This window comes from Veillonella intestinalis (genome assembly GCF_943193155.1).
In the GTDB taxonomy this organism is placed as follows: domain Bacteria; phylum Bacillota; class Negativicutes; order Veillonellales; family Veillonellaceae; genus Veillonella_A; species Veillonella_A intestinalis.
This window is the reverse complement of the sequence record NZ_CALPDB010000005.1, coordinates 1-230,686: the sequence shown is the minus strand read 5'-3', so window position 1 is coordinate 230,686 and position 230,686 is coordinate 1. Positions and strand designations below refer to the sequence as shown.

Here is a 230,686-nt window from a genome sequence, read left to right as displayed (position 1 = left end):
AAACAATGTATTCTGACCTTTCCCATGAGCAAGTGGTAGATATGTTCAAAGCCGAATGTGAAAAAGTAGGGACTAAATATGTAACTACTGATGAAGCACATGTGGTGGAAACAATTTTAAAAGAAATTGAAGAACGTGGTGGCGGTAAAGTTATTTACCCATCTTGTGAAGAATCCAAACATTACCAATTAGAAGAAGCGTTTGCTAAGGTAGATAGCAGTAAAGCGACTTTCTTCGAATGGGATGGTGCTAAAGGTAGAGAAGCAAATATTGATGAAGCTAAAGTAGCTGAAATTGGTATTACCTTCCCAATTCTTGGTATTGCTGAAACGGCAACAGTTATTCAACCAAGCGATCAAACAAGTGGTCGTTCTGTAGGTTTATTACCACTTTGTCATATTGCTGTTATTCGCACAGACGCTATTGTGCCTCGTATGACACAATCTATGGCAGCATTAACAAAAGTATATCGTGATAATCCTGAAGGATTCCCTTCTAATGTCGTGCACATTTCAGGGCCTTCCAATACAGCTGATATTGAATTAGTTCGTGTTGTAGGGGTTCATGGACCTATTAATGTAACCTTTATTTTGGTTGACTAATAGCAGTGTCTAAGTGTTAATTATATCCGGCGACAAGCTCACTAATAGTGTATTTGTCGTCGGATTTTTTTGAGATTTTCTACTGAACGAGTAGGAAATTCGCATAACTTATGCTATAATATCAAAGTCACATTCACAATTGAATAAGATAGGAGGATATGAAGTGGATATTCCATTTTTCCAACAGTTTTTGATGATTAGCTCCCCTGTAACCGTGGGAATTCTCATCTTGTTTGCGATTTTGTTAGGTTATATTTATTTCTTACAACGTCGTCAAACTGCTTTTGGGACGCTTGTTATTATTGGTACTGTATTAGGGGCTGTATTGGGCTTTGCCGTACAGTTTATTGCACAGTTCCCTGATGATCCTATGAAGGTTGTATACATTAAGGAAAGTACAAAGTGGTTTTCCTTAATTGGTGGGGGCTTCATTGATCTCATTTTAATGCTTGTTGTTCCATTGGTATTTATTTCTATTATTCATATTATTTTAAACATGAATCAAGGTGCTGATTTAAAGAAATTAGTTACTTCCACAGCCGGTGTTGCTCTTATTATGGTTGCCATTGCTGCTATTGTGGGCTTAGTGTTAGGTTCTGTAGCTCACTTAGGTGAAGGTATGACAGCTATTAATGATGGGCCTGCTAAGATGAAAGAAGTTAAGCCTGTAGTAGATACAATTCGTGCTTTAATTCCTAAAAATCCAGTGGCGGCTATGGCCAATACAAGTGTAATTGCAGTCGTTGTATTTGGCGTTATCATCGGTGGTATTGCACGCTTGATTAAACAAACTGGTACTAGTGATTTAGAATTATTTACTAAATTCTTTAATGAATTACATTTGATTATCTCTTGGGTCGCTGATTTTGTTATCGGCTTAATGCCTTACGGTGTGATGGCCTTATTAGCTAGCACATTAGCAACTAAAGGGTTCCAAGCTATTGCTGACATGGGCCTATTTATTGTTTTAATTTACGTAGGCGTTGTCATCATGTTGATTGTACAAGCTATTTTGTTAACAATCTTTGGTGTAAGCCCAATTATGTATTTCCGTAAAGCTAGAGCACCATTGTTCTTAGCCTTTACATCTCGTTCTAGTATGGGCGTATTACCATTAACGGTTGATACGTTGACTAAACGTTTAGGTGTTAATGCTACTACTGCTAATACGGTAGGTAGCTTTGGTACTACTGCTGGTATGCAAGGCTGTGCCGGTATTTTCCCAGCACTCTGTATCGTATACATTGCTAATGTAGCAGGTGTGCAGCCTGATATTACTATGTATGTAATGAGCGTAATTGTTATTGCTCTTGGTTCTTTAGGTATTGCAGGGATTCCAGGTACGGCTACTATGGCGGCATCGGTATCCTTGTCTGGTACTGGTCTTGGTGCTTTCTATGGCATGATTTCACCAGTATTAGCTATTGACCCTATCGTAGATATGGGCCGTACAATGCTTAATGTAAGTGGTTCTATGACAAATGCAATTGTGGTAGATAAACTTATGGGGACTTTTGATAAAGATGCTTTCAATGATGAAAGTACGGTTGATCGCCCTGTATCCAATAAATAAGGTTTAAAAAATACTCCATACTCAAGTTCCGAGTTCTTACGAACAAGTCGCTTGAGTTATGGAGTATTTTTTGTTTGTGGAGGAGTATTTTTATTTAAAAATAGGTAATTTACTTAGTTCGTTTCTTAAGTTAATTATGTCCCAAGGTAGATATTCTGCAATGGAGAGACCTACTAGGTCGGCGACTTTTGAAGCATTTATTAGTAGGTGCACAATGTGTGCTAAGGTCATTTCACCGACTGCATAATCGACGGGGCCTTGATGGGGCTGATTGCAAAGGAGACTACGGAAATCTGTTGGGCTTAACACATCTAAGTCTAAATGAACCAGTAATTGTTTTATATTATGTTTGGTGAGCCAGTGGACTAGGGGTTCACTAGAGGTTAATTGTTGTGGTGTGAGATAGGATAATTGATGATGTTGTAAAAACTCTTTTTCGAAGTCTAATAAACTGTGTTCAACAAGGCCAACATAGAGGATTTGATTGGCTGTAAATGGATGCCGTATCATTTGGGCGAATTCAGGTGCACCATGCCCCAATAAGTTGCCAAGCACCATGGCGTGTTCATGGTCAAATTCTTTGGGGGTCATAATATCTGGGTGTGCATCTAACCATAAGATAGCCGTGTTTTGGGGATATTGCCCATGTAGATAATCAAAAGGGACTTGTGAAATAGAGCAGTCGCCGCCTAAGGTAATAATTCGGCTGGGCTGTTTTATATGTAAAATAGCTTCAGCAGCTTGCTGTTGTTTTAAAAGAAGGTTTTTGCCATAAATATCTTTTGAAGGCTGTTGGTCGTAACTTGCTTTAGTTTGAGCTTCGTTCATAATCTGCTTCAGATGATACACAACGTGATATCTTTGCAGTAAGGCTGTATAAGCAAAACGAGTATTTCTATGAATTAGCCCTTTGTTTGAAAGAAGGGGCATATATAGGAGTACTCGTTTTACGTATTGATTTCTAATTCTTATTAATGATACAATAGGGTCAAATGAAGAAAGAATGAATTTTTCTGTTCGTTTTAATGGGGTTATTTTAAGTAAGGAGTGAAATGTATGAAACGATTATTGTTACTTTGTTTAGCCTTATTTGCCTTTGTGGCAGCAGGGTGTGCGCAAGTGACATCTGAAATTAAGGTGGATTCAGATTTTAGTGGTGAATGGGATGCTACGATTCAAGCGCCAATGCCTATTAGCAAAGGTGATTTGTTAAGTGCTGTGACTCAAAATTCAAAAAATAAACCACAAATTGATATAAACAAAATTAAATTAGAAGCGATTGGCCCTGATGGTAAAGAATTAGATGCTGATAAACCAGGGGTACAAGCGCAGACTTGGAAATTAGAAGCTAAATTTGCTAATAAAGATGAATTAGCACAAATGAGTGCTGCAGTGTTTGGTAGAGATTCGGATTCGAAGATTAATGTTATTTATCCGTATGGTGATGATCCCGATGTATATACGTTCAATTTGGGTAAAGCGTCTGGAGCAACTACTATTGAAGTCGAAGGCACTATCATCAAGGAAAGTGTTGGCAAGGGGCTTTTGAAAGATGATGACACGGTAATCTATGCAGCTGGTGATACTATCAAATTCCAATTTAAAAAGGAAAGTAGTTTTGGTGGAATTATTGGCGGTATTGTAGTGATTGCTATACTAGCTGGTGTTGGTTATGTTATTTTCCGTCGTCGACAAGCAGCGTAAGGGGGGATTTAAGATGAAACGATATATTACCTATATGATGATGGCTATAGGATTGGTAATTATGTTCCTTCTTAGTGGCTGTGGTGGAAATTTAGGAAGCTCACAAGACTTTTCTGGTTCATGGGGATATATTCAGACCCCAGTTACAACAAATAATGATGGGATTAATTATGAGTACAATCAGGATAGAATTTATGTAGTGACGTTTGAAAAGACTAGTGATCATACGTATACATCTAATTTTAGAGAATATAAATATGACTATAAAGGGAGTAAGTTCTTAAATAGAGATGAGTATGAACGCGGTGATCGGTGGATAACTTTTTTCACGCCTGATGGGCCGAATAGACAAGGTTTATTGCCTAAAGTTGAGCCATCATATGAGTTTAGACATGTAGCCCATGATATGAGAGATACTACTTTTACAGAACGTGATGGAGTGTTATATGTTGATGAAAATGGATTAGAGTATAATTATAATAAAGATAATGATACCTTAGTAAGCGGGAAAACTGTGTTACATCGAATTAAAGATGGCGATATTTCTACGTTAAAAGAAGAAGTACAACAACATATTAAAGATTATTATCAAAAAGCCTATGTAGATACTAAGAAACGTGAGATTCCTAATATTATCTTTACAGATAGAGATGATAGTAAATAAGCAATATAAATTTTCTTTTTTCTCAATTCGTTTTTCAGTATAGTAAATACAGCATAAATGTAGTAATAAAATAAAAGGATAGTGTGTCAGTAAGCGCCCTTGTTCGTAAGAACGCAGGTGTATCTGGCACACTATCCTTTTTCCATGTATGAAGTATGTGAGACCTCTTAACTTAAAGCTGATATTTTTTATTCCACAAAGTACGCGCTCCAAAGTAGAGCAATAAGAAGGCAGATAAACAAACGGTAGTGCAATTAGCCACCATAATAGTAATTTGGTATAGTACCGCTTCATTTGGCATAGCACCAGCTAGAATTTGCCCTGTCATCATACCCGGCAAGGCGATAATTCCCATGCCGACCATGGAGTTAATTGTTGGCAGAAAGGCAGTTTCAAGGGCTTGATTAATAAAGGGACGTAAGATTTTAGCAGGGTGAGCACCTATGTTGAGGAGCACTTCAATTTGATGTCTATTGCTATCTAAGGCTTCTTTAAAGGCTTTTAGGGCTAAAGTAGCACCATTCATAGTGGCGCTCACAAGCATACCGCTAATAGGAATGATATATTGAGGAATGAGAATATTTTTTTGAATAACTACGACTAACATAAATAGTACAATTGTTAGACATGTGATGATAATCGAGGCGGCTGTTATATATTGGAAGCGCCGATTGAGCCAAGGATTTTTGCGTAATGTCCTAAAGACAGCAAAACCAATCATTAAAGATAAGTAAGCAAGAATGTATAGGGGCGATGGATTTTGAAAAATATATAAGAGTACATAGCCGGCAATAATCAGCTGTACTGTCATTTGAATAGTCCCTAAGAGGAGAAATTTAGTTTGATCTATATGGCAGTATTTGAAGACGCCAACAACTATGAGTAGGAGTAAATAAATGGATAGAAAACCACTTAATTGCATAGTAATTGCTTCTGACATAATATACCTCTTTCTATTGTATTTGATGGGTATGATTCTTTATGGCGAGTTCTTTAGCCGTTTCTTTATCTTTTAAAACGATCAAATGATCACTGAATTTGGGATATAAACCATCATCGTGGGAGATTACTAAACAGGTTTTCGTATGAGTAATCATGTGTTCTTTAAGCCGTTCAAAGAAGGTTACCGCTGTCGCTGAATCTAGAGCAGAACTAGGCTCGTCCCACATATAAATTTCCGCATCTAAGGAGAGCATAATTGCATTAAATACACGCTGGCGTTCGCCACCAGATAAATTAGTTACATTTTGTTCAATAGTAAAAGGGGCGACTGCAATATGCAAATATTCATCCATAACAGCCTTGGTTGGACAAGTTGACTTACGGTAGGTATGAAAGGTTTCAAAATTATCTTGTATGGTACCGTCGAATAAGAACACCTCTTGATTTACTAATACTATATGTTGACGCAGTGTCAACGGATGTAAAGTATCGATATTGTCGCCTTTGAAGTAAATAGAACCTTGGGACGGGTTGACAGTACTATTAAATAAATGAAATAATGTACTTTTACCGCAGCCACTAGGACCTTGCAAAAAGGTCATTTTCCCTTGAGGGATGGTCAAATCAGGATAGAAAATAGTATTTTGAAAAGCTAATTGCTTAGTAGTTAGGATATCCATGCATAAGCTCCTTTACGGTATAATATCATTATCTTTATTGTAATTGATTTGAGAAAATTTATACAGTGTATTTTATAAAGTAATGTATGAAATGCTTATAGATTATATATTCTATAAGACGAGAAGAGTGTTCGTATAGGGTATACAAAATTGAATTTTAGGAGTATAATTTAGGCGTAGTAATACGAATGGAGGCAGGTATAATGAGTTTTTCTGTACGTACAGATGTCTGTATACAGTGTAATATGTGTGTGACCGAGTGTCCAACTGGATTGTTAGTAATGAAGGAAGAAGGACCTGCAGCAGGTCGTGGTAGTTGTATTTCTTGTGGCCATTGTGTAGCCGTTTGTCCTACAGAGGCGATTGATTATTCAATTACACCTCGCTCGGAGCAGTTATCAGTGGGTGCGTATACCGTGCCTAGTGCAGAGGAAGCTGCGCATTTTTTGCGGTATCGTCGTTCCATTCGTACATTTAGTGATAAACCAGTTCCTAAGGAATTACTTACGAAGTTGCTTGATGTAGCCCGTATGGCACCAACAGGCTCTAATAGTCAGGGAATTTCGTATCGAGTAATTCAAAATAAAGCTACTTTGCAAGCGATTAGCGAGGCTGTAATGAACTGGATGAGCGAGCTGGGAAAAGAAAATAGTCGTATGCGAATTTATGCATATAATGCAAAACGCTATAATCGTACAGGGCGTGACTTTATCTTACATAAAGCACCCGCTTTAGTATTAGCCATAGCTAAGGACGAATTAGTAGAACGGGGCCGTGATAATGGTCATTTTGCTCTTACTTATGCAGAATTAATGGCACCTTCATTGGGTTTAGGAAGTTGCTGGTCTGGTTTTGTAGAATTTTGTGCACAAACGGGATATGAACCATTATTAGAATTATTAGGATTACCTGAAGGGTATAGGGTAGCAGGGGCGATTATGGTTGGGTATTCTAAATATAAATATCGCTATATGCCAGAGAGAGCTCCATTGACGGTTTATTTTGATGAGGAGGATTAACATGTCAACACCATTAGTTACTCTGGACATGGTTAAAGAAGCGCAGCAGCGCTTACGGGGAGTGGCACAACGAACGGCTATCATGCAGTCGACATCATTGAGTGAGCGTTGTGGTTGTGAAGTTCATTTGAAAATGGAGAATTTTCAGCGAACTGGTTCTTTTAAATTGCGTGGGGCCTATAATAAAGTGGCTTCTTTGACAGAGGCTGAACGGGCGCGGGGCATAGTGGCTTCGTCTGCAGGGAATCATGCTCAAGGCGTGGCCTTGGCGGCTAAAGAATATGGTTGCAGAGCAACGATTTGTATGCCTTCTAATGCACCAATTGCGAAAATTGAAGCGACTCATAGTTATGGCGCTGATATTGTATTAGCTGGTGATTTTTATGCCGATGCATATGAAAAAGCATGCTCTTTAGAAAAAGAAAAAGGATTTACTTTTTGTCATCCTTTTGATGACCCCGTTGTAATTGCTGGACAAGGAACAATTGGTCTTGAAATTTTAGATGAATTACCAGATACGGATGTTATTGTAGTACCTATTGGTGGCGGCGGTTTGATTTCAGGTATTGCCGTGGCGGCTAAAGCGATTAAACCAGATATTCGGATTGTTGGTGTACAGACACAAAATATGCCATCCATGAAACAGTCCGTGGCTGAGGGAAAAGTGACGACTGTACCGGCTTTAAAAAGTTTAGCTGATGGTATTGCTGTAGGTACACCAGGGACAGTAACCTTTGACATCGTTTCAAAATATGTAGATGAAGTAGTGACTGTTAGTGAAGCGGAAATTGCAGAATCAATTTTATTTTTATTAGAACGTGTTAAAACAGCCGTTGAAGGGGCTGGCGCTTGTCCTGTGGCGGCGTTAGTGAATAATAAAATTAGTCATTTAGAAGGCAAAAAAGTTGTAGCTTTAGTTAGTGGTGGTAATATTGACGTAAACATGATAGATCGCATTATTAACAATGGCTTAGTTAAATCTTGGCGCCGAGCGTATTTTGATATTGTAGTACAGGATAAACCGCATGTGTTATCTACTATTACTGGCTTAGTATCGGATAGTAATGCCAATATTTTGAGTATTTATCATGACCGTAGTCAACGTGATATAGAGGTGGGCTATGTACATGTGGCCTTAGAGATTGAAACTATGAATGAAAAACATGTACATGACTTGTTAGCGACCTTAGCAGAACATGGCTTCCCGGCTGTATTGCGGTAAGTGGTAATGCTTGTTTAAGGTGGAAGCTATTTATAATATGAGTGTAAGAATGGCTTAGGCTGTGTATTATGAGTCATAGTAGTGGATAGTGTACAGGGAGATGACATATTGAGGAGTATTAACTGAATAGAGTAGGAGTAAATTATGGAATCGGGAAAAAGTTTAGAGCGTAATTTGAAGCCCCGTCATGTTGAGATGATAGCCCTTGGAGGTACTATAGGGGTTGGTTTATTTATGGGATCGGCTAGTACGATTCAAACAGCGGGTCCTTCGGTTTTATTATGTTATGCCCTAAGTGGTGTGGTTATGTTTTTAATCATGCGGATTATGGGGGAAATGCTATATTTGGAGCCGGTGCCAGGATCCTTTGCGGCGTATGGATATCGCTATATTTCACCTTATGTTGGATTTATTACTGCTTGGTGTTATTGGTTTATGTGGATTTCTGTAGGGTTAGCTGAAGTGACTGCTGTGGGGATTTATATGAGTTATTGGTTCCCTGAGCTGCCACATTGGATTTCTGCCTTTGTAGGCATGGCTATTATTGTAGCTGCTAATATAGCCTCCGTTAAGTATTATGGTGAGTTTGAATTTTGGTTCGCGCTGATTAAAGTAGCCACCATCGTTTTCATGCTTGTAGTGGGTATGATGATGATTTTATTTGGCTTTGGTAATGATGGTGTGGCCCTTGGTTTTTCCAATTTATGGGCGCATGGAGGCTTTATGCCTAATGGTTGGGGTGGTATGTTAGCGGCTATGTGTGTAGTGGCAGCAGCTTTTCAAGGTGTTGAATTAGTTGGTATTACCGCTGGAGAGGCACAAAATCCAAGACATACACTAGTAAAAGCTGTAAAGAGTATCGTATGGCGTATTCTAATTTTTTATGTAGGCGCTATTTTCGTTATTCTTTGTATTTATCCTTGGAATGAATTAGGTTTTGTGGGAAGTCCATTTGTGCAGACCTTTCAACGGGTAGGCATTGCTAGTGCCGCTGGTATTATCAATTTTGTGGTGTTAACAGCAGCGTTGTCTGGCTGTAATAGTGGCATTTATAGCTGCGGTCGTATGTTATATACATTGGCTAAAAATGGCCAAGCCCCTAAAATTTTTGCTAAATTATCGGATACAGGTGTACCTCGTAATGGGATTTATTTATCTATGATATCTTTATTATTTGGTGTCGTGTTAAATTATTTAATTCCTGACTCCAAATTATTCTTATATATTTACAGTGCGAGTGTATTTCCTGCTATGGTGTCTTGGTTTGTATTGGCGGGGGCACAGCGTAAATTTAGACAGCGTTGGGGGGCTGAAATTATAGCCCAACATCCTTTTAAATCACCGTTATATCCATATTCCAATTATTTTTGCTTAGCCTTTTTAGTATTAGTAACAATTGGGATGGTTTGGAATGAAGATACACGGATATCGTTGTTAGTAGGTTGGCTATTTATTGCGATTATTACTGTATTTTATTATGGTTTAGGGATGAATAAACGGCCGGTTGTTCACGAAGAATTTATTCACGAAGATGGCTTAGGGTCTGAAGGGGCTTTGGCGGATAGAAAATAAGTATAGTAACCTCATGAGACAGAAGTCTATAAATTTTTGCTCATGAGGTTGTTTTATGTCCTCTTTATATGGTAGGATAATACATAAGTTGATTTCATTTGGGGATTTTTAGAATCAGCGAAATTTTAAGGCTTAGTCACTTAGCTTATGGTAGGTGTCTAATCCGTATTTGTATTGTGTAGTCATAAGGAGAGAGAGGTATTACACATGAAATTAAAAAAACTGTTAGCCCCTGTATTAGTGGGCGTATTGGCCTTAGGCATTGCTGGTTGTGGTAGTGATAGTGGGTCAAAAGAAATTCGTATTGGTGCGACGGCGGGGCCACATGCAGAAGTCGTAGAAGCGGTGGCTAAGGAAGCAGCTAAAGAAGGCATTAATATTAAATTAGTTGAATTTTCTGATTATGTAACACCGAACAAAGCTTTAGCTGATGGCGATTTAGAGCTGAATAGTTATCAGCATGTACCTTTTATGGAAAACTTCAATAAGCAGAATAACACGCATTTAGTATCCATTGGCAAAACAATTTTGATGCGGATGGGTTTATATAGTAATACGATTAAAGATGCTAATGATGTACCAAATGGCGCAGTAGTAGCAATTCCTAATGATCCTACTAACGGGGGGCGTGGCTTGGCCCTATTAGCTAAGGCAGGGCTTATTACGTTGAAGGAAGGCGTAGGCTTTAAAGCGACGTTAGCAGATGTTACTTCTAATCCTAAGAATTTAGTTATTAAAGAATTGGAAGCCGCTCAGTTGCCACGTAGTTTAGATGATGTAACATTGGCAGCCATTCCTATGAACTATGTTATGAGTGCTGGTATTGATGTGGCTAAACAAGGTGTATTCTTAGAACCAAAAGATGAGCCTTTGGCGGTTATGAATTTAGCGGCGCGTGAAGCGGATAAAGATAATGCAACGTATAAGAAAATTGCTGAAATTTATCATTCCCCAGCTGTTAAGCAATTTATTGATGAGAAATTTAAAGGTACAATTATTCCGGCTGAATAGTTCTAGTTATTTGTGAGCTTTCTAGGAATAGAAACTTGTCTAAATATAATAAGGAGTTGTAAGTTTACTCGATACAATGGGACTTACAGCTCTTTTTTTTATTTGAATTTATATTTGTTTTGCGTTAGTTATCTTTATTGGTAGCTGGTTTAGGGGGCTTATAAATTTTAGTTGCTATCTCTTCAAGTCACTATAGTTGTAAAGATGGATAAGAGGTCATGATAAATATGTAATTTAGAATTATTCTTTAGAATTAGCCCTTAAATAGTAAATACGGTATAATAAAAAGTAAGTATTTGGGAGTTGTTTTATTGATAGCTAGTTAAAATTTGTAAGTAATGTCCCTATATATGAGGCATTTTCGTTTACTATCAGGTATAAAACTCATAAAGGAGGTTTTATATGTCCCTTTTAAAAGTTGCAATTTCAGAACAAGCAGAAGCTATTGTGGGCGTATTGACTAAACGCCCTGTTATTAGACCAGCTGAGACAGATTTCACGGATGTGGGCGCCGTACTTATTGGCGATTGTGAAATTGATACATTAGTTAATACACCTGTCAAAGCCTTTGATATACCTGTATTTGTGGTTCGCACAGGGACTGGTATGGAAGGTTTAACGCCGGAGCAAGTGGCACAAGCTGAAGATACGGTGCTGCGTGATGCTTATGGTATTTTAGACAGTGAGCCATCAGAGCGAGAGTTTTATGCACGGCGTGTGGAAACAGCTGTTTTAAATTATGAACATCGGTCATTACCGCCATTTTTTAGAACATTACGCCGTTATGTGGAAACAGGCAATTCACAGTTTAATTGTCCAGGTCATCAAGGGGGGCAATTTTTCCGTAAACATCCGGCGGGGCGTGCGTTTTATGATTTTTATGGGGAAAATATTTTCCGCAGTGATTTGTGTAATGCCGATGTGCAATTAGGTGATTTATTAATTCATGAAGGATATGCCTTAGATGCGCAAGAACATGCTGCGCAAGTATTTAATGCGGACAAAACGTATTTTGTATTAAATGGCACTTCTACTTCTAATAAAGTGGTGTTGAATGCGTTGTTGGCGCCGGGAGACATTGTTTTATATGATCGAAATAATCATAAATCTATTTCTCATGGAGCCTTAGTGCAGGCTGGTGCTGTTCCTGTATATTTAGAAACTGCGCGCAATCCGTTCGGTTCTATTGGCGGTATTCCTGAGGCTTGTTTTGAGGAAGCATTATTACGAGAGCGTATTGCTGAACGTGATCCACAGAAAGCGCAAGCAGAACGACCTATTCGCTTAGCTGTCATTCAATTAGGTACGTATGATGGGACTATATATAATGCGCGACAAGTGGTAGATAAGATTGGCCATTTGTGTGATTATATTTTATTTGATTCAGCTTGGGTAGGTTATGAACAATTTATTCCTATGATGAAGGATTGTTCACCGTTATTATTGGAATTAGGGCCAGACGATCCAGGAATTATTGTGACCCAATCTGTTCATAAGCAGTTGGCTGGTTTTTCACAAACATCACAAATTCATAAAAAAGATGCTCATATTCGTGGACAGGCTCGTTATGTGAATCAGAAGCGTTTTAATAATGCCTTTATGATGCATGCATCGACCTCACCATTTTATCCTTTATTTGCAGCATTAGATGTAAATGCTAAGATTCATAGTGGTGACGGAGGCCGTGCATTATGGCATGATTGTGTGGCCGTAGGGATTGAAGCACGTAAAACAGTATTACGAAATTGTCGATATTTACGTCCTTTAGTACCGCCTATTGTACATGGCCAGCCTTGGGAAGATGGCAAAACGGCAGCTATGGTAGATGATATAGCTTACTTTGCCTTTGAACCAGAGGCCAAATGGCATTCCTTTAGGGGCTATGGGGAAGGCCAATATTTTATTGATCCTTGTAAATTCCAATTGATTACGCCTGGCATTAATATGGAAACGGGTGAATATGAAGAGTTTGGTATTCCCGCCACTATTTTGGCAAATTATTTGCGAGAACATCAGGTTGTTCCTGAAAAATGTGATTTAAATACCATTTTATTTTTATTAACCCCAGCGGAATCATATACTAAGATGGATGCGCTGATTGCTAAATTATTGCGCTTTGAACAATTGATTGAAGCGGATGCACCTATGCAGGACGTATTGCCTACGGTATATGCAATGAATATAGAAAAATATCGGGGGTATACAATTCGTCAATTGTGTCAAGAGATGCATGATTTTTACAAACAACGCAATGTTAGTCAATTACAGCAACGCTTATTTGAAAAAGAATACTTCCCTACTTATATAAAAACGCCACAAGCGGCGAATATAGACTTTGTAAAAGGAGAGGGTGAGTTAGTACCGATTGCCGATTGTGTAGGGCGTATTGCTTTAGAAGGGGCGTTGCCATATCCACCAGGTGTTATTTGTGTACAGCCTGGGGAAATGTGGTCTCAAACTGCGCGAGATTATTTTGTGGCGCTAGAAGAAGGGATTAATGAATTGCCGGGATTTGCCCCTGAATTACAAGGGGTATATATTGAACGTGATGAAACAGGTTATCGTAGAGCGTATGCCTATGTTTTACGCGAGGGTAATCGTGTTTAGTAATAGTTATGAAAGGAGTTATGTATGCTAACAATGAAAGATGTGGAGCAACGACTCCTTTGGCAATCCGCGTGGCTTATGTTTGTTGTGGCTGTTAGTGGTACGATTATGGGGGTAATCACAGGTTCGGCAGCGGTTTTATTAGATGGCATTGTATCGTTTATGGCAGTCATTATAAAAATCATGATGATTATGACGTCAAAATTAGTTTCTCGAGAAACGAGTAAGCGATTTCAATTTGGCTATTGGCAATTTGAACCGTTGGTGCTTATGGTAGAAGGGGGCTTTACCTTACTATTCGTGTTATACGCCTTTATGACTGGGGTTACGAGTTTGTTAAGTGAAGGTCATGCCGTAGAAGCAGGGCCTATCGTATTGTATGCCGCTTTTTTTACCATCGTGGATGGGGCCTATTATTTTTATGTACAGCGTATTAATAAACGCTTGCAATCAAATTTAGTGAAATTTGATAATATTAGTTGGTCTATTGATGCAGTGTTGGCAGCGGGTATTTTAGTTAGTTTTGCTATTGCCTGGGCCTTACAGCAGACAGAGTGGGCTTATTATGCTCGCTATGTGGATCCTCTAGTTTTAATTGCTTTATCTATCCAGATGATGCCAAGTGCTATAAAAATTCTTGTGCCTGCGACAAAGCAGATTATGGGCGTGGCACCTACAGAAATTCATAATCGCGTACAAGTTATTATGGACGACTTTATGGCACGGTATCATTTCAAAGACTATGTAACTAGTGTACAAGCCTATGGCAAATACAATATTATCGAAATTGATATTTTGTTGCCAAAAAATTATAGTTGTCAGCGGATTGAAGCGTTAGATGAGATTCGTAATGAGATTGACGATGCTATTGGTGGTCGCTCTGATGAAAAATGGGTAACGATTACTTTTACGACTACTAAGCGGTGGATGGCAAAAGATTATTTATTAGATGATGACGAGGAAGAAGGGGTATAATGGAAATACCAAATAAAGAGTTAGTAGTCATTAAAGAGGCTGTAACGGCAGCAATAACTGAATTAATTGTAGTTAGTCATTTGACAGCTGGTGATGTAGTTGTCGTTGGCTGCTCTACTAGTGAGGTGCGGGGTTCGCGCATTGGCACTGATTCGGCTGAAGAGGTGGGGGCGACAATTATAGCGGCTCTGCTTGCTGTATTAGAGCCAAAACAGATTGCCTTAGCCGTACAGTGCTGTGAGCATTTGAATCGTGCGTTAGTGATTGAAAAGTCTGTAGCAAGAAATCGTGGCTGGGCTATTTGTAATGCAGTCCCACAATTACATGCTGGTGGGGCGGCATCCATGGCAGCTTATAATCAGTTTGAAGCACCTGTTGTTGTTGAAGCGATTGAAGCCGATGCAGGCCTTGATATTGGGGATACATTTATTGGTATGCATTTAAAACCCGTAGTAGTGCCTGTCCGTTTGGGGGTAAAACAAATTGGGGGAGCCCATGTAACGGCAGCTCGCATTCGACCAAAATATATTGGCGGTAGTCGGGCTGCATATGATGAGGCTTTAATGTAGTAGAGGTGAAGAACGTTTGAATTTTTATAGTTATGCCTATATTGCACAACAAGGGCAGTTTAATGCACTTATGCAATATGGATTGTCTTTTTTACTATTAGTAGCACTGTTATTAGTGAGTATTCAATTTATTCGACATCGTTTGAATAGTCGATATCGTGATTTGACAATTTTATTGTCTTTAATTATAGTTTTCGTCTTAGGGATTCGCTGGAGCGAATATGATTCATCGCTACGAAACTCAGAAGAGAGTAGCCGTATGGCTAATTTTGTAGTTACCGTTTCAGAGCGGCTAGGCGTTTCAAAAGACGATATACGTGTTAATACCTTACATTTGAATGAGGATGTAATTATCAATGTAGGTAATCGTTTTTACCGAGCTCAATTTACTAAGAATTTTGAGGCCTATTCACTAACGCAAGTCCATATGATTGACTCGCAAATAAAAGTAGTGGATATAGCGAAGGAGTAAGATGATTATGATAACTGGTTACACCCTCATTATGATTAAATTAATTTTGGGTATTTTGTGTTTAGTTTTTCAAATTAATTTGATGGGGAAAGGCAATTTAGCACCGAATTCAGCGATTGATCAAGTGCAGAACTATGTACTTGGTGGCATTATTGGTGGGGTTATTTATAATGATGCCATTGGTGTTTTGCAATTCCTGTTAGTTCTTATTGGTTGGACTATCGTAGTTATGGCTTTGCGCTATTTAGCAGCTTATAATCATCATGTGAAACGAATCGTTGATGGTAATCCCGTTATTGTGGTTGAACGTGGTGAGGTGCAAGTAGAAGATTGTATGCGACATGGTGTGAGTGCAGGGGAATTACATTTGAAATTGCGCAGTGCCGGTATACGCCATGTCAGTGAAGTGCGACGGGCCGTATTAGAACAAAATGGACAAGTAACTGTTGTTAAATATGGTGAAGATACTGTACATTATCCCTTAATTGCTGATGGGCAAGTGGACGAAAACGTGTTATCCTTAGTAGAAAAGGACCGTTCTTGGTTGGACGAAACAGTATTGGCACAAGGCTATGCTATATCTGATGTATACATGGCTGAATTAGTTAAAGATGAGTTAGTCATTACTCCTTATGCAAAAGAAGGACGGTAATAAGTAAGGGGCGATGCTGAAAGGAGCTATTTATGGCAAGTTTACAGCGTGCGTTGTTAGTGATTGCATTTTTGTATATTTTTTATCATATTTATTCTTACGGCTTGACCACTACTAATATGATTGCAATGGTACTATTAGTAGTATCCTTTATATTAGAGCTTACGCGTAAATCGAGACGCGCTAAATTAGAAGCTTATTTTGCTCGCAAAGAAGCGGAGGTAGCTGAGCAGGAAGCGGCGGCTGAAGCAGCTAAAATTGCTAAAACTAGTGACGGAGCTAAAGCAGGTTCTGATGATGCAACAAAATCTCAGGAGAGTGTAAAAGTAAGTATAAATAAAAAGTAAGCACAATAGTAAATAAGTTCGCTTATTACTAAGTAATTAGTCTATTTAAAAAGGAGTTTTACATGAAATTAATATCGTGGAATGTTAATGGTTTGCGTGCAGCGGTGACAAAAGGCTTTATGGAAAGCTTTGAAACATTAGATGCGGATATGTTTTGCTTACAAGAAACAAAATTACAGCCTCATCAAATTGAATTAGAATTGCCAGGTTATGAACAGTATTGGAATAGTGCCGTTAAAAAAGGCTATAGTGGCACCGCTATTTTCACTCGCCATAAGCCAATTCAAGTGACTAATGGGATTGGTATTGAAGAACATGACCAAGAAGGTCGTGTGATTACTGCAGAATTTGAAAATTTTTATTTGGTTACTTGTTATACGCCAAATAGTCAGCGAGAACTTGCGCGCTTAGGGTATCGCATGACTTGGGAAGATGCGTTTCGTCAGTATTTATTGGAATTAGATGCTAAAAAACCAGTGATTCTTTGTGGTGATCTTAATGTGGCACATCAAGAAATCGATTTGAAAAATCCTAAGACAAATCGTAAAAATGCTGGGTTTACTGATGAAGAACGAGCTAAAATGACAGAATTATTAGGCGCTGGATTTACAGATACATTCCGTAAATTGTATCCTGAAGTAACTGATGCTTATAGCTGGTGGTCCTATATGGGGAAAGCCCGTGAGCGAAATGTGGGGTGGAGAATTGATTATTTTATTACCTCGGCTCGTTTAGATGATAAAATAGTTGAAGCTCGTATTCATCCTGACATCTTTGGTAGCGATCACTGTCCTGTAGAGTTGGATATTAATCTGTAATAAAAAGATGTGAAGATACAAAGAGTGCCTTATACTCTATAGAATAAGTAAAATAGGGATACTTTATAGAGAAATATCTATATTTAATTGTCATATGAACAGACAATATAGAGAGTCTAACTCAATTAAATGAGCTAGACTCTTTTATTTTGCTACTATTGTCAGGTTATGCGTATAAGTAATGGAGAAAATGAAGAATATGAAAAATGAATGGTGCATAAGCCTTGCCTGTGTTATAGTGTAAACAGGACAAAGATTTAGTTTAGTTTTAAACTATTAATTTTATTGTGTATACGCAATAAGGAGAAACGATTATGGCAAATTATAATCCCTACGAAAACATGCTTAACACACTTGACGAAGCGGCTCAAAAACTTGGTTTAGAGCGCAACGATTATGAAGTAATTCGTCATCCAGAACGTGAATTGCAAGTAGCGATTCCAGTTCAAATGGATGATGGTCATGTTGAAGTATTTAGTGGCTATCGTACTCAACACAGCACGATTATGGGTGCTGCTAAAGGTGGTATTCGTTTCCATCCTGATTCTGATGAAAATGAAGTTCGCGCTTTGGCTGCTTGGATGACAATTAAAAACTCCATTGCTCACCTTCCTTATGGCGGTGGTAAAGGCGGTATTAAAGTTGATCCTAAGAAATTAAGTCAACGTGAATTAGAACGCTTAACTCGTGGCTTTGTACGTAAAATCGCTCCAATTATTGGTGTAGATACTGACGTGCCAGCTCCAGACGTAAATACTAACCCACAAATTATGGCTTGGATTGTTGATGAATTCTCCACACTTAAAGGCGTATGGTCTCCAGGTGTTGTAACTGGTAAACCATTAGCTGTTGGTGGTTCCTTAGGCCGTAATGAAGCAACTGGTCGTGGTTGTATGTTTACTTTGAAGAGCTATCTTGAAAAGAATGGCAAAAAAATGTCCGATGTGACAATTGCTGTTCAAGGTTTTGGTAACGTAGGTAGTGTTGGTGCTTTATTGATGCATCGTGAAGGGGCTAAAGTAGTAGCTATTGGTGACGTTCATGGTTCCATTTACAATGAAAATGGTATTGACGTTGAAAAAGCTTACGAATATGCTAATGCCCATGGCCGTTCCTTAGAAGGTTATGAAGAACCAGGCATGAAACGCATTCCAAATCCAGAGTTATTATTATTAGAAGTAGATGTTTTATATCTTGCTGCCTTAGAAAACCAAATTAATGGCAGCAACATGAAAGAAGTTAAAGCTAAAGCTATCTTAGAAGGTGCTAATGGCCCTACAACTAATGAAGCTGACTTATACTTCTTTGAAAAAGGCATTGATATTATCCCTGACGTATTAGCTAATGGTGGTGGCGTAGTTACTTCCTATTACGAATGGGTTCAAAATAAAGCTGGTTTCTATTGGGACGAAGAAGAAGTAAATACTCGTCTTGAAAAGAATATGAAAATGAGCTTTGAAGAAGTGTGGGCTATGCAACAAGAATATAAAGTATATCCTCGTTTAGCAGCTTACATGGTAGCTTTAAAACGTTTAGTTGATGCTAGCAAACTTCGTGGGTTCAACGGTTAATAATTGTTTATTATGTACAGCTCAGTACATACATGATAACGCTAAGTATAACTGTCTATCTTCAGCCTAATGAATAGAGGCTCTTATAATGAAATAAAATTAGAAGTATACTGTGCGCGACAGCGGCTAGGAAAGTGATGCCTAGCCGCTTTTTATGTGTATTTTTCTATAGATTGAGATTCTTTTGAGAAAAAGTGAAAAATATATAAAAAAGTACTTGCATTTAATTTGATTTTAGTATAGAATATCTCTTGTACCATTCCTCGATAGCTCAGTCGGTAGAGCAATCGGCTGTTAACCGATCGGTCGTAGGTTCGAGTCCTACTCGGGGAGCCAGTGGCCCGTTGGTCAAGCGGTTAAGACACCGCCCTTTCACGGCGGTATCGGGGGTTCGATTCCCCCACGGGTCACCAATATGGACGATTAGCTCAGCTGGGAGAGCGCCTGCCTTACAAGCAGGATGTCGGCAGTTCGATCCTGTCATCGTCCACCACATTGGCGAGTTCGCAATAGCGAGCTCGCTTTTTTATTTTATTATGTAACTTCATTGGCTAATGAGCTAAGATGTGGTAACATAAAAGAATAAATATATAGCTATTATGGATAAGTAAAATAGATTGGCAGGAGGAATAAGATGTCTGCATATATACCGTACTTAGTTGTATTAGGTGTGATTTTAGTATTCTTTTTAGTATGCTATTTAGTATTTCGTGATGGTGATACATCGGAAGCTACGCTTGATACAAGTTCAGATTCGGTTGTAAATACCGATTATTATGCGCGGAAACGGCGCGATCATGGAGCGGAGTATTATCGAGAAGAACAGAAGGCGAATGATTCGCTAGCGCAAACTGGCGAGCAAGATATGGCGACTACATTTGTACCTTTATCTAAAGAACATGTAGGTAGTGAATTTGAAACGGCTATGGAGAACACTCCTGCTGCCAGCCTTAGTAATGATTTTGGCATCACTGAAGGGGATAGTCGTCTAGGGGATGACATTGTATCTGATTTAGACATGACTAAGCCTATGCTTAAAATCCCTACAGAACCAAGTGCGAGCAGTGAAGCGGATTTAGAGTTAACACGGCGTATTCAACGGATTATGCCTGCCAGTGTTGAAGGGGCGGAAGCAGCTAATGATGCTACTCGTATTATTCCGATAGTACGTGAACCTTTGACAAAAGAAGAAACGACTAATTTAGAGACTGCCCAGGATATGAAGGAGCCAGGCTTAACAGATTTAATTGCTTTAGGGACGAGTCATTTTATGAGTTCCTTTGGTGCGATTAATATAAGTACTAAAGAACAAGTATTAGATATTACAACGACTGCTTTGGAACGGTTAGGCATTACTGAAAGTGGTGAGTTGCAGGCTTTATTGGAAAATATCGTAGTGCAAGAAGCATTGCTTTGTATGCAAAAAGCATATGCTACCACCCCTACTAGCTGGATGAAAGAAACGGCTATTGAAGCGTTTATTGATGTAGTGCAAGAACCTAAATCTAGCACGCCGTATTTGGTGGCGTTTGATGCATTGCGTATTTTGCCACATTTACAGTTAGGTCATTTCCAGATTATGGCGCTAGCCTTGTTGTTGCAATATTCTCGTAATTCAAATAACTACAGCTTAGAGCATTTACAGCATTATGTAGATAAATATATTGAGCCATTTTTGTCTGAATTGCCACGCGAAGAATCTATGTATCGTCAGTTGGATTACTTGCGTTGCTCAACGCAAGAGTCAGAGCGCAATACGTTCTGGGATATAATGGTACACTCCTATCCTTTAGTGTTTGCTTATGCCGGTTTTGATAAGGATGAATTATCACGAGCTTTACGAGGCCATGCATTAGATGGTCGTTATGTAGTGAAGAGTATAAATTCTCCATTATTAAAATTAGCCGTTGTTGATGAAGGCTTGGCACCACGTTATTTCAAAATGGCACATATTGATAATCCTGAAATTCAACAACATGTATTAGGCTTAGCTATGAGCAAGCCTGTTAACTTTACACAAGCGGATCGTAAGCTAGTATTGGAAAATATTTCGCCTGTATTACCTAAAGTGGCAGACATTTATGATGCTATGCCATTGAGCCATACAAGCCTTACCTTGTTGGGGCTTTACTTAGGTCGTGCACATGTAAAAGTGACAATTGGTGAGGAGTTTGACTTATCACCTTGGTTTTAGATATTAATGTAAAAGAGGACTTCTGTTAGAAAGAAGTCCTCTTTTTTTGTGGCTCAGTTTAGATTGGATTAGGGTTAAAAGCTATATTCGCTAATAGCTGTTAAATCTAAGAGTTTTACTTTTTTGCCCTCAAATTCTATGATACTTTCATCTTGTAAACGACCTAATTCTCGGCTTAGTGAAGTACGGGATACATTGAGTACATCAGCCATTTCTTGGCGATTGTGCGGCAAAGTAATAGGGTTTTGCTTTTGACGACGATATAAATCATCGAAGTAGGCGTAAATGCGCTCCCGCATACCTTTTAAGGATAAGTAGTGAACTTTGCGGGTAAGGGCCAATGCTTTTTCCGACATATCGTGAAGTAAATTTGTTAGTATTTGTTTTTGACAGGTATCGCAATGGTTGAAAGAATTAGTAAAGGCTGATTTTGGTAAAAATAAAACTTCACTATCTTTAGTAGTTTGGATAGTAGCGGGCCAATTGGGCATATCGGTGAAGAGTAAAGCTTCGCCAAACATAGCCGAAGGGGTCAGTTCTGTCATAATGGTGCGTTGGCCGAGAACATTTTCGCGAGTTAAATGAGCGCGCCCTGATAGTAATAGGCCCATGCCTTCCATAGGTTCACCAGCAATGGCGATAAAACTATTTTTTTTAAAAGATTTAATAGTCAGATCGGGCGAGCTTAGAAATAAACGTAATTGATCTTCTCCAATATTGCGAAATAAGGCGCTACTACTTAGGGTGTTTAAATATAGGGAAATGGTGTTATTAGATAATCCGATACTCATAGAAGCCTCCTTTAAGATAAAATTTTTGTAAATGTTGCCATAGCTACAGTTTTTTCTTTTTCAGTATACTATAATTTACACATAGTCACAAATAAACAACTTGCTTCAGGTGACATTTGGTTTGATGATATAGCAAGTGATTTATATTTTTTTTACTTTCTTACGAGTGCTAAGAAAGTGTCGTATCGGGTGAGTCCCGAAGAAGGAGGCTAATATGAGTATGTTTTGTTTCCAGTGTGAACAGTCTGCAAATCCAGGTGGTTGTACAGTACAAGGCGTATGTGGTAAAACAGCGCCAGTAGCGAACAAACAGGATGAATTAACATCCGCTTTGATTGGTTTAGCACGTGCTTGTGATGCAAAAGGCGCATCTGCTAAAGAATATCAATTATTAAAACAAGGCTTGTTCATGTGTGTAACAAACGTTAACTTTGACGAAGAACGTGTACAAGAGTTCATTAATCGTGTAGAAGCCGCTCGTACTGCTATTGATGCAAGTGCTCAAGATTTTGATTGGGAAGCTCTTTGGGTGGGCGAAGAAGATATCATTTCCTTACGTTCTACGTTACTCCTTGGTATGCGCGGTATGGCAGCTTATGCTTGGCATGCATCTGTATTAGGTTATGATGATGCTGAAGTAGATGCTTGGTTCGTAAAAGGTCTTGTAGAATTTGCTAAAGATCACAGTGCTGATGAATGGTTAGCATTATTGATGGAATTTGGTCATGTGAACTTGAAATGTATGGCCCTTCTTGATTCTGCTAATACAGAAAGCTATGGTACACCAGTACCTACAAAAGTGCCTTTGACAGTAGAACCAGGTCCTTTCATCGTAGTAACTGGTCATGACTTACATGATCTTAAAATGCTATTAGAACAATCTGAAGGTAAAGGCGTTAATATTTATACTCATGGTGAAATGTTACCTTGCCATGCATATCCTGAACTTAAAAAATATGCACACTTAAAAGGTAACTTTGGTACAGCTTGGCAAAACCAACAGAACGAATTTGATGGCGTACCAGGTGCGTTCTTATTCACTACTAACTGCTTAATGCCACCTCGTAAAACGTATGAAGACAATATTTTCACTACAGACATGGTTGGTTTCCCAGGTCTTAAACATGTAGATGCTAATGAAGATGGCACTAAAGACTTCACAGCTGTTATTGAAAAAGCATTAGAACTTGGCGGTTATACAGAAGCACAAGAGTTTACTGGTATTAATGGTGGTCATGAAGTAACAACTGGTTTCGGTCATGGTACAGTTCTTAGCATCGCTGATAAAGTGATTGATGCTGTTAAAGCGGGCGCTATTAAACACTTCTTCTTAGTAGGTGGTTGTGATGGTGCTAAAGTAGGTCGTAACTACTATACTGAATTTGTAAAACAAACACCAAAAGATACCGTAGTTCTTACATTAGCTTGTGGTAAATATCGTTTCAACGACCTTGAAATTGGTGAAATCGGCGGCATTCCTCGTATGTTAGATATGGGCCAATGTAATGATGCTTACTCTGCTATCCAAGTAGCCGTAGCTTTAGCTGGTGCTTTTGAATGTGATGTAAATGATCTTCCATTGACTTTAGTATTGTCTTGGTACGAACAAAAAGCGGTATGTATCTTGTTAACCTTATTAGCTTTAGGTATCCGCAACATCTATATTGGACCTACTTTACCTAAATTCTTATCCAGCAATGTATTGGGTATTTTGGTTGAAAAATTCCAATTACATCCAATTACTACACCAGAAGCTGATATGAAAGCTATTTTAGGTAATAATTAATTATTGGTTTTGTTACAATACGATACATGATATTGTAGTCCGTTAGTTTACTAAAGGATAACAAAAACAAATATAAACAAAGTAACTCCCTCGTTAGAGGGGGTTATTTTTGTATTTTGTATAGAAAAAATCAACTTATATGTCAATAATAAACATCTTAGAGTGGCTAATAATAAAGCAATTTAAAAGAAATTGAGAAACTGATGAATTGTATATGCATAAAAAGTATAGAAATGTCTATCCTATAAAAACAATCTGTGGTATAATGTAAAGCAAGGTAAGCCGTGGCTTTGTGATATATACTATAGAAGAAGAAGCCTTGTGACGGCGTGAAAACGTTTCCTGTAGGAGGACATAATGAGCAGTGTTTTTGAGATTATCGGACCAGTGATGATTGGTCCATCCAGTTCGCACACCGCCGGAGCTGCGCGATTGGGCAAAATGGCGCGTTATATTTTTAAGGAACATATTGAGCGCGTAGATTTAACATTATTTGGATCCTTTGCTAAAACTTATAAAGGGCATGGCACAGATCGTGCTTTGGTTGGTGGTTTATTGGGCTTTGATGCGGAAGATGAACGTATTCGTGATGCCTTCAAAGCAGCGGCTAAGGGGAATTTACAATATCAATTTATTGAATCCTCCGAAGAAGGGGGCCATCCTAACGAAGTTCGTTTTGATTTATATGGTAAAAATGATTATCATATGTCAATTGTAGGGCGTTCTTTAGGGGGCGGCCGTATTTTAGTGACTAATGTAAACGCGTTAGACGTAGAAATTTCAGGTGAAGATTACACAATTTTGACATTCCATCATGATTGTCCTGGGGTTATTGCTGCCGTAACTAGCTTATTAGGTCGCGCTGATGTTAATATTTCGACTATGAAAGTATTCCGTAAACGTAAGCACTGTGAAGCGGTTATGTTGATCAATACAGACTCGCCAGTAGAGGCAAGTGTAATGAATGAAATTCAGAAGAATAAAGATATTTCTTCGGTTATGTATTTTGAACCATTAGAGAAGGCGGTGACAGAATGAGTTACTTATATGATACCTTGGCAGATTTGATGCACCTTAGTGAAACTCATGAGTTGCCTGTTTGGGAAATTGTAATTCGTGCTGAAATGGAATCGACTGGTGAAACTCGTGAAGCCATCGAAGGGGAAGCACTTCGTCGTGTACAAATTTTTAAAGATTCAGTAGTGAATGGTGTAGAAGACCGCAAACGTACTATGAGTGGTATGTCTGGTGGTCAAGCTCATGTTTTATTAGAGCATACACCTCGCTTATTAAGTCCTGTTGCTTATAAAGCGTTAACCTATGCCATCGCGGTTAATGAAGCGAATGCTAAAATGTTCCGGGTAGTAGCTTGTCCTACAGCTGGTTCTTGTGGTGTTATGCCAGGTTGTATGTGCGCAGTAGGTGAAGAATTTGAAATGGACGATGCGGCCTTCTTGCGTGGTTTCTTTACCGGCGCTGGTATTGGCAATGTTATTACGAATCAAGCTTGTGTAGCTGGTGCAGTTGGTGGTTGTCAGGCAGAAGTTGGTTCAGCGGCAGCAATGGCAGCTGGTGCTATTGTAGCTATGCTTGAAGGGACTACTAAGCAGGTAATGAATGCTGTTGCTTTATGCCTAAAAAATGTACTCGGTCTTGTATGTGATCCGGTGGCGGGTCTCGTAGAAGTGCCTTGTGTAAAACGAAATGGCGTATATGCGGTGCATGCCTTCAGTGCTGCTGAAATGGCTATGGCTGGTTTGATTAGTCAGATTCCAGTAGATGAGGTTATTGAAGCGATGAATCGAATTGGTCGTGCCTTACCAAGTTCACTTCGTGAAACTAGTGAAGGTGGTTTAGCTACTACTGAGACTGGTCGTCGTATTGCTGCTCAGTTACAAGATATGTAAATCAATGCATCTTTGCAAGGAAACTTGTGAAGATGCATTTTTTATATGAGGAATTGGTATTGATATGAGGGTAATTTGTGTTTAATTACTAGATTGAAAAGGGTGAATTTAGCAAGGGTCTATGCTATAATAAAATGATATGAGAGAGGTGAGTAATGATGAAATGGTTTACACGGTCAAAGACTATATTAAAACCGTCAGGGCCTATTTGGATTGGTGCTGAAAAAATTTTAGATACTTTGACAAGCGCTGGCTTTGAGGCCTATGTCATAGGCGGGGCTGTTCGTGATTTATTGCTTCATCAAGATCCTCATGATTATGATATTGTTACACAGGCTAAGCCTGATGAGATTATGGCTATTATGAAACAAGCCGGCTATACCACCACGGGCCTTATCGGTAAATCTTTTGGGGTTGTAGTGGTCACGGTGCCGGAAGGTTCTTATGAGGTAGCTACCTATCGGACTGAACGATATGGGGCAGATAGTCATAGACCAGAAGAAGTTAGTTATGCAGACTCTTTGGCTGAAGATGTAAAACGGCGTGATTTCACGGTCAATGGGTTAGCTATGAGTCGCACTGGAGAAGTGATTGACTTAGTAGGTGGTTTAAAAGATTTAAAGAAACGCACGTTGCGAACCATTGGCGATGCTAAAGAACGTTTTCAGGAAGATGCTCTTCGTTTATTTAGGGCTTGTCGCTTTGTAGGGAAATTAGATTTTTTACCTCATCGTTCACTGTTGGAGGGCATGGCGCCTAGTTTTGAACGGGTAAAGGGTTTGTCTTTAGAACGAGTGAGACAGGAATTAGATGCTTTACTCGTGACGCCGGCGGTGGCAAAAGGTTTGGATGTTTTGGTCCAGTCTGGATTAGCTGATTGTACTTGCCGCGTGTTAGAAGAAGGCGTTTATCGAGAAGTCCCTGTTTTACCTGAGTTGCGCCATTTAGTAGGCTTACCGCAACAGCCTGAATTTCATGCCTATGACGGTTGGGTGCATACGCTGGCGGTGGTGCAGGCCACTAGGGCTGATTTAACCTTGCGGTGGGCGGCCTTGCTTCATGATGTAGCTAAAGGCGAAGAGGGCATTCGGGGCTTTAATAAAGGGCGAATTACTGATCGCGGTCATGACAAGGCTGGGGCGGCTATGGCAGAAATAATTTTAAGCCGTTTGCAGTATCCTAAAGCCTTAGTTAATCGCGTGGCGTGGCTTGTAAGTAGCCATATGCGGTTCCATTATTTTGTGAATAACGAAGAAGCGGATCCTTGGAAATGGATGCGTAAAGAAGCGCAGAGTGGCTCGTTTCGTAAAAGTAGTGAGCTAAAAGAAGCGGTGCTTCAAATGGCCGAAGTTTGTGCTGCTGATGTTATTGGCTGTGGTCGACCTAATAGTAGTACGGCGGGAACACTGGCTTTTGGTGACTGTTTAGCTCATATTACAGAATCCATGCCTATTCATACTCGTGATTTAGCGTATGGTCCTGAGTTACCTGCTTTGTTAGGTAATCAAACAGGTACAATTTTGCAAGAATTATTAGTTCAAGTGCGCAGTGGTCAAGTGGCGAATGAGCCAGCTGCTTTATTGGCAGCAGCTGAACGTAAATTGGCACGGAAAGCACATAAGGAGTTATAACGATTTATGATTAAAGGTGAAGAAAAAATAGCCTTTCGTGATAATATATCTAAACTTATGGCCTTTGTGTTTTTGGCCATCATCGTATTAGTGGGCCGTTTGATTTGGCTACAAGTTATTGACAAGACAACCTTGGACACTAAGAATTTAGATCAAGTAGAAACAAGTCGCAAATTACAATCCCCACGAGGGACAATTTATGATCGCAATGGGAGTCCCCTAGCTATGAGTATGGTCACTCGTTCATTATATGCGGACCCTAAAATGATTAAAAAGTCTCCTGAGGAGATTGCCGCTCTTATCGTGCCATATACGCGCATTAAGGAAGAGGAAATTGTAAAACGTTTGAAAGAGGATACAGCCTTTATTTGGTTGGATCGTATGATGGACCCTGATAAATCGAAAGCCTTGGCTAAGGTTATGAAGGAGAATGAGTTAGAGGGGCTCAACTTTGTAGAGGAAAGTCGTCGCTTTTATCCTAATGGTAATTTGTTAGCGCAAGTATTAGGCTTTGTAGGAACTGATGATAAAGGCCTTGATGGTCTTGAAATGGCTAAAGATGATATTATCCGTGGTGGGATTACTAAAGAATTAGTTGCCACTGACCAGCATGGTAATGCTATTTTTGGTTCTGTATTATCTAAGTTTTTACCAGAAAAAGAACGGAGTATTACCTTAACCATTGATATAACGGTGCAGTTTATTGCAGAACGAGCTCTTGATAAAGTAATGGCAGAGTCTAAGCCGAATGGTGCTAGCATTATTATTATGGACCCGAAAACGGGTGAGATTTTAGCTATGGCTAATCGACCAACTTATGATCCGAATCATTATGAAAAAGGCAATGAAAACTCTTTCAAAAATCGGGCGGTTATTGATATGTATGAACCAGGTTCAACTTTTAAGCCGTTGACGGCTTCGGCTGCTTTAGCTTCTGGTAAATGGACTGTTGATACGGTATACAATGACACTGGTAGTATTAATGTAAGTGGGCATACCATTCAAAACTGGAATGGCGAAGGGTATGGCAATGTAAAATTACTAGAGATTTTGAAATACTCCATTAATACAGGCATGGCGCAATTGGGGATTAATACGGGCAAAGAAGTCATGATGGAATACTTGAAGGGTTATGGCTTTGGCAAAAGAACGGGCATTGAATTGCCTGGTGAAGCAGAAGGTCAGTTGATTCCTGAAAAAGATATTTCGCAATTAGATTTAGCGACTATGGCCTTTGGACAAAGTGTGGCAGTAACGCCATTACAGATGGTACAAGCCTTTGGTGCCATTGCCAATGGTGGTAAAATGATGATGCCTCATATTATTAAGAGTATTAACAATCCAGATGGTAGCCCTGTAGAAACGGAACAGATTAAAGAAGTAGGACAACCTATTCCTGAAACAGTGGCGAAAACAATTTTAGATATGCTTGAAAAAGAAGTATCAGAAGGCGGCGGTAATAAAGCATCGGTAGATGGCTACCATTTTGCGGGGAAAACAGGTACTGCACAGAAACTTGATGCTGAACATGGGGGCTATTTGGATGGCCGTTATATTGCATCGTTTATTGGTGTAGGTCCTGTCGAAGATCCTCGATTTGTGGCGCTCATTGTTATTGATGACCCAAATGGAGTGTATTATGGTGGGCAAATTGCAGCCCCTGTTTTTAAAGACATTATGAGCCAGTTAGTACGATACTTCCAATTGTCTCCATCGGTGACGAAGGAAAAGGATTTACAAGGTGTGGCTGCAGGGGAAAGACCTACAAAACCAGTGGTATCCAAAACAGATGATGGCACGGTTATAATGACTGATTTTACAGGTTGGACAACTGGTGAAGTAAGGGATTGGCTCCATGAAGCAGGCTTGCAATTTGTACCTGATGGGACTGGCTATGCGATTAGCCAAGATGAACCAGCTGGTGCTGAAGTTCCTATAGGTGAGGCAGTAACTGTATATTTTAAACGTTAAGGAGGAAATGGCATGATGGAATTACGTGGTAAGGCTGTAGCGGATGCTCATAAGGCTGTATTAAATGAGCGCTTAGTTGCTTTAGAAGCTAAGGGCGTAGTATTGACCTTGGGAATTTTATTAGTAGGTGATGATAAAGCAGCGCAAATGTATGCTCATTTTATGGAAAAAACAGCTAAAAATGCAGGCTTTGGTGTTGATTTAGCTCACTTGCCAGCAACGGCTAGTTTTGAAGAAGTAGTCGCTGTTATTGACCGCTGGAATCAGTCTGATGCTGTTTATGGTGTATTGCCACTTATGCCTATGCCTCCACAAATAGATAGAGACGCCTTAATTGAACGTTTATCGCCTGAAAAAGATATTGATGGTTTAACATCTAAAAATATCGGCTTAGCCAGCGCTGGTAAAGGTGGTTTTTGGCCTTGCACACCAAGAGCTTGTATGGCAATTTTAGAACATTATAATATTCCCCTAGCCGGTAAAGAAGTTGTGGTGGTAGGGCGTAGTCAAGTGGTGGGGAAACCAGTGGCGCTGTTGCTATTAGAAAAACACGCAACGGTGACACTTTGCCATTCTAAGACGGCTGATTTAGAAGCACATTTGAAGCGAGCGGATATTGTTATTGCTGCTGTTGGACGAGCTCATGTCATTACTGGTGATATGTTAAAAGAAGGAGCCGTAGTGATTGATGTAGGTATCAATGATTTAGATGGTAAAACGGTGGGCGATGTGGATTATGAATCAGCCTTGCCTGTAGTTAGTGCTATTACACCAGTTCCTGGTGGGGTTGGCTCGGTGACCACGACTATGTTGTTAGAAAATATTTATGAGGCATACCATGCACGAAATGTCGATTGCTGAAGGAATTGTAGACATTGCACTGCAGACCTTGGCGGCTAATAATGGCACGATTATTCATGCGATTCAATTACGTTTAGGTGTCATGTCTGGGGTGGAACCAGAGGCTTTGCAATTTTGCTTTGCGGCAGTAACTAAACATACAGCTGCGGCTGAGGCAGTTTTGCAGATTGAAATGATACCGCTACGCGGCAAATGCTTAGACTGCGATTATGAATTTAGTGTAGCCGATTATGTGTTTAAATGTCCGCACTGTGAAAGTTTAGCCATTCAAACGATAACAGGCCGTGAATTACAGGTTGCGTCCATTGATATGGATTGAAGAAAGGGAATTATGGAAGTTACAGTAATGACCGATGTGCTTGCAAAAAACGATGCTATTGCAGCCGATTTGCAACGTATATTTAAAGAAAAAAATATATTTGTATTTAATTTATTAGGTTCCCCAGGCGCGGGTAAAACATCTCTATTAGAGGCAACCTTAAAAGAGTTATCGCAGGAGTATTCTCTGGCTGTCATAGAGGGGGATTTATACACTGCAAAAGATGCGGAGCGAATTCACAAATTAGGTATTCCCGTATTGCAGATTAATACAGTTGGTGGTTGTCATTTAGATGCGAAGATGATTGAAGATGCACTAGGTGATCTTGATTTAGATGCTTTGGATATGATTATTATTGAAAACGTTGGTAATTTAGTATGTCCTGCGGAATTTGCTATTGGTGAAGCTATGAAGGTGACAGTCTTGTCTGTTACCGAAGGGGAAGATAAACCTTTAAAATATCCACTCATTTTTAAAGAATCTAAAGCCGTTTTATTGAACAAAGTGGATTTATTGCCCTATATTCCATTCGACAAAGAAAAGGCATTAACAGATATACATAATCTAAATCCAATAGCTGATGTTTTTGAAGTTAGTTGCACGGCTAAAACAGGTCTTGCAGATTGGCTGAATTGGTTGCGGGCGCAAATTGATGCGGCACGAAAGGGTTAAATATGATGAAGTTACAGCGAAAACAATTGGCCCTAGCACTGGGAGCTTTTTTGTTAACAACGTCTGTAGGGGCTGCTGATAGTGAGTTGCGTATGGACCCTAGTGATACATGGGCGCCAGAGCGGGCGGCGGTTAATAAGATGGCCGTACGTTTAGCGGAAAGTTTAGAAGAACAAAAGAGTGTTGAGGCTGGTGTAGATTTAACAGCTGTGGGGAAAAGCTATACGGCGGATACGTTAGAACCTATGGCAGCAAAGGATTTTAGTATTAAAGATTTAACTTTGGGAGCGGTGGAACCTGTATTGACGAAGGAGTCGTTAGGCATAACCTTAGGCGGTAAAACAGTAGGCCATGTAACAGGAGATTTTACTACCTATGAAGGGGAAGCAGGAAGCTATACAGTGTATACTGGCCCTTCGTGGTCTGAAGGGGCACGGGAGAGTCTTCTTCGTCAAGAAGGATTAACCTATCAATATGAGCCAAGAACGATAACTAACATACATATTACTGGTGAAAATTTAGAGACTGGACGGGGAATTTCTATCGGTAAAAGTCGTGGCTCCGTGTTGTTTGCCTATGGGGCGCCACAAGCTATGTGGCGTGATTTAAAAAAAGGCACCGTTTCGTTGATATATTTTTATGATGAAAGTAAAAATATTGTAAAAAGCAAGCAGGAGTTTGCTGAGGCTGTGGCGAATGATAACAAGGTAAGCACAGCAATGTTGGATCCTGTGATGCAGGGGGCTCCTGCTACTCGATATTTGGTATTTACTTTAAAAGACAATAAGGTAAAAGCTATCGATATGATTGATGGGCAAGTATGGACACAGCTTCATTTACCCCCAGTAACAGTACAATATTATAAAGCCAATCATTTAAAAGATGATGACTTTGTCCTCATGGGGTATCGTGTAAATGCACCATTTGTAGCTGATCAAAATGAACAGTGGCAACAGCGTGGCTTTTTATATGGCGATGAATTTATTGCCTATGATGATATGCTAATTGGTTTTGATAAGCGGCAGACTGTAGCCCGTGCTATGATAACTAAAAGTACGGCTTTGACAAGACGAGGCATATCTATCGGGGATAGTAAATATTTATTATTGTATTTATATGGCATGCCTAGTGCTATAGAAGCGGATAAAGGGGCTAATGGTGAGCCACTTATGGTATATACATATAAGAATCCAGATTCAGCATATAGCTATTTATTGTTTACGGTAGGTGAAACCGACAATTTTATAAAAAGTGTAATGCTGTCAGACAGACCTAACAAAGAATTGAGTAAATAGGCTTTCGGTAAAGGAGGATGACACATGGTAACAACACAGGACATTAAAGAACGATGGAAATCACTACAGAGTGATGAAGAACGCATTCTATTTGTAGTGGGCGGTCCGGGCTCTGGGAAGAGTAAGTTAATTCGTGAATTAGCTGAACAAGATGGTTGGAAGTACATCGAAGCAAAAGAACTTATTGAAGAAGAGTTTTTGGAAGTGGCCCGTGATTTACGACCTGATTTAGCGAAGGATGTTATGTGTAAAGCGCTAAAGGCCTGTGGGTCAGACGTGATTTTGTTAGATGGTGTAAATGTTTTGTTTGCCCCAATTTTAAACTTAGAGCCTATTGAGTTATTAAAGACAATTAGTCGGATGTATCCTCTAGTAGTTGGATGGCGTGGTAAATTTGATGGTGAAACTCTATTTTTAGAGCATAATAATAATCCAACTTATTTTTCTTTTAAAGTAGAAAAACCAGAACGAATTATAACTATTGATTAAAACTGACTATAGGTTGGTAATTGTTCTTAGGTATTTGTGATTTCTTGTAATTATAGATACAAAGGCGATAAGGGACTATAGGTATGAAATATTTCATTGCCTATGGTTCCTTTGTTTTTATTTTATTTTTTAGGTATAGACATAGTGGATATAGTTTGGTATAATGAATCGTCAGGTAGTCGCCTGGCTTTTTTAAGTTGCCTAAAACTTGACAGGCTTGGCCTACTGTGATAGGCTATATTAGCATATGATGTTTTAACGGCAAGTTTATTTTGAAGTGAGGTGTATCCGGATGCGTAATGCAGTGACTATGGCATGTACTGATTGCAAACAACGTAACTATCAGACGAACAAGAATAAGAAAAATAATCCTGATCGTATTGAAATGATGAAATACTGCAAATTCTGCGGTAAACATACGTTACATCGCGAAACGAAATAATTCGTTTCATCCAATTACCCGATGATTTAAGGATGTGAAATGATGGCAGGATCCAATTCTACAACACCGCAACGTCGTGGCGGCGTAGGCCGTATGGCCCGTGAAATGAAAGCGGAACTCAAAAAAGTAGTCTGGCCGACAAGAAAAGAGCTCATCAATTACACAATTGTAGTATTTCTCACTGTAGTATTCGTCGCTGCCTTAATCGGTATCGTTGATGCTATCTTTGGCGAATTATTCCAGTTGTTGATGCGTGTTGTCGGATAGGAGGCCTTTCCGTGGAAGCAGAAAAGAAATGGTATGTTATTCATACTTACTCAGGCTACGAAAATAAAGTAAAAACTAATCTGGAACTGAAAGTTCAATCTATGGGGCTTGAAGAGACTATTGGTCGTATTCTTGTGCCGGTAGAAGATGAAGTGGACGAGAAGGATGGCGTAAAGAAAGTTGTTAAGCGCAAAATCTTCCCTGGCTACGTTTTAGTAGAGATGGAAGTTAATGATCGTTCCTGGTACGTAGTGCGTAACACACCGGGGGTAACAGGCTTTGTTGGGTCTGCTACAAAACCGGTACCGTTGTCTGATTCCGAGGTTGAATATATCCTCAAATCACAGGGGCTGGATCAAGCGCCAAAGCATACAATCGATGTCGTAGTAGGCGAAACAGTGCGCATTACTTCTGGTGCCTTTGAAGATAGATTAGGTACAATTACTGAAATCAATCACGAAAAACAAACATTAAAACTTGATGTGGAAGTGTTTAATCGTGATACATCGGTAGAGGTAGATTTTTCTCAAGTAGAGAAAGATCTTTAATATATACAATATAACTCTAAACTTTTTAGGCGGCTTGGTGGTCGCCAGTGGGAGGAAGTCATTCCGTTACCACCACATTTTGAGCGCAAGGAGGTGTAATCACCATGGCTAAAAAAGTTACAAAAATTGTAAAACTTCAGTGTGAAGCAGGAAAGGCAAGTCCAGCGCCACCTATCGGTCCAGCTCTTGGTCAGGCAGGTGTTAACATTATGGCATTCGTTAAAGAATTTAACGAACGCACAGCACAACAAGCTGGCTTAACAATTCCAGTTGTTATTACTGTATTTGAAGATAGAAGCTTCACGTTTGTTACGAAAACTCCACCAGCAGCTGTTCTTTTATTAAAAGCAGCTGGCATCCCAAAAGGATCTGGGGTTCCTAATCGTGACAAAGTAGCAAAGGTTAGTCGCGATAAAGTTCGTGAAATCGCAGAACTTAAAATGCCTGACTTGAATGCAAATACTGTAGAACAAGGTATGCGTATGGTAGAAGGTACTGCACGCAGCATGGGCATTGTAATCGTTGATTAATTAGCGTACGACATGTGCTGATGGAGCACATATCGGTGGGAGGGAATTCCCGTTAAACCACATAAGGAGGATTTTAAGATGGCAAAAGTAGGTAAGAAATACGCTGAAGCAGCTAAACTTATCGAAGCAGGCAAATTCTACGAACCAGTAGAAGCTGTTGAGCTTGTTAAGAAAACTGCGACTGCTAAATTCGACGAAACTGTTGAAATCTCTTTCAACTTGAATGTCGATCCTAAATACGCTGATCAACAAGTTCGTGGTGCCGTTGTTTTACCTCATGGTACTGGTAAAACTAAACGCGTACTCGTATTTGCGAAAGGCGATAAAATTAAAGAAGCTGAGGAAGCTGGCGCAGATTTCGTTGGCTCCGAAGAGTTAGTAGCTAAAATTCAGGGTGGTTGGAGCGACTTCGACGTTGCTGTAGCAACTCCTGACATGATGGGCCAAGTTGGTCGTTTAGGTAAAATTTTAGGTCCTAAAGGATTAATGCCAAACCCTAAAGTTGGTACTGTAACTATGGACGTAGCTCGTGCTGTTAACGAAATTAAAGCTGGTAAAATTGAGTATCGTACTGATAAAGCAGGTATTATTGCTTGTGCAATCGGTAAAGCTTCTTTCGATGATGCAAAATTGCTTGACAATTACCGCACAATCGTTGATACTATTATCAAGGCAAAACCAGCTGCAGCAAAAGGTCAGTACATTAAATCTGTAACCTTGAGTTCCACAATGGGACCTGGTGTTCCTCTTAACGTATTCAAATTGACTACTGTTACGAAGGAACAATAATTATATATGTTCTCTTAGCTGTAGACCGCAGGTATGTATAATGGATGTAAATCCGCCCGCAGAGGCTGACACCGAATTCTATTATGGAACGGTTACGACCTCATTGCGTTGGTAATGAGGTCGTTTTTACGCTAAGATAGTACATAGAGCATCACCAAAATCTATAAGGAGGTATTCTAATGGCTGTCACTACACAGAAACAGGCAATCGTTGCACAGATGAAAGAAAATCTTTCTGAAGCAAAGGGGGCCGTACTCGTTGGTTACCATGGCTTGACAGTAGCTCAGGTAACTGATTTACGCCGTAAATTCTTAGCGGAAGATGTAGAATATAAAGTAATCAAAAATACTTTAACTCGCATCGCTGTTAATGAATTAGGTATTGAAGGTTTCGCTGAACATTTGGAAGGTCCAACTGCGTTGGCAATTTCCAAAACTGATGCAGTTGCACCAGCTCGTATCATCGAAGACTTCATTAAAGACACTAAAACGGAAGCAATCGACGTTAAAGTTGGTCTTGCAGAAGGTAAACTTCTTTCTGCTGACGAAGTTAAAGCGCTTGCTAAATTGCCTAACCGCGAAGGTATGCTTTCCATGCTTCTTTCCGTACTTCAGGCTCCAATCCGCAACGTGGCTTACGCTGTAAAAGCTGTTTCGGAAGCAAAAGACGAAACTGTAGCATAATCAGTAATTTTTACATATTACTACAAAATATAATTAGTGGAGGAACTAAATCATGGCACTTAACATTGAAAACATCGTTGCTGAATTAGAACAAGCAACTATCCTTGAATTAAATGATCTTGTAAAAGCTATCGAAGAAAAATTTAACGTAACTGCAGCTGCTCCTGTAGCTGTTGCTGCTGCTGGCGGTGCTGCTGGCGCAGGCGAAGAAAAATCTGACTTCGACGTAATCTTGAAAGATGCTGGCGCTGGTAAAATCAACGTAATTAAAGTTGTTCGTGAAGCAACTGGTCTTGGCTTGAAAGAAGCTAAAGCTGTTGTTGACGGCGCTCCTGCACCTGTTAAAGAAGGTATGCCTAAAGCTGACGCTGAAGCTCTTAAAGCTAAATTGGAAGAAGCTGGCGCAACTGTTGAACTTAAATAATTTAAGCCCTGTGGCGTAATTATTAAGACAATAAGCTAATAGAAACCGCTCTCTTAGGAGGGCGGTTTTTTGTATTGTTATTTTTAAAAAGATATGGAAATATATTAGAGAACACTATTTTCGATATTCTATAAAACTATTTTAGATAACTTTATTTATTCCTTAAAGTCATACGAGAAAACCCTTGAAGTTTAGTACGTTTTCAAGTTGTTCTATAGAAAAAGACATGTTCTAAACCTTACATATCCTTATTTGATATAGCCTTATAGCTCTTTTTACTTTAGTTGTACATTGTATACATGTTATAATGAACGTGTCCAATAGATATGGATGGAGTGATCTTAGCCCATCCTGGACATCTTATAGAGACTATCATAAACAGGTAATCAGAAATTACTCACAATTACTGTGAGTAGCTATAAAGGAATCATAGTATTGGATTAAGATGAAGGATGAGGTACAGTATGCGTAAAGAACATGATTTTTTAGGTGAATTAGAAGTTGCTGATGAATTGTATTATGGTGTGCAAACTTTGCGTGCTCTAGAAAACTTTAACATTACGGGGAAAAATATTGACCATGACTTTATTCGTTCCTTAGCGATGGTTAAAAAAGCATGTGCATTGGCTAATATGAAAACTGGACGTATGGATCCAACTATTGGTAATGCCATTGTGAAAGCAGCTGATGAAATTATTGCTGGTGGCTTTATTGATCAGTTCCCAGTAGATCCTATTCAAGGTGGGGCAGGTACTTCTTTCAACATGAACATGAATGAAGTATTGGCTAACCGTGCACTTGAAATTTTAGGTCATCCAAAAGGAAGCTATGACATTATTTCTCCAAATAATCATTGTAATATGGCGCAGTCTACTAATGACGCGTTCCCGACAGCGATTAAAGTGTGCGCAATTTTGAAGAGCAAACCATTATTGGCTGCCTTACAACGTTTAGTAGATGAACTTGAAAAGAAAGCTGAAGAATACAAAGAAGTATTAAAAATGGGCCGTACTCATTTACAAGATGCAGTGCCAATTACTTTAGGCCAAGAAATGGGTTCTTATGCATCGGGTATTCGTCGAGGCATCAAACGTATTGAATCTTCCATGTTAGGTGCTCATATTGTAAATATGGGAGCTACTGCAGTTGGTACCGGTCTTAATGCAGAGCCTTCTTACATTAAAGATGTGGCTGATGAATTATCTACTGTAGTAGGTGAAGAATTCTATACGGCAGAGAATCTAATTGATGCTACTAATAATACAGACGTGTTTGCTGATATTTCCAGTGGTATGAAAGTTACTGCGTTAGTATTGATTAAAATGGCGAACGACTTCCGTTTGATGGCATCAGGTCCTCGTTGTGGTATTGGGGAATTAAAATTACCACCTCGCCAACCAGGTTCTTCTATCATGCCAGGTAAAGTAAATCCAGTTATTGCGGAAGTACTTAACCAGGTATGTTACCAAGTAGTTGCTAACGACTTAGCGGTAACTTTAGGTGTTGAAAATGGTCAATTTGAGTTAAACGTAATGGAACCAGTTATTGCGTACAACTTGTTCAATGCTATGTGCTATTTGAAAAATGGTGTAAATACATTTGTTGACAAATTATTAATCGATTTAGAAGCTGATCGTGAACGTTGTCAATATTGGTTAGAACGTAGTGTTGGTATCGTAACAGCATTACTTCCTCACGTAGGTTATGAAAATGCCTCCGCTTTAGCAAAAGAAGCATACACTACGGGCCGAGCTATTAAAGAAATTATTCTTGAAAAAGGCTTGTTAACTAAAGAAGAAATGGAACATATTTTATCACCTGCAGAAATGACTAAGCCAGGTATTGCTGGTGCTGATATTTTAAAAGTAAAAGGTAACTAATTAAAATAGCCCCCTTATGAAAGACTGAGGTTAGATTTTTATCTAGCCTTGGTCTTTTTTGCTCTATAAAACGTTTTGCTTAATTGTTGTTTTTTTAAATTAGATTTTGACAAAGATAACTATTAATGCTATAATACTAAATTGCAAATGTACTCAATTAGAGAGTGATGCTTATATCACATTCGTTCTGTGCATCGCATAGAATGAACTGCTGAGTATGAATAAATAAGACTATAACATTGTTACTGATAAAGGGTAAATCTTCCAAGGTTGTGTCAGCCGATGGCGAAGCAAGGTTCAAAAGAAAAAATTGAGAGCCTTGCTTATTTTGTCATTGTGTTGACAGGAAAACTGAGACCTGGATGTTTGTCTTGTGTCATACCGTTATAGAATAGAAGGTAAGCCAATTGAAATGAGGGGTGAAAGCTGGTATGTTCAAACCTGAGCAGGTAGGTAAAAGAACGCGTTATACGTATGCTAAAATTGACGAAGTTCTAGAAATGCCACATTTGTTGGACGTGCAACGCAAGTCTTACGAGTGGTTTTTGGAGAGCGGTTTACAAAATATTTTTGACGATATTTCTCCGATTAAAGACAATTCAGGTAATTTAGTGCTTTCTTTTGAAGGTTTTAGCCTTGGAGAGCCAAAATATGATATTAACGAATGTAAAAACCGTGATGCTACATATGCAGCACCATTGCGTGTTAATGTTCGTTTGATTAATAATGATCCAGAAAATCAGGATATTAAAGAACAAGAAGTATTCATGGGTGATTTCCCATTGATGACGGAAACAGGCACATTTATTATTAATGGTGCTGAACGTGTTATCGTATCTCAGTTAGTACGTTCCCCAGGGGTATATTACACTCGTGAAATTGATACCATGGGTAACCGTTTATATGGTTCTACAGTAATTCCTAACCGTGGTGCTTGGATTGAGCTTGAAACAGATGCTAATGAAATGGTGGCGGTTCGTATTGACCGTAACCGTAAATTACCAGCAACTGTTTTAATCCGTGCCCTTGGTTGGAGTACAGATGAATCCATTTTAGAATTATTCTGGAATGGTGAAGTTGATGAAGATGGTAATCGCTTGTATGATGAACGTTTGGTTCGTACGTTAGAAAAAGATACGACTGAATCCGCTGAAGAAGCGTTAGTAGAAATCTACAAAAAATTACGTCCAGGCGAACCGCCTACTGTAGAAAGTGCTCGCAACTTATTTGACAATTTATTCTTCGATCCTCGTCGTTACGACTTGGCTCGTGTAGGTCGCTATAAATTAAATAAAAAATTAGGTTGGCGCCAACGTATGCTTGGCCAGACGTTAGCACAGCCAATTGTAAATATGGAAACGGGCGAAGTTATCGTTGATGCTGGCACTGTAATGAACGAAGAACAGCTAGATATCGTCGCTGATAGTGGTGTATTTAATGGTGAAGGTTTTGCTGAATTCTATGTAAAAAATGCAGATGGCACATCTTTCAAAGTAATTTGTAACAACTGTAATTTACCATTTGAACATCGTACTGTAACTCGTGAAGACATGATTGCTAATATTAGCTACTTGTTAAACCTTATGGACGGTGTAGGTCACGTAGATGATATTGACCACTTAGGCAATCGTCGTTTACGTTGCGTTGGTGAATTATTGCAGAATCAGTTCCGCATTGGTTTAACTCGTATGGAACGGGTTGTGCGTGAACGTATGACAATTCAAGATAATGCTATGATTACGCCACAAGCATTGATTAATATTCGTCCAGTAGTAGCAGCGATTAAAGAATTCTTTGGTTCTTCGCAGTTATCTCAGTTTATGGACCAAACAAATCCACTTGGTGAATTGACTCATAAACGTCGTTTATCTGCCTTAGGGCCTGGTGGTTTGTCTCGTGAACGTGCTGGTTTCGAAGTGCGTGACGTGCATCATTCCCACTATGGTCGTATGTGTCCAATTGAAACCCCAGAAGGTCCAAATATCGGTTTGATTTCTTCACTTTCTAACTATGCAAAAGTAAATGAATTTGGCTTTATTGAAGCGCCATATCGCCGTGTAGAAAAAATCTATGGTACAGGCGAAGAGGCTAACAAAATTATTAAAGTGCAAGTTTCTGAACAAGTTGTATATATGACAGCTGACGAAGAAGAAGGTATGACGATTGCACAGGCTAACTCCATCCTTGATGCTGAAGGCTGTTTCGTAGATACGCATATCGCTTGCCGTCGTGGTCATGAAGTCTTAGAAGTAGCGCCTGAAAAAGTTGACTACATGGACGTTAGCCCTAAAGAAGTTGTATCCATTGGTACAGCTATGATTCCATTCCTTGAAAATGACGATGCGAACCGTGCTTTGATGGGTGCGAACATGCAGCGTCAGGCCGTGCCATTACTTCGTGCACAGGCACCACTTGTTGGTACTGGTATGGAATATAAAGCCGCTTGTGACTCTGGCGTTTGTGTATTGGCTAAAGAAGAAGGTGTTGTTACTCGTTGTTGGGGTAATGAAATTCACGTTATGCGTGATAATGGTCGTGTAGATGTTTATAAATTAAACAAATTCTTACGTTCCAATCAATCCACTTGCTTTAACCAAAAACCAATCGTATTCCGTGGTGATCGTGTTGTAAAAGGTCAGGTATTAGCTGATGGTCCAGCAACTGATGGTGGCGAATTGGCGCTTGGCTTTAACGTACTTGTTGCCTTCATGCCTTGGGAAGGTTACAACTACGAAGATGCTATCTTGCTTAGTGAGGAACTTTGCAAAGAAGATATTTATACATCTATCCACATTGAAGAATACGAATGTGATGCTCGTGATACTAAATTAGGGGCTGAAGAAATTACTCGTGAATTGCCAAATACAGGGGATGACAATCTTCGCAATCTTGATGAAGACGGCATTATTTGTATTGGTGCTGAAGTTCACCCAGGGGATATCCTTGTTGGTAAAGTAACACCAAAAGGTGAAACTGAATTAACTCCAGAAGAACGCTTATTGCGTGCTATCTTTGGTGATAAAGAACGTGAAGTACGCGATACTTCTTTGCGCGTGCCTCATGGTGAATCTGGTAAAATCGTCGACGTTAAAGTATTTACTCGTGAAAATGGCGATGAATTACAACCAGGTGTTAATAAATTAGTGCGTGTATATATTGCACAAAAACGTAAAATCCACGAAGGCGATAAAATGGCTGGTCGTCATGGTAATAAGGGTGTCGTTTCACGTGTTATGCGTCAAGAAGATATGCCGTTCTTACCAGATGGCACACCAGTTCAAATTGTATTAAACCCATTGGGCGTACCATCTCGTATGAACATTGGTCAGGTATTAGAAACTCATCTTGGTTGGGCGGTACAAGGCCTTGGTATGCAAATTAAGGCTACTGACCTTAAAATTCAAAATGTATTGAATCAAGCAAAAGCAGATAGCCGCTACTGGGATAATATTGATCGCATTAAAGAATTATATGCTGAAATGGAATCCTTGCAGTCTAAAGTAGCTGAAAATGTAACTGTTTCCCATCTAGATGTGGACAGTGAAATTGATGCTCGTCGCGAAGAGGCTTTGGACTTAATCCATGAAGAAGCACAAAAACAGTTAAATTCATTGGGTGGCCGTGCGCGTTACGATGAATTGCGTGCTCTTGAAAAGAGTTATAGTGATGCAGAAATTGAATACTTCGATGAGGAAGAAGAAGCACCAGAAATGGAAGAAGCTTTACAAGCTGAATTGAAGGAACTTTCTGTAGTCGTTAATATTATCGAAGCTATCGAAACGTCTCGTGTAAAACGTGAAGAAATCCGTAAAAGCTTAGAAGCTTATGGCTATGACTATGAAACATATGGCATGCCAAAACCTGATGTAGCAGGTATTCACATTGCTACGCCAGTATTTGATGGGGCACACGAAACTGATGTATTTAATACGCTTCATATTGCTGGTAAAGATGATGATGGTAAAACCGTATTGTACGATGGCCGTACTGGCGAGCCAATGGATAATAAAGTTACCGTTGGTTATGTGTACATGTTGAAACTTCACCATCTTGTAGATGATAAGATTCATGCTCGTTCTACAGGTCCGTACTCCTTAGTAACACAACAGCCATTGGGTGGTAAAGCTCAATTTGGTGGTCAGCGTTTCGGGGAAATGGAAGTATGGGCACTAGAAGCTTATGGCGCCGCGTATACCTTGCAGGAATTATTAACCGTTAAGTCTGACGATGTTGTTGGTCGTGTTAAAGCATACGAAAAAATCGTTAAAGGTGAAAACATTCCTGAACCAGGCGTACCAGAATCGTTTAAAGTATTGCTTAAAGAACTTCAAAGTATCGGTCTTGATGTGAAAATCTTGAATGAAGATCAAGAAGAAGTAGTAATTAAAGAACTCGATGACGATGATGATGTAGATACAAATGAAGATGAAATCAAAGAAGTAATGGAAGGCTCAGATACAACCTCTACGGAAGGGGAATTGCCAGCAACTGAAGAATCCGAACCAGTAACTAGTGGAGAAGATGATGATGTATTAAGCGCTATGGCTGCTTATGGTGATGAGTCCGACACAGACGAAGACTAATATTTGAGTATCCAAAAGAAGGGAGCGATACTTGTGCTAGACGTTAATGAATTCGACTCTATGCGAATTGGCTTAGCTTCGCCAGACCAGATTTTAGAATGGTCTTATGGAGAAGTTAAGAAGCCAGAAACTATTAACTATCGTACGCTTAAGCCAGAACGTGATGGCTTGTTTTGCGAGCGTATTTTTGGACCAACCAAGGACTGGGAATGTCATTGTGGTAAATATAAACGCATTCGCCATAAAGGCGTAGTCTGCGATAAATGTGGTGTAGAAGTGACTCGTTCTAAAGTTCGTCGTGAACGCATGGGCCATATCGTACTGGCTACACCAGTGTCTCATATTTGGTACTTCAAGGGGATCCCATCTCGTATGGGTCTCATCCTTGATGTATCGCCACGTTCTTTAGAGCGCGTACTTTATTTTGCTGCCTATATCGTTGTAGATCCAGGTAGCACGCCTCTTATGAAACGTCAATTGCTTTCCGAAACTGAGTTCCGTGAATATGAAGCTCAATTTAATGAAGCTGATTATAAAATCAATGGTAAACAAGTTGAAATTGAAACAGTAGGACAACGTCGTGAACGTTTGGCTATTATTGCGGAAGCAAAACGTAAGTTAGCAGCTAACGAAGCATTAGAAGCTAATACAGAAATTCCAGAAGAAGAAAAGGAATATGAAGAATTAACTCGTGAAGAACGTTATGAATTAGGTGCTCTAGAAGACGTAGAATTTGTATGCGTTGATATGGGTGCTGAAGCGATTAAAGCGTTACTAAGTGAATTGGACTTAGAAAGTCTTAATGTAGAACTTCGCAGTGAATTAGAAACTTCCACAGGTCAACGTAAGGTTCGTGCCGTGCGTCGTTTGGAAGTTGTTGAAGCATTCCGCCAATCTGGGAATAAACCAGAATGGATGATTATGGATGTAGTGCCAGTAATTCCACCTGAATTACGCCCTATGGTTCAACTTGATGGTGGCCGTTTTGCTACATCTGACTTGAATGATTTATATCGCCGTGTAATCAACCGTAATAATCGTTTAAAACGTTTATTAGATTTAGGAGCGCCTGATATTATCGTGCGCAATGAAAAACGTATGTTACAAGAAGCGGTTGATGCTCTTATCGACAATGGTCGTCGTGGTCGTCCGGTAACTGGTCCTGGTAATCGTCCTTTGAAATCTTTATCCGATATGCTTAAAGGTAAACAAGGTCGTTTCCGTCAGAACTTGTTAGGTAAACGTGTTGACTACTCTGGCCGTTCTGTAATCGTAGTTGGTCCAGAACTTAAAATGCACCAATGCGGTTTGCCTAAAGAAATGGCGCTTGAATTGTTCAAACCTTTCGTTATGAAACGTTTGGTAGAACGTCAACAAGCAAGCAATATTAAAGCAGCTAAACGTCAAGTAGAACGTATTGGTCCTGGCGTTTGGGAAGCGTTGGAAGAAGTTATTAAAGAACATCCAGTGCTCTTGAACCGTGCGCCAACACTTCACCGTTTGGGGATTCAAGCGTTTGAACCAATCCTTTGGGAAGGTCGCGCTATTAAGTTGCATCCATTAGTATGTACAGCTTTCAATGCTGACTTTGACGGTGACCAGATGGCGTGTCATTTGCCATTATCTGTAGAAGCTCAGTCTGAAGCTCGTACACTCATGTTATCTTCCCATAATATCTTGTCTACTAAAGATGGCAAGCCAGTAGCGGTTCCATCACAGGATATGATTTTGGGGACTTACTACTTAACTGTAGTTCGTCAACATACCAAAGAAAAAGCTAAATACTTTGCTAACTATGATGAAGTTATGTTAGCGTATGATGCGGGTATTATTGGTTTGCAGGATATTCTTTATATCCGCCAAGAAGGCTATGGCCGTGTTGAAACGACAGCAGGCCGTTTGATCTTTAACAATGCGCTCTATCCTGAGCTTCGTCAATATGAATTGCAAGAAGATGGTCATTACACCTTAGGTCGCGTAATGGACAAGAAGATGGTAGGTAAATTAGTTGACCAATGTTTCCAATTATTTGGTAATGAAAAAACGGCAGAACTTCTTGACCGCGTTAAATCCTTAGGTTACTCTTACGCTCGTCGTGCTGGTATGACAATTGCTATTGCAGACATTAAAGTGCCAACTGAAAAGGCTGAAATTTTACAAAAAGCGGATGAAGATGTAGAAAAAGTATCACGCAACTATCGTCGTGGTTATATGTCTGAAGATGAACGTTATCGTAAAACTATCCAGCTTTGGACACAGGCTACCGAAGATGTAACTGATGCCATGATGGATACTATGATGCGAGACCAAGAAGGCTTTAACCCTGTTTATATGATGGCGATTTCTGGTGCCCGTGGTAATAAACAGCAGATTCGTCAGTTAGCTGGTATGCGTGGTTTAATGGCTGACCCATCAGGTCGAATCATTGACTTACCGATTAAGGCAAACTTTAAAGAAGGTCTTACTGTATTGGATTACTTTACTTCTAGCCATGGTGCTCGTAAAGGTTTGGCCGATACGGCTCTTCGTACAGCTGACTCTGGGTATTTAACACGTCGTCTTGTTGACGTATCCCAAGACGTTATTGTTCGTGAGGAAGACTGTGATGTAGTGGGCATTGATTTAGTGCGTGAACGTGCACGTTTAGCAAGCTCGACTCGTCAGGCTCTTGCCTTATTGAAAGATAAATTAATTGGCCGCGTCCTTGATAAGGATGTAGTGGATGCAGCGACTGGTGAAGTTGTGTTAACTGCTGAAACTGTATTGACTCAAGCTGACTTAGATGTATTAGCAGAACATAAAATTACTGGCATTGATCTTCGTGGCGCTCATTTAGGTAGCGATAGCGATATTAACCACACAAATCTTGTACAGAAAATTAGCCTTGGTGAAACGGATGAAGGCATTCGTCAAACCTTGCGTGAAACAATGGTACAAAATATGCTTGGTAAAGATACCGTTAATGCTGTTGTAGATAGCGAAGGTCGTGAAGTATTCCCTGCACACAGTGCGCTTACTGAAGAAGGTATTGAAGCAATCCTTGATAGTGATGTAAAAGAAGTGCAAGTACGTAACAATGATATTCATGGTATCGAAGTAGAAGCTATCGTAGAAGGTCAAGGTATTATTGAACCATTGAAGGATCGTATTATTGGTCGTACGGCAGCGGAAGAATTAGTTAATAAAGAAACTGGCGAAGTTATTGTGCCTCTTAATGGGGAAATTACAGAAGAATTGGCTGATGAAGTAGTAAAACACTATGAAACAGTTAAGATTCGCTCTGTATTGACTTGTCATTCTCCATATGGCGTATGTATGAAATGTTATGGCCGTGACTTAGGTACTGGTAACCAAGTACAGGTAGGGGAAGCTGTTGGTATTATTGCAGCACAGTCTATCGGTGAACCAGGTACACAGTTAACAATGCGTACATTCCATACGGGTGGTGTCGCTGGTGACGATATTACGCAAGGTTTGCCACGTGTTGAAGAATTATTTGAAGCACGTCGTCCTAAACGTCATGCTATTATTAGCGAAGTAGAAGGTACAGTTCGTGTAGTGCCTAATGATAATAAAAAAGGTACTAATACTATCTTTGTTACTGATAAAGATGGGGTAGAATTTGATTACTTGATTCCATATGGCGCTCGTATTATTGTGCGTGATGGCGATTTTGTAAAATTAGGCGCCCGTTTAACGGAAGGTTCTATCAACCCTCACGATATTATGCGTGTTATGGGAACTGAAGCTACACAGCGCTACCTTGTATATGAAGTACAAAAAGTATATAAATCTCAAGGTGTAGAAATTAACGATAAACATATTGAGGTTATTGTGCGTCAAATGCTTCATAAAGTAAAAGTAGAAGAAGTAGGCGATGCTGACTTGTTACCAGGGGATCCTATTGATGTTAATACCTTCGAAGAAGAAAACCGTCGTTTAGTTTTAAATGGCAAACAACCAGCTACAGGTAAACGAATTCTTCTCGGTATTACTAAGGCTGCGTTAGCTACTGATAGCTTCTTGTCAGCTGCATCCTTCCAGGAAACAACTCGCGTACTTACTGATGCTGCTATTAAAGGTAAAATTGATCCATTGTTAGGTCTTAAAGAAAACGTTATTATTGGTAAATTGATTCCTGCTGGTACTGGTATGAGTCGTTACCGTAAAATTAAAGTTATTAAAAAAGAACCTCAAGTGGAAGACGTAGTACCTGTTGAAGCAACTACAACTGTGGAAGAATAAGTTTGATGTTAACTTATTAATACAGTGTAAGGTGTGTATATAAGAATAAAAACGTGACGCAGGCAGAATTGCTAAAGCGTTTCAGTGTTATGTTTAGAAAGAGTGTCTCTCAGTTTTGTGAGAGACACTCTTTTATATTTCTTGAGAAAGTTAATCATGCATATTTTGCAATCATTGTATAAGAATGTATAAAATATAGGAAAAATGACTGAATATTGCATAAAATTAATAAAAATATACAACATAAGAATATTTTGAAACACACGGATGAGTGTACATATAAAAGCTAGATAATATGCGGCAAATTCGCTATAAAACATGTTGACAGAGGCGGGGGTGTAATGCTAAACTGATATAGTGCTCAGGGGACAGTGTGCCCGAGTGCGAGAAAATCATGAGGAGTAAAGGTATGGAAATCGAAGTTTTGACATCGGCGAAAAAGACAATCGGAGCTAAGCAAACGTCGAAAGCGATTATGCGCGGCGAAGTTCAGATGGTGTTTGTTGCTAATAACAGCGATGACCGTGTGGTGTTACCAATCCTTGAACTTTGTGAAAAATATGCAGTGCCAGTAAATCAGGAGCACTCCATGGAGGAACTTGGTAAGGCTGGTAAAATAAAAGTGAAGGCCGCTGCTGTCGGTGTGCTTCGTTAAACTTGGTAATATCTGTAGTAACAATTTGTTGCAGCAGATCAATTATAAATCTAATTGTTTGGAAAGGAGGTGCCCTAATGCCAACTATTAATCAGCTAGTACGTAAAGGTCGCGAAACCGTGACTACTAAATCTACGGCTCCTGCGTTGAAAAACTGTCCGCAGAAACGTGGTGTATGTACTCGTGTGTACACAGCTACTCCAAAGAAACCGAACTCCGCGCTTCGTAAAGTTGCCCGTGTTCGTTTAACAAACGCTATTGAAGTAACTGCTTACATCCCAGGCATTGGTCACAATTTACAGGAACACAGTGTAGTACTTATTCGAGGTGGTCGTGTTAAAGACTTACCAGGTGTGCGTTATCACATTGTTCGCGGTGCATTGGATACAGCTGGCGTACAGAACCGTATGCAGAGTCGTTCCAAATACGGCGCTAAAAAAGCTAAAAAATAATAGCTAACAATTGAAATCACACATCGTAGAGGAGGAAATAACATGCCAAGAAAAGGCCCTGTGTTGAAGCGTGATGTACTTCCAGATCCGGTGTACAACAGCAAATTGGTTACACGCTTCATTAACAAAGTGATGTACGATGGTAAAAAAGGTATTGCTGAAACTATCGTATATGATGCATTTGAAATTATTCGTTCCAAAATGGGTCAGGACCCAATGGAAGTTTTTGATCAGGCTTTAAAAAATGTAATGCCTGTATTGGAAGTTCGTGCTCGCCGTATCGGTGGTGCTAACTACCAAGTACCAGTTGAAGTTCGTGCTGATCGTCGTCAGACATTAGGCATTCGTTGGATGGTAAACTATGCTCGTCTTCGTGGCGAACGTACCATGAAAGAACGTTTAGCTGGTGAATTAATGGATGCGTTCAATAACACTGGCGCAGCTATTAAAAAGAAAGATGATACTCATAAAATGGCAGAAGCTAATAAAGCATTTGCTCATTATCGTTGGTAATTAGTTAAGAGGAGTTGACATTCGTGGCAAGAGAATTTTCTTTAGAGAAGACTCGTAATATCGGTATCATGGCTCACATCGATGCTGGTAAAACAACCACAACGGAACGTATTCTTTACTATACAGGCCGAGTTCACAAGATTGGGGAAGTTCATGAAGGCGCTGCGACAATGGACTGGATGGCACAGGAACAGGAACGTGGTATTACAATCACGTCTGCTGCAACTACTTGCCACTGGAAAGATCACCGCGTTAATATCATTGATACTCCTGGTCACGTTGACTTTACTGTAGAAGTTGAACGTTCGTTGCGTGTACTTGATGGTTCTGTTGCAGTATTCAGTGCTAAAGGTGGCGTTGAACCACAATCTGAAACTGTATGGCGTCAAGCTTCTACTTATGGCGTACCTCGTATCGCTTATGTAAATAAGATGGATACAGTAGGCGCTGACTTCTTCAATGTAGTAAACATGATGAAGGACCGTTTAGGTGCAAACAGTGTGGCTCTTCAGGTTCCAATTGGTGCTGAAGATACTTTCAAAGGCATTATCGATTTAATGACTATGAAAGCGGAAATTTACATCAGCGATGATGGTAAAGAATTCGAAATCACTGATATTCCTGCTGACTATGAAGAAATTGCTAAAGAACGTCGTGAAATGTTAGTTGATGCAATTGCTGAAACTGATGACGAAATCATGATGAAATACTTGGAAGGCGAAGAAATCAGCATTGAAGAATTAAAAGCTGGTCTTCGTAAAGCAGTTTGTGATAACAAATTGTTCCCAGTGCTTTGCGGTTCTTCTTACAAAAATAAAGGTGTGCAGATGTTGCTAGATGCAGTTGTAGACTACATGCCATCTCCACTAGATATTCCAGCAATTAAAGGTGTTAACCCAGACACTGGTGCAGAGGAAACTCGCCCAGCATCTGATGAAGAACCATTCTCCGCATTGGCCTTCAAAATTATGGCTGACCCTTATGTTGGTAAATTAGCGTTCTTCCGCGTATACTCCGGTTCTTTAGAATCTGGTTCTTACGTATTTAACTCCACAAAAGGTAAGAAAGAACGTATTGGTCGTATCCTTCAGATGCATGCTAACAGCCGTCAAGAAATTGAACGCGTATACTCTGGTGATATCGCAGCTGCTGTTGGTTTGAAAGATACAACTACTGGTGATACTCTTTGCGATGATAAAGCTCCGGTAATTCTTGAATCTATGGAATTCCCTGAACCAGTTATCTCCGTTGCAGTTGAACCAAAAACAAAAGCTGACCAAGAAAAAATGGGTATTGCTTTAGCTCGTTTGGCTGAAGAAGATCCAACTTTCAAAGTTCGTACGGATGAAGAAACTGGCCAGACAATCATTTCCGGTATGGGTGAACTTCACTTAGACATTATCGTTGACCGTATGAACCGTGAGTTCAAAGTTGAATGTAATGTTGGTAAACCTCAGGTTGCTTACCGTGAAACAATCCGTAAATCCGTTAAATCTCAAGGTAAATTCGTACGTCAGTCCGGTGGTCGTGGTCAATATGGCGATTGCTGGTTGGAATTAATTCCTCAAGAACCAGGTGCTGGCTTCGAATTCGAGAATAAAATCGTTGGTGGTGCTATTCCTCGTGAATACATCGGACCAGTTGAAAACGGTGTAAAAGAAGCTATGGAATCTGGTGTTATTGCTGGATATCCAATGGTTGACATCAAAGTAGTCGTATTTGACGGCTCTTACCATGATGTTGACTCCTCTGAAATGGCGTTTAAAATCGCTGGCTCTATGGGCTTCAAAGAAGGTGCTCGTAAAGCAGATCCAGTACTTCTTGAACCATACATGGCTGTAGAAGTAGACGTTCCAGAGGAATACATGGGCGACGTAATCGGCGACTTGAACTCTCGTCGTGGTCGTATGGAAGGTATGGAAGCTCGTAACGGTAGCCAGCATATTAAAGCATTCGTTCCATTGAGCGAAATGTTTGGTTATGCAACTGACCTTCGTTCCAAAACACAAGGTCGTGGTAACTACTCTATGACAGTAGACCATTACGAAGAAGTACCTAAGAAAATTGCTGAAGAAATTCAAGCAAAGAAAAATGGCTAATCCCTTGAGGGTTAACTCAATAAGTTAAATTTTAATTATCCGGGAGGACAATTCAAAATGGCAAAAGCAAAATTTGAACGTACTAAACCGCATGTTAACATCGGTACAATTGGTCACGTTGACCATGGTAAAACTACTCTTACTGCAGCAATCACTAAAGTATTAGCTGAAGAAGGGAAAGCAGATTTCCAAGATTACAGCATGATCGACAAAGCTCCAGAAGAACGTGAACGTGGTATTACAATCAACACTTCCCACGTTGAATATGAAACTGAAACTCGTCACTATGCACACGTTGACTGCCCAGGCCATGCTGACTATGTTAAAAACATGATCACTGGTGCTGCTCAGATGGACGGCGCTATCTTAGTTATCGCTGCTACTGACGGCCCTATGGCTCAGACTCGTGAACACATCCTTCTTGCTCGTCAGGTAGGTGTACCAGCTATCGTTGTATTCTTGAACAAAGCTGATATGGTTGACGACGAAGAATTAATCGAATTAGTAGAAATGGAAGTTCGTGAACTTCTTTCCACTTACGAATTCCCTGGCGACGATGTGCCAATCGTTGTAGGTTCCGCTTTGAAAGCTTTAGAAGGGGACGCTAAATACGTTGCAAAAATTAAAGAATTAATGGACGCTGTTGATTCTTACATCCCAACTCCAGAACGCGACACTGACAAAACTTTCTTGATGCCAGTGGAAGACGTTTTCACAATCACTGGTCGTGGTACTGTAGCAACTGGCCGTGTTGAACGTGGCGAAGTTAAAGTAGGCGACACTGTTGAAATCGTTGGTCTTAAAGAAAAAGCTGAAAGCTATGTAGTAACTGGTCTTGAAATGTTCCGTAAAACTTTGGATTCCGCAGTAGCTGGTGACAACGTTGGTGCACTTCTTCGTGGTGTTGACCGCAAAGACATCGAACGTGGTCAAGTATTAGCTAAACCAGGTTCCATTCACCCACACACTAAATTTAAAGGTGAAGTTTACGTATTAACTAAAGAAGAAGGTGGCCGTCATACTCCATTCTTCTCCAACTACCGTCCACAGTTCTACTTCCGTACAACAGACGTAACGGGCGTTATTGAACTTCCAGAAGGTACTGAAATGTGTATGCCTGGTGATAACATCACTATGAGCATCGAATTAATTACACCAATCGCTATTGAAGCTGGTCTTCGTTTCGCTATCCGCGAAGGTGGCCACACAGTAGGTGCTGGTGTTGTTACTGAAATTGTTGAAGGCTAATAAGTCTTTAAAGTAGTAGGTCAAACCTATACTTTGTGCAGCGCAGAGCGGCATGTGAGTGCCGCTCTTGTGTTGTGTTTTTAAACTATGATATAGAAGGTTGCCTCTGCGGAGGAGAATTTCTATGGAGCAGTTCATTCATGAAATGGACGACAGGAGGAAGTATTCATGGCAAAACAGCAAAAAATTCGTATTCGTTTAAAATCATACGATCACAAAGCTCTTGATCAGAGCGCGGCAAAAATTGTTGACACAGCAAAACGTAATGGTGCGTTAGTATCTGGTCCAATTCCATTGCCAACAGAAAAAAACATTTTTACAATTTTACGTTCACCACATGTTAATAAAGACTCTCGTGAACAATTCGAAATGCGTACACATAAACGTTTAATCGATATTCTTGAATCAAATGCGAAAACAGTAGATGCTATCACTCGTTTAGAATTACCAGCTGGTGTATCTATTGAAATAAAATTATAATAAGGAGGTGCGATTATGTCTAAAGCTATTTTGGGTAAAAAGTTAGGAATGACTCAAATCTTCACTGCTGAAGGTAAGTTAGTTCCTGTCACTGTAGTGGAAGCAACCCCAAGCGTAGTAGTGCGTGTTAAAACTGTTGAATCTGACGGTTACAATGCAGTACAGCTAGGTTATGGCTCCATTAAAGAAAAACATTTAACTAAACCTGTAAAAGGCCAGTTCGAAAAAGCCGGTGTAGCACCAGTTAAATATCTTCGCGAACTTCGCCTTGCTGAAGCAACTGATTACACAGTGGGCCAAACTCTGGCAGCTGATATCTTCGCAGAAGGTGAGTTGGTTGATGTTGTAGGTACAGGTAAAGGTAAGGGTTTTGCGGGCACTATTAAGCGCCACAATTTCCATCGTGGTCCTGTAACTCACGGTTCCAAATCTCATCGTGAACCTGGTTCCATCGGTCCTATGATCTCCGGTGGTGGCGGTAAGGTATACAAAGGCAAGAAACTCCCTGGACAAATGGGTGGCGGCAGAGTTACCGTACAGCGCTTATCTGTGGTTAAAGTTGATGCAGACCGTAACTTACTTTTAGTTAAAGGTGGCATCCCAGGCGCTAAAGGCAGCCTAGTAATGGTTCGCAACACGGTGAAACCTGTTAAATAACATTGTCGAAAGGAGGATCTCTAATGCCAACAGTAACAAAATACAATATGTCCGGCGCTAAAGTCGGTGAAATACAGTTAAATGATGCAGTATTTGCAGTGGAAGTTAACGAAGCTGTTATGCATCAAGCCGTAGTTCGTCAGTTATCTAACGAACGTCTTGGCACTCACGCAACAAAAACGAGAGGTCTTGTTCGTGGCGGTGGTCGTAAACCTTGGAAACAAAAAGGTACTGGCCGTGCTCGCGTAGGCTCCACTCGTAGCCCATTATGGGTTGGTGGTGGTACCGTATTTGGTCCACAACCTCGTAGCTACTACAAGGCAATGCCTCGTAAAGCTAGACGTCTTGCAGTTAAATCTGCGCTTAGCGATAAAGTAAACAACAACGAATTAATCGTATTGGACGAATTAACCTTAGCAGCTCCTAAAACTAAAGAAGTATTAAACATTCTTAATAACTTCAACGTAGGTGATGCTAAAGTATTATTTATCACCGAAGGTGATATTAATGTAGAACGTTCTGCTCGTAACATTCAAGGCGTTAAAGCTTTGGCATGTGAAGGCATGAACATTTTCGATCTTCTCCACTACGATAAGCTCTTCATTACCGAAGGTGCCGTAGCAAAGATTGAGGAGGTGCTCGCATAATGGAATTACGCGATGTTCTTATTCGTCCGATTATTACTGAAAAAACTACATTGCTTATGGAAGAAGGTAAATACACATTCCGTGTGCCTTTGACTGCTAACAAAGTGCAGATTCGTCAAGCTGTAGAAAAAATCTTCAATGTTCAGGTAGAAAAAGTTGCTACCATTCGAGTTCTTGGTAAAGTAAAACGCATGGGCCGTACACAAGGTAAACGTAGCGATTACAAAAAAGCTATCGTAACTTTAAAGGCTGGCGAATCCATTGAATTCTTTGAAGGTGTTTAAGATAGTCTAGTAAGGAGGCCCCATAATGGCAATTAAATCATTCAAACCGTACTCCGCTGGTCGTCGGTTTATGACAGTATCTGCCTTCACTGAAATCACTGCAAGCAAACCAGAAAAATCTTTGCTCGCTAAGGTTTCTCAGACAGGCGGTCGTAATAACACCGGTAAAATGACTGTACGTCACCAAGGTGGCGGTCACAAGCGTCAGTACCGTATTATTGACTTCAAACGTACTAAAGATAATATTCCTGCAAAAGTAGCTTCTATTGAATACGATCCTAACCGTAGTGCTCGTATTGCGTTACTTAACTATGCAGATGGTGAAAAACGCTACATTCTTGCTCCACATGGCTTGAAAGTGGGCGACACTGTATATAGCGGTCCTGAATCCGACATTAAGCCAGGCAACTGCTTACCATTACTTAACATTCCATTGGGTACTCAAGTACACAATATTGAAATGAAAATTGGTAAAGGTGGTCAGATTGTTCGCTCTGCTGGTACATCCGCACAGCTTATGGCTAAAGAAGGTTCCTATGCATTACTTCGTTTACCATCCGGTGAGCTTCGTCGTGTGCATATCAACTGCCGTGCAACTGTAGGTGTTGTTGGTAACATCGATCATGAAAACATCACAATCGGTAAAGCTGGTCGCCATCGTTGGATGGGCGTTCGTCCAGGCAACCGTGGTGTTGTAATGAACCCTTGTGACCATCCACACGGTGGTGGTGAAGGTAAATCTCCAGTTGGTCGTAAACATCCAGTTACACCTTGGGGTAAACCTGCACATGGTGTTAAAACTCGCGACAAGAAAAAAGCTTCTAGCAGCTTAATTGTTAAACGTCGTACAAAATAGGATAACAGGAAGGAGATAAGACAGTGTCCAGATCTATAAAAAAAGGCCCTTTCGTCGCAGCTTCGCTTGTGAAGAAAATTGATGCCTTAAACGAAACAAATGATAAGAAAGTTGTAAAAACCTGGTCTCGTGCCTCTACTATTATTCCTAACTTTGTAGGCCATACAATTGCTGTGCATGATGGTCGCAAACATGTACCTGTATTCATTACAGAGGATATGGTAGGTCACAAACTTGGCGAATTCGCTCCAACACGTACCTTCAAAGGTCACATTAAGAACGAAAAAACAACTGGTAAGAAATAATATAGGAGGAATTAGATAATGGAAGCAAAAGCAATCGCTAAACACGTGCGCATCGCGCCTCGTAAAATCCGTATTGTTGCTGACTTAGTGCGTGGCAAGAATATCGGCGAAGCATTTGCCATCTTGAAGTTCACTCCGAAAGTTGGCGCTGATGTAGTAGAAAAAGTATTGCGTTCCGCAATCGCTAACGCAGAACACAATTTTGATATGAATGTTGACAATCTTTATGTATCCGGTATCTTTGTTGATCAGGGTCCAACAATGAAACGCATTCATCCTCGTTCCCGTGGACAGGCTTTCAAAATTTTGAAACGTTCTAGCCACGTAACTGTAGTAGTTTCTGAAAGAGCTTAATAGAAGGAGGGAATATAGTGGGTCAGAAAGTTAATCCCCATGGTTTGCGTGTTGGTATCGTAAAAGATTGGGACGCAAAATGGTATGCTGATAAAGATTACGCTGCAAATCTTCACGAAGACGTTTTAATTCGTAACTTCTTGAAGAAAACCCTTTTCATTGCTGGTATTTCCCGCATTGAAATTGAGCGTATTAATAAACGTATTAAATTAACTATCCACACTGCAAAACCAGGTATGGTAATCGGTCGTGGTGGTGCTGGTATCGAAGATATCCGTAAAGCGTTAAAACGTTTCACAGATAAACAAATCGATGTAAACATTGCTGAAATTAAACAAGCTGATATGGATTCCGTATTAGTTGCTGAAAATATTGCTAGCCAGTTGGAACGCCGTATTGGTTTCCGCCGTGCTATGAAACAAGCCGTAGGTCGCACAATGCGCTTAGGTGCAAAAGGTATTAAAATCATGGTTAGTGGTCGTTTAGGCGGCGCTGAAATCGCTCGTAGCGAATCTTACCGTGAAGGTAGTATTCCATTGCATACACTTCGTGCAAACATCGACTATGGTACTGCTGAAGCTCATACAACATATGGTTGTATCGGCATCAAAGTATGGATCTACAAAGGTGAAGTATTGCCGGAGGCAAAACAAGCACCTGCTAAAAAGGAAGAAGGTGACAACTAATGCTTATTCCAAAGCGCGTAAAACATCGTAAACAATTCCGCGGTCGTATGAAAGGTCGCGCAATGCGTGGTAACAAAGTTGCTCACGGTGAATTCGGTTTAGTAGCATTAGAGCCATCTTGGATCACAAACCGTCAGATCGAAGCTGCTCGTATTGCTATGACTCGTTATATCAAACGTGGTGGTAAAGTTTGGATTAAAATTTTCCCAGACAAACCAATCACTGCTAAACCAGCTGGTACTCGTATGGGTTCCGGTAAAGGTTCCCCAGAATATTGGGTAGCTGTAGTAAAACCAGGTCGCGTAATGTTCGAAATGAACGGCGTATCTGAAGAAGTAGCTCGTGAAGCTATGCGATTGGCAGGTCATAAACTTCCAATCAAAACTAAGTTCGTTGTTAAGGGTAAAGAATTGGGTGGTGACGTAAATGAAGGTTAATGACATCCGTAACATGAGCGCTGCCGAAATGGAACAAAAAGTTTCCGGCCTTAAAGAAGAGTTGTTTAACCTCCGTTTTCAGCTCGCAACTGGTCAATTAGAAAATCCAATGCGTATTCGTGAAGTTAAGAAAACTATTGCGCGTATTAAAACAATTCAGCGTGAAGCTGCTCTTAAAGAAAACGCATAATAACAAATTTTGTTTGGATTGAAAAGGAGGCTAACGGTCGTGGCAGAAGAAAGAAATGTACGTAAAGTACGTGTAGGCAAAGTTGTAAGTAACAAAATGGACAAAACCATCGTTGTGTCTGTTGAACGTAAAGTGCCGCACGCATTATATAATAAGCCAATGGTAACAAGCAAACGCTTCAAAGCTCATGATGAAAACAATGAGTGCCAAATTGGCGATACAGTTAAAATTGTAGAAACTCGTCCACTTTCCAAAGATAAACATTGGAGATTGGTTGAAATTATTGAGAAAGTAAAATAATACGTGATGTAAGGAGGAAACACGATGATCCAGCAACAAACAATTTTGAATGTTGCCGATAACACTGGCGCAAAACGTATTATGTGTATTCAAGTTTTGGGCGGTTCTTATCGCAAATTCGGCAATATCGGTGACGTAATCGTTGCTTCTGTAAAAGATGCATCACCCGGTGGCGTTGTCAAGAAAGGCGACGTAGTTAAAGCCGTAATTGTTCGTTCTAAGAAAGGTATCCGTCGTCAGGACGGTTCTTATATTTGTTTCGACGAAAATGCAGCAGTAGTAATTAAAGATGACAAGAGCCCTCGTGGCACTCGTATTTTTGGACCTGTAGCTCGTGAGCTTCGTGAAAAAGACTTCATGAAGATTATCTCTCTTGCTCCAGAAGTTTTATAAGAAGGAGGAACGCGACGATGTCCCAAACTAAACTTCTAGTAAAAAAAGGCGATACTGTTGTTGTTATCTCCGGTCGAGATAAAGGCAAACAGGGTGAAGTTATTGCAACTGAGCCTAAAAAATCGCGCGTGTTCGTAAAAGGCATTAACCTTGTTAAACGCCATACGAAACCAAGCCAGGCTAATCCTCAGGGCGGCATCATCACTAAGGAAGCTCCTATCCATGTTTCCAACGTAATGGTAATTGACCCTGAAACTAAACAGCCTACTCGTATTAAGAAAGTAGAACAAAATGGTAAATTTGTACGTGCTACTGTTAAAAGTGGTGCCGTACTTGATAAATAATAGGGAAAGGAGGGCTTTTAACTAATGTCTCGTTTAAACGAAAAATATACTAGTGAAATTCGTCAGGCTTTACAGGAAAAATTCCAGTACAAAAACGTAATGGAAATTCCTAAATTGGAAAAAGTCGTTATCAATATTGGTGTAGGCGATGCAGTAGGCAATGCTAAAGCATTAGAAGCTGCTGTTAACGACCTCACTATCATCGCTGGTCAGAAACCAGTTATCACTAAAGCTAAAAAATCCATTGCTAACTTTAAAGTTCGTGAAGGTATGTCTTTAGGTACTAAAGTAACTCTTCGCGGCGAACGCATGTATGAGTTCTTGGATAAATTGATCAACGTAGCGTTGCCACGTGTACGTGACTTCCGCGGCGTAAGTGCTAAGGCTTTTGATGGCCGTGGTAACTATGCATTGGGTCTTAAAGAACAGCTCATCTTCCCTGAAATCGAATATGATCAGGTAGAACGCGTAACTGGTATGGATATCATCGTAGTTACTAGCGCAAAAACTGATGAAGAAGCTCGTGAGTTATTGGCTCTTTGTGGCATGCCGTTTGAAAAATAATTAGGAGGAACTTATAGATGGCTAAAAAATCTATGATTGAACGCGAAAAGAAACGTGCAAAGATTGTTGCTAAATATGCTGCTAAGCGTGAAGCTTTAAAAGCTGCTGGCGACTACGAAGCATTGGCTCAATTGCCAGCAAATGCTTCCCCAACTCGTTTACATAATCGTTGCAACTTAACCGGTCGCCCTCATGGCTACATGCGTAAATTCGGTATTAGCCGTATTGCGTTCCGTGAACTTGCATACAAAGGACAGATTCCTGGCGTTAAAAAAGCCAGTTGGTAATTGGATTACGGGAGGAGGTTTTTAGAATATGGTAATGACCGATCCGATTGCGGATATGCTTACGCGCATCCGTAATGCAAATGCTGCTCTTCACGAAACAGTTGAAATTCCTGTTTCTCGCATGAAGGCTGCCGTTCTAGAAATCCTTAAAGAAGAAGGATTTGTAAAGAGCGTTGAAACCGTTGAAAGCGGCAAACATACAGTTTTAAAAGTAACATTAAAATATGGTTCCAATAATGAAAAAGTAATTACTGGAATTAAACGTATTTCCAAACCAGGTTTACGTGTTTATGCGAAGAAGGAAGAACTCCCTCGCGTACTAGGTGGTTTAGGTATTGCAGTTATTTCTACATCTAAAGGTGTAATGAGTGATAAACAAGCTCGTAAAGAAGGCCTTGGTGGCGAAGTACTTGCATACGTATGGTAATCAGGCAATAGGAGGTAGAAATAATGTCACGTATCGGTAGAATGCCTATCGAGATTCCTGCTGGCGTTACAGTAAATTACGAAAATCATGTAATGACTGTTAAAGGTCCAAAAGGTGAATTATCTCGTGAATTGCATCCGGATATGATTATTACTGTGGAAGGTAACACAATCACAGTAGCTCGTCCGAGCGAAGATAAAGCGCATCGTTCTTTACATGGCCTCACTCGCGCTCTTGTTGCTAACTTGGTAACAGGCGTTCATGATGGCTTTGCAAAAACATTGGAAATCAACGGTGTTGGTTACAGAGCGGCAAAACAAGGTAACAAATTAGTTCTTACTCTTGGCTTCTCTCATCCAGTAGAAATGGAAGCTCCTGCTGGTATTACCATCGATGTTCCAGCTCCTAACAAAATTATCGTTAGTGGTGCGGACAAAGAAGTGGTTGGTGCTGTAGCTGCTAATATCCGTAAATGGAGAGAACCAGAACCTTACAAAGGTAAAGGTATCCGTTACGAAGGCGAAGTAGTTCGTCGTAAAGCTGGTAAAGCTGGCGCTAAAGGCAAATAATATCAGTAGAATTTAGAAAGGAGTGAACATCTTGGCTCGTAAATCCACAAGAAATATTGCTCGAGCAAAACGTCATCTTCGTATTCGTCGTCACATTTCTGGTACGGCGCAAACTCCACGTTTGAACGTATTCCGTAGCCTTAGCAACATTTACGCTCAGGTTATTGATGACGTAGCTGGTACAACTTTAGTAGCAGCTAGCTCATTAGATAAAGAATTAAACTTGAACTATGGTGGCAACGTAACCGCAGCTAAAGCTGTTGGCGAATTAGTTGCTAAACGTGCTATCGAAAAAGGTATCGAAACAGTAGTATTCGATCGCGGTGGTTACATTTATCATGGTCGTGTCGCAGCCCTTGCAGAAGGCGCTCGTGAAGCAGGCTTGAAATTCTAAGAAGGAGGAACTTTAGACATGGCGAGAATTGACTACACCAGTCTTGATCTTAAAGAAAGAGTAGTATTCATCAACCGCGTAGCCAAAGTAGTAAAAGGCGGTCGTCGTTTTTCCTTCAGCGCTTTAGTTGTTGTTGGTGATGGCAACGGTCACGTAGGCGTTGGCTTAGGTAAAGCGGCAGAAGTGCCAGAAGCAATTCGCAAAGGCATTGATGATGCTAAGAAAAATCTTATTCATGTTGTTATTAAAAATGGTACTATTCCTCACAGTGTTACAGGTACGTTCGGTGCAGGCCGCGTATTCTTGAAACCAGCTGCAGAAGGTACTGGGGTTATCGCAGGTGGCCCAGTGCGTGCCGTTTTAGAATTAGTTGGTGTTCGTAACATCCTTACGAAATCCATTGGTTCTTCTAACCCTAACAACATGGTTCGCGCAACAATTGAAGGCTTAGCACAGTTAAAACGTGCCGAAGACGTAGCAGCTCTTCGTGGTAAAACTGTAGCTGAGATTTACGGCTAATAAGGGGGATTGACTGTAATGGCACAGGTAAAAATTACATTGACCAGAAGCTTAATCGGTCGCCCTGAAGATCAGCGCGCAACTGTAAAAGCTCTTGGCTTAAAGAAAACTAACTCTCAGGTAGTTAAAGAAGTTACACCTCAGATTCAGGGTATGCTTCACAAAGTTAGACATTTAGTTACTGTAGAAGAAGTATAATATAGATAAGGAGGTGCACTGAATGAAACTTCATGAATTAGCTCCAGCAGCAGGTTCTAAAAAGACTCGCACTCGTCGTGGTCGTGGTCTTGGTTCCGGTCTTGGTAAAACCTCTGGCCGTGGTCAGAAAGGTCAAAACTCCCGTAGTGGTGGTGGCGTACGCTCTGGCTTCGAAGGTGGCCAGATGCCTCTTTATCGCCGTTTACCAAAACGTGGTTTCAATAATGTGTTCGCTAAAGAATACGCGGAAGTTAACATTTCCCAACTTAACCGTTTCGAAGACGGTGCTACCGTTGATCCAGTAGCTCTTATCGAAGTAGGCATTTTGAAAAACGTTCGTGACGGTATCCGTATCCTAGGTAATGGTACGTTAGAAAAGAAATTAACAGTTATTGCTAACGGTTTTACTAAAACTGCCGAAGAAAAGATTGTAGCAGCAGGCGGAAAAGTAGAGGTGATCTAGGGTGCTAGAAGGCCTCTCGAACATCTTTAAAATAACAGAGCTCCGTAACAAAGTGGCGTATACGTTACTCATGTTTATCGTGTTCAGGGCAGGCGTTCACATCCCAGTTCCTGGCGTAGATGCCTCTGTTATTGAAAGCTTATTTACCTCTGGTGGCTTGTTCGGTTTACTCGACTTGTTTGCCGGTGGTGCCTTAAGTAAATTTTCCATTTTTGCCATGAGTATTACCCCATACATCAATGCGTCGATTATTATGCAGCTGTTAACAGCGGTGATTCCGACCTTTGAACAATGGAGTAAAGATGGTGAAGATGGACGTAAGAAAATTGCCAAAGTAACGCGATATGGTACGGTTGTTCTTGGTTTTGTCCAAGCTTTCGGTATGGCCTATGCGTTACGTGCCAATAGTGCATTAATTGACAACAGTTTCTTATCGGTAATTGTAATTGCTATCATCTTAACCGCTGGGACATGTCTTCTCATGTGGATTGGTGAGCAAATTACAGCATATGGCATTGGTAATGGTATTTCTCTTATCATCTTTGCTGGTATCGTAGCGCGTTTCCCAGAAGGGTTTAGCACAATTTACGAATACCTACAAGTAGGAACAATTAATATTTTCCAAGCTATATTATTTGCTATTATCGCCATTGCAATGATTGTCTTTGTAATTGCGGTAACTCAAGGTCAACGTCGTATTCCGATTCAATATGCTAAACGCGTAGTCGGTCGTAAAATGTACGGTGGCCATTCAACCTTCCTTCCTCTTAAGGTCAACCAGGCAGGTGTTATTCCAATTATCTTTGCGTCATCCGTTTTGATGTTTCCTGTGACGTTAGCTCAGTTTGTGCAGGTTGACTGGGTGAGAACACTAGCTAACTACTTTACATGGGGAACTCCATTGCAGACTATTTTATACGCTGTATTGATTTTCATATTTACTTACTTCTATACAGCAATCTCAATTAACATTACGGATATGGCAGATAATATGAAAAAATACGGTGGATTTATCCCAGGCATTCGCCCAGGTAAACCTACTGCTGATTATGTAGATCGCGTAATGACACGCATTACCTTCGCTGGTGCTATGTTCTTAGCATTAGTTGCTATTTTACCAAACTTTATTGGTGGTATTACAGGCATTGAAGGTGTGTATTTTGGTGGTACAGCTCTACTTATCGTAGTTGGCGTAGCATTGGATACAATGCAGCAAGTTGAATCATTAGTATTAACACGTCACTACAAGGGCTTTGTTAAATAGGAGGAAAATTGCTATGTATATTTTGTTAATGGGACCTCCCGGTGCAGGTAAAGGCACTCAGGCAACTCGTTTAATTGATAAATATGGTATTCCTCAGATTTCAACCGGTGATATGTTCCGCGCTGCGGTTAAGGAATGTACCCCTCTTGGTCTTGAGGCTAAGAAATACATGGATGCTGGTCAGCTCGTACCGGATAGTGTTACGGTGGGAATTGTACGTGAACGCCTTGCTAAAGATGATTGCAAAAATGGCTTCATTCTTGATGGTTTCCCTCGTACAACCGCCCAAGCAGTATCATTAGATGCTATATTAAAAGAAATGGGAATTGTTCTTGATGCAGTTGTGAACCTCAATGTTCCAAATGATGAATTAGTTCGACGCATCAGCGAACGAGCACGTCTTGAAAATCGTGACGATGATAAACCGGAAACAGTACAGAAACGTCTTGCTGTATACGACGAATCTACAAAGCCTTTGATTGATTACTATCGTAACAGTGGTTTATATGTAGAAATCAACGGATTACAGGATGTGGATACAGTATTTACAGATATCATTAACGCGTTGGAGAAATAATCAATGATTATTTTGAAATCGGAACATGAAATTGAGTATATCCGTCAGGCATGTAAGCTTACCGCTGAAACATTGCAACAGCTTATTGCAGTAGCTAAACCAGGTGTTAGCACCTTGGAATTAGATCAATTTGCCGAAGAATATATTCGCAGCCATGGTGGTGAACCAAGCTGCAAAGGTTACTATGGGTATCCTGCAACAATTTGCGCTTCTATCAATGATGAAGTGGTACATGGTATTCCCAATGCTCATCGCAAACTGAAGAATGGTGATATTATTAGCATTGACCTTGTGTCTTCAGTAAATGGGTATCATGGGGATTCCTGTGTAACCATTCCTATTGGGAAGGTCAAACCTCAGGTTATGAAACTTCTCAAAGTGACAGAAGAAAGCTTGTTTAAAGGTATTGAACAAGCTGTTGTCGGGAACAGAGTGGGAGATATCTCTCATGCTGTTCAGACGTATTGTGAAAAATTCGGATTTGGAGTGGTACGTGACTTTGTTGGTCATGGTCTTGGTCGTGAAATGCATGAAGATCCACAAATTCCAAATTACGGTCCGGCTGGGCATGGCCCTCTTTTAAAGCCGGGTATGGTGCTTTGTATTGAGCCAATGATTACTATGGGTACTTACGAAGTGCAAGTTCTCGGTGATGACTGGACAGCTGTCACCCGTGATGGCAAACCAGCGGCTCACTTTGAACATACAGTGGTTGTTACTGAAAACGGCCCTGAAATTTTGACCATGCGTGATGAACCCAGGTTGATAAAATAACCAGTAGCCGGAGGAAATGATATGTCAAAAGAAGACGTTATTGAAGTGGAAGGTACGGTCGTTGAAGCTTTACCAAATGCCATGTTTCAGGTAGAACTTGAAAATGGTCATGTGGTACTTGCTCATGTGTCAGGCAAAATGCGTATGAATTTTATTCGTATCCTTCCCGGTGATAAAGTTACTATGGAACTGACACCATATGACTTAAATCGTGGTCGTATTACCTACCGTTTTAAATAGTAAGCGGCAGCGACACAAAGGAGGTACTTATGAAGGTTAGACCATCAGTTAAAAAGATATGCGAAAAATGCAAAATCATTAAACGTAAAGGCCGTGTAATGGTAATTTGCGAAAACCCGAAACATAAACAAAAACAAGGATAATTGATAGGAGGTGGATGAATAGATGGCACGTATAGCCGGTGTAGATTTACCACGTGACAAACGTGTGGAAATTGGTTTGACTTATATTTATGGTATCGGACTTACTTTGTCCAAAGAAATTTTGGAAAAAACAGGTATCAATCCAGATACTCGCGTTCGTGACCTTACTGAAGATGAAGTTGCGAAAATCCGTGCTCTTCTTGATGAAGAGTACAAGGTTGAAGGTGACCTTCGTCGTGAAGAAGCACTTAACATTAAGCGCTTAATTGAAATCAACTCCTATCGCGGGAAACGTCATCGTGCGGGATTGCCTTTACGCGGTCAACGCACTAAGACAAATGCTCGTACTCGTAAGGGTCCTAGAAAAGCAATTGCTGGGAAGAAGAAATAATAAAGGAGGGATAAAGCGTGGCTAAAAAGGTAGTAAGAAGCAAAAGAAAAGAAAAGAAACACGTTGAATCTGGTGCGGCTCATATCCGTTCCACATTTAATAACACTATCGTAACAATTACTGATACAAACGGTAATGCCCTTTCCTGGGCCTCCGCTGGTGGTCTTGGATTCCGTGGCTCCCGTAAGAGCACTCCATTTGCGGCTCAAATGGCTGCTGAACAAGCTGCTAAAGCTGCTATGGAACATGGCTTACGTCAGGTTGAAGTATTCGTAAAAGGTCCAGGCTCTGGTCGTGAAGCTGCAATCCGTGCATTGCAAGCTGCAGGTCTTGAAGTTAACAGCATTAAAGACGTTACTCCAATTCCTCACAATGGTTGCCGTCCTCCAAAACGTCGTCGTGTATAATTTATAGTTTAAGCGATCGCTTGGAGCGGTCGCTATGATATACTATAGATGAAAGGCGTGTTTAATAGGAGGATTGTCCTGATGAGCGAAGAAAAGAAATTAAAAATCGAGAAAGTTGAAGTACGCGATGACGGTCGTTATGGTAAATTCGTCTGTGAACCATTAGATCGTGGCTACGGGATTACGCTCGGCAATAGCTTACGTCGAATTCTGCTTTCGTCTTTAGATGGAGCGGCCATTACTTCCATTAAGATTGATGGAGTGCTTCATGAATTTTCTACCATTCCTGGTATTCGTGAGGACGTAACGGATATAATTCTTAACCTCAAACAGTTATGCCTTCGCTTAGATAGCGAAGCACAGCTTCCTTTGGATCTTCATATTGATATTCAAAAAGAAGGTGTGTTAACTGCTGGTGAATTTGGACGAAATTTCCCACCTGAGGTAGAAATTTTAAATCCTGACCTCGTAATTGCTACGATGGATGAGGTAGCTCATCTAGTAATGGATGTGCGCATTGAACGTGGTAAAGGTTATGTGCCATCCACGAAGAATAAAAAGGATGATGATGTAATTGGTCGAATTCCTATCGACTCTATTTTCTCTCCTATTCTTCGAGCAAAATATGAAGTAAGTGATGTGCGCGTAGGCAACGAAATGGACTTTGATAAACTTACTCTTGAAGTAGTTACCAATGGTTCTATTACGGCCGCTGAAGCTGTAGCACGTTCTGCCAACATTATGATTGGTTACTTAAAGAACTTCACTAAATTAGCACATTCTGCTGAGGAATTTATTGTTCCTGGAGTAGATGATACTGATGGCCCTGCTGCAGATGCGTTACCAGCTGGTGACGAACCTGATGATGGTCCATCCAAAATCCTTATCGACGATTTAGAATTATCTGTTCGTGCATATAATTGTTTAAAACGCGCAAGCATTAATACAATTGCGGACCTCTTGGATAAGAGCATGGATGATTTAGGTAAGGTACGTAATTTAGGTAAAAAATCCATTGATGAAATTGAAGAAAAACTTCAAAATCATCCATTGGGACCATTTTACTTGAAGAAAAAAGGCGAATAAGGAGGATGACTAATGTATAGAAAATTAGGCCGTGACAGCTCTGCTCGTAAAGCATTATTCCGCGGTATGTTAACATCTTTCTTCCAGTATGATCGTATTGAAACGACTGAAGCTAAAGCTAAAGAACTTCGTGGTTTAGCTGACCAGATGATCACTCTTGCAAAACGCGGTGATCTTCACGCTCGTCGTCAGGTACTTGCATATCTTATGGATGAAGATGTAGTTAAGAAATTATTTGACGAAATTGCTCCAAAATATGCTGATCGTCAAGGCGGTTACACTCGTGTGATTAAAACTGGCCTTCGTAAAGGCGATGCAGCTCCATTAGCAATTATTGAGCTCGTTTAGTAATTAGGAAGTCGGTGTTGCAACAGATGTTAGCAACACCGCTTTTTTCATGTTATACTGAAATATAGTGGCATTGATACTATAAAAATAAAGGCTAATAAATTGTAAAATAAAAGGATAGATTAACAACCTACTTGTAAATCGTAGGTTGACGAATGACCGCTATTTTTATATTATCAATATAGTAATTATGTATACATTAAGTTGAGGATAAATAATGAGTACACAAGACATTATGATACAGACTAATCATATGAGTCATACCTATGAAGATGAGTCTGGCAATGTAGTATATGCCTTAGATGATGTAAGCCTTACGATTCGTAAGGGTGAATTTGTTAGTATTATTGGCACGAATGGGAGTGGCAAAAGTACCTTAGCAAAGCATTTTAATGTATTATTAACACCTACAAAAGGGACTGTTACAGTACTAGGTATGGATACCAGTGATGTTGACCATTTGTGGGATATTCGTCAGCATGTAGGCATGGTATTTCAGAATCCAGACAATCAAATCGTGGCTGCTGTTGTAGAGGAAGATGTGGCCTTTGGTCCAGAAAATCTTGGCATAGCACCCGAAGAAATTCGTAGCCGTGTCAATGAAGCATTAAAAAGTGTGAATATGACAGAATATGCCTTACATTCACCAGGTTTACTTTCGGGTGGTCAAAAGCAGCGAATCGCTATTGCTGGTGTATTAGCTATGAAGCCTGACTGTATTGTATTAGATGAACCGACGGCTATGTTGGACCCAGTAGGACGTAAAGAAGTATTAGAGACTGTTCATCGTTTAAATAAAGAAGAAGGCATTACCATTGTTTATATTACTCATTTTATGGAGGAAGCGGTTACATCTGATCGTGTAGTGGTAATGAAAAATGGTAAATTACTACATGAAGGCACGCCAAAAGAAATTTTTTCACAAGTACCAATGTTAAAAGACTTAGGTTTAGATGTACCTGTGGCTGCTGAAGTAGCTGCTAAATTGCGAAAAAATGGGATGAATTTACCGGCTGATATTATTACGGAGGAAGAGTTGGGGGACCAATTATGCCAATAGTATTAGACTCTGTTTCTTATGTATATGGTGAAAATACGCCATATCGTAAAGAGGCATTAAAAGGAATTAATTTAACAATAAAAGAAGGCGACTTTGTTGGTATTATTGGCCATACTGGCTCTGGTAAATCAACTTTAGTACAACATTTAAATGGTTTACTGCACCCTACAACAGGAGTTGTTACTATTAATGGTGTTGATGCAGCTCTTAAGACTGAAGAAGCTAAGCTAATGCGTCACAAAGTGGGCATGGTGTTTCAGTATCCAGAGCATCAGCTATTTGAAGAAACTATTGCGCAAGATATTGCTTTTGGGCCTAAAAACTTAGGTCTTAGTGATGATGAAGTGGCTAAGCGAGTGCGCGAAGCTATGGATTTTGTAGGCTTAGACTATGAAACCTATGCAGAACGTTCGCCCTTCCAATTATCTGGTGGGCAAATGCGGCGTGTCGCCATTGCTGGAGTAGTGGCTTTAAATCCTGATTATTTAATATTGGATGAGCCGTCAGCAGGGCTAGACCCTTTTGGTCGTGAAGAGATTTTCCAGAAAATTATGGAACTTCATGAGAAAAAAGGCATTACAGTCGTCCTTGTATCACACAATATGGAAGATATTTCGCGCATGGCTAATCGCTTAATTGTGATTGATAATGGACAAATTCAATTAGATGGTAAACCGCTAGATATTTTTATGAACAAACGCCAAGAATTGCAAGAGGCTGGTGTGGATGTGCCGCCTGTTTCAAAGTTAGTTGAATATTTGCGAGGTCGTGGCTTACCTGTATCACAGCAAGTTATTTCTGTGGATGATGCAGTGAGCGCGATTGAAAGAACGTTAAAGGAGGTACACCATGCTAAGTAATATTACAATTGGCCAATACTTCCCAGGCGATTCTTTTTTACACCGTATGGACCCACGGGCTAAGATTATTGCTACTATGATTTTTATCGTAGCTATATTTTTAGCAGAAACTACCCTAGCCTATGTAGTTGTGGGCTTATTTACGGTCTTTACAGTGGCCTTATCTCGATTGCCTATGCGCCTTGTATGGAACTCTATTAAGCCGTTGTGGATTATTATAGTATTTACTATGACAATTCATATCTTTACTACACCAGGGACCGTTCTTTGGGAGATGGGCTTTTTACGAATTACTGAAGAAGGTTTGCGCATGGGGAGCTTTATGGCCGCGCGGTTAGTATTTTTAATTATCTTTTCTTCCTTGCTCACATATACTACCTCTCCGATTCGTTTGACCGATGGAATTGAGCATTTATTAAATCCTTTTCGGCGTATTGGGGTACCGGCCCATGAATTAGCTATGATGATGACAATTGCGCTACGTTTTATCCCTACTTTATTAGAAGAAACGGACCGCATTATGAAAGCACAAGCTTCAAGGGGCGCTGATTTTACGACTGGGAGTATTATTAAGCGGGCTAAGAATATGGTACCGTTATTAGTTCCTTTATTCATTAGTGCCTTTCGCCGAGCTGATGAATTAGCCGTTGCTATGGAAGCCCGTTGTTATCGTGGGGGGCAGAATCGTACTCGTATGCGTGAATTGACCATTACTTCGTATGATTACATTGGTGTTGCGGGTATACTTGTAGTGACAGGTGTACTTTTAGTATTGCGGTTTTTCCCGATTACAATTTAAGGAGCTTGCATTGGAAATAGTACAACGTAATATACGCTTAATTGTTGCCTATGATGGCACGGAATTAAATGGCTATCAAAGTCAACAGAATGGGATTACGGTGCAAGATTGTTTAGAAAAGGCGTTAAGTCGTGTGTGTAATGAGCCTATTTCTATTTATGGTGCTTCTCGCACTGATGCAGGGGTACATGCTTGTTTTCAGGTCGTTACTTTTTTTACATCAGGACGAATTCCCGTAGAAAATTTAACTCGTGCCCTAATTGCTCATTTACCACCGTATATTGTCATACGACGAGCCGAAGAAATTCCTTTAGATTGGAAACCCCGTTGGAATATTGTAGGGAAGGAATATGTATATACTATTTATAATGATATTGTAGCCGATCCCTTGAATATGCGCTATCATTGGCATGTGAAAAAGCCTTTGAATCATGAGGCTATCTTGTTGGCTGCTCGCTATTTAGAAGGTACGCATGATTTTACAACCTTGCAAGGGGCTAACTCAACACCGGCCAATCCAGTTAAAACTATATATGCTGTTGTTCCTTTGTTTGCAGGGGATACACTACGGTTACACGTAATTGGCGATGGTTTTTTGTATCATATGGTTCGTAATATTGCAGGTCTTATAGTAGATGTAGGGCTTGGGCGAATTCAACCAGAGGCAATTCCCGATTTATTAGCGCAGCGCGATCGGCGCTGTATCGGAAAAACAGCACCAGCTCAAGGCTTATGTTTGGAAGAGATATTTTTTGATGAAATTAGGAGGACTGAAGTATTGAAATCACTAGGGCGCTAAACTAATTGAATTAGGCAGATTAGTTTAAATTGCTTTAGTATAGTAAAAGGGTACAAAAGAGTAGGGATATATCATTTGCTCATAGGCATGGTTATAATTCCTTAATTTAGTATGATATTTTCTTAGATTGAGATATTTCATTACTGAATGGCTTAAATCAAATTACTAATATAATGATTTAAATTCTAGTTTTGTTAGTTGAATCTTTGCATTTAAAATTAATAAAATATAAAATTTATATGGACGTATTGTAGTTTAGATGATTCTAAACGGCGTATCTATTTGAGTGGTATGGATGGCATACTATGACTACAGATACGCCTTTTTTACTTCTTAGTGAGCAATACATTTCATAGTGAAATGTATATCTAAAAAATTCATTATAGAGTATAAAAATTAATAAATGAAGAATTAATATTCCGTTTGATATCCTGATGATATATTTTATACACTATAGAATGTATGTAATTTATAAGCTATAATTAGCCTTGCAGGCTAGTCATAATGGAAACCTTAGATTGTGAGAAGTTGTTTGCTGATTTTGTATAAAAATGTTAAAATGATAAGTAGTTGAAAGATTTTACAGATCCACTATACCATGTAATGTTTAATCCTAAGGAGGGTGAATCTTTTGCAAAAACGTAAAGATTTTATCTGGAAAATGGGTGGCCAGCAGGGCGAAGGTATCGAAAGCTGCGGCGAAATTATGGCCACAATCTTAGCTAAAGAGGGGTACTCTTTATACAGCCAACGTCTCTTTGCATCTCGTATTAAAGGCGGGCATACAACCTTTGCATTGCGCATTGCGTTAGAACAGATTATGACTGTTGGCGAATCCGTTGACTTCTTGGTAGCATTAGACCAAGAAACCGTTGATATGCACGGTAATGAAGTTCGTAATGGTGGTTACATTATTTGCGATAGCAAAGTAAACCCTGACTTCTCTAAATTTGAAGGGGCACCAGTTACTTGCTTAGCTGTACCTATTACTGAAACAGCTATGAAACAAGGCTCTTTGCTAATGCGTAATATTGTAGCATTAGGTATGTCTGTAGCTCTCTTAGGATTTGATAAAGCTCCATTTAAGAAAGCTATTTCAGAACGTTTTGCTAAAAAATCACAAGACGTAATTGATAAAAACTTAAGCGCTTTTGAAGACGGTTATACTCTAATCGTTGAAAAACGCGGTGAAGGCGACGTAGATACATTACCAGTACCAGAACCTAAAGATCAGATGTTCTTATTAGGTAATGAAGCGTTAGCGTTAGGTGCTATTGCTGCTGGTTCTCGTTTTATGGCATCCTACCCAATCACGCCAGCTTCTGAAGTTATGGAATACATGATTAAGAAAATGGACAAAATTGGGGCGACTGTTGTTCAAACAGAAGACGAAATTGCTGCCTGCATGACTGCGATGGGTGGTGTATACGCTGGTGTGCGTGGCTTTACTTGTACGTCTGGCCCTGGGTTAAGTCTTATGGCTGAATCCTTGTCCATGGCATCCATGGCTGAATTACCAATGTTAGTTATCGACGTACAACGTTCTGGCCCATCCACTGGTATGGCAACTAAAGTTGAAACGTCCGATATTAATGCAGCTTGTCATAATGCACATGGTGACTATGCGAATATCGTTATTTCGCCAACTAGTATTGAAGAATGTTTCTATGAAATTCAAAAAGCCTTCAACTTGGCTGAAATTTATCAATGTCCAGTTATCTTCATGCCTGACTTACAACAAGGTTTGAATAAACAATCTGTTCCTTCCTTTGATTTGAACCGTGTGCCAATTGAACGCGGCAAAATGATGAAAGAAGAAGATTTACCAGAATTAGAACGTCCTCATTACTTCAAACGTTTTGAATTAACTGAAGATGGTATTTCACCTCGTACTATTCCTGGTATGAAAAATGGTTTATTCTTATCCACTGGCCTTGAACATAATGAAGAAGGTAAACCAGCAGAAGCACCAACTATGCACGTTAGTCAAACTGACAAACGTCTTCGCAAGTTGAGTACAGTAGCTGATGTATATGAACCATTCCTTAACAATGCTAAACATGATGAGTGTGATGTATTGGTAATTGGTATTGCTTCTAGCCGTGGTGCTATTGAAGAGGCTGCTGCTGAATTGGAAGCGGAAGGTGTTAAAGTTAACCACTTACAACTTCGATTGATTAAACCATTCCCTAAAGAACAACTTATGCTTTTCTATGAAAAAGCTAAAAAAGTTGTTATTTGTGAACAAAATGCAACAGCACAATTAGCTGACTTATTCCGTATTAACATGCCTAATAAATGTAAGCTCCATAGTTGCTTAAAATATGATGGTAATCCATTCACAGCAACCTATGTTAAAAAAGCAATTAAGGAGGTTTTATAATATGGCTCAAGTGACTGATTTTAGAAATGATATTCGCCCTAACTGGTGCCCTGGTTGTGGTCACTATGGGGTACAAGCGGCCATTACTGATGCTGTGACTCAGTTAGATATTTCTCCTGAAAAATTAGCTGTTATCTCTGGTATTGGTTGTTCTAGCCGTATTGGTGGCTATTTCTATGCTTACGGTGCCCATACTACACATGGTCGTGCGTTACCATATGCACAAGGTGTAAAATTAGCTAACCAAGATTTAGATGTTGTTGTTTGCGGTGGTGACGGTGATGCTTTCGCTATCGGTATGGGACACACTATCCATGCATTTAAACGTAATGTAAATATTACCTATGTTGTTATGGACAACCATGTATATGGCTTAACAAAAGGGCAAACATCCCCTCGTTCTGACATTGGTTTTGTAACAAAAACATCACCACATGGTTCCTTTGAGTCTCCATTGCCAATTTGCGAAACTGCAATTGCTGCGGGCGCTACATTTGTAGCACAAGGCTACATGACAAACCGTGCTGAATTAGTAGAACTAATCAAACAAGGTATGCAACATGAAGGGTTCTCTTTCATTAACGTATTTAGCCCATGCGTAACATATAATAAACGTAATGGTTACGATTATTTTAAAGATAACTTAACTTCATTAACAAAAATCGAAGGCTATGATCCTTCTAATCGTGCAGAAGCTTTAAAAACATTAGGTGACTATCAAGGGTTATTGACTGGTTTAATTTATCAAGATACAACTAAACCATGCTTCGAAAAAGCATTAGCTGATGCTAATGGTGGACCTCATGCTCGTGCATTGGTACATGATGTAGTAAAACCAGATGCAACTATGTTCCAAGGCTTATGCGATGAATTTAAATAATTAGATTGAATTTGGTGATAGAAAAGGTGAGCAAGTTTTTGTAAATTTAACTTTTTCTATATAAAATCAATTACATACGGTAACAGTTTATGATATAATAAGTCGTAGATGTTACACCACTAACAGGCGATGCGTAGGTATCGCCTGTTAGCATGTATGTAGTGAGACAGTTCGTAACCATCCTGTCTTTAAATAAAACTAAGGAGATTTTAAAAATGAATACTTTAAGTACAACAAAAAAGCTGACTATTTCAGGTCTATGTTTAGCCTTGTATATTGTGATTATGATGGTCACGCAAGGCTTTGCGTTCGGTCAATATCAGGTGCGTATTGCTACGGCGCTATATGGTTTGGCCGCTTTATTTCCATTTTCTATTTTGGCCTTTGGCTTTGGCAATTTGATTAGTAATTTAATCATGGGGGGCTTAGGTCCGATTGATGCCATTGGGGGCTGTATAGTAGGTCTAGTTACTACGAGTGGTATTGTATTAGGGAAGCGGATGGGACTTGGTAATTGGATTGTTATTCCATTTATTACATTGGTACCAAGTTTAGTAGTTCCTTTATGGCTATCTCCTATTTTAGGCGTGCCTTATGTAGTATTAGTATCCTCTTTATTAGTGGGGCAAGGGATTTCTGCAGTAGTGAGCTTTTTTATTGTAAATGGCTTAGAACGTTTTAGCCATTTAATTATGGGTACAACACCAGTTGTGGTGGAGGATGACATAGATTTACAAAGGGAGGTGCCATCATATGGCAAGCGGTAGAACAAGTGAAGAATTGCAAGGTGTACATGGATTAGGGCAAAGTACAACCTATCCAACTGACTATGCGCCAGATGTGCTAGAAGCATTTCCTAATAAACATCCTAATAATGATTACTTTGTTAAATTTAATTGTCCAGAATTTACCAGTCTTTGTCCTATGACTGGGCAGCCTGATTTTGCGACAATTTATATTTCCTATGTGCCTGATGAGCGTTTAGTAGAAAGTAAGTCCTTAAAGCTTTATTTGTTTAGTTTCCGCAATCATGGCGATTTTCACGAAGATTGTGTAAATATTATTATGAAGGACTTAATTGCCTTAATGAGCCCTAAATATATTGAAGTGTGGGGGAAATTTACGCCTCGTGGTGGTTTAGCTATTGATCCTTATGCTAATTATGGCAAACCAGGGACAGAATGGGAACAGGTAGCCAAAGAACGTTTACATTTCCATGATATGCAGCCAGAACGTGTAGCATATCGCTAGTATGGTATTGATAAGTGGTTGCGTTTTATGGTGTTGTGTAATTTAAAAAATTAAAGATTTAGATAAGATAGGCTCTTATGGGTTCTAATTTATATAATGTTTATATAATCACTGGACATCCAAAGGAGCCTATTTTTTTAATAGAGTAGTATGGACTAAATTGAATAAAAAGAAATATGGACTAAATTAAATAAAAGGAATATGGGCTAAATTGATAAAAAGGTATATATCAATTCTTTCTCAATTACGGCTATATTTGATATAATATAAATAGAGTTAATTGAGCCTGAGGAGGCTATAATTTCTTTGTAAAAAGTAAAGGAGATGGCATAGGTATGTCAGAGGTATTTTTTACGTCCTTACGGACTCGAGTAGGGGAAAGTTTATTAGATAAATTAGAGCGCTTAGTGCGTCGTGCAGGGATGGATAAAATTGATTTTAACAATAAATATGTGGCTATTAAATTACATTTTGGAGAACCAGGGAATTTAGCCTTTATTCGCCCTCAATATGTAGCACGAATCGTTCAGTTAATTAAAGAATGGGGTGGCAAGCCATTCTTAACAGACTGTAATACTTTATATGTAGGCGGTCGTAAAAATGCCCTTGACCATTTAGAGTCGGCGTATCAAAATGGTTTTAATCCATATAATACAGGGGCTCATGTAGTCATTGCAGATGGGCTTAAGGGGTTAGATGAAGTATTGGTGCCAGTGCCAGATGGAAAGCATGTAAAAGAAGCTAAAATTGGGCGTGCGTTAATGGATGCGGATATTATTATTTCGCTTACTCATTTTAAGGGCCATGAAGCAGCTGGCTTTGGTGGCGTAATTAAAAACATTGGTATGGGTGGTGGCTCCCGAGCTGGTAAAATGGAACAGCATAGTGCGGGCAAACCATTTGTACAGCAAGAAATTTGTGTAGGTTGTCATAAATGTGAACAATATTGTGCGCATGATGCGGTTCATGTTACGGATGGTAAGTCTTTTATTACTGAAGAAAAATGTGTGGGCTGTGGTCGTTGTGTTGGTGTATGTCCAGTAGATGCGATTTCACCAATGTGGGATGAAGCCAATACTGTATTAAGTGAAAAAATGGCTGAATATACAGCGGCTATTGTGCGCAATCGTCCACGATTCCACATTAGTTTTGTTATGGATGTATCACCATACTGTGATTGCCATGGTGAGAATGATATGCCAATCGTACCTGACGTAGGGATTATGGCCTCTTATGATTTAGTGGCTTTAGATCAAGCTTGTGTGGATAAAGTAAATGCGCAGCCACCTATGCCAGGTAGTATGCTCGATGAAAAGGAAGAAAAAAGTTGGGATCATTTCCATACTATTGCGCCTGAAACTGATTGGGAAGCTGCTTTAGTACGAGCTGAGCAATTAGGCTTAGGTACACGAAGCTACTCCATTGTGGAAGTAAAATAAACTGAAATATATGGCAGTAAATAGGGAGTACAAAAAATAAACAATTTCAGCAAATAGCAAGACCAAATTGTAATGAGTAGAAATATTTGATTTTAGTAAATAAAAAAGAATCTAAAAACGGCTAGGAGTAGACTTAATTAGTTTACTTCTAGCCGTTGCTTTTTTGTAGATTTTCTACTTAGTATTTTAGCTGATTAGTTTTACAGATTGCTTTTGCTGATTAGATTTACTGATTGTTCTTGCTGATTATTGTAAATGAGTATTTAAAATAATTATTTTAAATGATTCTAATTGGTTTACATCGCATTATAATAAAAAAGCCTCCCAAAAGGGAGGCTTGAAATAGCAAGCTATTATTTGGAGTACAATTCGACGATGAGCGTTTCGTTAACTTCGATTGGAAGTTCAGCACGTTCAGGAAGGCGAGTTAAAGTACCTTTGAAAGCTTCTAATTCTTTAGTAATGTAAGGAAGTTCGAAAGAACGAAGTTCCTGGAAGTTAGATTTGAACATTTCGTTGTCACGGGATGCTTCGCGAAGTTCGATTACATCACCAGGTTTGCACTGGTAGGAAGGAATGTCTACGCGACGACCGTTAACAAGAACGTGGCCATGGTTAACCATCTGACGGGATTGACGGATGGAGTTACCAAAACCGATGCGATATACAAGATTGTCAAGACGGCATTCTAACAAGATTAACATGTTTTCGCCGGTAACACCTTGCATTTTTTTCGCTTTATCATAATAGCGTACGAACTGGCGTTCTAGCAAGTTGTAGTATGCTTTAACTTTTTGTTTTTCTAATAATTGTGTGCCATATTCAGACATTTTTTTCTGACGTTGGTCTTTTTTTACGCGCTTTAAAGCTTTGGAGTGACCGAAAACGTTCACACCGAAGCGACGACATAACTTAAAGCGTGCTTCTCTTCTCGTTGCCATGTGATTATCACCTCATGATTAAAAATAAAAAATATAAAATTAGTGTACTCAGAAAGGTACTCGATAATAATAGCACAAATACAAGTTCAGTGTCAATTATTTCCTAGCTTTTTTGCAATTCTTCTATAGTAGGTATTTACACAAATAGTGCAAAGGGCTTTTTAAAAGCTCTTTATAGAAGAAAATAGAGTTTTGTTGAATTTATATGCCAATATTTTGCATATTGTGAAAAATATATGAGTTTCTGACAGGTTTTTGAAATAGAAAATTATAAGAAAATTTAACAGTTATGTTTGTTTTAATTATATACATTAAAAAGGGGAAAATAATCTCATTGCTTTAGTATAGTATAAATGTTATTTAACAATAGACAGTTGATAAATTCAGTTGTAGTAAGCCTCTTTTAATTCATTAAAGTGATAAAAATGTAAAATTTTTGTATCTATCTCTTTTCTAAATTAATGAATACATGGTATACTAAGGTAAAGAAAAAAGAGATACCTTCAATTATTAATGGGGGTATTTTTTAGTATTAATTATGAACGTATGATTATGTATTGCGTAAAAAGGAGATGATACGAATGGATGAACTACCTACTCTGCAAGAGTTGCAAAGTTTTATCACGTATAGCAAAATGGGCAATTTTACGTTAGCGGCTCAAGCTGCTAACATTACACAATCTGCTTTTAGTGCGCAGATGAAAAAATTGGAACGCTTAGTGGGGGTTAAGTTAATCGCCCGATCCACTCGTGGTAGCCGACTAACAGCAGAAGGTGAAAAGTTCTTACCAGAGGCGGAGCATATCATTGAAACGCTAGAACGAGCTATTCATAGCATCCGTTTAGCGAATAAATTGGAACGACCTATGTTAAATGTCGGAATTTTGCGTAGCATTGGCGACGTACGGATGAATGCTCATGTATCATATTTTCAACAAGCTAATCCAAATTTCTCTATTTCCATTTATGACATGGAAGAAGAGGAAATGTTGCTAGATCTTCGTGAAAACCGTATCGATATTGGAACTTGTTACTTACCAAATAACAAGGATATGAGTAGCTATGAAAGTATTGCTATTCGTGAAGACTCGGTTGTTTATTATGCACCAAGACGTGAATTTCTAGGAGACAAGCAATTAACTTGTGAAGAATTATTAGATTATCCAATGGTAATGTACCCGCCTAAATATTTTATGAGTCATCGATTGAAATCTTACTTCTCTGAAGAAGGTCGTCAATCCTTGCCTCAATTAGTTCGTTTGTCTAATCCATATGCTATGATTGATTATTGTCAACGCAATGATGCGGGGGCGTTAATTTCTCGTCACTTATTGGATACGTTAGGCATTACGGAAGGTTTTTATGCACTAGCTAAGCCATTAAATTTACAGGTTTGCTTCGTATATCGTAATAATAATTCTAAATGGGATACAATGAAGACATTTATGGATTATATTGTACAAAAAGTAGGTCAGTAATATTGATGTGCACAAAGCTATAGTGCGAGTAAAATTTTATAATGGATTACCCATTCCTTATACTTTGCTATAGTGATATGTAAGTAGTGATTAAAAACGCGGTTTGAACCGAGGGGCTCAAACCGCGTTTATCATTTTTTTTAAGTGAGTAGACATTTTGTTTATATGAGTTAAGACTCTGTTGTATTACCTATTAAAAGTCGATAGGTTTGCCATAATAGGCTGCTTCGTAAATCTTTTTAATATCTTCTACAGTAGGTTTACGTGGGTTAGTTAATGTGCAAGCATCTTCGACAGCCCGTGGGCTCATACGGTCAAGCACTGCATTAAAGTCTGCTTCGCTAATTACTGTATTTTGTCCTTCTTTAATAGTTCGTGTTAGACCAAGCCGTTGGTTTAGATTCCATATAGCATCTTCTAGGCTATCAATACCTAAAATACCTTCTAATTTAGCATATTTGGAGGTAGCTTTTTTATTGTATTGAATAATATATGGCAATAAGATGGCATTCGCTTCGCCGTGAGTAAGATGGAATTCACCACCAATTTTATGTGCCATACTGTGTACAATGCCTAACGAAGCGTTCGTAAAGGCCATACCTGCCATAGTGGAAGCGTTGTGGATTTTTTCACGAGCGACCATATTATCTGGCTCTTTGTAAGCTGTTTCTAAGTATTCAAAAATAAGTTGAATCGCATGAAGTGCTAATGGGTCAGTGTAGTCATCGGCTGCTTTTGATACATAGGCTTCAACGGCATGAGTCATAACATCCATACCAGTTTGAGCCGTAATAAGTGGTGGCATTTTAGCGGGGATACGATTATCTAAGAGGGCAATATCAGGGACCATATCTGGTGATACGAGTGGATATTTAATATTATTTTCTGTATCAGTGATTACACTAAAAGCAGTGATTTCAGAAGCGGTGCCGCTAGTGGAAGGAATACAAATTAGCTTTGCTTTGGTGCGCAATTTAGGGAAATTAAATTTTACAAGTTCCATAAAGTCATACCCTGGATACTCATAGTATACCCACATAATTTTGGCTGCATCCATAGGGGAGCCGCCACCTAATGCCACAATCCAGTCTGGCTGAAATTCAGCCATTTTAGCGCCCCCTTCAATACAGGTTTTGATGGAGGGATCTGGTTCTACGCCGTCAATGATTTGCACTTCCATGCCTGCCTTTTCAAGTTGGGCTTTAGTTTCATCTAAGAAACCGAAACGGCGCATAGAGTTGCCACCAGTTACGATAGTAGCGCGCTTACCTTCAAGTTTAGCTAGATGACAGAGGGCGTCATTGCCGTGAATAATTGTGTTAGGAATGCGAAATGTTGTGTAAGCCATAGTAAACCTCCTTATATAATTATAATCCGAACGATATTATAGTTTCATTGTACGCTTCTTCTTGAATAATATCAATGATTTAAAAGCAATTTATTAATGAAAAATATGAATTATGGAATATAGTTTATAAGTGCTAAATTATTTTATATTTGTGGTAAGCTATAAAGTAAGTACTCGTCTAATTAAGTTAAGGAGATAGAATGAAAAAAATAGCAATTTTAGTTAATGAAGATACCATGCAACGCTGCTCCTGTGGTGGTTGTTTAGGTGCTTTTATGGGAAAACGAGATTCGTTTGCTCGTTATGAAAATGAGGAAATTGAGTTAGTTGGTTTTACTCATTCAGGTGGTGATTTAGCTAAGAAGATAGCTACCTTACGGAAAAAAGGGGTAGATGTAGTTCATATTTCTACTTGTACTAAAAGTAAGAATGAAGATTACGAAGCAATTGCAGAGGCATGTGCAGAATATTTTGATGTAGTGGGCTATACTCATGGGAGTCCTGATGGTAAAGGAACTGGTAAAATGGCTCTTGAATTAAAAGCACGTACACCTAAGGAGGCTGAATGATGGAATTACAAAAAAGTCAAACTTTTTTCTTAGGTTTGCAACATGTATTAGCTATGTATGCAGGGGCGGTTATAGTGCCTATTATTGTAGGTAGTAGTTTAGGCCTTGACACTATGCAGATTGCGTATTTGATTGGGGCTGATTTACTGACCTCTGGGATTGCAACATTATTGCAAGTTTGGCGCAACCGATTTTTTGGTATTGGTTTACCGGTTGTACTAGGTTGTACCTTTACCGCTGTGTTTCCTATGATTGCCATTGGTAAGGAATTAGGCATGGGTGCAATCTATGGTGCTATTATTACCTCTGGACTTATTGTATTTCTTATTTCCCATTGGTTTGGTAAATTAGTTAGATTTTTCCCGCCAGTAGTAACGGGCTCCATCGTAACCGTTATTGGGGTAACTTTAGTGCCAGTAGCTATGAATAATTTGGCTGGTGGTCAGGGGAGCCCTGATTTTGGAAGCGTTTTAAATCTAACCTTAGGCTTTCTGGTACTAGCTTTTATTTTGATTTTAAATCGTGTATTTAAAGGCTATATTCAAGCTATTTCTGTGCTACTAGGGTTAGTATTTGGTACTTTATTAGCTTTATGCTTAGGCCTTGTTGATTTAACTCCTGTTATGGAAGCTTCATGGGCTCATATTCCACAACCGTTTTACTTTGGCTTGCCAACGTTTCACGCTAGTGCGATTCTTACCATGACAATTGTAGCGATGGTAAGTATGGTAGAGTCTACCGGGGTATTTTTAGCACTTGGTGAAATTTGTGAGCGGAAATTGACGCCTAAGGATTTAGCCCATGGATATCGGGCAGAGGGGTTAGCATCTATTATTGGTGGTATTTTTAACTCCTTCCCTTATACTACCTTTTCACAAAATGTAGGTTTAGTAGAACTATCTAAGGTACGAAATAGTATAGTCATTGTAGTATGTGGTATTTTATTGGTGATTTTAGGCTTAGTGCCTAAATTTGCAGCGTTAGCTACGATTATTCCTACCCCAGTATTAGGGGGCGCCATGGTTGCCATGTTTGGCATGGTGTGTTCTGCAGGGATTCGCATGTTAGGAAAAGCTGATTTTAATGATTCAAATACGATGCTTATTGCTGCTTGTTCTATTACGTTAGGGCTTGGTGTAACTGTGACACCTAATTTATTCGCTCAATTTCCATCGGCGATTCGGATTTTATTAGAAAGTGGTATCGTAGTAGGTGCTTTAACAGCAGTGGTACTGAATATTTTATTTAATTATGATAAAATCCGTCGTAATGAAATGTAAATTATAGGGCAGACTGATAATAGCTTGTTTGGAATGCTACAATTTATAAATAATATATGGGTTAATATAAAAAGACTATCCTTGACCTAGGGCAAGGATAGTCTTTTTGTGTTATGTAGATACGTGAGTAGCCTATTTGAAAAGTGCATAGTAGATAACGTAAAGCCAGCCAAAAATCCCGTGGATAATAGCCCAAGGGATAGAATGCCAGTTGGCATAGCTGATAACCATAGCTAAGGCAGATCCAAAAGAAATGCCAGTAGTTACGGTGGACGATAAGAATTTCATATGAAAACCTCCTTGCCATGTAAAATCTCATATAGAGAGAAAATATAAATAAGTAACAGAAGTTTCTGTTACTTTAATATGATTATAACGCATTATATATTATTTTGTACAGTTTTCATGAAAGTAACATTTAGCTAAAACATTCTATATTCTATATTTTTAAAAAATTTAATTATCAAGCAGGAGAAATAATATTATGTATAGAAGTAATGTATAGTATGTTTGTCAGGTATGATTAATGTGTTGTAGTTTTGTTAGGAGGCCTTACTATGTCTTTTGTATGGGAACAAGGTGTTCCAGTGATTCAGCTCGATATGTTGGCTACGTTGGCATTAGCTATGTTGCTACTATTATTAGGGCGTTATTTAGTTAATCGTATTACGTTGCTAAGTCGTTTTTGTATTCCTGCACCTGTAGCTGGGGGGGTATTATTTTCCATCTTAATGTTAATTTTACAGCAAACAGGTATTTTATTAATTAAAATGGATACGTTATTACAAACGCCCTTTATGTTGGCTTTCTTTGCTACAATTGGGTTAATTGCTAGTTTGCGATTAGTAAAAAAAGGTGGCAAGTTACTTTTATTTTATTGGGCGTTATGTGCTTTTTTATCGTTTATGCAAAATGTGATTGGCGTAACTTGGTCAGAAGTATTAGGTCTTGATCCACTCCTTGGGGTACTAATGGGAGCTGTTTCTATGGAAGGGGGCCATGGCAATGCGGCTGCTTTTGGGCCTGAAGTAGAAGCTATGGGCGTATATGGTGCTACCGCAGTCGCTATGGCGGCGGCAACTTTTGGCCTCGTTTCAGGGGGCTTAATTGGGGGACCAATTGCGCGTTTTTTGATTCAAAAATATAACTTACATTCTACTGAAGTTGAAGAAGAAAAAGCGGCTGAAGGCAAACCGGTTTTAGATCGAAAGACGCAGCCTGGTGATGCCACGACTATTGAAGAAGCTACTACAGTAGAAGCAAAAGAACAAATGGCAGAAGGGGAAGAAGTTTCCTATGAAGTGGCAGCGCATGTGTTTATTATTCATGGTGCGTTAGTGGCCTTATGTATGGTGGTAGGCTTGGAATTGGCATCTTGGATAAAAACAGCCTTTGGTATTGCTGTACCTAGTTATGTAGGAGGCATGTTCTTTGCTGTACTTTTACGTAATGTAAACGACCAGTTTAAAATTGTTAAATTGCATACACCAACAATTGGCCTTATTGGTGATGTATGCTTAGGTATTTTCTTGTCCATGGCGTTGATGACCTTAAAACTTTGGGAATTAGCTGATTTAGCGTTACCAATGCTCTTAATTTTAGGCTCTCAAGTTGTGTTTATGATTATCTATAATTTATTTATTGCTTTCCCATTATTAGGAAAGTCCTATGATGCGGTAATTATGTGTGCTGGTATGGCTGGTCATGGTTTAGGGGCGACACCGAATGCGATGGCAAATATGAAAGCTGTTACGGAACAGTTTGGCCCATCTACCAAGGCCTTCCTTATCGTGCCATTGTGCGGGGCATTCTTAGTTGATTTATTTGCTGTGCCTTGTATCGTATGGTTCATTAATTATTTTGCCCATTAACTTTATAAAAATTCTTCTATAAAAGCATAGGCTCATTTGAAGAGTATGTTTGAAAGTAAATTGGAAAATTTGACTCTTATAATTAAAAATAGACGAATTTTAGATGAAGATAGAATATATTAGACGTATTAAAATTAAATTTGCTAGTAAATAGTAAATTTAAAACATTATATCCGCGTGATATATGTTAGGGTAGTTACACAAAGGAGGGCAAAGGTATGTCATTTTTATGGGAGCAAGGTGTGCCAGTCATTAAGCTAGACATGATTGCTACGCTAGCATTGGCTATTTTGCTATTATTGTTTGGCCGTGTACTAGTAAATCGCATTAGTATTTTAGGTCGTTTTTGTATTCCTGCACCAGTAGCAGGGGGCTTATTATTTTCTATCCTTATGCTAGTATTACAACAGTCCGGACTTTTACTTGTAAAAATGGATACCTTATTACAAGTGCCTTTTAGTTTGGCGTTCTTTACCACTATTGGTTTGATAGCTAGTTTACGCTTAGTAAAACAAGGTGGTAAATTACTACTTGTATATTGGTTCTTCTGTGCGTTGTTATCTTTAATGCAAAATTTAATTGGTACTTCTTTGGCCCAAGTATTAGGTATCGATCCTCTACTAGGAGTACTTATGGGCGCTGTATCTATGGAAGGTGGTCATGGTGCGGCAGGTGCCTTTGGTCCTGAAGTGGAAGCGATGGGTGTTTATGGTGCAACGGCCGTTGCTATGGCGGCAGCTACCTTTGGTCTTGTTTCAGGGGGCTTAATTGGTGGGCCAATGGCGAAGCATTTACTAAATAAATATAATTTGCACTCTACGGAATTAGAAGACGTAGCTGTAGAGGGCACTGCTACTGAGGGTAGTACTTCAGCTAAAGCTGAGACGTCTACTGCAGAAGAAAGCGAATATGTAACAAATGAAGTATCGGCGCATTCTTTCTTGCTTCATAGTGGTGTAATTGCCATCTGTATGAGTGTAGGCCTATGGGTTGCATCTTGGTTAAAAGGATCTCTAGGGATTGCTTTACCAAGTTATGTAGGGGCTATGTTCTTTGCCGTAATTTTGCGAAACCTTAATGATCAATTAAAAATTGTGAAACTTCATACGCCAACAATTAATTTAATTGGTGATGTGTGCTTAGGTGTCTTCTTGTCTATGGCGTTGATGACCTTAAAACTTTGGGAGTTAGTAGATTTAGCAATTCCAATGCTTGTAGTTTTAGGTGCTCAAGTACTTTTCATGATTTTGTATTGTTTATATGTAGTATTCCCTATGCTTGGTCGTTCTTACGATGCCGTAATTATGTGTGCGGGGATGGCAGGGCATGGCCTTGGGGCGACACCAAATGCGATGGCGAATATGAAGGCTGTTACTGAAAAATATGGCCCATCGACCAAGGCATTCCTCATTGTTCCTTTGTGCGGGGCTTTCTTGATTGACCTATTTGCCTTGCCTTGTATTGTGTGGTTTATTAATTACTTTGCCCATTGAGGTAGTTGTAGTGCAATGAAAAAACGAGTGATAACTTTGTTATCACTCGTTTTATTATTATAAAGAATTTAAATAGTTTAATAGTGATTTTATACCAGTTTCATCGTGAGCGCCTACTTTGAAAATTGGAGAAGCTCCTGTCATTAGCAGTTGTTCTTCAATATAGTTAATATCATCTGTTTCATCGGCTAGATCCATTTTGGTAATAATTCCTATAGCTGGTTTATTAAAAAGACTAGCAAACCCAGGTGGAAACATTTGCTCTTTTTCTTTGGCTGAGATAAGGAAGCCTAAAATGTCAGCCTCAGCAGAGGTTACTAATAGAGCGTTATACATGAGCCTATGTTGTACAAATTCACCAGGGGTATCAATAATATTGTCATGAAACTGTACAGTTTGTGTTTTGGCATAAGTAATGTCAGCCCCTTGAATACGTTGAGTGAGTGTTGTTTTACCAACGCCAATAGGACCAATAAACATAATCTTTTTCATAAGACACTCCTTTTATGAATAGTTAAGTTGTAAAAGGAATGTTAAACAGGAGTCTAATTTGGTGTGTAATTTCAAGATACCGCAATTTAATAAAAAAGTAAATAGATAAAAGTAAATAGATAAGTGAAATATATAAATTAAGAAATTGACAAAATGATTACTTATTTGTATTATCAAAGTAACACAATGGGGTGTAAGTAACAGCATTGAAGCTAATATATGATTAATTTATATTAGGGTATTTTGTTTATTAAATATACCTAGATGTATATAAAGAAAGGAGCTTTTTATGCGTATTTACACAAAAACTGGAGATAAAGGTATGACTCGCTTAGTGGGGGGCGTAGCTGTGGCAAAAGATTCAGATCGAGTTGAAAGTTATGGCACAATAGATGAATTAAATTCATGGGTAGGGTATGCAATCTCTCAATTTAGTGAAGACTTTGTTGCTGAAAGAAGCGAGTTGCAATATTTACAACACTTTTTGTTTGATGTAGGAACTGATTTAGCCACACCAGAATCTTTAGATCGTTCGCTTACATTACCAGATGGGGCAGTAAGTTGGCTAGAAGAACGGATTGATGTGTATACAGAAGCGGCTCCGGAAATCAATCGTTTTATATTGCCAGGAGGCACATCAGAAGCGAGTATGATGCATGTAGCTCGTACTATTGCTCGCCGTGCAGAGCGTAGGATAGTTCGTTTGCAAACTACCGCAAGAGTGTCGTCAGAGTTGGTAATGTTTGTTAATCGACTTTCTGACTATTTTTATGCATTGGCTCGTTATATCAATGCAAAACAAGGTCGTGAAGACATATATTATAGTCGTAGTGCTGAAGTATTTCATAATGGAAAGTAGAAATACATTAGCGGTGTTTAATGTGACAGGCGCTTGCCTTGGCAAATTATATGTGCTACTATTACTATAAGATTAATAGAGAAATGGAAATCATCGATGGAAGTTAGTGAAAATCTAACACGGTCCCGCCACTGTGAAGGCTTTGCCTAAGTCAGGTCTTTCGTGATTTTCATCGCACATGCTGTTTCGAGGTAAGACAGGATGTTGTTTTTGTGGCCTTAAGGGCTACTAATTCATTGTCTGATGCGAGGAACTGAATGGCAGTATTAGTCTAGTTTTGCACAAGGTAGTGCAATCAGTGAAGGATGATGCGAGGCTTTCAGTGGTGAAAACATTAGACACAATGGAGTGAGGTATTGTCCTTATTAAAATGAAGAGCATGATGTGATTCATGCTCTTTTGTTATATTATAAATAAAAGCCTTTATTTAATAGGGTTATAGTAGTTAAATGTTTTAGTAGTTTTATAAATCATCTGCATTATGCGTAAGAAATATGCGAAAAAAAGGATATGTATACGTATTAGGCATAAGTAAAAATGATGAAATTCATTGACTTTTTGTTTGGTAAAGTATAAATTATGGTTATAAGGTTATTCGTGTACAACGGCGTACATGGTTTGCAATGAAGCTTAAACGGAAGAGGTGTGTTCCGTGAAGGCTTCTTTTTTTGTTTGTTAAACAGGAGAACATGTATGCAGAAAATAAAATTTCCTACGACCTTATGGGTCGGGGCAGATGTGTTGCAAGGACTTCGTGATCTCCCCGTGAAAAAAAGTTTTGTTGTGACAGACCCTTTTATGGTTCAGTCAGGCATGATTAACCAAGTTATTGAAAACTTAAAACATACTGAAGTTACAATTTTTAGTGACATTGTACCAGATCCACCTACTGAAGTAGTAGCAGCTGGCGTGAATCGTGTTTTAGAGAGCAAACCAGATGTTATTATTGCTGTTGGCGGCGGTTCGGCTATAGACGCTGCAAAAGCTATGTTATACTTTAGTAAGCAAGTTGATAATACACGTAATATTGAGTTTGTAGCAGTACCTACAACAAGTGGAACTGGCTCAGAAGTTACTAATTTCTCAGTTATTACAGTAGCTGAATCTGGCATAAAACACCCTATAGTAACTGATGAAATTCAACCCAATATTGCAATTTTAGATACACGGTTAGTTTTGAGTGTACCTCCAGCTATCACGGCTGATACAGGTATGGATGTATTAGTTCATTTGATTGAGTCCTATGTATCTTCTAATGAAAATGTTATGGCTAAAGCTCTAGTAGAATATGCAGTTCAACTTGTTTTCAAATATTTGCCAGAAGCTTATACGCATGGAGATAATGTAGAGGCTAGAGAACAAATGCATGTAGCTTCTTGCATGGCTGGGATGGCATTTAATTTAACTAATTTAGGTTTGAATCATGGTATGGCTCATGCAATTGGTGGACGTTTTCATATTCCTCATGGCCGAATTAATGCGATTTTATTGCCTCATATTGTGGCTTTTAATGGCAGTCAAACAACGAGTGAAGCGGCTAAACGTTACACTCGATTGGCAAATATTATTGGAGCGACGTCTTCGGCTAATCCGCGAATGGGAGTTGCCGCACTAGTAAGAAAAATAAAGCAGTTACAGCAGACCGTAAAAGTACCTATTTCGTTGAGTGAATGTGGGTTTAAATCAAATGATGTATTAGCTGCTAGTGATGATATTGCTCAGGCTGCATTAGCTGATGCTTGTACGGCTGCTAACCCGAGAGTACCTACTTTAAGTGATATTAAAGCTTTACTAGAAGCAATCATATAACTAGTAGGTATGAAAAGGAGTGGCTATGGAAGAAAAACAGCGCATGATTCAGGAATATGTTCCTGGGAAACAGATAACGTTGGCGCATATTATTGCCAATCCAGCAAAAGAGATTTATAGTAAGCTAGGATTGCCAAGTGATGTGTATAATGCATTAGGAATTTTAACTATTACACCTGCTGAGGCAGCAATTATCGCTGTTGATATTGCTACAAAAAGTGGTGATGTTAAGATTGGTTTTGTAGATAGATTTTCTGGTTCAGTTGTTATTTATGGAGATGTAAGTTCAGTTGAAACTGCTTTGAGTGCAGTTGTTGATGGGTTACAAGGAATTTTAAAATTTGCACTAGGTTGTGAGATTACAAGAACTTAGTAAATAAAGGAGATATATGCGAGGAACTATAGTTATTGTCGATGATGAGCCAATAACTCGGTTAGATATTAAAGATATCTTGACGGAAGCGGGCTACGAAGTAAGTGGCGAAGCAGCCGATGGCTTTGAAGCGGTAGAAGTATGCCGAAAGGTACGACCAGATTTAGTATTAATGGATATTCAGATGCCTGTGTTGGATGGGTTAAAGGCAGCCAAAAAAATTGCTCAGGATAAATTGGCTAAAAGTATTGTATTTTTAACAGCTTATGGTGATTTTGAAAATACAGAGAAAGCTAAAAAAATTGGTGCTACAGGTTATTTAATTAAGCCAATTGATGAGAAATCCTTAATTCCAACAATTGAAATGGCCATTGCTAAAGGGCAACATACAGAAACTCTTGAGCAGGAGATCGAAGATCTTAAGACTCGTCTGGAAGAACGAAAAATCATTGAACGGGCAAAGGGAATTTTGAGTCAAGAATTTAATATTTCAGAAGAAGAAGCATATAAAAAATTAAGACGTTTAAGTATGGATAGACGGGCTAAAATGAGCGAAATTGCAGAGTTAATTATAATGGATAGTGAATAATATGAGCCATGATATAGCAAGTTTAGAAGAGGCTGTATTACGTGAATTATGTGTCGAGTATTCTAATTTAACATCTGAAGAAGTTCAAGAGCTTGTCAAAGTAATTTATAATTTAGCGGATTCAGTATTGTACCCTGATGCGGATGTTTTTATTGACATTTATAATGAAGTGAGTAAATCTGCGTTAGTGGTGTATCATAGACAGCCATTAATTAAAGAATCCATGTATGCTAATAAGGTAGTAGGTTTGGATGCTTTATTAGAAAATGAACCAGGTGTTTTGAGGTCTATGCAAACAGGGGTAAATTCTATTGGTTTAATTGCAGTTTCGCAAGAAGGCAAATTGATTACACAAAGTATTTATCCCATTAAGCTTAAAGAAAAAACGCTAGGTGTTTTGATTATAGAAACCGATGCTAGTGCACCGACAGTAGGTAATACAGCAGAGCCTAAGTTGAGTACAATTATACGTGGTGAAGAAGAGGCAGATAATTTTTTTGTTGACCGATTATCAGAAAATGTGCTTATTTTTGATGGTGATGGATATTTAGTTACGGCCAATGAAGGAGCAAAACAATTATATCGTCAATTAGGATATAGAGATGAAATTATTGGTATGTTTTATGATAATTTGACATTAGATTATTTGACTTTTGATTATATTAAGTATCGAGCTGAGCGAGCTACTAATAATTGGTTTTTTGATGCTGAAACTAGATTTTTACAGTATTATTTCACTATAAAATATAGTTGGATTAAAACAAATCAGCGATTGGTAGTTATCATTCAAGACACTACAGAGTTTAAAAAACGTGAAGAAGAAATTGTGCTGAAGTCAGTAGCAATTAAAGAGATTCATCATCGTGTAAAAAATAATTTGCAATCTATTGTATCACTTCTTAAAATTCAAGAGCGACGTGCTCAATTAGATGAAACAAAAAAAGTTTTACATGATAGTATTTCTAGAATTATGACTATTGCATCAACTCATGAATTGTTGTCACAACAAGTAGATAGTTATACTTCATTGCAACAAACATTGACGACGGTTATTCATAATTTTCATCATATGTTTGGCAATTTTAGAGATATAGAAATCTTCTTGCAAGTAGATGATAATGTCTATATTACTACAGATCAAGTAGTAACAGTTTCACTAATTGTAAATGAACTATTACAAAATATCTTTGATCATGCTTATTTACCAGAACAATCTGGTAAGGTACAAATTATAGGTAAAGCTATAGATTCTATGATATCAATTGAAGTTTCAGATGATGGTTGTGGTTTCGATGTAAAGACTGTCAAAGCAGATAGTCTAGGTTTATTAATAATTAATGGGTATGTAAAAGATAAGTTAAAAGGTAAATTAAATATTGAGTCTAATAAATCGGGAACGAAAGTAAATTTTCGTTTTCAAAAAAGCAACGATGTAGTTGTATAGCAAAAAGCAAAGGCGCTTAAGCAAAAGAAAGTAAGTTTTTTCTTGTGCTTAAGCGCCTTTTTGTATCCTTCAGAAAGGAGGATGTATGAATAAAGAGACATTGTTAACAGTAGGTATAGATTTAGGCACTTCGACTACACAATTAATTTTATCTGAATTGACGGTGGAGAATTTTGCGTCAGCTTTTACTGTGCCTAGAATAGAAATATCTGATAAAAAAGTAATTTACAGAAGTGAAATTATGTTTACACCTCTATTAGCACAGACTGAAATTGACGAAGAGCAAATTAAAGAGTTTGTTGCAAAAGAATATAAACGTGCTGGAATTGCAAAAGAAGATATTCAAATGGGTGCTGTTATTATTACTGGAGAAACTGCACGTAAGTCAAATTCAGCTAAAGTATTACAGGCATTAAGTGGATATGCAGGTGATTTTGTAGTTGCTACCGCAGGCCCTGATTTAGAAAGTATTATTGCCGGGAAAGGTGCAGGTACAGAATCCTTATCACGGCAATATAGAGGTAGTATTGTTAATTTTGATATTGGTGGAGGAACAAGTAATTTAGCTGTTTTTCAGGCCGGCGATGTTATTGATACAGGTTGTTTTGATATAGGTGGACGACTTATGAAGATTGATCCTACTAGTAAGATGGTAACCTATATTGCACCTAAAATTATGACGATTATCGAGAAAATGGGTTTGCCATTGGGCCTAAATAAACGAGTTACGCCTGAGGATATAATGCCTGTTATTGATGAGCTTGTAAAGGCACTGGAACAGTCTATTGGTTTAGGTGATGGAACCCCATTTTATGATTTATTAATTACGCACCATGGACTTAAGAAATCAGGATCCATAGAGGCTGTAACTTTTTCGGGTGGTGTAGCTGATTGTATTCGGAGTGATCAAGTTTCAGACTGGTTTCAATTTGGCGACATAGGTTTATTATTGGGCAAAAGAATTAGAGAGTCAGAATTCTTTAATACTTGTAAAGTATTAGATACAGTTGAAACTATACGAGCTACAGTAGTTGGTGCTGGCTCACATACTGCTGAGGTTAGTGGTTCCACTATTAGTTATACCGAGGAAATATTACCGATTAAAAATATACCAGTACTAAAACTGGCTAAAGATGATGAAGCTTTAGATTCTGTATCTATGGCTAAGCAAATCCAGAATAAATTAGAGTGGTTTGTTACTGATGGACAACATACTAATGTAGCACTTTCGTTAGTGGGATTAAAATCTCCTTCGTTTGCTGATATTCAACGATATGCAGCTGGGATTACAGAAGGATTATCTACATTACGTGAGCAAGGATATCCATTAATTGTTATTGTTGCAGAAGATATGGCTAAAGCTTTAGGTAATAGTATATATGCTTTATTACCAGAAAAAAGTTCTTTTGTATGTATTGACTCTATTCGAGCAGAGAACGGAGACTACATAGATATAGGTACGCCTGTGGCTGGTGGCAACGTGTTGCCGGTCATTATTAAGACATTAGTATTTAATTAAAGGAGTGATGAACGCATGATTTTAAAAACTCGACTCTTTGGCAATACTTACGAGTTTGCTTCTGTGAAAGAAGTATTAGCTAAAGCCAATGAAGAAAAATCGGGAGACCGATTAGCTGGGGTTGCTGCTACTACAGCAGAAGAACGTGTAGCGGCAAAAACTGTATTAGCACAACTTACATTGAATGACTTATATAATAATCCTGTTGTGCCTTATGAAGAGGATGAAGTAACACGTATTATTGTAGATCAAGTAAATACTCGAATTTTTAATTCAATTAAAAATTGGACAGTAGAAGAGCTTCGTGAATGGATTTTGTCAGATACAACTACAGATAATGATATTAAATTTATTTCACGTGGCTTAACATCTGAGATGGTGGCAGCAGTATGTAAGCTAATGTCTAATATGGACTTAATTGTAGGCGCTAAAAAAATTCGCATTGAAAAAACAGCAAATACTACAATTGGTAGACCAGGTACATTTTCTGCGCGTTTACAGCCAAATCATACAACTGATAATATTGATGGAATTATGGCATCTGTTATGGAAGGTTTATCTTACGGTATAGGTGATGCAGTTATTGGTTTAAATCCCGTAGATGATTCTGTTGAAAGTGTAAAACGAATTTTAAATAAATTTGAAGAATTTCGTAGCGAATGGGCAATTCCAACACAGACTTGTGTATTAGCGCATGTAACAACTCAGATGGAAGCTATTCGTCAAGGCGCACCTACAGGTCTTGTATTTCAATCGATTGCAGGATCTGAAAAAGGAAATACGGCATTTGGTTTAAGTGGTGCTACGATTGAAGAGGCTAAAGCACTTGCTTTAGAACAAGGTCAAGTAGCAGGACCTAATGTAATGTACTTTGAAACGGGGCAAGGTTCTGAATTGTCCTCAGATGCTCATCATGGTGCAGATCAGGTAACTATGGAGGCTCGCTGCTATGGATTTGCTAAAAAATTCGATCCATATATTGTGAATACTGTAGTTGGTTTTATTGGACCAGAATATTTATATGATTCTAAACAAGTAATTCGTGCAGGTCTGGAAGATCATTTTATGGGGAAACTAACCGGTATATCTATGGGTTGTGACGTATGTTATACAAACCATATGAAAGCAGATCAGAATGACATGGAAAATTTAACAATTTTATTAGCTAGTGCTGGGTGTACATATATTATGGGTATCCCTCATGGTGATGATATTATGTTAAATTATCAAACTACAGGCTTCCATGAAACGGCAACGATTCGTGATATGTTTAATTTACGTCCTATTAAAGAATTTGAATTATGGCTTGAGAAAATGGGCTTTATGTCAAATGGTAAATTAACTCCACTCGCCGGCGATGCTTCGGCATTCTTAAAATAAGTGAGGTGATAGGAATGAATGAAACTGAATTAAAAGTAATGATAGAGTCTATTTTAGGGGAATTAGTGAAGGCTAAAGGTTTAGATGAATCTCAGGCTATAAATAATTCAAGTAGTACACAAGCTAATAGTAAGGTTCAAGTTGGGAGTACGATTGATCCAACGGGTATTTTGCCAGACATTTCTGAAGTGGATTTAAAGAAACAATTATTAGTTGAGGAGCCTAAGGATAAAGAAGGATACTTGAAAATGAAGGGCTATACGGCAGCTCGTTTAGGTGTAGGGCGTTGTGGAACAAGATATAAAACGCAATCAGTTCTTCGTTTCCGTGCAGACCATGCAGCGGCACAAGATGCAGTATTCTCTGATGTAAATCCTGAATTAGTAGAAGAAATGGGTTTTATACCAGTTCGAACAATTTGCAAAAATAAGGATGAATATATTACGCGTCCTGATTATGGTCGTATGTTTGATGAAGCTAATACAGAAATTATTAGACAAAATGTAACTAAAGGGGCTAAGTTAGTTGTTGTAGTAGGGGATGGTTTAAGTTCTGCTGCAATTGAGGCTAATATTCGTGATGTAATCCCTTCATTGAAACAAGGGCTTAAGAAATATAATTTAGACTTTGATAAGGTTTTATTTGTTAAATATTGCCGTGTACCTGCTATGGATCCTATTGGTGAAATTAGTGATGCTGACGTAGTCTGTTTATTCGTTGGCGAGCGTCCAGGTCTTGTAACTGCTGAATCGATGAGTGCTTATATTGCTTATCGTCCAACTGTGGGGATGCCAGAATCTCGACGTACTGTAGTATCTAATATTCATAAAGGTGGTACTCCAGCTGTAGAAGCAGGTGCATATATTGCAGATATTATTAAAAATATGCTTGAAAAGAAAAAATCAGGTATTGAATTGAAATAAAGTGAGGAGGGACGTTTGTGAAGAATCAACGCCTAGGTGCTAATGTATTAAGCGTTCAGATAATTCCTAATGTTGATGCAGGCTTAGCATCACAACTAGGATTATCAAAGAGTCAGCGCTCATTAGGGATTATTACAGCTGATTGTGATGATGTTACTTATGTAGCATTAGACGAGGCAACTAAAACGGCAGAAGTTGAGGTTGTTTATGCAAAAAGCTTTTATGGTGGTGCAGGCAATGCATCCACTAAATTAGCTGGCGAAGTAATCGGAATTTTAGCAGGGCCAAGTCCAGCAGAAGTAACAAGTGGTTTAGATACAGCAGTTCATGTAATTAATGAAGAAGCAAGTTTTATTAGTGCTAATGATGATGGCTCTATACCGTATTTTGCACATGTTGTTTCAAGATCTGGTAGGTTCTTATCTAAATCCGCCGATATTGCAGAAGGTGAAGCAATTGCATATTTAATTGCGCCTCCGTGTGAAGCTCTGGTGGGGCTTGATGCAGCTTTGAAAGCGGCAGATGTTAGACTTTGTGTATTCTATGGGCCTCCATCAGAAACTAACTTTGGTGGCGGTTTATTAACTGGTAGCCAATCTGCTTGTAAAGCAGCCTGTGTAGCTTTTGCACAAGCTATTCAGAATGTAGCAGATAATCCACTAAGCTACTAAGGAGGTTTTGATGAAGGCACTAGGAATGGTAGAAGTACGAGGTTTCTTAGGTGCTGTTAGTGCAGCTGATGCAGCTTTAAAGGCAGCTAATGTAGCGTTAAATAGTGAGGAACGCGTTGGTGGTGGTCGACGTACAATTTTACTTGTTGGCGATGTGGCCGCAGTACAAGCCGCTGTGGAGGCTGCTGTTGTTATAGCTAAGCAATTAAATTGCTATTGTACAAGCCATGTGATTCCAAGAGCTGATAAAGCATTGGCAAAATTAATGGGTGGTAAGTTACAGGAAAGTGCTGAAGCTGATGCTAATAGTACAGCAAAAAAACTGTCAAATGATGAGGTTTCAGCTGTTTTAAATAAAACAGTAGATGCAAATTTTAGCGTGAAGGATTTAGTTAGTGATGAGGCAGTTGTAAAAGCAGAAACTATTGATGAAATCGGATTACGTGAAGAACTAGCTAAATATAAAGTCGTTGACTTACGTAAAAAAGCATATGCTATGAATGTGCATGGTATGAAACGAACTGCTATTAAGTTTGCAAATAAAGAAAGCCTCATTGATGTAATCATAGAAGAAGTGAAACGAGGTGGAATATTTTGAACTTAGTTGATAAGGATTTACAATCCGTTCAAGAAGTTCGGATTCTCTTAGCAAAAGCAAAAGAGGCACAAAAAAAGTTAGCTACTCTTAGTCAAAGTCAGATTGATGAGATAACTAAGGTAGTATGCGAAGCCGCTTATAATGAGCGCGTTCGCTTAGCTAAGCTAGCTCATGAAGAAACTGGATTTGGTAAATGGGAAGATAAAGTATTAAAAAATGCGTTTGCTTCTCGTCAAGTATATGAGTATATGAAAGATATGAAAACTGTAGGAGTCGTTAATGACGATCGTGCTAATAAAGTAATGGAAGTCGCGGTTCCTGTAGGTGTTATTGCGGGGCTAGTACCGTCTACCAATCCAACATCAACAGTTATTTTTAAATCGCTTATTGCGTTAAAAGCGGCTAATAGTATTGTATTTTCGCCGCATCCTACTGCTATCAAATGTATTGGTGAGACTGTAGCAGTTATTCGTAAAGCACTTAAAGCTGCAGGTGCTCCAGAAGATGCTGTATCTTTTATGACAATGCCTACTATGGAAGGTACAGCAGAATTAATGAAGAGCGATAATACGGATTTAATTTTAGCGACAGGTGGCTCTGCAATGGTAAAAGCAGCCTATTCGTCAGGCACACCAGCTTTAGGTGTAGGACCTGGTAATGGGCCAGCTTATATTGAGCGTAGTGCAGATGTTAAGTTAGCAGTAAAACGTATCATGGATTCTAAAACATTTGATAATGGTACAATTTGTGCTTCAGAGCAGTCAATTATTGTTGAAACAGTCAATAAAGAAGCTGTTATGAAAGAACTCGTTGCTCAGGGAGCATATATTTTAGATCCAGAAGAGGCTGCTAGATTAGGAGCTTTTATTCTTCGTGCTAATGGCACTATGAATCCTGCTATCGTTGGTAAGTCGGCCCAAGTTATTGCTAAATTGGTAGGTTTAGATATTCCTGCTGATAGACGTTTATTGGTTGCGCTAGAAACGGGAGTAGGTCCTAAATATCCATATTCTCATGAAAAACTAGCACCAATTATTGCTTTTTATACAGTGGATAATTGGGAAGAGGCCTGTGACTTATCTATTCGGATATTAGAAAATGAAGGCGCTGGTCATACGTTAATCATTCATACTGAAAATGCCGATATTGTAAAAGAATTTGGTTTACGCAAACCGGTATCTCGATTGCTTGTTAATACGCCTGGCGCTTTAGGGGGCATTGGAGCAACTACTAATATTACACCTTCGCTTACGTTAGGCTGTGGGGCTGTTGGTGGCAGTGCTACTTCAGATAATGTAGGACCACAAAATTTATTTAATTTAAGACGAGTGGCATATGGTGTGCGAGAATTAGATGATTTACGTAAAGCAGAATCTTCAGATATTCATGTAGGAGCTACTCTAGGGTGTGAATCGCAAGAAGTAGTTATTCGCGCTATTGTTGAACAAATTATGGCTAAGTTAAGCTAATTAGAAATTGGTAATTATAAAATTTATATATTACAAATATTTTATTTTAAACATATTATTAGTTACTTTAGGAGGTAATCACTATGTCTAGCACAAATGCATTAGGAATGATTGAAACAAAAGGTTTAGTTGGCGCAATTGAAGCAGCTGACGCAATGGTAAAAGCTGCTAATGTTACTTTAATTGGTAAAGAGCAAGTTGGTGGTGGTTTAGTAACAGTTATGGTTCGTGGTGATGTAGGGGCTGTAAAAGCTGCTACAGATGCTGGTGCAGCTGCTGCAGAACGAGTAGGGGAACTTCTTTCTGTTCATGTAATTCCTCGTCCACATGCTGAAGTAGATGCTATTTTGCCAGGAAAAAGTGAATAATTTAACCGTTGATTAAATTACGGGCAATGCGTAAGTAATAATAGAGAGCGCGTAAGGCGCTCTCTATTTATAAGAAAGGGTTTTCTATGAAAGTAATTACTGAAAATAATATACGCCAATTATTACGGCATAAAAAACTTCATAGAGGAGAACAACTAACGTTGACGGAGCCTAGTATAATTACGCCATCTGCTCAATCGTATTTACGAGAGTTTCAAATCGAAGTGAAGCAAATAAACAATGGCGAAACATCACCAAGAAGTTTTAAGAAAGAAATTCAAGCAGGTACTTCTAATATAAGAAGTGGTGATTTAATGAATCTCGATAATGAAATTGCTAAATTACGTGAGTTATTCTATTTTCCTTTATTACCAGATATTTTTTTTGATGAAAGTTTATGGCATTATTGGAAATTACAACAAGATTTACTCGAACAGTTTAAACAGTCACGCTATACTGTAGTGATAAAAACGTCATTACCTATTAAGCCTCAAACTTTTCAGTTTAAATCATGCCCATGGCGGACTTGGCAATATTCTACAGCTGAATTATTAAGGCAAATGAAATATGTAGAAGAATTGATAAAGCTATTTCCGCAAGTATCAGAATCATTTACTGCATGGTCAAAAGAAATTATAGCGGTTATTAATAATGAGCGTTAAGGAGGTGATTAAGTGAATTTAGTAGATGATATTGTTAGTAAAGTATTAAAGCAACTTGAAGAAAAGAGCATAGAGAATAATAAAAAATTCATTATTGAAGGTTCAGGTCGACATATACATTTAAGTCAAAATGACGTAGATCGTTTATTTGGTGAAGGGTATCAGTTAACTAAAGTTAAAGATCTTTCCCAGCCAGGACAATATGTATGTCAAGAAAGAGTTAATCTAGTTGGACCAAAGGGCATGTTTACTAATGTCGTTATTTTGGGTCCTGTTAGAGAACAATCACAAGTAGAAGTTTCATTAACTGATGCAAGAACATTAGGAATTAAAGCACCTGTTAGGGAAAGCGGTGATTTAAAAGGTTCAGCAGGTATTATTATCGTAAATAAGGAACGACATATTTCTTTAACTGAAGGTTGTATTGTAGCTAAACGACACGTGCATGTAGCAGAAGATGATGCAAAAATATTAGGTGTTAGGAATGGACAAATTGTAAAAGTTAGAACTAATACAGCACGACCTCTTATTTTTGATGATGTGGTAATTCGAGTTAGTCCAAAGTATCACACATATATGCATATTGATTTTGACGAAGCTAATGCGTGTGGATTACATGATGGCGATTTTGGTGAGATTATCGAATAGGAGGGTGGTTTATGAAAACAAGTGAGTTAGAATCTATCATCCAAACTATTACTGATAAAATTTGGAATCAATATGTAGCCAGTGAAAAAGATGCTAATTTAAATCAAGTATTTAAATCGAACCCGTCCTCAGAGGCTATGCATATGATGATAGGGGCTACTTCAAAGGGTAATTCAACAAATTCTAATAGCTCTGATTTAGTCATCGATGAATTAACTTTAGAGGAGCTGAGTGAGGTGGCGTACCTTATGCCTCATTCAGAAAAAAGTAAGCAAATTATACAGTGTATTTTAGAAGGAAAGCCTGTAGTTGTCAAACAAAGGCCTGTAATGCCGACTCATATAGAGCGCCTTCCATATGCTTTAAAACAACAGTGGCGAGAAATTGTACATGCTTGTGAAAGTTATGGAATTCAATTTGGCACAGAGGTTTGTAGTAGACTGAAGAAGAAAGACTCTAAGATATCACAGCCGATAAAAAGTAGTAAGTCAATATTTATTACAGTAGCTAAGTTAGTTCAGCTACAACAAAATGGTGAAAAAATGCCAATTGGTGCGAGATTAACCCCATTAGCTCGTGATTATATGCGAGAACATGATTTAAAACTATAAGGAGTGATATTGTGTTAGTCGCTAAGGTTATTGGTAGCTTGTGGTCTACTCGAAAAGATGATAAATTAAATGGTTGGAAATTCATGATTGTTAGGGCTTTAGAGGCTGATGGCATAACTGAAAAAGATTCATTTGTAGCAGCTGATAATGCTGGTGCTGGTATAGGTGATACTGTACTGGTGGCATTAGGTGAAGCAGCTAGAATATCAGCCGAGAATATGAATACGCCAATTGATGCAATGATTGTGGGTGTTATTGACTCAATTGATACAGATGGTTAGGAGATACAACTATGAGTATTAATGAAATTATTATGTATATCATGGTCCTTTTTATGATTATAGGGGGCTTAGATAAATGTATTGGCAATAAGCTTGGTTTAGGTGAAAAGTTTGAAGAAGGCATTATGGCTATGGGTGCATTAGCAATGTCAATGGTTGGTATTATTACGATAGCACCTATTTTAGCTCAAGTGTTAAGCCCTATTGTAGTACCTGTTTATGCTATGTTAGGCGCTGATCCTTCTATGTTTGCAACAACATTATTGGCGAATGATATGGGTGGATTTGCTTTAGCTCAGCAGATGGCTTTAACCCCAGAAGCGGGGCTGTTTGCAGGTACAATTTTAGGCGCTATGATGGGACCTACTATTGTCTTTACTATTCCGGTAGCCTTAGGAATTATTGATAAAGAAGATCATCAGTACTTGGCTACAGGTGTTTTATGTGGTATCGTTACAATTCCCTTGGGATGTTTGGCAGGTGGTCTTGTAGCGGGCATGAATTTAAGCATGATTTTAGTTAATTTAATTCCTATTGTTATTTTTGCGTTACTTGTAATTTTAGGGCTATGGATGATTCCAGAAACAATGATTAAATGTTTTACTATATTTGGTCAAGGTGTAGTTATTGTTGCTGTTTTAGGTCTTATTTTAGGTGCTTTGCAATTATTAGTTGGTATTACTGTAATAGAAGGGATTGCTCCAGTTACAGAAGGTATTGAGATTGTTGGTGGGATTGCATTAACATTAGCAGGTGCGTTCTGTTTAGTTGCTTTTATTACTAAAGTATTTAATAAGCCTTTATTAAAAATGGGGGCTGCTTTAGGGATGAATGAAGTTGCAGCTGCTGGTATGGTGGCGACCTTAGCCAATAATATTCCAATGTTTCAAATGCTAAAAGATATGGATACTCGTGGTAAAATATTAAATGTTGCATTTGCTGTATCTGCTTCATTTGTATTAGGTGATCACTTAGGTTTTACTGCAGGTGTAGCCAAAGAGATGATATTCCCAATGATTGTAGGTAAGCTTGTTGCAGGTGTAACTGCAATTTTAGTAGCGATGTTTATGTCTAAACATATTGTGGCTAAAGCTAAAAAATAAGGAGTATATAATGGGTAATATGACACGCGATATGATTGAAAGTTTAGTTCGTCAAATAGTAACTGAAAAACTAATGGCGACTAAACACATATCAAATAGTGGTGTTGGGGTTGTAAAACTACCTCAAATTGATGTAACCGAAGCAGACCGTCTTGATACGGGTAATCCTAATGATAAGGTATATACTAAAGATTTATTTTCATTAGATGAAAGTCCTAGATTAGGTTGTGGCCTTATGGTTATGGAAGACACTACATTTGATTGGACTTTAAATTATGATGAAATTGATTATATTATTTCCGGAGAGTTAAGTATTATTATTAATGGTGAAACAATTACAGCGGGACCTGGTGAAATAGTATTAATTCCTAAGGGGAGTCCGATTCAATTTTCTGTAAAAGGAAAAGCTAGATTTGTATATGTTACATATCCAGCAGATTGGCAATCGCAAGTATAATATAAGATAGGGACGGCATTTGCCGTCCTTTCATTTTATAAAGGAGAAACTGATGACTGAAAAGGAAAATTTAGCTAGTGTTTTGGCTGGGGCTTATAAATTAGGCTATCGTTGGTTGGTTATAGATAGTACCTTATTACAAATAAAGGTGTATAAAGAAGAACCCTCTACCAATGAAGTTCCATTAGAATTGAATTTTGACCCGCAGTTTGCAAGATATATAGTTGAAACGTGTAAATCAAAACAAAATCCTATTATAATTTCAGAAATACTAGTGGAATTTTGTGCTTCGGAAGCTCATGCTTTATATTATGATGAGAAGGGTTATAGTGAGAAAGCTACGATTATTCGTCATAAACCTAATAAGCTAACGGCAATTCGAGAAGAGGGGACTAGATATTTATTGACATTAAATGGTGTAGTAAGAACTAATCCTGGTGATTGGGTTATTAGAGGTGTTAATGGTGAAGAATATCCTTGTGACCCAGAAATATTTAAAAAGCTTTATGATATTGTGGAAGAGTAAAGAATTAACATTTAATACATAAGTAAATTTACAAGAGCAATGAATAAAAACATTGCTCTTTTTTTGTGTTTAGTATTTGTTTAGTGATTATTTTGAAATTTATAAAATAAGTTATATTTGAAAATTGTTGTATATTTTAAAATATGATAATATTTATATTATTAGTTTTGTTTGTGTGTTGGTTGGAGGTTTGCATGAGAAATAAGAAAGTAGTAGGAACATTAATAACAGTATTAACTATGGGATATTCTATACCTTATTCATATGCAGTTCAAGAAACTACATATGTAAGCGGTGAAAATAATAAGGTTAGTGCATATACACAGACTAGTACTGTTGTAGGATATAAAAATAATGTAAATAGTGCGGGGCTTAATAGTGATAATGATGTCAATATAGTAAATAATGCTACGATATATGGGACTGAAAATAGTGTGGAATTTGATAATGAACAGGATATTAGTCAAGCAACGGCCATTGGTTATAAAAATAAAATTACGAAGTTTAATGATACTGCTGTAGGTATAGAAAATGAATTAAAGGGGAATTCTTCAGTGGCAGTAGGTGTGAGTAATAAAGCTTCCATAGGTGTAAGTAATGCCATTTTAGTTGGTACTGGTAATACTACAGAGCTATTTAAGTCAGTTATGATGGGGAATGGTAATAGTATAAAAGGCAAGTTAGGTAGTAGTGAGGCATTAGCTGTATTTGGGAATAATAATATAATAAATAATAGTGGTGCTGCGGTAGTTATTGGACATAGTGTGAATTTGAATTCTGCGAATAGCGGTATTGGCATAGGTTATAGAGCTAATGTGAGTGGCCAATCGGCTATTGCGTTAGGACTTGATGCTGAAGCAAAAGGATTCGGTATTTCTATTGGTGGCTGGGATACAAAGGCTTATGATCATGCCCTTGCTATGGGGCATACTGCTCATGCGTTAGGTTATAACACGATTGCATTAGGTACAAATGCAAGTGCTGATAAATCTTCTAATGTAGCTATTGGAAATAAAGCAACGGCTATTGTCGTTGATAATGCTGTAGCGTTAGGTTCTAACTCGGTGGCTAATCGTAATTTTATACTTAATGCTACAGTAGCTAGTGAAGCTTCGGTAGTTAATAACTCTGTATATGGATTCGAGTTTGCTAAGTCTGCGGATTTAGATGAGATTCGTAATACGGTGAAAGGTGACTTAGCTGCTATTTCTATTGGTAATGAGAGTGGAAGCCGTCAAATTATAAATGTGGCGGCCGGAACAGAAAATAGTGATGCTGTTAATGTAGCTCAATTAAAGGCTGTCGCTAATAGTGTAACGAATACAATTGTTAAAGCTGGAGATAATATAACTATTAAACCTGAAGTGAAAGGCAATACAACTACATACACTATTTCGGCTGATGTAAGCAAAAAAGATGTTGAGGATTTACAATTACAAATTACGTCTAACGAAGATAGAATTACTGTGTTAGAAAATAAGCCGATTGTAGATAGTGATACGATTACTACAGTTAGTGCTGGTGATGATTCAGTAGTAGTTAGTGATGATGAAAATCATAACTATACTATAAAAGTATCAGATGAATTACAAAATAATGTTAAAAAGAATAGTAAGGATATTAATATAGTCAGTGAAACTGTAAAAGAAAATATAACGAAAATTGATAATAATAGCACACAGATTAAAGAAAATATAGTACAAATAGATAAAAACAGTAAAGGAATTAAAGAAAATACTTTAAAAATAGAGAATAATAGTAATCGTATTACTCAGAATACTGTTAATATTGAAAATAATCGACAAGCAATACATAATGTTAATGCTCGTGTGAATCATTTAGATTCTAAAATTAATAAAGTAGGTGCTGGGGCGGCAGCATTAGCAGGCTTACATCCATTGGATTTTGATCCTGATGATAAGTGGACATTTTCAGCAGGATATGGCAATTATAATAATGCTGATGCTATAGCAATAGGGAGCTTTTATCGACCAAATGAAGATACTATGTTTAGTATAGCTGGATCTATGGGAAATGGCGAAAATATGGTTAATGCAAGTATTAGTTTGAAGTTTGGCCAAAAGAGTACTGTAACTAATACACGAGTAGCTATAGCTAAAGATTTAGAGGACTTAAAAACAATTGTAAAAGCACAACATAAACAGATTGAGTCGTTGCGACAGCAACTGAATAATTTTACTGGGCAGCAATATAATACTAAAGGTGTATTTTTTGAAGATGTACCAGAACAGCATTGGGCTTATGAATATGTAAAAACTTTAGCAGAGAAAGGTCTTTTAGTTGGATATCCTGACGGAACTTTTAAGGGTGAAAAAACTATGACGCGCTATGAATTTGCTGCTATTATTTATCGAGCTATGGAAAATGGAGCTCATATGGATGTGGAAATGAAACAGCTGGTGAATGAATTTGATTATGAACTACGTGAATTAAGTTTGGATCGAGTTAGAATTGACCGCATTTCTGGTGCAGATAATGATCGGCATAAAATTGAGCGAGTTAGAGTTAATAGCAAAATGAATAAACAAGAAAATGATTTTAGAGATGTGTATGGTAGTTCTATTACTCCCGTAGTATAATAAATAGTAGCTATTCTCAATCAGTCTAGCTGAACAAAATAGCCTTTTCATACATGATAATATGTACAACAATTAATCATTAAGGCTATAGTTAAAAGCACTGAATTGGGAATAAAAGATATGAACTATGTAAGGAGTGATATGTATGGCAGACTTAAAAGTCGGTGATAAAGCACCTGAATTTTCAATTGTGAATGATGCTAATGAAGTTGTTAGCTTAAAAGAATTAATGGGACAAAAGGTGATTTTGTACTTCTATCCTAAAGATAATACACCTGGTTGTTCTGTAGAGGCACAACAATTTAACGAGGCCTATGAAACATTAAAAAAGGCAGGCTATGTTGTGCTTGGCGTAAGTCGAGATACAGTAAAACGTCATGTTAATTTTAAAGCTAAATATGATTTGCAATTTGATTTACTGGCTGATACGGAAGAAACTTTATGTAATGCCTATGGTGTTATGAAAGAGAAAAAATTATATGGCAAAGTATCAATTGGTATTGAACGCTCTACTTTTGTCATTGATGAAAAAGGCATTCTTACTCATATTTATCGTGGTGTAAAAGCCAAAGAACATGTAGGGCAATTATTACTAAATCTTGGCTTATAAGGGCTGAGAAGCATTAGTCATTTATGTTGGTTTTTCTTTCAATCCTCTTTTGGCCAAAGTCGTAGTATGGAGGGGAGAAGTATTTCTTCTTTGATTTACTATAAGTATTTATTTAGATAGAGGGAGATTGTAAGGGACTCCACCAATGTCTACGATAGGCTTTGATACCTTCTAAAACAATAGCCGAGGCTTTACTAGCTAATACTTTGCTAGCAGGTGGGATACCGTCTAAGCGATAGGTAATGCCGAGTTCTTTATATTTTGCTTGGCCCATTACATGATAAGGGAGGCAGTCTATAGTTTCTAAGTTTTTCAGACGGCCAATAAAGAAACCGAGACGATACCAACGATCTGCATTATCTGTAATTGTAGGGACTACTACATGGCGAATCCAAATTGGTACATGGTGTTCATCAATAAACTGAGCAAATTGTAAGATTTGTTGATTGCTTTGGCCTGTTAGTTCTCTGTGTTTCGTATCGTCGATTTCTTTGATATCCAAAATAACGAGACTGGTAACGGACATGAGAGTTTCATAGGCTGCTCGTTGGCTCTCTTCGAAATAGATGCCGCTTGTATCAAGGCAGGTGTGCACGCCACGGGCTCTAAAATATTTGAATAATTCAATAACAAAAGGTAATTGCATTAGGGCTTCGCCACCAGTTACGGTAAGGCCACCATTTTTATAGAAACTTTGATTTCGTTCAAATTGTGCCCATACTTCTTTGATGGTTATATTTGTACCTTGCTGCGCATCCCAAGTATCAGGATTGTGGCAATACGCACAGCGTAAAGGGCAGCCCTGTAAAAATAGAACCATACGTACCCCAGGGCCGTCAACAGTGCCCATAGTTTCTAGTGAGTGAATTCGTCCAATCATAGTTTACCTTTCTAAAAATAAGATAATAGGCTCCTCGTAATGGGGAGCCTATTATGCTATATATTACAGCGAGGAGGGGGATTTATTACATTTGTTCGTGGAATGTACGGGAAATAACTTCATCCTGTTGCTGTTTTGTTAATTTGTTGAAATGTACAGCGTAGCCTGATACACGAACTGTAAGTTGTGGATATTTTTCAGGATGTTGTTGGGCATCGCGAAGCATTTCACGGTCAAATACATTTACGTTAAGATGGTGGCCACCTTTTTCAGAATAACCATCTAATAATTCTACTAAATTGTCAATTTGTTGTTGGTTGCTCATATTATTTGTCCTCCTTTTCAGCGATGGAAACATTGGGCTCACGGCACGCTAAGTTTTCATTATTAACAGGTAAGTCGGTAGGTAAATCGCTTTGTAAAATGGAATCAAGATCTAAATCAATGTCTAAATCGCTCATGCGAATCATAGTTTCCCCATTTTTACCGAGTGCATCAGGAATAATGGAGAATGTATTGGAAATACCATCACTACAATCACGCCAAGGCATTTTCGCGACGGAAGCCATAGAAGAAACGGCGCCATGTGAATCGCGGCCGTGCATTGGATTAGCCCCTGGTGCAAATGGCATACCTTGTTTACGTCCGTCTGGAGTGCTACCTGTGGCATTCCCATATACTACATTAGATGTAATAGTTAAGAGGGACATAGTTGGGATGCTTTCACGGTATGTAGGATGTTTACGAATTTTATTCATAAAGGCCGATACAACTGTAGCGGCTAAATCATCAACGCGGTCATCATCATTACCATATTTAGGGAAGTAGCCAGTGATTTCAAAATCCACAGCAATACCATTTTCATCGCGAATTGGTTTTACTTTTGCATGTTTAATAGCCGATAAGGAATCGGCAACTACTGAAAGACCAGCAATCCCAGTGGCGAACCAGCGCGTTACTTTGCGGTCATGGAGGGCCATTTCCAATTTTTCATAGGCGTATTTATCGTGCATATAGTGAATGATATTGAGAGCATTCACATATACGCCAGCGAGCCATTCCATCATATCATCGAATCGTTCCATTACTTCGTCAAATTCAAGATATTCAGAGGTAATAGAGCGATATTTTGGACCTATTTGTTTCTTTAGCTTTTCATCAATACCTCCATTGATGGCGTAAAGCAAGCATTTAGCAAGGTTACAACGAGCACCAAAGAACTGCATTTCCTTACCGATACGCATTGGTGAAACACAGCACGCAATGGCGTAATCATCACCGCTGTTAGGTCGCATTAATTCATCGTTCTCATACTGAATAGAAGAGGTTTCAATAGACAATTTAGCACAGAAGCGTTTGAAACCGTCTGGTAAACGAGGGGACCAGAGGACTGTTAAGTTTGGCTCTGGTGCAGGTCCTAGGTTAGTTAAGGTGTGAAGATAGCGGAAGGCCATTTTAGATACTAATGGACGACCATCAGATCCCATACCGCCGATGGATTCAGTAGTCCAAACAGGATCGCCTGTAAAGAGGTTATTGTATTCAATGATACGTGCGAAGCGGACCATGCGAAGCTTCATGATGAAATGGTCGACCATTTCTTGAATTTCTTCTTCTGTATAATGGCCTGTTTGTAAGTCTCGTTCTGCATAGATATCTAAGAAAACGGTGTTACGGCCAATTGACATAGCAGCGCCATTCTGCTCTTTGATGGCTCCTAAATAACCAAAATACAACCACTGAATGGCTTCTTTCGTATCTTTGGCTGGATGGCTAATATCAAAGCCATAAGAAGCAGCCATTTCTTTTAGTTCTTTTAAGGAACGAATTTGATCACGGATTTCTTCGCGGTCACGAATTAATGTGGCGGTCATGTCGCCCATGGTGATGGAAAACTCTTTTTCTTTTTCCTCGATTAAGCGATCAACCCCGTATAAGGCAATACGACGATAGTCGCCAATAATACGGCCACGGCTGTAAGCGTCTGGTAGGCCTGTAATAATATGAGCTGAACGAGCAGCCCGCATTTCTGGCGTATACACATCAAATACGCCGTCGTTGTGAGTTTTTCGATGTTTGTGGAAGAAATCTTCCAGCTGTGGATTCATGTCAAAGCCGTATTCTTTGAGGGCCATTTTGGCTGTGCGTAAGCCACCATAAGGGAACATAGCCCGTTTTAACGGTTTGTCTGTTTGTAGGCCTACAATTTGCTCTAGGTCTTTAATAATATAGCCTGGGCCATGGGAAGATACTGCTGTTGCTACATCAGTATCGGCGTCGAGTACGCCACCTTTAGCTTTTTCTTCTTCGTAAAGGCGTAATACTTCTTGCCAGAGTTGTTGTGTCCGTTCGGTTGGACCTACTAGGAATGAGTCGTCCCCTACATAGGGGTTATAGTTACGTTGGATAAAGTCACGTACATCGATGGCTTTATCCCATACACCTGTAATGAAGCCTTTCCATGCAGTATGTTGCATTATAGCACCTCCATTAAGGAAATAAAGAATGTTTAAGATACTTTAAGTGTATACTGTATTGATAAGTAATTCAATATTTGTAATGATATTATTTTTCGATTTAATCTATGCTAAAAATAAAAGATGAAGAAATGAAGAAGTTTTATAATTTGAAATTTAAATATCTATGTTTAGATTTTGTATAATTTATGTAAGAGGGGATTATAGGTTTGAGTTTAAGTTTGTCTGAATGGATTATTTTGTTCGCACAAAGAAGATTTTCTGCCTATAAATGTTTTAATAGACCAATTATAATCAGTATTTATCTGCTATATATACTGAAATGATAGGAGTTTATAAATTTTGAATTATTATTGTTTTAGCTTTCATGGAACACAATAGTTATCGACATTAAATATGTTTGTAAAATATATAATTTATTCACCTATTTTTAGAAGATGACTCTTTTTATGAAAAATAAATCGATATTTTTAAAACTAGTTATAGACAAACTAAATGAAAAATGTTATCATTAATATATCGAAAGATAGAAAAATATGAATTTAGTTTTTGAAACTTACTTCAAATATTTTTAATATGTTATGTATATGAGTAGGATAATAAAGAATCCTACATTATGTTTACCCCAATATGGGGGAGGAGGTATTTTTATGGCATACACATTACCAGAATTACCATACGCTTATGAAGCTTTAGAACCGCATATTGATGCAGAAACAATGCATTTTCATCATGATAAACACCACAACACATATGTTGTGAACTTAAACGCTGCGATTGAAAAACATCCAGAATTGGGTGAAAAAGACGTAGAAGCGTTAATTACTGATTTGAACGCAGTGCCAGAAGATATTCGTACAGCTGTGCGCAATAATGGTGGCGGCCATGCGAACCACACATTCTTCTGGAACATTTTAGCTCCAAATGCTGGCGGTAACCCTACTGGTGCTATTGCTGGTGCAATTGATGAAGCATTTGGTAGCTTTGAAAACTTTAAAGCTGAGTTTGGCAAAGCGGCTGCAGGTCGTTTTGGTTCTGGCTGGGCATGGTTAGTAGTTAACAATGGTAAATTAGAGATTGTTTCTACACCTAATCAGGATTCTCCATTAACTGAAGGTAAAACACCTGTGTTGGGCCTTGATGTATGGGAACATGCATATTATTTAAAATATAAGAATGCTCGTCCTGACTATGTAACAGCTTTCTGGAACTTAGTAAACTGGGATCAAGTAAATAAACATTACGCAGCAGCTACAAAATAAGAGCTGACTGGTGACGGACATTCTCGCTAGTCCGTATATATAATGGGAAGGAGCCCCTTCGGTCAATTGGCCGAGGGGGCTCTTTTTGTTATTTATAATTTTTTAACGACAAAATCATTGAGAAATGGTATCATATACATATAAACGAAATTATTCAATATAATAGAATGCAATTAAAATGCAAGTAATAGTGAGTAAGGAAGTCACATGGATAACGAAAAGAATTTACGTATTGTAAGTATCAATCCATATGCGATTGCACAAATAGATAATCCTACAGAGGAAATGAAATTGACAGCACTTCGCAAAAATGGCATGGTACTACAATATATCAAAGACCCTACACCTGAAATGGTGGATATTGCGATGACTAATGCGCCACGCGCCATTCAATACATTAAAAATCCATCCCGCGAATTGTTAGAACTCGTAGTTTCAAAAGGGTGGAATAATTTAGAACTTATTGATAATCCTGATGAAGGATTAATTCGTATAGCCTTAGCACAATCAGGTTGGGCCATTCAATATTTAAAGAACCCTAGTGAGGAATTGCAGTTGGAAGCAGTGGCCTCTAATTATGATGCTATTAAATTTATTGAAAGTCCCTCAGAAGCGGTGCAATTAGCGGCGGTTAAGCAAAATTATCAGGCCTTAAGTTATATTAAAGAGCCTACGGCAGCAGCTATTGATTTAGCCGTAGCGTTAGATCCTCAAGCTGTTCGTTTGTTAGGGGAGGTAACGGTTGATCAGGCTTTGCATTTCATTACAATTAGTAGCTTAATTACTAAATATTTACCAGCGGGTTATATGATTCCACCTATTTATTTAGAGGAAACTTTAAAAGTGGTATTAGCTGATGAAAACACGACTGAGCAATATGTGCGAGATTTAATAAACTGTACGTATATTGGTAAACATAATAAAGGCTTTGAAGCGGATGTAGTAGGCTTGATTGATAAATATGGTAGTCAAAAAGCTCGACGGGTTGCGGTTGATGAATTGTTGAAGTTTTAATAGTAGACTATAAAAAGAGTAACGTATAAAAATAGAGTATTAAAATACAGAATAGTAAAATAAAGTAAGGTAAGAAGGATAGTATATATGAATTTTGTTGAAACAATGAAAAGTGTAGAATTAGTGTTGGCAGCAGGTCAAGTACCGTTGTTGATTGGTGAAACCGGGATTGGTAAAACCTCTTTAGCTCATAAATTAGCTGTTCAAAAAGATTGGGCGTTGGTGACTATTGATGGGAATTTGTTAAAAGAAGGGGAAATCGGTGGCTTACCTACGGTAGATAGTTTTGTTCGTCAATTGGATGATGGCACTATGGCTACTGAAAAAGTAACCGTTTATGCGATTCATTATAAATTAAAAACGATTGCTGATGAATTAGCCGCAGGACGCACAGTATTATTATTTATAGATGAAATTAACCGCTGTGAACATGCGGTACAACAAGAATTAATGAATTTAATCTTGAATCGTGAAATTAATGGTTTTACGTTAGGGAAAGATGTTCATATTGTAGCGGCCATGAATCCTACTAATAGTTATGATTATCAGACAGTAGAGATGGATGTGGCACAGCAGAACCGTTTTGTATGGCTTCAAATGGAACCAGATTATATGCAATGGCTTGATTGGGCGGCTGAAGTTAAATTAGAACCAATGGTAATGGAATTCATTAGTACGTATCCTGAATATTTGCATAAGATGAACGAAGACGATATTTATGCTACCCCTCGTAGTTATGAGCGTGTGTCTGCTTTATATGCCATGTATAAAGAAAATCCAGATGCCGTTGGAAAAGATGTATTCTTTAATGTTATTCGTGGTAATGTGGGTAAAGTAATTGCACAAGAGTTTGTGAGCTTTGTTGCCGCTGATCATGAGCCATTGATTACTTTTGATGAGGTATTTAGTGGCGAAACTTTGGAGGAAGGCATTGTTGCTCGTTTGCAAAAAGAAAGTCATACTCGTTTGTATTTGACTGCTAAAAATTTAATGAGACATATGGAATTACGGGCCCATCAGTTATTTGTGGATGAAAAAACAGCACAAGATTTAATGAGACGCTTCATGACATTCATGCAGCAGTATCCAGAAGATTTGCAAATGGCAGTAATGAAAGATATTCGTAATAATTTTCCTAAGTTTTATGCAGAAGCCATTAAAAGTGATGACTTTGTAAATACCTTTTTTGATTTACAACGGAGTTTATAATGTCTATTAATAGTGAAATTGATATTGTTACTCGCCGGGATTCTGTGGTTACTGTCACACCTACGTCAAATGATCCTTTAGAAGCTACAAGAGTTGCTTTGTTAAATGAAGCAAAGCAGATTGTAACAGCTTGGCAACAAGAGCGAGACGCGCTACAGCGGGCTCAAGAGATTAAAGATAATGCCTATACAAATTCTATTGGGTATGCGATTACAGAAGCCGCTGCATTAGCCGCAGGCAAACGCGATTTAGCTGTGGGCATGGTTGATTTAGAAGCTAGTGAAGATTTTAAACAGCGATTTTTAAAATTCGTTTCAAAATTAAATTTACGATTAATTGAAAATGATTCTTTTTATGGCTATTTCTTTTTACAGGTAGGACAGGAAATTCGCTTTACTATGACTAGTGGCACGGGGATTAATTTTAAAGGTAGTCGTTATGTTATGTACTTTAATCCTCTCATATTCCTTGATATGACACCGGCTCAAATGATGAGTTCTATTAAGCATGAAATTTTGCATGTTATTTCCTTGCACCTCATTCGTGCTAAGCGGCTCTATGAGCGGTATACACCTTTAGCTATCAACCTAGCTATGGATATTGTGGTGAATAACTATATTGAACCGTTGCCACCAGGGGCTATTGATGTAAAATGGTTAAATAAAAATTTTGGCACTCATGTAGTAGCTTTTAAGCCATTGGAATATTATGTAGATGAGATTCAAGCCCATATTGATATGGCGCGTGAAACGGACGGTGCTACAGAAGTGGAAGATGGTTTAAGTGATGTGCCCATGAGATCTACTGATGTATCTGATTCTTTTGATGCAGCGAAAAGTCATGATATTTGGGCTGAGTCTGATCAAGTGGATGGGGATTCACAGCAGCAATTGACTGATAAGGTGGTTGATAATTCAACTAAAGGTGATTTGCCAGGATATTTGGCGGGGTTACTTAGTGAAATGAAGCAACATCGTGCTAGTTTGCCTTGGTCAGTTTATTTGAAACGCCTTATTGGCTCAGTCGCTTATGGCCATCGTAAAACGACCACGCGTCGTAGTCGTCGTCAGCCAGAGCGTTTAGAGTTACGTGGTACGTTGCGAAAACGGCGTGCTAAAATTGTAGTAGCTTTAGATTGTAGCGGTAGTATTACAGATGGGGCCTTTCGTCAAGCTATGCTAGAAGTGCTTGAAATTACAAAGAGTTATGACTTTGAAATTACTGTAGTAGAGTGTGATAGTATTATTCGACGCACTTATACAGTGAAGAAAATTCAAGATGTAGAACCTCGTGTAACGGCTCGTGGGAGCACATTATTTACACCAGTAGTGGCATATGCCAATGATTTACAAGCAGACTTAGTCATTTATTTTACCGATGGTAAAGGGGAAAAGCATTTAAAAGTTGCGCCTAAGCATTATAAAATTTTGTGGGTCCTTGTCGGTGAAGAGGCTAAGTTATCCCTTGAAACTCCATGGGGCTTAGTGAAACGCTTGGCACAAACTGTTAAAGAATATGATATGACTATCGATTATGAACGAACGGATGGATATTCTATGAATAACCAAGAAGGTTTTTCGATGGCTAATCAAGAAAAGGACTGGGACGACTAATTGGGGGCGTCGTTTCAGATACAGTGTTTTATGAATAGTAAAAGCCTTATTTTGGGTAATCACTCACAGTAAGGCTTTTTTGTTTTTTAGAAAGTTCGAGGTATGCGTAATTGGTATAGAGTTCACATAAGATGTAATAGTGTTTCGTTGACATGGACTGTTCTGTAATGGTAGTATTATTCTATAGAAAAATAAACTCAAAAGGGGAATCTAATCAAAATAGTAGTACAAATCGTAGAGTAGTACGAGGTCTTGATTAGATTTTTATTTTTATTTTTATGTTTATGTTTATATTTATGTTGTATGTCATAGAGGAGGAGAGAGAATGGCAGAACCAAATATAAAAAGTAAGAAAACGGTTATGGAATTATTTTTAAGTGGTGTAGAAACCGTTGGTAATAAACTACCGGATCCGGCATCCTTGTTTATTATTTTAGCGGCTATAACGATTTTAATTTCCGCAGTATTAGGCAACTTAGGGGTGGAGGCTGTTCATCCTGGCACGCAAAAGGTGATTAAGATTGTTAATTTGCTTTCCGTTGATGGCTTTAGACAAATTTGGTCTAAGGCAGTTAGCAATTTCTCTAATTTTGCTCCGTTAGGTATGGTACTAGTTGCTGTTATCGGTGCTGGCGTTGCAGAAAAAAGTGGCTTTTTATCGGCCTTTATGCAGAAAATGCTAGGAGACGCCTCCAAAGCAATGGTAACGTTTGTTATCATTTTTGTAGGTATTAATGGCAATATTGCAGGCGATGCTGCCTTTGTTGTGTTGCCTCCAGTAGCAGGGGCTATTTTCTTAGGCATGGGTCGAAATCCTCTATTAGGCGTATTTACGGCGTATGCTAGTGTAGCGGCAGGCTTTGCAGCTAATTTGTTACTTGGTATGTCCGACTCCCTAGCATATGGGTTCACCGAAGCAGCAGCTCATATTGTAGATCCAGAGTATGTAGGGTCGCCGGCGATTAACTATTACTTTTTAGTGGCATCTTGTATCTTATTAAGTATTACAGGGACGTTTGTTACAGAAAAAATTATGGCGCCTCGTTTTTCTAATGAAAATTTAGATAAATATGAGTTAGATGCTGAGTCCATTACATTAACTGAAACGAAAAGTAAAGCGGTTAACAAGGGCTTATTGGCGCTACTTGTTACAATTATTGTGGTAGCTTTATTATGTATTGGTGAACGGCCATTATTAGGAAATCCTGAAACAGGTTCTATTATGGATGCGAAATCGCCATTCATGGAAGGTATTATTTTATTGGTAACGATTATTTTATTTGTGCCTGGTTGTGTGTATGGCTTTGCGTCAGGAAAATATAAGAATGATAAAGATTTATTTGGTGATATTTCGCTAGCTTTTAAGGATATTTCTTCTTATATCTTACTTTGTTTCTTTTGTGCACAATTTACAAATTACTTTAACTGGTCTAATTTAGGGGCTGTACTAGCGATTAAAGGAGCGGGTACGTTACAAGCATGGGATTTTACAGGAATTCCATTGATTATTGGTTTAATTTTAGTATCTTGTATAGTTAATATTTTTATTGGCTCTGCATCCGCTAAGTGGGCGATTTTAGCACCTATTATGGTTCCTATGATGATGATGCTTGGGTATGATCCGGCCTTAACTCAAATTGCCTATCGTATTGGTGATTCTATTACGAATCCATTGTCACCTTTATTCTATTATTTCCCATTAGTATTAGGTTTTGTTCGTAAATATGAAAAGGATGCAGGGATGGGTACCGTTATTGCGAATATGATTCCGTATTCATTTTTCTTTACGATTGTATGGGTTATCATGATTACCGTATGGGTTCTCTTTAATTGGCCATTAGGACCAGGTGGCAATATTTATTTACCATAAGTATTGTTTTAAGGCATATACATTAAAGAAAAGAAGTCTTTATAAGTAAGGAGTTATATATGAAATTTTCTGAACGAATAACGTTTGAGATAGAAATTACAGGGTCCTCCGCACATGCGTCAACACCTCATTTGGGACATGATGCTATTTTAGCAGCGAGTTCAATTGTCTTAGCTTGTCAGTCCTTAGTGAGCCGCGTTAATGATCCGCGTAATCCATTAGCCCTAAACTTAGGAACTATTAAAGCGGGTAAGCAATTTAATATTATTGCGGATTCAGTTTTAATTGGGGGCTTATTATTAGCACAAGATAAGAGCCAAGGTGAGATGATTTTCAAAGAGTTGAAAGAATTAGTGAATTCAGTTGCCTTAGGTTTAGGCTGCCGTGGTGTTGTACAGGTGAAAGCATAGAATTAGCACATTAGAGTAGACGTAGTGAATTTAAATGGAGTATATATGAGCATGAGACAATTGGCAGAAGCCATAAAACCATATATTATAGAACAACGGCGTTTCTTACATGCCAATCCTGAATTAAGTAAAATGGAAGTAGAAACGACGAAACATATTGTTGAAGAGTTACAATCCCTTGGTGTAGAGGTTCAGACTTTTTCAGACATTACTGGTTGCGTAGGGACTATAAAAGGGGCTAGTGAAGGACCTACTATTATGCTACGCGCTGATATTGATGCATTGCCGATTCAAGAGAGTAATGAAGTAGCATACGCCTCAAAAAATGCGGGTGTTATGCATGCTTGTGGGCATGATTGTCATACGGCGATGTTGTTGGGGGCCGCTAATTTATTGATGGCACAAAAAGATAAAATAGCAGGTACTGTTAAACTATTATTTCAGATGGGAGAAGAAGTGGGGACTGAATCTCGTCGCTATGTAGAACGCGGTGTGTTGCAGGATGTAAATGCTATCTTTGGTATGCATATTTGGAGTTTGTTAGAGGCAGGTACTGTAAATATTGATGATGGCGAACGAATGGCTTGCAGTGATCGTTTCACTATTAAAGTAAAGAGCACATCTGCTGATATAGCATTGCCTGAACAGGGTGCAGATGGCATTCTAGCCGCGTCAGCTATTGTTGTGGCCTTACAGAGTTTAGTTACTCGGTATAAAACCGTAGAGGATACCTTAGTGGTTAGTGTGTGTCAAATGAATGGTGGTAACGCCGTTGATTCACTAGCAGATACAGTTGAATTAGTGGGGACAACGCGGGCTTTTAATCGAGAACTGCGTGAAAAACTTCCTACTTTAATAGAAAATATAGCGACACAGGCTGCTAGCATTTATGGCTGTGAAGTAGCTTGTGAGTATGTGTTTGGTCCGGCACCGCTTATTAATGAACATATACCGCTAAATGATTTAGCTCGCAAGGCCGCGGCTGCAGTTATGGGCGAAGAGGCTTTAGTTCCTATGATAAAGGAAATGGGCGCAGAAGACTTTTCCGTATATTTAGAACATGTACCAGGTGTATTTGCTTTCCTAGGGGCACGCAATAAAGAGAAAGGCATATGTTGTGTGCACCATGCATCAAATTTTGATGTAGATGAAGATGTATTGCCTAGTGGCAGTGCTTTATATGCCGAATTTGCATTACAATATTTGAAACAATAATATTCATCAAACACTGATTTATCTACAAAAAGAGCTGTAACAAAAGATGGCGTTTATCCGCCGCTTTGTTACAGCTCTTTTATATTTTTTTATCCAATTAACAGACCTACACTTACTAATACGTGATATATGGTTACGCTAATGGAGGTAAATTTCATGGCTTCATTCATTTTTACTACATCGGCGTAGCGCGCTAAGATAACCGAGCTTTTAAAAGCGGGGATCAAAGCAAGGGCGCCTAATAATGTAGCATAAGGCAGTTTGTCTAAAAGGGCCCATAGCAGTAGCCAAATAACACAGAATACAAACAAAGCTCGCAGTAGGCGAATGCCTTCATCTTTGCCGAGGAGAATGACTAAGGTACGACGTCCATGGGCTTTATCATTACTGAAATCTCGTAAATTATTAGTCATCATGATGTTCCCAATTAAAATAGTGGAAGGTATGGCAGGAATTAAGAAATCCCAAAACAAAGTGCCTGTCCAGGTATAGGCTGTGATATAGACAATAGCAAAGCCCATGGCAACACCAGAAGCTAATTCACCGTATGGTGTTCGAGAGATAGGTTTAGGTCCGCCTGAATAAAAGAGACTAATTAAGATACAGACAGTACCAGCGGGAATAAGCCACCAAGATACTTGGGCGGCTAATATGATGCCTAAGATAATGGGGGTGATGGTAAAAATATAGCCTAAGCGTTTAACTTGAAGCGGTGAAATGCCTTCTCGTACTATGGTTCCACTATTGCCAGCCGCTTGATTTAGATCAAGGCCTGATTTGAAATCAAAATATTCATTCCAAATATTAGCGGCGATTTGGGCACTCATGACACAAATTAAAATTAAAAGCGTATAGAATATACTCAAAGCCGTACTTTGTGCTTGGGGATGCATTGTGCTAGCAAAGGTAGCGCCCAAAATGACGGGGCTAAAAGCAGCCGTTAAGGTACGAGGTCGAGCTAGTCGATACAATTGTGAAAATGTCATCAATACTTACTCCTTTCGACGACAAAGGGGACCAATATGTAAAGAAGGGGGACAAGGGAGTTGTGCTAATAAGACACCTGTACACATAGCAATAAGTCCCCATATTTCTTGATAATTAAGGCGTTCACCTAAAATAAAATAGCCCATAACACCAGCAAATACGATTTCAAGGCTCATAATGAGGGAGGCTTGGGTTGCTGGTAATTGGCGTTGTCCTAAGAGTTGGCCTGTAAAGCCTAGACCAGCGGATAGAATGCCGCCCCAAGCAATAAAGAGCCACGAATTTTCAATAATTGTCCAAGAAAATGGCTCAGATAAAAGGGCGGCGATGCCTGAAAATAAAGCGCACCCAAAAAATTGCCCCATAGCTAGTTTAAAGGGATTATACTGTTTGGTGACTTTACTTAATACGACAATATGTAAGGCCCAGAAGAGGGTAGAGATTAAAATTATACCATCTCCATAGGAGGGGATAAAACTTTCTTTTAAACTTAATAAGGCGGCCCCAATGACTGAGCATAGTACGCCGGCTAAGGCGAGCAAGCTAATTTGTTGCCCTATAAAAAGGCCGATGGTAGGTACAATTACAATATAAAGCGCCGTAAGAAAGGCTGCTTTAGAGGCCGTAGTATAGGCGATAGCATATTGTTGTAAACTGGCGCCTAAGAATAGTAAAAAGCCCAATAATAAAGAAATCCATATAATAGAAACCTTAGCTTTTTGTGGCGGTGCACTTTGTTTCATAAAAATTAGTAAGGGACTAACAGTTAATACACCTAACAAAAAGCGTGTTGCATTATATGTATGTGGACCTACTAAATCAGAAGCTAAGCGCTGGGCTACAAATGTGGAGCCCCAAACAAAGGCAGTCAGTAATAAACATAAGCGAGCCTGTAACATAAAAAGAGGATTCCTTTCTATAAACATAGAATTATATAAGGATAGGCACTAACAATTGTAGCTTAAATAGTAGTGCTTGTAAATTATTACTATATTAGATTATGCAGAGATGAGGAATTTATCGTGATTAGTAAAGCGTTACTGACAGATTTATATCAATTCACCATGATGCAAGGCTTATTTAAAGAAAATTTACATCGTACACCTTGCGTATTTGACCGTTTTTATCGTAAAAATCCATTTAATGGTGCGTATACGGTAGTCGCTGGGTTAGAGCATGTCATTGATTATTTAAAACATCTATCGTTCAATGAAGAAGATATTGCGTATTTACGAAAAACAGGTTTGTTTGAAGACGATTTTTTAGAATATTTAAAAGAGTTTCGTTTTACTGGTACAGTATATGCTGCACCAGAAGGATCTATTGTATTTCCTGGAGAAGTGTTAGTTCGCATTGAAGCCCCTAAAGATGAAGCTATGCTTATCGAGACACCGCTATCCATGTATTTGAATCATGAGTCTTTAATTGCCACCAAAGCGCGCCGTATTCGTAGTGTTGCTGGTAATGATAGCTTAGCTGAATTTGGTATGCGTCGCGCGCAAGGCACAAATGCAGCCGTATATGGTGCGCGTGCCTCTATTATTGGTGGTTTTAATGGTACGAGTAATGTGTATTCGGCCGCTCAATATGGCATTAAGCCTGTAGGTACCATGGCTCATAGTTGGATTATGAGTTTTCCTGATGAATTGACGGCCTTTCGTTCGTATGCGGCTCAATACGAAAATATGTTAGTTTTATTAGTGGATACGTATGATACCTTACAACAAGGGGTACCTAATGCAATTCAAGTATTTAAAGAGGTTAAAGAACGCCGTGGCGGTACAATGCCTAAGGGGTATGGTATTCGCTTAGATAGTGGTGATTTATCATATCTATCCCAAGAAGCTTTTCAAATGTTAAAAGACGCAGGTTTTGAAGATGCCACTATTTTTGCGTCTAATGACTTAGATGAACATCGCATTGCTGATTTGAAAAGTCAACATAGTGCCATTACCTCGTGGGGCGTAGGGACAAAACTCATTACCGCTGATGGTACCTCTGCTTTAGGCGGTGTGTATAAATTGGCTGGGCAGTGGAATGAAGATGGTCAATTTATGCCAACTATGAAGTTTTCCGATAATATCGAAAAAGTGACCAATCCTGGTTGTAAAAAGGTATTACGTCTTATTAATCGGCGTAATCGCAAATTGATTGGCGATTTGATTTGTTTGATTGATGAAACGATAGATACAACGAAGCCATATACTTTTGAAAATCCTATGTATCCATGGAAATGTACTCATTTAGAAGCGAATAGTTTTGATGTAGTCGATTTATTAGTGCCGATTTTTGAAAAGGGCGAATTGGTTTATGATTTGCCAAGTTTACCTGATATTGTAAGTTATGCGAATGAGCAGATTAAATTATTATGGCCTGAATACTTGCGTTTAAATCGTCCGCCAGTAGTGAAAGTGAATATTAGCCATAAACTTCATGAGTTAAAACAAGAATTATTATTGCAAAAAGTAAAACGTAATCATCATGAGTAAATTACGTTTCAGGGAAAGTATGAAAATTTAAGTATTTATATAATTCATGAAAATTATACGTTTTAGTTATATACTAATTATATAGCAAATTTTAATTAGCCGCAAAGGAGTGTGTGAGATGCAACGAAAACATATATATGGGTTAGTAATGGCCGCTCTCTTAGGAAGTAGTATTGGCACGGTTGTGCAAGGGGCCGAAGTAAATACGGCTACGCTAGGAATGGTATATGCCGTAAGTGAAGCCTCACAAGCCTCGAAAGAGAAGGTTGATAAAACGATAGAACCAGCTAGTGAAACCGCTACAAATCAGGCTACGGCCTTGTCTATGAATAGTGGGATTCAGCCTGTATTGGTAAGTCCTGTATTTACTACTGTAGATAATAAGAGATTGAATACACCTCAGGGCGTGACTGTATTTGATTTAAAACGTATGATAACACCTCAAGGCATGATAGATGGAACGGCTTTTCTTTCAGCTAAGGAATTTAACGATGAATATGTAAATGATATTCGTGAATTAGCCAAAACTAAAGAAGTTAATGTGCCAGAATTAAAAAACTTCCAAGGTGAGATTTTCCGAGATTGGAATGCGTATCAATTACGTGGGGAAGATGAAAAAGGTGTTCATACGGCATATGTAGTTGATCTAGCTTTAGGTAAAGACTATATTCAAGGGGAACGAGCTGAATTACGATTAACGAAAGCTTTATGGGAGTTCCTTGAAAAAGAAGTCGATGGGTCGATGACTTCGAGTACAGCTGTACGTGGCAGTGGTGTTAACTTATTAGATTCTTTGCAATCTGCACAGCAAGCTACGGGTTTTGTTGGTGATGTATCTGATATTGCTACATTTGGCTCATCCAGTGATACTGACAAAATGCCTCATACCTGGCAGTTCATGAAAGAATTTAATAAGTCCGTATTGGCAGAAAACGAAGCGTGGTTAGCACCGTATCCAACTACGTATGAACCAAATAGTTTCCGCAAAGCAACTATTGAGGGCTATCAAGCAGTAAAAACTTCGCAAGATCCAGTGGCGTTTAATGCATTTTTCAATTTATATAAAAATAAATTCGTTAACGCTATGGTAGCCGATTTAGCAAATCATGAAAAAGAATTAGCTAAAGAGGCGCAGAGCAATGAACGAGCTAAAGAAAAATTAATCATGAGTGGTAAGATTCGGGAAGGTTTACAGAAATTCTTCGCCACCTCAGGCATCCATGCCGATACATTGGGCGATATAAAAACTGTTAATTCTCATATAGGAACGATGTTATATTCAGATAGTCGTATGGCCCTTACCTTTGATAGTTATGAAATCCCTGTAGGGAATATTAATTTGATTCGCTATGAAAAAGAAGGCCCTATATTTACCTTCTTAGTTACGAATGATGGGGATTTTAATTATTGGGAAAAACAATTAAAAGCAACCTATGGAATTCAATAAGGAGGATATAGTTATGAATTTTTGGAAACGAAGTGCACTAGTGGCCACGTTATTAGTAGCTAGCATACCTTTTTATGGACAAGCAGCTAGCCAAAATACAATGAGTACAACCTCACAAGCTGTAACAACCAGTTATATTAGTGATGGAGCTGTTGAAGTGCTAGGCCATAAAGGGGCTATTACAGTACCTAGAGATGTAACAATTCGCCGATTGTCAGATACCGTTCTTGTACCAGTTTTTGCTGAATTCATTGAAAAAGGATTACAAGAAGACATTGCTAGAGGGCCACAGTTACGAAGTTGGGAAGATAATAAGTTATTAATCGGTGAAGAGCGGGAAGCTAGTTTAAAAGCTTACGAACGGCAACAAAAACAATTACGTTATATGAATGACTATCGGCTTGGTGAAAAAGCTGATGTATATCAATGGCAATTAAAAGATAGTGATGGTCGTAAGACGGCTACCGTATTTGGATTAGTATTGACGCCAGAAACGACAAAGGGCTTATCTAATTTAGCACATAAGGAATTTATTGATAGTCAATTACCTGCTTTAAATGCACAATGGCTACAAAGTGATGGTAAATTATATAAAAAAGTGCAAGAATTAGCCATGAATAGTGGTGCATCTGCATTTGCTTATACTAAAGCAGAGTTGAAAGATCAAACTCCATGGGCTCGATTACCGCATAGTACCCATCCAGCCTACATGGCAAGCACTCGTTTCTTTGCTGGTGCTAATGGGCTAGAATTGCCATATTACTTGCAAGGTGCTGTCGTATTGACGGAACCAAATCCAGTGGCTTATGTATTAGTTACATCGGATGTAGAAAAGGAGGTCTTTGCACCTCGTTTTGTACAGTTCATTCAAGAGTTATAAGAGGGAGAATTTATGAAATTAAAAAATAAACGGCAATTCCTATTAGCACTTGCTATTGGTGTGGGAGTTTTGGCGAATACTAGTGCCGCTGCTTCTGCTGATACAACTGTTATTAATGGGCAGTCTCAAAATAAGCCAGTCTTAACTGGCAACTTTGAAACCATAAATGCTAGCTCGTTGGCGCCAGTTACAGCTATAGATACGAGAAGCCATGTTTGGCAGACTACGGATGGTAAGCAAATCGCTTTAGGAAATACGGTTAAAGTATTTGACTTAAAGAAAACGGTGGAAGCTAATATGGCAGATCCATCCTTGTATGGTAAAATTATAGATTTGTATAATGTTCAGTACGCACAGGTTATACGTAGCTTGGCGCAAAAGGATAATTTAGATGTGCCTATCTTGACTGAATATAATAAAAATACAATTAAAAATCTTAATCTGTATCAGTTTCAAGCACAGGATGCTGAGGCTCATCATGTGGCCTATGGAATTGAAGTTCAGTTAGAGCCTGATTCCATTGTGTATAGCGAAGAAGGCTATCAGTTGAGTCGTAAGGTGATTTTGCAGATGATAGAGGCTGCTGAAAAAGATAATAATAAGGAAGCTGTGCAAACTTTACAGGCTGAATTAAAACAATATGATGATTTTTACCAAAATAAACGAGTAGGTTATCATCCAAATGAATTATATCGTTGGTCTGAGATTCAAAATCGTGAAAAGATTGCCAATGGTAAAAATTTAGGTAGTTCAGATATCTATGCAATGCAGATAATGCAACAGTTTTCTCAAAGTTTTGCGAACCAACAAGCTGTGGGTGGTCTTGATATGCAAGGGGTAAAACCTGAACAAAAAGAGTTTATGACTCAAGTTCAAGCTTTACAAGAAGCCACTTTGAAAACTATGAAAATAGAAAACTTATCTGCTAATGCGGTGCCGCAAATTAAGGAAAATACGGCGTTAGGTAAACTTGTATTTAATCATCAGCGTTCTAATATAATCTATGATGGCTATCAAGTGCCAACAGCAGGCTTTTCTATGATTCGTTATGAAGCAACTGGGCCGATTATTACAATTGTAATGGCTAATGATGCGGATGGCGAATTTTGGCAACAACAATTTGAAAGAATCTTACAATTAAAATAGGGGGCTTATTAATGAAACAATGGAAAAAATGGGCACTAACAGCTACTTGCTTAGTTGGGGTAGTTAGTACGGTGCCAGCTGTTAATGCAGCTAGTTTGTCAGCGAATACTAATAGCAAAGTGGTAGCACAGAAAGTAATTGGAGGTACCGCTAATTTACCAAGTAATGTAACAGTAAGCCGCTTATCAAATAGTATTTTTATCCCAGGTTATATTGATTTAATAGAAAAAACAGCAACTAAAGAAACTGGGAAAGCAATTCAAAATAAGGATTTTAAATTAGGTGAAGCGGTTGATGCTTATCAGTGGCAGTTGAAAGATAAAAAATCTTTAAAAACGGCTAATGTATTTACTATGGAGTTAACACAAGAAAATACAAAGGGCTTTTCTGCTCTATTAAATCCAGCTTTCGTAAAAGAACAGTTGCCAATGATTAATACTATGTGGCTTCAAAGTGAACAACAGGTCAATAAGTTTTTACAAGGGACTTTGCAAAATGGCGCTGTTAATTCGCCAAGTATGAATATAACCGTTGATATGGAAAATCAAACACCTTGGACAGAATTAAAAGGTACACAGTATCCTACATATACAGCAGGTACCCGTTTATTCGTAAATGCGCAAGGCGTTGAGTTGCCATTTTATGTACAAGGGGCTATGATTTTAAAAGAGCCTAATCCAGTAGCCTATATAATGGTGACTTCTGATGTAGAACGTAAGGCATTTACGCCAGTGTTTGAGAACTATATTAAGAGCTTTAAATAGGTTAGACGGAAACTAGTTTTCTCGTATAAAGCCTTGTATTTACTGGGTTGAAAGATTATATTGCAAGCGTTATAAATCAAACCTGAATGAACAGTTATAAATCAAATTTAAGACGGTAATTAGACGGAAAAAGTTGAAAACTATGGCTAATTTCTAATGATTTGACAAAAAGAAAAACCTCTTATGATACTAGATGTTACCTAGTATTGTAAGAGGTTTGATTATTATTGGAATTAATCGAAAAATACGGTACATAGATGGCGGAGAAGGAGGGATTTGAACCCCCGCGCCGGTTTTGCCGACCTACCGCATTTCGAGTGCGGACCCTTCAGCCTCTTGGGTACTTCTCCGTTTTTTACGACGCTCTTTGAAAAAATCTTTCATTATTTGACTGCATTCATCAGCTAATACACCACTTAAAATATCTGGCTCATGATTTAATCCAGGATGTGTGAGTACATTAAATAAAGATTCTACAGCGCCTCCTTTGTAATCACTACTGCCATAGACAACACGGTCAATTCGACTGTTAATAATGGCACCAGCGCACATCGGACATGGCTCTATAGTAACATAAAGAGTGCAACCGGTCAACCGCCAACGATCAAGTATTTCACAGGCCTTACGAATGACTAAAATTTCAGCATGAGCCGTGGCATCATGATCTAATTCTCGGCGATTATGGTGTCGTGAAATAATTGTATCATCTTTTACAATGATGGCTCCTATAGGAATTTCGCCTAATTCATAGGCTTTACGGGCTTCAACAAGGGCCTCTTGCATATAGTCTTGATCTGTCATGATTACCTCCTTGCACTTACTGTATATACTATATAATAAAATCTCTCTTTTTGACTATATTAATTTTTTATTTATAGGTTGTGATTTTATATACACATGGATAGTTATTTATAGTGATTAAAAGTTATTTATAGGATTGAACATTACTTATAGGACTGAATATCACTTATAGTGACTTATTGTTATTTATAGTTAATATTTTAAGTTCATGAATTATAGATGAGTATTCATGAGAAAACTTCACATAACTCTCACGGTTTTCACATGTGGAGTTCATGTTATCCCTGTATTCTATACACATAGCAAGAAACTCTTACAAGAAATTGAGTTTTCACCTCGTATCGAAGCTCATCGTAAGAGATTGCTATAGAATTTCCCTTTTTTTATAGTATAGCAAAGGAGTCTTAGTATGAAAGAACCATCTCAAAGTTTACTGAGAAAGGTTGCTGTACTAGGTGTACTCGGTGGCATGCTTTGGGGCACATCACTGGCTGCTGAGCCGTCAGCGGTACAACCAGCAACCACACATCCTCAGGCAGTAGAAACAAGTGTTTCTATGAAAGGTCCACATGAAATGGGCTTAGACCGTAGGCCGTATACTATGCCGACCGCCTATGATGATATGGTACGGGCACGTTCGATGGCACATAATCAGGTAGAAGCTAATGCAGCTATTTTCTTGATGCCGCAGACTATGTATGGAGCATCTCGTAGCAATGCAGGTCATATGCCAGTTGATTATGACCGTAGAGCGCATCATAGCAAAGAGCGTCAGTATCAACCAGATAGGAGTCCACAAGAAGAGGGACATTCGCAGAAACCTTCCCATGCTTCTATTCCAGAAGCAACCTTTTAAGCTTCATTAGCTTTAAAGACTCTCTCTAAAACACACACTAAACACAAACGCACAAAAAAACACACACAAACACAAAAAAACACACACAAACACAAAAAACACACAAACACACAAACACAACACACAAACGAAGAAGCCTGTGAATTGATACTTTACAGGCTTTTTTGTTTTATGAAAGGAATTCGTTATGAAACGAAAATCAAGTGCTATATGGCAAAGGGCGGCTTTAATGACCATTGTAGGGACTACTGTATATGGAACTTCTTTTGCTCAGGAAGCAGTACTTCCTAAAGCTGCAATACCTCGCCTAGCATTACCAACCCAAGAAAGCCGGCTTGAAAGTGAAGTCGCTCATAAAGCAGTGGCAGATTCTATTCAGCTTACTTCAAAGCAGGCGATTAATCCTAATGCGGTATATGCAGATAAACGACTTGTTAATCCCTATACCCCTTATATGTGGCGTGAAGATAGTAAAGACGGAGCTAGATTACCTGTTAATTTTAGAACTACTCATGATCATTATAAATTAGGTATTGAGGATGTATCACCATCCAGAAAGGGCTTAGCATATACTCAAATGTCGGGTAGTGGGCAGCCTACAGAAGCTCAATTCAAGCAGTTAGCCAGCACTTTACGAACAAAAACAGATGGTCCTATTTATGTAGTTGATTTACGACAGGAAACACATGTATTCGTCAATGGAATTCCCATAAGCCATTATGGGAAGCGTAATTGGGGCAATGTAGGAGAAAAGCAGATTACTATTTTAGATAAGGAAAAAGAGTTGCTGGCTACTTTACCGCAGACAACCTTACAGCTAGCTACCTTAAATAAAGAAAAAGAAGCAATTAATGAACAGTCTATCATGGTAGAGTCTGTTAAGACTGAAGCGATGGTAGCTAAAGAGCAAGGGCTACATTATCTGCGGCTAGCTACTACAGATCATATTTGGCCTGATGAAATGAGTATTGATAAATTTATTGCGTTTTATAAGACCTTGCCTAAGAATAGTTGGCTTCATTTTCATTGTGAAGCTGGTAAAGGGCGAACGACTATTTTTATGGCTATGTATGATATTATGAAAAATCCGAATGTACCTTTAGAAGATATTTTAAGTCGTCAGCAGGTATTAGGTGGTAATAATGTAGCATATACCACTGATGAGGATACTTGGAAAGCTCCTTATTATGAAGAAAAAGCGTTGATGATTCGTAAGTTTTATCGTTATGTACAACAAAATCATCATACTAATTTTCAATTGACTTGGAGTGAGTGGTTGCATCCGACTGCCATTATATAGCGGTGTATAGGGTAAAACAAAAAAGCACTTCCTTTGGGAACTAATCATAGTTAGTTTTGGGGAAGTGCTTTTTATTAGTTTGAGCAATAGAAATCTATTATTCAGCGATAGCGATAACTTCTACTTCTACAGAAAAGTTAGCTGGTAATTCTTTAACAGATACACAGCTACGAGCTGGTTTGCTAGTAAAATAGTCTGCATAAATTGCATTGAATTTAGCAAAGTCATTAATGTCGGCTAAGAAACAAGTTGTTTTTATTACTTTGGAGAAGTCTGTGCCAGCTTCTTTTAAAATAGCCTCAATATTTTTCATAGCTTGTAATGTTTCCGCTTCTACGCCACCTTCAACTAATTTGCCTGTTGCAGGATTGATGCCACCTTGGCCAGAAATAAATACAAAGCCATTGGCTTTAATAGCTTGAGAGTAAGGGCCTAGTGCTTTAGGGGCGTTTTCAGTGAAAACTGGTTTCATAATAAAACTCCTTTCATAGACAAGTACGAACTTAAATTAGTATAATTTATTTATAAGACTATTATAAAATAAGTTGTCTCATAAGTACACCTATAAATGGACAAAATATAGTAAAATGTACAATTCCAATGTAAAGGAGATTCCTATGGCTGATATTTTATATTCACAAACGAAAGATTTTTCTGAAGTAGGCTCTATTACACTCTATAGTGATGGGACGTATTTAGTGGGTCTTACTATGCCATCACAACAATATACATTGCCAGCAGATACTTTGAAAATAGAAGAGGCATCCTTGCCTATTTTCGATGAAACTTTTGCTTGGTTAAGTGCGTATTTTAAAGGGCATATTCCAAAGGAATTGCCACCGATTCGTTTTATTGGTACTGACTTTCGTCGGTCTGTTTGGCAAGCATTGTGCCAGATTCCAGCAGGCTCTCTTATTACATATGGAGATTTAGCTAAAAAATTATATCCGCAAGATAATAATATGGGAATTAGAGCGCGCGCAATTGGTGGCGCAGTAGGGCATAATCCAATCCCAATTATTGTGCCTTGTCACCGTGTGATTGGTAGTAATCGCAATTTAACAGGCTATACTGGTGGTTTGGCAGTTAAAGTAAAACTTCTTGAATTAGAAGGGATTGATGTGAGTCAATTAAAGTGGCCAAAGCGGACGACAAAAAATACAGTATAAGTTGTGAAACGTTTTCTGGTACTATATGGTCTGGAAAGCGTTTTTTATTAATTCATTGAAATTTTAAGGGATATAAAAGAGGTATTTTTTATATCTGTATCGAATAATATAAATAAGCCTAAAACAATGGTGAAAGGAGGAGAGGCATGATCACATATTTGGTCATTGGTGGCGTAGTTCTACTTGGTATTGAATCAGTAGTACCAGGTATTGGTATATTTGGTTTATTAGGTGTTATTGCTTTATTGGGGGCCCTCTATTTATATCTAGGTGCTGGCATGCTCGCGGCTATGGTAGTCGCTGTAGTAGCAGTTATTGCCTTGATTGTAGGTGTTTGGCTTATAAAAAAAGCGCCTAATAGTCGCCTTGGTAAAGCGTTAACCTTGACATTAGAATCTACGAAAGAACGGGGCTATAGCGGTAATGAGGAACGCACCGATTTGCTTGGTAAAACGGGTATAGCTCAATCAGTATTACGTCCTGCAGGGCGGGTTTTATTTGATGATAAACCAGTTGATGTGGTGACGGATGGTGAATTTTATGAACCTGGTACAGAGGTAGTAGTTGTCGAAGTAACAGGTGGTCGTATTGTAGTTAGAAAAGTGTAATGAGGAGGAATTATGGAAGATTTATTGAGCTTTAGCTTTATTTTTGTTATTTTTGCTGCTGTTGTGGTAATCTCTTTATTTTTCCACTTTGTCCCTTTAGGGCTGTGGATTTCTGCGTTAGCCGCTGGGGTAAATGTTGGTATTTTTACTCTCATTGGGATGCGTTTACGTCGGGTATCGCCATCGAAAATTGTGCTACCATTAGTAAAGGCGAATAAGGCAGGCTTAACTGTCAATGTAAACCAGTTAGAAGCCCATTATTTAGCGGGTGGTGATGTTGACCGGGTAGTTGATGCTTTAATTGCTGCTGAACGAGCATCTATTCCGTTGACTTTTGAACGAGCTGCCGCCATTGACTTAGCTGGCCGTGATGTATTAGAAGCGGTACAGATGAGTGTAAATCCTAAAGTGATTGAAACGCCAACCATTTCAGCAGTTGCTAAAAATGGTATTGAGCTTAAAGTGCGTGCTCGCGTAACGGTACGTGCCAACATTGACCGTTTAGTGGGTGGTGCTGGTGAAGCCACTATTATCGCCCGTGTTGGTGAAGGTATCGTAACAACAGTAGGTTCTTCCGAAGAGCATACAGATGTATTGGAAAATCCAGATCATATTTCTCGAACTGTATTGAATAAAGGTCTTGATGCAGGGTCAGCGTTTGAAATCTTGTCCATTGATATTGCGGACGTAGATGTGGGACGTAATATTGGTGCTCAACTTATGACAGATCAAGCTGAAGCAGATAAAAATATTGCTCAGGCGAAGGCTGAAGAACGCCGTGCTATGGCGGTAGCTAAGGAACAAGAAATGAGAGCGTATACCCAAGAAATGCAGGCAAAGGTTGTGGAAGCTCAAGCAGAAGTACCACAAGCTTTATCACAGGCTTTGCGCGATGGTCATATGGGTGTTATGGATTACTATAATATGAATAATATTATGGCTGATACTAAGATGCGTGAAACCATTGCTGATGGTGAAACAGCAGAATTATCAACACAGCAAGATGGGCGTAAGAAGTAAGTAGCGGAGGCTAATTTATGGATTCATTAGGCTTTCTCTTGTTTTTATTAATATTAGGTTTTGGGATTTTTAATAATCGGAAGAAGCGACAAAAGCATCAACAAGATAATCAAAGTGAGTCTGATTCAGTAGATATGAATTCTACAGAACGAGAGCCTTATGATTGGTCGGAGCCGGGGCAACAGTCTCGGCCAGGACCAAAGGCTAAGCCGAAGACAGCATCTAAAGGAGAACTATCTTGGGAAGCTATGGAAGAGTACTATGGCATAAAGATGGAACGCAAGGATGAGACGCCGGCCGCTAATAATCAAAAAACAGTGTTAGAGACGAAACCGTCCTCCAACCAGGAGCGTCGTTCGGTAGATCGAAAATCTACAGTTGATGAATTGCGCGATATATTAATAACAACATCACAGGAAACAAAAAATCAAGAAAGTAAAGCACGTGAAAGGAATACTCGTGATACAAGCTTAGATAAAGTAATCACGGCAATTTCACAAGTTTCACAAGCTAAAACAGTACAATCGATGCCCCAGGGGACAGTCTGGGAACCAACGCAGTTAACAGGAACACGTAAACGTTCACAGGCATTACCACCAGGAGGTTTAAAAGCGGGGATTAAGTGGTCCCTGATTTTACAGGCGCCAAAGGCTAAGCAACAAGGTGCCTATCGACGTTAAATACACTGCAAGTTGGAAAGGAGTTTTCTCCTATGGCAGTACGAATTACCGAAATTTTAGAGTGTCGTCACCTTGGTCGCTCTATGAGAACGTATACATTAGCCATCCCAGACGGAATGACTTGGGCTGGTGGGGCTAATATGAAAATTGGGCTATTTGAGGGCTTGGACCCTACTATGGGTTCCCGTATTAAAGGTTGTGATTTAGCGACCCGACAAAAGGAGTCTACCACATTTACTACGGCATCATTTGACCCTAAATATACACGTATTGTGTCTATTTCGACACGACCACAGGATGGGGTAGTGGTATTTTCTACGCGCATTCCAGATAATCCATCTATTTTTAAAGCCGATTTGGCTACCTATGAAGTGGGCGATAGTTTATTTATATTAGAAGTCAATAATCATTTAGCAGTTCCGCCAGAAGGGCCTTTAGTTTTATTAACACAAGGTGTTGGCTTATCGAGTATGCATGCTTTTATACGAGATGTACTAGAAGCTGGCGGCGAAGGCCCCATTATTTGTGTCAATGTAGTTGAACCGACTGAAGAGCTGCGAGACCTCATGGTAGACGATGGGCGAGTATCTTATATTTTTAAGAGTAATCGCTATGCGTTTGAGCAAACAGTACGTAATATTCTAGATGAGACACAGTTATTTACTAATGGACGCTTTGTTGTGCTTGGCGGGCATGGTTTTATGAAACAATGGATTCATGAATTACGAATTTCTGGCATTGAAGATGAACGGATTTTTATTGATCGTTTAGATGTGCAACGCAGTATTTATTTTCCAGAGTTAAAAGCAGATTGATTGCATACATATATAAAACAACTAACTATATATAAGAATACTAAGTCCCCTGTACTGCATTCAGTATTGACGCAGTACAGGGGACGTGTTACGATTGGATTAGTTTTATGTCATCTTGATATAAGTATGTCAGTATAAAGATTGAGAGGGATACAGTATGGCATTTTTAACCGAAGAGGTGAAGGCACGCCTCATCAAAGATTTACCAACCTTTGCTAAAACTAGTGAACAATTTTTCAACAAAGAAATTTCTGTTAATGACTATAAGGGCTTATCCGGTCCTTTTGGAACTTATGCAGAACGTGGTGCTAATACAGCTATGTATCGGTTGCGTTTACCAGGGGGACGTATTACGCAACAACAATTAGCTTTTTTAGCAGATATGTTTACTCGCTTTGAATTACCACATCTTCATTTCACAACAGGCCAATCGATTCAAATTCATGGCTTGCAAGGACCACAAGTGATTGAAATGTTTAAAGAGTGTCATGCGCATGGCATTTATTCTCGTGGCGGTGGTGGTGACCATCCACGAAATATTGCAGCTAGCCCATTGCGTGGTGTTGTAGATGGTGAACCTTTTGACATAACACCATATGTACAGGTAGCAAGTGAGTATATTCTTACGCTAGTTCCTGATTTTAAAATGCCTCGTAAACTTAAAATCGCCTTTACTAATGGTCTTGAAAATACAACTCATGTTACCTTTAAGGATCTTGGGTTCTGGGCGCAGCCAGATGGTACGTTTACCGTATATGCTGGTGGTGGCTTAGGTGGCAATCCGCGTAAAGGTATTTTATTGGCAGAAAAAGTAGCTCCAGCCGATATTTTATACTATATTAAAGCTATGGTGCGCACCTTTATTGAAAATGCGGATTATAAAACGCGCAGTAAGAACCGCACTCGTTACATGGTAGCAGATATGGGTGAGGATAAATTCCGTGATGCTTTTAATAAGTTCTTAACTTTTGTTAAACGTACTGAGGATTTAAGTTTCACTTTACCAAATACAGCGATTACTAAAACAGGGACGGAGCGACTTACAGCTGAAGAACTTTCAGCTGCGAAAGGCCTCATTGGTGAACAAGTACAAGATGGCTTGTATTATGTATATTATCATCCCGTAGGAGGCCATGCACAGCCTGCAGTGGCTCGTGATGTATTCCAATATGTCGGTTCTTTAGAAGGTGCTGAAGCCCGCATGACTAGTGAAGAAGGGACATATTTTATTAATTTAACCGCTTCAGAAGCACGCAAAGTATATGATTTAATTAAGGATGATAGCTCTACGTCTGCTTTTGCTGCTAGTGTATGCTGTGTAGGGGCGGCTCGTTGCCAAGTTGGTTTCCAAAATTCCCAATCTGCGTATAAAGATATTCTAGCGCATTTAGCAGCAGAAGGAATTGATGATAGCCTATTGCCTAAAATTCATATTTCAGGTTGTCCATCTTCCTGTGGTACGCATCAAATTGGTACGCTTGGTCTTCATGGCTTTGTGAAACAAGTAGATGGCAAACCACAGCCAGCCTTTAATCTCTTTAAGGGGGGCAGTGATGAATTAGGTTTTGTTACCTTTGGTGAGCCTTTAGGGGCTATCACTATTGCTGATTTGCCAGCCTTCTTTGCAGAGTTAGCAACAGTATTAAATCAAGCAGGTCAACCTTACGATATTTGGATTAAAGATCATGCTGCTGAATTTGAAACATTGGCTAAGAAATATATATAATTAAGTTTATAAAATAAAAAAAGTAGGTACTAGTAATATTGCTAGTGCCTACTTTTTTAGTTATTATTTATTGTTTTATTTCTACTAAGAATTCTTTAATGCGTTTTAAAGCTTCTTTAATATTGGCTAAGGAATTGGCGTAAGCAACGCGGACGAAGCCCTCACCACAATCACCAAAGGCGTTACCTGGAACAATGGCAACATGTTTAGCATAAAGCAGTTTTTCACAGAATGTCTCTGAGTCAAAGCCTGTAGAGCGAATATCAGGGAATACGTAGAAGGCCCCTTCTGGCTCAAAGCAAGTTAAACCAAGTTCATTAAAGGTATTTACTAATAAGCGGCGACGAATATCGTATTGATCACGCATATATTCAATGTCTTTATCGCCATATTTAAGGGCCTCAATGGCTGCATATTGGGCGATTGAAGGGGCACTCATGATGCCGTATTGATGAAGTTTGGTCATTTGAGCAATAATTTCTTTTGGCCCTACCGCAATACCAAGGCGCCAACCTGTCATGGCGAAGGCTTTAGAGAAGCCATTGATTACAATTGTGCGCTCTTTCATACCAGGAATAGCCGCAATTGTTACATGAGGATTAGTACCATAGGTTAATTCGCTATAAAGCTCATCAGAAATGACAAATAAATTATGTTTTTCAATAACCTTAGCAATTTCCTCTAAATGCTCACGGCGCATAACGGCGCCAGTAGGGTTATTAGGGAATGGTAGCACTAGGATTTTAGTTCTTGGTGTTATATGTGCCTCTATGTCCTCAGCGGTCAGGCGGAAATTATTTTCAGCCTTTGTTTCTACTTGGATTGCTACGCCTTTAGCCACTTCTGTGAGTGGTGTGTAACATACAAAACTAGGCACAGGGATGAGCACTTCGTCGCCAGGATTGATTAAGCTGCGAAGGGCTAAATCAATTGCTTCTGAGCCACCAACACTGACTAAAATATCCGTAGCGGGCTCATAAGTAACGCCATATTTACGAGAGAACCAATGGCTGATTTCTTCGCGTAAATCGGCAAAACCACGATTTGGTGAATACCAAGTTTTGCCTTTTTCTAGGGACGCAATCCCCGCTTCACGAATATGCCAAGGGGTAGAAAAGTCGGGTTCCCCAATACTGAGTGATATAACATTATCAATTTCGTTAGCAATGTCAAAAAAACGGCGAATACCAGATGGTTTTACATTAGCTAGCTCATGATTTAAAAACTCATCATAATTAATCATAGAATACATTGCTCCTTATTTCTTTTTGTACCTCATCATGGTAGATTACATTGCGATCTTTGTAACGACTTAGAATGAAGTGAGTGCCTGTGCCACGCACCCCTTCAAGGGTGGAAAGACGACGGGCCACAAAAAGGGCAATATCACGCATGCTTTTGCCTTGGATAACTACGGTTAAATCATAACCACCAGACATGAGATAGACCCCTTCCACTTCTTCAAATTGCATAATGCGGTGAGCCAATTTATCAAAGCCTTGGTCAGGTTCTGGTGTTACTTGTAATTGGATGAGGGCTGTTGCTTTATTGGCATCAATAGCCTCCCAATCAACAACCGCTTGATAGCCCTTAATGATACCTTGGGCTTCTAAGGCGGCAATACGTTCAGATACCTCGGCTTCGGCTACACCTAGCATGGCGGCTAATTGGCCATGCGTTATACTTGCGTCCGCGGCCAAAAGGTCGAGTAGCTTTTTGTCAGTAGCAGTTACATTAGAATTACTCATAATTGATGTCTCCTTTCATCTATCGGAAGGGCGAAGCCATCCGAGGCAGGTCGGTTAAATCCGACAATTAATATACTGTCTATTTTACCACTCTTTGAAAACGAATAAAATAGTCTATTTGTTGATTGATGTGATTTGAGTATGAATTTCATGCTAATTTTGCATGAATGTTGAATTTATATTGTCGTTTATTTTATATTTCGTATGATTTGGTATTTTTATAGTTCAAAACGTAGGGTAACTACCGTTGTGAAAATAAATAAAATAGTTAAAGTAGCTGAAGCAGTTAAAGTGGCAAAGGTAGTTAAGGTAGATAAAATTAGTTAAAAGAAAAGCTCTCCGCTGGATACACCGTAGTGTAGCCAATAGAGAGCTTTTAATAGTTTCTATGTAAGTTTCTATCAATCGATTGTTCAAGGAATTACTATTTAGTGATTACTTTTAATTCTACAGGAATTTTGCTGTCTACTTGTTCACCTTTGATAACTTTAGAAGCAGTGTCAACGGCAATTTTACCCATTAATTCAGGTTGTTGTGCTACAGTAGCTGCTAAAGTACCATCTTCTACAGCTTTTTGAGCATCTTCCGTGCCATCAAAGCCTACGATGAAGATTTGTTTACCAGCTGATTTTGCCGCTTGAATAGCGCCTAGAGCCATTTCATCATTGTGGGCGAAAATAGCTTTTACATCAGGGTTAGCTTGAAGAATATTTGTAGAAACGTTTAAGCCTTTTGTGCGGTCAAAGTCAGCACTTTGTTTAGCTACTACGTCTAAAGATTTGTCAGCTACGTTGTGGAAGCCTTGGCCACGTTCACGAGTAGCAGAAGCACCAGGAATACCTTCGATTTCAGCTACTTTAGCGCCATTACCTAATTTATCAACGATTAACTGAGCAGCCATTTCGCCACCTTTAACATTATCAGAGGCAATATGAGCCACAACTTTACCTTTATCAGTAGAGCGGTCAACAGTAATTACAGGAATGTTTTTACCGTTAGCAGCTTCTACAGAAGTAGCAATAGCGGCAGAGTCTACTGGATTAACAATTAAAATGGATACGCCACTTTCTAATAAGTCAGCTACATCATTAGCCTGTTTAGCTGGATCGTTTTGTGCGTCTACAATTTTAACTTTAAGACCTAATTCTTTAGCCTGTTTTTCAACGCCATCTTTTAAAGAAACGAAGAATGGGTTGTTTAAGGTAGACACAGAGAAACCGATTGTACCTTGTTTTTTGTCGCCACCGCCACTATTAGAGCTAGAGCCACAACCAGCGATTAAGCCGATTACGAGAACCATAGCAACGATGATTGTTAATAATTTTTTCATTCTAACCTCCTACGCTTTTTTGCGGTCCCCAAGGACAGCAAGTAAGATTACAATACCTTTTACAATTTGTTGATAGAAACTGGAAACGTCGAGAATATTTAAGCCATTATTTAAAGTACCGATGATGAGGGCACCAATTAATGTGCCTACGATGTGTCCACGGCCACCAGCTAGGCTTGTGCCACCAAGTACTACGGCTGCGATAGCATCAAGTTCATAGCCCATACCAGCAGTTGGTTGCGCTGAATTAAGACGTGAGGTAATAATAGCGCCCGCAATAGCACTTAACATACCAGTTAAGGCATAGGCAAAGATTTTTACACGATTAATTTTAATCCCTGCAATATAACTAACTTTTTCACTACCACCTACAGCATAGGTTTGTCGACCTAAGGAAGTCTTTTGTAAAACAAACCATAGAATGAGGAAGGAAAGAAACATCGTGATAGCTGGAATTGGTAAACCTGCAATATCGCCTTGACCAAAAGCGTGGAACATAGGGTCTGTTGTAAGACCACTAATTGGATTACCATCGGTAAAAACAAGGGTAGCCCCACGGTAAATAGTCATGGTTGCTAAGGTGGCAATAAAAGGTGCTACTTTTCCATAGGCAATGACGATCCCGTTAATACCGCCTAAGATAATGCCGACCCCAGCAGCCGCTAAAATGGCTACTTCAGGATTCATACCGCCTACAATAAAGTTAGCCATAATAGCACTGGATAAGGCTAAGATGGAGCCTACCGATAAATCAATGCCCGCTGTTAGAATAACAAAGGTCATACCAAAGGCGATAATGGCATTGATTGAGACTTGACGCAATAAGTTACGTAAATTAGAAAAATCTAAAAAGCTGTCATTAAGACTAGCGATAATAATAAATAAGGCAATTAGGCCAATGAGGGGGCCTAATTTCTTAATAGTGTCTGTCATAGTTCGATTCATTATTGTCCTCCTGTAGCTAGGTTCATGATAGATTCTGGGGTAGCGTTAGTGCGGTCTAAAATGCCCGCTACAGCGCCTTCGTGAATAACCATGACCCGATCGCTCATACCTAATACTTCTGGTAGCTCTGAGGACACCATAATGATGGAGACCCCTTGGCTAGTTAATTCATTCATTAAGTCATAAATGTCGCGTTTGGCCCCAATGTCGATACCACGAGTTGGTTCATCCATGATGATAATCGATGGTGCTAGGCCAATCCATTTGGCAATAACGACTTTTTGCTGATTCCCACCAGAAAGGGAAGAGGCTGGTAAATGAACCGATTGTGTTTTAACGCCTAATTTTTTTGATAAGGTATCCGCAAACTCAAAGAGTTTACTCTTGTTTAATACATGCGTAGGGCAGACTTGTTTTAGATTTGGCAAGGTAATATTTGAACCAATGGAAAAATCTAAAATCAAACCTTCCCCTTTGCGGTCTTCTGTAATAAAGGCAATCCCTGCTTTAATAGCATCTTCTGGCTTTTTAAAATGAAGGGGTTTGCCATTCAAGATAATTTCGCCACCATCGTAGGAGTCAATACCAAAAATAGCCCGCATGATTTCTGTACGGCCAGCTCCCATGAGACCAGCTACACCTAGAATTTCGCCTTTATGTAAATCGAAGGAAATCGTGTGGCTAAAATCTTTAGGCTGTAGGCCATTGACGGTAAGGATGACTTCCTCTGGCATAGTGCTGCGGTCAGGATAGAATTCATCAATGGAGCGACCTACCATGTCGCGAACCACTTCATCTACATTCGTATCGGTAACCGCCTTTGTACTAATGGTGTGTCCATCACGCATAACGGTAATTACATCACATTCACTAAATACTTCTTCCATGCGGTGAGAAATGTAGACAATAGCAACACCCTGTTCTTTTAATTGACGCATCATACGGAAGAGGGTAGCTGTTTCACGCTCTGTTAAGGCTGCTGAAGGTTCGTCCATGATAACAACCTTAGCATTCAGCATTAATACTCGTAAAATTTCAGCCATTTGCTGTTGACCTACTGAACAAAGGCCTGCTTCTTTGGTAAGGGGCAATTCAATTTTCATTTCTTCGCATTTAGCTTTGGCTTCTTGGAGCATGGCTTGTTTATTAAGCATGCCCAGACCATTTGTTTTAGGCTGCATTAAATATAGATTTTCTAATAAGCTTAAATTAGGCCAAATGTTAAGTTCTTGATGGATAAAGGCAATGCCATGTTTTTCGGCTTCACGAGGACTCGTATAGGTAGTATTTACACCATCTATTGTGATTGTCCCTGCATCGGCTTTATGAAGGCCTGTGAGTATGTTCATCAGGGTGGATTTACCAGCCCCATTTTCACCCATGAGGGCATGAACTTCGCCGGCTTTTAAGGTAATGTTAACGTCTTTAAGCACTTGGTTAGTACCGAACGCTTTGGCAATGCCGGTCATTTTAATTTCCATTATAATCTCCTGCTGAATTGGTTTTCTACATACAATACATCTTGGTTAGCCGTATTGTTTGTAGGGATACTTATTTTTCTTCGTTAAAGATACAATCGGCTTGTAAAATTACATTGGCATAAGGTGTAGTTTCACCAGTGCGAATAATGCATTTACATTGTTTCGTTGCTATTTTAAAGTCTTCATGACTGGTTAGTTTCCAAGTATAGCGGTCTTCAGGGTATAATTCTTGAAGGACTGCATAATTTTTAGGATTTTGTGTTTTAATTGGCTCTGCCACATGAATAGCTTCTGCTTGCATATGCTCCTTTAATAGTCGCACAACTTGTTCAAAACTAGGTGTACCAAAGGCAAGGGCTAAGTCGATTTTTTGAACGCCCTCTGGAATAGGGAGACCGCAATCACCAATACAAATGGTATCGGTATGACCAAGATCAGCCAATACTTTGGCAATGTGACTATTTAAAATACCACCTTTTTGCATATTAGCCCCTTTCAGCCATAAAGGCTGCTACTTCATCAGCTGTAGGCATGCCTTCTTGGGCACCTAATTTAAGAATAGAGAGGGCGGCCGCAGCATTGCCATAATGAACTGCTTCTTCAATCGTTTTATTGTTGACAATAGCGGTAGCAAAGGCACCATTAAAGGTATCGCCAGCACCAGTAGTATCTACTGGTGTTACTTTGAAACTTCGCATACGACGAAGTTCACCATCTTGGGCATAGGCAACGCCTTCACTGCCAAGGGTAACGATGATTTTTCCTTCATTTGCAAGGATTACGTCCTCTGTATTGTTCGCGGGATAAAGGGAAGCTAATTCGTGTTCATTTGGTGTAATGTAAGTGGCATCAGTTAGCCACTGTGCTTCTAAATCAGCCGCTGGGGCTGGATTGAGAAGTACCTTAATCCCGTTTTTAGCGCATTTTTCGGTAATATAGCCGATTGTAGGTAAAGGGATTTCATTTTGAATCATTACTAAATCAGCTTTTTTTATAGCGTCCCACGCAGTGTCGACGACTTTTTTGGAAACCTGAGCATTGGCACCGGAGAGTACAATAATACTATTGTCACCTTCTGCTAATGTAATATGAGCTGTACCGCTATTTTCATTATCTAGAGTTATTAAATAGTCGGTATTAATCTTATAACGCTGTAAGTTATCCTTAATCATTTGGCCGTATGCATCATTGCCGACACAGCCAACCATAGTGACATTCGCACCGAGTTTAGCTGCAGCTACAGCTTGATTGGCTCCTTTGCCGCCTGGTGAAATGTTTAAGCCTGTCCCTAAAATTGTTTCGCCCGCAGCGGGACGTTTTGAGGCCAAAACGGTTATATCTATGTTACAGCTTCCGATAACTACGATATTATTCATGGAAACCTCCCTAATGTTTAATGTGCATTTCTTTAGTATACACCAGATTTCTTTAATTTAATAGATAGTTTAATTCTTAATTTAGTATATACTAATTATTAGTACTTGCCTACTGGCAAAACACAAATAGAGTTAAATTAGGCTAAAATAGAATAAAAACTGTTTTTTCGTTTTAAAATATGTAGAATTTTTGGTAAAATAAAGGATATATATTAAAATAATCGTTTTTAAAAGGAGGATTTGAATGGCAACGTTACCTAATTGTCCAAAATGTAGTGAAGCATATACGTATGAAGATGGTCACATGTATGTGTGCCCTATGTGTGCTCATGAATGGACGGCAGCTGATAGTGATGAGGATGCTACCGCTTTTGTTGTGCGTGATGCAAATGGCAATGTGCTACAAGATGGCGATTCCGTGACTATTATTAAAGATTTAAAAGTAAAAGGTGCTTCTGTGCTAAAACAGGGGACGCGAGTAAAGAATATACGCCTTGTAGACGGTGATCATAATATTGATTGTAAGATTGATGGTTTTGGAGCGATGGCTTTAAAATCTGAATTTGTTAAAAAGCTTTAATATAGTGCTTTAATATAATCTTATGAAAATAAAATACATATAAAATATAATAGTTTTATATGTAAGAAAAGCCTTACCAGTAGTTTTTATAATAACTGGTAAGGCTTTTTTGCATAGTCTTGGATATTTTATATACAGTATTATATAAAATACACAGTATATTTTATAGTAAACAAAAGTTTTATAAGTAAATCAGATTATAAGCTGAAGGTTTGAATTTCTGTAGCTTCAATGGACGCTACAATATCGTCAGCTAATTTTTCAAATAAAGGTAATTGTTGTGGATGTAGGGCACCGCGAATATCAAGTGGTGTACCTACGATTTCCATATCTTTAAATTCATTAGTGAAATATTCTACCATTCGCTTCATCGCTGCAGAGGCCCAAGAGTGATTGCCTACGATGGATACTTTATGATTGTGGAAGTTGAGTGCTTTCAATTCATATAATAAGTTTTCCATTGTAAGATACAAGGCTAAGTTATAGGTTGGCGCCATGCATACGAGGTGACTATATTTCCAAGCATCCGCAATAATATAGGATGGATTAGTTTTAGATACGTCATAGATTTTAATATCTGTAATACCACGCAATGACAATAATTTAGCTAATTGTTGCGCCATTTCAGCTGTATTACCATACATGGAACCAAAGGCAATGACTACGCCTTTCTTTTCAGCAGAATAGGTGCTCCAGTGCATGTATTTTTCAATCATATATTTAATGCTTTCAGGGGTACGCCAGATTGGGCCGTGTAGGGGCGCAATCATTTTAATGCCTAACGGAAGGGCTTTTTTTATTGCATTCTGCACTTGAACGCCATATTTGCCAACGATGTTGGTGTAGTAACGGCGCGCTTCATCTTCATAAACTCGTTCAAAGTCGAGCTGGTCAGCAAAGATATTACCATTGATAGTACCGAAGGTACCAAAGGCATCAGCAGAGAATAAAATCCCATTAGTGGCTTCAAAGGTACAAGTTACTTCTGGCCAGTGAACCATAGGCATAGTATATGAATGAAGGGTATGTTTACCTAATTCAATCGTATCGCCTTCTTTAACTTCATAGTAGTTATCTGGGCAAGGGCGACCATAAAATTGTTCAAATAAGCGGAAAGTGGTGCGATTACCAACGATTTTTACATTAGGGTAACGATCGATTAATTCGATTAAGGTTGAGCAATGGTCTGGCTCCATGTGGTTAACCACAACAAAGTCTAATTCACGGCCATTGAGCAAATGCTCCACATTATCAAAAAACTCTTGGCGAATGCTATCGTCAACAGAGTCTACAATACAAGTTTTTTCATCATCAATAAAATAGGAATTATAACTAACACCCATAGGAATTGGGAAGAGGTTTTCAAAACGTTCTGTATCCCAATCATTGCTACCAATCCAATAAATATTATCTGTTAATTTTTGTGCGCAATGCATGACCTTACATCCTTTCAACTTAAGAATAACAAGAGCTGGTTATGTCTCTAAACTTATTCACCAATTATTATGATACTAGTAATCATATAGATACGCAACCTATAGATATGAAAAAAACGACATTTGTCATGCCGTTTTTTTCTTTAAGTATGCATTTTTTGAAATAATACGTGCAATCTTTGAGATATTTTAGTGATATATCGTATTTGAAAGTTCGTAGTGTTTTTAGATTAATTAGTCTTTGAAGTAAGCAACACCAGAGGCAAAGACTGGCATACCTTGTTTGCCAGGAATGTTTTTCGCAATACCATAGCCTGTACGTTCAATGTGCCCCATTTTACCAAAAACGCGACCATCAGGACTGAATAGACCTTCAATAGCAGCTACAGACTGATTAGGGTTAAAACGAGCATCGTAAGACGCAATCCCTTCTAAATCTACATATTGCGTAGCAATTTGGCCACTACGGTTGAATTCTACCACTTGGGCTGGGGAGGCAATGAAACGACCTTCACCATGAGAAATTGGTACAGTATAAATTTCTCCAGCTTTAGTTAAACTCATCCATGGTGATTTAGTAGAAATAACTTTAGTACGAACCATGCTCGATAAGTGACGACCAATCGTATTATAGGTTAGTGTAGGACTATCTTCTGTCATAGGGGCAATATCACCATATGGTAGAAGACCTAATTTTATGAGTGCTTGGAAACCATTACAAATACCAAGGGCTAAGCCATCACGATTGTGTAATAAGTTGTGTAAGGACTCACTTAAATATGGATTGCGGAATAAGGTAGCCATGAATTTACCTGAGCCATCAGGTTCATCACCAGCGCTGAAACCACCAGGGAAGAATAGGATTTGAGCTTCATCCAATTTTTGTTTCATTACTTGAATAGATTCTTCTAACTCAGCCACTGTGCGATTGCGGATGATGACAATATCAGCGACCCCACCAGCATTTTCAAAGGCACGAGCTGAATCGTATTCACAGTTTGTGCCAGGGAATACAGGAATAACAATTCGTGGTTTGGCGATGCTTGGACTTTGTCGTGGTTTAGCGTGTTGATTATGAATATAGGCTACGGCTTCCCCTTGGCCGGATTTGGCGGTTAGAGGGAAGATAGGTGCTAATGTACTTTCATAGGCTTCTTCTAATTCATCTAAGTCAATTTCATAATTATCAATTGTAATTTGAGGCTCTTCTGTAATGGTACCTAGTAGTGTTACATGAGTGTGTTTAGCCCATTCATTGGCAGTTGCTTCATCCGTTTCAATAATCCAAGAGCCACTGTAAGGGGCAAATAACATAGGTTCAACATCACCGATTAGTTCAATACCTAAACGACTGCCTAAGGCCATTTTGGTAATAGCCGCAGCAATTCCACCAGCCTCTACGACATAAGCGGCTGCCACATGACCGGCTTTAGCTTGTTGTGTGATGCGGTCGGCTTGTGATTTAAAGATGTCCCAATCAGGCGTTGCATCCTCTTTGCGCGGTGCATTGACATGGAGTAGGACATGGCCTGCTTCTTTAAGATGTGGCGTAATAATATCATCCACATTAGCAGTAGTTACAGCGAAGGAAACAAGTGTTGGTGGCACTGTTAAGTTCATAAAGGTACCGGACATAGAATCTTTACCACCAATCGCACCAATGCCGAGTTGTTTTTGTGCATCATAGGCGCCAAGTAAGGCAGCTACAGGTTTACCCCACGTATTTTTATCTTGATTTAAGCGTTCAAAATACTCTTGTAAGGTTAAATAAATGGAGCTGCGTTTGCCACCAAGGGCTACAATCTTAGCTACGGAGAGTAAAATTGCTTGTTGTGCGCCATGGAATGGGCTCCATTCTGAAATATAAGGATCAAAACCATGGGTCATAAGGCTGGCAGTTGTGGTTTCGCCGTGTAATACAGGCAATTTGGCCGCCATCCCTTGCACTGGGGTTTTCTGATATAAACCACTAAATGGCATGAGCACTGTGCCGGCGCCAATAGTGCTGTCGAAACGTTCGCCAAGACCTTGCTGTGAAGTAACGGCTAAGTCTTTCATAGTAGCAAGCCAATGTTCTTTAATATCCTCAACAGAAGGCTCTTCGTAGAAGGTGCCTACAGGAGCTACTACATGGGCGGCTTGACTTTGTTTAGCACCGTTGGTGTTTAAGAAATCACGGGAAATATCTACGATATTAACGCCTTGCCAAGTCATGGTTAAGCGGTTGGAATCGGTAACATCGGCAACGATAGTAGCTTCTAAGTTTTCTTCATCACAATATTGGCGGAAAGCATCCCAATCATTGGCTGCAATAACGCAAGCCATTCGTTCTTGGGATTCAGAAATTGCCAGTTCAGTGCCATCGAGACCTTCATATTTTTTAGGCACTTTATCTAAATTGATAAGCAGGCCATCGGTTAACTCACCAATAGCTACCGATACGCCACCAGCACCAAAGTCATTACAACGTTTGATGAGTGTAGTTACTTCTGGACGACGGAATAGACGTTGAATTTTGCGTTCTGTTAGAGGATTACCTTTTTGTACTTCTGCGCCACAAGTAGTGAGGGAAGATAGGTCATGCTCTTTGGAAGAACCTGTAGCACCACCACAGCCATCACGGCCTGTTTTACCACCTAATAGTACGACAATATCGCCTGGCATAGGCGTTTCACGGCGTACATTGCTGCGTGGGGCAGCGCCAACTACAGCACCAATTTCCATGCGTTTAGCTACATAGCCAGGATGGTAGTATTCGCGAACTTCACCAGTAGCTAGGCCGATTTGATTACCATAGGAGCTATAGCCACGAGCGGCCCCTGTAGTTATTTGTGATTGTGGTAATTTTCCTTCCAACGTTTCACTAAGTGGCGTTAGAGGATTACCAGAGCCAGTTACACGCATTGCTTGGTATACATAAGCACGGCCACTTAATGGATCGCGAATACAGCCTCCTAAACAGGTAGCGGCACCGCCATAAGGTTCAATTTCTGTAGGATGGTTATGGGTTTCATTTTTGAAGAGTAATAGCCATTCTTCAGTTTTGCCATTTACCTCAACAGGTACTACGATAGTACAAGCATTGATTTCATCAGATTCATCAATTTCTTGTAAGCCTCCTTGATCGCGTAACTCTTTAACTGCCAAGGTAGCCATATCCATTAATGTACGGGCTTTTTCGCGGCTCGCATAGAGATGGCGACGGCCTGACATATAATTAGCAAAGGCGGCTTGAATAGGCACTGTTTCTGGTGAATTGTCGATAGTAATATCAGTTAGCTCTGTCATAAAGGTCGTATGACGGCAATGATCAGACCAATAGGTGTCTAATACGCGAATTTCAGTAATGGTAGGATTGCGTTTTTCCGTATTTGCAAAATAATCTTGAATGAGTTCGATGTCTGCGGCACTCATGGCAAGGCCTAACTCTTTACGCCAATTTTGTAATTCTTCAGGGCTGGCCGTGATGAAGCCTTCTAAGCTTGCCACTGGTTCGGCTGGCTGCACATCCAGTTGTAATGAAGTAGGTAATTCAAGAGAGGCTTCTCTTGAGTCTACAGGATTGATATAATATTGTTTTATACGAGTTATGTCTTTAGCACTTAAATCGCCTTCTAAGGCAAATACACGGGCTGTGCGCACCGTAGCACCTGATTTAAGCGTTAGCATAGCTAAACATTGTTCAGCTGAATCAGCTCGTTGATCATATTGGCCAGGTACGTATTCTGTGGCGATGATATGAGTCTGTTCTGTTTTGGGGAGGGTGTCAAATAGTTCATCCACCGGTGGCTCAGAGAAGATGAGTTGCTTAGCATTGGCTAAGTCGTCAGCTGATACCCCTTCAATGTCATAGCGTTCGTAAATAGTCACAGAATTAACGGGAATGCCCAGTTCTGTACGAATGGTGTGACACATAGATGTAGCTTCGTGCGCAAAGTTTTCACGTTTACGGACGAAAATGCGATGAATTGACATAATAAGCCTCCTCTTGTTAGTTGTCAATGAATACACTAGCTATTGTGTTGATTATGAAATATAGATATAATATACCTATATTGACAATTCTAGTATATACGGTTTAGACTTATTAGTAAAGAAAAACTTAATTAGAGGAGGTTAATAATTTCTTTGTTGTAATTAGTTTTACTAATTAATAAATAAGTGGTATAGGTTGCTAAGTGTTGGCAGTATTTATGGGGTATTGAGTGGTAGTTGTTGTAAAGGAGTTAAAGAGATTATATGAGCATTTCCACAGATTTGTATCGTACCTTTTTAGGGGTAGGCTTGCATTTGTCCTTTTCTAAAGCAGCTAAAGAGATAGGGGTTTCTCAATCTGCTATTAGCCAAAGTATTAAGCAGCTAGAAAAAGAATTAGACATTGTACTTTTTGAACGTACAACTAAATCTGTTTCGTTTACACCAGAAGGGAAAGAACTTTTCGATACAGTGGCTAAAGCATTTTCTATTTTGGACAATGGGGTGACACAGCTACAAGATCGTCTTACACATGAACAAGAAAGTGTAAAATTAGCAGCTACAGATACATTATGTCGTCATTTCTTATTGCCTTATTTTAAAAAATGGCAAGAACAAGAGCAAGGAACAGGCTTACAGATTACTAATCGTCCATCACCACTTTGTGTACAGATGGTAGAGAATCGAGAAGCGCAAATGGCGATTGTTAATGCCTATGACGGATTAGAAGCGAATCCACAATTAGAAGTTATCGAATTACAGACTATGCAAGATGTGTTTGTAGGCGGTCCTTTTTATAAAGGGATGGGCACTATTGACTTAAGTCGTTTATTGCAAGAGCCTTTATTGTTGTTAACACAAGGTGCTGCTAGTCGTGAATTCTTTGATAAATTGACAGGCAATGCTTGTAAGAAACCTTCTTTTGAGTTAGGTAGTCTTGATGTTCTTATGGACTTAGTTGAAATCAACATGGGCATATCGTTAGTGCCAGATATTTTGGTAAAACAAAAGTTAAAAGAAGGCCGTGTAGTTGAGATAAAAACAGATATTGTAGTGCCGCCACGTAAAATTGCTTTAGTGCGGTCTCGTTTATTGCCTATATCTCAAGGCGCAGCGAAATTTATTGACCTTCTCTTAAAGAAGTGATATTGTAATATAATCAGTATAGTATTAATACTTATTAATATATGTAAGTGTAAGTAACAGAAACGCAACAAGGAGACTCTCGTATGGAATTGTTAAAAGAACGCATTATGGAGGAAGGCATTGTTTTAAACAATCGCGTCTTAAAAGTGGACAGCTTTTTAAATCATCAAATTGATCCTAAATTGTTTGTCGCTATTGGTAAGGAAATTGCGGCGCGTTTTAAAGATAAGGGCATTCAACGTATTGTGACCATTGAGGCTTCTGGTATCGCAGTAGCATTGCAAGTGGCTATTGAAATGGATGTGCCACTTGTGTTTGCGCGCAAGAAAAAGTCTATTCTTATGACTGATGATGTATATCATTCGGTAGTATATTCCTATACTAAGGAAGAAAACTATGATGTAACTATTTCTAAAAAGTTCTTACCACAAGGCGAAAAAGTCCTTATTATTGATGATTTCTTAGCAAGTGGTGAAGCGGCTATGGGGCTTGTAAAATTAGTGGAAAGCGCAGGCGATTCAGTAGAAGGTATTGCCATTGTGATTGAAAAATCTTTCCAGCCTGGTCGTGAGCGTTTAGAACGCGCTGGTTACGATGTACAATCGCTCGTGCGCATTGCAAAATTCGAAGATGACCATTGCGTTTTCATTGATGACTAATAGATTGAAATGTGATTTTATATTTTGAATGTAATTTTACATTTTGAGAGATTAATAATTTAATGTATTTATAATTATAAGTAAAAGGGAGATGTGACAATGAACACTAAAGCAGAACAGTTCGATCAATTTCTAAAAGACCGTGAAGTAACAAACTGGTTCACAAAAGAAGAACATCAAGATGATGTTAATTCTGTAGTATATCGTGGTTACTTTGATGTAGCTGCTCAGCAGTTGCCATTGTTTGTTGTGTTAGATGATACTGTATTCAACTTAGTTCGTTTGGTAGTAACTACTGGTGCCGTGCCAGCAGAAAAGCAAGCTGAAGTAGTAGAATATCTTAACGAATTAAATGGTAAATTTAAAATTTTCAAATACTACTTAGGTGAAGAAGATAATGTAGTATACATGGATATTAGCTTGCCAGCTTCTAAAGAAACATTCGATCCAAATTTATTAGTTGGTCTTTTATTAGAAGTATTAGAGCCACATATTAAAGAATACTATCCAAGCATTCTTGGCAAAGTATTAGGGGCTGAAGAACCAGCAACTAAAGAAAAAGGTAAAAAAGAAAAGAAAGAAAAAGTAAACTAATCATTAGCTGCGTATAGTATGTAATGTTATTTACTATTACTTAATAGGTGTCCCTACGGCAGAAGAGGTGTAGCATGGCAAAACCTAAGAATGAAAAAAGCGGTGTTTTTGAAACGTTCTTAGTTGAGGAAAACATAACTTGCTTTGATAAGCGTGAGATTCAAGACGAAGAAAGTACGGTTGTATATCGCTCTTATATTCAAACCGAGATTGGCGATATGCCTATCTTTGTGTTGCTCGATGCTACGATTTATAGCGTTGTTCGTGTAGTGGTAGGTGGCAATGTAGTGACATCGGAAAACTATCAAGCCATTGTGGACTTTATTAATCGTGAAAACAGTATTTATAAAAACTTCAAATATTATGTAGAGCATGACGATAATAGCTTATATTTAGACTGTGTATATATGTGTTCGAATTCTGCATTTGAACCACAATTGTTGTATGTATTGATGAATCAAATCGTGCAATATATGCCAAGTGCTGTACCAGCGCTTAAAGAAGCTATGGGGATTTCGCAATTGCCAGATTCCTTTCTTGCGCATGCTCATGAGCATCATGAATCGTAACAAAAGGCTCCCTATGTATTTGGGGAGCCTTTTTATTAATGTTCGGAATATAGCGAACATTAATAAAAATAAATAAATGAATATTCGAATATTATATTGACTAATAAGTTGCTGTTTGTTAGAATTTAGGTAGTAATTATTATCGTTATATAAGGCAATTTTGTCAGTTAATTTAGGAGGGACTCACATGAAAGTTGGCATCGTAATGGGTAGTGACTCTGACTTAGGAGTTATGAAAAAAGCCGCAGACGTATTGAAGGAGTTTGGCATTGACTATGAGATGGTTATTGCGTCGGCCCATCGTACGCCAGAAGAAGTGAAAAAATTTGTAACCCGTTTAGAGGCTGAAGGCGCGATTGCTTTCGTTGCTGGTGCTGGGGCTGCGGCTCATTTACCAGGGGTTATTGCTAGTTTTACTGTATTGCCTGTTATTGGAGTACCTTTGAATGCAACAGCGTTAAAAGGGATTGATGCATTGTTAGCTATTGTGCAAATGCCATCTGGGATGCCGGTAGCAACTATGGCTGTTGATGGGGCCAAGAATGCGGCTTTGTTTGCTGTGCAAATTGGGGCGGCTCATGATGCTACTTTAAAAGCACAATATCAAGCTTATCGTGATGATATGGCAAAAACTGTTATTGCAAAGAATGAAAAATTACAAGCTGAATTAAACAAATAAAATTGAATCAATAATTTATGTGCAATTGTTTAAATAGGGTGTATACGAATAGGAGGCCACACTATGAATATGTTATATGAAGGTAAAGCGAAACAAGTATTTGAAACAGAAAATGCAAACGAATATTTAGTTCATTATAAAGATGACGCTACTGCTTTTAATGGTGAGAAAAAAGGGACAATCCATGATAAAGGGGTTTTAAATAATAAAATTTCCTCCTTCTTTTTTGAATTATTGGCTAAAGAAGGTGTGCCAAATCATTTTATTAAACGTCTTAATGATCGTGATCAATTAGTTAAAAAATTAGAAATTTTACCACTAGAAGTTATTGTGCGTAATATTATTGCTGGTTCTTTGTCTAAACGCTTAGGTATTGAAGAAGGCACTCCTTGCAAACGTCCTATCCTAGAATTCTGCTACAAAAATGATGATTTAGGAGATCCATTCATCAACGAAGATCAGATTTTAGCGTTAGGCTGGGCTACAGAAGAACAGGTAGCTCTTGTTCGTAAATATGCAATGCAAGTTAACGAAGTTCTTAAAAAATTCTTAGCTGAAAAGAAAGTAACTTTAGTTGACTTCAAATTAGAGTTTGGTCTTCACAATGGGGAAGTATTATTAGGTGATGAAATTTCTCCAGATACTTGCCGTTTCTGGGACAGCGAAACAAATGAAAAACTTGACAAAGACCGTTTCCGTCGTGACCTTGGCAATGTAGAAGATGCCTACAAAGAAATGTTATTCCGCCTAACTGGCGAACGTGCGTAATAGGAGATAAACATGCATTACGACTCTGTATTTGACAAGTGGCATGAAGAGTGTGGCGTATTTGGTATTTATGATCGCCATTTAAATGTAGGAAATTTTACTTATTGGGGGTTATTTGCTTTACAGCATCGCGGCCAAGAAAGCGCCGGTATTGCTATTAGCGATGGTAATAATATTGAAGTAACCAAAGGAATGGGCCTTATTACAGAGGCGATAAAGCAGTTACCTGATGTGCCAGGTGGTTTTATTACATCAGGTCATGTGCGTTATTCCACGACAGGCTCTAATAATCCTAAAAATATTCAGCCTTTGGTAATTCATTACCAAGGGGGCGATATGGCTGTTGCCCATAATGGGAATTTGACAAATGCGTTAGATTTGCGTCATGAGTTAGAAGATAGTGGCTCAATTTTTCAGACCTCTATGGACTCTGAAGTTATTGTTAACTTGATTGCGCGCTCCAAAGCAGAAAATACGGAAGAGCGAATTGTGGAAGCTGTACGTCGTATTGAAGGCGCTTTTTCATTGGTTATTAGCACGAATGATAAATTGATTGGGGTTCGTGATGCTAATGGTTTCCGTCCACTTTGTTTAGGTAAAACAGAACATGGCTATGTTTTGTCGTCTGAAACATGCGCACTTGATGCTATTAAGGCTGAATTTGTTCGCCATATTGATCCAGGTGAAATGGTTATTATTGATGACAGTGGTGTGCGAAGCCGTTTATTTGTAGAGTCAGAAGCGAAAATCAATAAAGCCCTTTGTGTATTTGAATATATTTATTTTGCTCGTTCTGATAGTGAAATTGACGGTCAAAGTGTCTATCAGGCACGGTTAAATATGGGCCGCGAATTAGCACGAGAAACAAAATATGATGCTGACTTAGTTATGTCTATTCCTGACTCTGGTACAACAGCTGCCTTGGGTTACGCGCGAGAATCTGGTATTCCATTTGGAGAAGGTTTAATTAAGAACCGCTACATGGGTCGTACATTTATTAAACCAGATCAAGCACAACGCGAATTGGCAGTGCGCATGAAACTTAATGCTGTATCTGATGTGGTGCGGGGCAAACGAATTGTTTTAATCGATGATTCGATTGTGCGCGGTACTACGAGTGGCATTATTGTGCGTATGCTTAAAGAGGCGGGTGCTAAAGAAATTTATATGTGTGTAAGCTCGCCAGCTATTGAATATCCGTGCCATTATGGGATTGATACTTCGGTGCGCAAAGAGTTAATTGCAGCAACTCATACAGTCGATGAAATTAGAGAGTATATCCAAGCGGATAAACTTCATTATTTAAGCCGTGAAGGCTTGTGTCGTGCCGTAAGCGGTGTACCTGAAGCAGAACTTTGCTTCGCATGTTTTAATGGCGATTATGCCGTAACAGTTCCTGAAGACCAAGACGAGGGAGGAAAATATGTGCTCGAATAAAGGTGGCGTAACATATCGTGATGCTGGTGTTGATATTGATGCAGGTAATAAAGCCGTCGATTTAATGAAAGCAGCGGTAAGACGCACGTATACATCTGGTGTAGTCGGTGATATTGGAGGCTTTGGCGGCTTGTTCTCCTTAGCTGGTTTTGATATGAAAGAGCCTATGCTTGTATCCGGTACGGATGGGGTAGGTACAAAATTGCGTCTAGCCATTATGATGGACAAACATGATACTATTGGTCAGGACTGTGTGGCCATGAGTGTAAATGATATTTTGGTACAAGGGGCAACGCCTTTGTTTTTCCTTGACTATATTGCGGTTGGTAAATTAGTGCCTGAACAAGTAGCAACTATAGTTCGTGGTGTAGCAGAAGCTTGTGAAGAATCAGGTTGTGCGTTACTAGGTGGAGAAACGGCTGAAATGGCTGGGTTCTATGGTGATGGCGATTATGATGTAGCTGGTTTTGCTGTAGGTATTGTTGATCGTCCTCGTTTATTGACTGGTGATACGATTAAAGCTGGTGATATTTTATTAGGTTTACCATCTACGGGCGTTCATTCTAACGGTTTTTCATTAGTGCGTAAAATTGTATTTGACGTACAAAATATGAACTTGACTGATGAAGTGCCAGAATTTGGTAAAACTTTAGGTGAAGAATTATTAACGCCTACCCGTTTATATCCAAAAGCAGTATTACCGCTAACTCGCAAAGGTCTGTTAAAAGGTATGGTGCATGTTACTGGTGGTGGTTTCTATGACAATATTCCACGTATTTTGCCAGAAGGTACAACAGCTCGCGTAAATGCTGATGCATGGCCTAAATTACCTGTTTTTGAAAAACTACAAGAATGGGGTCAGGTGGCTACTAAAGAAATGTACCGTACTTTTAATATGGGGATTGGTATGATTTTAGTAGTAGCGCCAGAAGATTTGGGGGCTGTAAAAGCACAATTAGCTAAAGTAAATGAAGCGGTTTATGAAATTGGCCGCATTGAAGCTGCTGGAGAAGAACGCGTAATTATGGAAGGACGTGAATTCGTTGACTAAGCGAATTGCTATCTTTGCTAGTGGGCGTGGTTCTAATGCAGCTGCTTTATATGAAGCGATTCAGGCAGGTGAAATTAAGGCGCAAGTGGTGGTTGTGTTAAGCGACCATCACGATGCTCCTGTATTAGCACGGGCTGCAGAGTGGGGTGTTCCGGCTGTAGTGGTTGAGCGTAAAGATTATGCTAATAAAGAGTCCTTTGAGGAGGCTATGTTAGCTGCCATTGCACTTTATAAACCAGACGCCATTGTATTGGCGGGGTATATGCGTTTATTAGGCCCTACGTTTATTAAACCGTATGAATATAAGATATTAAATATTCATCCAGCCTTATTGCCGTCTTTTCCGGGCCTTCATGCGCAAGGGCAGGCTGTGGCTGCGGGGGTTAAAGTGAGTGGTTGTACGGTTCACTTTGTAGATACGGGCATGGACTCAGGGCCTATTATTATGCAAACTGTAGTGCCGGTGTATGCAGAGGATACAGAGGATACGTTAGCAGCTCGCATATTGCCAGAAGAACATAAAACATATAAAAAAGCATTAGCCCTCTTTTGTGAGGACAAATTAACGATTAAGAATCATATTGTGCACATAGAGGACTAGCCTTTGGGCAGTCCTTTTGTGCCTTTTTAAGCAACAGCGTCAGTTGTAGGAGGATTTGTATGATTAAAAATGCACTTATTAGTGTATCCGATAAAACAGGAATTGTGGAATTTGCCAAATCATTGGCTTCATTAGGGGTTACGATTTATTCTACAGGGGGAACGTTCCGTACATTAGCGGAAGCAGGTGTAACAGTTCATCAAGTTGATGAATTAACTAAATTCCCTGAAATGATGGATGGTCGCGTTAAGACTTTACATCCTATGGTGCATGGCGGTATTTTGGCAGTTCGTGATAATGCAGAGCACGTAAAGGCTATGGAAGATCATAGTATTCAGCCTCTAGATTTAGTAGTGGTTAACTTGTATCCATTCCGTGAAACTATTGCTAAACCTAATGTGGCCTTAGACGAAGCGATTGAAAATATTGACATTGGTGGTCCAACTATGGTTCGTTCGGCCGCTAAAAATAACGCATATGTAGGCATTGTAGTTAATCCAGAACGATATGATGAAGTGATTGCTCGCTTACAAGCTGATGGCGATTTAGGGCGTGACTTCCGCTTTGCCTTAGCGAAGGAGGCCTTTGCTCATACAGCGGCGTATGATACAGCCATTGCTAATTATTTTAGTGAACAATTGGAACAGACACCATTCCCACCGGAATATTTACAAGCTTATGAAAAAGTAACGGACCTTCGTTACGGTGAAAATCCACATCAAAAAGCTGCATTTTATAAAGAAATTGGGGCAGCTACTGGTATGGGGGCTATGAAACAGCTTCACGGCAAAGAATTATCATACAATAACATTGTGGATATGGAAGCCGCTTGGAATATGGTATGGGAATTTACAGAGCCAGCGGCTTGTATCATTAAACATACAAATCCATGTGGTGCTGCTACCGGGGCGACGTTAACGGACGCATATGTAAAAGCCTATGAAGCTGATGCGGTGTCCGCTTTTGGTGGGATTGTAGCGCTTAATCGTGAAGTGGATGAAGCAACTGCGAATGAAATGAGTAAATTATTTTTAGAAGTTATTATGGCACCTAAATTCTCTGCCAAAGCATTGACTATTTTAACAGCTAAGAAAAATATACGTCTTATTGAATTAGAAAAACCAGCGGCAGATCAAGTTGTGGTTAAAAAAGTATCGGGTGGCTTATTAGTGCAAACTGAAGATGATTTGCAAGAAGATGAAACTTCCTACACGGTGGTAACGAAAGTGCAGCCAACTGAGGCTGAATGGGACGCTTTACGCTTTGCGTGGAAATTAGTTAAACATGTGAAATCTAATGCCATTTTGATTGCTAAAGATAATCAGACATTAGGTGTTGGCGCTGGTCAGATGAATCGTGTAGGGGCGGCTAAAATTGCGCTTGAAGAAGCTGGTGATAAGGCTAAGGGTGCTGTGTTAGCATCGGATGCATTCTTCCCATTTGGCGACACTGTAGCGACAGCGGCAGAACATGGCATTACAGCCATTATTCAACCAGGCGGTTCTATTCGTGATGAAGAATCCATTGCTAAAGCTGATGAAGCAGGTATTGCGATGGTATTCACGCATGTACGTCATTTTAAACACTAATTGACCCAAGGAGGATATATGAAAGTTTGCGTAATTGGATCGGGTGGTCGTGAACATACTTTAGCTTGGAAATTGGCGCAAAGTGCATCGGTGGATACAGTATATGCCTTGCCTGGTAGCAAAGCTATGGCTGATATTGCTACTTGTGTGGCTTTAGATTGGCAAAATTTTGATGATGTGGTGGCGTTTTTGCAAAAAGAACATATTGAGTTAGTGGTGATTGGCCCAGAAGCACCATTAGTGGCTGGCTTAGCTGATGCAGTGCGAGCAGCGGGGATAGCTGTATTTGGCCCATCTAAAGCTGCTGCTCAGTTGGAAGGTTCTAAAGTATTTGCCAAAGATTTGATGAAAAAATACCATATTCCTACGGCGGCTTATGGTGTGTTTTCTGATGTAGAAGCAGCGAATGCTTTTATTGATGAAACAGGGGCGCCTATTGTGATTAAAGCTGATGGTTTGGCGGCTGGTAAAGGTGTGGTTGTCGCTATGACTATAGAGGAAGCTAAGGCCGCTGTAGAGGATATGCTGTCTGCGAATCGTTTTGGCGATGCTGGTCATACAGTGGTAATTGAAGAGTTTATGGCTGGCGAAGAAGCCTCTTTATTGGCGTTTGTAGATGGTACAACGGTAGTTCCTATGATTTCTTCTCAGGACCATAAGCGTATTTTTGATGGTGATCAAGGCCCTAATACCGGTGGTATGGGGACCTATGCGCCGGCACCAGTTATGACAGAAGCACTTCTAAAAGAAGCGTATGATAAAATTTTAGTGCCTATGGTAGGGGCGATGAAAGCAGAAGGTATGCCGTATGTAGGCTGCTTATATGCAGGCTTAATGATTACCGAAGCAGGACCTAAAGTAGTCGAATTTAACGCTCGTTTTGGAGATCCTGAAACGCAGGTTGTATTGCCTTTATTAGCAGGCGATTTAGGGGAGATTATGTTGGCTTGTGCTAAGGGTTGTTTGACCGCTGATATGGTTAAGTGGCAGGAAGGTAGTGCTGCTTGTGTTATCCTTGCTTCTAAAGGGTATCCTGAAACCTCTCATTCTGGTGATGTCATTGCAGGTGATTTAAGCTTTACTGATAATACTTTAGTATTCCATTCAGGTACGAAGTATGTAGATACTCATTTTGAAACGGCTGGGGGCCGTGTTTTAGGTATTGTAGGCTTAGGGGCAGATTTACGAGAAGCCCTTGATGTCGCGTATCGTCGTGTCGAACTTGTTCGCTTTGACGGCTGTCAGTATCGAAAAGACATTGGACAGAAAGCATTTGCTCATTTAGTTTAAAATTCAGCGATTTGTGAAGTATTAAATCAAAATATTTACGCTTTTTGAAAAATAGGTGTATAATAGAGATAGAATTTGTCTATTTTGAGTAGTATATGATAGGCCAATGAAGCGGGGCGTGATAGTATGGCGTTATATAAAAATCTTAAACGAGTTCGTATGAGGACTGGCAAAAGTCAGTTAGAAGTAGCTAGTAGCGTGGGTATTAGTAATGCTGCGTTGTCTAATTATGAGACTGGCTATCGTGAGCCTGATTTAGAAACGTTAAAGCAATTAGCCGTATATTATGGTGTGTCCTTAGATGAATTGGCTGAGGTTAAACCTAGTTTGCCTCCAGTCTACGACTTATGGGCTGTTATCAAGAACAAGGAAGTGGCCTTTAATGGTAAACACTATGCCTTGAAGCCTTCACAACGACAGCAATTGCGTAAACAGTTGGCCATGTTTTTTGAAAAATACGAGCCCGTAGTCGAAAAACAAAAGAAGTAAGGAACCGTAAATAACAGAACAGTAAAGGATAGGTATATCATAACTGTATGCTTATCGGCGGATTAGTAATGAGTACATAAATGTAAGTAGTAAGTTGTGTAATGTTATGTATGAATTAAAATAGGCGAAATACTAAAAAGGAGCTATTTCTTGATGCAGTGTGCATTCTGAAATAGCTCCTTTTTGGTTATGGGTTATAGGGTAATCGTTGTGCCTGGGTCAACAACTAGACCTTTTTGTTGATGCTTAGCTTCAAGCTGTTTTACATACTCATGAGGGTCTTTGTCGATAACTGGCCAGGTTTTATAATGGATAGGAATAGTTACTTTGGCTTTAATTAAGGAGGCTGCTAATAAGGCATCTTCTACACCCATAGTGAAATTGTCGCCAATTGGTAAAAGGGCATAATCAATGTCACCAAAGCGATTTAAGTATTGCATATCACTAAAGAAGGCTGTATCGCCAGCGAAGTAAATAGTTTTGCCGTAAAAGTTGAAGATAACACCGGCTGCATGACCGCCAGGAATACCTGCGCCGTGGAAGGCGGGTGTGAGGCGTACCGAACCGAATTCAAAGTCAAATTTGCCGCCTAAATGCATAGCATGCGCTTTTAGACCTGCTTCTTCTGCTTTGTGAGCTACTTCTGCTGTAGAGATGAGTAGTGCATCGTTAGCTTTGCCGATTACATCAGCATCGCCATAGTGGTCGCCGTGGCCATGACTAACAAAAATATATTGACATTTAATATCTTCAGGTTTAGCAATCTCCCAAGTATTTCCATTAAAAAAAGGATCGCAAACAATAGAAACTTCACCATTGCTTAGTAAAAATGTAGAATGACCATAGTAGGTTAATGATACTGCCATAAGAGACGCCTCCTTGTGATTAAAATATTAGACTACTTATATATTACATGATACCATAGAATGAGATTGAATTATATGAAATTGGATGGTTAGTAAACAAAAATAATCTATATTAACTTAAAATACAATAAAGAGGTCAATTATGGAATTAACACATTTTGATGAAGCTGGTAATGCTCGCATGGTAGATGTAAGTGATAAAGCGGTTACAACTCGGGTTGCTGTGGCAGAGGGATTTATTACTGTGAATGAAGAAATTTATAGTCGCATAGCAGCTGGTACTATGAAAAAAGGCGATGTACTGGCTGTAGCACAATTGGCGGCTATTATGGGGGCAAAGCAAACGGCTAGCCTTATTCCATTATGCCACCCTTTAAGTTTAAGTAAGGTAGCAGTCTTGTGTGAACTAGATGAGGCCAAGCAAGCAGTGCGTATTGAAGCTACGGTTAAGACTACAGGGCAGACTGGGGTAGAAATGGAAGCGCTGACAGCGGTCCAAGTAGGCCTTTTAACAGTATATGATATGTGCAAGGCCATTGATAAAAGTATGGTCATGGGACCTGTATATTTGGTAGAAAAATCTGGTGGTAAAAGTGGTCATTTTAAAAATGATAAACAAGCTTTGTGCAAGTCCTTGTAAAAATGGCATAGCGGTATTGAGAAAAGACTTGAAGGGTTTACTATAATTGGTTAAAATAAGATGTTAGACTAATTAGTACAAAAGAAGGATGATGTATGGAAATTGTATTAGTAGAACCAGAAATTCCTGGTAATACAGGAAATATTGCTAGACTATGTGCGGCTAATCATATGACGCTTCATTTAGTAAAACCCTTGGGTTTCAAATTAGAAGATAAATATTTAAAACGAGCAGGTCTTGATTATTGGCATCTAGTGGATGTACAAATCCATGAAAATTTACAAGAAGTATATGAGAAATATCCTGATCGTCGTTATTTTTACGCTACGACTAAAGCGAAACATACATATGCAGAAGTTCAGTATGAAATTGGCGATATGTTAGTGTTTGGTAAAGAAACTAAAGGCCTACCAGAAGAGTTGTTAGCTGCTAATTATGAACAGACGATTCGCATACCTATGATTGAAAAGGCTCGATCCTTAAACTTATCCAATTCAGTGGCTATCATTGCGTATGAAGCAATGCGGCAATTGAATTTTCCTGATTTAAAAAATTTAGGCCATTTAACAATGAAAGGTGGTAATTAACATTATGAATTATGACAAAGCGTATGAATTACAGAAATCGATGCGTGAAAGCGAAGAGTACAAAGCCTTAATGGAGGCGCAAGCTGCGGTAGAAAGTGACGCTACTGCTAAGGGTTTAATTGAACAGTTCTTGATGCAACAAATGCAGTGGGAATATGCTAAAATGGCAGAAGCACCAGAAGCCGAAGAAATTGGTAAAAAATTAGAAGAATTAATGCCTATGATTCAAGCAAATTCTGGGGCACAAGCTTATTTACAAGCTCATGTGCGTTGGACACAAGTATCCAATGACATTTATCGTATCATTAGTGAACCTATTACAGAAGGAATGAAAATTCTTGAAAAAGCTAAACAATAATCTACAAGCGCTTTACACAGATTTGCAACATATTGTACCGGCAACGGCTGTGCGCTGTGGAGAACCATTGTGTGAGCATACAACCTTTAAAATTGGTGGCCCTGCTGATATCTTTGTTATGCCTCAAACTATGAGTCAGTTAAGTCAAGTGTTAGCGGCGATTTATCGGGCTGATGTGCCATTAACTATTTTAGGAAGTGGCTCTAATGTGCTTGTTTTAGATGGTGGTATTCGTGGCGTAGTATTATCGCTTAGCGATATGAAGGAAACTATGGTAGCAATTGATAGTACATTAACTGTTAGTGCTGGCTATATGTTAAAAGATGCTTCGCAGTTTGCTTATGCAGCAGGGTTGACCGGTTTAGAATTTGCCATTGGCATTCCAGGCACTTTGGGTGGCGCTGTATTCATGAATGCAGGCGCTTATGGCGGTGAAATGTGTCAAGTGGTGACTAAAGTGCGTGCTGTTGATATGACAGGCCATGTTACTGAATATACGGCTGAGGAACTAGCGTTTGCCTATCGTCATAGCCGTTTTCATGAAAGCCATGAAATTATAGGTGAAGTGGATATTGCATTAAAAGCAGGCGATAAAGATGCCATTTTAGCTATGATGGAAGATTTAACACAACGCCGTGAAAGCAAACAACCTTTAGAATATGCTAGTGCTGGTTCTACTTTTAAGCGACCACCAGGCTATTTTGCGGGTACCTTGATTGAACAGACTGGTTTAAAAGGTTTGGCTGTCGGCGATGCAGAAGTTTCGCAAAAGCATGCAGGCTTTGTCATTAATAAGGGGAGAGCCTCGGCTAAAGATGTGTTGGATTTGATTCACAATGTGCAATCTCGTGTAGCAGAAGCGCATGGCGTTAAGCTAGAAACAGAAGTGCGTATTATAGGTGAAGAATAGAATTTACCTATAGTAGCCCAATTTTCTATATGTTTTGGGCTAATATTTTATTATAGTAATTGATTTGATCATTAGCTAGGTTAGAAACATATGTGATTATACTTAAAATATGCGAAATAGTGGTTGACAGTCTATAGTTAAATCACGTATAATATTTCGGTAAGCATTTGTATCTTATTCCATTAGCCCCGGAAAGAGAGCAGGATGCTTTTTGGTAAAGTAGTCGTTATGAGGAGGAATTAGCAGCATGAAAACTACATATATGGCCAATCCGAACACTGTTGAACGGAAATGGTATGTTGTTGACGCTGAAGGTAAAACTTTAGGACGCCTTGCTGCCGAAGTAGCTAAAGTTCTTCGGGGCAAAAATAAACCGACTTTCACACCACACGTTGACACTGGTGACCACGTTATCGTAATCAACGCTGAGAAAGTTCGTTTCACAGGTAAAAAATTAACTCAGAAAACATATTTCCGCCATTCTGGTTACCCAGGTGGTTCCCGTTTCGTTACTCTTGGTAACATGTTGGAAAAACATCCAGAACGCGTTGTGGAAATGGCAGTTCGCGGGATGCTTCCTAAGAACAAGCTAGGCGCTCAAATTTATCGCAAATTGAACGTATATGCTGGTCCTGAACATCCACATGCAGCTCAGAAACCTGAAGTTTTGGAATTTGATATTCGGTAATTACCGGGAGGAGGAACATTTACATGGCAGTAGCTCAGTACTACGGTACAGGTCGTAGAAAATCTTCCGTTGCCAGAGTTCGTCTGGTACCGGGCACAGGTAAAATTGTAATCAATAAACGTGATCTTAGCGATTACTTTGGTCGTAAGACTTTGGAATTAATCGTAAAACAACCGCTTAACCTTACTGGTACGGTTGAACAATATGATGTTATCGCTGACGTTGCTGGTGGTGGCCCATCTGGTCAAGCTGGTGCAATTCGTCACGGTATCTCCCGTGCTTTATTAGGTGTTGACGGTGAACTTCGTCAATCTCTTAAAAAAGCTGGTTTCTTAACTCGTGACCCACGTATGAAAGAACGTAAAAAATACGGTCTTAAAAAAGCTCGTAAGGCGTCTCAGTTCTCGAAACGTTAATATTACAAATGGCAACCCTACAAACCTCAGGTTTGTGGGGTTTCTTTTTACCTATCTTCTTTGAATTTAGGCTAGTCTGGAAGGCGTAGCCTACAGGTAGTCTATAAAAAGGTTATAAGTAGGCTATAAATTACTAGAAAAAAGAGACTATGATATAATAGAAAATAATTAAAATTAACTAAGGATACACATAGGGGAGGTTTTACTATGAAGGCCAACGAATTAGTAGCTTTACAAAATTTGACACAGGCACAACGTGACTATGTATTATTAAAAATGACCAGTCAAAAAGATACAGGCATGGCTTATTTATGGTGGTTTATTTTTGGGGTGCATTATTTTTATCTTAGAAAACCAATTATTAACTTGTTGTATTGGGTGACAGCTAGTGGCTTTGGTATTTGGGCTATTATTGACTTGTTCCGTATCCCTGGAATGGTGCGCCGTTTTAATGAAAAAATGCTAAAAGAAGCTATTTTGGAAGCTCAAAACTTATATCCTAATGACAGCGAGTAAATAGGCACGTATCTCCTTAAAATCTTATTGATTTTATATCGATATAATTCTATAATAGAGTTGTAAGTGTGATATTTTATTATATTACTGTTGTTTTTAGAAAAGAGGAGATTGTATGAAAAAACGTGCATTATTATTAGCAGCTGTAGCAGCTTGCGTAACATCCGCAGCCTTTGCTACACCACAAACTCAATGGCAAGAAGGCCAATGGCAAGTTGATTTAGGTGCTTGGAATGTTGAAGCCAGTGCTGATTCTGACAAGATTTTTGATGAATCTGTTAACGGGGATGTGACAACCAATGATAAATGGAATCTTCAAGGTGGTCTTACGTATGGTTTAAATGATCGTTGGGCGGTTCAATATAATTACTACGGCTTAGAAACTAAGGGCAATAATAGTACAGATGGGATACATACTGATGGGAGTAGTCAAGAAGTAAATGCTCTTTATTCTATCAATAAGAATTTTGCAGCCTATGCTGGTTGGAATCGTATTGATAATAAATTAGAATGGGAAGGCGAAAGTGGTTCTAAGAAGAATAATGTAGCTCAAATCGGTATTATTGGTAAAGCGCCATTGACTGATAAATTAGATGTTTATGGTAAAGCAGCTATTGGTACTAAAAATACTACTATTTGGGAAGCTGGTTTAGGTTATAGCATTACTGATGACTTAGATGTAAGTGCAGGTTATCGTTATGTAAATACTAAACTTGTAGATGATGCTAATATTAGCTATAAAGGCTTTATTGCAGGTCTTTCTTACCGTTTTGGTGGTGACTCTTATGAAGCTGAAGAACCAACACCAGCACCTGTTTATACACCACAGCCACAACCTCAAGCAGTACCTGTAGTACAACAAGCACCAGCTCGTAATGACTACTATTTAGAAAGTGTTCATTTTGGCTTTGATGAAGATCAACCACTTGGTACAGAACAATCTAAATTAGATCATTTTGTACAAGTTGCAAAAGCTAACCCAACACATACATACAAATTAGTAGGTAATACAGATGCTAAGGGTTCTAATGACTATAACAATGCACTATCTCAACGTCGTGTAGACAATGTAGCAGCGTATGCTCAGAGTCAAGGTGTACCAGCATCTCAGTTAGTGCTTAACTACAAAGGTGAAAACAATCCAGTATCCACTAATGATACTGACCAAGGGCGCGCTGACAACCGTCGTGTAGATATTTGGGAAAATAAATAATACCTATTTACGAGTTATTTTACAAAATGAATATTTTGTGATAAAATGTTAAATTGTCTCGGTAAACAATATTGTATGGCAACATACAATTGAAGAGGATTCCTCCGTAAGGGGGAGTCCTCTTTTACTTTGGCAAAAGAATGAATAGTATTGATAGGTAAATGAATATATAGAAAGGATGACATAGGAATGAATAAAATCACAGTGTTACTGATTGCATTTATGGCAGCTATTGGGCCGCTTAGTACAGATATTTATTTGCCTGGCTTACCTAATATTGCTGTAGATTTAGGCACTAATGCTTCAGGGGGACAGTTAAGTTTAACTGCTTGCTTTTTAGGCTTAGCTATTGGACAAATTATTATTGGCCCTTGGAGTGATGGGGTAGGACGACGTAAACCTGCGATTTTATCTTTTTTAGGTTTTGCTATTACGTCTTTTCTATGCAGTACTGCCACTTCCTTACCTATGTTCTTATTGTGGCGTTTTGTACAAGGCCTAGCTGGTGCAGGCTGTATTGTATTGGCTCGTTCTATTGCTTCAGATCGTTTCTCTGGTAATGAATTGACTCGTTTTATTGCATTACTCGTTTTAATATCTTCTGTAGTGCCTATTGCAGGCCCTATTATTGGTGGTTTCATATTGGAACATTTTAAATGGCCTTATATTTTTATGTTGCTTACAGTAGCCGGTGTGATTGGGAGTATTGGTGTATTATGGCAATTGCCAGAAACACTACCTTTGGAACAGCGGATTGAAGGTGGTTTAAAAACGTCCATACATAATATGTCTACATTATGGCAAAATAAAGCGTATAGAGGATATTTGTTAGTGCAAGGTTTTACGGCGATGGGGCTATTCGGTTACATTGGGGCGGCACCTTTTATTATGGAAGAGATTTATGGTTTATCACCAAGTGAATTTAGCTTATTTTTCGGCTTGGGCTCAGCTAGTTTTGCTTTGGCAGCTCAAATCAGTGGACGCATTAGTAAAGCATTTGGGGAGCATCAAATTTTAAAAATTGGTATAGGTTTGGGTGGTTTAATAGGCTGTGGTTTGTTAATAGCTTCTTTTATACAGCCTGAAACACCGTATTTAGTAGGCGGGCTATTGTTAGGCTTAATCTTTAGTTGTGGCATTAACTTGCCATTAAGCTTTTCTTGTGGCATGAATTCCCATATAGGAATAGCGGGTAGTGCTTCAGGTTTGCTTGGAGTTATGGCATTTTTAGCAGGTGCTATAGCTTCACCACTTGTTGGTCTTGGTGGGGGTCATTCTATGTGGCCTTTGACCGTGCTAGTCATGATTGTTCATGGGTTAGCTATAGTGGCTATGAAACAAGTTACTTTAGACATACAGTAATGAAAAATAAGAAGTATCTTTATAGAGATATAGTTTAGTTAACGACGCATATATAACAATATTGTTATATATGCGTCGTTTATTGATATTATACTTAATGCACGCTCCTTGTTATACTACAGAGGAGAGGTGATTGTTAATGAATAAATTAGTTATAGTGTTAGTTGCTTTTATGGCCGCGATAGGGCCTTTAAGTACAGATATTTATTTGCCGGGGTTACCGGAAATTGCAAGAGATTTAGGAACGACAGCATCAGGTGGACAACTTAGTTTGACTGCCTGTTTTATTGGTTTAGCCCTAGGGCAGGTTTTAATTGGCCCTTGGAGTGATGAAATTGGACGCCGTAAACCAGTAATGGTATCCTTTGTAGGCTTTGCTATTGCATCTTTTTTATGTGGTACAGCTACTTCTTTACCTATGTTTTTATTGTGGCGGTTCGTACAAGGGGTCGCCGGAGCAGGCTGTATTGTATTGAGTCGTTCTATTGCCTGTGACACGCATACTGGTAATGAATTGACTCGTTTCATATCCTTATTAGTATTGATTACATCTATTGTACCTATTGCAGGCCCTGTTATTGGCGGTCTTGTTTTGGAGTATTGGAGTTGGGAAGCGATTTTCTTAGTATTAACCGCCTGTGGTTTTATTGGGGCTGTATGGGTTATGGCGAGCTTACCTGAAACTTTGCCAGTAGAAAAACGTTTAAAAGGTGGTTTAAAAGAGTCCTTACAAAGTATGGGACAATTGTGGAAGAATAAAAATTATCGTGGCTACTTATTAGTACAAGGCTTTGCTTCTATGGGGCTATTTGGTTATATTGGGGCATCGCCTTTTATAATGGAAGGTATTTATGAGTTTACGCCTACACAATTCAGTATTTTCTTTGGTATTGGTTCCGCTAGTTTAGCAGTGGGGGCTCAAATATTTGGTCGCTTAAGTAAAAGTTTAGGTGAACGTCCTGTCTTATGGCTAGGTAATGTAGGTGGCTTGGTAACAGGTTTGCTCATAGTGGCGATTGCTTTGGTGCAACCGCAAGATCCTTGGTACGTTATGATTGCTTTGGTGTTACTTATCTTTAGTTGTGGTGCTACTTTGCCACTTAGTTTCTCCTGTGCTATGAATGCGCATAAAGGGGTAGCTGGGAGCGCATCTGGTTGGTTAGGCGTCGTTTCTTTCTTAGCGGGTGCTATTGCTTCACCTTTAGTAGGTCTTGGTGGTGGTCATTCTATGTGGCCACTTGCAATCTTGGTTGTAGTCGAGCATATAGGCTCTCTTATTTGTATGCAGTTTTTAACTAAAGAAGAGTAATAGCTTGTTTTATTTAGTAATTTAGAATCGTAGTAGTAACTTAGATATTTAATAGTAATATAGTATAGACGATAAAAAGAGACTATAGTTCAGAAATCAACTATAGTCTCTTTTATACTTCGTGGAGGTGTATCCATTTTGTAATATCTTCTATTTTCATTTTATCTGTAACAACATCTAATATTAATGTTTCTAATTCTAGATTCGTATATTGTAATTCGACGTTATTTAGCGCTAAATATAGTAGCATTGCTTGTAATGCAGTTCTTTTATTTCCATCTACAAATGGATGATTTTTCGCTAAACCATGACATAATTTTGCTGCTTTAAGATATATTGTGGGATATAAATCATTATTGCAGAATGTTTGAAAAGGCGCATTTACTGCAGAGTCTAGTAAATCTATATCTCTCACGCCTGCTTCCATTTTGTATATATTAGATAATTGTTCATGAATCATTAAAATATTATCTAATAGAATTTGTATTTCATGATATTCCATATTATTTATTTTCTAAGGCTCTATAAACTGTGTCATTACGTTTAATAAGTTCTAAAGAAATGGTCTCCATTTTTTTTCGCAAATCTGGATTCGTTTGAGTTGTTATATATTTAGACTGTCGTTCAAGGTGCTTTGCCATATTATTATTTTGTTTCATTTTAATTCCTCCTTATGATTAGTATATACCATTATATAGATAACTACAATAATAATAAATAGGATTATTGTTAAGAGTCTATTTATTTGATTTGTATTTTTTATAAATATATCATATCTATTTATTAGAAATTTATCAAAAAATATATTCATACTTTATTGACAGGATTTATCTTGCGGTGTAAAATGAATGCACATGCATATAAGTTTTGTATGTTTTTATTTTTTACAATATATTCCTATATAAAAAGAGGGAATTAAAAAGTATAATGAGGAGAGAGCATGATTAAAGACAAATCTATTGAAGAAGCTAGAGCAGAGATTCATTTTACCCGTAAAATGAATGCATGTCCTATTGATTTTTCGCCATTTCAGTCTAGTAATCCACGGGCGATTGGCGAACAAAAAGAGTATGAAGGCCGTGATGCCTCCAACTTCAACCGCCGCCAAAAATATGCAGACCCTGAAGAGCCACAATTTACAACACCTTTTGGTGATGGTGAAGGGGAATTGCCCGTTGAAGAAGGTCGCTATCGTTTAATTTGGTCCCGTCATTGTCCTTGGGCCAATCGTGTATCTATCGCTATTGATTATTTAGGGTTAGATAAAGTTATTTCTAAAGGTGTAGTTGATCCACTTCGTCCAGCTGGCGTTATTGGGGATTGGTTCTTTACCCTTGATGAAGGGGATGTAGATCCAGTTCTTAAAATCCATTCCTTAGGTGAGGCCTATCGTAAAGGGGACCCAAATTATGACCAACGCTCCACTGTGCCTGCTATTGTAGATGTAAAAACAGGCGCTGTGGTTAACAACGACTATCATGTGTTGACGACAGATATTGCTATGGCATTTAAGAAATTTGCGAATCCATCAGTGTCTGATATTTACCCTGAAGAATTACGTGAGGATATTGATGCCCTTAATGAAGTTATCTATGCTGATGTTAACTTAGCGGTTAATTTGGCAGCTATGGTAAACAATCAGAAAGATTATGAATTCTACTTTAATCGTATTTTTGATCGTTTAGATTGGCTTGAAGAACGTCTTGGTCGCATGCGTTATTTAATGGGAGATACCATTACTGACCCAGATATTCGCTTATTTGTAACCTTGCAGCGTTTTGACCTAGTATTCTATCAGAAATACTTTGTAAATAAAAAACGCTTGGTAGATTATCCAAATCTTTGGAATTATGCGAAAGATTTATATTCCATTCCAGCGTTTGGCAATAATACAGACTTCGATTCCATGCGTAAACGTTTCTACTATGTAGACCATACACCAATTGAAGACTTACCTCGGTTGGTACCAATGGGGCCAGATGATTCTATTTGGGCTGAACCAAATGACCGTGCTGAAAAATTTGCTAAATAAGAGGCTTTTATGAAAGGGATGGATGAAAATACAGCTACGCTGGTGGAATTAATCCAACAAACCGATATAACGGCACGCCCTGATTTACTAGCTTTAGCAAAAGTAGCTTTTATCGATTATATAGCATCTACCTTAGCGGCTCGTAATGAGCCTAAGGTAGTGGCTATGGCACAAGAAGTGGCAACACGCCAATTGGCAGAAGGTAATCAGAAGTTGCTAGGTCAACCATATGAAACGGCGCCAGAATATACAGCCTTTTTTAATGGATTTTGTTCCCATTATTTAGACTATGATGATGCACAAGCTAATATTGCCGGTCATTTTAGTACAGTCTTATTTTCTGTATTATTAGCGGTAGCTAAGCCGACAGATACGGTGCTTGATGTGCTGACCGCCTATGTGGTAGGAGCGGAAGTTGAAGGCTTGTTAGGAGCCTATTTGAATCCTCAGCATAAGTTGGCTGGTTGGCACTCTACAGGCACTATTGGTCCTATAGGGGGTGCAGCAGCTTTAGCTAAATTGGCTCGTCTTTCGGACTCTGAAACTGCACAATTACTGTCGTTAGCTGGTACACAATCAGCTGGCATGGGCTTTGAAGCTGGTTCTGATACAAAGCCACTTCATGCTGGTTTTGCAGCGCGTAATGCAGTATTTGCTTTTTGGCTATTACAAAATACTAGCTTAACAGCTAATCAGAACGTCTTTAATAATGCTACTGGCTGGCAACTTTTGGCAAGGTAGAACTTACGCCGTCTGATTTACAGGCGAAGTGGTTAAATCCAGGTCAGCTTAAAGAGCCCGGCTTATGGATGAAATTACATCCCTATTGTTCTGCCGCCATTTGTGGCGTTTCAGCTTGCGAAAAAATTCGTCAGGAACAGTTGCTACCGCATGGTTATGGCTGGGCAGATATTGCAGAGGTGACGTTTCATTTTCCGCCTAATGCTGATACAGCCCTTCGCTATAGGGTACCACAAAGTGGTCAGGAAGGGCGATTCTCTATGGAATTTGTGGGCTGGCAAATGTTGGCCTTAGGTCAGATTGATGATGATTTGTTTAAAGAACCTTCGGTGCCTGCGGCTTTTTTAGAAGCAAGTGAAGCGGGTATATTTAAGAGAGTTTATGATTTACCCGCTGTGGCTAAGGATGTACGTGTTATCAAAGTGACGGTTCGTTTACAAGATGGCACTATATATAATTATACAGAAGATAGACCATTAGGTTCACCAGTAGCGCCTTTTACGCCAGATATTTTAGGCACAAAATTAGAGAATGCTACGTATTTGGCCTTTAGTAAGGCTTTTCTAAAGAGTGTTGTAAATTGGCCTGATGGTACCATGGCAGATGTTTTAGAGTTATTATAAGTAGCTGTAAATCAGTTATAGATTTGTTATAACTCTGTTGAAAATCTGTTGTAAGTCTGTTATAAATCAGTTATCTGTTATAAATAAAATATTTGTTACGAATTAATTAACTGTTATGAATTAATTATTTGTTATAAATGAAAAATTAGTATGTTGTGAAAAGAGATGAGGGACTCCCATGAATTTTAAAAAATATTGGAAACAGGCAGCCTTGCTAGGCACTTTGGTACTTGCATTAGGTGTCGTAGCCGGTTGTGGCAGTGATGACAGTGCTGATAAAGCAAGTGCATCAAATCCAGATGCTAAAGTCGTAAATGTTGCCACCCGTGGCACGTCTAAGCCATTTTCTTATACCAATGATGATGGCATTTTAACTGGCTATGATGTAGAAATTTTAAAAGAAGTAGAACGCCGTGATCCTAGCATTAAGTTTAATTTCAAACCAATGGCTGTAGACGCTGCTTTTGTTGCCATGGATGCAGGTCAAGTAGATATGATTGCAAATCAAATGCGTAATAATCCACAACGGGCAGCAAAATACATTTATACGAAAGAAATTAACAACTACACAGTTCGTAAATTAGTTGTTAAAAAGGGCCGTACCGATATTCATTCCTTAAAGGATTTAGAAGGCAAAACTGTAGCGGCCACAACAAATTCTGAGTTTGTTGATTTATTGAAACAATACAATGAAACAGCTGCAACACCAATTAATGTTATTTATACAGATAAAGGTACTGTAGAAACATTAAACTTAGTAGCTACAGGCCGTGCTGATGCTGGCGGTGAGTATGAATACATGGTAACGACAGCTCAAAAAGATCGTAATTTACCAGTTGAATCTGTAGGTGAAACATTGACTGATGTGCCGACGTATTTCTTGCTTCGTAAAGACCCTGAAATGCAAAAAGTAGCCGATAAAATTGATGCACAAGTTAAAGCTATGCGTGAAGATGGTACGCTCAAAAAATTATCGGAGCAGTATTTAGGCGGCGATTACACAGTAGAGCCTGCTAAGCAATAATTGTTAATGGAGGCAGAATTATGGGACAGTATTTTGACGTAGCCTATATGGTTAAGTCCTTTCCAATCCTATTAACATCGCTCAATATAACCTTAACAATTACCATTGTGGCAACTATTTTAGGTATCCTTTTAGGCTGTTTAATTGCAATTGCCCGAGTAAACCGAGTGCCTGTTTTAAAACAGGCACTTACTGTTTATGTTTCCTTTATGCGAGGCACGCCATTTTTAGTGCAACTATTTTTGATTTATTTTGGTGTACCTGAAATTTTAAGTCATATGGGAATTAGTACGCGCAATGTACCTGGTTTATTATTTGTTATTGTTGTATTTACGTTACATATAGGGGCATATAGCTCAGAAATTTTACGCAGTAGTATACAAGCGGTAGCCCAAGGTGAAAAAGAAGCGGCTATGAGCCTAGGCATGACAAGTTTTCAGAGTTATCGCCGTGTCATTTTACCGCAAGCCTTTACTATGGCTATTCCGCCTCTCATTAATAGCGTTATTGGCATGATGAAAGGGACTTCTCTTATTTTTAATGTAGGGGTTGTCGATATTATGCGCCGCGCCGATTTAATGGGGGCCAATTCACAACGCAGTTTGGAATTATTTGTAGATGTAGCTATTATTTATGGGTTGTTAGTTTTAATTATTTCATTAATTGGGCGGTTCTTAGAGCGTCGTTATACCATTAGTGAACGAGTAGCACGCCACACAACAGCGCGCGCCGCAGCAAGTAAGGGGTGAGGCACATGGAATCAACCAGTATTATTAGTTTTCAATATATAAGTGGTACTTTCTGGTATGTATTTGGTTATGTAAAAGTGACCTTGTGGCTTACTTTTGCCAGTGTTGGCTTAGGGATTGCTTTAGGGTTAATTAGTTCAGTAGCCCAACTTAATCGGATTCCTATTATTAGCCAATTAGCGGATATATTTGTTGTAGTATGTCGAAGTTTGCCTAATATGGTATTACTATATTTAGTGTATTATGGCTTGCCGATTTTATTTCTTGCGTTAGAAGATCAGACGGGCGTGCATATACCCTATGAAAAAGTACCAGCCACATTAGTAGCAGTAGTCGGTTTGACCTTACATACAGGTGCCTACTTGAGTGAAATATTCCGGGCGGCTATCCAATCTGTTCCTAAGGGGCAAGTAGAAGCGGCTTTGGCGATTGGCATGACCTGGACACAGGCCTTTCGCCGTGTAGTATTACCACAAGCGGCTGTATTTGCATTACCATTATTTGCTAATCAGTTCTTAAATACCATGAAAAGTACCAGCATTGTCTTTGTTATTACCGTTGTAGAATTACTCGGTGCGGCTAAGCTTTATGTAGAAGATAATTCGGCCTATTTTGAGGCCTATATTGTAGTAGCACTTATTTATTGGGGGCTAGGGATTGTATTTGAATTTATCTTTGAACGTTTAGAACATATGATGAGTAAGTACAAACGGGGCAATGCAGTATAATTAATTGAGATTAGAGGATTTTATGATAGAGATACAAAATGTAAGAAAATCTTTTGGGGATCGGGAGATACTAAAAGGAATTGACTTAACTGTACCTACAGGGTCTGTTACAGTTATTTTAGGGCCTTCGGGGAGTGGTAAGACAACGTTTTTGCGAACTCTTAATTTTTTAGAAAAAGCTGATGCGGGCACGATGACCCTAAATGATATGACTGTGGATTTACACAGTGCTTCGAAGAAAGAAATATTAAATATTCGTCGTAATACCTCTATGGTATTCCAGATGTATAATTTATTTTCTAACATGACAGCTCTTGAAAATGTAATGGAAGGGCTTGTGACGGTTAAAAATATGAAAAAATCAGAAGCCCGTGCTAAGGCTGAACAATGTTTAGAAGCGGTGGGCATGAAAGGCTTTGAAGACTATTATCCAGTGCAGTTATCTGGTGGACAACAACAGCGGGTAGGCATTGCCCGGGCGATTGCAATGGATCCAGCGGTAATCTTATTTGATGAGCCGACCAGTGCTTTAGACCCTGAATTAGTAGGTGAAGTATTAGGGGCTATCAAAACCATTGCCCGTGAAATGCATGTGACTATGATTGTAGTGACTCATGAAATTAGCTTTGCTAAAGAAGTGGCAGATCAAGTTATTTTCATGGAGCAAGGGGTTATTGTAGAACAGGGAACGGCTAAAGAAGTTATTAGCAATCCTCGTGAAGATAGAACTCGTCAGTTCTTAAATCGCTATTTAGGACAATGGGAGGACTATGTAATATGAGTCAAGTTGAATCTAAACAAACAGTGGTTAGTGTAGTTGGTGAGTTAAGCTATCGTCAATTGACTGCTCAAGATGGGCCTGCATATTATGAAGTTCTTCATGAAGGGTATGCTAGTAATTTAGAACATGGTGTTGACTTTTCCGCCAGTCATATGACGGAAGCAGACGCTCTTGATTGGGTGAATACGCACCCTACTTATGGGTTATTTGTAGACGGTCAATTAGCCAGCTCTATTACGCTACGGATGCCTTGGGGACCAAAACCAGGCCCTCGAGAATATCCTCATATTGGCCATTTTGTGACCTCTCCTCGTTTTAAACAACAAGGATATGCTAAGAAAATGCTACAGTGGTTGGAAACTAATGTATTGCGCGATCAGTTAAAAGCGCCTATAGTTACGTTAGGAACTGCTGATACGCATCCTTGGCTTAAAGATATGTATATAAGCTTAGGGTTTACGATTACTAAAATAACTCAACTGCCTGGTTTGAGTCATAAAACTATTTATTTTGAAAAGAAAATTGTATAGTGCTAGGAGTCAGATGGAATTTATGTTATACTGCAGAGGGAGATAGTATTCTGTAGAAACTATACTCTATCTGACACACAATGCTTCATGTATATATAGACGAGAGAAGGTCTCGCCGTGTAGGGGCAATCTTTAGGATGTCCAATACAAGACGGAGAGGCTTAGTTTGCCTATGTAGGTGTTCGATGGATATAGCTCCACGAACACCTTTTTTATTGCTTTGGCCTTTAAAAAGGCATGACAGTAAAGGAGATATACATGATACGTGAAGTATTAGCTGGTAAAATTCACCGGGCTACGGTGACACAAGCAGAGCTTGATTATGTAGGAAGTATTACAGTAGATTCAGAATTGTTAAAAGCAGCAGGAATCTACGAATATCAGAAAGTGGATATTGTAAATATTAACAATGGTGAACGCTTTCAGACTTATACCATTAGTGGTGAAGCCAATAGTGGTGTAATTTGTTTGAATGGTGCCGCCGCTCGTTGTGCTTGTACTGGGGACATGATTATTATCATGGCTTATGGTCAATTAGCTGACGAAGAGATTGAAAATCATAAACCGTCCGTTGTGTTTGTGGATGAGAAGAATGCGATTGTAAGAGTGACAAACTATGAAAAACATGGTTTGTTAGCCGATATGAAGTAATTGTGCTGTCAGAGCAGAGCTATCTTCGCAAACGTAAATCACGAAAGGACGAGATATTATGAAAATCATAACAACTATTAGTGAGGTGCGAGCTATGGTTACCGCTTGGCGCCAAGAAGGAAAGACAGTAGGTTTTGTGCCAACAATGGGTTTTTTACATGAGGGTCACGCTTCTTTAATTCAACGGGCTGTGGCAGAAAATGATAAAGTGGTAGTGTCAACCTTTGTCAATCCCACTCAATTCGGGCCTACTGAAGATTTGGAGGCCTATCCACGTGATGAGGCTCGTGATGCCGCTTTGTGTGAAAGCTTGGGGGCCCATATTATGTTCCGTCCAGAGCCTACTGAAATGTATGATAATCCTAAAGTGTCGGTTGTTGTAAAAGATATGAATGAGCATTTGTGCGGTGTAAGTCGCCCCATTCATTTCCATGGTGTTTGCACGGTTGTAACTAAGCTATTTAATATTGTCACACCTGATAAAGCATATTTTGGTGAAAAGGATGCGCAACAATTGGCGATTATTCGTAAAATGGTAAAGGATTTAAATATGCCATTAGAGATTGTGGGTTGCCCGATTGTGCGTGAAGCAGATGGACTAGCGAAATCTTCACGCAATACGTATTTATCCCCTGCTGAACGAGAAGCAGCCCTTTGCCTATCTCGCAGTATTTTTTATGGCCAGGATCATATTAAAGTAGGCCTAAAAGCAGCTGAATTAGAAGAGGCCATGAAGGATATCATTGCTAAGGAGCCAATGGCTACTATTGAATATGTAAAAGTAATTGATGCTTTGACTATGGAAGATGTTGAGACTATTGAACAACCTGTATTAGTAGCTATGGCGGTGTATATTGGTAAAACGCGCCTTATTGATAATTTTAGTTTTAATCCTTTAGATGAGAAGAATTAGGCGAATGCGTAAGGAGGCTGCTATGAATGGACTTGTGCTTAGCTTACAACGTATTACTACTATGATTACTAAGTATATTGGTGTTATTATTATTGCCTTTACGATTTGGGCTTGTTGGACTCCCGAATTATTTAGTTGGACCGTTAGTTATACCTCGGTGTTTTTAGGGGTAGCCATGTTTGGTATGGGATTATCTATTAAAGCCCAAGATTTTAAAATTGTTTGGGCCAATCCAAAAGAAATCTTGTTAGGCGGCATATTGCTTCAGTATACGATTATGCCTATTACCGCTTATATTCTTTGCCAAGCGTTACAGTTGCCTACGGATATTGCCATAGGTGTTATTTTGGTAGGCTGTTGTCCTGGGGGGACGGCGAGTAATGTAATTACCTATATTGCTAAAGGGGATGTCGCCTTATCAGTAGGGATGACGATTGCCTCAACTTTGTTGGCGCCTTTGATTACACCATTTTTAATTTTTTCGCTAGGTGGCACTTGGGTAGAAGTGTCCTTTTTAGCTATGGTGTTGTCTGTCGTGAAAGTCGTATTGTTGCCTGTATTGATAGGCATTGCAATTCATCATTTCTTTGGCAAAAAATTAGAAGCTCTTTTGGCTTGCATGCCTTTAGTTTCGTCAGTAGCTATTGTAATGATTATTGCCGGTATTATTTCGGTCAATGTGACTAAAATATTTACTGCTGGTTTATTGGTTTTAGCGGTGGTTATCCTGCATAATATCATTGGCATGTGCTTGGGACTTGTGGCGGCTAAACTGTTACGAACCACCTATCCTAAAGCTACGGCCATTGCCATTGAAGTGGGGATGCAAAATAGTGGTTTAGCCGTATCGCTAGCAACCTTGCATTTTGCTATGAATCCATTAGCAACATTACCAGGGGCAATTTTTAGTGTGTGGCACAATATTTCAGGTGCTATTTTTGCGTCTATACGTCAAAAGCATAAGAGCCTAAAACCCTCGATGCCTACTGATTTTATAGGAGAATCCGAATAGACGTTTTTTTGACGATTGTATACTAAATCAGCCTATAATTAATCTATTATTCATAAATGATAATTGACACAGTTAAGAATCGATGTAAAATAGGTACATGAAAGATTGCATTTTGGCATAAGTATGCGAAAGAATTGATAAATTTCTAGGTGTTGTTTGTTAGAGTTTCCAGTGAATTTGTGACTTACGCCATTGGGAGGATGTAATCACAGTTAGACAGCGGTTTATACAATGTCAGCTTGTGACCCCAACATTGGTTGTTAGTGAGCGGCGATATAGACCAGATGTCTAGAAGAATATACGCTCCCTTAATAGCAACATTGTTTGTGAGGACGCATCGATTATTATTCTGCTCTTATTTATTTTGAATGTGAGCCATCACCTTCAGTGTTGTTATAAAACACTGGAGGTGTTTTTTTGTGGAAATGAATGGTTTGTATCTAGTAATCGCCTCGGCGTGTATCCTCGTCTTAGCGTATCGCTTCTACGGGGCATTCCTTGCGTCGAAGGTATTGGTGTTGGACCAATTCCGTCCTACACCAGCGGTCGTTCACAATGACGGCCATGACTATGTACCTACAAATAAGTGGGTAACATTTGGTCACCATTTTGCAGCTATTGCCGGTGCTGGTCCATTAGTAGGTCCAGTTATTGCAGCGCAATTTGGTTATTTGCCAGGTTTACTTTGGATCTTAATTGGGTCCGTAGTAGCTGGTGCTGTGCATGATATGGTAATTTTATTTGCCTCTGTTCGCTATGATGGCAAATCGATTGCCGATATTGCCAAAGAAGAAATTTCCAATTTAGCTAGTGTAGGCGCTATGTTAGCTACTTTATTCTTGCTTATCATTACCTTAGCAGGGATGGCCGTAGTAGTTGCTAATGCTCTTCACAATTCCGCTTGGGGTTTCTTCTCCGTAAGTATGACAATTCCGATTGCTGTTTTTGTAGGGATTTACTTACGTTGGTTACGCCCTGGTAAGATTCAAGAAGCGACAGTTATTGGGGTAGCGCTTATCTTTGCGGCTATTTTCTATGGCCCAGAAGTAGCAGCATCTCCATATGCGCATTGGTTTACGTATGACTTGCAAACTATTGAAATCATGTTAGCTGTATATGGTTTCTTTGCAGCCGCTTTACCAGTTTGGTTATTGTTGGCACCTCGTGACTATTTGTCCACATACTTAAAAATCGGTACTATTGGCGCATTAGCACTTGGTATTATCATCGTAATGCCTGTAATTCAGATGCCAGCTGTGACACAATTTGTTCATGGTGGTGGCCCTGTATTGAAAGGGTCTGTATTCCCATTCATCTTTATTACTATCGCTTGTGGTGCTTTATCCGGTTTCCATACAGTAATTGCGACTGGTACAACACCTAAGATGATTACTAATGAACGTGAAATTTTACCTATCGGTTATGGTGCGATGCTTACAGAAGCCTTCATCGCTATGATGGCGTTGATTGCGGCTACAGCATTACATCCAGATGATTACTTTGCTATTAACTCTACGGCTGAATCCTTTAAAGCGTTAGGCTTACAGGTTCATGAATTGCCAGCCTTATCGGCTATGGTAGGGGAAGATTTAATGCACCGTCCAGGTGGTGCTGTATCATTAGCTGTTGGTATGGCTCATATTTTCTCTAAATTGCCTAATATGGATCATTTAATGGGTTACTGGTACCACTTCTGTATCATGTTTGAAGCATTGTTCATCATGACATTAATCGATGCTGGTACTCGTGTAGGTCGTTATTTATTACAAGAATTATTAGGCCGTTTCTACAAACCACTTGAAAACGTTAACTGGGCTCCTGGCGTATATGGCTGTGCAGCTCTTATCTGTATCATGTGGGGTTACCTCGTATTACAAGGTAACATCGGTATTATCTGGCCATTATTTGGTGTATCTAACCAGTTATTAGGGACTATGACCTTAGCTGTTGGTACGACTGTTATTATGCGCCTTGGCCATAAACGTTACGCTTGGGTAACGGCGGTACCTTGTTTCTTCATGGCTATTATTGCCATTGCCGCAGATTTTGAAAACGTGTTCTATAGCTATATTCCAGCTGGCAAATGGACACTTGTGGCGTTTAGCTTAGTTATGTTCCTTATGATTGTTATCGTGTTGGTAGAAGCTGTTCGCAGCTGGATTCGCTTGGCTAAGATGCCTCAAAGCTATCGTACCCAAGAAGAAATCGAAGCAGAAAGCCTTAAAAAATATGGCACTGCTAATGTAGAAGTGAAATAGTCTCTACATAACTATGGTTTGAATGACATTACTATAAGAATAACCGTCTTAAGTTTGTAAAAACTTGAGGCGGTTATTTTTTATTTTTATATATGATTGTGAAATTTGCATAGTTATAAATATTACGTCGTCAAAGGTGATTGTATACTTATTTGTTATGAATTGGCTACTGTTGTATATTGTGCGCTTAAGAAGTATCTTCTATGCAGTCGTTTTCTTATACCCGTATATTGAAGTTCTTCTCATTTTGTGCTAGAGTAAGCATATAATGATATTCTATAGTATAGGAGATTGCTAACAATGAGTGCAAAACCAATGACAGTTTCGTATAACTGCCGAGAACAATTATGTGTTGAATCGGCACCAGGTCCAGGAGCTATCGTAATTTTTGGGGCTTCTGGTGATTTGACGAAACGAAAATTGTTACCCGCTATATATGCATTGTTTGAACGAAAATTATTACCAGAGAAATTTGCAGTAGTTGGTGTAGCGCGCACAGAAATGAGTAATGAAGAGTTTCAAGCAGAAGTGCGTGAATCTATGCTAGCTAATGGTGATACAGTGACAGAGGACTTCTTGTCGCGTTTTTCCTATGTAGCTGGGCAATATACCGAAGCGGATACTTTTAAGCGTTTACAATCGGAATTAACTCGTGTGAGTGATGTCCATGGTACAGAAGGGAATGCTTTATTCTATTTAGCTATGCCGCCAACTATGTTTGAGCCGATTGTAAAGGGCTTAGCAGAGCAAGGCTTATTAGCTGAAGATGAGGCTTGGGCACGCGTAATTATTGAAAAACCATTTGGACATGATTTAGAAAGTGCCGTAGCTCTAGATAAATCGTTAAAACGATATATTAAGGAATCCCAGACATATCGTATTGACCATTATTTAGGTAAAGAAACAGTACAGAATATTTTAATGCTCCGCTTTGCTAATTCTATTTTTGAACCGCTATGGAATCACACTTATATTGAAAAAGTGGAAATCACGGTAGCGGAAGAATTAGGTGTAGAAAAACGAGCTGGTTATTATGACAAAGCCGGTGCTTTGCGTGATATGTTCCAGAATCATATGGTGCAAATGTTATCGCTCATTGCAATGGAACCACCGGCCGTATTTGAAGCGGATGCATATCGTGATGAAATAGCAAAATTAATTTCATCCATTCGTCCATTAGAAGAACAAGAACTTGGTCAAATTGCCGTGCGTGGTCAATATGTAGAGTCCGTTGATTCTGATAGACCAGCAGCAGGCTATCGCAAAGAAGAAGGAGTAAATCCTCGTTCGCAAACAGAGACCTATGTAGCTTTGAAACTATTCATTGATAATTGGCGTTGGCGTGGCGTGCCGTTTTATATGAGAACGGGCAAGCGTTTACCTAAGAAGTCTAGTGAAATTGCGATTACGTTTAAGCCAATTCCACATTCCATTTTTAGACCAATTCGTCCTAAAGACTTTAATCAAAATGTGTTGTTATTACGGATGCAGCCTCACGAAGGTATGGGCTTATCTATTGAAGTGAAGGCGCCTGGCTCTAAGTTATGTGTAAACACTTTAGATATGGACTTTTCCTATAGTGATTTCATGCAAGGGGAAGATATTCCAGATGCTTATGAACGCTTGATTTTAGATGCTCTTTTAGGTGATCAGACACTCTTTGTGCGCAATGATACAGTTGAAGCATCTTGGCAGTTATTTATGCCTTTATTGCGTGCGTGGGAGGCGAATGCTGATGATGTGCCGCTTTGTTTCTATCCTGCCTTTAGTGAAGGGCCAAAAGAAACCAACGAGATTTTGGAAGGGGGATCCTTACAATGGCGCAAGATATAATTCATTCCTTTGAAACGCCACAAGAAGTGGCTGAAGCAGTAGCAAATGCCTTTGTCGCGTTGACTAATCAATGTATTGCCGATACTGGTTCTTGTGTAGTCGCTATTTCTGGCGGTACTACGCCCAATACATTGTTTGAACTATTGAATACTGATGAATATCGCAAGCAACTTGATTGGGAACGGATTTATTTTCTTTGGGTTGATGAGCGCTTTGTGCCACATACTGATCCAGATAATAATTTCTATCGTGCTAAAGAGCGTTTATTTGCTTATATTGGTGGTAGCAGCCATTTTTATCCAGTGCCAACTAATAGTGGTACGGTAGAGGAAGCAGCGGATGCTTATGAAAAAGAAGTCATGATGGTGTTGCGGGCTTGTGAAAAAGAAGGTGTTGATTTAGCCCTACTTGGTCTTGGTGATGATGGACATACGGCCTCTTTATTTGCTCGTTCTACCGCGTTAGAAGAAGAAAGTCGTGCTGTGATTCCTGTAACTGATGGCAAAGTATGGCAACGCGTGAGCATGTCGTTCCCATTTTTAGCCAAAGCGAAACATGTATGGTTTACCGTTGTTGGTGAATCTAAAGCGGCGGCTTTAGGCCGTGTATTGCGTCAGCGGGCTGATTATATGGATGAACCTTGGCAAGATCGAATTGGTCATGTATTACCGGGGGCTGTATTGTCGCAAGAGGAAGTTGTTTGGTACGTTGACAAAGCCGCTAAAAATTAATGTTTAAATTGACAATTTGCTATGACTCATCTATAGCTATTTAGGTTCTTTTCGTGTTACACTGTAAAGAGAAACGATTATTATTGTAGCTAAACGAGGTGAAAATTATGTTTAATTTCGGAACACAAGAATTAATCTTAGTGCTTATCATTGCACTGGTTGTGTTCGGACCAGGTAAGCTACCAGAAGTAGGCAAAGCCATTGGTAAGGGCATTAATGAATTTAAAGATGCAGTAAGTTCAGATAAGAAAAAAGAAGAAAAAGTATCTGATGTAGCTAAAGTGGAAACTATTGATGTAGAAGCGGGCGCTATTAATGATAAAAAGCATAAAGATGCTGAATAAGTAAACTATGCAAGGCCTCCCTATGCCGTTAGGCCCTAGGGAGGTCTTTATGACTTTTGTGATTGGAGGTTTATATATGTGTAAAGATTGCGGTTGTGGCAGCACTGGCCACACTCATCAACAAGTATTTAATGTGCCAGGTATGATGTGCAGTAATTGCGAAAATACAGTAAAAACAGCTGTATTAGGTTTGCCTGGTGTTATGTCTGCTGAAGTGGATTTGAAGTCTAAAGATGTGACAATTGCTTATGATAGCAATAAAGTTAATGCTGATGCTATTAAAGAAGCAATTGATGCTACTGGTTTTGATGTGGCGTCTGTATCAGCAGCTACTCATGGTCACGAACATGGCGGGCTTATGGGTACTTTAAAACGTTTATTTAAGTAAGTTTGTGATGCGTCCGTACTATGAGTAACGGACGCATTTTATGTACTGTATCATTGTTAGGGTTGAGGAGCTACGCATGATTAAGAAGTTTGACACAGATACCTACACTTGGGAAGGTGTAGATACATTAGTCTATAAACAAGATGGCAGTCCGTTTAAAGATGTAACACGGCAAGTTCTTTTTAATGGAGCCTTTGATATTCCTTGCCAATTTCGTTATTTTGAAGTGAAACCAGGTGGTTATTCTACATTGGAACATCATGAACATACCCACATGGTTATGATTTTCCGTGGGCAGGGGCAATGTTTATTAGGGGATTCGATTGTAGATGTAAAAGTGGGCGATTTCCTTGAAATTCCTAGCCATACGATTCATCAATTCCGTGCTAATAAAGGGGACTATATAGGCTTTTTATGTTTAGTAAATGTAGAGCGTGATAAGGTTCAAATTCCTACAGCCGAAGAAATAGAAGTCTTGAAAGAGAATCCTGCTATAAAAGAGTTTTTAGAAAGTTGTTAAAACCTACTCTTTATGTTATAATTAAGCGTTATCACTGTAAATTGTTTTCGGCTGTAAGCTGTTAAATAGGCAGGATAACGCTTTATACTGCTGCGTAATGAATCGTGATTGCACGCTTCATTTCACACATATACTTTTGATTTGTAGCGAAACAGGAGGCAAACATACATGATTCGCGAAGATATTCGTAATGTTGCAATTATTGCACACGTTGACCATGGTAAAACAACTTTGGTAGACGCCTTGTTAAAACAAAGCCATATTTTTAGAGAGAATGAAAAAGTGGCCGAACGCGTAATGGACTCTAATGATTTGGAAAGAGAACGTGGGATTACCATTTTGTCTAAAAATACGGCTGTTATGCATAATGGTGTAAAGATTAACATCGTTGACACCCCAGGCCATGCTGACTTCGGCGGCGAAGTAGAACGTGTACTTAACATGGTAGATGGCGTATTATTATTGGTTGATGCTTTTGAAGGTCCTATGCCACAGACTAAATATGTACTTCGTAAGGCATTGGAACAGAAATTAAAACCAATCGTAGTTATTAACAAAATTGACCGTCCAGACCAACGTGTTCATGAAGTAGAAGATGAAGTGTTAGAATTATTCATGGAACTTGAAGCTGATGATGATCAATTAGATTTCCCTGTAGTATATGCATCAGCTCGTGATGGTATTGCTAAAGCAAGCATGGAAGATGAAGGCAAAGATATGCAACCTTTATTTGAAGTATTGCTTAAAGAAATTCCAGCACCACAAGGTGATATTGAAGGCCCATTACAGTTCATGGTAACAACGCTTGACTATGATGATTATGTAGGTAAAATTGCCGTTGGTCGTATTGTGCGTGGTCGCATGAAAACAAACCAACAAGTTGTGATTATGAATGGCGAAAGCACACGCAAAGCTAAAATCGGTCGAGTATACACTTACAATGGTTTAAATCGTGTAGAAACTGACGAAATGGCTATGGGCGATATTACGGCTTTCGTAGGTATTGAAGATATCAATATTGGTGAAACTGTTGCCGATTCAGAACATCCAGAAGCATTGCCAGCCCTTACGATTGATGAACCAACATTATCCATGGTATTCTCCGTAAATAACTCTCCATTTGCAGGTCGTGAAGGGGATTATGTAACAAGCCGTCATTTGCGTGACCGTTTGTTCAAAGAAGTAGAAACCAATGTGTCCATGAAAGTGGAAGAAACAGAATCTCCAGATGCCTTTAAAGTATCTGGCCGTGGTGAACTTCATTTAGCAGTTTTAATTGAAACTATGCGCCGTGAAGGGTATGAATTGCAAGTTGGGAAACCTCGCGTAATTTACAAACGCATTAATGATCAATTGTGCGAACCATTAGAATATTTAACAATTGACGTACCACAAGAATTCATGGGTACTGTTATGGAAAACTTAGGGGCTCGTAAGGCTGAATTAATTAATATGAACGAATTAGCTGGTTACTTACGTATGGAATTCATTATTCCAGCTCGTGGGCTTATTGGTTTCCGCGCACAATTCTTAACAAGCACTAAAGGTAATGGTATTATGAACCATGTATTCCATGGATATGCACCATTTAAGGGTGAAATTCCTGGCCGTACACGTGGTGCCTTAGTAGCCTTTGAAGATGGCGAAACAACACCATATGGATTGAACTCCATTCAAGATCGTGGAACTTTATTCATCGGCCCAAATGAACCAGTGTATACAGGTCGTGTTATTGGTGAAAATGCTCGTGAGTCAGATATGGACGTTAACCCATGTAAGAAAAAACATGTTACTAACATGCGTTCTAGCTCCTCTGATGAAGCGGTGCGTTTAGTACCACCTCGCATTTTCAGCTTAGAACAAGCTTTAGAATGGATTAATGACGATGAATTAGTAGAAGTTACACCAAAGAGCATTCGCATGCGTAAAGCTATCTTAGATCGTGCTGCACGTGCTAAAGCAGCTAAAAACGCACGCTAAGAGCTAGTGTCATGGCTAACTGGTCACGAAATTCGTCGCGTAAGTCGGAATCTAGGACCTATGAATTACGCATTGCCGGCGAAATGGTTCCTTATACAGTAACTTGGAAAGCTATTAAGAATTTAAATTTACGTGTTATGCCTAATGGAGCTGTCAAAGTTTCAGCTCCTTGGCGCACGTCAGCAACCACGATTGCTCACTTTGTAGATGAGCATAAGGGTTTTATTGATAGAGCTAGACAGCGCTTTGCCACATATCAGCAACCAACGGTAGAAGTGAGCTATGAAACGGGCGATATTTTTTATATACTGGGATATAAGGCTAAATTATTGGTAGAGCCTTGTGAACCGAATCATAGTTCTTATGTGACCTGGAGTGAATCGGATCCGTATACTATTTATATGTATGTAAAACCGGCGAGTACCTTAGACCAGCGGGCACAATTGATGCTGAAGTTTTGGCTACAATTGTGTGAGGCTACCGTCAAGGACATGCGTGATCGTATTTATAATCGTTATATTGAGGCGGGCTATGATGTACCCTATCCAAGTCTTAGAATTCGTAAAGCGAAAACTCGTTGGGGTTCTTGCTCTTTGCGGACACAACGAATTATGATTAATCAACAATTGTTAATGGGGCCGCAGCATTTTTTAGAATATGTGATGATTCATGAATTTGCTCATTTCATACAGCCGAATCACTCACCTAAGTTTTGGCAAGTAGTTGCACAATTTATGCCTGAATGGCGTGAAGTACGGCATGCGTTAACAGCGTATTTTCGTGGTAAATCGTAATATGTAATTTATGAGTCAACAACGTTAATATAATGCATAAGATGTAGTTGTTAGATGTGATATAATTAAATAAGGTACAGAATCAGGACTGACCTCGTGGTCGGTCCTTTTTATATAAAGAAACACATCAAGTTAAAACTATAGAAAACAGGATAACCTTGTGAGTCTATAAAGGAGGGCACCTATGAAACCATTTGTTCATTTGCATGGACATACAGAATATAGTTTGCAAGATGGGATTAGTCGGTTGCCACAGATGGTGGCACGGGCTAAGGAATTGAATATGCCCGCTTTAGCTATTACAGACCATGGGAACATGTGTGGGGCTATCTATTTTTATAAAGAAGCTGTTAAAGCTGGCATTAAACCGATTATTGGTTGTGAAGTGTATGTTACAGTAGGGAGTCGTTTTGACAAAGACGCTAATAGTGTTAAACAGGAGCGTTTAAAGCATTTAATTCTGCTAGCTGAAACTATGGAAGGCTATCAAAATCTTACGAAGATTGTATCTCGTGGATTTACCGAAGGTTTTTATCGTAAACCTCGGGTAGATCATGATTTATTGCGCCGTCATAGCAAGGGACTAATTGCACTGAGTGCTTGTATTCAAGGGGAAATCCCTCAGTGCATTTTGCAGGATAATCCCGAAGGGGCTCGTCGTGCGTTAGAAACATATATTGATATTTATGGGAAAGATAACTTTTTCTTAGAAATACAAAATCATGGCTTGCCAGCGGAAGTAAAGGCGCAAGAAGCTTTAGTAGCGTTGGCCAAGGAATATGAGGTAGGCATTGTTTGCTCTAATGATTTTCATTATGTACTGAAAGAAGATGCTGATGCCCAAGATATTAAAGTGTGCATTGCTACTGGGGCAAAAGTAGCCGAAACGAATCGTTTAAAATTCCCTAATGACGAATTTTATATGAAAAGTGGCGATGAAATGGCAGCCTTATTTGGTCATATTCCAGGGGCTATAGAAAATACGCTCGCCATTGCTGAACGGTGTCAGGTCGCGTTTAATTTTGATGAACACCACTTACCTCATTTTGATGTGCCAGAAGGAGAAAATGCGACTACTTATTTACGTCATTTATGTGAGCGAGAAATTCCTCGGCTCTATGGCACAGTAACACCAGAATTGCAGGAACGGTTAGACTATGAATTATCTGTTATTGCTCAAATGGGCTTTGACGATTATTTTCTAATCGTATGGGACTATGTGCGATACGCGCGGGAACATGACATTTTAGTGGGCCCTGGACGTGGCAGTGCGGCTGGCTCTGTGGTGGCATATTTACTGGGGATTACGGGCCTTGATCCATTAAAATATAATCTTTTGTTTGAACGCTTTTTGAATCCAGAACGCATTAGTATGCCTGATATTGATATTGACTTTTGCTATGAAAAACGTGGCAAGGCAATTGAATATGTAACTGAAAAATATGGGCAAGCACGAGTAGCACAAATTATTACGTTTGGTACAGAAGCGGCACGAGCCGTTATTCGTGATGTGGGCCGTGTACTAGATCATCCGCTACCAGAAGTCAATCGGTTAGCTAAGATGATTCCTAATGAATTGGGGATTACGTTGGATAAGGCCTTGAAAGGTAAAGAGTTGAAGGCAGCCTATGAAAGTGATCCTCAAGTTAAGCAATTATTTGATTATGGTCGTAAATTGGAAGGCATTGTGCGCAATGCGTCTACCCATGCGGCCGGGGTTGTAATCTCGGCGGCTCCTTTAGAAGACCATGTGCCAATTCAAAATGCTAATGACAGTGGTTTTGTCACTCAATATGATAAGGATAATATTGAAGAGTTAGGCCTGTTAAAGATGGACTTTTTAGGGCTACGAACGTTAACGGTAATGGGAGATGCCCTCGCTTTAATTAAAGCGAATCGTGGCATTGATTTAGATTTAGATGCAATTCCTCTTGATGATGCGGCGGCTTGTGATTTGTTGACTAAAGGGGATACACCAGGTGTATTCCAGCTTGAATCTGAAGGGATTACTAAGCTGGTTATGGATTTACGACCTGAGCATTTTGAAGACTTGATTCCGCTTGTAGCATTATATCGACCAGGGCCTCTTGGCAGTGGCATGGTAGAAGATTTTATCAAACGCCGTCATGGTGAGATGGAAATTACCTATCTTCATCCTTTATTAGAGCCTATTTTAAAGGATACTTTCGGGGTTATTTTGTATCAAGAACAAGTTATGCAGATTGCCTCGGCTATGGGTGGTTTCTCCTTGGGGCAAGCGGATTTAATGCGTCGTGCGATGGGTAAGAAGAAGGAATCGGTATTAAAGGCACAGCGTGAATCCTTTATTGAAGGGGCTACTAAGAATCAGATTGATCCAGCTATTGCCAATGAAGTGTTTGACTTGCTCGTATACTTTGCTGGTTATGGTTTTAATAAATCCCATAGTGCCGCCTATGCCTATATTGCGTATCAGACGGCATATTTAAAAGCTCATTATTATCCAGAGTTTATGGCAGCTACCTTGTCGAGTTTCATGACCAATGTAGATAAATTGACATATTATATTAATGACTGTAAGAAACATGGTGTTAAAGTATTAGGTCCTGATATTAATTATGGTGAGCAAGCGTTTGCCGTACAAGATGGGGCGATTCGCTTTGGCCTTGGTGGGGTAAAAAGTGTAGGCGACAATGCAATTCAGCAGCTACTTTTTGAACGTCAGCAAGGTGGTTTATATACGTCAATTCTTGATTTTTGCAAACGAGTTGATTCTAAGGTAATTAATAAGCGCCTACTAGAAAGTTTGATTCGCTGTGGTGCGATGGACAGTTTTAAAGAAAATCGCAATCAATTGCTGGCGATGTATGAAGGAGCGCAAAGTTTAGGCCAGCGTTTGCAAAAAGAAGAAGCCCGTGGAACGATGAGTTTGTTTGGTGATGATTTAGCAGTTGAGGAAACTATTGAAGTCCCTAATTTGCCTGATTTGCCGTCCGAAGAAAAATTACGTGATGAAAAAGAATATACTGGCTTTTATATTACTGGTCATCCTTTGAATGCTTTTGTGGAGGAATTAAGTGGCTTATTTGAAATGGGGAAACTTAGTTCTAATCCTGAACAATACGATGGTCAGACGGTCACTGTAGGGGGGCTCATTGTAGATAAATCAGACAAGGTAACGCGTCGTAATGACATTATGTCTATTTTGCGTTTGGAAGATTTTTCAGGTTCGGCCTCTATTGTAGCCTTTCCGACTGTATTTCAACAAAGTCAGGCCTATTTAGCGGTTGATATGGCTGTGCGTATTACGGGCCGTATTGATGCTGATGAAAAGGGTGTGCAAATTATTGCTGATTCGGTGAAGCCGTTAAAAGTGAATTATGAAAAGGCTAAGCAGATAATTATCCATATTCGTCCTGGTTTTGATACAGCGGAAGCAAGTAATAGCCTTAAAAAAGTATTGCTTGAAACAGATGGGACAGTTCCGGTCTCTTTTTACCTACATCGACAACGTAAACGTATTGATGTAGCAAAGGAATATTTTATAACGCCTGGGACTAAAATATGCCAAGCTATCGAAAAAATTTTAGGCCCTGACAGTGTAGAAATTATGTAGAATACTGGTGTATAATGGGTACTATGAAGGGAAAACATAGGCTTTATATCAATCCATTATAAGTGAGGTATTCTACTATGAAGAAAACTAAGATTGTTTGTACTATTGGACCGAGCACAGACGCACCTGGTGTGTTGGAACATATGTTAGAAGCAGGCATGAACGTAGCACGCTTTAACTTTTCCCATGGCTCTTATGAAGAACATACGAAGCGCATGAATGCTGTTCGGGAAGCTTCACGTAAGACAGGGATTCCGGTAGCGCTTATGCTTGATACAAAAGGTCCTGAAATTCGTTTAGGTCATTTCAAAGAAGGACGTGTTATGCTAGAAGCAGGCAAACCGTTCACTTTGACTATGCGTGATGTAGAAGGGGACGCTACTATTTGTTCCGTTAATCATAAAGGGTTAGTTAATGATGTAACGGTAGGCTGCCAGATTTTATTATCTGATGGTCTTGTTACACTTAATGTTGATAAAATTGAAGGCACTGAAATTTATACGACGATTCAAAATAGTGGCCCTATGAGTGATCGTAAGCGTGTAGCTGTACCAGGGGTACCGCTTAGCTTGCCACCTGTGTCGGACAGTGATATGGCAGATTTACGCTTTGGTTGCCAGCAAGGGGTTGACTATGTGGCAGCTTCTTTTATGCAACGAGGCAGTGATGTAGTCGCGATTCGTCGCATTTTAGAAGAAGAAGGCAAGGATATTAAGATTATCTCTAAGATTGAAAATGAAGAAGGTATCAATAACTTAGATGATATTTTGCGTATGTCTGATGGCCTCATGGTAGCCCGTGGCGATTTAGGTGTAGAAATTCCGGCTGAAGAAGTGCCAGTGCTTCAAAAGATGATGATTAGCAAGTGTAATAAAGCATCGAAACCTGTTATTACAGCAACTCAAATGTTGGAATCTATGACGACTAATCCACGGCCTACTCGTGCTGAAGCAAGTGATGTGGCTAATGCTATTTTAGATGGTACTGATGCCGTTATGTTGTCTGGTGAAACGGCTGGTGGTAAATATCCAGTTGAAGCGGTACAGACAATGGCTCGCATTGCAGAAGTAACGGAACATTCTACGTTGTATTGCAACATGGAACATCCATTTGTGGCTGATACGGTACAAACGACAGAAGCTATTAGTGCCGCTACGGTTACGGTAGCTAAAAATCTTGATGCAGCTGCGATTATTACTTGTACTGAAACCGGTAAAACCGCGATGAGCATCTCTCGTAATCGCCCGTTGGCCAAAATTTTAGCTGTAACACCACATGAAGAAACTGTGCGTCGTGTACAGTTATATTGGGGTGTAGAGGCCGTTAAAGGAATTGATCATGCCAATTCTGATGAAATGGTGCATAGTGCTATTAGTGCATCCTTAGCGGAAAATCGTATTGAGTCTGGTGATTTAGTAGTAATTACAGCTGGCGTTCCATCAGGTACAGCAGGCACAACCAATATGATTCGAGTACATGTAGTTGGCAAAGCTGTATTAGCTGGCAATGGTGTTGGTAAAGGAGCTGCTACGGGTCGTGTATGTATTGCTTATGATGCAACTAAAGCTCAGGCATCTTTCCGTGATGGCGACATTTTAGTAGTCCGTACTTTAGAAGCAGATTTAATGCCGTTTGCTAAGCGAGCAAGTGCTATTATTGCGGCTGAAGATGGTTTTACTTCTGCGGCTGCGATTGCAGGGATTAATTTTGGAATTCCTGTTGTATTAGGTGTTACTAATGCAGAACAAGTAATTAAAGATGGTGAAGTTGTAACTGTTGATGGATCACGCGGTAAAGTATTTGAAGGAATTGCTAACGCCCGTTAGTTATTCTCTTTGAGGCATTGTGCGGTATGTATCCATGACAGAATATGAGGAGGTTTTTATGAATTACTCTATGCCAGTGAACGCTGAGCAATCGGTAGTGTCTCAAGTGGTAGCGCGTAAGTTGCGCAATTCTATGTTGTGGATGGGGTGGGGTATTTTAACTACCTTTGTTACTTTATTAGCCGCCCTATTTAACCCACAATGGCTCCATATGGCCGCATCTAATTATAATATTATATTATTTATTGAATTAGGGGTTGTTATTTTGTTTAGTGCTCGACAGATGAGTGCTAGTTTAACATCTCTTAAAGCGATGTTTTTTATTTATTCCATTCTAAATGGGCTAACCTTAGCTGTATTAAGCGTAGTGTATGGCAGTAGTGCTTTCTTTTATGCGTTCCTAGGAGCGGTTGCTTTCTTTGGCACTTTTGCTATTATTGGCGGTGTCATCAAAAAGGACTTAACCTCTTGGTCGACGTATTTAGTAGGCGCGGTAATCGCGCTTATCGTAGTGAGCTTATTAAATATGTTCTTCTTCAATAGTGGCATAGTTAATTTGGGCTTAGGTGCGCTAGGCGTTATTATTTTCACAATTTTCACAGCGGTAGATGTGAATCGTATTAAAGGATTGCTGACTGTAGCTGCTCTTGAGGATGATGATGTATTAGAACGTATCGAGTTAATTGGTGCGTTAATGCTTTACTTAGATTTTATCAATATCTTCTTATCCATTTTACGCTTTTTCCGCAGAGACTAAGGAGGCTTATCTATGGATGAAAAAGAGTGGCAAACCTTCGTTACCGTGGTGGCTGAGGGGAATATTACAAAAGCAGCTGATAAGTTATTTTTATCGCAACCTGCTTTGAGTTATCGTTTGCGTCATTTAGAAGAAGATTTAGGTTGTCCATTGTTATTGCGTACCAATGAAGGGATTACCTTAACGCCACAAGGTGAAGTATTTCATGCCTATTGTCGGCGTATGTTAGAAGAGACTGAGAGTCTAAAGCAATCCATTGGTGAAATGAGTGGCGAGATTCAAGGGACTTTGAAAATTGCTTCGTCTATAAATTTTGCGGATTACCAATTACCACATTTGCTTAGTTTATTTACTAAAGAATATCCTCATATTCATATTCAAGTAAAATCAGGTTATAGTTCTCATGTGAATAAAATGTTTAATAGCGGTGAAGTAATGGTCGCAATTACGCGGGGAAATTTTAAAGAGACCCCGAATTCTATTAAGCTATTTGAAGAGCCTTATTGTTTAGTTTATAAGGATCCTATAACAATTGATGATTTATCTTCCTTACCTTGGATTCAATACCGTACGGATGGATCTATATCTTCAATAGTAGAGAGTTGGCGAAGTGAAAATTTACCGACTAACCTAGAACCGGCTATGGAACTTGATTCGATGGTGACCTGTCGTCACTTTGTGCGTGAAGGGCTAGGTTGGGCTATTTTGCCATATTTAGGACTTGGATCTTGCAAAGATGAAGGTATTCATGTAGCACCTATTTATCATAAAGATGGAACCCCATTTATGCGTAGTACTTTATTGCAGTATAGTGAAGTAAGTACAAAGCTTATTGCGGCTAAAACATTTATTGATTATGTGTGTGAACATTATAAGAATTATACACCGGTTGCTATTGAATTTTAGTTTGATATTAATCAAGTTATAATTATTAGTAATTAGATTGTAAATATAATTATTGAGTTATGCTGATATTGCAAATTATATGATGTATTTTAGAGAATCTTTTCATATTTTATGAAAAGGTTCTTTTTTCATGCTGTTTTAGGTGGTATTACCTAAAGTAATCTAATGAATGAAAAAATGTCGATAAAAAATTTATACAGCGCATATAAGCTTTTTATTTTTCAGATTTGATATAGACCGATATAATGGGCTTACAGGTTGAGCAAAACGTTTGATACGTCATTTGCCACAATCTTAAAGTTTGTGTTTATAGTGTATTATACGTTTTTATTTTAAGGAGTTTTACAGAATGAACAACAGCAAATTAATTAAAATTGCAGTTATGGCGTTGATTCCGTTAATTATTTGGTTCATGCCACCGCCGGAAGGTCTTGAAGTAAATGCTTGGCGCTTGTTTGGTTTTTATTTGACAGCGATTGTAGGTTTAGTTATTAAACCATGGGGTGCTCCTGTAGTTTTATTAGTATCTATTGCAGCATCTTCTATTTTCTTAAATAATACATCCGCTGTGTTATCTGGATATGCATCCTCTACATTGTGGTTAGTATTTTCTGCCTTTGCTTTATCTGTAGCATTTGTTAAAACCGGTCTTGGTCGTCGTATTGCGTATCATTTGATTGGTATGTTTGGTTCCACTGTATTGCGTTTGGGTTATGTTACCGCTATCTTAGATTTTATTATTTCTCCAGTAACCCCTTCGAATACAGCTCGTGCTGGTGGTATCGTATATCCGATTATCAATGCTACCGCTCGTGCCCTTGGTTCTGAACCAGGTGAAACTGCTAAAAAAGCAGGTGCTTACTTAAGTGCTAACACTTATATGGTTACTAAAGTAACATCTTTCATGTTTGCTACGGCTATGGCACCTAACTTATTAGCAGCTGACTTTATGAATAAAATTTTAGGAGTTGACCTCAACTGGGGTGTTTGGGCCTTAGCTATGGTAATTCCTGGCTTAGTAATGTTATTAGTAGTTCCATTTGTTACTTATCTTGTTGAACGTCCTACATTGACTAAGATTGACAATCATACGATTGCTAAACAAGGTCTTGAAGATTTAGGGCCAATGAAATTAAGTGAAAAAATCTTGGTAGCTATTTTCGTTTTAGCTTTACTTGGTTGGGCAATGCCTTCCATTTTGGATCAAGGTTTTGGTATTAAACTTTCTATCAATGCGACAGCCGTAGCTGTAGCGGCTATGTGCTTATCCATTGTATGTAATGTTATTAAATGGGATGATGTACTTAAAAGTAATGGCGCTTGGAACACATTCATTTGGTTCGGCGGTATTATCGGTATGTCCAGTGCGTTAAGTAAAGTGAAATTCTTTGAATGGTTAGCTAAATTCATGGAAACACATATTCACTTCGGCGATAATGCATTTATTGCGTTAGTGGTTATTGGCTTTATCAGTGTAGCGGTTCGTTATTTATTCGCTTCTGGTAGTGCTTATGTAGTAGCTATGTTACCAGTATTCTTGACAGTTGGTAAAGTAGCTGGTGTTGATCCAATGGGACTTGCTCTTGTATTAGCTGCGACTAACTCCTATGGTGGGGCCTTAACTCACTACGGCGGAGCGGCAGCACCAATTATCTTTGGTGAAGGGTTTAATGATGTTAAGACTTGGTGGATTGTAGGTGGCTTAGTTGCTATCGTATGTTTCATCTTAACAATGACCGTTGGTTATGGTTACTGGTCTGCTATCGGCCTTATTAAATAAGTTATGTTACCAGCTCAGGTGGGGCTTTGCTCCACTTGAGTATCAGTAAATTATAAATTTTAGTTCTTTTTGGTTTAGTGTTAGTTTATTATTAGCTATGATTCGTTAAGAAAGGATGCGAAGCTATGAACAAATTAGTAAAAGCAGCGACTGCTGGTTTTGACGAAAAACAAGATTGTCTTGTAACCGTTGAGCCAATCGCAGCTGGTATTGAAGTTGAATTAACTTCAAAAGTAAAACGCCAGTATGGTAAACACATTGAAGAATTAATCGTGAACACAGTAAAAGAAGCTGGTTATGATGGGGTAAAGGTTATCGCCGATGATAAGGCCGCTTGGGACTATGCAATTAAAGCACGTGTATTAGGTGCTTTAGAACGCGGTTCTGAACCGAAAGCTACTGTAACTCATGACGAAACTCGTCCCGTAGAAGTTAAAAATTTACCATTATCAGAAGCTGCTAAAGCTCGTATTTCTCGTAGCATGATGTTCGTGCCTGGGAATACGCCTAAAATGATTAATAGCGCAGATATCCACGGTGCGGATAGCTTGATGTTTGATATTGAAGACTCCATTCCTGTAACAGAAAAAGATACAGCTCGTTTGATGACAGCTGAAGCTTTGAAAAGCATGACTTTCCGCTCTGAAACAGTAGTTCGTATTAACCATCCAACTCAGACACCATATGGCTATGATGACTTAGATGTAATTGTACCAGCTAAACCAAACTTGATTCGTATTCCAAAAACTGAAGACGTATCTGAAGTTGAAATCGTAGCTCGTAAAATTGAAGAAGTAGAAAAAGCTAATGGTTGGGAAGAAGGTACAATTAATATTATTGTAGCGATTGAATCCGTTAAAGGTCTTTATAATGTACGTGAAATCTGCCATGGCCCTCGCGTTGTAGGTATCGCACTTGGTGCTGAAGATTATCGTGCTGACCTTCGCACTGGTAAATCTAAACCAGCTGTTGAATTAGCATTTGCTCGTCAATCTATCTTATTGGCAGCTCGTGAAGCAGGTATTCGTTGCGTAGATACTGTATTCTCTGATGTTAAAGATCTAGATGGTTTCGTAGAAGAAGTACAATACATTAAGGCCCTTGGCTTCGATGGTAAATCTTGTATCCATCCAAGTCAGATTAAATTGGCTCACAAAGTATTTACTCCAGATGAAAAAGAAATTGCTCATTCTGTTAAAGTATTGAATAGCTATGCAGATGCTTTGAAAAACAATAAAGGCGTTATTGCTGTTGACGGTAAGATGATTGATGGTCCTATCGTAGTTCGTGCACAACGCATTGTAGATAAAGCACGTGCAGCCGGTATTAAAGTAGAAGTAGATGAAGGAGCTGAAATTAATGTTAAATAAAGCAAATCGCGAAATTCCAATGGATTTACCAGCTCTTGCGGGTCGTGAATTATATCAAGGCGAGTTCGCTATTGAGCCTAAAGTACGCCGTGTAGGCCGTCCTGTTGCTAAATATAATCAAGGTGGCGCTGATAAATTATTATCTTCCATCGATGAAGCTATTGAAAAAACTGGCTTAAAAGATGGTATGACTGTTTCTTTCCACCATCATTTCCGTAATGGCGATTATGTTATGAAAATGGTTATGGAACGCATTCAAGCAAAAGGTATTAAAGATATTACTGTTGCTTCCAGTTCTCTTAGCCCTTGTCATGAATTCTTAATCGATATGATTAAAGATGGCACAGTAACAGCTATTGAAACTTCTGGTCTTCGTGATGCACTAGGCAAATTCTTAACGAAGAATCCAGGCGTATTGAAACGTCCTGTAGTTATTCGTTCTCATGGTGGCCGTGCCCGTGCTATTATTGCAGGTGAAGTTCACATCGATGTAGCCTTCATGGGTGCACCTACTTGTGACCGCCGTGGTAACTTTACTGGCATGCAAGGTAAATCTGCTTGTGGTGCTCTTGGTTACGCTATGGTTGACTCTCATTATGCAGATAAAACTGTTGCCATTACTGATAACTTAGTTGATTATGTATATCCTTATTCTGTACCTCAAACAGATGTAGATTACATCGTTGAAGTAGAAGCAATTGGTGATCCAGAAGGGATTGCTTCTGGTGCAGTTGGTTTTACTAAAAACCCTGTACAGATTAAAATTGCTGAAATGGCTGCAGAATTCCTTGATCAAGCAGGCATCATTAAAGAAGGTTTCAGCTTCCAGCTTGGTGCTGGTGGGGCACCTTTAACAGTAGCTAAATTCATCGGCCAAAAACTAAAAGAACAAGGCGTTAAAGCTGGTTTTGGTATTGGTGGTGCCACTGGTATTTTGGCAGGTATGTTAGAAGACGGTTTAATCAATGCTATTTATGATACTCAAACATTTGATACAGTAGCAGCTGCTTCTTTACATAAAAACCCTGCTCATATTGAAATGAGTGCATCCATGTATGCGGATCCTTGGACTGACAATATGACTAACTACCTTGATGTTGTATTCCTTGGTGCTACTGAAATTGATACAAACTTTAATGTTAACTGTATGACTGACTCCAATGGCGTTCTTATGGGGGCTTCTGGTGGTCACAGTGATACAGCTGCTGGTGCTAAATGTACAGTTATTACTTGTCCATTAGTACGTGGCCGTTTGCCAATGATTTTAGATAGCGTTCAAACTGTTATTACGCCAGGTGAATCTGTTGACGTAATTGTAACAGAACGCGGTATCGCTATTAACCCTCGTCGCACTGACTTGATTGAACGCTTTAAAGATTCTAACTTACCAATTTACACAATTGAAGAGTTACAGAAATTAGCTTTTGATCTTGTTGGTAAACCAGAAGGTATTACTGTAAGCGATAAAGACGAAGATGTAGTAGCTATCGTTGAATACCGTGACGGCTCTATTATCGACGTAGTTCGCAAACCATTAGACTAATTAGTCGATGGAATAAAGACAAATTAATTATTGAATCAGCGTTACGAAGCTTGATTGAAATTGCTAATAGTATTTTTGAAAAAGGGATTGTTACGGCAATCCCTTTTTCTTATATAGTGCAACAGGCAAGCTTGTTAAATGAGCAAGAGTTTTTTAGTCTGTAACGTTTATATGTTGGAAAGGAGTTTTTCCTATGTTTTTAGGTATTTTGGGCCTATTGATGATTGTTATCATCGTATGGGCATTAATCCAATCTAAAACAAATCCTGTGCCGATTTTCGTAATCGTGCCTATTATCATGGCTGTTATTGCTGGTTTTGGTCCATCAGATATTTTTACATTTATTCAAGCAGGTGTATCTAAAACTTGGTCTACAGCGGTATTATTCGTATTCTCTATTGTGTACTTCTCCTTGATGAGTGATGTTGGTCTATTTGATCCATTGGTAAATTACTTGGCTAAAAAAGCCGGCAATAATATTATGTTAGTTACCATTGCTACAGCACTTATCGCAGTAGTAGGGCATTTGGATGGCGCGTTAGCATCTACCTTGTTAATTACGATTCCTGCCATGCTTCCTATTTATAAAAAGTTACACATTCGCCCTGTAACTTTAGTATGTATCATTGGTGCGGCTATGAGTATCATGAACTTGGTACCATGGGGTGGTCCAGTAGCGCGTACAGGGGTTGTATTAAACGCTGATGTAAATGCTTTATGGCAAGCATTAATTCCATTACAAGGGGTAGGCTTAGTAATCTTAATTGTGTTTGCTGCTTATATGGGGATTGTTGAAAAACGTCGTGGTGCTGGTTTAAACCCAACTGGTGAAGCTGCATTATTAGATTCTTCATTAGTACCAACTGATGGTAATGTAACTTCTGAAGATTTAGAAGCTATGAAACGTCCTAAATTGTTATGGTTCAATGGTTTGTTAACTTTAGTTGTTATTGGCTTACTTTGCTTCACTAAGATTCCGCTTTATGGTGCGTTCATGTTCGGACTTGCCATTGCTTTGATTGTTAACTTCCCTGGTGCAAAAGCACAATCTAAAGCTATTAAAATGCATGCTGATACTGCCTTAACAATGCCTATGATTTTATTAGCATCTGGCGTATTCTTAGGTGTATTAAGCGGTACTAAAATGATGGATAACATGGCATCTATGTTAATTACCTTAGTACCAGATTTCTTGGGTGGTCATTTACAAACTATCTTTGGTATTCTTGGGGTACCAATTGGTATGTTGCTTGGCACTGACTCCTACTTCTTTGGTCTTGTTCCATTGGCTATTAGTGTAGGTGAAAAATTTGGTGTAAATCCTCAAGATATGGCTATGGCTATGTTGATTTCTAAAAACTATGGTGTATTAGTAACGCCTCATGCAGCGACTACATTCTTAGCTTGTGGTTTAGCTGGTATTGAAATTAAAGATATGTTGAAATTCTGTGCTCCACGTTTGTTTATCATGTCCTTGATTTCGTTAGCTTGTGGTGCTATGTTAGGTTTGTTCCACTTATAATTTTTACTAGCAGAGAGTTAGTAATATAATAAAAGGTCGTAAGTAAACGATGTATGATTCGTTTGCTTACGACCTTTTTTATTTTTTATATACTAAGGTGTTGTGTCATTAAAAATACTTTCCCCTGGTTGTAGTGGGGAGGGAACTTGGCCTGGATTACTATCAAAGTCTTTTAATGAGGGCACGGTTGGTGCCGCTTGTGGTACTTTTATTTCAGGATGAAGCCATTCTAATTGTATGAGGCGCCATTGAAACTGATTAGTCTCTTTTTGGAGTTGGACAATATCTTTTTCCGCTACTTTTAAACGAGCGGCGTGCGCATTGCTGATGTGTTCTAGGTTAGTAATACGATAATCAAAACTGTCCATGTCACTCATATTGTATTGACCATAGACTCTGGTTGCTAGCTCATCAATTTGGGCTTGCTGATAAGCGATATAACAGCCCATACAAACTATGAGTAACCATAACCAAGTTGTAGTGCGCTTCCATAAGTTAGTGAGCGTTTTTGGTGGCTTATTAGGGCCTGGTTGAGGCTCGAACTTGCGAGGACGTTCCTCACTCATGATGCTTATTTCCCTTCTGCAGAAATAGAACCAGTTGGTAATGGTAATTTAGCGGTTACAAAATCTAACCACAAGCGAGACGCGTGGGAGAGATAATGACCTTTTTTCCAAATTACATATAATGTATGAGTAATTTCAGGACGAACTAGTGGGCGCACGGCTACGCTAGTACCAACTTTTGTATTTTCCCCTTTGGCAGGGCAGAGACGGCTTGGTAGCAAAGCAATGGCTAAGTGAGCACCTACTGTTTGTAACATTAAGTCACGTTGGCTAGTTTCAAATACAATATGAGGTTGGAAACCGGCATGTTTACAAGATTTTACTACTTCATCATGAAGGTTGAAATCATCTTTATGAAGTACAAAAGATTCTTCGGATAACATGTCTAAGGAAATTTCTTTTTCTTTAGCTAATGGGTTATCGCGCGGTAAAATAACACAGAGTGGGTCGCTAGTAAGATAGAAGGACTCAAATTCTTTAGGATTTGGTTTTGTACAAATAATACCAATATCAATAAGACCTTCTTGTACACTAAGTTCAATTTTTTTAGAACCTTCTTCGTATAATTCTAAATTAATTTGTGGATAAGAACGTTTAAATTCACCTAATAGTTGAGCAAAAATAGGGGCATCTGTAATTGGTGGTAATCCAATGTGAATAGAGCCTTGTTCTAATCGGAACTCATTTTCAAAATCTGTTTTTAAATGCTCAAACATGAAAACAACGCGTTTCGCATGAGTTAAAAAGATGGTACCGCCATCAGTTAATTCTACTGATTTAGCATTACGCATGAATAAAACAACACCTAGCTCATCTTCAAGAGCTTTAATCGTACGACTAATAGCGGATTGCGAGATGTGCAAGTTGCGTGCTGCTTTACTAAAACTTTTTTGATCGGCTACTTCTACGAAGTATTTTAAATGATGAAAATCCATAGTACACCTCAACTAGTAAAAATATATGAAAGACTCAAAGCTACTTTTCAAGAATGCGTTAAACTCATGTAATGTAAAGAATGACTCCAATATCGTTGAAAAATAGCGTTATTGAAAAACGTTCGCAATATTGAGAACCTATGAAAAAATGTCAAGTTATTATCTCATAATTAGCAATTCAGATACGCCTGTTTCAGTTGCTATATGCAATCTATAATTGTATAATTAAGACATGAGGCTATATCGATTTGTTATTTTAGGAATGAAATAGGTCCTCCAAATGCAAAATAGTTTTAATAGTATTATATTATTACATTTTTGCAAGATAGGCAATGCTTTTACGAAAAATACGACAAAGAATGCATTAAATTTTAACATTCTTGGTTGCTTGATAGTAGAAGCAGTGCAGTTTAGAAGCGATTTGCCAATATGTATGTCAAAAATTTATACGCAGTATAAAATCCTATAGTGTATTCATTATACTATAGGGTATTCACATGCTAAGACATAGATATGCGCTAGGTGCGGGGGAATTTGTTCCTGAGATAATAAGGGTAAGCAAGTGTAAAACTCATTCTTAATGCTTAAGGAGGCTTTTTTAACATGCGTAAAATGAAAACTATGGACGGCAACCAGGCCGCAGCTCACGTTGCATACGGTTTTACCGAAGTAGCAGCTATTTATCCAATCACACCGTCTTCTCCAATGCCAGAACACGTTGATGACTGGGCTGCTACTGGCCGTAAAAATATCTTCGGCCACAAAGTACAGGTTGTAGAAATGCAGTCTGAAGCTGGTGCTGCCGCTGCTGTACACGGTTCCTTACAAGCAGGTGCTTTAACAACTACATTTACCTCTTCTCAAGGTTTATTGTTAATGCTTCCAAACTTGTATAAAGTAGCTGGTGAATTATTACCAGGTGTATTCCATGTAGCAGCTCGTGCTCTTGCCGCTCACGCATTAGCCATTTTTGGTGACCACCAAGACGTTATGGCCGCTCGTGCCGCTGGTTGTGCAATGCTCTCCGAAGCTTCTGTACAAGAAGTTATGGACCTTGCTCCAGTAGCTCACTTAACAGCTATTAAAACACGCGTACCATTCATCAACTTCTTTGATGGTTTCCGTACTTCTCATGAAATTCAAAAAATTGAAGTTCTTGACTATGAAGAATTAAAACCATTAGTAGATATGGAAGCAGTTGAAGAATTCCGTAAACGTGCTTTAAATCCAGATGCGCCTGTAACTCGTGGTACTGCAGAAAACCCTGATATTTACTTCCAGCATCGTGAAGCATCTAACCCATTCTACCTTGAAGTTCCTAATGTAGTAGAACACTACATGGCTGAAATCAACAAATTAACTGGTCGTAACTACCAATTATTCAACTACGTAGGTGCTCCAGACGCTACTGATGTTATCGTAGCTATGGGTTCTAGCTGCCAAGTAGTAGAAGAAACTGTTGATTACTTAAACAAACAAGGCCGTAAGGTTGGTTTAGTGAAAATTCACTTGTTCCGTCCATTCGCAACTGATCGTTTCGTAGCAGCTTTACCTAAAACAGTAGAACGCATTGCTGTCTTAGACCGTACGAAAGAACCAGGTGCTTTGGCTGAACCTTTATTCTTAGATGTACAGGCTGCTTTAGTACAAAACGATATCAACGCTAAAGTATATGGCGGTCGTTATGGTTTAAGCTCCAAAGACGTTATCCCTGCAGACATTGTATCTGTATTCGATAACATGTTAGCTGATGCTCCTAAACGCTTCTTTACATTAGGTATTGAAGACGACGTTACCAACTTGTCCTTAAAACGCGCTGAAGGCGTTTCCATTACAGCTGAAGGTTTAACTGGCTGCAAATTCTGGGGCTTCGGTTCTGACGGTACTGTAGGTGCTAACAAATCCGCTATCAAAATCATCGGTGACTACACTGATATGTATGCTCAAGCATACTTCGATTATGACTCCAAAAAATCTGGTGGCGTAACAATGTCTCATCTTCGTTTTGGTAAGACTCCAATCAACAAACCTTACCTTGTAACTGAACCTGAGTTCATTGCTTGTCATCGTCAGTCCTATGTTCATGAATATGACCTTCTTCGTGGTATCAAAAAAGGTGGTACATTCCTCTTGAACTGTACTTGGACTCCTGAAGAATTAGAAGAAAAATTACCAGCAAACCTTCGTCGTACAATTGCTGAAAAAGAATTGAACTTCTACATCATCAACGCTGCTGAAATCGCTCGTGAAATCGGCTTAGGTGGTCGTATCAACATGATTTGTCAGGCTGCATTCTTCAAATTGACAAATATCATTCCTGTTGATAAAGCTATTGAATACCTTAAAGACTCCGTAGAAAAAACATACGGTAAAAAAGGTCAAAACGTTGTTGACATGAACAATGCTGCTATCGACAAAGGTGTTGGCGCGCTTGTTAAGATTGATGTACCTGCTTCTTGGAAAGATGCTGTTGACAATGCAGCTAAAGAAGAAAAACCAGGTTGTGCATCTTGCCCAAGCTATGTTGAAAACATCTGTAAACCTGTAAATGCTCAAGCTGGTTATGATTTACCAGTAAGCTCCTTTGCTGGTTTCGAAGATGGTACATTACCTGCTGGTACAGCTGCTTATGAAAAACGTGGTGCTGCTTTATTCGTTCCACACTGGATTAAAGAAAACTGTATCCAATGTAACCAATGTGCGTTCGTATGTCCACATGCTACAATTCGTCCTGTATTAGCTACAGCTGAAGAAGTAGCGGCTGGTCCTGATAACTTCGAAGCAATCCCAGCTCTTGGTGCTAAAGATCTTCAATTCCGTATTGCTGTATCTCCACTTGATTGCTTAGGTTGCTCCAACTGTGTTAATATCTGTCCTTCTCCTAAAGGCAAAGCTATTGAAATGCGTCCTATCGATGGCGAAATGGAATTTGCTGAAACTTGGGACTATGCAGTTAAATTACCAGTAAAAGCTAACCCAATGAAGAAAGACACTGTAAAAGGTAGCCAGTTCGAAACTCCACTTCTTGAGTTCTCCGGCGCTTGCGCAGGTTGTGGTGAAACTCCATACGCTCGTTTAATCACTCAATTATTTGGTGATCGCATGGTGATTGCAAATGCTACTGGTTGTTCCTCTATCTGGGGTGCTTCCATGCCAGCTTCTCCATACACTACTAACCAACAAGGTCAAGGTCCTGCATGGGGCAACTCCTTGTTCGAAGATAATGCTGAATATGGCTATGGTATGTTCGTTGGTGCACAAAAAGTTCGTGCTCAATTAGCTGAAACTGCACAAGTTGTTGCTGAAAAAGCAGCTCCAAGCTTAAAAGCAGCTATCGAAAACTGGATCGAAGGCAAAGACCAAGGTGAAGGTTCTCGTGAACGCGTAGCTGAATTAGTAAAAGAATTAGAAGCTGCTGAACAAACTGAAGAAGTTAAAGAAATGCTTGCTAAGAAACAATACTTAGTAAAACGTTCTCAATGGATCTTCGGTGGTGACGGCTGGGCTTACGATATCGGTTTCGGCGGTCTTGACCATGTATTAGCTTCTGGCGAAGACATCAACGTATTTGTATTCGATACTGAAGTTTACTCCAATACTGGTGGTCAGTCCTCTAAATCCACTCATACAGCTGCTGTAGCTCAGTTCGCTGCTTCTGGTAAACGTACTAAGAAGAAAGACCTTGGCATGATGGCTATGACTTATGGCTATGTATATGTAGCTCAAGTTTCCATGGGTGCTGATAAAAACCAATTAATGAAAGCTATCACTGAAGCTGAAGCATATCCAGGTCCATCCTTAATTATCGCTTATGCTCCATGTATCAACCATGGTATTAAAGGCGGTATGGGTAATGCTCAGGAAGAACAACGTCGTGCTGTTGCTTCTGGTTACTGGGATCTTTACCGTTACAACCCAGCTCTTAAAGAAGCTGGTAAGAACCCATTCAGCTTGGATTCCAAAGAACCAACCGAAAGCTTCCGCGACTTCTTAATGAACGAAGTTCGTTATGCTTCCTTGAAGAAAGCTGCTCCAGAAATGGCAGAAGAATTATTCGAAAAAACTGAAAAAGATGCTATTGAACGTCGTAAATCCTACGTTCGTCTTCAAAAAGGTTTTGACGAAGTACAATAATTCAAATAAACATGTAGACTGTAGTTATTGCTAATCTTACAATGAAGTAAGGTATCGACCATGATGGTCAAGAGGCATAAGTACGGGCTAGTAGAACCGCAAGGTATCAATAGATGCCTTGCGGTTTTTTATATTAATTTCATTATTTTTAGATGCAATATTAGCTGTTAAATAAGATAATTGCCAATTTAAAAATCAACAATTATAATATGAGTAACTAATAAAAGTTAAGTGAATACAGTGAACGTTAGCGCAGAGTTAAGTATGTGTTAAGGTGCTAGATATGTATTTAGCGTGTGTTACATACGTATTAAGTATGTGTTCAATATATATTAAGCGTGTGCTAGATATGTATTCAGGAGCACCTAAGTATGTATTAAGTGAGTATTAAAAGTTATTTTGCTAGAATTAGAGGAGGGTATTGTATGAAATTATCAAAGCGGTCGAAGACTTTACTGGTTGCTGCGGTATGTTCTTTTTGCGTTGGCCATAGTGATGCCATAATTACAGAGTCTATTAATTATTTACCTAATTCAGCCTTACAAAGTGAGGATGTAATGTTTGTGCAAGATGGGAATGTATTTGCTACTATTCCTAACAATGGTGTTGCCATTGAAAATAGTGCTGTAAAAGGAGAGGATCCTGCACAATTAAAAGATAAACAACGTGTTATGGCGATTGTAGAAACTAAAGAAGGTTATGGTCTTGTTGATACAAAGGGGCAAGTTTTAGTTGAACCAAAATATAAGCGCGTCACGGCTCGTGAAAACGGACATATTATAGTATTTAATAATCCTAAAGCGGAAGATGACGGCTATATTGGTGTTAAACTAGATGTGCCTGCTGTTGAGGAAGATATTAATTATGTTTCAGATGGATATATCCCATTTAAAGACAAGAAGACAAAGAAATATGGCTTTAAAGACATAAATGATGATGTTGTTATTGCACCTCAATTTAAAAATGTTCTTACTAATTTTAGAGAAGATAGAGCCTTTGTTAAAAGTAAATCTGGTGCCCCTGTAGCTATTGATAGCAGTGGCAATGAATTATTTACTGTTGATGCTGACTATGTGTATCCTTATTATGACGGTTTAGCTGAAATTCAGCGTAAAGCATCTGGTTTTAGTTTACTAGGCGCTATTGCAGGGGTAGCATTAGCCGGTATTGGTAATAGTCATGGTGCAGGGATTGGTATCAATGTTGGTCCTGATGGAGTTGGCTTAGGTGTTGGTTATGGCTATAATGATTTTTGGGACTACGGTCGTCATAACCACTTCTATAGTGGTGTTACAGTTGTACGAGATAAAATCAAACGGGGGTATATTGACCGTGATGGGAACGTAGTCATTGATAGCAAATTAGACCATGTATATCCAATGATGCCTTTTGGTACGATTATTGAAAATGATAAAAAATTAGCTGTCGTTGATCGTAAGGGAAATTTCTTGATTCCTTATGGTGATTATGCTTTAGAAAAAATCAATTTAAATGATCCTTACATTGCTTTTAAAGATAAAACAACTGAAAAACGAGGTGTCATGAATTATTTAACAAATACTCAGATATTGCCATTCCTCTACGAAGATGTTGATTTTATGAATGATGGTTTTGTAGTGGCTACGGCAGCAGATGGTAAGCGAGTTTATCAAATAGAACCAACTCGTAAGGAAGTATTCCGACTATCTAAAATTTCCTTGCATAGTGGATTTGGTGCAGAAGGTTTCGCTTGGGTAGTAGGCGATTCTGAACTTGGCGATGGCTTTACAGGTTATAAAATTATTAATCGTGAAGGGCAAGTTGTTTTTGAAGCGAAAGATATAGCAATACAAGATGCATCTAATTTCTTTGCCTATTATTCTGCAGTTCGTGTAGATGGTAAATGGGGGGTTATGGATACGACTGGTAAATGGATAGTAGAACCAATTTATAAAGATGTTAATTTTGTAATTCCTACTGGAAAAAGTGTGATGTTGATGCGATAGGTATGATGTATTTGTAAATTAATAAATCGAATATAGATTTGGCTTTAAAACTTAAAATTAAATGAAAAAATAGACTATCAGTATTAAAAATGATAGTCTATTTTTTCTTTTATTTAATATTGTATTAAATACATTTTTATTTAAAATGGCTAAAATAATGGAATTAAGTGTCATTATTAAAATATTATGACCTTTAATATATTAGGATTATAAATTAAAATAAGATGAAAAAAATATAAAAAGATATTGCTAAAAATAAAATGAATGTGCTATAATTTGTTTTGTTGAAAAAGAAGTATTTGAGTATAGTTTATATTTAGAGGTAGAAAGGATTTAAAATGAGTAAGAGGAAAGTGTTAAAGAGTTTAGTTTTATCTAGTCTATTGGCAGTAAGTGTTATAACAGTAGCACAGGCAGATGATGTTAAATTAGGAGATACAGCTACTGTTAAGGATGCTAAAAGTATTGCCGTAGGTCATGAAGCTCATGCAAGCCATAGTGGTATTGCTATTGGTAATGAAGTTTATAATGGAACCAAGAATGATGGTAAAAATGTAAGTCTACATCATGAGAATATTTCAATTGGTAATCGAGTTGAGGCAAGAGCTACTGCCATTAGTCATGGTATCGGTATTGGGCGTGATGTTGTTTATGGGAAACAGGCAGTGGCTATAGGCAGCGAGACTATTGCTGGTAGTACAGATGCGATAGCTATTGGTAATAATGCAAGAGCAAATGAAACGGGTGGAGATCAAGGTATTGCTATTGGTGCAAGAACATTTAGTGGTAAATTAGCAGCAGCATTAGGTACTGAAGCTAATGCTGATTTTTCCGGCGTTGCTATTGGTGCACAATCTAGATCTGTGTTCTATGGTGTTGCCGTTGGCGCAGAGTCTGACAGTGGCAAAAATGCGGGAGCTTCATTAGGCTATCAAGCTAAATCTGATAACTTTGGGGTTGCTTTGGGAACTTATGCTCAGGCACTTGTTAAGGCTTCAGTCGCTTTGGGTGGGACATCAGTAGCTGATCGAGAAGGAATACTTAATAAGGGGAATACTAAGGTCATAACAAGTTCGAATCCAGAAATTACGCAAGTTTATGCTAATGATGCTGCAAGTAGAACTGATAAAGATGCAATAGTCGCTACAATAAAAGGGTCATATGGTGCAGTATCAATAGGTAAGGCTGATGCTACTCGTCAAATAATAAATGTTGGTGCTGGTAGTGCTGATACAGATGCTGTAAATGTGGCACAGCTTAAATCTGTAGATAATCGCTTGACTTTAGTAGATGGGAAAGTAGACGCATTAGGTGACCGTGTGACTGTAGTAGAAGAAAAAATTGATAATATTGAGAGTGCAGGTAATGCTAATACTACAGAAATCAACAATATTAAAAAAGACGTAGAGGACCAAGGTAAGATTATTGAAACACATACGTCTCAGATTAGTGATCTTGATGGCCGCGTAACTAAAAATACTAATGCTATTAATGACTTGACAGATCGTGTAAGCAATCATGATATTGCTATTTCTGGCTTAAATAATCGCGTAGATAAATTAGGTACTCGTGTAAATAAAATTGGTGCTGGTGCTGCAGCTTTAGCAGGCTTACACCCACTTGATTTTGATGATGACTCCAAATTGACATTTGCTGCAGGTTTTGGCTCATATAAAAATCAACAAGCAGCCGCTCTTGGTGGATTCTATCGTCCAAATGAAAATTTAATGTTTAGCTTTGCTACTGTAGTAGGGAACTCTGAAAATATGCATAGTGCAGGTTTATCTTTCCGCTTTGGCGAGTCTTCTCCATACCAAGGTCTATCTAAAGCTGAATTAGTGTCTGTTGTAGAAGAACAGGGAAAAGAAATTAAAGCACAGGCTAGTGAAGTAGCTATTGTTAAAGCAGAAAATGCTGCTTTAAATGAACGCTTAGCGAAATTAGAAGCTTTATTAGCTACTAAATAATAGAAGTAAATAATTAAATAGAGATAATTTTAAAGCTACAGTTGATAAGGTTATTCTTTTATAATGTGAGATAATTTATTCGTTAAAAAGAAGTATTTGAGTATAGTTTATATTTAGAGGTAGAAAGGATTTAAAATGAGTAAGGAAAAAGTGTTAAAGAGTTTAGTTCTATCTAGTTTATTAGCTGTGAGTGTTATGACAGTGGCACAGGCAGATGCTGTAACGTTAGGGAGTACTGCAACAGCTCAAGAGGGTACAGTTTCTATTGGTAACAATTCTCGGGCAGAAAACAGTAGTATTGGGATTGGTAATGATGTAATTGCTGAAGATCGTGGTATAGCTATTGGTAATAAAGTATCGACTAGTGATGCTGGCGATACAGGAAATAGTCGGCATACTGAAAATATTTCTATTGGTAATCGTGTAGCAGCAGGCTCTTATGCGATTAGCCATGGTGTGGGCTTAGGCTCTGATGTTTCGTATGGGATGAATACTATTGCTATAGGCACTAATGTAAAGGCAAATGCAATGGATAGTATAGCTTTAGGTAATGGTGTGAAGCTTAATAATGGCAAGGAAGGCATTAGTATTGGTAAAGATTCAGAGGCTGGTTTACAGAGTATAACTTTAGGTTCTAATGCAAGTTCTAATTTAAGATCAGTTGCTATTGGGTTAGAAACTAAAACGAACCGCGTAACAGATGCTATTGCTCTAGGCAGTTATTCAGTAGCGAATCGTAGTAAATTAATAAATAATAAAGCTACAGATATTATTACAACAAGTGCGAAGGCTAATTATTCAAATAGTGAAGTATATGCTGCGGATAAAGCAATTGATACGGACAAAAAAGCAATTGCTAATACAGTAAAAGGACAATTAGGTGCAGTATCAGTAGGTAATAGTTTATCTACTCGTCAAATTGTTAATGTAGCAGCTGGTAGTGCCGATACTGATGCTGTAAACGTAGCACAGCTTAAATCTGTAGACAATCGTTTGACTTTAGTTGATGGGAAAGTAGCGGCATTAGATGGCCGTGTGACTGTAGTAGAAGAAAAAATTGGTAATATTGAGAATACAGGCAATAATAATACTACAGAAATCAGCAATATTAAAACTGATATAGAAAATCAAGGCCAAACAATTAAAGAACATACAGATCAAATTAAGGATTTAGATAATCGCGTATCTGACAACACAAATTCTATTCAAGACCTTAATGGCCGTGTAACTAATAACACCAACGCTATTAATGACTTGACAGATCGTGTAAGCAATCATGACACGGCTATTTCTGGCTTAAATAATCGCGTAGACAAATTAGGTACTCGTGTAAATAAAATTGGTGCTGGTGCCGCAGCTTTAGCAGGTTTACATCCACTTGATTTTGATGATGACTCCAAATTGACATTTGCTGCAGGTTTTGGTGCATATAAAAATGAACAGGCAGCTGCTCTTGGTGCGTTCTATCGCCCAAATGAAAACTTAATGTTCAGTTTTGCTACTGCTGTAGGTAACTCTGAAAACATGTACAATGCAGGTTTATCCTTCCGCTTTGGCGATTCTTCTCCATACCAAGGTTTATCTAAAGCTGAATTAGTATCTGCTTTAGAAGATCAAGGTAAAGATATTGAAGTATTAAAAGCAAAAGCTAATGAAGTAGATACTGTTAAAGCTGAAAATGCTGCTTTAAATGAACGTTTAGCAAAATTAGAAGCATTATTAGCAGCTCGATAATTTTGTATTAGTAACTGAATACTGATAAATAAGAATTCGTATAGCAGAGTATTATTTTATTCATATATTATATGAACGGATTAACTATAATATATGTGAAGGTAAATGTATATACTATATGGAAGTATAACAAAGGCTATAGTTCACGATTAGTGAGCTACAGCCTTTTTATTATTCCTCTAACAATAGATAATAGTAAAAAGAGGCCCTAGGGCCTCTTTTGTTATTGGTATATATAAGTATATTTAATTAATCAATATATCTTACAAAATATGCATTTGTTGAGCTGCATCAAATTCATCAGTAATTTCTTTGGATGGTGGTGCATCTAATAGACTTACCACATAAATAGCTAAGGTTGATAAGATGAAACCAGGAACAATTTCATACAAGCCAAACCAAGCAAATTGTTTCCAAATTAGAACGGTTAAGCCGCCTACAATAACGCCAGCTACACAGCCTTTCAAAGTCATACGACGCCAGAAGAGGGAGAGTAGAATAGCTGGACCAAAGGCAGCTCCAAAACCAGCCCAAGCATAGGCTACCATGGTTAAGATATAGCTGTTAGGATCTAATGCTAGCCAAAGGGCAATGGCAGAAATAATAAGAACGGTAATACGACTAATTAATACGAGTTCACGGTCACTGGTTTGATGCCCTACAATATTTTTATACAAGTCTTGTGATACTGAAGAGGCTGTTACTAGTAATTGGCCAGAGGCTGTACTCATAATGGCAGCTAGTACAGCGGACCAAATGAGACCAGCTACAAATGGTGGGAAAAGCTGTTCATTCATTACTAAAAATACTTTTTCCACATCAGCCCCTTCTAGTGGTGTTGTCAGATATACCTTACCTACAAGGCCGACAATAACAGCCGCTACTAGAGAAATAATAACCCAGACCATAGCGATGTTAGTAGCTTTTTTTAACTCGCGTGCATCAGATATTGCCATGAAACGCACTAAGATATGCGGTTGGCCGAAGTAGCCAAGGCCCCAAGCTAAGGAAGAAATAATACCTATTGTTAAGGCAAACGTATCTGATTCAGGTCCCCAAATTGATAAGCCTTGAGGAAACTCAGTAGCAATTAAGTGAGCTGTATTAACAGGACCATTTAACATAATGGTAGCTGTAATTGGAATGATTAAAATAGCAAAAAACATCATAGTGCCTTGAATTAAATCAGTCCAGCTTACGGCTAAGAAGCCACCTAAGAAGGTGTAAAAGATAACTACGCCGGCTGTAATTAGGAGTGAGGTTGTATATTCCAAACCAAAAATTGTAGTAAATAATTTACCCCCAGCGACGAAACCGGACGATGTATAAATCAAGAAGAAGATAATAATAAAAATAGCAGATACAATCGGTAAAATTCTTGACGTGTCGCGGAATCGGTTTTTTAAATAATCCGGAATTGTTAAACTGTTGTTGGCAACCTCTGTGTGATTACGAAGTCGCTTTGATACAAAGGCCCAATTGAGCCAGGTGCCACCAGCGAGACCTAAGGCGATCCAAATAGCTGAAATGCCAGTGCTGTAAGCAAAACCAGGTAAACCCATGAGCATCCAACCACTCATATCAGATGCTTCGGCGCTCATTGAAGTGAGCCAAGGCCCTAGTTTACGGCCCCCTAGAATGTAATCACTTAAATTTCGTGATTTGCGATAATAATAGATGCCGATGTACATCATAAGGCCTAAGTAAATTGCAAAGGCTATGATAATCGGAAACTGTGTGTGCATACGTAGATGCACCCCCTTTTCATTATAGATATATTGTTATATTTTATCATAAAACAAGCTATACTACTACACAGAATTAGAGATTTCTATAGAAATATTAGGCAAAGTGCAAAAAATGAGAAATAAATAACTATAAAATCTATAAGTATAGCTAAAAATTAACTTTATTTAAGCCTTTCAACGCCTGTTTGGATAGGGAAATCAGGGTAGGTGACCCAATCACTAGAACTACCTACATATAAGGCTGATTCGATACCAATTTCACCCATTGCTAGCATAGTTAAGCAAGCAGTGATACCAGAACCACAGTAAGTGACGATAGGTTTATCAGTGGTAGTAATATCTTTAAAAAGCTCTTTCAAAGCTTCAGGTGTTAAAGGACCGTTAGCGTCAAAGCCATTAGCCCAGAAGTGATTGATGGCAGTAGGTATATGGCCTGTCATACCGTCCATAGTATCTACTTCACGGCCCGTATATCGTTCAGGTGCACGAGCATCTACAATAATATGACTTTGCTCTATGCTACTTTGTAACACTTCATCACGGGTCATTATCATATGTGATTGTAGGGTGTAGTTAAATGTACTAGGTTCAGCTGGTAGTGGTGTAGGATCTTGGGTGAGCGGGAATCCTTCACGAGCCCAGCGTTCAATGCCGCCGGCTAAGACTTTAACATCGGTTAAGCCCATGTATTTTAATGTCCACCAAAGGCGACCGGCTAAAAATAACCAAGAGTCGTAGACAACAACTTGACTGTCAGAGGTGATGCTAAAAGACGCTAATTTATTAGCCAATATATCAAAATTAGGTAGGGGATGGCGACCACCATGCGTTGCAACTGGCCCTGATAAATCGCTAGTTACATCAAGGACAAAGGCATTTGGGATATGTGCTTGCTCATAGGCTTGCTGACCACGGATATCTAAAATAATGTAATTATTTGTTTGTGCTGCTAATTCAGCGGGTGTAATAAAATGTTTCATATATAACCTCATTTATATAATCTGTTATAGGAAGTAAATGTATCTAATCTACAACAAGTTAGGCAGGTGTTGTTTAGGTGTGTTAGATACTATAGAATTTATATCTTCTATTGTAACAGATATTAGGGGACTCGTGTAATTTTTTATAGGTTTAATTTCCTATAGTGCAGTGTTTGGAAATAGAGTGGTAGTGTAATTTTTTAGAAATAATGGTAAAATAATATGATACATAAAATAACTGTTATGAAATAATTATTGTGAAAGTATTGAGAGAGGATGTGAATCGTATGGCTCACCCTGCTGCTGAAGCGGCACTACAACATTATTTTGGGTATGCCACGTTCCGTCCTGCCCAAGAGGTGCCAGTAGCTTCACTTCTTGCGAATAAAGATATTTTAGCGATTATGCCAACGGGGGCAGGGAAATCAATTTGTTTTCAAATACCTGCTCTATTGAAACGTGGTTTGACTGTTGTTTTTTCACCCCTTATTTCTCTTATGCAGGATCAGGTTGATGGATTACGTATGCAAAAAATTCCGGCGGCCTATCTAAATAGTACTCAAGAGCAAGATGAGTCAACTCAAATATTAAGAGCTTTGCGTGCGAATCGGGTTAAATTATTATATTTAGCACCAGAGCGATTAAGTTCAGAGTGGTTTCAGAATTTTTTGAAAGAATTACCTATTGAACAAATTATTATAGACGAGGCGCACTGCGTATCGCAGTGGGGCCATGATTTTAGGCCGTCCTATCAGTTGATTGCACCATTTATTGATACATTGCCCAAACGACCTGTTATTGGGGCCTTTACAGCCAGTGCTACGCGTGAAGTTGAAGCCGATATGAAACGCTTGTTAGGTTTACAAGAGGCAACAGTTCATGTGACGGGCTTTGATAGACCAAACCTTTCCTTTGAAGTGGTTCAACCAGAACGAAAGTTGCCGTATGTACTTCAATTTGTTGCACAGCATAGTGAGGAGAATGGTATTATTTACTGTGCGACTCGTAAAGATGTAGAAACAGTGTATGGTGAATTAGCTAAGCGTGGTGTAGAAGTAGGCTATTATCATGCTGGTTTAAGTGACGAAGTGCGTAAATTACAACAAGAGCGATATGCCTATGATAAAGTGAAAGTTATGGTGGCCACCAGTGCCTTTGGCATGGGGATTGATAAGAGTAATGTGCGCTATGTATTGCATTATCAGATGCCTCGCAATATGGAAAGTTATTATCAAGAGGCTGGTCGTGCAGGGCGTGATGGTGGCGCCTCGAAATGCGTATTGTTATATAGTGGTCGTGATGTGATGATTCATAAATATTTAATTAATGAATCCGTTCATGAGCCTGATAGACGGCGTATTGAAATGTCTAAGCTACAACAAATGATTAATTATTGTTTTACCAGTGATTGTTTGCGAAAATACATGCTTACTTATTTTGGTGAAACCGTTGCATGGTCCCGTTGTGATAATTGTGGCACTTGTCAGCATAAGGGGGCATTACGAGATTTAACGAAAGAAGCGCGGTATATTTTTAAAGCCGTATTAGATACAGAAGAACGGTATGGTGCTGCAATGATTACCGATATTGTAGGTGGTAATCGTACAGACCGTATTGTGCGGTATGGTTGGGATAGACTCGCTGTATTTGGTGCTTTGCAGGATATGGAGGACCGAGATATAAAGGGGCTTATTAGACAATTTACATCACTTGGTTATTTAGCTTGTGCGACTGGGAAATATCCAATTTTGAGTATTACGCCGGCTGGTGAAGCGGTGCTTGATGGCAGTGCTAAGGTTACGGAAGTGCGGCGTCAGTTAGTCACTGTGCGACCAGATGGGCCACGGGGCGTAAGTTCTAATGGTGATAGCCGTTTCAGTCGACGGGGCGCAATGCATAAGGTTAACTCCAATAAACCAAACTTATTTGAAGCTTTACGCCAACATCGTAAAGAATTAAGTGCCCAATTAAAAGTACCACCGTATTTGATTTTTCCTGATACGGTGCTAATAGATATGGCTTCTATGAAACCGCAAACCTTAGCTGATTTGTATAAAATTAAAGGGATTGGGGAAACGAAATTACAACGTTTTGGTTTATCCTTTTTAAAGGTAATTAATGCGTTTTCAAAAGAAGGTTAGTTACTAAATTTTTATTTTGTTTTTGTTTTAATGTAGACGTATATTGTTCTGATATACTTTATCTTGAATATGCTTATTATTGTTTTAATGTGTTAATTATTGTTTTAATATGCTAATTGTTGTTTTAATATACTTATTGTTGTTCTAATATCAATGTATGTTACTTTAACTGAGGAGGTTCTCATGAGTTACGCTGATGATCAATATTTGGCCATTGTGGAACGAATTTTAAAAGATGGGTATTATGCCAATAATCGTACAGGTGTGCCAACGTATAAATTGCCTCATCAAGTGATGCAATTTGATTTGAGTAAAGAATTTCCTATTCTAACTACAAAATTCGTAGCCTTTAAAACGGCGGTGAAAGAGCTTTTATGGATTTGGCAAAAACAAAGCAATGATGTAAAAGAATTACAGGCTATGGGCGTTCATGTATGGGACGAGTGGATGCGTGAAGATGGGACTATTGGCAAAGCTTATGGCTACCAATTGGCTAAATACAAGCAAGTGGATAATTTATTGCGGATGCTCAAAGCGGACCCTCAAAGTCGTCGTATGATTGTAACCCTTTGGAATATTGAAGATTTACCGGATATGGCTTTGCAGCCTTGTGCCTATGAGACCTTATGGGACGTGGCTGGGGACCGCTTAAACTGTATGCTCGTACAACGCAGTGGCGATATGGGCTTAGGTATTCCTTTTAATATGGCGCAGTATGCCGCTCTTGTGTGTATGATTGCTCATGTGAGTGGTTTGAAACTAGGACAGTTTACACATATTATCAATAATGCACATATTTATGAAAATCATGTAGAAGCGCTACAAACACAGTTGGCTCGTCGCAGTGAAGCTAAGTCAGCTCCAAGTTTGTGGATTAATGAGGAAGTCCAAACATTTTATGATTTTACTGCTGAAGATGTGAAATTAGAAGGCTATGAACATTTAGGCAAGTTACCAATGGAGGTGGCCGTATAATGTTAGCAATGGTTGTGGCGAAAGCAAAGAATAACGTAATTGGCAAAGATAATCAACTGATTTGGCATTTGCCTAAGGATTTGCAGTATTTTAAAAAATTAACCACTGGTCATGTGATTATTATGGGGCGTAAAACCTTAGAGTCGTTACCATTTTTGTTACCTAATAGAGAACATTGGGTTGTGACACGACAAGCTGATTATAATCCACCGTATGAAGGGGTTCGCGTATTTCATTCGCCAGAGGAAGCCGTAAAGGCGGCGGAGGCATTAGAAGTAGCCTATTGTATTGGCGGCGCTCAGATGTATGAGTCATTTATGCCATATGCAGAAACTCTGTATGTAACGGAGATTGATCAAGAGTTTGAAGGGGATGCACATTTTCCTACTATTGATTTAAATCAGTTTGAAGTGGTAGAATCTATAGCCGGTGAAGTGGATGAGAAAAATCCTTGGCCATTTAGTTTTGTTACGTATCGTCGGAAGGAGTAGTACATGTTAGAAAAAATGTCCCAATATATTGCTACTGAGTTAGGGGTTAAAGGGTGGCAAGTTAAGGTGGCAGTCGAGTTATTAGATGAAGGCAATACAGTGCCTTTTATTGCCCGTTATCGTAAAGAAAAGACCGGCGAGTTAAAAGATGAACAACTTCGTGAGATCGAAGAACGCATTAAATATTTGCGTAATTTAGAGCAACGTCGTGAAGAAATTATTCGCTCTATTACTGAACAAGAAAAGATGACGCCTGAATTGGCAACTGCGATTGAAGGGGCTATGAAATTACAAGAATTAGAAGACTTGTATTTACCATATCGTCCTAAGAAGCGAACTCGTGCTTCTATTGCCCGTGAGCAAGGGTTAGAACCATTGGCTACGCTGATGTTAAGCGAGAGTGCTGATAATCCAGTTGCTAGTGCTGAAACATTAGCTGAACCGTTTCTTTCAGAAGAAATACCGACTGTGGAAGCGGCTTTGCAGGGGGCTATGGATATTGTAGCTGAAGATGTGAGCGATCGAGCTGATTTCCGTGCATATTTACGTGAAGCCATTTGGCAAGAAGGCAAAGTAAAAGCGGTGTTAGTAGAAGAAACGGATGAGAACAAAGAAGTTCGTCAGGGATTTTTACAGTATGAAGATCATGAAGAACCAATTCATCAAATGCCGTCTCACCGTATTCTAGCTATTAATCGTGGCGAAAAGTTAGGCGTGTTGAAGGTGAGCTTAGTCGCACCTGATGATACATATATTGTCTATATGATTGGTAAATTACCAGTGCCAGCGGTTACAAGTTTAGTAGCCTATAAGGAAGCGGCTGTTGCTGATGCCTATAAACGGCTTATTTTCCCTGCTATGGAACGTGAAATTCGTAAGACTTTGACAGAAAATGCAGATGAGCAAGCAATCAAAGTATTTGGTACTAATTTGCGCAATTTATTATTGCAGCCACCATTGGCAGGCCATGTGATTATGGGCCTTGACCCAGGCTATCGTATGGGCTGTAAAATGGCAATTATTGATGCGCAAGGAAATGTATTAGATCAAGGAATCTATCATCTAACATCAGGTGAAAAAGGTAAGGAAGCGGCTAAGCTTGATATGGCCAATCGCATTCGTAAATGGAAGGTTACGTTGCTTTCTATTGGCAATGGGACAGCTTCGTATGAAACGGAACAATTTGTTTCACAATTAATTGAAGCGGAGCAATTAGATTGCCATTATATTATTACTAATGAAGCGGGTGCCTCTGTATACTCGGCTTCCAAATTAGCGATTGAAGAATTGCCAGATTTAGATGTATCCATTCGTGGTGCTGTTTCAATAGCACGGCGGGTGCAAGATCCGTTGGCAGAATCTGTTAAAATTGATCCTAAATCAATTGGTGTAGGGCAATATCAGCACGATGTCAATCAGAAACAATTAAGTGCCACCTTAGATCAAGTGGTTGAAACGGTAGTTAACCATGTTGGGGTTGAATTGAATACAGCATCACCAGCAATTTTGCAACATGTGGCAGGGATTAGTAGTGCTGTAGCCAATAACATTGTGGCCTATCGTAAGGATAATGGAACCTTCCAAAATCGTAAGGAATTATTGAAGGTGAAACGTTTAGGCCCAGCGGCATTTACACAATGTGCCGGTTTCTTGCGTATTAAAGATAGTCAAAATCCATTGGATAATACGCCGGTTCATCCAGAATCCTATGAATTAGCGGAAACGATTATTAAAGATTTAGGTTTTACTTTAGATGAATTAAATGATAAAGCAACGTTAGCACAGTTTCACGAAAAATTAGCTCTTGTGGATGCTGAAACGATTGCTGCTAATTTAGAGGCTGGCGTACCGACTGTGCGCGATATTTTAGAAGCACTAGCTAAGCCAGGCCGTGATCCTCGTGAAGATTTACCGGCACCGATGACACGCAAACATGTAATGAGTTTGGAAGATGTAAAGGTAGGTACGGTTGTTAAAGGAACGGTACATAATGTAGTTGATTTTGGCGCCTTTGTTGATTTTGGGCTTAAAGTGAATGGTTTATTGCATCGTAGTGAATTCTGTCGTCGTAATGAACATCCTTCAGATGTGTTAGCTGTAGGTGATATTATTGAAGCAGAAATTATTTCTGTTGAGCCAGAGCGAAATCGTATTGGTTTATCTATGAAGTCCTTGCGTGATAAAGAGAAAACCCATAAAGGGGAAATGTCGACTCAAAGAGAGGGAAACCAATCAGGTCAAGCGAATCGTCCGCGTCGACAAGGGGATAGCCGTGAAGGGCAGAGCTCACGTCATGACAATGAAAGACATAATCCGCGCAAGGGTCAACGTCATAACAATCAGCAGAATAATAAGCAAAGGAACCAACAAAATCGTCGTCAACAAAAACGAAACGAGCCAGCTCCTTTTGTAAACAATAATATTACTATTGTGTATAGTAAGAAAAAGTAGTATACTACACTAATAAGAAAATTCGTTGATATTTTATTAGGGTATCTGAATAAGATAGCTAAATTAGAAAATTTTCAATCTTCTGATTTGGCTATCTTCTTTTTTATGTGTTATAATATTAGAATGCGCCGACGAATAATAGAAAATAATTAAGGTTAATTTAATAAGGAGGACTCATATAGTTCATGCTTGAAAAATTTGAAGAATTACAAATTAGCGAGCCCATTTTACGGGCTTTAAATGATATGGGGTTTGAAGAACCTACGCCAATTCAGAAGGAAGCAATTCCAGTAGCCATGGAAGGTCTTGACATGATTGGTCAAGCTCAGACTGGTACTGGTAAAACAGCAGCCTTTGGTATCCCTGCCTTAGAACAGGTGGATGAACATTTACGAGCTGTGCAAGTATTAATCTTGTCACCAACACGCGAATTGGCTATTCAGGTAGCAGAAGAACTCAATAAAATGGCTCAACATACGCAAATCCAAGCGTTGCCAATTTATGGCGGCCAAGATATTCAGCGCCAGTTCCGTAGCTTACGTAAAAATCCACAGATTATCGTCGCAACTCCAGGTCGTTTAATGGATCACATGGAACGCGGTTCCATTAGCTTTGATAAAGTGAAAGTGATCGTGCTCGATGAAGCTGATGAAATGTTAAACATGGGCTTCATTGATGATATTAATAAAATTTTAGGGGCTGTACCAGAAGAACGTCAGACTTTGTTGTTCTCTGCTACTATGCCGCCAGCGATTCAAACATTAGCAGAAAATTACTTAAAAGAGCCTCGTTTGATTCGCATGAAACCTACACAAGTGACGATGGACTTAATCGAACAATACTACATCGAAGTACAAGATCGTCAGAAGTTTGATTTACTTTGCCGTTTGTTAGATATGCAAGCTCCAGACCTTGCCATCGTTTTTGGTCGTACAAAACGCCGTGTTGATGAAGTAACTGAAGGTCTTAAAAAACGCGGTTATATGGCAGAAGGGATTCACGGTGATTTATCACAGCAAAAACGTGATAGTGTAATTCGCCAGTTCCGTGAAGGTACTATTGATATTTTAGTGGCTACTGATGTAGCGGCACGTGGTCTTGATATTAGTGGTGTAACTCACGTGTATAACTATGATTTGCCACAAGACCCAGAAAGCTATGTACACCGTGTAGGCCGTACTGGTCGTGCGGGCAAAGCGGGTATGGCTAATACCTTTGTAATTCCTCGTGAAATGGAACATCTACATGCTATTGAACGTTTAACTAAACGTAAAATTGCACGTCGTAAAGCACCATCCTTAGGAGAAGTATTAGAAGGCCAACAGAAATTAGCGGTACAAAGCTTAATTAATATGGCTGATGATACAGAAAACTTGAAAGAGTATCGTGCAAGTGCTGAAGAATTGTTGAATGATTTGGATTCGGTAACGTTAGTAGCAGCAGCTATTAAGTTGTTAACGAAAGAACCAGATACAACACCAGTAAATATTACTGAAGAAGCACCACTTCGTGTACGTAAAAAACGTTCATTTGGTAAAGATGGCCGTCGTCGTGAAGGTCAGCGTGGTGGACGTAGTGGTGAACGTCGTAGCAGTGACCGTCGCAGTGGTGAGCGTTCTTCACGAAGCCGTAATAGCCGTGATGATCGTCGCTCTAGTGGCAGTCGCCCTAAGCGTCGTAGTTCAGAAGGTCAAGGTCGCCGTGGCGGTCAAGAAGGCCAAAAGAATGGCGCTTTTAAGCCATATTTCAAAGATTAATTATATAGGCTGAGATAAAATTCGGTATGGCTTTACTTGCAAAACCATACCGAATTTGCTATAATTATTTAACTAATAATTATTATTGGTTGATAAATAGTCATAGAACTATAGGAAGACATATGTGTTAAGTAGCACAGTATTAGATTAAATCCGAGTGGAGAGAGGATTGATTGCTATGGATATTGCACAAAAATTGCGTTCTGAAGGTTATAAAGTAACCCCACAGCGTATTGCGATTTATCAAGTGCTTTATGGTCAAAATGAGCATCCTACGGCAGAAATGATATATCAAAGTTTGCGCCGTGACCATCCAACTATGAGTCTAGCAACAGTTTACAAGACGATGGAGATTTTTGAAAAAATCGGTCTAGTAAAAGTTCTCGATACGGGTGACGATTGTAGCCGGTATGACTGGGATACTCATAATCACCCACATATGCGTTGTGTTGTATGCAAACGCGTTGATGATTTAGATGGTATGGACATGGATGATACCCTTACTAAGGTTGAGCATCTTAGTCAATATAAGGTAACAGGTCAACAAATTACATTTGAAGGAATTTGTCCTGAATGCCAACGTAGAGAAGCACATTAATTAAAGAGAGCCGTCCTAAAAGACTTTGTAAGATGTTGATTAACTTTTACAAGTCCTTTGGTGAGGCTCTTTTTTTGTTTGATTCAATTTGTTATATAATAGAGAGAGTATGAGTTAGTTTTGTTAGTTAATGATATATTATTGGGAATATATTAAAAGTTAGAACATACTGTAGTAGAAATTAAGAGTACTGCGGTTTTAATCATAGTGAGGAGACCGCTTGATTGGTTTTAGTTGTAAAGGCTACATAGTTATCGTATAAAGGAGAAAAAGATGTTAACAATTGGTTGTCATTTATCGATTAGTAAAGGCTATTTACATATGGGGCAAGAAGCCTTGTCTTTAGGAGGAAATACGTTTCAGTATTTCACGCGCAATCCACGAGGTGGCAAAGCGCGCACTTTTGACGAAGCTGATATGAAAGCGCTGAGAGAGTTTATGACTGAGCACAATTTTGGTAAAGTTTTGGGGCATGCACCGTATACATTAAATGCTTGTGCTGCCGATCCTTCGTTACGTCAATTTGCTAAAAATATGATGCGTGAAGATTTAGAGCGGTTGGAATATTTACCTAATCAATTATATAACTTTCATCCTGGGAGTCATGTAAAACAAGGGGTGGATGTGGGTATTGAACATATTGTGGAAGCCCTCAATGAAGTCTTGTTTGAAGGTATGCAGACGACTGTGTTATTAGAAACTATGGCGGGCAAAGGCACTGAAGTAGGTCGTACTTTTGAGGAAATTGCACGCATTATTGATGGTGTAAAATTAAAAGAATATATAGGTGTTTGTATGGACACTTGTCATATTCATGAAGGGGATTACGATATTATTGGTGATTTAGACGGTGTTATGACTTCCTTTGACCATATTATTGGCTTGGATCGTTTACATGCTATTCACTTAAATGACTCAAAAAATCCTCGTGGTGCCCATAAAGATCGCCATGAAAAAATAGGGGAGGGGCATATTGGCTTAACCGCTATTACGGAAATAATTAATCATCCTGCCTTGCGTGATTTGCCATTTTATTTGGAAACACCGAATGAATTAGATGGTTATGCCAAGGAAATCGCTTTGCTTCGCAGTGTTTATCGCGAGGTGTAAGATGCGCATTCTTCATATGGCCGATTGGCATTTAGGGCGCATTTTTTATGCGCGTCATTTAACAGAAGATCAAGCGTATGTAATTGAACATCAATTGTATCAGCTGGTAAAAGAGGCCAATATTGATGTTATTGTATTAGCTGGTGATGTGTTTGATCGGGCTGTGCCACCAGTCGAAGCGGTTGAATTGTGGGATGCAGTAATAACTAAGTTCACGTTGGACTATAAGGTACCAGTGTTAGTTATTGGTGGTAATCATGACAGTGCACAGCGCCTAGAAGTAGGGCGTGATGTATGGTCTCAAGCGGGGTTACATGTTTGGGGCGGTTTGGAGCGTAGTTTACAGCCTTTATATATTGAGGATACATATGGTGAGATTGCCTTTTGCCCTATGCCATTTGCTGAACCGCGTACAGTGTTAACTCACTTATTAGCCATAAATTCTGATGAATCACAACGCGAGCAGTGGCAAGCATTACCTATAGCTTATGGGCCTATTTATGATGCGTGGGCGACTTATTTACGTAGTTTAGTAAAAGGAAATGTGAGAACGGTAGCAATCGCCCATGCATTGGTTATGGGAAGTGAAACTAGTGAGTCCGAACGGCCTTTAGTTATAGGTGGTTCGGCTAGTGTTGGGGTGGATGTATTTGCGCCTTTCAATTACGCAGCATTAGGACATATTCATCGACCACAGCGTATCGGTGCTGACCATGTTCGGTATAGTGGCTCTTTGTTGAAGTATTCGTTTGACGAAGCCAATCATAAAAAATCTTTTACTATTGTAGATATGGATAGCACAGGTGCTTGTAAATTAGAACAAGTTCCTATTGAATTCCTTCATGATGTGGTAAGCATAAAAGGTTATTTTAATGATATTTTGCATGATGAGGCACTTCATAAAAAGCATGTGAATGATTATGTGCAGGTACAATTATTAGATACAGCGCCCGTTATTGATGGTATGGCAAGACTTCGTGACATATTGCCATATGCTATGTCTATGGAGTTAACTGGGCGTATGGCTACCGAGGAAAAGGATGTAGACACTGTAGCATATAAACATTTATCAGAACGGGAATTATTTGAACAATTTGCTGCAGCTGTTCGTGAAAACCCATTGAGTGAGACTGAAAAAAAATATATGGATGCACTTTGGGACCGATTATTGAAGGAGGCTGATGTATGAGACCACTGACACTGACTATGACAGCCTTTGGTCCTTATGCGGGCAAAATTCATTTGGATTTTGATGAACTAAAAGGGCAGAGCTTATTTTTAATCACAGGCCCTACTGGTTCTGGGAAAACAACTATTTTAGATGCTATGGTGTATGCCTTATTTGGTGAGTCCAGTGGGGGTTTGCGCAGTGGTACATCTATGCGCAGTGATTATGCTACTCCTACAGAACCAACAGCAGTAGAATTTACATTTGCTGTGGGCGATAAACAATACAAAATGGAACGAAGCCCTAAGCAACAAGTTAAGAAAAAGCGCGGCGAAGGGTTTCGTGAGCAAGGGGCTCAGGCACGTTTGTTGATTTGGCAGGATGGGGACTGGGTTGAATTTAGTACCCGTTCGCAGGAAATAAAAGATAAAGTGCATGAAATTTTGGGGTTTAGGGCGGAACAATTTTTGCAAGTTGTATTATTACCGCAAGGCGAGTTTCGTAAATTATTAGTAGCGCCTACTTCAGAACGAGAAGATTTGATGCATAGCTTATTCCGTACAGAACTATACAGTCGTTTACAAGATATGTTAAAAGATGAATATGATACAGTGAGTGCGGAAGCAAAAGATGTTATTGACCGTCAGCGATATTTATTAAGTCGTGAAGAGGTAGTTACAGTTGGTGAATTACATACTCGGTGGCAGGCACAACAAGAGTTAGTCCAAAAGAAGGATAAAGACGTTGAAGTGCTTCATCAAGAACAGTTAGCGCTAGCTAAGGCGTATAAATTAGGTGAACAGCGCCAAGGGTTAGCACAACAAGTACATAAGTATCAGACTATGTTAGAGGAATTAGAACAAAAAAAATCACAAATTTCAGAAATAAAAACGTTGCTTAATCAATTGTCTGCTTATGAGCCTGTTAGTCGGCTTGAAGCAGCGTGGCAAGCATTAGTGGTTAAGGGAGAAGCTACGAGAGTTTCTTATGAAGAGGCTCTTGCCAAACAGCAAAGTTTACAAGAAGAAGCAGAAACGTTGAAAGTCTTGGCTGATAGTTTACAACAGGCTAAACCTAAACAAGTAGAGTATGAATTGAATGTTCATAAGGCAGAGCAAATTCAGGCTCAATTTGACCGTGTAGCAGTTTTACAAACTGAAATTGCTATGCTAGTTAAGGATGTTGATGTAAAGGCAAAGACTGTAGGCGAGAAGGAACAGGACGTATCAGCGTTACAAGAGAACATAGTCGTTTTGAAAGAAGGTCTAACCTCTTTGCGTCGACAGCTGAGTGTGCAAAATGAAGTAGTAAGACAACGTGAGGAATTATGGCAAGCTTTACAAATTGGCAAAAATGCCTTAGCAACTCGTGAACGTTGTGAAGCGGCTAAAAGGGCGGTAGATGTTAAACGGCGAGCCTATGAATTAGCGGAACAAGTTGAAGTAAATGCTCGTTTGGAACGTGAACATCAGGTGCAATTGCAGGATCAATATCAAGCGGCTAATTTAGGGCTTACCTTGCAAGTAGGGGTCCCTTGTCCTGTATGCGGTTCAAAAGAGCATCCTCAGCTAGCTGTTATACCTGAAGGGCTACGTGATGGGGCTTTGCAAGAAGCCGAAGCTGCTTATGCTGAAGCATTGCAGCAAACTTCCAAAGCAAAGACTGAATGGAATCAAGTTGAAATTACCTATAAAAATGAAGTTGAATTGTTAGAGGCTGCTGAAAAGGCTATTGACGATTGGTTAGCTACTCATGGGGGGCTAGGTATTGTTTCTCAGGCTAGTTCAGAATTTATGGCGGAAGTAGAAGTTCAGCAACAGTTATTAGATAGTCAGTGGCAACAGATACAACATAAAGAAAAAGAAGTAGAACGATTAGAGCAAACGCTGCAAGAGGCAGAACAAACTTTGCAAACTAAGCAAGCGGATTTACAAATTTTAACTCAGTCATATCAGGCGTTGACAGCTGATTTAGGACGTAAAGAAGAAGCCCTTACGGTATTACAACATGAATTGGCTACTATAGATCGTGATACTTGGTTAACTGAGTTAGAAGCACAGAAAAAATGGTTGACAGAGTTTGAAAGTAAACGACAGGCTTATGAAGAATCTCATACAAAGCATATTGAAGCGGTTAGTGCTATTGAAACTACTTTGAAAAATTTACTACAACAGCAAGAGGAGTTAGACACACAAAGTGTTCAGGCGCAACGTACTTATGAAAACGCTTTGGAGAAGTCTAAATTAACGGCTGTTGAAATAGAACGTATTAAAGCTTTTGACGGAGATGCTGCGGCGCTAACTAATGAAGTGCGAGCCTATGAAGATTCCTGGGGGCAAACAGAAGTCTTGTTAGCATCAGCAAAACAACAATTGGAAATGCTGCCTGAACCGAGTCGTATTGTTACTGAACAAGATACGAATATGGCTATGGAAGCTTATGAAGAAGCTGTTCGTGAAGCGGCTATACAGAATAAGGAAGAACAGCGTTTAGCTAACGTGGTTGAAGAATATGAAACCTTAATGGCTCAAAATGAGGTAATTACAGAACGAAGTTCGTTTATTTTTAATTTATATGATTTGGCGAATGGTGGCGATACAGGCTTAAAAGGGGTTACCTTTGAACGATATGTGCTAGGTGCTATTTTAGAAGAAGTCGTTGTAGCTGCAAATGCACGCTTGCGGCGCATGAGCCGAGGCCGTTATACATTGGAACGTGCTGATTTAGATAGTGTACGCCGTGGTCATCGCGGTCTGGATTTAGCCGTATTAGATACATATACAGGGTATGCAAGACCAGCGAATACCTTGTCTGGTGGAGAGACTTTTTTAGCATCCCTCGCGCTAGCTATGGGTTTGGCTGATATTATTCAAGCTTATGCAGGTGGCATACATTTAGATACGATTTTCATTGATGAGGGGTTTGGTACATTAGACCCAGATACTTTAGAAGTAGCAATGCAAACCTTAGTAACTGTACAAGAATCAGGTCGCTTAGTTGGTATTATTTCTCATGTGCCAGAATTAAAAAATCGGATTCCGGCTCATTTAGAAGTACGGACTACAGAGCGAGGCAGTGAGGCGCAATTTATAGTTCTTTAGGGGCAATCTGGTTAATAGTGATTGAAATAATCATCTTGGCAGTAAGTTGATGGTAAAATTTATGCCCTATATAGCCATATATCGAGATTTGTGATACTATTAAATAGCAGTATTAAGTAGATAGTAGAGGGAATTTAAGAATCCTCTTAAATGATAGGCCAGTTCACAGCTTGTTAATTTAGTGGACTGGAGGTTTAGTAGTGAAAGGAGATGGCTGTATGAAATTTATGATGGTACATAACAACTTTAATGTGCGTGATTTAGACAAAAGTTTAGATTTTTATAAAGAAGCACTTGGTTTAACGCCAGGTCGTCGCATTGAGCCAGAAGATGGTTCATTTAAAATTGTATATTTAGAAGATGGTGCAAGTAATCATCAGTTAGAATTGACTTGGCTACGTGATTGGGATCGCCCATATAATTTAGGTGATAATGAATTCCATTTAGCGTTTAAAGTTGATGATTATGAAGGGGCTTATAAAAAACACAAAGAAATGGGTTGTGTAGTTTATGAAAACCCTAAGATGGGTATTTACTTTATTGCTGATCCTGATGGGTATTGGTTAGAAATCATTCCATTAAATCGTTAATATCATACTGAATTGGAGTTTTTCTGAATGGAACATATGTTAACCCGCTTAGAGTGGTTAGTGGGTAAAGAGAAATTAGAGAATTTGGGGACAAAGTCAGTAGCCCTTTTTGGCTGCGGTGGCGTTGGTGGTTTTGCTATGGAAGCGCTGGTACGCACGGGGGTAGGACGATTAGTATTGATTGATGGTGATAAAGTTACAGTAAGTAATTTGAATCGTCAATTAATTGCGACACAGGCTACGATTGGTCGTCGTAAAGTTGAAGTAGCCAAAGAGCGCGCACTAGCTATTCGGCCAGATATGCAAGTAGATACCTATGACATTGTATATACGAAGGAAGCCTATCCAAATTTTATTAAAGATTTGAAGGTTGATTTCGTAATTGATGCCATTGACATGGTAACTGCCAAATTGGCTATTATTGAAACTTGTCAGGAATTAGGCATTCCGTGTATTTCCTCAATGGGAACAGGGAATAAAATGCATCCTGAATTATTGACGATTGCTGATATCAGTAAAACACATACATGTCCGCTCGCTAAAGTAATGCGTCGTGAATTGCGTAAGCGTGGTATTAAAAAACAGACTGTTGTTTTTTCGACAGAAAAGCCTATGACGCCAACTCGTGATGATGATTCTAGAAGTCCTGGGTCCTGTGGTTTTGTGCCTTCTGTTTCAGGATTGATGTTAGCAAGTTATGTATTACGTACATTATTGGAGGTAGAATAGATATGAAAAAAGCAATTATTCATATGGAAAAAGGCGATATTACGATTGAGTTATTTGACAAAGAAGCACCAGGTACAGTAGCTAACTTTGAAAAATTAATTAAAGAAGGCTTTTATGATGGCTTAATTTTCCATCGTGTAATTCCAGGTTTTGTAGCGCAAGGCGGTTGTCCTAATGGAACTGGTACTGGTGGTCCTGGCTACACAATCAAGGACGAATTGATTGGCAATCCTCATAAACATGAACGTGGTGCCTTATCTATGGCTCATCGTGGCCCTAATACAGGTGGTAGTCAGTTCTTTATCGTGTATGAACCACAGCCTCATTTAGATGGTGTTCATACTGTGTTCGGTAAAGTTATCGAAGGTATGGATATAGTAGATGCGATTCAGCAAGGTGACCGCATGACAAAAGTGGAAGTTGTAGAAGACTAAGCTTAGTAGGCTTTCTTTGCAGGCATCTATTACTGAAAATGAATATATTGTTATAACATTGTATATTAAGTAATAGAGGATTGAGAGATATATGGAGAGCTTGACAATCACACATCCAGAATGGTTGCAGGTAAAAAAAGATGGCCGTTTTTCCTATGGTTATAATCAAGAGTGGTATCATGATGATTGGCAGCGTTTAGCCGGCTGTGGTCCTACTACAGCGACACAGTTAATTAGTTATGTGCAGTTCCGTGATGGCTTGTTAGATGTGACGGAAAGCGCAGATGGTGAAGCTGCTTTGAAACGTATGGAAGCTGTTTTTGATTATGTGCGACCACGTTTTGGCGGTGGTTTATATAAGACACAGTGGCTTGAAGAAGGATTAAATTCATATGTTAATGATCAAAATTTACCTTATACGGTAAAGATGATGGGGATTTATCCGTTTGCTGTGTGTCGACCACCATTGCAGCAAGTCGTTAAATTTATTAAACAAGGGTTAGCTAGTGATTCACCAGTAGCATTTTTAAATCGACATAGAGGGCGTGAAAAAGAATTGTCTACTTGGCATTGGGTACCGATTGTAAAATTGATGGAAAATAACGACGATGTTCGTTGTATGGTATATGACGAAGAAATTGAACGAACTTTTTCTGTACAGAAATGGTTAAAAGATACTATGCTAGGCGGTGGCTTTGCCTATGTAGTGCGCAAGTAAGTATTGCGGCAAATATATAGGGAAGTAAGCGTTGTTGCTTGGTATATTCGCAAGTCAGTATGGTCGCTATGCTTATAGAACGATAAATAAGTATAGATACATATGGCTAAGCATGTATAAAGATGTTTTGGTAAATTAATAGGGCTACATATGTAGCCCTATTACGACTGTTTACCTATTAGGATTAGGAGGCTAATTATGGCAGAGTGGCTTACAGAAAATCAGTCTGATAATTTAAAATTGAGTGCAAAAATCGATAAGGTCTTGTATTCCGGAGCTTCTGAGTTTCAGAAAATTGAAGTAGTACATAGTTTAGAATATGGCAATATGCTAGCTCTTGATGGTGTATTTCAAACGTCTGAACGTGAAGAGTTTGTATATCACGAAATGATGTCTCACATTCCACTATTCTTACATCCTAATCCTAAACATGTATTGATTATCGGTGGCGGTGACGGAGGCGTAGCACGGGAATGTGTACGTCACGACTGTGTTGAATCAGTAACTATGATTGAAATTGACGGCAAAGTAGTTGAACTAGCTAAGGAATATTTGCCAACAATAGCAGATGCTATGATTCGCAAAGACCCTAAATTGACAGTAACTATTGGTGATGGCATTGGGTATGTAGCTGAATGTGAAAACAAGTTTGATGTTATTATCGTTGACTGCTCTGATCCAATTGGGCCAGGGGAAGGTTTGTTTACAGAAGAATTCTATGCTAATACTTATAAAGCACTTAAAGAAGATGGTTTATTTGTACAACAAACAGAATCACCAATGATGCATCAGCCATTAGTTGAAAAAGTATTTGGCTACGTGGCTAAACATTTCCCAATTCCACGTTTATACACAGCGTATATTCCAATTTATCCAACTGGTATGCATTGCTTTACCATGGGGTCTAAAAAGTATGATCCATTAACTTGGGAAGCAAATCGCAAACAAGAGTTTACTACCAAATATTATAATGAAGGCATTCAAAAAGCAGCCTTTGCATTGCCTAATTTTGTAAAAGATTATTTAATTAAAAAATAGTTGTTGACAGTATCCCCCGAGGAATGATACAATATCATTCGTTACGGGGGATAAATCTCCCAAACAACCACAGTGGTGGGTATGGTGAAGCGGTTAACACGGCGGATTGTGGCTCCGTTATGCGTGGGTTCGATCCCCACTACTCACCCCACTTTTTATAGGGGCGTCGCCAAGTGGTAAGGCAATGGACTTTGACTCCATTATGCGCTGGTTCGAACCCAGCCGCCCCTGCCAACATGACTCACTAGCTCAGTTGGCAGAGCACCTGACTTTTAATCAGGGTGTCCCGCGTTCGAGTCGCGGGTGAGTCACCATGTAAAAGCACTGTCTTTTGACGGTGCTTTTTCTAACTTTTTTATTAGCTGATGTTATTTAGTAATATTTTGTTTTCTGAGGTACTAAATCCTTTTAGAGTGCCTCTCATGAAGTTGATATAATCATCTTTAGACAATGCTAAACAAGTGTGCTAGATGAGAAAAAGTCTTTTATTACAAGCTTTTAAGTCTTTGTTTTTATGGACTTATATTGGTGAGTATAAAAATAGTAAAAAAGTTGTAAAAAAGTAGTTGACATAATTAGAATTCACTGTTAAACTAATTAAGTCGTCAGGCGATGAAAGTTAACTGCCTGAAACACAGATCTTTGAAAACTGAACAATGTAAGGTAATCATTTCTAATGAAATGAACATAGCCAGAGTGCGGGTTTCAACAACGTTGAAACCAACCAAAAAAAATTCTAAGTTAGATAACTTCGGTTAAGCTAACAACAACGAAAACGAGCTAGCAAATAGCTCCAAGATATCTTGGAGAGTTTGATCCTGGCTCAGGACGAACGCTGGCGGCGTGCTTAACACATGC

General features: G+C 38.9%; 226 protein-coding genes, 7 tRNA genes and 1 riboswitch (1 of these 234 cut by a window edge). Of the genes, 201 read left to right on the top strand and 32 right to left on the bottom strand.

The annotated features are described in order from the left end of the window. Window positions 1-602: the 3' portion of a LutC/YkgG family protein gene (locus NFR44_RS07620; RefSeq protein ID WP_251443186.1), read on the top strand. The gene continues 109 nt to the left of window position 1, outside the view; 602 of the gene's 711 nt are visible here — the last part of the coding sequence; its start codon lies beyond the left edge, outside the window; it ends in the stop codon at window positions 600-602. A gap of 163 nt (window positions 603-765) precedes the next feature. Next, window positions 766-2,175 (top strand): cation:dicarboxylate symporter family transporter, encoded by a 1,410-nt coding sequence (locus NFR44_RS07615; protein ID WP_251443181.1) that lies wholly within the window; start codon window positions 766-768, stop codon window positions 2,173-2,175. A 90-nt stretch (window positions 2,176-2,265) separates the two neighbouring features. Here NFR44_RS07615 and NFR44_RS07610 read toward each other — a convergent pair whose 3' ends face one another. Then, window positions 2,266-3,003, bottom strand: coding sequence for an arginase family protein (locus tag NFR44_RS07610; protein WP_251443178.1), 738 nt, complete (start codon window positions 3,001-3,003; stop codon window positions 2,266-2,268). Between the two features lie 228 nt (window positions 3,004-3,231). Between NFR44_RS07610 and NFR44_RS07605 the strand changes: the two genes are divergently transcribed. Continuing rightward, complete coding sequence (locus tag NFR44_RS07605; RefSeq protein WP_251443175.1) at window positions 3,232-3,879, top strand: hypothetical protein; 648 nt, start codon at window positions 3,232-3,234, stop codon at window positions 3,877-3,879. 13 nt (window positions 3,880-3,892) lie between these two features. After that, the gene (locus NFR44_RS07600) at window positions 3,893-4,543 is read left to right on the top strand and encodes a hypothetical protein (RefSeq protein WP_251443173.1); all 651 of its coding nucleotides are present in this window, start codon (window positions 3,893-3,895) and stop codon (window positions 4,541-4,543) included. 172 nt (window positions 4,544-4,715) lie between these two features. Here NFR44_RS07600 and NFR44_RS07595 read toward each other — a convergent pair whose 3' ends face one another. After that, window positions 4,716-5,483, bottom strand: a complete 768-nt coding sequence (locus NFR44_RS07595) for an ABC transporter permease (protein ID WP_251443169.1) — start codon at window positions 5,481-5,483, stop codon at window positions 4,716-4,718. A gap of 13 nt (window positions 5,484-5,496) precedes the next feature. Next, window positions 5,497-6,165: an ABC transporter ATP-binding protein gene (locus NFR44_RS07590; RefSeq protein ID WP_251443166.1), complete on the bottom strand. Its 669-nt coding sequence runs from the start codon at window positions 6,163-6,165 to the stop codon at window positions 5,497-5,499. Between the two features lie 203 nt (window positions 6,166-6,368). Here NFR44_RS07590 and NFR44_RS07585 point away from each other — a divergent pair, with 203 nt between their 5' ends. The 16 genes from NFR44_RS07585 to NFR44_RS07510 all read left to right on the top strand — a co-directional run bounded on the left by NFR44_RS07585 (window position 6,369) and on the right by NFR44_RS07510 (window position 21,194). After that, on the top strand, window positions 6,369-7,184 hold the full coding sequence (locus NFR44_RS07585) for a nitroreductase family protein (protein ID WP_251443163.1): 816 nt from the start codon (window positions 6,369-6,371) through the stop codon (window positions 7,182-7,184). 1 nt (window position 7,185) lies between these two features. After that, window positions 7,186-8,406, top strand: coding sequence for a threonine ammonia-lyase (gene ilvA / locus NFR44_RS07580; protein ID WP_251443161.1), 1,221 nt, complete (start codon window positions 7,186-7,188; stop codon window positions 8,404-8,406). A 144-nt stretch (window positions 8,407-8,550) separates the two neighbouring features. Next, complete coding sequence (locus tag NFR44_RS07575) at window positions 8,551-9,978, top strand: amino acid permease (protein WP_251443159.1); 1,428 nt, start codon at window positions 8,551-8,553, stop codon at window positions 9,976-9,978. Between the two features lie 207 nt (window positions 9,979-10,185). Next, complete coding sequence (locus tag NFR44_RS07570) at window positions 10,186-10,989, top strand: MetQ/NlpA family ABC transporter substrate-binding protein (RefSeq protein ID WP_251443142.1); 804 nt, start codon at window positions 10,186-10,188, stop codon at window positions 10,987-10,989. A 402-nt stretch (window positions 10,990-11,391) separates the two neighbouring features. Continuing rightward, window positions 11,392-13,596, top strand: a complete 2,205-nt coding sequence (gene speC / locus NFR44_RS07565) for an ornithine decarboxylase (RefSeq protein ID WP_251443139.1) — start codon at window positions 11,392-11,394, stop codon at window positions 13,594-13,596. Between the two features lie 24 nt (window positions 13,597-13,620). Further along, the gene (locus NFR44_RS07560; protein ID WP_251443136.1) at window positions 13,621-14,571 is read left to right on the top strand and encodes a cation diffusion facilitator family transporter; all 951 of its coding nucleotides are present in this window, start codon (window positions 13,621-13,623) and stop codon (window positions 14,569-14,571) included. Next, window positions 14,571-15,140, top strand: coding sequence for a TIGR01440 family protein (locus NFR44_RS07555; protein WP_251443107.1), 570 nt, complete (start codon window positions 14,571-14,573; stop codon window positions 15,138-15,140). The genes NFR44_RS07560 and NFR44_RS07555 overlap by 1 nt, the downstream gene beginning before the upstream one ends. Window positions 15,141-15,156: 16 nt before the next feature. Beyond that, on the top strand, window positions 15,157-15,612 hold the full coding sequence (locus tag NFR44_RS07550; RefSeq protein WP_251443103.1) for a DUF3290 family protein: 456 nt from the start codon (window positions 15,157-15,159) through the stop codon (window positions 15,610-15,612). A 31-nt stretch (window positions 15,613-15,643) separates the two neighbouring features. Further along, a complete protein-coding gene (locus NFR44_RS07545) occupies window positions 15,644-16,264 on the top strand; it encodes a DUF421 domain-containing protein (RefSeq protein WP_251443100.1) in 621 nt (206 codons plus the stop codon). A 32-nt stretch (window positions 16,265-16,296) separates the two neighbouring features. Further along, the gene (locus NFR44_RS07540) at window positions 16,297-16,611 is read left to right on the top strand and encodes a hypothetical protein (protein ID WP_251443097.1); all 315 of its coding nucleotides are present in this window, start codon (window positions 16,297-16,299) and stop codon (window positions 16,609-16,611) included. A gap of 62 nt (window positions 16,612-16,673) precedes the next feature. Then, entirely contained in the window at window positions 16,674-17,429 is a 756-nt protein-coding gene (locus tag NFR44_RS07535; protein WP_251443094.1) for an exodeoxyribonuclease III, read from the top strand. A gap of 314 nt (window positions 17,430-17,743) precedes the next feature. After that, complete coding sequence (locus NFR44_RS07530) at window positions 17,744-19,000, top strand: Glu/Leu/Phe/Val family dehydrogenase (protein WP_251443072.1); 1,257 nt, start codon at window positions 17,744-17,746, stop codon at window positions 18,998-19,000. A gap of 260 nt (window positions 19,001-19,260) precedes the next feature. Further along, window positions 19,261-19,336: transfer RNA gene (locus NFR44_RS07525), tRNA-Asn, on the top strand. Window positions 19,337-19,338: 2 nt separating this feature from the next. Next, window positions 19,339-19,413, top strand: a tRNA-Glu gene (locus tag NFR44_RS07520). A 4-nt stretch (window positions 19,414-19,417) separates the two neighbouring features. Continuing rightward, a tRNA-Val gene (locus NFR44_RS07515) sits at window positions 19,418-19,493 on the top strand. Window positions 19,494-19,634: 141 nt separating this feature from the next. After that, complete coding sequence (locus tag NFR44_RS07510) at window positions 19,635-21,194, top strand: LPO_1073/Vpar_1526 family protein (protein WP_251443069.1); 1,560 nt, start codon at window positions 19,635-19,637, stop codon at window positions 21,192-21,194. 74 nt (window positions 21,195-21,268) lie between these two features. Here the strand turns inward: NFR44_RS07510 and NFR44_RS07505 are convergent, their stop codons facing one another. Further along, window positions 21,269-21,985: a Crp/Fnr family transcriptional regulator gene (locus tag NFR44_RS07505; RefSeq protein WP_251443066.1), complete on the bottom strand. Its 717-nt coding sequence runs from the start codon at window positions 21,983-21,985 to the stop codon at window positions 21,269-21,271. A gap of 214 nt (window positions 21,986-22,199) precedes the next feature. Here NFR44_RS07505 and hcp point away from each other — a divergent pair, with 214 nt between their 5' ends. The 64 genes from hcp to NFR44_RS07185 all read left to right on the top strand — a co-directional run bounded on the left by hcp (window position 22,200) and on the right by NFR44_RS07185 (window position 76,329). Next, a complete protein-coding gene (hcp, locus tag NFR44_RS07500) occupies window positions 22,200-23,771 on the top strand; it encodes a hydroxylamine reductase (RefSeq protein ID WP_251443063.1) in 1,572 nt (523 codons plus the stop codon). Window positions 23,772-24,128: 357 nt separating this feature from the next. Next, the gene (gene sdaAB, locus NFR44_RS07495; RefSeq protein WP_251443060.1) at window positions 24,129-24,809 is read left to right on the top strand and encodes an L-serine ammonia-lyase, iron-sulfur-dependent subunit beta; all 681 of its coding nucleotides are present in this window, start codon (window positions 24,129-24,131) and stop codon (window positions 24,807-24,809) included. Next, a complete protein-coding gene (gene sdaAA, locus NFR44_RS07490; protein WP_251443057.1) occupies window positions 24,806-25,678 on the top strand; it encodes an L-serine ammonia-lyase, iron-sulfur-dependent, subunit alpha in 873 nt (290 codons plus the stop codon). Before sdaAB ends, sdaAA begins: the two co-directional genes overlap by 4 nt. A 158-nt stretch (window positions 25,679-25,836) precedes the next feature. After that, window positions 25,837-27,309: a CCA tRNA nucleotidyltransferase gene (locus NFR44_RS07485; protein WP_251443285.1), complete on the top strand. Its 1,473-nt coding sequence runs from the start codon at window positions 25,837-25,839 to the stop codon at window positions 27,307-27,309. A 57-nt stretch (window positions 27,310-27,366) separates the two neighbouring features. Next, on the top strand, window positions 27,367-29,280 hold the full coding sequence (locus tag NFR44_RS07480) for a PASTA domain-containing penicillin-binding protein (protein ID WP_251443282.1): 1,914 nt from the start codon (window positions 27,367-27,369) through the stop codon (window positions 29,278-29,280). A 12-nt stretch (window positions 29,281-29,292) separates the two neighbouring features. Beyond that, a complete protein-coding gene (locus NFR44_RS07475; RefSeq protein ID WP_251443054.1) occupies window positions 29,293-30,141 on the top strand; it encodes a bifunctional 5,10-methylenetetrahydrofolate dehydrogenase/5,10-methenyltetrahydrofolate cyclohydrolase in 849 nt (282 codons plus the stop codon). Beyond that, the gene (gene hypA, locus NFR44_RS07470) at window positions 30,119-30,460 is read left to right on the top strand and encodes a hydrogenase maturation nickel metallochaperone HypA (protein ID WP_251443048.1); all 342 of its coding nucleotides are present in this window, start codon (window positions 30,119-30,121) and stop codon (window positions 30,458-30,460) included. Before NFR44_RS07475 ends, hypA begins: the two co-directional genes overlap by 23 nt. A 12-nt stretch (window positions 30,461-30,472) precedes the next feature. After that, window positions 30,473-31,132 (top strand): hydrogenase nickel incorporation protein HypB, encoded by a 660-nt coding sequence (gene hypB / locus NFR44_RS07465; RefSeq protein WP_251443045.1) that lies wholly within the window; start codon window positions 30,473-30,475, stop codon window positions 31,130-31,132. Between the two features lie 2 nt (window positions 31,133-31,134). After that, window positions 31,135-32,427, top strand: a complete 1,293-nt coding sequence (locus tag NFR44_RS07460; protein ID WP_251443042.1) for a hypothetical protein — start codon at window positions 31,135-31,137, stop codon at window positions 32,425-32,427. Window positions 32,428-32,451: 24 nt separating this feature from the next. Beyond that, a complete protein-coding gene (gene brxF, locus NFR44_RS07455) occupies window positions 32,452-32,916 on the top strand; it encodes a BREX-3 system P-loop-containing protein BrxF (RefSeq protein WP_251443031.1) in 465 nt (154 codons plus the stop codon). Window positions 32,917-33,208: 292 nt separating this feature from the next. Further along, the gene (gene rpmG, locus NFR44_RS07450) at window positions 33,209-33,358 is read left to right on the top strand and encodes a 50S ribosomal protein L33 (protein WP_115310793.1); all 150 of its coding nucleotides are present in this window, start codon (window positions 33,209-33,211) and stop codon (window positions 33,356-33,358) included. A 42-nt stretch (window positions 33,359-33,400) separates the two neighbouring features. Then, window positions 33,401-33,625, top strand: coding sequence for a preprotein translocase subunit SecE (secE, locus tag NFR44_RS07445; protein ID WP_251443025.1), 225 nt, complete (start codon window positions 33,401-33,403; stop codon window positions 33,623-33,625). Window positions 33,626-33,636: 11 nt separating this feature from the next. Continuing rightward, window positions 33,637-34,173: a transcription termination/antitermination protein NusG gene (gene nusG / locus NFR44_RS07440; protein WP_251443014.1), complete on the top strand. Its 537-nt coding sequence runs from the start codon at window positions 33,637-33,639 to the stop codon at window positions 34,171-34,173. A 104-nt stretch (window positions 34,174-34,277) separates the two neighbouring features. After that, window positions 34,278-34,703, top strand: a complete 426-nt coding sequence (gene rplK, locus NFR44_RS07435; RefSeq protein ID WP_006555621.1) for a 50S ribosomal protein L11 — start codon at window positions 34,278-34,280, stop codon at window positions 34,701-34,703. Window positions 34,704-34,781: 78 nt separating this feature from the next. Then, complete coding sequence (gene rplA, locus NFR44_RS07430) at window positions 34,782-35,492, top strand: 50S ribosomal protein L1 (RefSeq protein WP_251443012.1); 711 nt, start codon at window positions 34,782-34,784, stop codon at window positions 35,490-35,492. Between the two features lie 179 nt (window positions 35,493-35,671). Beyond that, window positions 35,672-36,175 (top strand): 50S ribosomal protein L10, encoded by a 504-nt coding sequence (gene rplJ / locus NFR44_RS07425; RefSeq protein WP_115310797.1) that lies wholly within the window; start codon window positions 35,672-35,674, stop codon window positions 36,173-36,175. A 52-nt stretch (window positions 36,176-36,227) separates the two neighbouring features. Beyond that, complete coding sequence (gene rplL / locus NFR44_RS07420) at window positions 36,228-36,599, top strand: 50S ribosomal protein L7/L12 (protein ID WP_115310798.1); 372 nt, start codon at window positions 36,228-36,230, stop codon at window positions 36,597-36,599. Window positions 36,600-37,063: 464 nt separating this feature from the next. Then, window positions 37,064-38,479: an aspartate ammonia-lyase gene (locus NFR44_RS07415; protein WP_251443011.1), complete on the top strand. Its 1,416-nt coding sequence runs from the start codon at window positions 37,064-37,066 to the stop codon at window positions 38,477-38,479. Between the two features lie 431 nt (window positions 38,480-38,910). Next, window positions 38,911-43,062: a DNA-directed RNA polymerase subunit beta gene (gene rpoB, locus NFR44_RS07410; protein WP_251443009.1), complete on the top strand. Its 4,152-nt coding sequence runs from the start codon at window positions 38,911-38,913 to the stop codon at window positions 43,060-43,062. A 33-nt stretch (window positions 43,063-43,095) separates the two neighbouring features. Further along, the gene (rpoC, locus tag NFR44_RS07405; RefSeq protein ID WP_277612549.1) at window positions 43,096-47,307 is read left to right on the top strand and encodes a DNA-directed RNA polymerase subunit beta'; all 4,212 of its coding nucleotides are present in this window, start codon (window positions 43,096-43,098) and stop codon (window positions 47,305-47,307) included. Window positions 47,308-47,716: 409 nt separating this feature from the next. Beyond that, the gene (locus tag NFR44_RS07400; RefSeq protein ID WP_251443006.1) at window positions 47,717-47,962 is read left to right on the top strand and encodes a L7Ae/L30e/S12e/Gadd45 family ribosomal protein; all 246 of its coding nucleotides are present in this window, start codon (window positions 47,717-47,719) and stop codon (window positions 47,960-47,962) included. 77 nt (window positions 47,963-48,039) lie between these two features. Continuing rightward, on the top strand, window positions 48,040-48,414 hold the full coding sequence (gene rpsL, locus NFR44_RS07395) for a 30S ribosomal protein S12 (RefSeq protein WP_115310803.1): 375 nt from the start codon (window positions 48,040-48,042) through the stop codon (window positions 48,412-48,414). 42 nt (window positions 48,415-48,456) lie between these two features. Next, the gene (rpsG, locus tag NFR44_RS07390) at window positions 48,457-48,927 is read left to right on the top strand and encodes a 30S ribosomal protein S7 (protein ID WP_006555649.1); all 471 of its coding nucleotides are present in this window, start codon (window positions 48,457-48,459) and stop codon (window positions 48,925-48,927) included. Between the two features lie 23 nt (window positions 48,928-48,950). Then, entirely contained in the window at window positions 48,951-51,026 is a 2,076-nt protein-coding gene (fusA, locus tag NFR44_RS07385) for an elongation factor G (RefSeq protein WP_251443003.1), read from the top strand. 57 nt (window positions 51,027-51,083) lie between these two features. Then, entirely contained in the window at window positions 51,084-52,274 is a 1,191-nt protein-coding gene (tuf, locus tag NFR44_RS07380) for an elongation factor Tu (protein WP_251442998.1), read from the top strand. A gap of 168 nt (window positions 52,275-52,442) precedes the next feature. Then, window positions 52,443-52,754, top strand: coding sequence for a 30S ribosomal protein S10 (rpsJ, locus tag NFR44_RS07375; RefSeq protein ID WP_040770779.1), 312 nt, complete (start codon window positions 52,443-52,445; stop codon window positions 52,752-52,754). A gap of 15 nt (window positions 52,755-52,769) precedes the next feature. After that, a complete protein-coding gene (gene rplC / locus NFR44_RS07370; RefSeq protein WP_115310805.1) occupies window positions 52,770-53,411 on the top strand; it encodes a 50S ribosomal protein L3 in 642 nt (213 codons plus the stop codon). Window positions 53,412-53,434: 23 nt separating this feature from the next. After that, on the top strand, window positions 53,435-54,058 hold the full coding sequence (gene rplD, locus NFR44_RS07365; RefSeq protein ID WP_251442995.1) for a 50S ribosomal protein L4: 624 nt from the start codon (window positions 53,435-53,437) through the stop codon (window positions 54,056-54,058). Then, on the top strand, window positions 54,058-54,342 hold the full coding sequence (gene rplW / locus NFR44_RS07360; protein WP_006555655.1) for a 50S ribosomal protein L23: 285 nt from the start codon (window positions 54,058-54,060) through the stop codon (window positions 54,340-54,342). Before rplD ends, rplW begins: the two co-directional genes overlap by 1 nt. Before the next feature lie 25 nt (window positions 54,343-54,367). Further along, window positions 54,368-55,198, top strand: a complete 831-nt coding sequence (gene rplB / locus NFR44_RS07355) for a 50S ribosomal protein L2 (protein WP_006555656.1) — start codon at window positions 54,368-54,370, stop codon at window positions 55,196-55,198. A 23-nt stretch (window positions 55,199-55,221) separates the two neighbouring features. Beyond that, a complete protein-coding gene (gene rpsS / locus NFR44_RS07350) occupies window positions 55,222-55,503 on the top strand; it encodes a 30S ribosomal protein S19 (protein ID WP_115310807.1) in 282 nt (93 codons plus the stop codon). 18 nt (window positions 55,504-55,521) lie between these two features. Further along, window positions 55,522-55,857 (top strand): 50S ribosomal protein L22, encoded by a 336-nt coding sequence (gene rplV, locus NFR44_RS07345; RefSeq protein ID WP_115310808.1) that lies wholly within the window; start codon window positions 55,522-55,524, stop codon window positions 55,855-55,857. Window positions 55,858-55,874: 17 nt separating this feature from the next. After that, window positions 55,875-56,543 (top strand): 30S ribosomal protein S3, encoded by a 669-nt coding sequence (rpsC, locus tag NFR44_RS07340; RefSeq protein ID WP_006555659.1) that lies wholly within the window; start codon window positions 55,875-55,877, stop codon window positions 56,541-56,543. After that, window positions 56,543-56,980: a 50S ribosomal protein L16 gene (gene rplP, locus NFR44_RS07335; protein WP_251442992.1), complete on the top strand. Its 438-nt coding sequence runs from the start codon at window positions 56,543-56,545 to the stop codon at window positions 56,978-56,980. Before rpsC ends, rplP begins: the two co-directional genes overlap by 1 nt. Continuing rightward, window positions 56,970-57,170 (top strand): 50S ribosomal protein L29, encoded by a 201-nt coding sequence (rpmC, locus tag NFR44_RS07330; RefSeq protein WP_115310809.1) that lies wholly within the window; start codon window positions 56,970-56,972, stop codon window positions 57,168-57,170. The genes rplP and rpmC overlap by 11 nt, the downstream gene beginning before the upstream one ends. 39 nt (window positions 57,171-57,209) lie before the next feature. Then, complete coding sequence (rpsQ, locus tag NFR44_RS07325; RefSeq protein ID WP_277600414.1) at window positions 57,210-57,470, top strand: 30S ribosomal protein S17; 261 nt, start codon at window positions 57,210-57,212, stop codon at window positions 57,468-57,470. Between the two features lie 24 nt (window positions 57,471-57,494). Further along, the gene (gene rplN, locus NFR44_RS07320) at window positions 57,495-57,863 is read left to right on the top strand and encodes a 50S ribosomal protein L14 (RefSeq protein WP_251442989.1); all 369 of its coding nucleotides are present in this window, start codon (window positions 57,495-57,497) and stop codon (window positions 57,861-57,863) included. A gap of 17 nt (window positions 57,864-57,880) precedes the next feature. Further along, window positions 57,881-58,207 carry a 50S ribosomal protein L24 gene (rplX, locus tag NFR44_RS07315; RefSeq protein WP_251442986.1) on the top strand — a complete coding sequence of 109 codons (327 nt, stop codon included), beginning with the start codon at window positions 57,881-57,883 and terminating at the stop codon, window positions 58,205-58,207. Between the two features lie 24 nt (window positions 58,208-58,231). After that, a complete protein-coding gene (gene rplE, locus NFR44_RS07310) occupies window positions 58,232-58,771 on the top strand; it encodes a 50S ribosomal protein L5 (RefSeq protein ID WP_115310811.1) in 540 nt (179 codons plus the stop codon). 17 nt (window positions 58,772-58,788) lie between these two features. Continuing rightward, entirely contained in the window at window positions 58,789-59,058 is a 270-nt protein-coding gene (gene rpsN / locus NFR44_RS07305) for a 30S ribosomal protein S14 (protein WP_006555666.1), read from the top strand. Window positions 59,059-59,086: 28 nt separating this feature from the next. Then, window positions 59,087-59,485, top strand: a complete 399-nt coding sequence (rpsH, locus tag NFR44_RS07300) for a 30S ribosomal protein S8 (protein ID WP_115310812.1) — start codon at window positions 59,087-59,089, stop codon at window positions 59,483-59,485. Window positions 59,486-59,508: 23 nt separating this feature from the next. Further along, window positions 59,509-60,054, top strand: a complete 546-nt coding sequence (gene rplF, locus NFR44_RS07295) for a 50S ribosomal protein L6 (protein ID WP_115310813.1) — start codon at window positions 59,509-59,511, stop codon at window positions 60,052-60,054. Window positions 60,055-60,076: 22 nt separating this feature from the next. Next, window positions 60,077-60,448, top strand: coding sequence for a 50S ribosomal protein L18 (gene rplR / locus NFR44_RS07290; RefSeq protein ID WP_443098519.1), 372 nt, complete (start codon window positions 60,077-60,079; stop codon window positions 60,446-60,448). A gap of 18 nt (window positions 60,449-60,466) precedes the next feature. After that, on the top strand, window positions 60,467-60,967 hold the full coding sequence (gene rpsE / locus NFR44_RS07285) for a 30S ribosomal protein S5 (protein ID WP_115310815.1): 501 nt from the start codon (window positions 60,467-60,469) through the stop codon (window positions 60,965-60,967). An 18-nt stretch (window positions 60,968-60,985) separates the two neighbouring features. Further along, on the top strand, window positions 60,986-61,165 hold the full coding sequence (rpmD, locus tag NFR44_RS07280) for a 50S ribosomal protein L30 (protein WP_006555671.1): 180 nt from the start codon (window positions 60,986-60,988) through the stop codon (window positions 61,163-61,165). Between the two features lie 22 nt (window positions 61,166-61,187). Beyond that, window positions 61,188-61,628 carry a 50S ribosomal protein L15 gene (gene rplO, locus NFR44_RS07275; protein ID WP_251442980.1) on the top strand — a complete coding sequence of 147 codons (441 nt, stop codon included), beginning with the start codon at window positions 61,188-61,190 and terminating at the stop codon, window positions 61,626-61,628. 1 nt (window position 61,629) lies between these two features. Continuing rightward, the gene (gene secY / locus NFR44_RS07270) at window positions 61,630-62,892 is read left to right on the top strand and encodes a preprotein translocase subunit SecY (protein ID WP_251442977.1); all 1,263 of its coding nucleotides are present in this window, start codon (window positions 61,630-61,632) and stop codon (window positions 62,890-62,892) included. Window positions 62,893-62,905: 13 nt separating this feature from the next. Further along, window positions 62,906-63,469, top strand: coding sequence for an adenylate kinase (locus NFR44_RS07265; protein ID WP_251442963.1), 564 nt, complete (start codon window positions 62,906-62,908; stop codon window positions 63,467-63,469). Between the two features lie 3 nt (window positions 63,470-63,472). After that, window positions 63,473-64,243, top strand: a complete 771-nt coding sequence (gene map / locus NFR44_RS07260) for a type I methionyl aminopeptidase (protein ID WP_251442961.1) — start codon at window positions 63,473-63,475, stop codon at window positions 64,241-64,243. A gap of 21 nt (window positions 64,244-64,264) precedes the next feature. Next, on the top strand, window positions 64,265-64,483 hold the full coding sequence (infA, locus tag NFR44_RS07255) for a translation initiation factor IF-1 (RefSeq protein WP_005377071.1): 219 nt from the start codon (window positions 64,265-64,267) through the stop codon (window positions 64,481-64,483). A 29-nt stretch (window positions 64,484-64,512) separates the two neighbouring features. Beyond that, window positions 64,513-64,626, top strand: coding sequence for a 50S ribosomal protein L36 (rpmJ, locus tag NFR44_RS07250; protein ID WP_006555676.1), 114 nt, complete (start codon window positions 64,513-64,515; stop codon window positions 64,624-64,626). 22 nt (window positions 64,627-64,648) lie between these two features. Then, window positions 64,649-65,017 carry a 30S ribosomal protein S13 gene (rpsM, locus tag NFR44_RS07245; protein ID WP_115310820.1) on the top strand — a complete coding sequence of 123 codons (369 nt, stop codon included), beginning with the start codon at window positions 64,649-64,651 and terminating at the stop codon, window positions 65,015-65,017. 17 nt (window positions 65,018-65,034) lie between these two features. Beyond that, entirely contained in the window at window positions 65,035-65,424 is a 390-nt protein-coding gene (gene rpsK / locus NFR44_RS07240; RefSeq protein ID WP_115310821.1) for a 30S ribosomal protein S11, read from the top strand. Window positions 65,425-65,505: 81 nt separating this feature from the next. Further along, window positions 65,506-66,510 (top strand): DNA-directed RNA polymerase subunit alpha, encoded by a 1,005-nt coding sequence (locus NFR44_RS07235; RefSeq protein WP_251442958.1) that lies wholly within the window; start codon window positions 65,506-65,508, stop codon window positions 66,508-66,510. A gap of 12 nt (window positions 66,511-66,522) precedes the next feature. Beyond that, the gene (rplQ, locus tag NFR44_RS07230) at window positions 66,523-66,858 is read left to right on the top strand and encodes a 50S ribosomal protein L17 (protein ID WP_251442954.1); all 336 of its coding nucleotides are present in this window, start codon (window positions 66,523-66,525) and stop codon (window positions 66,856-66,858) included. A gap of 217 nt (window positions 66,859-67,075) precedes the next feature. After that, a complete protein-coding gene (locus NFR44_RS07225) occupies window positions 67,076-67,918 on the top strand; it encodes an energy-coupling factor transporter ATPase (RefSeq protein WP_251442951.1) in 843 nt (280 codons plus the stop codon). Beyond that, on the top strand, window positions 67,909-68,778 hold the full coding sequence (locus NFR44_RS07220; RefSeq protein WP_251442949.1) for an energy-coupling factor transporter ATPase: 870 nt from the start codon (window positions 67,909-67,911) through the stop codon (window positions 68,776-68,778). Before NFR44_RS07225 ends, NFR44_RS07220 begins: the two co-directional genes overlap by 10 nt. Further along, window positions 68,768-69,577, top strand: a complete 810-nt coding sequence (locus tag NFR44_RS07215; RefSeq protein ID WP_251442946.1) for an energy-coupling factor transporter transmembrane component T family protein — start codon at window positions 68,768-68,770, stop codon at window positions 69,575-69,577. The genes NFR44_RS07220 and NFR44_RS07215 overlap by 11 nt, the downstream gene beginning before the upstream one ends. 10 nt (window positions 69,578-69,587) lie before the next feature. After that, on the top strand, window positions 69,588-70,376 hold the full coding sequence (gene truA / locus NFR44_RS07210) for a tRNA pseudouridine(38-40) synthase TruA (RefSeq protein ID WP_251442943.1): 789 nt from the start codon (window positions 69,588-69,590) through the stop codon (window positions 70,374-70,376). Between the two features lie 631 nt (window positions 70,377-71,007). Next, entirely contained in the window at window positions 71,008-72,759 is a 1,752-nt protein-coding gene (locus NFR44_RS07205; protein ID WP_308795422.1) for a 2-oxoacid:acceptor oxidoreductase subunit alpha, read from the top strand. A gap of 1 nt (window position 72,760) precedes the next feature. Next, the gene (locus NFR44_RS07200) at window positions 72,761-73,639 is read left to right on the top strand and encodes a 2-oxoacid:ferredoxin oxidoreductase subunit beta (RefSeq protein ID WP_251442903.1); all 879 of its coding nucleotides are present in this window, start codon (window positions 72,761-72,763) and stop codon (window positions 73,637-73,639) included. Window positions 73,640-73,854: 215 nt separating this feature from the next. After that, entirely contained in the window at window positions 73,855-74,406 is a 552-nt protein-coding gene (locus tag NFR44_RS07195) for a QueT transporter family protein (RefSeq protein ID WP_251442900.1), read from the top strand. Further along, window positions 74,393-74,890 (top strand): preQ(1) synthase, encoded by a 498-nt coding sequence (queF, locus tag NFR44_RS07190; RefSeq protein ID WP_251442897.1) that lies wholly within the window; start codon window positions 74,393-74,395, stop codon window positions 74,888-74,890. The genes NFR44_RS07195 and queF overlap by 14 nt, the downstream gene beginning before the upstream one ends. A 335-nt stretch (window positions 74,891-75,225) precedes the next feature. Next, complete coding sequence (locus tag NFR44_RS07185) at window positions 75,226-76,329, top strand: DUF362 domain-containing protein (RefSeq protein ID WP_251442894.1); 1,104 nt, start codon at window positions 75,226-75,228, stop codon at window positions 76,327-76,329. Between the two features lie 353 nt (window positions 76,330-76,682). Here NFR44_RS07185 and rpsD read toward each other — a convergent pair whose 3' ends face one another. Then, complete coding sequence (gene rpsD / locus NFR44_RS07180) at window positions 76,683-77,270, bottom strand: 30S ribosomal protein S4 (protein WP_162099088.1); 588 nt, start codon at window positions 77,268-77,270, stop codon at window positions 76,683-76,685. Between the two features lie 581 nt (window positions 77,271-77,851). Between rpsD and NFR44_RS07175 the strand changes: the two genes are divergently transcribed. Beyond that, window positions 77,852-78,748 (top strand): LysR family transcriptional regulator, encoded by an 897-nt coding sequence (locus tag NFR44_RS07175; protein WP_251442892.1) that lies wholly within the window; start codon window positions 77,852-77,854, stop codon window positions 78,746-78,748. A gap of 193 nt (window positions 78,749-78,941) precedes the next feature. Here the strand turns inward: NFR44_RS07175 and NFR44_RS07170 are convergent, their stop codons facing one another. Then, on the bottom strand, window positions 78,942-80,096 hold the full coding sequence (locus NFR44_RS07170) for an iron-containing alcohol dehydrogenase (RefSeq protein WP_251442889.1): 1,155 nt from the start codon (window positions 80,094-80,096) through the stop codon (window positions 78,942-78,944). A 200-nt stretch (window positions 80,097-80,296) separates the two neighbouring features. On the opposite strand from NFR44_RS07170, the gene NFR44_RS07165 reads away from it, so the two are divergent. Together NFR44_RS07165 and NFR44_RS07160 are read left to right on the top strand one after the other, a co-directional pair. Further along, window positions 80,297-80,665 (top strand): CGGC domain-containing protein, encoded by a 369-nt coding sequence (locus NFR44_RS07165; RefSeq protein ID WP_251442886.1) that lies wholly within the window; start codon window positions 80,297-80,299, stop codon window positions 80,663-80,665. Next, on the top strand, window positions 80,665-81,945 hold the full coding sequence (locus NFR44_RS07160; protein WP_251442883.1) for a nucleobase:cation symporter-2 family protein: 1,281 nt from the start codon (window positions 80,665-80,667) through the stop codon (window positions 81,943-81,945). The genes NFR44_RS07165 and NFR44_RS07160 overlap by 1 nt, the downstream gene beginning before the upstream one ends. A gap of 132 nt (window positions 81,946-82,077) precedes the next feature. Here NFR44_RS07160 and NFR44_RS07155 read toward each other — a convergent pair whose 3' ends face one another. Further along, window positions 82,078-82,233: a hypothetical protein gene (locus NFR44_RS07155; protein WP_202922098.1), complete on the bottom strand. Its 156-nt coding sequence runs from the start codon at window positions 82,231-82,233 to the stop codon at window positions 82,078-82,080. A 269-nt stretch (window positions 82,234-82,502) separates the two neighbouring features. Here NFR44_RS07155 and NFR44_RS07150 point away from each other — a divergent pair, with 269 nt between their 5' ends. Both NFR44_RS07150 and gltS read left to right on the top strand, forming a co-directional pair. Beyond that, window positions 82,503-83,816: a sodium/glutamate symporter gene (locus NFR44_RS07150; protein WP_251442880.1), complete on the top strand. Its 1,314-nt coding sequence runs from the start codon at window positions 82,503-82,505 to the stop codon at window positions 83,814-83,816. A 218-nt stretch (window positions 83,817-84,034) separates the two neighbouring features. Next, a complete protein-coding gene (gene gltS / locus NFR44_RS07145) occupies window positions 84,035-85,309 on the top strand; it encodes a sodium/glutamate symporter (protein ID WP_251442877.1) in 1,275 nt (424 codons plus the stop codon). 57 nt (window positions 85,310-85,366) lie between these two features. On the opposite strand, the gene NFR44_RS07140 is transcribed toward gltS, so the two are convergent. After that, window positions 85,367-85,801 (bottom strand): EutP/PduV family microcompartment system protein, encoded by a 435-nt coding sequence (locus NFR44_RS07140; protein ID WP_251442874.1) that lies wholly within the window; start codon window positions 85,799-85,801, stop codon window positions 85,367-85,369. A gap of 289 nt (window positions 85,802-86,090) precedes the next feature. Between NFR44_RS07140 and NFR44_RS07135 the strand changes: the two genes are divergently transcribed. From NFR44_RS07135 to bcp, 21 genes are all read left to right on the top strand, one after another. Further along, on the top strand, window positions 86,091-86,660 hold the full coding sequence (locus tag NFR44_RS07135; protein ID WP_251442871.1) for a cob(I)yrinic acid a,c-diamide adenosyltransferase: 570 nt from the start codon (window positions 86,091-86,093) through the stop codon (window positions 86,658-86,660). Between the two features lie 71 nt (window positions 86,661-86,731). Further along, window positions 86,732-86,870, top strand: a riboswitch (adenosylcobalamin (AdoCbl) riboswitch). A 483-nt stretch (window positions 86,871-87,353) separates the two neighbouring features. Continuing rightward, on the top strand, window positions 87,354-88,469 hold the full coding sequence (locus NFR44_RS07130; protein ID WP_251442868.1) for a 1-propanol dehydrogenase PduQ: 1,116 nt from the start codon (window positions 87,354-87,356) through the stop codon (window positions 88,467-88,469). A gap of 25 nt (window positions 88,470-88,494) precedes the next feature. Next, window positions 88,495-88,842: an ethanolamine utilization microcompartment protein EutS gene (gene eutS, locus NFR44_RS07125; RefSeq protein ID WP_251442866.1), complete on the top strand. Its 348-nt coding sequence runs from the start codon at window positions 88,495-88,497 to the stop codon at window positions 88,840-88,842. 16 nt (window positions 88,843-88,858) lie between these two features. Further along, a complete protein-coding gene (locus NFR44_RS07120; protein WP_251442863.1) occupies window positions 88,859-89,431 on the top strand; it encodes an ANTAR domain-containing response regulator in 573 nt (190 codons plus the stop codon). Between the two features lies 1 nt (window position 89,432). After that, window positions 89,433-90,875: a sensor histidine kinase gene (locus tag NFR44_RS07115; protein ID WP_251442860.1), complete on the top strand. Its 1,443-nt coding sequence runs from the start codon at window positions 89,433-89,435 to the stop codon at window positions 90,873-90,875. An 85-nt stretch (window positions 90,876-90,960) separates the two neighbouring features. Continuing rightward, complete coding sequence (gene eutA, locus NFR44_RS07110; RefSeq protein WP_251442857.1) at window positions 90,961-92,394, top strand: ethanolamine ammonia-lyase reactivating factor EutA; 1,434 nt, start codon at window positions 90,961-90,963, stop codon at window positions 92,392-92,394. A 15-nt stretch (window positions 92,395-92,409) separates the two neighbouring features. Beyond that, entirely contained in the window at window positions 92,410-93,774 is a 1,365-nt protein-coding gene (locus NFR44_RS07105) for an ethanolamine ammonia-lyase subunit EutB (RefSeq protein WP_251442854.1), read from the top strand. 14 nt (window positions 93,775-93,788) lie between these two features. After that, window positions 93,789-94,697 (top strand): ethanolamine ammonia-lyase subunit EutC, encoded by a 909-nt coding sequence (gene eutC, locus NFR44_RS07100; RefSeq protein WP_251442851.1) that lies wholly within the window; start codon window positions 93,789-93,791, stop codon window positions 94,695-94,697. A gap of 17 nt (window positions 94,698-94,714) precedes the next feature. Then, entirely contained in the window at window positions 94,715-95,368 is a 654-nt protein-coding gene (eutL, locus tag NFR44_RS07095) for an ethanolamine utilization microcompartment protein EutL (RefSeq protein ID WP_251442848.1), read from the top strand. A 10-nt stretch (window positions 95,369-95,378) separates the two neighbouring features. Then, the gene (locus NFR44_RS07090; RefSeq protein ID WP_251442845.1) at window positions 95,379-95,966 is read left to right on the top strand and encodes a BMC domain-containing protein; all 588 of its coding nucleotides are present in this window, start codon (window positions 95,379-95,381) and stop codon (window positions 95,964-95,966) included. Then, window positions 95,963-97,435 (top strand): acetaldehyde dehydrogenase (acetylating), encoded by a 1,473-nt coding sequence (locus NFR44_RS07085; RefSeq protein ID WP_251442842.1) that lies wholly within the window; start codon window positions 95,963-95,965, stop codon window positions 97,433-97,435. Before NFR44_RS07090 ends, NFR44_RS07085 begins: the two co-directional genes overlap by 4 nt. Before the next feature lie 83 nt (window positions 97,436-97,518). After that, a complete protein-coding gene (locus NFR44_RS07080; RefSeq protein ID WP_251442839.1) occupies window positions 97,519-97,803 on the top strand; it encodes a BMC domain-containing protein in 285 nt (94 codons plus the stop codon). Between the two features lie 86 nt (window positions 97,804-97,889). Next, on the top strand, window positions 97,890-98,465 hold the full coding sequence (locus NFR44_RS07075) for a hypothetical protein (RefSeq protein ID WP_251442836.1): 576 nt from the start codon (window positions 97,890-97,892) through the stop codon (window positions 98,463-98,465). Window positions 98,466-98,477: 12 nt separating this feature from the next. After that, window positions 98,478-99,113 (top strand): phosphate propanoyltransferase, encoded by a 636-nt coding sequence (locus NFR44_RS07070; protein ID WP_251442834.1) that lies wholly within the window; start codon window positions 98,478-98,480, stop codon window positions 99,111-99,113. An 11-nt stretch (window positions 99,114-99,124) separates the two neighbouring features. Beyond that, complete coding sequence (locus NFR44_RS07065) at window positions 99,125-99,724, top strand: hypothetical protein (RefSeq protein ID WP_251442832.1); 600 nt, start codon at window positions 99,125-99,127, stop codon at window positions 99,722-99,724. Between the two features lie 11 nt (window positions 99,725-99,735). Beyond that, window positions 99,736-100,005, top strand: coding sequence for a EutN/CcmL family microcompartment protein (locus NFR44_RS07060; RefSeq protein WP_251442830.1), 270 nt, complete (start codon window positions 99,736-99,738; stop codon window positions 100,003-100,005). An 11-nt stretch (window positions 100,006-100,016) separates the two neighbouring features. Continuing rightward, window positions 100,017-101,108 carry an ethanolamine utilization protein EutH gene (gene eutH, locus NFR44_RS07055; RefSeq protein ID WP_251442828.1) on the top strand — a complete coding sequence of 364 codons (1,092 nt, stop codon included), beginning with the start codon at window positions 100,017-100,019 and terminating at the stop codon, window positions 101,106-101,108. 10 nt (window positions 101,109-101,118) lie between these two features. Beyond that, window positions 101,119-101,565: a EutQ-related cupin domain-containing protein gene (locus NFR44_RS07050; RefSeq protein WP_251442826.1), complete on the top strand. Its 447-nt coding sequence runs from the start codon at window positions 101,119-101,121 to the stop codon at window positions 101,563-101,565. Between the two features lie 52 nt (window positions 101,566-101,617). After that, window positions 101,618-102,091 carry a hypothetical protein gene (locus tag NFR44_RS07045; RefSeq protein ID WP_251442824.1) on the top strand — a complete coding sequence of 158 codons (474 nt, stop codon included), beginning with the start codon at window positions 101,618-101,620 and terminating at the stop codon, window positions 102,089-102,091. Between the two features lie 194 nt (window positions 102,092-102,285). After that, on the top strand, window positions 102,286-104,691 hold the full coding sequence (locus NFR44_RS07040; protein ID WP_251442823.1) for an S-layer homology domain-containing protein: 2,406 nt from the start codon (window positions 102,286-102,288) through the stop codon (window positions 104,689-104,691). 145 nt (window positions 104,692-104,836) lie between these two features. Further along, window positions 104,837-105,301 (top strand): thioredoxin-dependent thiol peroxidase, encoded by a 465-nt coding sequence (gene bcp / locus NFR44_RS07035; protein WP_251442820.1) that lies wholly within the window; start codon window positions 104,837-104,839, stop codon window positions 105,299-105,301. 112 nt (window positions 105,302-105,413) lie between these two features. Here the strand turns inward: bcp and pflA are convergent, their stop codons facing one another. The 3 genes from pflA to pflB form a co-directional block, all read right to left on the bottom strand. After that, on the bottom strand, window positions 105,414-106,181 hold the full coding sequence (gene pflA / locus NFR44_RS07030; RefSeq protein ID WP_251442817.1) for a pyruvate formate-lyase-activating protein: 768 nt from the start codon (window positions 106,179-106,181) through the stop codon (window positions 105,414-105,416). Between the two features lie 85 nt (window positions 106,182-106,266). Further along, window positions 106,267-106,506, bottom strand: a complete 240-nt coding sequence (gene grcA3 / locus NFR44_RS07025) for an autonomous glycyl radical cofactor GrcA3 (protein WP_115310840.1) — start codon at window positions 106,504-106,506, stop codon at window positions 106,267-106,269. A 1-nt stretch (window position 106,507) separates the two neighbouring features. After that, on the bottom strand, window positions 106,508-108,658 hold the full coding sequence (gene pflB, locus NFR44_RS07020; RefSeq protein WP_251442814.1) for a formate C-acetyltransferase: 2,151 nt from the start codon (window positions 108,656-108,658) through the stop codon (window positions 106,508-106,510). Between the two features lie 650 nt (window positions 108,659-109,308). Here pflB and NFR44_RS07015 point away from each other — a divergent pair. The 7 genes from NFR44_RS07015 to NFR44_RS06985 all read left to right on the top strand — a co-directional run bounded on the left by NFR44_RS07015 (window position 109,309) and on the right by NFR44_RS06985 (window position 117,251). Further along, window positions 109,309-109,920 carry a superoxide dismutase gene (locus NFR44_RS07015; protein WP_251442811.1) on the top strand — a complete coding sequence of 204 codons (612 nt, stop codon included), beginning with the start codon at window positions 109,309-109,311 and terminating at the stop codon, window positions 109,918-109,920. 207 nt (window positions 109,921-110,127) lie between these two features. Continuing rightward, entirely contained in the window at window positions 110,128-110,934 is an 807-nt protein-coding gene (locus tag NFR44_RS07010) for a hypothetical protein (protein WP_251442796.1), read from the top strand. An 87-nt stretch (window positions 110,935-111,021) separates the two neighbouring features. Continuing rightward, complete coding sequence (locus NFR44_RS07005; RefSeq protein WP_251442794.1) at window positions 111,022-112,143, top strand: AAA family ATPase; 1,122 nt, start codon at window positions 111,022-111,024, stop codon at window positions 112,141-112,143. Further along, entirely contained in the window at window positions 112,143-113,756 is a 1,614-nt protein-coding gene (locus NFR44_RS07000; RefSeq protein WP_251442792.1) for a vWA domain-containing protein, read from the top strand. Before NFR44_RS07005 ends, NFR44_RS07000 begins: the two co-directional genes overlap by 1 nt. 325 nt (window positions 113,757-114,081) lie before the next feature. Then, window positions 114,082-115,626 (top strand): AbgT family transporter, encoded by a 1,545-nt coding sequence (locus NFR44_RS06995; RefSeq protein ID WP_251442790.1) that lies wholly within the window; start codon window positions 114,082-114,084, stop codon window positions 115,624-115,626. A 59-nt stretch (window positions 115,627-115,685) separates the two neighbouring features. Next, window positions 115,686-116,036, top strand: a complete 351-nt coding sequence (locus NFR44_RS06990; RefSeq protein ID WP_251442788.1) for a peptidase dimerization domain-containing protein — start codon at window positions 115,686-115,688, stop codon at window positions 116,034-116,036. 45 nt (window positions 116,037-116,081) lie between these two features. Beyond that, the gene (locus tag NFR44_RS06985; protein WP_251442786.1) at window positions 116,082-117,251 is read left to right on the top strand and encodes a M20 metallopeptidase family protein; all 1,170 of its coding nucleotides are present in this window, start codon (window positions 116,082-116,084) and stop codon (window positions 117,249-117,251) included. 89 nt (window positions 117,252-117,340) lie between these two features. Here the strand turns inward: NFR44_RS06985 and NFR44_RS06980 are convergent, their stop codons facing one another. Together NFR44_RS06980 and NFR44_RS06975 are read right to left on the bottom strand one after the other, a co-directional pair. Then, window positions 117,341-118,237: a prenyltransferase gene (locus NFR44_RS06980; protein WP_251442783.1), complete on the bottom strand. Its 897-nt coding sequence runs from the start codon at window positions 118,235-118,237 to the stop codon at window positions 117,341-117,343. Between the two features lie 6 nt (window positions 118,238-118,243). Continuing rightward, window positions 118,244-119,137: a DMT family transporter gene (locus NFR44_RS06975; RefSeq protein ID WP_251442780.1), complete on the bottom strand. Its 894-nt coding sequence runs from the start codon at window positions 119,135-119,137 to the stop codon at window positions 118,244-118,246. A gap of 123 nt (window positions 119,138-119,260) precedes the next feature. Here NFR44_RS06975 and NFR44_RS06970 point away from each other — a divergent pair, with 123 nt between their 5' ends. The 5 genes from NFR44_RS06970 to NFR44_RS06950 all read left to right on the top strand — a co-directional run bounded on the left by NFR44_RS06970 (window position 119,261) and on the right by NFR44_RS06950 (window position 124,964). Continuing rightward, a complete protein-coding gene (locus tag NFR44_RS06970; RefSeq protein WP_251442777.1) occupies window positions 119,261-120,727 on the top strand; it encodes a nicotinate phosphoribosyltransferase in 1,467 nt (488 codons plus the stop codon). Window positions 120,728-120,845: 118 nt separating this feature from the next. Beyond that, complete coding sequence (locus NFR44_RS06965; protein ID WP_251442774.1) at window positions 120,846-122,174, top strand: hypothetical protein; 1,329 nt, start codon at window positions 120,846-120,848, stop codon at window positions 122,172-122,174. A gap of 13 nt (window positions 122,175-122,187) precedes the next feature. Next, window positions 122,188-123,054: a hypothetical protein gene (locus NFR44_RS06960; RefSeq protein WP_251442771.1), complete on the top strand. Its 867-nt coding sequence runs from the start codon at window positions 122,188-122,190 to the stop codon at window positions 123,052-123,054. 12 nt (window positions 123,055-123,066) lie between these two features. Next, window positions 123,067-124,200 (top strand): hypothetical protein, encoded by a 1,134-nt coding sequence (locus NFR44_RS06955; RefSeq protein WP_251442769.1) that lies wholly within the window; start codon window positions 123,067-123,069, stop codon window positions 124,198-124,200. Window positions 124,201-124,211: 11 nt separating this feature from the next. Further along, a complete protein-coding gene (locus tag NFR44_RS06950; RefSeq protein ID WP_251442766.1) occupies window positions 124,212-124,964 on the top strand; it encodes a hypothetical protein in 753 nt (250 codons plus the stop codon). 258 nt (window positions 124,965-125,222) lie between these two features. Here NFR44_RS06950 and NFR44_RS06945 read toward each other — a convergent pair. Together NFR44_RS06945 and tadA are read right to left on the bottom strand one after the other, a co-directional pair. Next, a tRNA-Ser gene (locus NFR44_RS06945) sits at window positions 125,223-125,314 on the bottom strand. Continuing rightward, window positions 125,268-125,765 (bottom strand): tRNA adenosine(34) deaminase TadA, encoded by a 498-nt coding sequence (gene tadA / locus NFR44_RS06940; protein WP_251443273.1) that lies wholly within the window; start codon window positions 125,763-125,765, stop codon window positions 125,268-125,270. Before tadA ends, NFR44_RS06945 begins: the two co-directional genes overlap by 47 nt. A 409-nt stretch (window positions 125,766-126,174) precedes the next feature. On the opposite strand from tadA, the gene NFR44_RS06935 reads away from it, so the two are divergent. Together NFR44_RS06935 and NFR44_RS06930 are read left to right on the top strand one after the other, a co-directional pair. Further along, complete coding sequence (locus tag NFR44_RS06935) at window positions 126,175-126,621, top strand: hypothetical protein (protein ID WP_251442763.1); 447 nt, start codon at window positions 126,175-126,177, stop codon at window positions 126,619-126,621. Window positions 126,622-126,808: 187 nt separating this feature from the next. Continuing rightward, the gene (locus tag NFR44_RS06930; RefSeq protein WP_251442761.1) at window positions 126,809-127,921 is read left to right on the top strand and encodes a protein-tyrosine phosphatase family protein; all 1,113 of its coding nucleotides are present in this window, start codon (window positions 126,809-126,811) and stop codon (window positions 127,919-127,921) included. Window positions 127,922-128,018: 97 nt separating this feature from the next. Here the strand turns inward: NFR44_RS06930 and NFR44_RS06925 are convergent, their stop codons facing one another. Further along, window positions 128,019-128,393 carry a RidA family protein gene (locus NFR44_RS06925; protein ID WP_251442758.1) on the bottom strand — a complete coding sequence of 125 codons (375 nt, stop codon included), beginning with the start codon at window positions 128,391-128,393 and terminating at the stop codon, window positions 128,019-128,021. Between the two features lie 145 nt (window positions 128,394-128,538). On the opposite strand from NFR44_RS06925, the gene NFR44_RS06920 reads away from it, so the two are divergent. The 6 genes from NFR44_RS06920 to NFR44_RS06895 all read left to right on the top strand — a co-directional run bounded on the left by NFR44_RS06920 (window position 128,539) and on the right by NFR44_RS06895 (window position 133,939). Further along, complete coding sequence (locus NFR44_RS06920; protein ID WP_251442755.1) at window positions 128,539-129,090, top strand: methylated-DNA--[protein]-cysteine S-methyltransferase; 552 nt, start codon at window positions 128,539-128,541, stop codon at window positions 129,088-129,090. A 146-nt stretch (window positions 129,091-129,236) separates the two neighbouring features. Then, a complete protein-coding gene (locus NFR44_RS06915; RefSeq protein WP_251442752.1) occupies window positions 129,237-129,698 on the top strand; it encodes an NfeD family protein in 462 nt (153 codons plus the stop codon). A gap of 12 nt (window positions 129,699-129,710) precedes the next feature. Continuing rightward, window positions 129,711-130,718, top strand: a complete 1,008-nt coding sequence (gene floA, locus NFR44_RS06910) for a flotillin-like protein FloA (RefSeq protein ID WP_251442749.1) — start codon at window positions 129,711-129,713, stop codon at window positions 130,716-130,718. Between the two features lie 17 nt (window positions 130,719-130,735). Next, window positions 130,736-131,398, top strand: coding sequence for a hypothetical protein (locus NFR44_RS06905; RefSeq protein ID WP_251442747.1), 663 nt, complete (start codon window positions 130,736-130,738; stop codon window positions 131,396-131,398). A gap of 32 nt (window positions 131,399-131,430) precedes the next feature. Next, window positions 131,431-132,213, top strand: a complete 783-nt coding sequence (locus NFR44_RS06900; RefSeq protein ID WP_251442744.1) for a ferredoxin reductase domain-containing protein — start codon at window positions 131,431-131,433, stop codon at window positions 132,211-132,213. 157 nt (window positions 132,214-132,370) lie between these two features. Beyond that, entirely contained in the window at window positions 132,371-133,939 is a 1,569-nt protein-coding gene (locus NFR44_RS06895; protein ID WP_251442741.1) for a nitrite/sulfite reductase, read from the top strand. Window positions 133,940-134,006: 67 nt separating this feature from the next. Here the strand turns inward: NFR44_RS06895 and NFR44_RS06890 are convergent, their stop codons facing one another. From NFR44_RS06890 to rbsK, 7 genes are all read right to left on the bottom strand, one after another. Beyond that, window positions 134,007-135,182: an aminotransferase class I/II-fold pyridoxal phosphate-dependent enzyme gene (locus NFR44_RS06890; protein WP_251442739.1), complete on the bottom strand. Its 1,176-nt coding sequence runs from the start codon at window positions 135,180-135,182 to the stop codon at window positions 134,007-134,009. Further along, window positions 135,175-135,687: an Lrp/AsnC family transcriptional regulator gene (locus NFR44_RS06885; RefSeq protein ID WP_251442737.1), complete on the bottom strand. Its 513-nt coding sequence runs from the start codon at window positions 135,685-135,687 to the stop codon at window positions 135,175-135,177. The genes NFR44_RS06890 and NFR44_RS06885 overlap by 8 nt, the downstream gene beginning before the upstream one ends. Before the next feature lie 424 nt (window positions 135,688-136,111). Further along, the gene (gene rbsB / locus NFR44_RS06880; RefSeq protein ID WP_251442734.1) at window positions 136,112-137,017 is read right to left on the bottom strand and encodes a ribose ABC transporter substrate-binding protein RbsB; all 906 of its coding nucleotides are present in this window, start codon (window positions 137,015-137,017) and stop codon (window positions 136,112-136,114) included. A 9-nt stretch (window positions 137,018-137,026) separates the two neighbouring features. After that, window positions 137,027-137,962 carry an ABC transporter permease subunit gene (locus NFR44_RS06875; RefSeq protein WP_251442731.1) on the bottom strand — a complete coding sequence of 312 codons (936 nt, stop codon included), beginning with the start codon at window positions 137,960-137,962 and terminating at the stop codon, window positions 137,027-137,029. Further along, complete coding sequence (locus tag NFR44_RS06870; protein WP_251442728.1) at window positions 137,962-139,443, bottom strand: sugar ABC transporter ATP-binding protein; 1,482 nt, start codon at window positions 139,441-139,443, stop codon at window positions 137,962-137,964. The genes NFR44_RS06875 and NFR44_RS06870 overlap by 1 nt, the downstream gene beginning before the upstream one ends. A gap of 70 nt (window positions 139,444-139,513) precedes the next feature. Further along, complete coding sequence (gene rbsD, locus NFR44_RS06865) at window positions 139,514-139,927, bottom strand: D-ribose pyranase (protein ID WP_251442725.1); 414 nt, start codon at window positions 139,925-139,927, stop codon at window positions 139,514-139,516. Between the two features lies 1 nt (window position 139,928). Continuing rightward, on the bottom strand, window positions 139,929-140,819 hold the full coding sequence (gene rbsK / locus NFR44_RS06860) for a ribokinase (RefSeq protein ID WP_251442709.1): 891 nt from the start codon (window positions 140,817-140,819) through the stop codon (window positions 139,929-139,931). A 244-nt stretch (window positions 140,820-141,063) separates the two neighbouring features. Between rbsK and NFR44_RS06855 the strand changes: the two genes are divergently transcribed. Continuing rightward, window positions 141,064-141,399, top strand: a complete 336-nt coding sequence (locus NFR44_RS06855; RefSeq protein WP_251442706.1) for a zinc ribbon domain-containing protein YjdM — start codon at window positions 141,064-141,066, stop codon at window positions 141,397-141,399. 197 nt (window positions 141,400-141,596) lie between these two features. On the opposite strand, the gene NFR44_RS06850 is transcribed toward NFR44_RS06855, so the two are convergent. Continuing rightward, complete coding sequence (locus tag NFR44_RS06850; RefSeq protein WP_251442695.1) at window positions 141,597-142,835, bottom strand: FprA family A-type flavoprotein; 1,239 nt, start codon at window positions 142,833-142,835, stop codon at window positions 141,597-141,599. A 234-nt stretch (window positions 142,836-143,069) separates the two neighbouring features. After that, window positions 143,070-146,810, bottom strand: a complete 3,741-nt coding sequence (locus NFR44_RS06845) for a phosphoribosylformylglycinamidine synthase (protein WP_251442692.1) — start codon at window positions 146,808-146,810, stop codon at window positions 143,070-143,072. Window positions 146,811-147,074: 264 nt separating this feature from the next. Between NFR44_RS06845 and NFR44_RS06840 the strand changes: the two genes are divergently transcribed. The 12 genes from NFR44_RS06840 to NFR44_RS06785 all read left to right on the top strand — a co-directional run bounded on the left by NFR44_RS06840 (window position 147,075) and on the right by NFR44_RS06785 (window position 157,682). Beyond that, complete coding sequence (locus NFR44_RS06840) at window positions 147,075-147,956, top strand: LysR family transcriptional regulator (RefSeq protein WP_251442689.1); 882 nt, start codon at window positions 147,075-147,077, stop codon at window positions 147,954-147,956. An 83-nt stretch (window positions 147,957-148,039) separates the two neighbouring features. Beyond that, window positions 148,040-148,615: a xanthine phosphoribosyltransferase gene (locus tag NFR44_RS06835; RefSeq protein WP_251442687.1), complete on the top strand. Its 576-nt coding sequence runs from the start codon at window positions 148,040-148,042 to the stop codon at window positions 148,613-148,615. Between the two features lie 99 nt (window positions 148,616-148,714). Then, window positions 148,715-149,209 carry a type III secretion system chaperone family protein gene (locus NFR44_RS06830; protein WP_251442684.1) on the top strand — a complete coding sequence of 165 codons (495 nt, stop codon included), beginning with the start codon at window positions 148,715-148,717 and terminating at the stop codon, window positions 149,207-149,209. Window positions 149,210-149,283: 74 nt separating this feature from the next. Then, a complete protein-coding gene (locus NFR44_RS06825; RefSeq protein ID WP_251442681.1) occupies window positions 149,284-149,778 on the top strand; it encodes a hypothetical protein in 495 nt (164 codons plus the stop codon). Between the two features lie 187 nt (window positions 149,779-149,965). Continuing rightward, entirely contained in the window at window positions 149,966-150,457 is a 492-nt protein-coding gene (purE, locus tag NFR44_RS06820; RefSeq protein WP_251442677.1) for a 5-(carboxyamino)imidazole ribonucleotide mutase, read from the top strand. Window positions 150,458-150,520: 63 nt separating this feature from the next. Beyond that, window positions 150,521-151,225, top strand: coding sequence for a phosphoribosylaminoimidazolesuccinocarboxamide synthase (purC, locus tag NFR44_RS06815; protein ID WP_251442674.1), 705 nt, complete (start codon window positions 150,521-150,523; stop codon window positions 151,223-151,225). 12 nt (window positions 151,226-151,237) lie between these two features. Further along, a complete protein-coding gene (gene purF / locus NFR44_RS06810; RefSeq protein ID WP_251442671.1) occupies window positions 151,238-152,662 on the top strand; it encodes an amidophosphoribosyltransferase in 1,425 nt (474 codons plus the stop codon). After that, the gene (gene purM, locus NFR44_RS06805) at window positions 152,649-153,713 is read left to right on the top strand and encodes a phosphoribosylformylglycinamidine cyclo-ligase (protein WP_251442668.1); all 1,065 of its coding nucleotides are present in this window, start codon (window positions 152,649-152,651) and stop codon (window positions 153,711-153,713) included. The genes purF and purM overlap by 14 nt, the downstream gene beginning before the upstream one ends. Beyond that, window positions 153,697-154,314, top strand: a complete 618-nt coding sequence (gene purN, locus NFR44_RS06800) for a phosphoribosylglycinamide formyltransferase (RefSeq protein ID WP_251442665.1) — start codon at window positions 153,697-153,699, stop codon at window positions 154,312-154,314. The genes purM and purN overlap by 17 nt, the downstream gene beginning before the upstream one ends. Window positions 154,315-154,373: 59 nt before the next feature. After that, window positions 154,374-155,903 carry a bifunctional phosphoribosylaminoimidazolecarboxamide formyltransferase/IMP cyclohydrolase gene (purH, locus tag NFR44_RS06795; protein WP_251442662.1) on the top strand — a complete coding sequence of 510 codons (1,530 nt, stop codon included), beginning with the start codon at window positions 154,374-154,376 and terminating at the stop codon, window positions 155,901-155,903. 18 nt (window positions 155,904-155,921) lie between these two features. Then, the gene (purD, locus tag NFR44_RS06790; protein ID WP_251442659.1) at window positions 155,922-157,193 is read left to right on the top strand and encodes a phosphoribosylamine--glycine ligase; all 1,272 of its coding nucleotides are present in this window, start codon (window positions 155,922-155,924) and stop codon (window positions 157,191-157,193) included. Between the two features lie 126 nt (window positions 157,194-157,319). Then, window positions 157,320-157,682 (top strand): helix-turn-helix domain-containing protein, encoded by a 363-nt coding sequence (locus NFR44_RS06785; RefSeq protein WP_251442656.1) that lies wholly within the window; start codon window positions 157,320-157,322, stop codon window positions 157,680-157,682. 194 nt (window positions 157,683-157,876) lie between these two features. Here NFR44_RS06785 and NFR44_RS06780 read toward each other — a convergent pair whose 3' ends face one another. Further along, entirely contained in the window at window positions 157,877-158,548 is a 672-nt protein-coding gene (locus NFR44_RS06780; RefSeq protein WP_251442653.1) for a metal-dependent hydrolase, read from the bottom strand. A 142-nt stretch (window positions 158,549-158,690) separates the two neighbouring features. On the opposite strand from NFR44_RS06780, the gene moaC reads away from it, so the two are divergent. The 10 genes from moaC to NFR44_RS06730 all read left to right on the top strand — a co-directional run bounded on the left by moaC (window position 158,691) and on the right by NFR44_RS06730 (window position 166,547). Further along, window positions 158,691-159,188, top strand: a complete 498-nt coding sequence (moaC, locus tag NFR44_RS06775) for a cyclic pyranopterin monophosphate synthase MoaC (RefSeq protein ID WP_277612538.1) — start codon at window positions 158,691-158,693, stop codon at window positions 159,186-159,188. A gap of 95 nt (window positions 159,189-159,283) precedes the next feature. Continuing rightward, window positions 159,284-159,775, top strand: a complete 492-nt coding sequence (gene trmL / locus NFR44_RS06770) for a tRNA (uridine(34)/cytosine(34)/5-carboxymethylaminomethyluridine(34)-2'-O)-methyltransferase TrmL (RefSeq protein WP_251442638.1) — start codon at window positions 159,284-159,286, stop codon at window positions 159,773-159,775. A gap of 4 nt (window positions 159,776-159,779) precedes the next feature. Then, complete coding sequence (locus tag NFR44_RS06765) at window positions 159,780-160,133, top strand: YlbF/YmcA family competence regulator (protein ID WP_251442635.1); 354 nt, start codon at window positions 159,780-159,782, stop codon at window positions 160,131-160,133. After that, window positions 160,114-161,043: a UDP-N-acetylmuramate dehydrogenase gene (gene murB, locus NFR44_RS06760; RefSeq protein WP_251442632.1), complete on the top strand. Its 930-nt coding sequence runs from the start codon at window positions 160,114-160,116 to the stop codon at window positions 161,041-161,043. Before NFR44_RS06765 ends, murB begins: the two co-directional genes overlap by 20 nt. A gap of 247 nt (window positions 161,044-161,290) precedes the next feature. Further along, window positions 161,291-161,731, top strand: a complete 441-nt coding sequence (gene rplM / locus NFR44_RS06755; RefSeq protein WP_251442629.1) for a 50S ribosomal protein L13 — start codon at window positions 161,291-161,293, stop codon at window positions 161,729-161,731. 23 nt (window positions 161,732-161,754) lie between these two features. Beyond that, a complete protein-coding gene (rpsI, locus tag NFR44_RS06750; RefSeq protein WP_162099030.1) occupies window positions 161,755-162,147 on the top strand; it encodes a 30S ribosomal protein S9 in 393 nt (130 codons plus the stop codon). Between the two features lie 207 nt (window positions 162,148-162,354). Beyond that, entirely contained in the window at window positions 162,355-162,663 is a 309-nt protein-coding gene (locus NFR44_RS06745) for a TM2 domain-containing protein (RefSeq protein WP_251442626.1), read from the top strand. 115 nt (window positions 162,664-162,778) lie between these two features. Further along, window positions 162,779-163,876 carry an outer membrane beta-barrel protein gene (locus NFR44_RS06740; RefSeq protein WP_251442623.1) on the top strand — a complete coding sequence of 366 codons (1,098 nt, stop codon included), beginning with the start codon at window positions 162,779-162,781 and terminating at the stop codon, window positions 163,874-163,876. 189 nt (window positions 163,877-164,065) lie between these two features. Next, the gene (locus NFR44_RS06735) at window positions 164,066-165,238 is read left to right on the top strand and encodes a multidrug effflux MFS transporter (protein ID WP_251442620.1); all 1,173 of its coding nucleotides are present in this window, start codon (window positions 164,066-164,068) and stop codon (window positions 165,236-165,238) included. 139 nt (window positions 165,239-165,377) lie between these two features. Then, window positions 165,378-166,547, top strand: coding sequence for a multidrug effflux MFS transporter (locus NFR44_RS06730; RefSeq protein ID WP_251442617.1), 1,170 nt, complete (start codon window positions 165,378-165,380; stop codon window positions 166,545-166,547). A 112-nt stretch (window positions 166,548-166,659) separates the two neighbouring features. Here NFR44_RS06730 and NFR44_RS06725 read toward each other — a convergent pair whose 3' ends face one another. Next, the gene (locus tag NFR44_RS06725) at window positions 166,660-167,049 is read right to left on the bottom strand and encodes a type II toxin-antitoxin system death-on-curing family toxin (protein WP_251442615.1); all 390 of its coding nucleotides are present in this window, start codon (window positions 167,047-167,049) and stop codon (window positions 166,660-166,662) included. Between the two features lies 1 nt (window position 167,050). Further along, window positions 167,051-167,206, bottom strand: a complete 156-nt coding sequence (locus NFR44_RS06720) for a hypothetical protein (protein ID WP_251442611.1) — start codon at window positions 167,204-167,206, stop codon at window positions 167,051-167,053. 281 nt (window positions 167,207-167,487) lie between these two features. Here NFR44_RS06720 and NFR44_RS06715 point away from each other — a divergent pair, with 281 nt between their 5' ends. The 27 genes from NFR44_RS06715 (at window position 167,488) to NFR44_RS06585 (ending at window position 198,478) form a co-directional block, all read left to right on the top strand. Continuing rightward, a complete protein-coding gene (locus tag NFR44_RS06715; RefSeq protein ID WP_251442608.1) occupies window positions 167,488-168,579 on the top strand; it encodes a glutathione S-transferase C-terminal domain-containing protein in 1,092 nt (363 codons plus the stop codon). A 9-nt stretch (window positions 168,580-168,588) separates the two neighbouring features. Then, window positions 168,589-169,320, top strand: coding sequence for an MmgE/PrpD family protein (locus tag NFR44_RS06710; protein WP_251442605.1), 732 nt, complete (start codon window positions 168,589-168,591; stop codon window positions 169,318-169,320). Window positions 169,321-169,388: 68 nt separating this feature from the next. Further along, a complete protein-coding gene (locus NFR44_RS06705) occupies window positions 169,389-169,943 on the top strand; it encodes an MmgE/PrpD family protein (protein ID WP_251442604.1) in 555 nt (184 codons plus the stop codon). A gap of 178 nt (window positions 169,944-170,121) precedes the next feature. Further along, on the top strand, window positions 170,122-170,967 hold the full coding sequence (locus NFR44_RS06700; protein WP_251442600.1) for a transporter substrate-binding domain-containing protein: 846 nt from the start codon (window positions 170,122-170,124) through the stop codon (window positions 170,965-170,967). A gap of 20 nt (window positions 170,968-170,987) precedes the next feature. Further along, entirely contained in the window at window positions 170,988-171,716 is a 729-nt protein-coding gene (locus NFR44_RS06695; protein WP_251442597.1) for an amino acid ABC transporter permease, read from the top strand. Window positions 171,717-171,721: 5 nt separating this feature from the next. After that, the gene (locus NFR44_RS06690; protein WP_251442594.1) at window positions 171,722-172,444 is read left to right on the top strand and encodes an amino acid ABC transporter permease; all 723 of its coding nucleotides are present in this window, start codon (window positions 171,722-171,724) and stop codon (window positions 172,442-172,444) included. A gap of 22 nt (window positions 172,445-172,466) precedes the next feature. Next, on the top strand, window positions 172,467-173,225 hold the full coding sequence (locus NFR44_RS06685; RefSeq protein WP_251442591.1) for an amino acid ABC transporter ATP-binding protein: 759 nt from the start codon (window positions 172,467-172,469) through the stop codon (window positions 173,223-173,225). Next, on the top strand, window positions 173,222-173,755 hold the full coding sequence (locus NFR44_RS06680) for a GNAT family N-acetyltransferase (RefSeq protein WP_251442588.1): 534 nt from the start codon (window positions 173,222-173,224) through the stop codon (window positions 173,753-173,755). The genes NFR44_RS06685 and NFR44_RS06680 overlap by 4 nt, the downstream gene beginning before the upstream one ends. Window positions 173,756-174,013: 258 nt before the next feature. After that, entirely contained in the window at window positions 174,014-174,406 is a 393-nt protein-coding gene (panD, locus tag NFR44_RS06675; RefSeq protein WP_251442585.1) for an aspartate 1-decarboxylase, read from the top strand. 58 nt (window positions 174,407-174,464) lie between these two features. Then, entirely contained in the window at window positions 174,465-175,319 is an 855-nt protein-coding gene (panC, locus tag NFR44_RS06670; RefSeq protein WP_251442582.1) for a pantoate--beta-alanine ligase, read from the top strand. Between the two features lie 22 nt (window positions 175,320-175,341). Further along, entirely contained in the window at window positions 175,342-176,331 is a 990-nt protein-coding gene (locus NFR44_RS06665) for a bile acid:sodium symporter family protein (protein WP_251442579.1), read from the top strand. Between the two features lie 419 nt (window positions 176,332-176,750). Then, window positions 176,751-178,589, top strand: a complete 1,839-nt coding sequence (locus NFR44_RS06660) for a carbon starvation CstA family protein (RefSeq protein WP_277612537.1) — start codon at window positions 176,751-176,753, stop codon at window positions 178,587-178,589. A 300-nt stretch (window positions 178,590-178,889) separates the two neighbouring features. Continuing rightward, on the top strand, window positions 178,890-180,422 hold the full coding sequence (gene zwf / locus NFR44_RS06655; protein WP_251442576.1) for a glucose-6-phosphate dehydrogenase: 1,533 nt from the start codon (window positions 178,890-178,892) through the stop codon (window positions 180,420-180,422). Continuing rightward, entirely contained in the window at window positions 180,407-181,153 is a 747-nt protein-coding gene (gene pgl, locus NFR44_RS06650; protein WP_251442573.1) for a 6-phosphogluconolactonase, read from the top strand. The genes zwf and pgl overlap by 16 nt, the downstream gene beginning before the upstream one ends. 107 nt (window positions 181,154-181,260) lie before the next feature. Beyond that, a complete protein-coding gene (locus NFR44_RS06645) occupies window positions 181,261-181,497 on the top strand; it encodes a Sec-independent protein translocase subunit TatA/TatB (protein ID WP_251442570.1) in 237 nt (78 codons plus the stop codon). Between the two features lie 76 nt (window positions 181,498-181,573). Continuing rightward, complete coding sequence (locus NFR44_RS06640; protein WP_251442567.1) at window positions 181,574-181,885, top strand: heavy-metal-associated domain-containing protein; 312 nt, start codon at window positions 181,574-181,576, stop codon at window positions 181,883-181,885. A 76-nt stretch (window positions 181,886-181,961) separates the two neighbouring features. Then, window positions 181,962-182,405, top strand: coding sequence for a cupin domain-containing protein (locus NFR44_RS06635; protein WP_251442564.1), 444 nt, complete (start codon window positions 181,962-181,964; stop codon window positions 182,403-182,405). A 168-nt stretch (window positions 182,406-182,573) separates the two neighbouring features. Further along, on the top strand, window positions 182,574-184,385 hold the full coding sequence (typA, locus tag NFR44_RS06630; RefSeq protein WP_251442562.1) for a translational GTPase TypA: 1,812 nt from the start codon (window positions 182,574-182,576) through the stop codon (window positions 184,383-184,385). A gap of 11 nt (window positions 184,386-184,396) precedes the next feature. Beyond that, window positions 184,397-185,179 carry a M48 family metallopeptidase gene (locus NFR44_RS06625; protein ID WP_251442559.1) on the top strand — a complete coding sequence of 261 codons (783 nt, stop codon included), beginning with the start codon at window positions 184,397-184,399 and terminating at the stop codon, window positions 185,177-185,179. A gap of 184 nt (window positions 185,180-185,363) precedes the next feature. Then, window positions 185,364-188,774 carry a DNA polymerase III subunit alpha gene (locus NFR44_RS06620; protein ID WP_251442555.1) on the top strand — a complete coding sequence of 1,137 codons (3,411 nt, stop codon included), beginning with the start codon at window positions 185,364-185,366 and terminating at the stop codon, window positions 188,772-188,774. 77 nt (window positions 188,775-188,851) lie between these two features. Beyond that, the gene (gene pyk / locus NFR44_RS06615; protein WP_251442552.1) at window positions 188,852-190,600 is read left to right on the top strand and encodes a pyruvate kinase; all 1,749 of its coding nucleotides are present in this window, start codon (window positions 188,852-188,854) and stop codon (window positions 190,598-190,600) included. A 58-nt stretch (window positions 190,601-190,658) separates the two neighbouring features. After that, window positions 190,659-191,357, top strand: coding sequence for a Bax inhibitor-1/YccA family protein (locus NFR44_RS06610; protein WP_251442548.1), 699 nt, complete (start codon window positions 190,659-190,661; stop codon window positions 191,355-191,357). 12 nt (window positions 191,358-191,369) lie between these two features. After that, the gene (locus tag NFR44_RS06605; RefSeq protein WP_251442545.1) at window positions 191,370-192,263 is read left to right on the top strand and encodes a LysR family transcriptional regulator; all 894 of its coding nucleotides are present in this window, start codon (window positions 191,370-191,372) and stop codon (window positions 192,261-192,263) included. 349 nt (window positions 192,264-192,612) lie between these two features. After that, window positions 192,613-194,043: an anion permease gene (locus NFR44_RS06600; protein WP_251442542.1), complete on the top strand. Its 1,431-nt coding sequence runs from the start codon at window positions 192,613-192,615 to the stop codon at window positions 194,041-194,043. A gap of 125 nt (window positions 194,044-194,168) precedes the next feature. Next, window positions 194,169-195,413, top strand: coding sequence for a citrate lyase acyl carrier protein (gene citD / locus NFR44_RS06595; protein ID WP_251442540.1), 1,245 nt, complete (start codon window positions 194,169-194,171; stop codon window positions 195,411-195,413). Beyond that, window positions 195,403-196,956 carry a citrate lyase subunit alpha gene (gene citF / locus NFR44_RS06590; RefSeq protein ID WP_251442536.1) on the top strand — a complete coding sequence of 518 codons (1,554 nt, stop codon included), beginning with the start codon at window positions 195,403-195,405 and terminating at the stop codon, window positions 196,954-196,956. The genes citD and citF overlap by 11 nt, the downstream gene beginning before the upstream one ends. Window positions 196,957-197,149: 193 nt before the next feature. Further along, entirely contained in the window at window positions 197,150-198,478 is a 1,329-nt protein-coding gene (locus NFR44_RS06585; protein WP_251442533.1) for a CitMHS family transporter, read from the top strand. Between the two features lie 92 nt (window positions 198,479-198,570). Here the strand turns inward: NFR44_RS06585 and NFR44_RS06580 are convergent, their stop codons facing one another. Together NFR44_RS06580 and NFR44_RS06575 are read right to left on the bottom strand one after the other, a co-directional pair. Then, window positions 198,571-199,044 carry a hypothetical protein gene (locus NFR44_RS06580; RefSeq protein WP_251442530.1) on the bottom strand — a complete coding sequence of 158 codons (474 nt, stop codon included), beginning with the start codon at window positions 199,042-199,044 and terminating at the stop codon, window positions 198,571-198,573. A 5-nt stretch (window positions 199,045-199,049) separates the two neighbouring features. Beyond that, window positions 199,050-199,979, bottom strand: a complete 930-nt coding sequence (locus NFR44_RS06575; RefSeq protein WP_251442527.1) for a LysR family transcriptional regulator — start codon at window positions 199,977-199,979, stop codon at window positions 199,050-199,052. Between the two features lie 603 nt (window positions 199,980-200,582). Here NFR44_RS06575 and nifJ point away from each other — a divergent pair. From nifJ to NFR44_RS06555, 4 genes are all read left to right on the top strand, one after another. Next, window positions 200,583-204,113, top strand: coding sequence for a pyruvate:ferredoxin (flavodoxin) oxidoreductase (nifJ, locus tag NFR44_RS06570; RefSeq protein WP_251442524.1), 3,531 nt, complete (start codon window positions 200,583-200,585; stop codon window positions 204,111-204,113). Between the two features lie 425 nt (window positions 204,114-204,538). Beyond that, window positions 204,539-206,098 carry a WG repeat-containing protein gene (locus tag NFR44_RS06565; RefSeq protein WP_251442521.1) on the top strand — a complete coding sequence of 520 codons (1,560 nt, stop codon included), beginning with the start codon at window positions 204,539-204,541 and terminating at the stop codon, window positions 206,096-206,098. Between the two features lie 338 nt (window positions 206,099-206,436). Further along, complete coding sequence (locus tag NFR44_RS06560; RefSeq protein WP_251442519.1) at window positions 206,437-208,065, top strand: YadA-like family protein; 1,629 nt, start codon at window positions 206,437-206,439, stop codon at window positions 208,063-208,065. A gap of 135 nt (window positions 208,066-208,200) precedes the next feature. Further along, window positions 208,201-209,799, top strand: a complete 1,599-nt coding sequence (locus tag NFR44_RS06555) for a YadA-like family protein (protein WP_251442516.1) — start codon at window positions 208,201-208,203, stop codon at window positions 209,797-209,799. Window positions 209,800-210,062: 263 nt separating this feature from the next. Here NFR44_RS06555 and putP read toward each other — a convergent pair whose 3' ends face one another. Continuing rightward, window positions 210,063-211,544 (bottom strand): sodium/proline symporter PutP, encoded by a 1,482-nt coding sequence (putP, locus tag NFR44_RS06550; protein WP_251442512.1) that lies wholly within the window; start codon window positions 211,542-211,544, stop codon window positions 210,063-210,065. Window positions 211,545-211,708: 164 nt separating this feature from the next. Then, entirely contained in the window at window positions 211,709-212,527 is an 819-nt protein-coding gene (locus NFR44_RS06545) for a sulfurtransferase (RefSeq protein WP_251442508.1), read from the bottom strand. Between the two features lie 287 nt (window positions 212,528-212,814). Here NFR44_RS06545 and recQ point away from each other — a divergent pair, with 287 nt between their 5' ends. The 17 genes from recQ (at window position 212,815) to NFR44_RS06460 (ending at window position 230,142) form a co-directional block, all read left to right on the top strand. Beyond that, window positions 212,815-214,668, top strand: a complete 1,854-nt coding sequence (recQ, locus tag NFR44_RS06540) for a DNA helicase RecQ (RefSeq protein ID WP_251443266.1) — start codon at window positions 212,815-212,817, stop codon at window positions 214,666-214,668. A gap of 183 nt (window positions 214,669-214,851) precedes the next feature. Further along, on the top strand, window positions 214,852-215,643 hold the full coding sequence (locus NFR44_RS06535) for a thymidylate synthase (protein WP_251442505.1): 792 nt from the start codon (window positions 214,852-214,854) through the stop codon (window positions 215,641-215,643). Further along, on the top strand, window positions 215,643-216,134 hold the full coding sequence (locus NFR44_RS06530) for a dihydrofolate reductase (RefSeq protein ID WP_251442502.1): 492 nt from the start codon (window positions 215,643-215,645) through the stop codon (window positions 216,132-216,134). The genes NFR44_RS06535 and NFR44_RS06530 overlap by 1 nt, the downstream gene beginning before the upstream one ends. Window positions 216,135-216,137: 3 nt before the next feature. Beyond that, a complete protein-coding gene (locus NFR44_RS06525) occupies window positions 216,138-218,585 on the top strand; it encodes a Tex family protein (RefSeq protein ID WP_251442499.1) in 2,448 nt (815 codons plus the stop codon). Between the two features lie 185 nt (window positions 218,586-218,770). After that, complete coding sequence (gene cshA / locus NFR44_RS06520) at window positions 218,771-220,342, top strand: degradosome RNA helicase CshA (RefSeq protein ID WP_251442496.1); 1,572 nt, start codon at window positions 218,771-218,773, stop codon at window positions 220,340-220,342. Window positions 220,343-220,520: 178 nt separating this feature from the next. Next, window positions 220,521-220,940: a Fur family transcriptional regulator gene (locus NFR44_RS06515; RefSeq protein WP_251442493.1), complete on the top strand. Its 420-nt coding sequence runs from the start codon at window positions 220,521-220,523 to the stop codon at window positions 220,938-220,940. Between the two features lie 273 nt (window positions 220,941-221,213). Next, window positions 221,214-222,050, top strand: coding sequence for a deoxyribonuclease IV (locus tag NFR44_RS06510; protein ID WP_251442490.1), 837 nt, complete (start codon window positions 221,214-221,216; stop codon window positions 222,048-222,050). Window position 222,051: 1 nt separating this feature from the next. Then, window positions 222,052-223,239: an exonuclease SbcCD subunit D gene (locus NFR44_RS06505; RefSeq protein ID WP_251442488.1), complete on the top strand. Its 1,188-nt coding sequence runs from the start codon at window positions 222,052-222,054 to the stop codon at window positions 223,237-223,239. Next, window positions 223,236-226,319: an AAA family ATPase gene (locus tag NFR44_RS06500; RefSeq protein WP_251442486.1), complete on the top strand. Its 3,084-nt coding sequence runs from the start codon at window positions 223,236-223,238 to the stop codon at window positions 226,317-226,319. Before NFR44_RS06505 ends, NFR44_RS06500 begins: the two co-directional genes overlap by 4 nt. Before the next feature lie 218 nt (window positions 226,320-226,537). Beyond that, window positions 226,538-226,909, top strand: coding sequence for a VOC family protein (locus NFR44_RS06495; RefSeq protein ID WP_251442484.1), 372 nt, complete (start codon window positions 226,538-226,540; stop codon window positions 226,907-226,909). A 27-nt stretch (window positions 226,910-226,936) separates the two neighbouring features. Continuing rightward, complete coding sequence (locus NFR44_RS06490; RefSeq protein WP_251442482.1) at window positions 226,937-227,638, top strand: tRNA threonylcarbamoyladenosine dehydratase; 702 nt, start codon at window positions 226,937-226,939, stop codon at window positions 227,636-227,638. 2 nt (window positions 227,639-227,640) lie between these two features. Continuing rightward, the gene (locus tag NFR44_RS06485; RefSeq protein ID WP_251442480.1) at window positions 227,641-228,072 is read left to right on the top strand and encodes a peptidylprolyl isomerase; all 432 of its coding nucleotides are present in this window, start codon (window positions 227,641-227,643) and stop codon (window positions 228,070-228,072) included. A 91-nt stretch (window positions 228,073-228,163) separates the two neighbouring features. Then, window positions 228,164-228,790 (top strand): hypothetical protein, encoded by a 627-nt coding sequence (locus NFR44_RS06480; RefSeq protein ID WP_251442478.1) that lies wholly within the window; start codon window positions 228,164-228,166, stop codon window positions 228,788-228,790. Between the two features lie 198 nt (window positions 228,791-228,988). Beyond that, window positions 228,989-229,828 carry a polyamine aminopropyltransferase gene (speE, locus tag NFR44_RS06475; protein ID WP_251442477.1) on the top strand — a complete coding sequence of 280 codons (840 nt, stop codon included), beginning with the start codon at window positions 228,989-228,991 and terminating at the stop codon, window positions 229,826-229,828. A 75-nt stretch (window positions 229,829-229,903) separates the two neighbouring features. Further along, window positions 229,904-229,979: transfer RNA gene (locus NFR44_RS06470), tRNA-His, on the top strand. A gap of 8 nt (window positions 229,980-229,987) precedes the next feature. Then, a tRNA-Gln gene (locus tag NFR44_RS06465) sits at window positions 229,988-230,062 on the top strand. A 4-nt stretch (window positions 230,063-230,066) separates the two neighbouring features. Then, window positions 230,067-230,142 (top strand) — tRNA-Lys (locus NFR44_RS06460). Window positions 230,143-230,686 lie beyond the last annotated feature (544 nt).

Coding starts and splice junctions, on each gene's coding strand:
- NFR44_RS07610 (WP_251443178.1), bottom strand. CDS start 3,003: ATGAACGAAGCTCAAACTAAAGCAAGTTACGACCAACAGCCTTCAAAA.
- NFR44_RS07605 (WP_251443175.1), top strand. CDS start 3,232: ATGAAACGATTATTGTTACTTTGTTTAGCCTTATTTGCCTTTGTGGCA.
- NFR44_RS07600 (WP_251443173.1), top strand. CDS start 3,893: ATGAAACGATATATTACCTATATGATGATGGCTATAGGATTGGTAATT.
- NFR44_RS07595 (WP_251443169.1), bottom strand. CDS start 5,483: ATGTCAGAAGCAATTACTATGCAATTAAGTGGTTTTCTATCCATTTAT.
- NFR44_RS07590 (WP_251443166.1), bottom strand. CDS start 6,165: ATGGATATCCTAACTACTAAGCAATTAGCTTTTCAAAATACTATTTTC.
- NFR44_RS07585 (WP_251443163.1), top strand. CDS start 6,369: ATGAGTTTTTCTGTACGTACAGATGTCTGTATACAGTGTAATATGTGT.
- ilvA (WP_251443161.1), top strand. CDS start 7,186: ATGTCAACACCATTAGTTACTCTGGACATGGTTAAAGAAGCGCAGCAG.
- NFR44_RS07575 (WP_251443159.1), top strand. CDS start 8,551: ATGGAATCGGGAAAAAGTTTAGAGCGTAATTTGAAGCCCCGTCATGTT.
- NFR44_RS07570 (WP_251443142.1), top strand. CDS start 10,186: ATGAAATTAAAAAAACTGTTAGCCCCTGTATTAGTGGGCGTATTGGCC.
- speC (WP_251443139.1), top strand. CDS start 11,392: ATGTCCCTTTTAAAAGTTGCAATTTCAGAACAAGCAGAAGCTATTGTG.
- NFR44_RS07560 (WP_251443136.1), top strand. CDS start 13,621: ATGCTAACAATGAAAGATGTGGAGCAACGACTCCTTTGGCAATCCGCG.
- NFR44_RS07555 (WP_251443107.1), top strand. CDS start 14,571: ATGGAAATACCAAATAAAGAGTTAGTAGTCATTAAAGAGGCTGTAACG.
- NFR44_RS07545 (WP_251443100.1), top strand. CDS start 15,644: ATGATTAAATTAATTTTGGGTATTTTGTGTTTAGTTTTTCAAATTAAT.
- NFR44_RS07540 (WP_251443097.1), top strand. CDS start 16,297: ATGGCAAGTTTACAGCGTGCGTTGTTAGTGATTGCATTTTTGTATATT.
- NFR44_RS07535 (WP_251443094.1), top strand. CDS start 16,674: ATGAAATTAATATCGTGGAATGTTAATGGTTTGCGTGCAGCGGTGACA.
- NFR44_RS07530 (WP_251443072.1), top strand. CDS start 17,744: ATGGCAAATTATAATCCCTACGAAAACATGCTTAACACACTTGACGAA.
- NFR44_RS07510 (WP_251443069.1), top strand. CDS start 19,635: ATGTCTGCATATATACCGTACTTAGTTGTATTAGGTGTGATTTTAGTA.
- NFR44_RS07505 (WP_251443066.1), bottom strand. CDS start 21,985: ATGAGTATCGGATTATCTAATAACACCATTTCCCTATATTTAAACACC.
- hcp (WP_251443063.1), top strand. CDS start 22,200: ATGAGTATGTTTTGTTTCCAGTGTGAACAGTCTGCAAATCCAGGTGGT.
- sdaAB (WP_251443060.1), top strand. CDS start 24,129: ATGAGCAGTGTTTTTGAGATTATCGGACCAGTGATGATTGGTCCATCC.
- sdaAA (WP_251443057.1), top strand. CDS start 24,806: ATGAGTTACTTATATGATACCTTGGCAGATTTGATGCACCTTAGTGAA.
- NFR44_RS07485 (WP_251443285.1), top strand. CDS start 25,837: ATGAAATGGTTTACACGGTCAAAGACTATATTAAAACCGTCAGGGCCT.
- NFR44_RS07480 (WP_251443282.1), top strand. CDS start 27,367: ATGGCCTTTGTGTTTTTGGCCATCATCGTATTAGTGGGCCGTTTGATT.
- NFR44_RS07475 (WP_251443054.1), top strand. CDS start 29,293: ATGATGGAATTACGTGGTAAGGCTGTAGCGGATGCTCATAAGGCTGTA.
- hypA (WP_251443048.1), top strand. CDS start 30,119: ATGCACGAAATGTCGATTGCTGAAGGAATTGTAGACATTGCACTGCAG.
- hypB (WP_251443045.1), top strand. CDS start 30,473: ATGGAAGTTACAGTAATGACCGATGTGCTTGCAAAAAACGATGCTATT.
- NFR44_RS07460 (WP_251443042.1), top strand. CDS start 31,135: ATGATGAAGTTACAGCGAAAACAATTGGCCCTAGCACTGGGAGCTTTT.
- brxF (WP_251443031.1), top strand. CDS start 32,452: ATGGTAACAACACAGGACATTAAAGAACGATGGAAATCACTACAGAGT.
- rpmG (WP_115310793.1), top strand. CDS start 33,209: ATGCGTAATGCAGTGACTATGGCATGTACTGATTGCAAACAACGTAAC.
- secE (WP_251443025.1), top strand. CDS start 33,401: ATGGCAGGATCCAATTCTACAACACCGCAACGTCGTGGCGGCGTAGGC.
- rplK (WP_006555621.1), top strand. CDS start 34,278: ATGGCTAAAAAAGTTACAAAAATTGTAAAACTTCAGTGTGAAGCAGGA.
- rplA (WP_251443012.1), top strand. CDS start 34,782: ATGGCAAAAGTAGGTAAGAAATACGCTGAAGCAGCTAAACTTATCGAA.
- rplJ (WP_115310797.1), top strand. CDS start 35,672: ATGGCTGTCACTACACAGAAACAGGCAATCGTTGCACAGATGAAAGAA.
- rplL (WP_115310798.1), top strand. CDS start 36,228: ATGGCACTTAACATTGAAAACATCGTTGCTGAATTAGAACAAGCAACT.
- NFR44_RS07415 (WP_251443011.1), top strand. CDS start 37,064: ATGCGTAAAGAACATGATTTTTTAGGTGAATTAGAAGTTGCTGATGAA.
- rpoB (WP_251443009.1), top strand. CDS start 38,911: ATGTTCAAACCTGAGCAGGTAGGTAAAAGAACGCGTTATACGTATGCT.
- NFR44_RS07400 (WP_251443006.1), top strand. CDS start 47,717: ATGGAAATCGAAGTTTTGACATCGGCGAAAAAGACAATCGGAGCTAAG.
- rpsL (WP_115310803.1), top strand. CDS start 48,040: ATGCCAACTATTAATCAGCTAGTACGTAAAGGTCGCGAAACCGTGACT.
- rpsG (WP_006555649.1), top strand. CDS start 48,457: ATGCCAAGAAAAGGCCCTGTGTTGAAGCGTGATGTACTTCCAGATCCG.
- tuf (WP_251442998.1), top strand. CDS start 51,084: ATGGCAAAAGCAAAATTTGAACGTACTAAACCGCATGTTAACATCGGT.
- rpsJ (WP_040770779.1), top strand. CDS start 52,443: ATGGCAAAACAGCAAAAAATTCGTATTCGTTTAAAATCATACGATCAC.
- rplC (WP_115310805.1), top strand. CDS start 52,770: ATGTCTAAAGCTATTTTGGGTAAAAAGTTAGGAATGACTCAAATCTTC.
- rplD (WP_251442995.1), top strand. CDS start 53,435: ATGCCAACAGTAACAAAATACAATATGTCCGGCGCTAAAGTCGGTGAA.
- rplW (WP_006555655.1), top strand. CDS start 54,058: ATGGAATTACGCGATGTTCTTATTCGTCCGATTATTACTGAAAAAACT.
- rplB (WP_006555656.1), top strand. CDS start 54,368: ATGGCAATTAAATCATTCAAACCGTACTCCGCTGGTCGTCGGTTTATG.
- rplV (WP_115310808.1), top strand. CDS start 55,522: ATGGAAGCAAAAGCAATCGCTAAACACGTGCGCATCGCGCCTCGTAAA.
- rplP (WP_251442992.1), top strand. CDS start 56,543: ATGCTTATTCCAAAGCGCGTAAAACATCGTAAACAATTCCGCGGTCGT.
- rpmC (WP_115310809.1), top strand. CDS start 56,970: ATGAAGGTTAATGACATCCGTAACATGAGCGCTGCCGAAATGGAACAA.
- rplN (WP_251442989.1), top strand. CDS start 57,495: ATGATCCAGCAACAAACAATTTTGAATGTTGCCGATAACACTGGCGCA.
- rplX (WP_251442986.1), top strand. CDS start 57,881: ATGTCCCAAACTAAACTTCTAGTAAAAAAAGGCGATACTGTTGTTGTT.
- rplE (WP_115310811.1), top strand. CDS start 58,232: ATGTCTCGTTTAAACGAAAAATATACTAGTGAAATTCGTCAGGCTTTA.
- rpsN (WP_006555666.1), top strand. CDS start 58,789: ATGGCTAAAAAATCTATGATTGAACGCGAAAAGAAACGTGCAAAGATT.
- rpsH (WP_115310812.1), top strand. CDS start 59,087: ATGGTAATGACCGATCCGATTGCGGATATGCTTACGCGCATCCGTAAT.
- rplF (WP_115310813.1), top strand. CDS start 59,509: ATGTCACGTATCGGTAGAATGCCTATCGAGATTCCTGCTGGCGTTACA.
- rpsE (WP_115310815.1), top strand. CDS start 60,467: ATGGCGAGAATTGACTACACCAGTCTTGATCTTAAAGAAAGAGTAGTA.
- rpmD (WP_006555671.1), top strand. CDS start 60,986: ATGGCACAGGTAAAAATTACATTGACCAGAAGCTTAATCGGTCGCCCT.
- rplO (WP_251442980.1), top strand. CDS start 61,188: ATGAAACTTCATGAATTAGCTCCAGCAGCAGGTTCTAAAAAGACTCGC.
- NFR44_RS07265 (WP_251442963.1), top strand. CDS start 62,906: ATGTATATTTTGTTAATGGGACCTCCCGGTGCAGGTAAAGGCACTCAG.
- map (WP_251442961.1), top strand. CDS start 63,473: ATGATTATTTTGAAATCGGAACATGAAATTGAGTATATCCGTCAGGCA.
- infA (WP_005377071.1), top strand. CDS start 64,265: ATGTCAAAAGAAGACGTTATTGAAGTGGAAGGTACGGTCGTTGAAGCT.
- rpmJ (WP_006555676.1), top strand. CDS start 64,513: ATGAAGGTTAGACCATCAGTTAAAAAGATATGCGAAAAATGCAAAATC.
- rpsM (WP_115310820.1), top strand. CDS start 64,649: ATGGCACGTATAGCCGGTGTAGATTTACCACGTGACAAACGTGTGGAA.
- NFR44_RS07235 (WP_251442958.1), top strand. CDS start 65,506: ATGAGCGAAGAAAAGAAATTAAAAATCGAGAAAGTTGAAGTACGCGAT.
- rplQ (WP_251442954.1), top strand. CDS start 66,523: ATGTATAGAAAATTAGGCCGTGACAGCTCTGCTCGTAAAGCATTATTC.
- NFR44_RS07225 (WP_251442951.1), top strand. CDS start 67,076: ATGAGTACACAAGACATTATGATACAGACTAATCATATGAGTCATACC.
- NFR44_RS07220 (WP_251442949.1), top strand. CDS start 67,909: ATGCCAATAGTATTAGACTCTGTTTCTTATGTATATGGTGAAAATACG.
- NFR44_RS07215 (WP_251442946.1), top strand. CDS start 68,768: ATGCTAAGTAATATTACAATTGGCCAATACTTCCCAGGCGATTCTTTT.
- NFR44_RS07200 (WP_251442903.1), top strand. CDS start 72,761: ATGGCTCAAGTGACTGATTTTAGAAATGATATTCGCCCTAACTGGTGC.
- NFR44_RS07195 (WP_251442900.1), top strand. CDS start 73,855: ATGAATACTTTAAGTACAACAAAAAAGCTGACTATTTCAGGTCTATGT.
- queF (WP_251442897.1), top strand. CDS start 74,393: ATGGCAAGCGGTAGAACAAGTGAAGAATTGCAAGGTGTACATGGATTA.
- NFR44_RS07185 (WP_251442894.1), top strand. CDS start 75,226: ATGTCAGAGGTATTTTTTACGTCCTTACGGACTCGAGTAGGGGAAAGT.
- rpsD (WP_162099088.1), bottom strand. CDS start 77,270: ATGGCAACGAGAAGAGAAGCACGCTTTAAGTTATGTCGTCGCTTCGGT.
- NFR44_RS07175 (WP_251442892.1), top strand. CDS start 77,852: ATGGATGAACTACCTACTCTGCAAGAGTTGCAAAGTTTTATCACGTAT.
- NFR44_RS07170 (WP_251442889.1), bottom strand. CDS start 80,096: ATGGCTTACACAACATTTCGCATTCCTAACACAATTATTCACGGCAAT.
- NFR44_RS07165 (WP_251442886.1), top strand. CDS start 80,297: ATGAAAAAAATAGCAATTTTAGTTAATGAAGATACCATGCAACGCTGC.
- NFR44_RS07160 (WP_251442883.1), top strand. CDS start 80,665: ATGGAATTACAAAAAAGTCAAACTTTTTTCTTAGGTTTGCAACATGTA.
- NFR44_RS07155 (WP_202922098.1), bottom strand. CDS start 82,233: ATGAAATTCTTATCGTCCACCGTAACTACTGGCATTTCTTTTGGATCT.
- NFR44_RS07150 (WP_251442880.1), top strand. CDS start 82,503: ATGTCTTTTGTATGGGAACAAGGTGTTCCAGTGATTCAGCTCGATATG.
- gltS (WP_251442877.1), top strand. CDS start 84,035: ATGTCATTTTTATGGGAGCAAGGTGTGCCAGTCATTAAGCTAGACATG.
- NFR44_RS07140 (WP_251442874.1), bottom strand. CDS start 85,801: ATGAAAAAGATTATGTTTATTGGTCCTATTGGCGTTGGTAAAACAACA.
- NFR44_RS07135 (WP_251442871.1), top strand. CDS start 86,091: ATGCGTATTTACACAAAAACTGGAGATAAAGGTATGACTCGCTTAGTG.
- NFR44_RS07130 (WP_251442868.1), top strand. CDS start 87,354: ATGCAGAAAATAAAATTTCCTACGACCTTATGGGTCGGGGCAGATGTG.
- eutS (WP_251442866.1), top strand. CDS start 88,495: ATGGAAGAAAAACAGCGCATGATTCAGGAATATGTTCCTGGGAAACAG.
- NFR44_RS07120 (WP_251442863.1), top strand. CDS start 88,859: ATGCGAGGAACTATAGTTATTGTCGATGATGAGCCAATAACTCGGTTA.
- NFR44_RS07115 (WP_251442860.1), top strand. CDS start 89,433: ATGAGCCATGATATAGCAAGTTTAGAAGAGGCTGTATTACGTGAATTA.
- eutA (WP_251442857.1), top strand. CDS start 90,961: ATGAATAAAGAGACATTGTTAACAGTAGGTATAGATTTAGGCACTTCG.
- NFR44_RS07105 (WP_251442854.1), top strand. CDS start 92,410: ATGATTTTAAAAACTCGACTCTTTGGCAATACTTACGAGTTTGCTTCT.
- eutC (WP_251442851.1), top strand. CDS start 93,789: ATGAATGAAACTGAATTAAAAGTAATGATAGAGTCTATTTTAGGGGAA.
- NFR44_RS07090 (WP_251442845.1), top strand. CDS start 95,379: ATGAAGGCACTAGGAATGGTAGAAGTACGAGGTTTCTTAGGTGCTGTT.
- NFR44_RS07080 (WP_251442839.1), top strand. CDS start 97,519: ATGTCTAGCACAAATGCATTAGGAATGATTGAAACAAAAGGTTTAGTT.
- NFR44_RS07075 (WP_251442836.1), top strand. CDS start 97,890: ATGAAAGTAATTACTGAAAATAATATACGCCAATTATTACGGCATAAA.
- NFR44_RS07065 (WP_251442832.1), top strand. CDS start 99,125: ATGAAAACAAGTGAGTTAGAATCTATCATCCAAACTATTACTGATAAA.
- eutH (WP_251442828.1), top strand. CDS start 100,017: ATGAGTATTAATGAAATTATTATGTATATCATGGTCCTTTTTATGATT.
- NFR44_RS07050 (WP_251442826.1), top strand. CDS start 101,119: ATGGGTAATATGACACGCGATATGATTGAAAGTTTAGTTCGTCAAATA.
- NFR44_RS07045 (WP_251442824.1), top strand. CDS start 101,618: ATGACTGAAAAGGAAAATTTAGCTAGTGTTTTGGCTGGGGCTTATAAA.
- NFR44_RS07040 (WP_251442823.1), top strand. CDS start 102,286: ATGAGAAATAAGAAAGTAGTAGGAACATTAATAACAGTATTAACTATG.
- bcp (WP_251442820.1), top strand. CDS start 104,837: ATGGCAGACTTAAAAGTCGGTGATAAAGCACCTGAATTTTCAATTGTG.
- pflA (WP_251442817.1), bottom strand. CDS start 106,181: ATGATTGGACGAATTCACTCACTAGAAACTATGGGCACTGTTGACGGC.
- grcA3 (WP_115310840.1), bottom strand. CDS start 106,506: ATGAGCAACCAACAACAAATTGACAATTTAGTAGAATTATTAGATGGT.
- pflB (WP_251442814.1), bottom strand. CDS start 108,658: ATGCAACATACTGCATGGAAAGGCTTCATTACAGGTGTATGGGATAAA.
- NFR44_RS07015 (WP_251442811.1), top strand. CDS start 109,309: ATGGCATACACATTACCAGAATTACCATACGCTTATGAAGCTTTAGAA.
- NFR44_RS07010 (WP_251442796.1), top strand. CDS start 110,128: ATGGATAACGAAAAGAATTTACGTATTGTAAGTATCAATCCATATGCG.
- NFR44_RS07005 (WP_251442794.1), top strand. CDS start 111,022: ATGAATTTTGTTGAAACAATGAAAAGTGTAGAATTAGTGTTGGCAGCA.
- NFR44_RS07000 (WP_251442792.1), top strand. CDS start 112,143: ATGTCTATTAATAGTGAAATTGATATTGTTACTCGCCGGGATTCTGTG.
- NFR44_RS06995 (WP_251442790.1), top strand. CDS start 114,082: ATGGCAGAACCAAATATAAAAAGTAAGAAAACGGTTATGGAATTATTT.
- NFR44_RS06990 (WP_251442788.1), top strand. CDS start 115,686: ATGAAATTTTCTGAACGAATAACGTTTGAGATAGAAATTACAGGGTCC.
- NFR44_RS06985 (WP_251442786.1), top strand. CDS start 116,082: ATGAGCATGAGACAATTGGCAGAAGCCATAAAACCATATATTATAGAA.
- NFR44_RS06980 (WP_251442783.1), bottom strand. CDS start 118,237: ATGACATTTTCACAATTGTATCGACTAGCTCGACCTCGTACCTTAACG.
- NFR44_RS06975 (WP_251442780.1), bottom strand. CDS start 119,137: ATGTTACAGGCTCGCTTATGTTTATTACTGACTGCCTTTGTTTGGGGC.
- NFR44_RS06965 (WP_251442774.1), top strand. CDS start 120,846: ATGCAACGAAAACATATATATGGGTTAGTAATGGCCGCTCTCTTAGGA.
- NFR44_RS06960 (WP_251442771.1), top strand. CDS start 122,188: ATGAATTTTTGGAAACGAAGTGCACTAGTGGCCACGTTATTAGTAGCT.
- NFR44_RS06955 (WP_251442769.1), top strand. CDS start 123,067: ATGAAATTAAAAAATAAACGGCAATTCCTATTAGCACTTGCTATTGGT.
- NFR44_RS06950 (WP_251442766.1), top strand. CDS start 124,212: ATGAAACAATGGAAAAAATGGGCACTAACAGCTACTTGCTTAGTTGGG.
- tadA (WP_251443273.1), bottom strand. CDS start 125,765: ATGACAGATCAAGACTATATGCAAGAGGCCCTTGTTGAAGCCCGTAAA.
- NFR44_RS06935 (WP_251442763.1), top strand. CDS start 126,175: ATGAAAGAACCATCTCAAAGTTTACTGAGAAAGGTTGCTGTACTAGGT.
- NFR44_RS06930 (WP_251442761.1), top strand. CDS start 126,809: ATGAAACGAAAATCAAGTGCTATATGGCAAAGGGCGGCTTTAATGACC.
- NFR44_RS06925 (WP_251442758.1), bottom strand. CDS start 128,393: ATGAAACCAGTTTTCACTGAAAACGCCCCTAAAGCACTAGGCCCTTAC.
- NFR44_RS06920 (WP_251442755.1), top strand. CDS start 128,539: ATGGCTGATATTTTATATTCACAAACGAAAGATTTTTCTGAAGTAGGC.
- NFR44_RS06915 (WP_251442752.1), top strand. CDS start 129,237: ATGATCACATATTTGGTCATTGGTGGCGTAGTTCTACTTGGTATTGAA.
- floA (WP_251442749.1), top strand. CDS start 129,711: ATGGAAGATTTATTGAGCTTTAGCTTTATTTTTGTTATTTTTGCTGCT.
- NFR44_RS06905 (WP_251442747.1), top strand. CDS start 130,736: ATGGATTCATTAGGCTTTCTCTTGTTTTTATTAATATTAGGTTTTGGG.
- NFR44_RS06900 (WP_251442744.1), top strand. CDS start 131,431: ATGGCAGTACGAATTACCGAAATTTTAGAGTGTCGTCACCTTGGTCGC.
- NFR44_RS06895 (WP_251442741.1), top strand. CDS start 132,371: ATGGCATTTTTAACCGAAGAGGTGAAGGCACGCCTCATCAAAGATTTA.
- NFR44_RS06890 (WP_251442739.1), bottom strand. CDS start 135,182: ATGATTAATTATGATGAGTTTTTAAATCATGAGCTAGCTAATGTAAAA.
- NFR44_RS06885 (WP_251442737.1), bottom strand. CDS start 135,687: ATGAGTAATTCTAATGTAACTGCTACTGACAAAAAGCTACTCGACCTT.
- rbsB (WP_251442734.1), bottom strand. CDS start 137,017: ATGAAAAAATTATTAACAATCATCGTTGCTATGGTTCTCGTAATCGGC.
- NFR44_RS06875 (WP_251442731.1), bottom strand. CDS start 137,962: ATGAATCGAACTATGACAGACACTATTAAGAAATTAGGCCCCCTCATT.
- NFR44_RS06870 (WP_251442728.1), bottom strand. CDS start 139,443: ATGGAAATTAAAATGACCGGCATTGCCAAAGCGTTCGGTACTAACCAA.
- rbsD (WP_251442725.1), bottom strand. CDS start 139,927: ATGCAAAAAGGTGGTATTTTAAATAGTCACATTGCCAAAGTATTGGCT.
- rbsK (WP_251442709.1), bottom strand. CDS start 140,819: ATGAATAATATCGTAGTTATCGGAAGCTGTAACATAGATATAACCGTT.
- NFR44_RS06855 (WP_251442706.1), top strand. CDS start 141,064: ATGGCAACGTTACCTAATTGTCCAAAATGTAGTGAAGCATATACGTAT.
- NFR44_RS06850 (WP_251442695.1), bottom strand. CDS start 142,835: ATGCATTGCGCACAAAAATTAACAGATAATATTTATTGGATTGGTAGC.
- NFR44_RS06845 (WP_251442692.1), bottom strand. CDS start 146,810: ATGTCAATTCATCGCATTTTCGTCCGTAAACGTGAAAACTTTGCGCAC.
- NFR44_RS06840 (WP_251442689.1), top strand. CDS start 147,075: ATGAGCATTTCCACAGATTTGTATCGTACCTTTTTAGGGGTAGGCTTG.
- NFR44_RS06835 (WP_251442687.1), top strand. CDS start 148,040: ATGGAATTGTTAAAAGAACGCATTATGGAGGAAGGCATTGTTTTAAAC.
- NFR44_RS06830 (WP_251442684.1), top strand. CDS start 148,715: ATGAACACTAAAGCAGAACAGTTCGATCAATTTCTAAAAGACCGTGAA.
- NFR44_RS06825 (WP_251442681.1), top strand. CDS start 149,284: ATGGCAAAACCTAAGAATGAAAAAAGCGGTGTTTTTGAAACGTTCTTA.
- purE (WP_251442677.1), top strand. CDS start 149,966: ATGAAAGTTGGCATCGTAATGGGTAGTGACTCTGACTTAGGAGTTATG.
- purC (WP_251442674.1), top strand. CDS start 150,521: ATGAATATGTTATATGAAGGTAAAGCGAAACAAGTATTTGAAACAGAA.
- purF (WP_251442671.1), top strand. CDS start 151,238: ATGCATTACGACTCTGTATTTGACAAGTGGCATGAAGAGTGTGGCGTA.
- purM (WP_251442668.1), top strand. CDS start 152,649: ATGTGCTCGAATAAAGGTGGCGTAACATATCGTGATGCTGGTGTTGAT.
- purH (WP_251442662.1), top strand. CDS start 154,374: ATGATTAAAAATGCACTTATTAGTGTATCCGATAAAACAGGAATTGTG.
- purD (WP_251442659.1), top strand. CDS start 155,922: ATGAAAGTTTGCGTAATTGGATCGGGTGGTCGTGAACATACTTTAGCT.
- NFR44_RS06785 (WP_251442656.1), top strand. CDS start 157,320: ATGGCGTTATATAAAAATCTTAAACGAGTTCGTATGAGGACTGGCAAA.
- NFR44_RS06780 (WP_251442653.1), bottom strand. CDS start 158,548: ATGGCAGTATCATTAACCTACTATGGTCATTCTACATTTTTACTAAGC.
- moaC (WP_277612538.1), top strand. CDS start 158,691: ATGGAATTAACACATTTTGATGAAGCTGGTAATGCTCGCATGGTAGAT.
- trmL (WP_251442638.1), top strand. CDS start 159,284: ATGGAAATTGTATTAGTAGAACCAGAAATTCCTGGTAATACAGGAAAT.
- NFR44_RS06765 (WP_251442635.1), top strand. CDS start 159,780: ATGAATTATGACAAAGCGTATGAATTACAGAAATCGATGCGTGAAAGC.
- rplM (WP_251442629.1), top strand. CDS start 161,291: ATGAAAACTACATATATGGCCAATCCGAACACTGTTGAACGGAAATGG.
- rpsI (WP_162099030.1), top strand. CDS start 161,755: ATGGCAGTAGCTCAGTACTACGGTACAGGTCGTAGAAAATCTTCCGTT.
- NFR44_RS06745 (WP_251442626.1), top strand. CDS start 162,355: ATGAAGGCCAACGAATTAGTAGCTTTACAAAATTTGACACAGGCACAA.
- NFR44_RS06740 (WP_251442623.1), top strand. CDS start 162,779: ATGAAAAAACGTGCATTATTATTAGCAGCTGTAGCAGCTTGCGTAACA.
- NFR44_RS06735 (WP_251442620.1), top strand. CDS start 164,066: ATGAATAAAATCACAGTGTTACTGATTGCATTTATGGCAGCTATTGGG.
- NFR44_RS06730 (WP_251442617.1), top strand. CDS start 165,378: ATGAATAAATTAGTTATAGTGTTAGTTGCTTTTATGGCCGCGATAGGG.
- NFR44_RS06725 (WP_251442615.1), bottom strand. CDS start 167,049: ATGGAATATCATGAAATACAAATTCTATTAGATAATATTTTAATGATT.
- NFR44_RS06720 (WP_251442611.1), bottom strand. CDS start 167,206: ATGAAACAAAATAATAATATGGCAAAGCACCTTGAACGACAGTCTAAA.
- NFR44_RS06715 (WP_251442608.1), top strand. CDS start 167,488: ATGATTAAAGACAAATCTATTGAAGAAGCTAGAGCAGAGATTCATTTT.
- NFR44_RS06710 (WP_251442605.1), top strand. CDS start 168,589: ATGAAAGGGATGGATGAAAATACAGCTACGCTGGTGGAATTAATCCAA.
- NFR44_RS06705 (WP_251442604.1), top strand. CDS start 169,389: ATGAAATTACATCCCTATTGTTCTGCCGCCATTTGTGGCGTTTCAGCT.
- NFR44_RS06700 (WP_251442600.1), top strand. CDS start 170,122: ATGAATTTTAAAAAATATTGGAAACAGGCAGCCTTGCTAGGCACTTTG.
- NFR44_RS06695 (WP_251442597.1), top strand. CDS start 170,988: ATGGGACAGTATTTTGACGTAGCCTATATGGTTAAGTCCTTTCCAATC.
- NFR44_RS06690 (WP_251442594.1), top strand. CDS start 171,722: ATGGAATCAACCAGTATTATTAGTTTTCAATATATAAGTGGTACTTTC.
- NFR44_RS06685 (WP_251442591.1), top strand. CDS start 172,467: ATGATAGAGATACAAAATGTAAGAAAATCTTTTGGGGATCGGGAGATA.
- NFR44_RS06680 (WP_251442588.1), top strand. CDS start 173,222: ATGAGTCAAGTTGAATCTAAACAAACAGTGGTTAGTGTAGTTGGTGAG.
- panD (WP_251442585.1), top strand. CDS start 174,014: ATGATACGTGAAGTATTAGCTGGTAAAATTCACCGGGCTACGGTGACA.
- panC (WP_251442582.1), top strand. CDS start 174,465: ATGAAAATCATAACAACTATTAGTGAGGTGCGAGCTATGGTTACCGCT.
- NFR44_RS06665 (WP_251442579.1), top strand. CDS start 175,342: ATGAATGGACTTGTGCTTAGCTTACAACGTATTACTACTATGATTACT.
- zwf (WP_251442576.1), top strand. CDS start 178,890: ATGAGTGCAAAACCAATGACAGTTTCGTATAACTGCCGAGAACAATTA.
- pgl (WP_251442573.1), top strand. CDS start 180,407: ATGGCGCAAGATATAATTCATTCCTTTGAAACGCCACAAGAAGTGGCT.
- NFR44_RS06645 (WP_251442570.1), top strand. CDS start 181,261: ATGTTTAATTTCGGAACACAAGAATTAATCTTAGTGCTTATCATTGCA.
- NFR44_RS06640 (WP_251442567.1), top strand. CDS start 181,574: ATGTGTAAAGATTGCGGTTGTGGCAGCACTGGCCACACTCATCAACAA.
- NFR44_RS06635 (WP_251442564.1), top strand. CDS start 181,962: ATGATTAAGAAGTTTGACACAGATACCTACACTTGGGAAGGTGTAGAT.
- typA (WP_251442562.1), top strand. CDS start 182,574: ATGATTCGCGAAGATATTCGTAATGTTGCAATTATTGCACACGTTGAC.
- NFR44_RS06625 (WP_251442559.1), top strand. CDS start 184,397: ATGGCTAACTGGTCACGAAATTCGTCGCGTAAGTCGGAATCTAGGACC.
- NFR44_RS06620 (WP_251442555.1), top strand. CDS start 185,364: ATGAAACCATTTGTTCATTTGCATGGACATACAGAATATAGTTTGCAA.
- pyk (WP_251442552.1), top strand. CDS start 188,852: ATGAAGAAAACTAAGATTGTTTGTACTATTGGACCGAGCACAGACGCA.
- NFR44_RS06610 (WP_251442548.1), top strand. CDS start 190,659: ATGAATTACTCTATGCCAGTGAACGCTGAGCAATCGGTAGTGTCTCAA.
- NFR44_RS06605 (WP_251442545.1), top strand. CDS start 191,370: ATGGATGAAAAAGAGTGGCAAACCTTCGTTACCGTGGTGGCTGAGGGG.
- NFR44_RS06600 (WP_251442542.1), top strand. CDS start 192,613: ATGAACAACAGCAAATTAATTAAAATTGCAGTTATGGCGTTGATTCCG.
- citD (WP_251442540.1), top strand. CDS start 194,169: ATGAACAAATTAGTAAAAGCAGCGACTGCTGGTTTTGACGAAAAACAA.
- citF (WP_251442536.1), top strand. CDS start 195,403: ATGTTAAATAAAGCAAATCGCGAAATTCCAATGGATTTACCAGCTCTT.
- NFR44_RS06585 (WP_251442533.1), top strand. CDS start 197,150: ATGTTTTTAGGTATTTTGGGCCTATTGATGATTGTTATCATCGTATGG.
- NFR44_RS06580 (WP_251442530.1), bottom strand. CDS start 199,044: ATGAGTGAGGAACGTCCTCGCAAGTTCGAGCCTCAACCAGGCCCTAAT.
- NFR44_RS06575 (WP_251442527.1), bottom strand. CDS start 199,979: ATGGATTTTCATCATTTAAAATACTTCGTAGAAGTAGCCGATCAAAAA.
- nifJ (WP_251442524.1), top strand. CDS start 200,583: ATGCGTAAAATGAAAACTATGGACGGCAACCAGGCCGCAGCTCACGTT.
- NFR44_RS06565 (WP_251442521.1), top strand. CDS start 204,539: ATGAAATTATCAAAGCGGTCGAAGACTTTACTGGTTGCTGCGGTATGT.
- NFR44_RS06560 (WP_251442519.1), top strand. CDS start 206,437: ATGAGTAAGAGGAAAGTGTTAAAGAGTTTAGTTTTATCTAGTCTATTG.
- NFR44_RS06555 (WP_251442516.1), top strand. CDS start 208,201: ATGAGTAAGGAAAAAGTGTTAAAGAGTTTAGTTCTATCTAGTTTATTA.
- putP (WP_251442512.1), bottom strand. CDS start 211,544: ATGCACACACAGTTTCCGATTATCATAGCCTTTGCAATTTACTTAGGC.
- NFR44_RS06545 (WP_251442508.1), bottom strand. CDS start 212,527: ATGAAACATTTTATTACACCCGCTGAATTAGCAGCACAAACAAATAAT.
- recQ (WP_251443266.1), top strand. CDS start 212,815: ATGGCTCACCCTGCTGCTGAAGCGGCACTACAACATTATTTTGGGTAT.
- NFR44_RS06535 (WP_251442505.1), top strand. CDS start 214,852: ATGAGTTACGCTGATGATCAATATTTGGCCATTGTGGAACGAATTTTA.
- NFR44_RS06530 (WP_251442502.1), top strand. CDS start 215,643: ATGTTAGCAATGGTTGTGGCGAAAGCAAAGAATAACGTAATTGGCAAA.
- NFR44_RS06525 (WP_251442499.1), top strand. CDS start 216,138: ATGTTAGAAAAAATGTCCCAATATATTGCTACTGAGTTAGGGGTTAAA.
- cshA (WP_251442496.1), top strand. CDS start 218,771: ATGCTTGAAAAATTTGAAGAATTACAAATTAGCGAGCCCATTTTACGG.
- NFR44_RS06515 (WP_251442493.1), top strand. CDS start 220,521: ATGGATATTGCACAAAAATTGCGTTCTGAAGGTTATAAAGTAACCCCA.
- NFR44_RS06510 (WP_251442490.1), top strand. CDS start 221,214: ATGTTAACAATTGGTTGTCATTTATCGATTAGTAAAGGCTATTTACAT.
- NFR44_RS06505 (WP_251442488.1), top strand. CDS start 222,052: ATGCGCATTCTTCATATGGCCGATTGGCATTTAGGGCGCATTTTTTAT.
- NFR44_RS06500 (WP_251442486.1), top strand. CDS start 223,236: ATGAGACCACTGACACTGACTATGACAGCCTTTGGTCCTTATGCGGGC.
- NFR44_RS06495 (WP_251442484.1), top strand. CDS start 226,538: ATGAAATTTATGATGGTACATAACAACTTTAATGTGCGTGATTTAGAC.
- NFR44_RS06490 (WP_251442482.1), top strand. CDS start 226,937: ATGGAACATATGTTAACCCGCTTAGAGTGGTTAGTGGGTAAAGAGAAA.
- NFR44_RS06485 (WP_251442480.1), top strand. CDS start 227,641: ATGAAAAAAGCAATTATTCATATGGAAAAAGGCGATATTACGATTGAG.
- NFR44_RS06480 (WP_251442478.1), top strand. CDS start 228,164: ATGGAGAGCTTGACAATCACACATCCAGAATGGTTGCAGGTAAAAAAA.
- speE (WP_251442477.1), top strand. CDS start 228,989: ATGGCAGAGTGGCTTACAGAAAATCAGTCTGATAATTTAAAATTGAGT.